The following is a 227,022-nucleotide window of genomic DNA, read 5'->3' on the forward strand; positions in this document are numbered from 1 at the left end:
TCACGCCAGTGGCATTGCCGGGTAGCTATGTGCGGACAGGATAACCGCTGAAAGCATCTAAGCGGGAAGCCCCCTTCAAGATGAGACTTCCCTGAGGCTTTACGCCTCCTGAAGGGCCCAGCGAGACTAGCTGGTTGATAGGCACGGTGTGGAAGCACAGCAATGTGTTGAGCTAACGTGTACTAATGGCCCGTGAGGCTTGACCATATAACCCCAAGGGGTCTGTGGATTACGTGACAATTGACGGATGCGTTGAGACGTATCGCGTCGGCATGATTCCTCTGTTTTTCGCCTGACGACCATAGCGTGCGGGAACCACCTGATCCCATGCCGAACTCAGCAGTGAAACCGCTCAGCGCCGATGGTAGTGTGGGGTCTCCCCATGCGAGAGTAGGTCATCGTCAGGCACTTATTTCGAAGAAACCCCGAGTACGCAAGTGCTTGGGGTTTTTTCATGGGCATGGGGAAACCCCGCTCTTTATATGTGGGGCCGCTTCGCGGGCCGGCCCCTCGCCAGCTCGGGGCGTTCGACCGCCCCCGCGGCGGTGCCGCGAAGGGCTGGGCGGTCTCACCCCCATGCGAGATATGTCATCGTCAGGCACTTATTTAGAAGCCCCGATCATCATGAGATGGTCGGGGCTTCGTCGTTTGGGGGTCTCCCCATGAAGAGTAGCGGAGCGCCGCCCGCCGGATGGCCGGCCCGAACATCGTCAGGCACCTATCCCGAAAAAACCCCGAGCATCCAGTGCTTGGGGTTTTTTCATGGGCATGGGGAAACCCGCTCTTTATATGTGGGGCCGCTTCGCGGGCCGGCCCCTCGCCAGCTCGGGGCGTTCGACCGCCCTCGCGGCGGTGCCGCGAAGGGCTGGGCGGTCTCACCCCCATGCGAGATATGCCATCGTCAGGCACTTATTCAGAAGCCCCGGCCAATGGCCGGGGCTTCGTCGTTTGGGGGCTAGCTCCTTCTATTCGGTGGGGTCTTCGGCGGGCTGGATACTGCGCTGGATATTTTGCTAGTGTCGGCGACTTGCGCAATAATCGGGTAGCCTGGTTAGCGTAATGAAGATCAAGGCATACTCGATGTTCTCAGGAGGAGACAAGGATGAAGACGACGATACTGCGGAAGCTTGGACTGGCAGTGCTGATGGCCATGATCCTTGGCGGAGTTGCGGCTTGCGATGATCAAGGCCCGGCAGAGGAAGCGGGTGAAAATATCGACGACGCCATGGAAGATGCCGGGGAAGGCATGGAGGAGCTGGGCGAGAATATTCAGGAGAGCGCTGAAGACGCTCAGAACTAAGTACGTATTCTTACGTAATAGAATCATAACAAAGGCCAGGCATTACCTGGCCTTTGTCGTGACTAATACGCTGGCATTCAGTGGCCGGCGTTCTGCTCGATGCCCTGCAGGTACCAAGGGGCGCCATCGCGCAGGTCGCGCGTCAGATGCCAGGTCTCGTTGAATTCGGTCTGGGTGCCGTTCTCGTCGAGAATGCCGTGGAAGATCACCGTGGCCTCGGCTTGTCTGCCGATCTCACTCACATCACCTAGCTCGGCGAACAGGCGAATGATCTCGGTACGATTGTTGGCCGGGTGCCGGGCACGCTCCTCGCACAGCAGGTTGTATAGCTCGGGAGTCACGTACTCCTGGAGGCTGGCCAGGTCGTTGTTGTCCCAGGCCCGCTGCAGGGTCATGAAGTGCTCCTTGGCGCTGCCCAAGAAGCGCTCCTTGTCGAACCAGGCTGGCAGGTTATCGAGCCTGGCGCCTGCGCCCAGCATAGCGCCAGAGGCGACCTGGAACGCCTGAGCGTGCGCCTCGCCATGAGGAGCCGCCTGCTCGTTACCGGCCGCGGCCAGCCGACGACGCGCCAGCAGCCGGAACAGCAGGCAACCGAGCCCCGCCATCAGCAGGATATCCATCAGTCGTAGCTCGTCGAAGGCGCCGCCGAAGAACAGCGCTGCGAGCAGCCCGCCGGCCAACAGGCCGCCCATCATGCCACCGGCACGGGCCCCTGCCTGTGTGGCATTGGCGGGCTGCCCGGCCTGGGCTGGCGTCGACGCCGGGCGATCGGCAGAACGCGAGAAGCTGCCGATACTGCCACCGCCGCCCATGCGGCGCGCCTCGGCATACGCAATAGCAAGGCCGAAGCCCATCATGCCGACCAGCAGCATCACAAACAGATTGCGCATCGTACGAGGTCTCGTCATCGGTCATCGGTAGGCTTCAAGAATACCCTGTTGCGGGGCTATGCTGAATGCCCGCAGATCGAGATGAGGACGCGCAATGCGCATGGTGTTGGAGGATAGCCTGGTGATGGTGGTCGATCTGCAGGCGCGGCTGCTGCCGGTGATCGATGGCGGTGAGCAAGCGGTGACTGAGGCGGTGTGGCTGGGGCGACTGGCCACTCAACTGGAGGTGCCGGTATGGCTGACCGAGCAGTATCCGGCAGGCCTGGGGCATAGCGACCCGCGCTTGCTAGAGGCCTTGCCGCATGCGCGCTGCTGGCAGAAGTCACACTTCGGCGCATTGGATGAGCCGTCCCTGGCCGAGGCGCTGGCGGCTAGTGGGCGACGCCAGATCGTGCTATGCGGGGCCGAGGCGCATATCTGCGTGCTGCAGACAGCGCTCGGCTTGCTCGAGGCGGGCTATGCGGTGTTCTGGCTGGACGAGGCCACCGTCAGTCGCCGTCGCGATGAGGCGCGATTGGCCAGGCAGCGCGCCGTGCAGGCGGGAGCGGTGGCGGTGAGTGCCGACATGGTCGCCTACGAGTGGCTGAAGCGCTGCGACGATGCGCGTTTCAAGGATATCCACCGTCGTTTGTTGCGCGAACGCGCGGTGCGCCCGTTGGCCTTCAGCTAGCGCCCTCCTCGCGGGTGAAGACCAAGGTGCCGCCCTCCGACATCGCCGGGTGATAGCGATAGCCGGCGACATCGAACTCCTTGAGGTCGGCGGCGTGGTTGAGGCGCTGGCGAATGATCCAGGCGCTCATCAGGCCGCGGGCCTTCTTGGCGTAGAAGCTGATGATCTTGTACTGGCCGTTTTTGGCATCCTTGAATACCGGGGTGATGACCTCGGCATCGAGTGCCTTGGCGTCGATGGCCTTGAAATACTCGTTGGAGGCCAGGTTGACCAACACCTTGCTGCCGCTGCGGGCGATGGCCCGGTCTAGCTCGCGGGTCAGGATCGGCTTCCAGAACGCATACAGGTCCTTGCCGGCGTTGTTGGGCAGACGGGTGCCCATCTCCAGCCGATAGGGCTGGATCAGGTCGAGTGGCTTGAGCAGGCCGTAGAGGCCGGAGAGGATCCGCAGGTGTTCCTGGGCGAAGGCGTTGTCCTCCTCGCTGAACCGGTCTGCCTCCAGCCCCACGTAGACGTCGCCCTGGAAGGCCTGGGCAGCCTGCTTGGCGTTGTCGAGATCGAACGGCGGCTGCCACTCGGCAAAACGCGCGGCGTTGAGGCCGGCCAGCTTGTCACTGATGCCCATCAGTTCCGAGAGCCGCTGTGGAGAGTAGTCGCGCAGGATGTCGATCAGCTGCTGGCTGTGGTCGAGGTAGTCCGGCAGGCTGTGGGTCGTGGTCGAGGGCGAGGTCTCGAAATCGAGTGTCTTGGCGGGGGATATCACGCTCAGCATGGGGCGCTCCTTGTAACCCGGGAATGTGGCTGCCGCCAGTATATCAAGCCCACCCGGTGGGCGCGGCTATCGAGGCGATAGGCCGCGCCCTGGACGTCAGGGGCAGGGGGTGGGCAGGCGGCGGTGTACCGCCTCGATGGCTTCGAGCACTTCCTGGTCGAGCCTCAGCGACTCACTGGCCAGGTTGGACTCGAGCTGCTCCATGTTGGTGGCGCCAATAATGTTGCTGGTCAGGAAGGGTCGTGAATTGACGTAGGCGAGCGCCATCTGCGCCGGGTCGAGGCCGTGCTCGCGAGCGATCTGCACGTAGGCACGGGTGGCCTCCTCGGCGACCTCGGAGGTGTAGCGCTTGAAGCGTTCAAAGAGCGTCAGGCGGCCCTTGGGCGGGCGGGCGCCGTCGAGGTACTTGCCCGACAGCACGCCGAAGCCCAGCGGCGAATAGGCGAGCAGGCCAACGCCTTCACGGTGAGCGATTTCGGCCAGGCCCACCTCGAAGCTGCGATTGAGCAGGTTGTAGGGGTTCTGCACGCTGGCGACGCGGGGCACGTCGAGAGTCTCGGCCAGTCGCAGGCAGCGCATCACCCCCCAGGGCGTCTCGTTGGAGAGGCCGATGGCGCGCACCTTGCCGGCCTCGACCAGCTCCTTTAGTGCGGCCAGGGTCTCCTCCAGCGCAATGGCGTCCTCTTCGTCGTCGTGCACGTAGCCGAGGCGGCCGAAGTAGTTGGTGGTGCGATCCGGCCAGTGCAGCTGGTAGAGGTCGACATAGTCGGTCTGCAACCGGGACAGGCTGGCGTCGATGGCCTTGTGAATATGTGAGCGGGACATACGTGGGCCGCCGCGGATATGGTCGAGTCCGGGCCCCGCCGCCTTGGTGGCGATGATCACATCGTCGCGGGCGCCGCGGCGCTTGAGCCAGCTGCCAATATAGGCCTCGGTACGGCCCTGGGTGTCGGCCTTGGGTGGCACCGGGTACATCTCGGCGGTATCGATGAAGTTAATACCGAACGCCACGGCGCGGTCGAGCTGCTCATGGGCTTCGGCCTCGCTGTTCTGCTCGCCGAAGGTCATGGTGCCAAGGCACAGCCGGCTGACGTCGATACCGGTATCGCCAAGGGGTCGAATCTGCATTCGTCACTCCAGATCGGGGAAAGAACGGAACGGGTGCCAGAGGCATGGTAGCGGGGGGCTACCAAAGCGGCAAATGTCGGGGGGTTGAGTCGCCTGTGCAGGGGGCGTATGCTTGCGACCCCGTTGGCCCGGCGGAGCCCGGATAGCCAGTCGTTTAGAGAGTCGATGATCAGGTACAGGGTAGTGCCGCCGAGATCATTGCACCGGTCACAGGATTCAAGGTTGTTTGCCATGCCGCAGGCATCTTCACTGTTCACCCGTCTCGAGTACCGTCTGGCGGAACAGCTGTTTCATACTCGTTGGCTGCCGCGCTCGCCGCGTACCCAGCGCCTGACCATGCACCTCTTCCAGCGCTGTGCCGAAGCCGGCCATACTGCTGCGCTGTCGGTCTATGGGCATATGCTGTTTCATCGTGGTGTCAGTCCCCAGGACAAGGCCAAGGGGGCGCGCTATGTACTGCAGGCCGCCCACAGTGGCGACGAGCGTGCCCAGTATCAGGCCGGGGCGATCTACGAGCACGGCTGCGCCCAATACCCGCGCCGCGACGATCATGCGGTGACCTGGTATGCACGTGCCGGTGAAGCCGGTCATGCGCTGGCGGCGGCGCGCTTGGCCGATGCCTACCGTCATGGGCAGTTGGGCCTGGCCGTGGACTGCCAGCGCGCCGAATACTGGCAGCGACTGGCCGACCAGCATGCCGGCCTCGACATGCCTCAAGCGGCCACCTGCCACTAGTCGACCGCGGCGCGCTAAGCCCTTACCCTATAGGCCTGATCGAGCATTCGATCGGGCCTATGCGCTTTCAGAGGATGCCTACCACGTGGCCTTGCCTACCCTGCTGGATATCGAAGCGTCCGGATTCGGACGCGGTAGCTACCCGATCGAGGTGGGCCTGGCGCGGCCGGATGGTTCGTGCTGCGCCTTCCTTATCCAGCCGCTGGCCGAGTGGACCCACTGGGATCCCAAGGCCGAGCTGCTGCACGGCATCTCGCGCAACCGCCTGGCTCGCGAGGGGCATCCGGTGATCGAGGTGGCGCGCTGGCTCAACGACGAGCTCGCCGAGCTGGGGGTGGCCTACAGCGATAGCTGGGGCTATGACAACACTTGGCTATCGCTGCTGTTCCACCATGCGGGCATGCTGCCGCGTTTCCGTCTCGAGGCGCTGCGCCGTCTGCTGTGCGACGAGCAGCTAGCACTGTGGCAGGCCACCAAGGAAACCCTGATCCGCGAACGCGACATTCAGCGCCACCGCGCTGGGGAGGATGCTCGGCTGCTGCAGCTGACCTATGCCCGCACCCGGGCGCTGGTCGATGCCAAGGCGGCGCATCGTCGCCGCGGGCTGTGAGCGTCGCTCTCAGCCGATCAGGCGTGACTCGAGGTGGGCCAGCAGCGCGGCGGGCGTCTCGGCCGAGAGCAGGTTGGCGCGGGTTTCGGGATTGAGGAAACCGTGGGCCACGGTGCTGTCGAGAAAGCCCAGCAGCGGGGCGTAGAAGCCGCCTGTGTCGAGCACGCCGATCGGCTTGTCGTGCAGGCCGAGATACTGCCAGGTCCAGGCCTCGAACAGCTCTTCAAGGGTGCCGATGCCGCCGGGCAGTGCGATGAAGGCGTCGGCGCGAGCCGCCATGCTGGCCTTGCGTTCATGCATGTTGGCCACGCGAATCAGCTCAGTGAGACCGTGGTGCGCCTGCTCACGCTCGACCAGGTGGTGCGGCATCACGCCGATGACCTCGCCGCCCTTGGCCATGGCGGCATCCGCCAGTGCCCCCATCAGGCCGATGCGTGCGCCGCCGTAGACCAGACGATGACCGCGCCGGGCGATCTCGGCACCCAGAGCTTCGGTGGCAGCGCGAAAGTATGGCTCGCGACCCTCGCGTGAGCCGAGATAGACACAGATATTGGCCATGACGCCCTCCTTGAATGGCCCTCTATCCTAGCATCGTCGTGGTCTCAGGGCAGGCAGTCGGCGATGCCATATTCGGCGTCCAGCCACTGGCCGATCACGTTGTGTCCGCACAGATGATGCGCGTATTGGGTGTGCAGGCAGCGCACCTGATCCCAGTTGGCGATACCGCCGATACCGCGTTCACGAAGCAGCGCCGCATAGCCGAGTCGCTCGGCCTCGGCCTGCTGCTCGGTGGGCATGTGCTGCCAGCGCTGGGCGACGTAGTCGCGATGGCTGTCGTGGTAGGCGGCGAGAAACGCCGGATCCTCCTGCAGGCGTGCCTCCAACGACTTGATCACCCCGGCGGCCTCGATATGCGAAATCTCGACCTTGAGGCGCTCGGAGCTGAGCCAATAGAGGGTCGGGAAGGGCTTGCCATCGATGATCGACGCCATCCTCAGCACCAGCGGCGTGCCCTCGACGTCGGTAGCCGCCAGGGCCTGGATGCCACGTGGCATGCGGCCCAGCTGTTGGGTGATGGTCGTCAACTGGCGTTCATCAGGCATCGTGTCGGGGTGGAGCACCATCGTCGGGATCTCGCAGGAATTTGTTCGAGCGGCCCACGGCGCGAAAGAATGCCTGGTTGAGCTGCACCGGGGTCGCCACGTAGCGCCACTGGCGCTCGCAGTACTCGGCGGCGCGGGCCATCAGCACGTCGTAGAGACGATTGAACGGGGCATCATAATCGTAGGGATCGGCCCCGAACAAGCGGATGTGCGGGTAGTCGGCGAAGCGCTCCATGAAGTAGCGCTCCAGGTCGGCTTCCACCGCACGGTGCTGGGCGGTGTTGTCGGGGTCCAGCCAGAGATTGTAGCGGATCACCATGGAGCTCCCTGAGCAAGGGCGTGGCATTGAGACAGCATCGCCTGGCGTTCGGCTCGATTAGCGCGCCAGCGGGGCGAGCTTGGCGTCGGTCAGGGCGATCAGGTCGGCACTGGCCAGGGCGATCTCCAGGCCACGGCGCCCGCCGCTGACATGCACCGGGTCGCGCCCCTCGATGCTGGCGTCGATAAAGGTCGCCAGGCGCTTCTTCTGCCCCAGTGGGCTGATGCCGCCGAGCACATAGCCGGTGGCACGCTCGGCGTCGCTGGGCTCGGCCATGGCGGCCTTGCGCGCGCCGGCGGTTCGCGCCAGGGCCTTGAGGTCGAGCTGGGCATCGACCGGCACCATGGCCACCACCAGGCGGCCATCGTCGAGCTGCGCCAGCAACGTCTTGAACACACTCTGCGGGGCCAGGCCGAGCGCCTCGACGGCCTCCAGGCCATAGGCCGGCGCACGTGGATCGTGGGGGTAGTCGAGCACCTGGTGGGATACCTTGGCGCGTTTCAGCGCCTTGATCGCCGGCGTCATGGGCAAGCCTCCCGGCTCAGCCGCTGCGATCCGCCCAGGCCGTTGCGGTGGACACAGGCCAGCAGACCCGCGCTACGCGCGCTGACCGGCACGGTGATGGGGGAGAGGCCCAGAGAGACGACGCGCTTGGCCAACTGCCAGCTCAGCGAGACATCCATGCTAGCTCCTCGTACAAATGGCAGATTATATCAGGCGCAGCCGCTGATGATCGTGCCAGGCTGCGGGCAATGCCTCGGCCAGCGGCTCGGCGAGGTGCGCCGGCAGCGCCGCCTGGGCATCGGCGAGCGACTCGAAATGGCGCAGTCGCAGCCAGCAGTAAGCCCAGGCGCAGGCCTCGAATTCGTCGCGGGGTAGCGGCTTGGCCGGCATCTGCAGCAGCAGGAAGGTCGCGGCGCGGGCCGCCCACAACGGCGGCGTGGCATCGCCGCTCCAGGCGCCGAGGGTGGCGCCATCGGGCGTCTCCTCGGGTTCGCCGAGCTTGGCCACCCGGGCGGTGTCGGCGAGAATCATCGCCAGGCGGTCGGGGTCGGCCTGGCCCAGCAGCAGCCAGTGGCCGACCAGCTTTGAGGCGCCGCGCATGGCCTTGGCATAGAAGGGGCTTTCAGGCATGTTCAAAGACGATTCCTTGGCTGAGCGGTGAATGGAGGCACATCATGCAATTCGATTTTGCCACGCCGGTGGCGCGTCGGCATCCGCCCGGCGGGCGCCTGGAACACCCCGAGTGGCCGTCGCAGAAGTGGCACCGCTACGGCGACGATGTGCTGCCGCTGTGGGTCGCCGACATGGACTTCGTCTCGCCGCCGGCGGTGCTCGAGTCGCTACAGGCGCGGGTCGCCCACGGCGTATTCGGCTATGGCCTGGTGCCCGACAGCCTGCGCCGCACGCTGTGCGACTGGAGTGCCAAGCACTACGACTGGCCGATCGAGCCACACTGGCAGCTATGGCTGCCCGGCGTGGTCCCGGCGCTGCACCTGGCCAGTATGGCACTTACCGAGCCCGGTGACGGGGTCCTCACGGTGACGCCGATCTACCCGCCGTTCCTCAAGGTCGCCGAGCGCACCGGACGGGTGGCGCAGCAGGCGCCGCTGGCCGAACCGACGGCGCCTGGTGAGCCCTGGCGGCTAGACCTCGAGGCACTGGAGGCGGCGATCAGTGCTGACACGCGGCTGCTGCTATGGTGCCAGCCGCACAATCCCACCGGTCGCGTCTGGCAGCAGCAGGAACTGGCCGGGCTTGCCGCGCTGGTCGAGAAACACGACCTGCTGGTGGTCTCCGACGAGCTGCACTGCGACCTGTTGCTCGATGAGGGCGCCAGGCACCGGCCGCTGGCGGCCGCCTTCCCGGCGCTGGCGGCGCGCATTATCACCCTGTGGGCGCCCTCCAAGACCTTCAACCTGGCCGGCCTGACCTGCGCCTGTGCGGTGATTCCCGAGCCCGAACTGCGGCGGCGCTTCGCCGAGCAGATGAAAGGGCTGCAGTCGGATCCCAACGTGCTCGGGCTGGTCGCCGCCGAAGCGGCCTACGCCGAGGGTGACGCGTGGCGCCAGGCGCTGCTCGAGGTGCTGCGCGGACACCGCCAGCGGCTGGCCGAGCGAGTGGCGACCTGGCCGGGAGTGCACATGCACCCACCGCAATCGACCTACCTGGCCTGGCTCGACATGCGCCATGCCGGCCTCGGCGACTGCCCCCAGCAGACCCTGCTGCGCGACACCGGGGTGGCGCTCTCCGACGGCACCGACTTCGGCTGGCCGGGCTTCGTGCGGCTCAACTTCGGCACCACCGACGCGCAGCTCGAGACGGCGTTAGCTCGACTCGATGCCCGGCTGCGTCAATAGCCACTCAGTACATCATGGCGAACAGGCGGCGGCGATAGGTGACCGTCAGCGGGTGGTTGGCGCCCAGCGCATCGAAGACCCGCAGCAGGGTCTTGCGGGCCAGGTCGTCGCCATAGGCGCGATCGCGCTGCATCAATTTAAGCAGTCCCTCTAGGCCGGTCTCGTAGTCGCCGTCGGCGACCCTGCGCAGGGCGCGCAGGTAGTTCGCCTCGCTGTCGTCGCGGCCCTCCAGGGCAGCCAGCTGTTCGGCGCTGGGCGCTTCTTCGCCGAACTCCAGGCGCGCTCGTACGCCGCGCGCCTTGGGGGCATCGCGGTCCTCCGGGGCGAGACCGTCGAGGATGGCGCGTGCGCGGTCGGGATTGCCCTCGGCGAGCAGGGCGCCGGCCAGGTCGATACGGTAATCGACGTGATCGGGGTGCGCCTGCGATAACTGCTCGAAGATGCCGCGTGCCGTGGCGGGATCGCCAGCGTCCAAGGCCGCCTGGGCCTGCTCCTCGGGGCTCTGCGGTGCATCCTCCGGCGGCTGGATGTACTTTGCCAGCCACTCGCGGATCTGTTTCTCGGGCAGCGCGCCCTGGAACTCATCGTACAGCTGGCCCTGCATGATCAGCTTGACGTCGGGTACCGAACGGATGCCCAACTGGGCGGCGATCTGCTGATGCTCCTCGATATTGAGCTTGGCGAGGATGAAAGCACCGTTGTACTCCACCGCCAGCTTTTCGAGGATCGGCATCAGGTTCTTGCACGGCTCGCACCAGGGCGCCCAGCAGTCGAGCAGCACCGGGGTCTGCATCGACCCTTCCAGCACTACCTGCTGGAAGTTACTCATGTCGATGTCGACAATGACGTCGGCCGGTGCGGCAGCATTGGCCTCGGCGGAGTCGGGACTGGTCAGCGGCTGACCGCTGTTGGGATCGACGATAGGCATACAATATGACCTTGAAGCAGGCGGATTTACACGCAAGATGCGGGCCGCGGCGGCGGGATTCAAGCCCCGCGCGGGTATTTGCTCGCCAGGCTGGGAGAAACACACGATGAAAATCGTACTGCGCAGCATGGGAGTCGTGCTGTTGGTGGTAGCCCTGCTGCTGGCCGGCCCGCTGTGGATGCTGGCCAGCGGTGAGGTCCCGCTGGGGCGTCACTGGTCGGCGGCGGAGCGTACGCCGGCCGGATTGGCGCCGGAGTCCTCCGGCACGCCGGTGGTACAGGTCTATGCCGCGCGCGCTTTCGGCTGGCGCGGCGCCTTCGGCGTACATACCTGGATCGCCACCCGCGCCGAGGGCGAGGAGGACTTTCGCCTGCATCACGTGCTGAGCTGGCGCCGGCCCACGGTGGTGTCCGGGGTCGATACCCCGGATCGCGCCTGGTTCGGCAATCCGCCGACGCTGCTGGCCGACTATCGCGGCGAAGCGGCGGCGGTGCTGGTACCGCTGATCGACGCGGCCATCGCCGACTACCCGGAGCCCGGTCGCTACCGCGCCTGGCCGGGGCCCAACAGCAACTCCTTCGTGGCCTGGGTAATGCGCGAGGTGCCGGGCTTCGAGGTGGCGCTGCCGGTGACCGCGGTCGGCCGCGACTACTTGTTCGGCGAGTGGTGGGCGCCCACCACCAGCGGCAGCGGCTACCAACTGGCGCTGGGCGGGCTGTTCGGGGTCAGCGTTGCACGTGTCGAAGGCCTCGAGATCACCCTGCTTGGGCTGACCTTCGGCATCGACCCGTTGCGCCCGGCGCTCAAGCTGCCCGGCATCGGCCGGCTTGGCATGGCGCCGACAGTGGCCGGGCATCTCGACGAGTGAGGTGAGCAGCCAGTAGCGGGGCCCGCCGACCTTGAAACCAAAGCGAACCGATGACCGGTCATCGGGCATGAAAAAAGCCAACTCCCTAAGGAATTGGCTTCTTTCTATGTTTGGTAGCGGGGACCGGATTTGAACCGATGACCTTCGGGTTATGAGCCCGACGAGCTACCAGACTGCTCCACCCCGCATCAACGTGAGGCGTATTCTACAGAATTCTTGCGCTGCGTCAAGGGTTGGTTAAACGCTCGTGCAGAGCGCCGAGGAGCAGCCATACTGGGTGGTAGGTGCCAGGCAGTGGCGCCTACCACTCGAGACTGGACGCATTGAGCCGCGCCGCCGTCGTTGCGGTGTCGGTATCAGGGAGAACCGCATATGACCAACTCAGCACCTGTTGCCTGGGTCACCGGTGGTACCGGCGGCATCGGTACCGCTATCTGCCAGGCCTTGGCCAAGGCGGGCTATCAGGTAGTGGCGGGCTATAACAATCCCGACAAGGCCAAGAACTGGCTGGAAAGCCAGCGCGCCGACGGCTATGACAATATCGCGCTATCAGGCGCCAATCTGGTGGACTACGAGGCCTGTGAGGCCGGCGCGAAGGAGATTCGCGATACTTACGGGCCAGTCAGCGTGCTGGTCAACTGTGCCGGCATCACCCGCGACACCACCATGAAGAAGATGAGCCCGGAGCAGTGGCACGAGGTGATCGATTGTAACCTCAATAGCGTCTTCAACACCTGCCGCTGCGTGATCAACGACATGCTTGAGGAGGGCTATGGACGCATCATCAATATCTCGTCGATCAACGGTCGCAAGGGCCAGTTCGGCCAGGTCAACTACTCGGCAGCCAAGGCCGGGATGCATGGCTTGACCATGGCGCTGGCGCAGGAGACGGCGACCAAGGGCATCACCGTCAACACCCTGTCGCCTGGCTATATCGCCACCGACATGATCATGAAGATTCCCGAGAAGGTGCGCGAGGCGATCCGTGAGGCGATCCCCGTGAAACGCTACGGGACGCCCGAGGAGGTCGCCCACGCGGTGGTGTTCCTAGCCGACAAGCAGGCCGGCTATATCACCGGCGCTAATCTGGACATCAACGGTGGCCAGTTCATGGGGTGAGCGCTGTACGCCAGTGCGCGGCATCGTGATCGTTGGTGCCGCTTGGGAACGCGAGGCTGCGGCCTCGCGTTCCGCGTTTCAGGGCGGTGGCAGGCGTAGTAGCTGAGTAAAGATGGCATCCAGTTCCTGAGCCTCGCGCTGCCATAGCTCGCTGGGCACCGGCCCGGTAGCGAATAGCTCGCGCAACACCTCGTGGAGCTCCTCGGCCTTGCTCAGCTCTCGGCCGAGCCCTTCGTTGAGGCGCTCGACCTGAATCGCCAGACGCAGCGGGTCGTCCTGCTGGCCAACGCGGCTGCCGGCCAGCAGCGCCAGGTGTACCCGCAGTCGCGCCAGCGACTCCTCGACCTCGGCCTGCGGCGGTGGTTCGCGGCGCCGCGCGTTGCGCAGCCGATGGGCGCTGAGCAGGTCGCCGCCGAGGCTGTCATCGGCCTCGACGTCGCCGGCCGGCTGGCCGCTCAGCACGGTGGCGTCGGCCGCCAGATGGGCGTTAAGCAGCGGCTGCAGGGCGCGCCAGCGGCTGACCTCCTCGCACACAGCCAGGCGCGCCAGGCGTTCGCGGCGCGCACGCACGATGCCCGACCAGCGTCGCCGCATGCCGTCGCTGCGGCGCCCGGCGGGCAGCGGCTCGAGGGCCTCGGCCTCGACGATGGCGGCGTCCAGGATGGTGGTGTCCTCGAGCGTTGCCGGCTGCCAGCCGTCGAGGCGGTCGATCAATGCCTGCATGGCGTCGAGCTGCTGGCGAGCACGCTCGGTACGGTCGTTACGCTCCGCCTCGCGGTTAGCGAAGATGCGGTCGCAGATGCCGCGGAACTCCCGCCACAGTGCCTGTTCCTCGCCCTTGGGGGCGCGGCCCAGATCTCGCCAGCGCTGCTGCAGACGTTTGGCCTGCTCGGCGCGGTGGTGGCTGGGCTGGTCACTGTCGAGCAGGGCCTGGGCGGCGTCGGTCAGTTCGCGTTTGGCGGCGGCAATGGCCTGAGCGCGCTGGTCGATCAGCGCCTGCAGGCCGTGACGCACGCGGCCGAAGCGGCGTCCGACGGCTTCGGCACGCTCACGCGGTACCGGTGAGTAGCGCCGCCACTGCTCGCGGGCGCGGTCGCGAATGTCGCGCAGCGCGTCGGGGTCGGCTTCGGGGTCGGGCTTGTCGAGCAGCGCTTCGAGCTGTTCGCAGAGCGCTTCGCGGGCCTCGAGGTTGCGCTGGCGCTCGGCGTCGAGCGCCGCGCGCCACGCTGCCAGGCGCTGATGAATGCGATCCGAACAGGCGCGAAAATGAGTCGACAGCTCGCGATCGGCGGCGGCATCGCCGAGCGAGGCCCACTCCTTGACCAACTGACGGTGGCGGCGGTCCAGGGCGGCATCGCTGAGCTGGGTATCCTCGGCCAGCTCGGCAATCGCCTGGCACAGCTGGTCGCGTTTGGGGCCGGCAACGAAGCCGCGCCAGTCGCGCAGTTCGGCGAGCTGGGCGCCGAGCCGCTTGAGCGTCGGCTGATGGCGGCGGCGGTGCTCTTCGGGCAATTGATCGAGGCGCTGGCGAAGTCGCTGATGCAGGCGGCTGGCGCTCTTGAAGGCGCCACGCTCGAGCAGCACGCCGAGCTCGTCGACGTCGCGCTGGAACTGGCTCGGGTCGGGCATGCTGTGGGCTGTCGGCTGCTGTTCGGCGCTGCGCCGGGCACGCGCCAGCAGTGTGGTGGGGGGCAGGTCGTCGGGCCAGGCGCAGGCCGTCAGCAAGGCCTGCAGCGCCTCACGGTCGCAGGCGGTCAGGGCCTGGTCGAACTCGGCGGCACGAGCCCGGAAGCGCTCCCAGGCATGGCCGATGCGGTCGTACTCCGCGAGGGCGCGGTCGTAGCGTTGGCGCAGCGTGTCGTCGGGGGCATGATGGTCCGACAACGCCTGCCAGCGGGTCGCCAGCAGGCGCTTCTGGGCGCGCAGGCTGTCGATGTCCTGGGCGGCCAGATGCTCGCTGCGGCGCAAGCTTTCGAGGGTCTCTTCCAGGGCCTCGAGCAGCCCTTCGCGGGTCTGGTCGGCATCTTCACGACGCTGGTCGAAGGCGGCATGCACGTGCTGCTGGGCGTCGTGGTCGGTAAGGGTCTTGCGGCACAGCAGGCAGGCGTCGTGGTAGCGCCGCTCCTGCTCGGCGCTGGGCAAGTCCTTGAGTGCCTCCCACTCGCGCTGCAGGTGGCGGTAGCGCCCGGCATAGAGCGGCTCCCAGGCGTGATGGCCGTGCTGCTCCAGGGCGCTGAGGATACGCTCGCGCTCGGCTTCGGCGGCGGTCTGCTGAGCGGCATCGGCACGCAGGGCATTGAGCCGTTCGCGGGCCAGCCGGGCGACCTGCTTGTCGCGACGCGCCTGGCGGACGAGCTGCTGTAGGCCGGCTTCGCTGCTCACCCTGACAGCGGCGGCGTGGCGTACGGCGGCGATGCCGTTCTCGCAGGCCTGGGCAATCAGCGCGGCTTCGTCGTCGTCGCGCAGAGCGGCCACGGCGGCCAGGCGCAGCTGCTGGTTGTCGCCATGCAGGGCAACCTCCTGGATCAGGCTCTGGTCGCCAAGTTTTGCGACCCAGGCCACGCGGTCGTCCAGCGGCGTGCTGCCCGCCGCGCCGACCAGCAGTGCGGCGAGGCGTGCGCGCAGCTCGGGGCTGGGGTGAGTGTCGACCAGTGCCAGCAGCGTGTCGATGGACTCGAAGCGGGCCAGCGCGGCCTGGCGGACCCGCGCATCGGCATCGCCGGCGAGGTGTACAAGGGCGGCATGGCCTTCGTCCTGGGCGGGATCGAGCTGGCCGGCGGCCTGCCGGCGACGCTCGGCATCCGGGTGCTGCCAGCGCGGCGCGAACAGCTGACGAAACCAACCTGACATGAAGCTTCCTGGCATGACGCGGCATATCCTTGTGAAAGGCGGGATATTGTTGTTCTCTGCAAATCCCCAACCTGTTATCTAAGCATGTGATGCGGCAGCGGAAAAGGCCTTGGCGCGAGTGCTGTTGCCGACTGGAGACACTGACAAGCCGCGCGGCTGGTCTTATGATCAGTTGCAGGGGCGGCGCCCCTCGCTTAGCTTTACTGTCATCATCCGACTTGGAGTCCGGCCATGAGCCTGAACGTGGACAGGGCCAGCACAGCCTTTACTTTCAAGGGCGGCATGCTGCCCATGACGGTCATGGAACTGACCAGTGCCGATCCCGAGCGTATCCGAGAGCAGCTGGCCGGCAAGCTCAGCCAGTCACCGGCATTCTTCCAGCACACGCCGGTGGTGCTCAGTGTCGAGAAGCTCGATGAGCCACACCTGGCGCTGGAACGCATCTGCGCGGTGTGTCGAGCCCATAAGCTGCTGCCAGTGGCGGTGCGCGGTGGCGCCGACCCGGTCAAGCAGTCGGCCTGGGCGCTGGGGCTCGGCTGGTTTCCGCCCCAGGAGATCAAGCCGCGCAACCTGGAAAGCGTCGCCGCACCCGCCCCGGAAACCCCGGCGGAGAGCGTGCAGCCGGCCGGTGGCGGGCGCATTCACCGTGGCACGGTACGCTCGGGGCAGCAGCTTACCGCCCCCGACGGCGACCTGGTGGTCATCGGCGCGGTCAATGCCGGTGCCGAAGTGCTGGCAGCAGGTAACGTGCACGTATACGGGGCGCTGCGCGGCCGTGCCCTGGCCGGCATCCATGGCGATGCCCAGGCCGGCATCTTCTGCCGCGAGCTGCACGCCGAGCTGCTCTCGGTGGCCGGTAACTACAAACGTCTGGAAGACATCGACCCGCGACTGCTGGGCAGCGCGGTGCAGGTCCGTCTCAGCGACGACCAGCTGGCCATCGCCGGGCTGACGTGAGCGTGACGACGACACCCCTCATAGCAACAGGAAGCTTATCTTGGCCAAGATTATCGTAGTGACCTCCGGCAAGGGTGGGGTCGGCAAGACTACCAGCGCAGCAGCCATCGCCACCGGGCTGGCGCTGCGCGGCAACAAGACCGTCGTGATCGATTTCGACGTGGGCCTGCGTAACCTCGACCTGATCATGGGCTGCGAGCGGCGTGTGGTCTACGACCTGGTCAATGTGATCCAGGGCGAGGCGGGGCTGAACCAGGCGCTGATCCGCGACAAGCGGGTCGACAACCTGCACATCCTGCCGGCCTCCCAGACCCGCGACAAGGATGCCCTGACCAGCGAAGGCGTGGAGAAAGTGCTCGAAAGCCTGTCGGAGGACTTCGATTACATCCTCTGCGACTCGCCGGCAGGGATCGAGCGCGGCGCACAGCTGGCGATGTATTTTGCCGACGAAGCGGTGGTGGTGACCAATCCCGAGGTCTCCTCGGTGCGCGACTCCGACCGTATCCTCGGGCTGCTGGCGTCGAAGACCCGTCGTGCCGAGCGCAACCAGGATCCGATCAAGGAGCATCTGCTGATCACCCGCTACAACCCGGCGCGGGTCGACCACGGCGATATGCTCAACCTCGAGGACATTCGCGAGATCCTGGCCATCGACCTGATCGGCCTGATCCCCGAATCCGAGGCCGTGCTGCGCGCCTCCAACCAGGGCATCCCGGTCACCCACGACGCCAACAGCGATGCCGGTCAGGCCTACACCGACACGGTCTCGCGGCTGCTCGGCGAGGACGTCCCGCTGCGTTTTCATGAGTACCAGAAGAAGAGTCTGCTGAGCCGGGTATTCGGAGGAGGTCGCCGATGAAACTACTGGATTTTCTCAGAGGCGAGCGCAAGAAGAGTGCGTCCGTGGCCAAGGAGCGCCTGCAGATCATCGTCGCTCACCAGCGCGGCCAGCGCGATCAGCCGGACTATATGCCGATGCTGGAGCGTGAGCTGTTGGAGGTGATTCGGCGTTACGTCAAGGTCGAGCAGGATGCCATCAGTATCAGCCTCGACCGCGACGACGACTGCTCGGTGCTCGAACTCAACGTCACCCTGCCGCGCAGCTGAGCCAACCGCCGGGGTGGCTGAGCGCGGCCCCGGCGATGTGCTAGGCTAGGTGCCCGGCCCGCTGAAGAGAGACGACTATCCCCATGGCGCAGTCCCCTGCCGCGCCGCAGAGTTTTCTGTGGCACGATTATGAGACCTTCGGCGCCGATCCGCGGCGTGACCGTCCCTCCCAGTTTGCTGCCATCCGCACCGATGCCGAGTTCAACGAGATCGGCGAGCCGCTGATGTGGTACTGCAAGCCGGCCGACGACTACCTACCGCACCCCCAGGCCTGCCTGATCACCGGCATCACGCCGCAGCAGGCGCGCCGCCGCGGCATGCCCGAGGCAGAGTTCGCCGGCCATATTAATGCGGCGATGAGCGAGCCCGGCACCTGCGCACTGGGCTACAACAGCCTGCGCTTCGACGACGAAGTCAGCCGTCACCTGTTCTACCGCAATTTCCTCGATCCCTATGCCCGCGAGTGGCAGAACGGCAACTCGCGCTGGGACCTGATCGACGCCGTGCGTGCCTTCCACGCCCTGCGTCCCGAGGGTATCGAATGGCCGCGGCGTGAAGACGGCGCGCCGAGCTTCAAGCTCGAGCACCTCACCGTGGCTAACGGCATCGAACACGCTGGCGCCCATGATGCCCTGGCCGACGTGCGCGCCACGATCGCCATGGCGCGGCTGCTCAAGACGCGTAATCCGCAGCTGTTCGACTACCTGCTGAAACTGCGCAGCAAGCGCGAGGTGGCCAAGCTGCTGGATATCCCCTCGCGCAAGCCGATGCTTCACGTCTCGCGACGCTACCCGGCGAGCCGCGGCTGCAGCGCGCTGATAATGCCGCTGGCCGAGCACCCCACCAACCCCAACGGGGTGATCGTCTACGACCTCGGTGATGATCCGGCGCCACTGTTTTCGCTGTCGCCGGAGGAGATTCGCGCGCGGGTCTTCGTTGGTGCCGACGAGCTGGCCGAGGGCGAGACGCGCATCCCGCTCAAGGTGATCCATATCAACAAGAGCCCGGTGCTCCTGCCGATCAAGGCGGTGACCCCGGACGTCGCCACACGACTGTCCCTCGACCGTGCGCGCTGTGAGCAGCACTGGCAGGCGCTGTGCGCCAACCCCGAGGCGGCACGCAAGGCCGCCGCGGTGTTCGCCGAGCCGCCCCCCGAAGGGCCCCAGGATCCTGATCTGATGCTCTACTCCGGCGGGTTCTTCTCGCCGGCGGACCGCCAGCAGATGCAGCGGGTACGCGACACCGATCCCTGGGAGTTGGTCGAGACCGCCTTCGCCTTCCAGGACCCGCGCCTCGAGGAGATGCTGTTTCGCTTTCGTGCGCGCAGCTATCCCGACACCCTGTCCAGCGAGGAGCAGGCGCGCTGGGAGGAGTTCCGCTGGGCGCGCATGAACGATGCCAGCCTGGGGGGCCTGACCCTGGCCGGCTTCGCGCGCGAGATCGAGCGCCTCAATCAGGTGGCGCTGGACGACCACGAGCGGCAGGTGCTCGAGGAGCTGGTGATGCACGTCGAGTCAATCGTGCCGCCCCAGGCCTTCGGCTGACGCGAGTCGTCGATAGCCCAAGCGACCGCGCCCGGCCAAACTTGGCCGGGCGCGGTGCGTTCAGGGGGCGCCGATCAGTCGTCGGGCAGCGGCAGCGGTTCCAACTCCTCGCTGGCATTGGCCACGTCGCTGGCCTCGTCGCCGGGGTCGAAGGTCACGTCGACCACCGCCTCGCGGCGCAGGCTCGGCCAGACCTCGCGCAGCTCGTCGGCGGAGACCTCCATGACCCGTGCGGCGAGGCGCTCGCGGCGGTCGAAGTCGGTATCGCCGTAGGCCAGCGCCTGCCACTGGCGGTTGGTCAGGGCGCCGAGCGAGGTATCGCGGGTCAGCAGGCGGTCGCGTACCGACTGGCGATAGGCGGCGATGTCGTCGTCCTCGAGCGTCTCCAGGCGCGTCTCGAAGTCGTCGAGGAAGGCATCGATGCGCTCGCCGATGGTCGCGCTGTCGGTCTCCGGGGACTGCACCACCAGCGCCACGCCGGGGGCGTCGAGCAGCGGCGAGTAGCCGGCGTTGACGATATAGCCGAGCTGCTCCTCGGTGCGCAGCCGGGTGTAGAAGGGCGTATCGATGAGCTGGGCAATCACCGCCAGGCGGGCCTGGCTGTCGAGGCTGCGGTCGTGGCCCTGAAGGTAGCGCAGCACCAGCGACTCCTGGCGCTCGGTGTCGGGATGCAGCGGTGCCAGCTGGCTAGCGCGCAGCGGTTCGAGGCGCGGGATATCGCTCTCGCCGAGTTGCGGACGCAGCGCATCGGCGACCATCCGTGCCTCGCGCTCGGCGAGTTCGGCGGGCAGGTTGCCGACCACCATGGCTTCGATACGCAGCTCGTCGAGGAACCGGCGACGGAAGTCGCGCAGGTCGTCGGCCTCGAGCTCACGCACCGCCTCGAGTAGCGCTGAGGTCGACCACTGGGGACGAATCAGCGCCTCGCCTAGGGTCCGGTAGGCCTGCTGGTGCAGTGCCGCCTGCGGCGCGTTACGCCACTCGCGCTCGAGGCGGTAGCGTACCCGTTCGACGCCGGCATCGCTGATTTCTCCCTCGATCAGCTGCGACAACGCCTGGCGCATCAGCAGCTCCTGGCGGTCGCGCCAGCCCGAGAACGACAGCGTCATGCCGCGCGAGTGGGCGTAGGACTCGAAGCGCTGGCCGGCCAGCCGCGCCGGGTAGAAGGCCTCGTTGAGGCTGTCGTCGAGCCAGCCGGCCAGCAGCCGGGTCAGCGCAGCGTCCCGCGCACTGCGCGTGGCCTGGGGGTGCTGCAAGCTGAAGCGCCACTCGACCTTGGGCGTGTTGAAGCCGGCATGGGCCTGGTACCACAGCGAGAAGCTGTTGCCCTCGATCAGCGGGTAGGGCACGTCGTCCTGCTCCTCGAGCAGAGTCAGGTCCTCGGCGATGAAGGGGTTGGGGTCGGGCAGCGCCAGCCCCGATAGCGGCTCGGCTTCCGCCCACTCGGCCGGCTGCTCGACCCGGTAGGGGGCATCGAACCACGGTGAGATTTCCTCACCCTCCACGTCGGGACCGCTGTAAATGCGCAGCAGGTTGTCCGGGCGCAGCGCCGCGAGGTACTCGCTGATGCGCTCGGCGTCGAAAGCGTCCATACGGTAGGCGGCGTAGTGTACGTCCTCGCGGGGGTAGTAGGCCAGATTCATGGCCAGGCGCATGGCACTCTGCAGCGGTGCACCGTGCTGCTGGAAGGTGAACTGCTGCTCGGCGAGGCTGGCCTGCTCGTCGTAGCGCCACTCCTCCAGGCCCTTCTCGTCGATCAGCGCAATGGCCTCGAACAGGCTGGCCTGGATGGTGTCGAGGGCTTCTGCCCCACTGGGGGTGAGGCTGACCGTCACCGTGAACAGCGCCTGATTGCCGTCGCCGCGGCTGACGCCGGCGGACAGGCCGTCGGCCAGGCCGGCCTCGCGTAGCGTCGCCAGCAGGCTGCCGTCGCCCTCGTGGCCGAGCAGGTTGGCCAGGAAGTCGGCGGGCTTGGTGCGGTACTCGTCGCGGGGGTCGTCGATGGCGAACTGGAAGCGCATTTCGCGACTGTCGCGCAGGCTCTGGACCTCGAGAGCCTGGGGCAGGCTGTCGTCGAGTACCAGCGGTTCGTCGATGGTCGGCGGCTCGAGGCCGCGATCGGCGATTTCGACGAAGCGCTCCTGGACCAGCCCTTCCAGCTCATCGAGGGGCTGCGGGCCGACCAGCGCCAGGTTCATGACGTTGGCGTCGTAATACTGCTCGTAGAATTCGATGACCCGCTCGCGCAGGCTCGGCTCTCCCTCGGGACGGTCGGCAAGTGTCTCGCGACTGCCCACCGCGAAGCGCGTGGTGGGGTTGTCGGGGTTGAGACGCTGGTTGACCACGTCGAGTTGGCGGCGGCCTTCGTCACGCAGTCGCGCCTGATACTCGGAGTGTACGATGCTGCGCTCGCTGGCCAGCTGGTCGGCGTTGAACAGCGGCGAGATGAAGAACTGGCTGAAGCGGTCGAGGGCGCCGGGCAGCGCCTCGGGCTCGATATCGAAGAAGTAGTTGGTATCGCTGGGCGCGGTGAAGGCGTTGTGGTTGCCACCGTGGCGCGAGATGTAGCTCTGGTAGGCATCGGCCTCGGGGAACGGCTCGGTGCCCAGGAACAGCATGTGCTCGAGGAAGTGGGCGAGGCCGGCGAGGTCGTCGGGATCCTGGGCGCTGCCCACGCTGACGTTCATCGAGGCGGCGGCCTTGTCGGCCTCCGGGTCGCTGACCAGCAGCACGCTGAGGCCGTTGTCGAGCGCCAGGGTGCGGTAGTCGCGGGTGTCGTGGGGGCTCATGTGCGGGGTGTCGACCTCGGCAATGCCTGTGTCGTCGGCGTGCAGCGGGGAGACGAACCAGGTGAGCAGCACGGCGCCGAGCAGGCTAGCCGTCAGTGGGGGCAGCAGGCGCAGCGCGTTGGCGCCGAGCGAGCCGGGAAAAGAGGACGAAAGGCGCATCATGTCTCCTGTGCGGTGGTCCAGCGATGCATGGGGCCGGTGGGGTGAGCACAGGCCCAGTCCTGATGTGAAGGATCATTGACTCGTCTTGATACCGGAAAAGCGCCCAACAGTTCCATCTCTGCCGGGATTAGCAATGCCCGGACTTCTTCCAGTGGGGTAGCCGGGTCGAGCCAGCGGCGCGCGCTGGCCGGTGCGATCACCGCCGGCAGCCGATCGCTGAGCGGCGCCAGCAGTGCGTTACTGGGCACGGTGATCAGCGCGCAGGAGTCGTGATGCTCGGTCAGGGCGGTGTGGAAGCGACACCACAGGCCGGCCAGCAGCAGTGGCTGGCGCTCGCAGTGGGTGACCAGGAAAGGCTGCTTCATGCGCGGCTGGGGCTTCCATACGTAGATACCGCTGACCGGCACCAGGCAGCGCCGTGCGGCAAAGGCGTCGCGGAACATCGCGCGGGCGTCGAGCGATTCGGCACGCGCGCAGTGGGGGGCGTGGTCGAGGACCTTGAGCCATGGCGGGGTCAGTCCCCAGAAGGCGTTGCTCAGGCGCGGGCCGCCGGCGGCATGATGCAGCATCGACAGCGCACGGCGCGGGGCCAGATTGGGGTTGGCGAGCAGCTCGCCGTGCTGCTCGACCCCACCCAGCAGCCGCTCGAGGTCGAGCGTCGGGGCAATATAGAGGCGACCGGCCATGCGCGCTCCTGTTCAGTGGCGAGGCGACAGGGTAACCAACTCGGGCAGTGCGCGAAAGCGGCGCTGGGCTTTGTCCGAAAAGTGTCTGCGCTTGGCCATACGGCGTTAAAAATCAGCTCAAAGTACTCATTTACACCCCCGTAAACTCCGCTTTGGACTCGCGACATCCTTGTCGCTCGCTCTGCGAGCAGCGGAGCTGCCCAACTCGTCAATCCTGACGATTTGTCTCTGATTTTGCTTTGCGACCCACATGGATGTGGGGAGTGCGTTGGCCCGTCGGGAACGGGCCTAGCCCTGACCTTCGCTCGCCGATTTTCAGACGAAGCCCAGTCATACTGAGCTTGCGTTTGCCGCAGGTATCGATATGCTGTCCGGAAACACTGTTCGCATAGTGCATTCACACGCGAGGAAGCCGATGGCTCGTCCCAGACAGCATGCGCCCGAGGCACTGCATGCCCAGGTCATGGCCGCATGCGATGCCTGGTTGCAGGAGCGCCCCGTGCATACGCTGTCGCTGCGCTCGCTGGCGCGCGAGGTGGGCTGCGCGCCGAGCACTCTGCTCAAGCTGTACGGCAGCTTCGGCAACCTGCTGCAGCACGTCAACGTCGAGACTCTGGGGCGCCTCAAGCTGGCCATCGAGGGGCTGGCGGCGGCCAGCCCCGAGCCGCGTCTCAAGGGGCTGGCCACCGCCTACTGGCAGTTCGCCCAGCAGGATCGTCACCGCTGGCAGCTGCTGTTCGACTATCCGCTGGCCGAGGAGGGCGAGCTCGACCAGCGCCAGAGCGATATGATCGAAGCCCTGTTCGTGCGCGTCGAGGCCACCCTCAAGGAGTACCAGCCGGCGCTGGGCGATGCCGAGGCGCGGCGCCTGGCACGCACCCTGTGGGGCAGCGTGCACGGCCTGGTGCAGCTGGGGCTCAATCAGCGCCTGGGCTATTGGCAGGACCAGCAGCTGGAAGTTGGTGAGCTGCTCGATCAGCTGTTGACCACCATTCTCGCCGGCTTGCGTCAGCCGCCGAGTGGCTCGTGAGTCGGCTGATCGCCCAGCGCCGCTTTGCCCCGCTATTCTGGACCCAGGCCCTCGGGGCGCTCAACGATAATCTGCTGCGCACCCTGCTGTTGCTGGTGCTGGTCTTTGCCACGCTGCCCGATGACCCGATGCGTCAAGGCCTGGCGACCAATCTGGCCGCGGGGCTCTTCATCCTGCCGTTCCTGCTGTTCTCCGCCTGGGGCGGGTCGCTGGCCGACCGCCTCGACAAGCAGCGCCTGATTCGTCGCCTCAAGCTGTTCGAGCTGGGTATCATGCTGCTCGCCGCGGCGGTGGTGTGGTGGGAGAGCCGGCCGCTGCTGTATGGCCTACTGCTGCTGATGGGCGTGCAGTCGGCGCTGTTCGGCCCGGTCAAGTACGCCATCCTGCCCCAGCACCTGGCGCCTACCGAGCTGGTGCGCGGCAACGCCTGGGTGGGTCTCGGCACCTTCGCGGCGATCCTCGCCGGTACCCTGCTGGCCGGGCTGCTGGCCACCCTACCGCCGGGCGTGTCACGGCCGGTGGCGGTTCTGGCGCTGCTGGCGGTAGCTGTGGCCGGCCTGGCGGCGAGCCTGATGATTCCGCCGGCACCGCCGGCGGCGGGCAGCGACACGGCGGCACGGCATCCCCTTGGAAGCATCTGGGCGGTGCTCGGCGACAGCCTGCGCGCGCCCCAGCTGCTGTCGGCGATGTTGGGGATCAGCGCCTTCTGGTTCCTGGGCACCTGCTACCTGACGCTGCTACCGGCCTGGGCCAGCCAGGTCGTCGGTGGCCAGGCCTCGGCCTTCAACCTGCTGCTGGCGGCGTTTGCGCTGGGCGTGGGGGCCGGGGCGATGCTCTGTGCGCGGCTCTCGGCGGGGCGGCTCGAGCTCGGCCTGGTGGTGTTGGGGGCGCTATTGATGGGCGTCGGCGGCCTGTGGCTGGCCGGTTCGGCGCCGCTGGCGCTATCCGCCGCGACCTTGAGCGAGCTGCTGCTGCAGCTCGGCTTCTGGCGCATGCTGGCGGCGCTGGGACTGGTGGGCATGGGTGGCGGGCTGTATATCGTGCCGCTCTACACCCTGATCCAGATGCTCAGCCGCGAGCGGCAGCGGGCGCGGATGATCGCCGCCAACAACATCTTCAATGCCTTGCTGATGCTGGTCGCAGCGCTATTCGGCATGCTGATGCTGGGCGTGGCGGGGGTCGAGCTGCCGGTCTTCGTCGCCAGCCTCGGCGGCATCGCCCTGCTGATCGGGCTGGGGTTGCTGGTGCGCGGGCCGCGGCCGCTGCTGCGGCTGCTGATCTTCGCCCTGGTGCACCTGATCTACCGTCTCAAGTTTCGCGGTCGTCAGCATATTCCGGCGCGTGGCGCGGCGCTGGTGGTGTGCAATCATGTCAGCTTCATGGATGCGCTGGTGATCGGTGGCGCCAGCCCGCGTCCGCTGCGCTTCCTGATGGATCGACCGATCTACGAGTCGCCGTGGCTCAACTGGTGGTTTCGTATCGTCGGAGCGATCCCGGTGGACGCCGACCGTCGCGACCCGGGCAGCGTGCGCCGCGCGCTTGACGAGGTCAGTCATGCGCTGCGTCACGGCGAGGTAGTCATGCTGTTCCCCGAGGGCCGGCTGACGCCGGATGGCGAGATCCAGCGCTTCCGCCGCGGGCTGGATATCATCCTGGCGCGCGATCCGGTGCCGGTGGTGCCGGCGGGGCTGGCCGGACTGTGGGGGTCGTGGACCTCGCACCAGGGCGGGCGGGCGTTGACCAAGTGGCCGCGCCGATTCCGTGCACGGGTGGCGCTCTACTTCGACGAGCCGCTGTCGCCACAGCAGGCGCGCTGCGGGGTGCTCGAGGCGCGGGTGCGCGAGCTCAAGGCCGACGCCGACCGCTGGGCGCAACCTGCGCTGCGCAGTGAGGGCGGAACCGCTTAGCCGCGACGCGGCGCACGGCGGCTATGCTGCCAGCAGCGCGCCGAGGTGATCAGCTTGTCCTTGACCTGCAGGATCTCCATGCGGGTGGTGCCGACCTGTAGCGAGGCAGGGCCATCGGGAAACGACTCGAGGTGCTCGAGGATCAGGCCGTTGAGGGTCTTGGGGCCGTCGGTGGGTAGCTGCCAGCCCAGTGACTTGTTGATCTCGCGGATATTGGCGGTGCCTTCGATCACGTAGCTGCCGTCGTCCTGCAGGTGGATCTCCTGATGCATCCCCGCCACGTCGGTGGTGAACTCACCGACGATCTCTTCGAGGATATCCTCCAGGGTCACCAGGCCCTCCACGTCGCCGTACTCGTCGACCACGATGCCGATGCGCCGCTTCTGCTGCTGGAAGTTGAGCAGTTGGGTATGCAGCGGCGTCGACTCGGGGATGAAGTAGGGCTCGCGGGCCTCCTGCACGATCGAGGCCTTGGTGACCTCGCGCTTGGACAGGAAACGCGCCGCGTTGCGCAGGTGCAGCATGCCGATGATGTTGTTGATGTCGCCCTTGAAGACCGGGATGCGGGTGTGCTGGCTGGTACGGATCTGCGCCAGGATGCTTTCCAGGTCGTCCTCGAGGTCGATGCCCACCACTTCGTGGCGCGGCACCATGATGTCGTTGACGGTGACGTTCTCGAGGTCGAGGATCGACAGCAGCATGGCCTGGTGGCGGTGCGGGATCAGCGTGCCGGCCTCGTGGACCACGGTGCGCAGCTCGTCGCGGGTCAGGTTGTCGGCGCCGCCGTCGATGCTCTTGACGCCGATCAGCTTGAGCAGGCCATTGGAGATGGCATTGACCAGCCACACCAGCGGGTAGAGCAGCTTGAGTAGCGGCTCGAGGATCACTGAGGCCGGGTAGGCGATGCGCTCGGGCTTCACCGCGGCGTAGGTCTTGGGGGTCACCTCGGCGAAGATCAGGATCACGATGGTCAACACCAGCGGCGCTATCGCCGGGCCGGTAACGTCGCCGAAGAAGTGGATGGCAAGCACCGTGGCGATCGCCGCGGCCAGGTTGTTGACCAGGTTGTTGCCGATCAGGATGACGCCGATCAGGCGGTCGGGCCTGGCCAGCAGGCGCATCACCCGCTTGGCGGCGCGCTCGCCACTGCCGGCCTGATGGCTCAGGCGGTAGCGGTTGATCGACATCATGCCGGTTTCGGAACTGGAGAAGAACGCCGACAGGCAGATAAGTAGAAACAGCAGGCCGAACAGCAGTCCCAGCGGGAAGTCGTCGCTCAAGTTGGGTGAGTCCTCAATGGCATGTCAGGCTCGTTTGTAGGGATTCGGCGATGGCCTGTCAAGGCGCGACGGCAGCCGCTCAGCTGCGCTGGAAGATGATCTCGAGCACGAACTTGCTGCCAAAGTAGGCGAGCAGCAGCAGCAGAGTGCCGCCCAGTGTCCAGCGCACCGCGCGCAGGCCGCGCCAGCCGCGGAAGTGGCGACCGGCAAGCAGGATCGCGAACAGCACCCAGGCGGCCAGCGACAGGATCGTCTTGTGTGCCAGGTGTTGGGCGAAGAGGTTGTCGAGGAACACGAAGCCACTGGCGATCGACAGGGTGAGCAGCAGCATGCCGGCCCAGATCAACTCGAACAGTACTCGCTCCATGGTGGTCAGCGGCGGCAGTGCCTGGACCAGGCCGCGGATATGGTGATGGCGCAGGGCCTGGTTCTGCAGCCCCACCAGCACCGCCTGTACCGCGGCGATGGCCAGCACTGCAAAGGCCAGCGTCGAGCTGATCACGTGCAGCGCGATACCCGGAGTCAGGCCGCTGTCGCGGGCCGGGGCGGGCAAGCCCACCGCCAGCAGCAGGGTCGCGGCGGCCAGCGGGAACAGCGCGGTGGCGGCATTGATGATCGGCTTGACCAGGCTGCCGCCGAGCAGCACGGCAGTGATCACCGCGCTGAGCATTGCGGCACTGGCCGACAGCCCCAGCCATAGCCCGTCGGCCTCGCGCATCATGGCCGCGATCACCAGCGCATGGCAGAGCAGTGCCGCCATCCCCACCCCACGCACCAGCGCCGGGCGCGGCGGCACGCGACGTACCAGCGCCAGGCCCTGCCAGGAGGCCGCGCCGAGATAGAGAATCATGGCAAGAAGGGCAAAAGGGAGCGCCTGCATCGGTAGCTGTCCATGCGCCGTCGAGGTCGGCTGTTGACGAGAAATGTCACCTGAGCCGCTACTATACCCAATCCGCTCGACGCCGCCCAGCCAGCGCCATGGAGACTGACCCTTGTTGTGCGTATAATCGTCGCCCAACGCCAAGGCACATTGCCGGAGAGGCATCATGTTCGAGAATCTGTCGGAGCGTCTATCGAAGACGCTCAAGTCCATCAGCGGTCACGCCAAGCTGACCGAAGACAACATCAAGGATACCCTGCGCGAAGTGCGCCGGGCGCTGCTCGAGGCCGACGTCGCACTGCCGGTGGTCAAGGCCTTCATCGACCGGGTGCGTGAGCGCGCGGTGGGGCAGGAAGTCTCCAAGAGCCTGTCGCCGGGCCAGCAGTTCGTCAAGATCGTCCAGCAGGAGCTCGAGGCGGTCATGGGCGAGGCCAACGAGGGGCTCAACCTCAAGGGCTCGCCGGCGGTGGTGCTGATGGCCGGCCTGCAGGGCGCGGGCAAGACCACCTCAGTGGCCAAGCTGGCGCGCTTTCTCAGGGAGCGCGAGAAGAAGAAGGTGCTGGTGGTGTCCGCCGACGTCTACCGCCCGGCGGCCATCGATCAGCTGGAGACCCTGGCCAGCGAAGTCGGCGTCGAGTTCTTCCCGTCGCGCAGCGACCAGAAGCCGGTAGCGATTGCCGAGGCGGCGATCAAGCACGCCAGGATCCAGTTCCACGACGTGGTGCTGGTCGACACCGCCGGCCGTCTGGCCGTCGACGAAGTGATGATGGCCGAGATCCAGGCGCTGCATAAGGCCGTCTCGCCGCAGGAAACCCTGTTCGTGGTCGACGCCATGACCGGTCAGGATGCTGCCAACACTGCCAAGGCCTTCCACGAGGCGCTGCCGCTGACCGGGGTGATCCTGACCAAGGCCGACGGTGATGCGCGTGGCGGTGCCGCGCTGTCGGTGCGCCATATCACCGGCAAGCCGATCAAGTTCATGGGCATGGGCGAGAAGGTCGATGCCCTGGAACCCTTCCACCCCGATAGGGTGGCGTCACGCATCCTCGGCATGGGCGACGTGCTGTCACTGATCGAGGAGGCCGAGCGCACCGTCGACAAGGCCAAGGCCGACAAGCTGGCCAAGAAGGTCAAGAAGGGTGACGGCTTCGATCTCGAGGACTTCCGCGACCAGCTCCAGCAGCTCAAGAAGATGGGCGGGATGGGTGGTTTGATGAGCAAGCTGCCGGGCATGGGGCAGATGGCCGAGATGGCTCAGGGGCCCGGACCCGAGAAGGAGCTCGGTAAGCTCGAGGCGCTGATCAACTCGATGACGCCCAAGGAGCGCCACAAGCCGGAGATCATCAACGGTTCGCGCAAGCGCCGCATTGCCGCCGGTGCCGGCCTGCAGGTGCCGGACCTCAACCGTCTGCTCAAGCAGCACAAGCAGATGCAGAAGATGATGAAGAAGGCCGGCAAGAAGGGCGGCATGCAGAAGATGATGCGCGGCATGTCCGGCATGATGGGCGGCGGAGGCCCTGGTGGCCCGGGTGGTCCAGGCGGCCCGATGGGTGGCGGTGGCATGGGCGGCCCCGGTGGCCTGCCGTGGCGCTGAGCGCTCGGCCAAGATGGAAAAAGGTTTCCATCCAGGGTCGTTTTCCGTAGAATGCTGCGTCTTCGTGGCAGGACCGCGCGATCAACCGCGGTCCCTCGACCGAGCAGCAGTAAGCATATGACATTTCAGCAACTCCAACCGAAGGACTGTTAACGCAATGGTTACCATTCGTCTGGCACGTGGTGGCGCCAAGAAGCGTCCCTTCTATCACCTGACTGTAAGCGACTCGCGCAAGTCTCGTGACGGCCGCTTCATCGAGCGCGTCGGCTTCTTCAACCCGGTGGCCCGCGGCCAAGAAGAGCGTCTGCGCGTCGACCTCGACCGTGTGACCCACTGGCAGAGCCAGGGCGCCCAGGTCTCCGACCGCGTCGCCGAGCTCCTCAAGGAAGCACGCAAGCAGGCCTGAGCCTGATGCGTGATAGCGTGAGCGAACCAGCGACCGGCCCCGAAGAGGGCAGCGACGACCAGCACGTGGTGCTGGGCAAGCTGACCAGCCCTTACGGGGTCAAGGGCTGGCTGAAGGTGTATTCGTACACCAGCCCGATAGACGGCATTCTCGACTACCCCGAGTGGCAGCTGCGCCTCGACGGTCAAACCGTCACCCGGCGCCTCAGCCAGGGGCGGCGCCAGGGCAAGGGCCTGGTCGCCAGTCTCGAGGGAGTGGCGTCGCGCGAGCTGGCCGAGCAGTGGGCCGGGGCAGAGATACTGCTGCACAAGGATGCCCTGCCACGCCTCGCGCCGGGTGAGTACTACTGGCATCAACTGGAAGGCCTGCGGGTGATTACCCGCGATAGCGTCGACCTGGGCCGCGTCAGCTACCTGTTCGAGACCGGCGCCAACGACGTGCTGGTGGTCAGGGGCGATGCCGAGGCCGTCGACGACAAGGAGCGGCTGTTGCCGTTTCTGCCCGACCAGGTGGTGTGCGAGGTGGATCTCGATGCCGGGCGAATGACGGTGGACTGGGATCCCGACTTCTAGCTGTCTGGAAATAGTGCCGTGTGGATTGGGGTTGTCTCGCTGTTCCCGGAGATGTTCGATGCGATCGGCCGTTACGGCGTAACGGGGAGAGCAGTGAAGCAGGGGCTGCTGGAATTGGAATTCTGGAATCCCCGGGACTATGCGACGGACAAGCACCGCACGGTGGATGACCGCCCCTACGGCGGTGGTCCAGGCATGCTGATGAAGGTCGAGACCCTGCGTGCGGCGATCCACGCCGCTCGCGATCGCGCGGAAGCCGCCGGTGGCGGGCCGGCCAAGGTGATCTATCTCTCGCCCCAGGGGCGCGTGCTGGATCAGCAGGGCGTGCAGGAACTGGCCAGCGGTGGTCCGCTGGTGGTGGTGGCGGGGCGCTATGAGGGCATCGACGAGCGGGTGGTCGAGGCCGATATCGACGAAGAATGGTCGATCGGCGACTACGTGCTAAGCGGCGGCGAGCTGCCGGCGATGGTGCTGATAGACGCCGCGGCGCGGCTGGTGCCAGGAGTGCTGGGCCATCAGGATTCGGCGGTCGAGGACTCGTTCAACGACGGCCTGCTGGACTGCCCGCACTATACGCGCCCCGAGGCGATCGACGGGCGTAGGGTGCCGGACGTGCTGCTCAGCGGCCATCACGGCGAGATTCGCCGCTGGCGCTTGAAGCAGTCACTGGGGCGCACCTGGCTGCGTCGCCCCGAGCTGTTGCAGGACAAGGCCTTGAGCCGCGAACAGCGCAAGCTGCTCGACGAGTTCATCGCCGACTACGCCGACCAGGCGGAGGTGCAGGGCACTCGCCCCGAGTCGGACGTCTGAGACGTCGACCGGCGAGGCACCTGTGTCACACACCAGCGATTCCCGCGTCATCGCAGCAGCGACGAGCGTCGGGGTCACAGCCAGACGGCATGGCCGCTGGCATCAATGTATTGAGGAGCTAGCAATGAGCAGCAAGAACAAGGTGATCCAGGCGATCGAAGCCGAGCAGATGTCCAAGGAAATCCCGGCCTTCGCCCCGGGCGACACCGTGATCGTGCAGGTCAAGGTCAAGGAAGGTAGCCGCGAGCGTCTGCAGGCATTCGAAGGCGTGGTCATCGGCAAGCGCAACCGCGGCCTCAACTCCGCCTTCACCGTGCGCAAGATCTCCCACGGTGTCGGCGTCGAGCGTACCTTCCAGACCTACAGCCCGCTGGTTGCAGCCATCGAGGTCAAGCGTCGCGGCGACGTGCGTCAAGCCAAGCTGTACTACCTCCGCGAGCGCAGCGGCAAGTCCGCTCGCATCAAGGAAAAGCTGGCCTAAGCGATATTTCGCGATGGCTACGGCGCACCCTGCGGTGCGCCTGGCGAGACCCCGTCACCGCTTGCGCGGGGCGGGGTCTCGTTGCATTCAGGGCTGGCGATGAGCGAGAGAGGGGCAATGCAGGATAGCGAGCGGATCGATGCGTTTCTCGACGCCCTGTGGCTGGAGCAGGGGGCCAGCGAGCATACCCTGGCCGCCTATCGTCGCGACCTGAGCGCCTGGGCGGCGTGCCTCGCCGAGCACGGTGAGAGGCTGCTTGCGCCCGGCGATACGCGGCTCGCCGCCTGGCTGGAGGCGCGGCGTGGCGCCGGCTACCAGCTGCGCAGCAATGCCCGGCTGCTGTCGAGCCTGCGGCGCTTCTACCGCTGGGCGCTGGGCGAGGGGCTGCTCGAACGCGATCCGCTGGCCGAGGTGCGGCTGCCGCGGGTGCAGCCCAATCTGCCCGATACCCTCGACGAGGAGGAGGTGGAGCGGCTGCTGGCGGCGCCGGACACCGACACGCCGCTGGGGCTGCGCGATCGCACCATGCTCGAGGTGCTCTATGCCGGGGGGCTGCGGGTCTCGGAGCTGGTCGGGCTGAGCATGGAGTCCATCAACCCGCGCCAGGGCGTGGTGCGGGTGCTGGGCAAGGGCGACAAGGAGCGACTGGTGCCGCTCGGCGAGGAGGCGCTGGCATGGCTGGAGCGCTACCTGCGTGGCGGGCGTGGCGCGCTGATGACGGATATCACCCGGCCGCCGCTGTTTCCCGGCCGCCACGACGGTTTCATGACACGCCAGACGTTCTGGCATCGCATCAAGGCGCATACGCGCACCGCCGGTATCGACAAGCCGCTGTCGCCGCACACCCTGCGCCATGCGTTTGCCACCCACCTGTTGAATCATGGCGCCAATTTGCGTGTCGTACAGCTGCTGCTGGGTCATAGCGATCTGTCGACGACCCAGATTTACACGCATGTCGCCCAGGCGCGCCTGGAAACGCTGCATGCCGATCACCATCCTCGAGGTTGAACATGACGTCATCACTGCCTGCCCTGCTGAGCCGCCTGCTGGCCGCCTCCTTCATCGCCGTCAGCGCCTCCGCGCTGGCATCCACGCACCAGCAGCTGGCCGAGCGGCTGACCGTCAACGGTGAGCCGATGCCAGTGGAAGAGGTGCGCGAGACGCCGCTGCCGGGCTTCTTCGAGGTGCGCCTGGAGAATGGCGAGACTTTCTACAGCGATGCCGCAGGCGAGTATTTCGTGGTTGGCGACATCTACCAGAATGCCGACAGTGGCCTGATCAACATCACCGAGCAGGGGCGCAACGAAGCCCGCGCCCAGCAACTGGCGAGTATTGCCGAGCAAGACAAGGTGGTCTTTCGCGGCGCCGAGACCCGGGCGGTGGTCAATGTCTTCACCGACCCCACCTGCCCATACTGCCGCAAGCTTCACCAGGAGATACCGCAGCTCAACGCCATGGGCATCGAGGTGCACTACCTGGCGTTTCCGCGTTCGGGCATGAACGCCGAGGGCGGACGCATCCTGCAGCAGGTCTGGTGTGCCGATAATCCCAGCGAGGCGATGAGTGCCGCCAAGCGCGAAGCGCGCCTCGACAATGGCTATGACTGCGACAATCCGGTCGAGGATCAGTATCATCTGGGCTTGGATGTCGGCGTTCAGGGCACGCCGGCGATCATCCTGCCGGATGGCCGCATGGTGCCGGGCTACGTACCTGCCGAGCGCCTGGCCGAGATGCTCGATATCAATCAATAAGGCGCCTGGCACTCGCTGCGACACGCCATCACACAAGCAAGGGGAGAGCGATTTGAAACCGGTAAGAGTGGGAATCTGTGGTTTGGGGACCGTCGGCGGCGGCACCTTCAATGTGCTGACACGCAATGCCGATGATATTGCGCGTCGCGCTGGCCGGCCGATCGTCATCGAACAGGTGGCGATGCGTCGCGACAATCCGGACTGCGATACCACTGGCGTCAAGACCACCAACGATGTGTTCGAGGTGGCCCACAACCCCGACATCGACGTACTGGTCGAGCTGATCGGTGGCTATGACGTGGCCCGTGAGCTGGTGCTGACCGCCATCGAGAATGGCAAGCACGTGGTCACCGCCAACAAGGCGCTGATTGCCGTACACGGCAACGAGATCTTCCATGCTGCCCACGAGAAGGGCGTGATCGTCGCCTTCGAGGCCGCGGTGGCAGGCGGCATACCGGTGATCAAGTCGCTGCGCGAGGGGCTTGGCGCCAACCGTATCCAGTGGCTGGCCGGCATCATCAACGGCACCGGTAACTACATCCTCACCCATATGCGCGACGAGGGCCGTGCTTTCGAAGACGTGCTGGCCGAAGCCCAGGCGCTAGGTTATGCCGAGGCCGACCCGACCTTCGACATCGAGGGTATCGACGCCGCCCACAAGCTGACCATCCTCGCCTCTATCGCCTACGGCGTGCCGCTGCAGTTCGAGAAGGCGTATACCGAGGGCATCTCGCGGATCACCTCGGAAGACATCGAGCAGGCCGACAACCTCGGCTATACCATCAAGCACCTGGGGATCTCCAAGCGCACCGATGCCGGCTTCGAGCTGCGCGTGCATCCTACGCTGATCCCCAAGGAGCGCCTGCTGGCCAACGTGCACGGCGTCAAGAACGCCATTGCAGTGATGGGCGATGCGGTGGGGCCAACCCTCTACTACGGCGCCGGCGCCGGCGCCGAGCCGACCGCCTCGGCGGTGGTTGCCGACCTGCTCGACGTGGCCCGCGACATCACCACCGCCCACCGTTATCGGGTGCCCTACCTGGCCTTCAGCGGCATTACCGATGTCGAGAACAACCTGCCGATGCTGCCCATGGAAGACATCGTCACCGCCTACTACCTGCGGCTGCTGGCGGTGGATCGCCCGGGCGTACTGGCGCGCGTGGCGACGATTCTCTCCGAGCAGGGCATCTCCATCGAGGCGATTATCCAGAAGGAGGCCACCGAGGGTGAGCTGGTGCCGATCATCCTGCTGACTCACCGCACCCGTGAGAAGAACATGAACGACGCCATTCGCCAGCTCGAGTCGCTGGCCGATGTCGCCGGCCCGCTGACCCGTATTCGGGTAGAGAGCCTCGACGAGCAGGAATGATATCAGCTACGGGCTACGGGCAGTGAGCGCTGGGTGCTCGACGCCCAAGGCTCGCAGCCCGATGCACACGGAGTGAACCAATGCGCTATATCAGTACCCGCGGGCAGGCGCCCGCGCTCTCCTTCGAGGATGTCGTGCTGACCGGGATGGCCAGCGACGGTGGCCTCTATGTGCCAGAGCAGATCCCGCAACTGAGCCGTGACGACCTGGCGGCGATGGCCGGGCTCTCCTACGCCGAGATCGCCTTCCGGGTGATGAGGCCGTTCGTCAACGGCGAGATCGACGACGAGACGTTTCGCGGCATCGTCACCGAGGCGTACGCCTCGTTCAGCCACGATGCGGTGGTGCCGCTAAACCAGCTCGACGCCAATCACTTCCTGCTCGAGCTGTTCCACGGCCCGACGCTGGCCTTCAAGGACGTCGCCCTGCAGCTGCTCGGCCGGCTGCTCGACCACTTCCTGAGCAAGCGCGGCGAGCGTGCGGTAATCATGGGCGCCACCTCCGGCGACACCGGCTCCGCCGCCATCGAGGGTTGCCGCCACTGCGACAACCTCGATATCTTCATCCTCCACCCGCACAACCGGGTCTCCGAGGTGCAGCGTCGCCAGATGACCTCGGTGCTGGCCGACAACGTCTTCAATATCGCCATCGAGGGCAACTTCGACGACGCCCAGGCGATGGTCAAGGCGAGCTTCGCCGACCAGTCGTTCCTCGGCGGCACCCGGCTGGTAGCGGTCAACTCGATCAACTGGGCGCGCATCATGGCCCAGATCGTCTACTACGTGGCCGCCGGCGTGGCGCTGGGCGCGCCGCATCGCCAGGTCAGCTTCTGCGTGCCATCGGCCAACTTCGGCAACGTCTTCGCCGGCTACATGGCGTCGCGCATGGGGCTGCCGGTCAAGCAGTTCATCATCGCCACCAACGCCAACGACATCCTGCACCGCACCCTGGCCGCCAACGACTTCTCCAAGCAGGAGCTCAAGGCGACCCTGGCGCCGTCGATGGATATCGTGGTGTCGTCCAACTTCGAGCGCCTGCTGTTCGAGGCCTATGAGCGTGACGGTGAGGCGGTTCGCCAGCTGCTCGAGCGCTTCCAAGCCGAGCCCACGGCGCTGGCCGAGGCGCCGCTCGAGCGGCTGCGCTCGCTGTTTGCCAGCCACAGCGTCGACGATGCCACCATCCTCGAGGTAATTCGCGAGGCGCACCACCGCACCAAGGAGCTGCTCGACCCACACACCGCCACCGGCTATCGCGCCGCCGAGCGGGCGCGGGCCGATGCCGCCACGCCAATGATCACCCTGGCCACCGCCCACCCGGCCAAGTTCGCCGAGGCGGTGGTCAAGGCCGGCTTCCCGGGGGTGCCGCTGCCACCGCATATGGACGACCTGCTGGAGCGCGAGGAGCGCTATAGCGTGCTGCCGGCGGAGCTGGACAAGGTGCAAGCGTTCGTGGCCGAAAATCGGCGCTAAGAGCTAAGAGCTAAGAGCTAAGAGCTAAGAGCTAAGAGCTAAGAGCTAAGAGCTAAGAGCTAAGAGCTAAGAGCCTGAGATAGCGAGGGGCGCCGGGGACAGGCCAGAGAGGGGGTCTTTTGCCATGGATGGCAAAAGTAGCGCCCAGGGATGGGTTCACAGCGCCCCCTCGTAGGCCTGTCGACGGATCAGCCTCGAGCGGGCATCTGCTACCAGTGGCTGGGGATTCCCACTATGACCTTCGTTTCCTGTGCCCCTCACCACCCGTCGTTGGCCGAGCGGGTAGCCACCAATAGATAGATTCGCGGCTGCCCTAGGCCCGGCGCCCCTGGTCCGTGTCGATACAAGGCCAATACCTAACGCCCCTCGTTGCAACAGGAGCCACGCTTGGACGTGATAGCCCCCACCGACCTGCATAGCCGGCTCACGCCGCGGCTGGAGCCGCGCCCCCGCGACGCAGCGCTCTATGCCCGCGCCCAGCGCGAAGGGCTCTCCGAGCTGCAGGCGCGGGTCCTGGCCGGTCGCCTGGCCGGCTATCAAGGCGAGATCGAAGCGCTGGTGTCGCCTAGCCTGCGCCACCTCGCCCACCCCGAGCGGCTCGCCGACGGTCGCCGTGCCGCCGAGCGTATCGCCCAAGCGGTGATGGAGGGCGAGCATATCGGCATCCTCACCGACTACGACGTCGACGGCATCACCTCCCATGTGGTGATCCTGCGCACCCTCACCGAGCTGTTCGGGGTGCCGGCCAGTCGCCTGCACAGCCTGATCGGCCATCGCATCAACGACGGCTACGGCATCAGCCTGCCGCTGGTGGAACGCGCGCTGCGCCTTACGCCGCGACCGAGCCTGGTGATCACCGCCGACTGCGGTAGCTCCGACGAACCGCGCATCGCCCGGCTCAAGGCTGAAGGCATCGACGTGGTAGTCAGCGACCACCACGCGCTGCCGCTGGAGGGGCCGCCGGCCTCGGCCTATGCCGTCGTCAACCCGACCCGCAACGACTGCGACTACCCCGACCCGACCATCGCCGGCTGCATGGTGGCCTGGCTGACCATGTCGCTGGCCCGCCAGGTGCTGATCGAGTGGGGCGCGCTGGCCGAGTCCACGCCCAAGCTCTCGCCGTGGCTCTCCTACGTGGCACTGGGCACGGTGGCCGACTGCGTGTCGCTGGGCGGTAGTCCGGCCAATCGCGCCGTGGTCAGCCAGGGCCTGCGGCTGATCAACCGCATGGACGCCGCCTGCTGGCGGGCCATGGCCGAACGCCTCGGCGCCGATAGCGTGCCCTTCGACGCCGAGACCCTGGCCTTCCAGATGGGGCCGCGGATCAACGCCCGCTCGCGCCTCGACGACCCCTATGCGGCGCTGCACTTCATGCTCGCCGAGGAGGACCACCTCGCGCAGCGGCATCTCGAGGTGCTGGATCAGGACAACCAGTCGCGCAAGGCCATCGAGGCCGAGATGGCCGAGCAGGCCCGGGCGCTGGCCCAGCCGCAGCTGGCCGACAATGCGCCGCTGCTGGTGGTGTATCTGGAGCAGGGCCACGCCGGGGTGCAGGGCATCGTCGCCTCGCGGCTGGTGCAGGCCTACGGCCGCCCGACCCTGGTGCTAACCCCGGCGGCCCAGGCCGGCATGCTGACCGGCTCGGGGCGCTCCATCGAGGCACTGCACCTGCGCGATGCCCTGCAGCGTGCCCACGAACTGGCGCCGCAGGCGCTGCCGCGCTTCGGTGGCCACCGCGGGGCGGCGGGGGTCGGCGTGCCCGTTGACCAGCTCGAGGCCTTTCACGCCGCGCTGCGCCAAGCGGTCAGCGAGCAGTTGGGTGAGGTCGAGCTCTATCCGCGCATCCCCACCGACGGCGAACTGCGTGCCGAACAGCTCACACTGGCCACCCTCGACGAGCTGGCCGCGCTGGCCCCCTACGGGCGCGAGTTCGATGCACCGCTGTTCGAGGGCGACTTCCTGGTCGAGTCGCTGCGCGCGGTGGGCGCCGAGGGCAATCACCTGATGCTCGAGCTGTCCCGCGAGGGCGTCAGCCTCAAGGCGATCTGGTTCCGCGCCCTGACCCCCGGCGAGCTGCCGCCCTTCGGGCTCGGCGCGACGCTGCGCTGCGCCTACAAGCTCAACCGCAACCGCTGGCGCGGGCGCGAGAGCCTGCAGCTGATGATCGAGCACGCCGAACCTCGCTGAGCGTCGCAAAACGTAGTTATACAAGGACATCCGGATGGACGCCGCTGACCTTCCCCAGGACCCGCATCGCCCCTACGAGGACGTGATGGCGATGCTACTCGGCACCCTGCTGGTAAGGTGGCGCTCTCGGTGATCGGCGCGCTGGTGCTCAACCTGATCGTGGCGCTGAATCATAAGCCCGGCCGCTATATGGGCGTCAGCTAAGGAAATACTGCACAAATGCCTACACGAGCGAATCGCTGCGTTGCGCGGTGCGCGGAATCCTCACATATACCCCATATGCTCCGGTTCCTGTGCTCCGTGCGCCTGGCGCTTCATCTCGCTCGGCGATTTGTTCAGCGTTTCCCTAAGGGCGGTCAACGCTTGGCCAGCCAGAACCACCAGACGATGGCGGCGATCAGCGCAAGGCCCGAGAGATTGACGATCCAGCTCATGAGGCGGCCTCCTGACGCGGCTTCCACAGCCGCAGGCGGTTGGCGTTGCTGACCACGGTGATCGACGACAGCGACATCGCCGCCCCGGCGATCATCGGTGACAGCAGCATGCCGGTGAAGGGGTAGAGCACCCCGGCGGCGATGGGGATGCACAGAGTGTTGTAGCCGAAGGCGCCCCACAGGTTCTGCTTGATGTTGGCAAGCGTGGCGCGGCTGATCTCGATGGCGTCGGCAATGCCGTGCAGCGAGCCGCGCATCAGCGTGATGCCGGCGCTCTCGATGGCCACGTCGGTGCCCTGGCCGATGGCGAAGCCGACATCGGCGCGGGCCAGGGCCGGGGCGTCGTTGATGCCGTCACCGACCATGCCCACCACCTCGCCGGCCTGCTGCAGGCGTTCTATCTCGGCGTGCTTGTCCTCGGGCAGCAGCCCGGCGCGGAAGTCGTCGATGCCTACCTCGCGGGCAATGGCGGCGGCGGTGTGCAGGTTGTCGCCGGTCAGCATCACTATCTTGAGGCCGTCGGCCTGCAGGCGCCTGACCGCGGCCACGCTGTCGTCGCGCAGCGGATCGCTGATGCCGAACAGGGCGCTGAGCCGGCCGTCCACGGCCAGGTAAACCACGGTGCGGGCCTGCTGCTCCAATTCGCCCGCCTGCGCTTTGCCGGGAGCCAGGTCGACGCTGGCGTCTTCCAGCAGCCGGGCATTGCCCAGCAGCAGCGGCCGGCCATCGTCGCTCTCGGCCCTGACGCCGCCACCGGTGACGCTCTCGAAGCCGCGAATCTCGGCGGCCTCGGCGCCGCTCTCCTCGGCGTGCGCCAGCAGTGCCGCGGCCAGCGGGTGCTCCGAGCCGCGCTCCAGCGCCGCCACCAGGCCCAGTACGCTCTGCTGGTCGGCCCCCAGGGCCACATCAGGGAAAACGTGCGCCTCGGTCACCTGGGGCTTGCCCTGGGTCAGGGTGCCGGTCTTGTCGAGCACCAGGGTGGTGAGCTTGCTGGCGATCTGCAGCGCTTCGCCGCTTCTCACCAGCACCCCGCGCTCGGCGGCCTGGCCGACCCCGATCATGGTCGAGATCGGCGTGGCCAGGCCCAGCGCGCAGGGGCAGGCGATGATCAGCACCGTGGTGGCGGTAACCAGCATATGGATCACCCGCGGTTCGGCGCCGAGGTTGAACCAGGCCAGCGCGGTGAGCACGGCGATGATCATCACCGCGGGCACGAAGACGCTCGAGATGCGGTCGGCCAGGGCGCCGATCGGCGGGCGCGAGTTCTGGGCGCGGGCCACCTGCTCGGTGATCTGGCCCAGCCGCGTGTCGGCGCCGACCCGGGTGGCGCGGTAGACCAGCCCGCCCTTGCCGTTGACGGTGCCGGCGCTGACCTCGTCGCCCTCGGCCTTGCCCACCGGCAGCGGCTCGCCGGTGAGCATCGACTCGTCGATATGGCTGGCGCCTTCGACCACCTCGCCGTCCACCGGCAGGCGCTCGCCGGGGCGTACGCGGATCAGGTCGCCCTGGCGCACCGCATCCAGCTCGACCTCGAACTCCTCGCCGTCACGGATCACCCGGGCGCGGCGGCTCTGCAGGTCGAGCAGGCGCCGCAGCGCCTCGCTGGTGCGGCCGCGGGCACGCAGCTCCAGGGCATTGCCCAGCAGCACCAGGCCGATGATCATCGCCGAGGCTTCGAAGTAGATGCCGTGGGCCACCATCGGCAGCCAGGGAGCGAAGAGCACCACCGCCATGGAGTAGAGCCAGGCGGTGCCGGTGCCCATGGCGATCAGGGTGTCCATATTGGCCTGGTGATGACGCAGGGCCTTCCAGGCGTTGACGAAGAAGTGACGGCCCGGCCCTAGCAGTACGGCCAACGCCAGCAGGCCGATCAGTGCCCAGAACAGCCGGCCCATGCCCACCGGATGGGGGTGATAGACGAACATGCTGGCCATCAGCGGCACGGCCAGCGCCAGCGACCAGGCACTACCGCGCAGCCGTCGGCGGTATTCGCGGGCGTCGTTGCGCTGGCGCGCCAGCTCCGCTTCGCGCAGGTCGAGAATCGGCTCGGCGCCGTAGCCCGCGGCCTCCACGGCGCCGATCAGCGTTTCGCGCGCGGCGCGGCCGTAGACCTGGGCAGTGTGGCTGCCGAAGTTGACCGTGGCGTTCTCCACGCCAGGCACCTTAGCAAGGGCCTCCTGCACCGAGCGCACGCAGCTGGCACAGGTCATACCCGAGATCGCCAGGCGCTGGCTGTCGACGCCATCGGCGGCGGGTGGCGATGCGACAGTGGCCGCGGCCGGTGCGTCGTCGGGGCTTGCTGGCGCGTCGGTGTGCATATCGCCTGGCGGAAAACCGCTTTTCAGCAGCAGCGCATCGAGCCGCGCCTCGCTCAGCACGCCGCTCACCCATAGCCGTTTGGCGGTTGGATCGCCCTCTACCTCGGCATTGGGATCTTCGGCCTGCAGCGCGCGGCGGATCTTGCCGATGCAGCGCTGGCAGCTGATCCCTGGTACCCGGCGCTCGATGGGGGCATCACTCATGACGGTCGCCTCGCCTGGCGTCCAAGGGCTGTGGAAAACTCTCGATCAGCTGGCACAGGCTATGGCCATCCGGCGTGCCGTCAGGCATGTCGGCCCAGTTGTCGAGGGCCTGCTGCATGCGTGCGGAGAGTTCTTCGAGCCGGGCGATCTTGGCGCGCACCTCGGGCAGGCGCGCGGCCAGCATGTCGCGCACCAGCGGGCAGGGGGAGTCGCCGTGGTCGGCGTGGTCGAGGATCTCGCCGATCTCACGCACGCTGAAGCCCAGGGTGCGGGCGCGCTGGATAAAGCGCAGCCGCGACAGATCCTGCTGCCCATACAGCTGGTAGCCGTTATCCGGGTGGCGGCGCGGGGTGAGCAGGCCCTCGCGGGTGTAGTGGCGCACCGTCTCGGCGGTGACGTCGGCGGCCTTGGCCAGTTCGCTGACTTTCATGGTGGCCTCGCAAGCGGAAGTCGTGTCAGAAGTGTAAAACCTCTGGGTAACACCTAGGTCAAGCAACGTTATATACCCTCGTTGGCAGCGCTGACGCGACAGGCTAAGTCAATGAAAGTTCTAGATATCAAACGTTCGTGCGACCAAAGTATTAGCAAAAACTGCGTTAAAACAAACGTTTGGCCTTGATCCTGGAGGCGCGATGCGCGAAAAAGGAAGCCTAAGCCCTTGCCCGGTGCGGGCAAGTCAGAAAACAGCTCCAGCCTCACCTGGAAAAGGACGTCGATAATATGCACAACAACGTCAACAAGCTTACCTGGGCCATCGCCATCGCGGCCGCCGCCTTCGCCAGTCAGGTCAACGCCGGCGGCTACCAAATCAACGAGCAGAGCGTCAGTGGCCAGGGCTACGGCCACGCCGGGCGCAGCTCCAACGTCAACGACGCCACCATCGTCTTCGGCAACCCGGCGGGGATGTCGTTTTTGGATCGCGCGCAGCTCACCGCCGGTGGCACCTACCTCAACGTCAATAGCCGGATTAGCAATGCCGAGGCGACTCGCTCCAACGCGCTAACCGGTGGGGCTGCTCAGCCGCTTGAGGGGTCCTCTGAAGGCGACATGGTGCCGGGCACCCTGATTCCCTTTGCCTTTTATGCCCATCCCGTCAATGAGCAGCTGGCCTTCGGTTTTGGTGTCTATGCGCCGTTTGGTTCCAAGACCGACTACGAGGACGGCTTTGTAGGACGCAACCTGGGTAACTACACCGAACTCCGCGTTATCAGCGCCCAGCCCACCGTCTCCTATAGGTTCAACGATCAGTGGTCGGTAGGCGCCGGCATTACCTATAACCGCGTGGATGGCGAGCTCCAACGCCAAGTGCCACAGCCTGGTATGGGGATGGCGAACCCAGACGCTGACTTGGACTCAAGGGTGGAAGGGGATGACGATGCATGGGGGTATAACCTTGGCGTCATCTTCCAGCCGGTTCCTGAAACCACGCTGGGCCTGACTTACCGCTCTAAAGTCGACTACGACCTAACGGGTAGCTACAGGGCAACCAATCCCGATGGCTCCGTTGCGACCAACCCGCTGACAGGCGCAGCGCTAGAGGATAACGCGCGCTTGAACCTGGTCACACCAGAAACCATCAACTTCTCTGTCACCCAGCAGATGAGCGACCGCCTGAAGCTAATGGCGGGTGTTTCTTGGGTTCGCTGGAGTCGCTTCAATGAAATTCACGTCACCAACGATGCTGGCGAAACGATCACCCGGGAGACCCAGAATTATTCGAATGCCTGGGCCTACGCTGTAGGGGGGGAGTATCAGCTTAACCCGCAGCTGGCTCTGCGTGCCGGTGTAACGCTCGACTTTACTCCCACCAGCGATGAGTTCCGCAGCGCACGGATCCCTTCTGACGACCGTCGTGTCTTCTCGGTTGGTGCCGGCTGGACACCCATGGATAACCTGACAGTGGACTTCGCATACTCCTACCTGACTGAGCGTGGTACGCGTGTTGATCAAACGCGAACGGACTATCAAGGCAGTGCGGCAGAAACAGAGTTGGCCTACTCCGCCGACTACAAAAACGAAGCCCACGGCTTCGGCGCCCAGCTGACCTACCGCTTCTAGGCCAGCCCGCGTAGCAAGCCAGCACCCGGCTCCGGCCGGGTGCTGGCGTTTGGGGCCTGGGATAGCTGGAGCGGCCGGCTTTCGTTACAATGTCGCTCTTTCTCGTGCCACCGCGGTTCGGCCTTGCGCCGGGGCCGCGGTGGCCGTTTTCCCTGCAGACTCAGGCGAGCCACATGTTGGAAACCAACCCGATTCACAATCTGATCAAGGACCTGTCCGAGCGGACAGACGTCCTGAGGGGGTATCTTTGACTATGCCGAGAAGAAGGATCGGCTAGAAGAGGTTACCCGCGAGCTGGAAGACCCCAATGTCTGGAGCGATCCGGACTATGCCCAGAAGCTCGGTAAGGAGCGCGCCTCCCTGGAGCAGATCGTCGCCACCATCGACGAGCTCGACCAGGGCCTGGCCGATAGCGCCGACCTGCTCGAGCTGGCCGAGATGGAAGAGGACGAGGGTACCGTCGAGGAGGTCCGCAAGGAGCTCGACGGCATGCAGCTGAGCCTCGAGAAGCTCGAGTTCCGGCGCATGTTCTCCGGCGAGATGGACGAGAACAACGCCTATCTCGATATCCAGGCCGGCTCTGGCGGCACCGAGGCCCAGGACTGGGCCAATATGCTGCTGCGCATGTACCTGCGCTGGGCCGAGCACCACGGCTTCAAGGCCGAAATCACCGAGGTCTCGGCCGGCGAGGTGGCGGGCATCAAGTCGGCCACCATCCACGTCCAGGGCGACCACGCCTTCGGCTGGCTGCGCACCGAGACCGGCGTGCACCGCCTGGTGCGCAAGAGCCCGTTCGACTCCGGCGGCCGTCGTCACACCTCCTTCGCCTCGGTGTTCCTGTCGCCGGAGGTGGACGATAGCTTCGAGGTCGAGATCAATCCCGCCGACCTGCGCACCGATACCTACCGCTCCAGCGGGGCCGGCGGCCAGCACGTCAACACCACTGACTCGGCGGTGCGCATCACCCACGAGCCCACCGGTATCGTGGTGGCCTGCCAGAGCCAGCGCAGCCAGCATGCCAACCGCGACTTCGCCATGAAGCAGCTCAAGGCCCGGCTGTGGGAACACGAGATGCAGAAGCGCAACGCCGCTAAGCAAGAGGCCGAGGAGTCCAAGGCCGATATCGGCTGGGGCAGCCAGATCCGCTCCTACGTGCTGGACGATCAGCGCATCAAGGACCTGCGCACCGGGGTGCAGTCGAGCAATTGCGACAAGGTGCTTGATGGCGATATTGACCAGTTTATCGAAGCCAGCTTGAAGCAAGGACTGTAGCTTCGAGCCACGGGCGCGAGCGCCAGCCAGCCCGTTGCGCTCGCAGTCTGCAGCCCGCAGCCAATTCATTACAGGTAACGACATGGCCGACCACGACGCCTCACAGAATAGCCCCCATCACGACGAGAACCACCTGATCGCCGAGCGCCGCGCCAAGCTGGCGGCGCGCCGCGAGCACGCCACCAAGACTGGCGGCAGCGCCTTTCCCAACGACTTCCGTCGCGACAGCCTGGCCGCCGAGCTGGATGCCGAGCTGGGTGACAAGGACAAGGCCGAGCTCGAAGCCCTCGACCGCCAGGCCGCGGTGGCCGGGCGTATCATGCGCAAGCGCGGTCCGTTCATCGTGATTCAGGACGTCTCGGGGCAGATCCAGCTCTACGTCGACAAGAAGGGGCTGCCCGCCGAGGTGCTCGACGACATCAAAGGCTGGGATATCGGCGACATCGTGGCCGGCCGCGGTCCGGTGCACAAGTCGGGCAAGGGCGACCTCTACGTGATGATGGTCGAGGCCACGCTGCTGACCAAGAGCCTGCGGCCGCTGCCCGACAAGTTCCACGGCCTCACCGACATGGAAGCGCGCTACCGCCAGCGCTACGTCGACCTGATCATGAACCCCGAATCGCGCAAGGCCTTCGAGGTGCGTGCCGGGGTGATCGCCTCGATTCGCCGCTTCTTCGAGGCGCGCGGCTTTATGGAGGTCGAGACGCCGATGCTGCAGCCGATCCCCGGCGGCGCGGCGGCACGGCCGTTCATCACTCACCACAATGCGCTGGATATCGACATGTACCTGCGCATCGCGCCGGAGCTGTATCTCAAGCGCCTGGTGGTGGGCGGCTTCGAGCGGGTCTTCGAGATCAACCGCAACTTCCGCAACGAGGGCCTCTCGACCCGGCATAATCCCGAGTTCACCATGCTCGAGTTCTACTGGGCCTATGCCGACTACCTGGATCTGCTCGATCTCACCGAGGAGATGCTGCGCAACGCCGCCCAGGAGGTGCTGGGCACCACCACGCTGGTCTACCAGGGCACCACCTACGAGTTCGGTCAGCCGTTCCGCCGCCTGACCATGCGTCAGGCTATCCTCGAGTACGGCGAGGGCATCGACGATGCCGACCTCGACAGCCGCGAGGCCGCAGCAGCAGTGGCCGAGCGCCTGGGCATCCAGGTCAAGCCGAGCTGGGGCCTGGGCAAGCTGCACACCGAGATATTCGAGGAGGTCGCCGAGCATCGCCTCGACCAGCCGACCTTCATCATCGAGTACCCGGCCGAGGTCAGCCCGCTGGCGCGGCGCAACGACGCCAACCCCTTCGTCACTGACCGCTTCGAGTTCTTCGTCGGCGGCCGCGAGATCGCCAACGGCTTCTCGGAGCTCAACGACGCCGAGGACCAGGCCGAGCGCTTCCGCGAGCAGTCCGCCGAGAAGGATGCCGGCGACCTGGAAGCGATGTACTACGACGCCGACTACGTGCGCGCCCTCGAGTACGGCCTGCCGCCGACCGCCGGCGAGGGCATCGGTATCGACCGGCTGGTGATGCTGTTCACCGACAGCGCCTCGATCCGCGATGTGCTGCTGTTCCCGGCCATGCGCCCAGAAGCCGACTGACTAAAGGGGCGCCGGAGGCAGCTGTAAAGGGAGGCGCGGCGCATCAGAGCCAGGCGGGCAAGGCAAAAGCGAACCTCATTCTTAAGGGGCGGAGTAAAGCCGAACTCTGAAAGCAAAGCACGTTGCAACAAACCATGAGGGGCGCCGGAGGCAGCTGCAAGGGGAGGCGCGGCGCATCGGAGCCAGACGGGCAAGGCAAAAGCGAACCTCATTCTTCAGGGATGAAGAATGGAGCGCCCAGGGAAGGGTTAACAGCGTGTGAGCGTTGCCTTGTACGTCTGGCGTTCATCTCCGAGAGTGAATGGGCCGGAAGTGTTGGTAAGGTGCGCTTCGAGCGCCCATAATGGTCGGCGTTTCGCCGTCGAGGAGATCGTGATGAAACTGCTTAATCGCTCCGCCCTGAGCGTCAAGCCGACCCAGGCCTTTCTGGATTGGATCAACTCCCTGGAGCCCACGGTCGGTGACGATGATTTGACGATTGACGATATCGACCGCGAAAACACCGTCTACCTGATTCCGGAGATGGATACTCCGGAAGCGCTCGAAGCGTTCATCAACGAACGCTACATGGAGATTCTCGAGACCGAGCTGCGCGCCTGGGAAGAGGACGAGCGGCAGTGGCCCGAGCGACTCGACTGGGCGCTGTTCCAGCGTTTCGTGCAGGTCGAGCACAGCTACCTGGCGGTCGACCTCGACGACGAGGCGCCGCTGGAGATCGCCGAGGTCGACGATGCCCTACTGCTCGAGAACGACCGCGACTGAGTGGCCGCTGGGCGCCGCTATCGCCCGCCTAGCAGGATCTCCCCGCGGGGAGACGAGACCGGCCAAGGCCGGTCTTTTCGTGTCAGTGGAACGCCAGGAAAACCGATGAGCCGATTGTTCGAGACCCGCCCCGATGACGATGGCCTGCCCGGCCGCGAGCGCCGCATTGCCGTGCTGGCGGTGATGGTCGGCACCCTGATGGCGGTGATCGATACCACCATGATCAATATCGCCCTGCCGTCGATCGCCCGCGACCTCGAGATCTCCGCGGCGCGGGCGGTGTGGGTGGTCAGCCTGTTCCAGATCGTGTGTGCCGCGACGCTATTGCTGTTTGCCTCGCTCAGCGAGCTGGTCAGCCGCCGCCGGCTGTATATCGCCGGGCTGGCGGTGTTTACTCTGGCCTCGCTGGGCGCTGCCCTGGCCAATGGCCTGGAGATGCTGCTGGCCTTCCGCGCCCTGCAGGGCCTGGGGGCTGCCGCCACGCTGTCGATCGGGCCGTCGATCTATCGGCTGATCTTCCCTACCCGGCTGCTGGGCGCGGCGATGGGGCTCAGCGCGGTGGTGGTGGCCGCCGGCTACGCCTCGGGGCCGACGCTGGGCGGCGTGGTCCTGTCATTTGCCGACTGGCCGTGGCTGTTCGCGCTCAACGTGCCGGTGGGGCTGCTGGCGCTGGTGTTGGCGACGAAGGCGCTGCCCGTCGAGTCGCGCCGCCGCGGCGGTTTCGATATCGCCGGCGCACTGCTCTCGGCGACGATGCTGGCCAGTTTCTTCCTGGCCATGGATGGTGCCGGTCACCAGGCGCCGTGGTGGCAGGTACTGGGGCTGCTGCTGGCCAGCCTGGTCACCGGCTGGCTGTTCCTGCGCCGCCAGCGCCGCGCCAGCCACCCGCTGCTGCCACTGACGCTATTCGATGAGCCACGTTTCAACCTGGCGATCATGGTCTCGGGGCTGGCCTTCGTCAGCCAGGGGCTGGCGTTCGTCGCCTTGTCGTTTCTCTACCAGCAGGAGATGGGCTTCTCGCCGCTGCAGACCGCCTGGCTGTTCACGCCCTGGCCGCTGACCATTATGTTTGCCGCACCGCTGGCCGGGCGCCTGGCCGACCGCTTCAATCCGACACTACTCTCGACCCTGGGGCTTGCACTGCTGCTGGTTGGGCTGGTGGCCTTGGCGCTGGTACCCGATGGCGCCGGTATCGTCGACATCCTGTGGCGCACGGCGCTGTGCGGGCTCGGTTTCGGGGTCTTCCAGGCGCCCAACAACCGCGAGATGATGAGCAGCGTACCCAGGGCGCGCAGCAACAACGCCTCGGGGATGATGAGCACCACCCGCACCATCGGCCAGTCCCTGGGCGTGGCACTGGTAGGGGTGTTCCTGGCACTCGGTGCAGGCTCGGTGCAGGCCTCGCTGTGGCTGGGCTGCGGTGCCTGCGCGCTGGCCGTGGCAGTCAGTCTGCGGCGTATCCGGCTGGCGCCCGAGGCGCGTCCGTCGCTGGCCGAACGTGCGTCGCCGGAGCGGGATTGAAAGAGTACAATGATTCTACTCCGCTCACTTCACGACGCGATTACCACGAGGCAACCGCCATGAGCATTCAGGCCCAGATCGAGGACAAGCTCAAGACGCTATCGCCCACCTGGCTGACGGTGGAGAACGAGAGCCACCGGCACAACGTGCCGGCTAACTCGGAAACCCACTTCAAGGTCACCCTGGTCTCCGAGCGCTTCGAGGGCATGATGCCGGTCAAGCGTCATCAGCAGCTGTATGCGCTGCTGGCCGATGAATTGGCCGGACCGGTGCACGCCCTGGCGCTGCACCCCTATACCCCCAATGAGTGGCAGGCGCGCGGCGGGCAGCGCCCCGACTCGCCCAACTGCCGCGGTGGCAGCAGCGCGTGACCAGCGAGCCCCAGCGTCTGCAGTACCTGAGCGCCATGGGCGTCACCGCCTGGGTGGCGCGCTATCGCCTGCCCAATGCCCTGGAAACGCCGGCCTGCGACTGGCCGCAGCCCGAGGTGGCGGAGACCCCGGCGCCGTCGCAGCGGCTGCATGCGCTGCTCGACGACGTGCCGGCCCGGCCTGCGACGACGCCGGAGGCGCCGGCCCCCGCCAAGCCGCCGCGGCGCGGTAAGGCGCGGGCCATGCTGGGCGTGGACGTGGCTGAAGAACCTCCCGAGGTATCTCGTGAGGCCGACAGCACGACCGCTCCCGGCGAACCCCAGCAGGCGCTGCACTTCAGCCTGCAAATCACCGCACTCGAAGGGCGCTGGCTGGTGCTGCTGCCCCAGGCCAGTGCGCCGAATGCCACGGACCTGCGGCTGCTGGGCAATCTGCTCCACGCCGCCGGTATCCATTTGGCCGAACCACCGGTGTTCCAGGCCTTTCACTGGCCGATGATGGAGGAACTGCCGGTGGAGGCGCCGCTCGATGAGGCGCGCGATGGCCTGCGCGCGTTCATTGACGGGCGGCGGCGCGGCGGCTGGCGGCCTGAGCGTTTGCTGCTGTTCGGCGAGGCACCGACGCTTGCCCCGGTGCTGGCGATCGAGGCGGGCCACTGCGGTCTGCTCAAACTCCCGGCTTGGCAGGGGCCCTCGCTTGCCGAGCTTGGCCGCGACGGCGACGCCAAACGTGCGCTGTTGCCGTACCGGGGAGAGTGGCGTGAGGCCTGGTTGGGCGCCGCCGATGGCGGCGTGAGCGAATGACAATGGTGGAACCCTGGCTCGCGCGGCTTGACGCCGAGTGGCTGGACGCGGTGGAGCGGGTCGAGCGGGCTGGCCAGGCGCACCCCTGGTCGCGAGTGCAACTGATGGGCGCGCTGACCGATGTTCAGGGCAGCGTATGGGGCATCGGCGAGGGCCAACGGGCGGAGAGTGGGCTGCGCGGCTTTGCGGTGCTGAGCCGCCAGCCCTTCGATGCCGAGCTGCAGGCGATTACCGTGACTCCCCAGGCGCGACGCCGGGGATTGGCCGCACGGCTGATGACGGCACTGCTCGATGAGGCCAAAGAGTGGGGTAGCGAGCGGCTGCTGCTCGAGGTGCGCGCCTCCAATCTTGCCGCACTGGCACTCTACCGGCGTGTTGGCTTTGGCGACGACGGCGTAAGGCGCGGCTACTATCCGCCGCCCGCGGGGCGTGGCACGGGTGCGCGGGAGGATGCGCTACTGCTCTCCTACCCGCTCACCGGCCATAGCCGCTGAGAGTCAGGCGCCGTCGTTGCCACCAGCGTCGAGCTCGTTGAACTTCTCCAGCAGGCCGCTGAGCCGCTGCTGCCACTGCTCGTGCTCCTGCTTCAGGCGGGCATTTTCCTCGCGCAGCTCCTCGGCCTCCATCTTGAGCATTTCGATAGCCTCGACGGCGTTGCCGACTTTCTGCTCGAGCTGATTGAAGAGTTCGATGCTCATCCTGGTCTCCTGGTTCGATAGTGGCGTCTGGTGCCCGGACGGGATGCCGGGGCTGGCCTGGGGCGCAGCGTACGATGCGTGGCGCAACTCAGCAAGCGTCGTTGGGCGGCGACATCTCGCGATGGTAGAGGCGGCCGTGGCTGTCACCGGCGCGCACCTCGCGGTGTAGCGTCCAGGTTAGCGGTACCTGGGGCGACAGTTCGGCCTCGGTTTCCAGGTAGATCCAGGCGCGCTCGGCGAGCCAGCCGCCGGCTTCGAGGGTCGCACAGCTCGCCTCGGCGAGGTCCTGGCGAAACGGCGGGTCGAGAAACACCAGCGTGTAGGGCGCCGCCTCGTCGTCCCGCGCGTCGAGTAGCGGCAGCACCTCGCCGATCGAGACACGGCCGCTGGCGCCGAGGGTGGCCAAGTTGTCGCGCAGGGCCGCCGCCACGTCCTTGTCGCGTTCGACGAAGTGGGCCTGGCGGGCGCCCCGCGACAGTGCCTCCAGCCCCAGCGCCCCGGTGCCGGCATAGAGGTCGAGCACCCGGGCGCCGAGTGGCGCAGTGGCCAGCCAGTTGAACAGCGTCTCGCGCACCCTGTCCGGCGTAGGGCGCAGGCCCGGGCGGTCGAGCACCGGCAGCAGCCGGCGGCGAAACTCGCCGCCGATGATGCGCAGGCGACCGTTTGCCTGGTTGGCACGGGCGGCAGGGCGGCGGCGTGAGGGGTGGCGTCGTCGAGTCATGGTGGCCGAATTGTACCGCCGGGCTTATCCACAGTCACCGTCGGCGGTGGTAGGATGAGCCGATTGTTCCGCGATTCTCCAGGTGCCGAGGTCAGATCACGCCCATGTTCGGATTTTTCAAGCGCAAGAAGCAGCAGGACGAGTCCCAGCAGTCGCCCAAGGACGCCCAGGCGCTCGACGAATCGCAGCACGACGAGACACCGGACGCGGCGGTCGATGACCAGCCAAGAGCCGAGCAGGTCGCCGTCAACGTCACGCCCGCGGCCCGTGAGCAGGCCGCGGCCCGCGAGGCACTCGCCGACGCCCCGGCCGACCACGGCGAGGTTAGTGCGCTCGACGAGACGCCGCTGGCGGATGAAGTCGACGAGCTGGCCACGCCGGCCGCGGTCGATACTGTTGCCGAGCCTGAGCCTGAGCCTGAGCCTGAGCCTGAGCCTGAGCCTGAGCCGACGGCCTTGGCGGGCAGTGACGATGTGCCCGAAAAGCGCGGCTGGTTTGCGCGCATCAAGCAGGGCCTGGGCAAGACCCGCGCCAACCTCACCGAGGGTATCGCCGACCTGTTCCTGGGCAAGAAGCAGATCGACGACGACCTGATGGAGGAGCTGGAGACCCAGCTGCTGCTGGCCGATGTCGGCATCGAGGCCACCAGCGAGATCATCGACAGCCTCTCGGCGCGGGTCTCGCGCAAGGAGCTCGCCGACCCCCAGGCGCTGTATCGCGCCCTGCAGGACGAGCTCGGCGCCATGCTCGATCCGGTGGCCACACCGCTGGCGCTGCCGCCCAAGGGGGAAGGACCCTTCGTGATCCTGATGGTCGGCGTCAACGGGGTCGGCAAGACCACCACCATCGGCAAGCTGACCAAGCGTTTCCAGGCCGAGGGGCGCAGCGTGATGCTGGCCGCCGGCGATACCTTCCGCGCCGCCGCGGTGGAGCAGCTCAAGGTGTGGGGCGAGCGCAACAGCGTTCCGGTGATCGCCCAGCACACCGGCGCCGACAGCGCCTCGGTGATTTATGACGCGGTGGCCGCCGCCAAGGCGCGCAAGATCGACGTGCTGATCGCCGACACCGCCGGGCGGCTGCACAACAAGAGCCACCTGATGGAGGAGCTCAAGAAGGTCCAGCGGGTGATGGGCAAACTCGACGCCACGGCCCCCCACGAAGTGATGCTGGTGCTCGACGCCGGCACCGGCCAGAACGCCATCTCCCAGGCCACCACCTTCAACGAGGCGGTGCCGGTCACCGGCATCACCCTGACCAAGCTCGACGGTACCGCCAAGGGCGGCATCATCTTCGCCCTGGCCAAACAGCTCGGCACGCCGATCCGCTATATCGGCGTCGGCGAGACCCTCGACGACCTGCGCCCGTTCGAGGCCCGCGACTTCGTCGATGCGCTGTTCGCCCGCGACGAGCAACGCTGAGCCGTGATCGCCTTCGAACACGTCGGCAAGCGCTACGGCGGGCGCTTCGAGGCGCTGGCCAATATCGACTTCCAGGTCGAGCGCGGCGAGATGCTGTTTCTCACTGGCCACTCCGGTGCCGGCAAGAGCTCGCTGCTGCGGCTGATCATGCGCCTCGAGCGGCCCTCGCGTGGCCGGGTGCTGGTCGCCGGCCACGATATCAACCGCCTTCACCACTCCCAGGTGCCCTTCTACCGGCGCCAGATCGGCGTGGTCTTCCAGGACCACCAGCTGCTGTTCGATCGCTCGATCTACCACAATGTGGCACTGCCGCTGGAGATCCAGGGCGTCGAGCCCCGCGAGGCCTCGCGGCGCGTGCGCGCCGCCCTCGACAAGGTCGGCCTGCTGCACCGCGAGCGGGCCCTGCCCATCGAGCTCTCCGGCGGCGAGCAGCAGCGTGTCGGCATCGCCCGGGCGGTGGTCAACAAGCCGGCGCTGTTGCTCGCCGACGAGCCCACCGGCAACCTCGACCCGCAGCTCTCCACCGACATCATGACGCTGTTCGAAGACTTCAACCGTATCGGCACCACGGTCATGATCGCTAGCCACGACTTGGCGCTGATTGCGCGCTTGCGTCACCGCGTGCTGCAGCTGCGTGAAGGCCGCCTGGTGGCCGATCAGGAGGCGGCATGAGCGGCGCCCAGCCTGCGCCGCGGCGCGGCGCGCGTAGCCACCAGACGCGCACCAGCAGCCGCCTGCGCAGCTGGTTGCGCCACCACCGCGCGATGTGCCTCGACAGCGCCCGACGGCTGCTGCGCCATCCGCTGGGCAGCCTGTTGACCATGCTGGCCATCGCCATCGCGCTGGTGCTGCCGGCGGCGCTGTGGCTGGTGCTCGACAGCGCCCGGCTGCTCGACGCCGAGCTCGACGAGAGTGCGACCCTGACCGCCTACCTGGAGGCCGGGGTCGACGAGTCCCAGGCCATGCGCATCAATCAAGCGCTCGGCGCTCACCCGGAGGTGCACGCCACACGACTGATCACCGCCGCCGAGGGCATGGCCGAGTTCCAGGACTCGCTGGGCCTGGCCGATGCGCTGGGCCGCCTCGACGATAACCCGCTGCCGGCCAGCGTGGTGGTTTCGCCACGCGAGACTCGGCCGGACGCGGTGCGCGCCCTGGCCGAGCAGCTCGAAGCGGTCAGCGGCGTCGACGAGGTGCGCCTCGACCTGGCGTGGATCGAGCGTCTGGCGCAGCTTGCCGAGCTGGGGCGCCGTGTAGCGCTGGCGCTGGCGGTGCTGTTCGGCCTCGGCGTGCTGCTGATCGTCGGCAACACCATTCGCCTGGCGGTGGAGAGTCGCCGCCAGGAGATCGAGGTGGTGACGCTGATCGGCGCCACCCACGCCTTCGTGCGCCGCCCGTTCCTCTACAGTGGCGCCTGGTATGGCTTGGGGGGGGGGCTGCTGGCCTGGGCGCTGCTGAGTCTCGGCGGGCAGTGGCTGGCGGCACCGGTGACGGCGCTGGCCGAGAGCTACGGCGCCCACTTCAGCCTGCCGCAGCTGGATGCCGCGGGCTCGGCAACTCTGCTATTTTCGAGTACACTATTGGGCCTGCTGGGGGCGTGGATTGCGGTGAGCCGCCATCTCGCCGAGATGCGTCCCTCCTGAGCTTCATGGCAGTACTGGAAGCACCCGATTGGCACGGGCAGATGGAAACTTTTGCGGCCACAGGGTGTCTGAGTGACCAGTAGTGTAGTTAGGCAGCTAAGTATGGTCGTACGGTTACCCATCGTCACGTACCGGCATTCATCAAAGTAGGCAACCTTGGAGACCCTCGTCACATGAGTACCAGTCTTCAGCCTGTTGGTCATTTATCCCCGGGCCACGACCTGAATGGATATATTCAGGCGGTCAACGGCATTGCCGTACTGTCTGCAGAGGAGGAGCGCGAACTGGCGTTCCGCCTGCATGAACATAGCGACCTGGAGGCCGCACGCCGCCTGGTCATGTCGCACCTGCGCTTCGTGGTGCATATCGCACGCAGCTACTCCGGCTATGGCCTGCCCCAAGCCGACCTGATCCAGGAGGGCAACGTCGGCCTGATGAAAGCGGTCAAGCGTTTCGATCCCAACCAGGGCGTGCGCTTGGTGTCGTTCGCCGTGCACTGGATCAAGGCCGAGATCCACGAGTTCGTGCTGCGTAACTGGCGCATCGTCAAGATCGCCACCACCAAGGCGCAGCGTAAGCTGTTCTTCAATCTGCGCAGCGCCAAGAAGCGCCTGGCCTGGCTCAACAACGACGAAGTCGATGCCATTGCCAAGGACCTCGACGTCAAGCCTGAGGTGGTGCGTGACATGGAGGGGCGGCTGTCCGCCTACGATGCCGGTTTCGACGGCTCGCCCAGCGATGACGACGAGCAGACCTACCAGGCCCCGGTGCACTTTCTCGACGACGCCCGCTTCGATCCGGCGACCCAGCTCGAAGACAGTGACTGGGAAGAGGACTCGACCCACCGTCTGCAGCTGGCGTTGAAGGAGCTCGACGAGCGTTCGCGGGACATCCTCGAGCGCCGCTGGCTCAACGAGCCCAAGGCCACGCTCCACGAACTGGCCGATGTCTATGGCGTTTCCGCCGAGCGCATCCGCCAGCTCGAGAAGAACGCCATGAACAAGATCAAGCGGCAGATCGGCGATGCGCTGGTGGCGTAACGCTGCCCAGCGCCCGGCAGGTCAGTAGCGGGTAGCTAATGCCGAGGTCGAATACGCGAACCCCCGTCGGAGTCAATCCGGCGGGGGTTCTTGGTTGACGACGGAAATCTCAAGCGTATCATCCTGCGGCGCTCAGGCCCTGGCCAGGCTGGGCACCTCCATCAGCAGCTGGGCCGAGAGCAGCTGCCACTGGTCGTCCCAGTACTCGGTGGGCCGGCGGCGAAAGTCGCTGCGCACGTACTGCGAGATGCGCCCCTCGGCGTGGGCCATCAGCAGATTGGCAGCCGCCGAGGCGGGCAGGCTGGGGCGGCGCTGCTCGCGCAGCTCGGCCTCGCGCAGCACCTGCTTGAGCTGGGTCTCGAGGCGCTCGAAGAGCTGGTGGATGCGCAGCCGTAGCCGTGCGGTCTCGCCGGTCAACGCGTCGCCGCCTAGCAGCCGGGTGAGGCCGGGGTTCTTTTCGGCGAAGCCCAGCAGTAGGGTGAGGATCTGCTGGCAGCGCGGCAGCGCCTCGGAGGTTTCGTCGAGGATACGTCGAATGCGCTCGAAGAGGCTCTCCTCGATGAACTCGATCAGCCCCTCGAACATCCGCGCCTTGCTTGGGAAGTGGCGGTAGAGTGCCGCCTCGGAAACCCCGACCTGGCGCGCCAGCGCGGCGATGGTAATGCGCTTGCCGCTGTCTTCTTCGAGCATCAGCGCCAGCGCCTGGAGGATCTGATCCCGGCGGTTCGTTTTCGAATTTTCCTGCGTCATGATGTTCTTCTAATGATCCCGTTGTCCGCTCATCCTACTGTCGCCCTCGCGGCGGGGCAAACCCGCCGTGAGGTGAATGGCGGTGGCCTACTCGCCGGCTGAACCGGTCTCGAGGATCTGGGTGCCGACCCCGGCGTTGGTGAAGATCTCCAGCAGAGTGGCATGGGGCACGCGGCCGTCGATGATATGGGCGCTGGCCACGCCGCCCTTGACCGCTTCCAGAGCGCAGCGGATCTTGGGCAGCATGCCGCCGTGGATGGTGCCATTGGCGATCAACGCATCGACCTGCTGGGTCGACAGGCCGGTGACCACCTCGCCCTCGGCGTTCATCAGGCCGGCGACGTTGGTCAGCAGCATCAGCTTCTCGGCGCACAGCGCCTCGGCGACCTTGCCGGCCACCAGGTCGGCGTTGATGTTGTAGCTGTGGCCCTCACGGTCGACGCCGATCGGTGCGATCACCGGGATGAAGTCGCGCTCGGCGAGCATCTCGATCAGGTCGGTGGAGACATGCTCGACCTCGCCGACGTGGCCGATGTCGATGATCTCGGGGGCGGTCATCTCCGGCGTCTGGTGCTCGACCTTGAGCTGGCGGGCACGGATCTGCGAGCCGTCTTTGCCGGTCAGGCCGATGGCCTTGCCGCCGGCCTGGTTGATCAGGTTGACGATGCCCTTGTTGACCAGGCCGCCGAGCACCATCTCCACCACGTCCATGGTCTCGGCGTCGGTGACCCGCATGCCGTTGACGAAGCGCGACTCGATATTGAGTTTGGCCAGCAGGTCGCCGATCTGTGGCCCGCCGCCGTGCACCACCACCGGATTGATGCCGACCTCCTTGAGCAGCACCATGTCGCGGGCGAAGGAGTCGATCAGGGTATCTTCGGTCATGGCGTTGCCGCCGTACTTGACCACCACGGTCTTGCCGGAGAAGCGCTGGATGTAGGGCAGCGCCTCGGAGAGCACCTCGACGGTCAGCTGCGGGTCGCGGGTCTGTTGATCGGTCATCGAAGGTCCTCGTGTCAAACGGGTCAGTAGGGCAGCTCGATGTCCGGCGCGACCTGGGACAGTGCCGCGCCGAACTGGGCCTGGATGCGTTTCAGGGCCGCCTCGCTCTTGCCCTCGAAGCGCAGCACCAGCACCGGTGTGGTGTTGGAGGCGCGGCACAGGCCCCAGCCGTCGGGGTAGTCGACGCGAATGCCGTCGAGGGTGGTCTTGATGCCGTCGTCGCCGAAATCGCCCTCGCGGGCCAGGCGCGCGACGATATCGAACTTGTTCTCGTCGGTTACCGTGATGTTGAGCTCCGGGGTGCCGAGGTCCTGGGGGAAGCGGGCGAAGTAGGCGTCGGCGTCTTCACTCTGCTTGGCGAGGATCTCGAGCAGCCGAGCGGCGCCGTAGAGGCCGTCGTCGAAGCCGTACCAGCGCTCCTTGAAGAAGATATGGCCGCTCATCTCGCCGGCCAGCAGGGCGCCAGTTTCCTTCATGCGTGCCTTGATCAGCGAGTGGCCGGTGCGCCACATCTCGGGGGTGCCGCCGGCTGCCTCGATCACCTGGGCCAGGTTGCCGGTGCACTTGACGTCGAAGATCACCTTGGCGCCGGGGTTGCGTGACAGCATGTCCTCGGCGAAGGCCATCATCAGGCGGTCGGGGTAGATCAGCTCGCCGGCGGGGGTGATCACGCCGAGGCGGTCGCCGTCGCCGTCGAAGGCCAGGCCGATGTCGGCGCCGGTCTCCTTGACGGTGCGGATCAGGTCGACCAGGTTCTCGGGCTTGCCGGGGTCCGGGTGGTGGTTGGGGAAGGTGCCGTCGATCTCGGCGAACAGCGGAATCATCTCGGCGCCGAGCTTCTCGATCAGCTTGGGCCCCAGCTCGCCGGCCACGCCGTTGCCGCAGTCGACCACTGCCTTGATCGGGCCGGCCAGCGATACGTCGCCGAGGATGCGCTCGAGGTAGGCGTCGCGCACGTCCTCCTCGCGCACGCTGCCCTGGCCTGCGCTCAAGTCGTCGTCGACGAGGCGCTGGTAGAGCGCGGTGATGGCGTCCCCGGACAGTGTCTCGCCGCCGAGCACGATCTTGAAGCCGTTATAGTCGGGGGGGTTGTGGCTACCGGTGACCATCACGCCGGAGCGGGTGCCGTCGAGCACGTGGGTGGCGTAGTAGAGCACCGGGGTCGGCACCATGCCGATATCGATGACGTCGCGGCCGGCGGCGGTCAGGCCGCGGGTCAGGGCGGCGCTGAGGCGCGGCCCGGAGAGGCGGCCGTCGCGGGCCACCACTACCGTCGACTCGCCGCGGGCGGCGGCTTCGCTGCCGATGGCGCGGCCGATCAATTCGACGCTGGCCTCGGTCAGGGTCTCGTCGACGATGCCGCGGATGTCGTAGGCGCGGAAGATCGAAGCCGGAACGGAGGCGCTGTGTTCAGAGCTCATGGGCAATTCCTTTTTGCATATCCAGGATTCAGTGACGGCCGGAGCTGCCGAAGCCGCCGTCGCCGCGCAGGCTGGCGTCGAAGTCGTCGACGACCTCGAGCTCGGCCTGCACCACAGGAACAAGCACGTACTGTGCCAGGCGTTCGAAGGGTTCGAGCACGAACGGCTTGGTGCCGCGGTTCCACACCGAGATCATCAGCTCGCCCTGGTAGTCGGAGTCGATCAGGCCGACCAGGTTGCCGAGCACGATGCCGTGCTTATGCCCCAAGCCGGAGCGCGGCAGGATCATGCCGGCCAGGCCGGGGTCGGCGATATGCACGGCGAGTCCGGTGCGTACCAGCTCACACTGGCCCGGTGCCAGCGTCAGCGGAGCATCGAGCAGGGCGCGCAGGTCCATGCCGGCGGAGCCCTGGGTGGCGTAGTGGGGCAGTGGGAACTCCCTGACTCGTGCGTCGAGAATCTTGACGGCGAGGCGGGGACGGTCGGCGGGTGCGGTCATGGTGTGTCCTGGGTGTGCGGGTCGCTGGCCTGCCGCGCGCTGAGCCGCTCGAGCAGGTGGTGGAGGATGGTGTCGGCGAGCTCGGTCTTGGTAAGCGTCGCCGTCTGGTGACGCCCGGGTGTCGTCGCATCGGGGCGCCGCCACAGCAGCAGGGCGGCATTATGGTCGGCGCCGAAGCCCTGGCCGGCCAGCGACACGTCGTTGGCAACGATCATGTCGAGGCCCTTGCGGGTCAGCTTGTCCTGGGCGTAGTGCTCGAGGTCCTGGGTCTCGGCGGCAAAGCCCACCACCAGCGGCCGCTGGGCGGCCGGCAGTGCGGCCACCGCGGCGATGATGTCGGGGTTCTTGACCAGCTCGAGGGTCAGGCTCTCGGCGTCGTCGCGCTTCTTGAGCTTGTGCTCGGCGGGCGCGGCGGCGCGGTAGTCGGCCACCGCCGCACAGCCGATGAAGGCATCGCTATCCACGGCCAGGCGCAGCGCGGCGGCGTGCATCTGTTCGGCGGTCTCGACGTCGATGCGCTCCACGCCCGGCGGGGTTGCAAGGCTCACCGGGCCGCTGATCAGTCGCACCCGGGCGCCGAGGCGGGCGGCACTGGCGGCCAGCGCGTAGCCCATCTTGCCGGAGCTGTGATTGGTCAGGTAGCGCACCGGATCGAGCGGCTCGCGGGTCGGCCCGGCGGTCAGGGTGATGGTCAGCCCGGCGGCGGGGCCAGAGGCATTGGCGCTTGCGTCGCCACCCTGGCCGGCGCTCTCGCCGACAGTCAGGGCGGTGACGATCTCCTCGGGTTCGAGCATGCGCCCCGGGCCGACGTCGCCACACGCCTGGTCGCCGGCGGCGGGGCCGAGCAGTTGCCAGCCGTCGCTGGCCAGGCGTTCGGCGTTGCGCTGCGTCGCCGGGTGGCGCCACATCGCCTGGTTCATGGCCGGGGCCATCACGCGTCGCGCGTCGCTGGCCAGGTTCAGGGTGGTCAGCAGGTCGTCGGCATGGCCGTGGGCTAGGCGCGCCATCAGGTCGGCGGTGGCCGGGGCGACGAGCAGGGTGTCGGCCCAGCGCGCCAGTTCGATATGGCCCATGCCGGCTTCGGCCTCGGGGTCGAGCAGCGAGGTGCGCACCGCCTCGCCGGTCAGCGCCTGCAGCGTCAGCGGGGTAATGAAGGCTTGGGCGCCGTCGGTCATTACCACGCGTACCTCGGCACCGGCCTTCTTCAATAGCCTGGCGAGGTGGGCGCTCTTGTAGGCGGCGATGCCGGCACTGATACCGAGCAGAATGCGCTGGCCGAGTAGCGGTGACATGGCAGCTTCCAAACAGCTGTGGGGGAAGCGCTTACCTTACCATTGGCGCCGCTTCTTGCGTAGCAGGACGGCATGCGGGCAACGCGCTACACTCAATGATGGAACGCTTATATTCATGCGTCGCTGCTTGCCGCTAGGCTGTCGCAGTGGCGGTCCATGCAGCATCACGGAGCAGGGAGGCGCCGATGTCGATTCGTGACTGGCCGGAGGGGGAGCGGCCGCGGGAGAAGCTGCTGGCACTGGGCTCGGAGGCGCTATCGGATGCCGAGCTGCTGGCGATCTTCTTGCGCGTGGGGGTCAAGGGCCGCTCGGCGGTGGACCTGGCCCGCGACCTGCTGGGGGCGTTCGGCGGCCTGCGCCAGCTGCTGGAGGCCGAGCGTGACCGCTTCTGCGCCGAGCATGGTCTGGGCGAGGCCAAGTACGTGCAGCTGCAGGCGGTGCTCGAGCTGTCGCGGCGCCACCTGGCCAGCCAGCTCGAGCGCGGTGGAGCGCTGACCTCGCCGAGCCTGGTGCGCGCCTTTCTCTCGGCCCATCTGCGTCACCTCGGCCACGAGGAGTTCGCGGCGCTGTTCCTGGATACCCAGCATCGCGTGATCCGCTTCGAGTCACTATTCCGCGGCACCCTCGACAGCGCCTCGGTCTACCCGCGTGAGGTGGCGCGGCGGGCCCTGGAGCTGGGGGCCGGGGCGATCATCTTCGCCCACAATCACCCCTCAGGAGTGGCCGAGCCCTCTGATGCCGACCGGCGCATCACCGAGCGCTTGACCACTGCGCTTGGCCTGTTCGAGATTCGCGTGCTGGACCATTTCGTTGTCGGTGACGGTGAGGTAATATCCTTCGCCGAACGCGGGTGGCTGTAGAGGCGCGGCCGGCGGTGCAGGGTGGCTGTGTTTCCGCAGTTAGTAGCATCGCTCGGAACTGATCCGGCGACAGGCCTACGAGGAGGCGCTGTAAATACCTCCCTGTACGCTACCTTGCGCCATCCATGGCGCAAACCTCCTCTTCGGCCTATCCCCGGCGTTCCTTGCTACGAGAGCGCGCCTTGCTAGGGAGTGCGCAATATTTGGCACGCTGCTTGCCGTTCGTCGTGGCGTCTGGTATAAAGTGCACCCTTTAGAATTCCCTTGGGTTAAATGAGGGGGCAGGCAGCGGTTATCAGCCGTTCTACCGGCCCGGTTTGCCCGACAGGTTTTGAACACTCAGGTCTTGAACACCTGGCCAAGCGGTTGGAGGCTCCCATGTCCAAAGTATGTCAGGTTACCGGCAAGCGCCCGGTGACTGGTAATAACGTATCGCACTCCCAGCGCAAGACGCGTCGTCGTTTCTTGCCGAACCTGCACTCCCACCGTTTCTGGGTGGAGTCCGAGAAGCGCTTCGTCAAGCTGCGCATCTCCTCCAAGGGCATGCGTATCATCGACAAGAAGGGTATCGAGGCCGTGATCGCCGATATCCGCAAGCGCGGCGACCGCGTCTAAGCGAATTCCAGGGAGAACGAGTCATGCGCGACAAGATCAGAATGGTGTCCAGCGCCGGTACCGGCCACTTCTACACCACTGACAAGAACAAGCGGAACACCCCGGACAAGCTCGAAATGAAGAAGTTCGACCCGGTGGTTCGCAAGCACGTGATGTACAAGGAAGCCAAGATCAAGTAATTGATCTGGTCTCCTCCGCGGGCGCGAGCCTGACGCTGAACCCGGCCCGGTGCCGGGTTTTCGCGTACTGGGGCGCGTGCCGGCCCCGCGCGCCGCTGGCCATTGCCGATGGATCGTAGCGAGAGTCTGCCATGCCCGAACTACCCGAGGTCGAGACCACCCGCCGGGGTATCGCGCCCCACGTCGAGGGGCGCGAGATCCGCGAGGTGATCGTGCGCGAGCGGCGCCTGCGCACGCCGGTGCCGGAGGGGCTGGAAAATGCCCTGGTCGGCGCGCGTATCGGCGCCCTCGGCCGCCGTGCCAAGTACCTGCTGATACCGCTGTCGGGCGCTGAGCCGGCAGCCGAGCGTACGCTGCTCTGGCACCTCGGCATGTCGGGCAGCCTGCGCGTGGCACGCCTCGGCGACCTGCCGCGCAAGCACGATCACGTCGATCTGGTGCTCGACGGCGGCGCCATCCTGCGCTACCACGATCCGCGCCGTTTCGGCTTCGTCGACTGGCTGGCCGGCAACGTGCTCAGCGACCCGCGACTGGCGCGGCTCGGCCCCGAACCGCTGTCGCCGGACTTCGACGGCGAGCGGCTATACGCCATGTCGAGGGGGAGGCGGATTGCGGTAAAGCCATTCCTGATGGATAACGCAGTGGTGGTAGGGGTGGGTAACATCTACGCCAGCGAGGCGCTGTTCCTGGCCGGTATCGACCCGCGCCGCGCCGCCGGACGCATCTCGCTGGAGCGCTACCAGCGCCTCGCTGCGGCGGTGCGCGAGGTGCTGGCGGCGGCCATCACCCAGGGCGGCACCACGCTGCGCGATTTCGTCAGCGGCACCGGCGAGCCGGGTTACTTCGCCCAACGGCTCAATGTCTACGGTCGCGACGGCCAGCCGTGCCGGCGCTGTGGTGCCGAGCTCAGGCTGATCACCCTCGGCCAGCGCGCCAGCGTGTTCTGCGCTAGCTGCCAGACCTGACGGCGTCGGTCCATTGCCGCCGCGGGTAACCGAAAAGCGCTGCGTGAATGCTAGAATGCCCCTATCAGCTTGATTCCTATCGTTGGAGATATCCGTGACCGAACGCCTGCGCTTGAAAAAGAATGCCGACCGCCGCCTCAAGGCGGGGCATCTGTGGCTCTACTCCAACGAAGTCGATATCGAAGCCACGCCGCTCAAGGGGTTCGAGCCCGGCGCCCAGGCGGTGATCGAGGCCGCCAACGGCCGCGCGATGGGGGTGGCTTACGTCAACCCGCACTCGCTGATCTGTGCGCGGGTGGTCTCGCGCGACCCCGACGTGCGCCTCGACCGCTCGCTGCTGGTACACCGCTTCAAGCAGGCGCTGGGGCTGCGCCAGCGGCTGTTTGCCAAGCCCTTCTACCGCCTGGTGCACGGCGAGGGCGACCTGCTGCCGGGATTGATCGTCGACCGCTTCGACGACGTGCTGGTGGTGCAGCTCAACACCCTGGGCATGGAGCGTCTCGGTGAAGAGGTGGTCGCCGCCCTCGACAAGGTGCTGTCGCCGCGCGCCATCGTGTTCAAGAACGACTCCTCCGGGCGCCGCCAGGAGCAGCTCGAGCGTCACGTCGAGGTGGTCAAGGGCGAGCTGCCCGAGCAGGTGCTGCTGGAGGAGAACGGTGTGCGCTTCGTGGTGCCGGTGCTCGACGGCCAGAAGACCGGCTGGTTCTACGACCACCGCGCCAACCGTGCCTGGCTCAACGGCCTGGTGGCCGGCAAGCGCGTGCTCGACGTGTTCAGCTACGTGGGCGGCTGGGGCGTGCAGGCGGCGGCCAGCGGGGCCAGCGAGGTGCTGTGTGTCGACGCCTCCGGCGAGGCGCTGGCGCAAGTGGCCGAAAATGCCGCGCTCAACGGCGTGGCCGAGCAGGTAGCGATCGGCGAAGGCGACGCCTTCGAGGCGCTGGCCGCACTCAAGGCCGACGGCGAGGAGTTCGACGTGGTGATTCTCGACCCGCCGGCCTTCATCAAGAAGCGCAAGGACATCCCCAACGGTGAGCGCGCTTATTCGCGCCTCAACCGCGAGGCGATGCGCCTGCTGGGTCGCGATGGGATGCTGCTCTCGGCGTCGTGTTCCATGCACCTGGCGCCGGAGCGGCTCGTCGAGTGCGTGCGCGGCGCAGTGCGTCACCAGGACCGCCACGGCCAGGTCATCTACCAGGGCCACCAGGGGCCGGATCATCCGGTGCATCCGGCGATTCCCGAGACGGCGTATCTAAAGGCCCTTGGCGTACGCGTCTTCCGCGACTGAGCGATATGGCGGAATTCGATTACGTTCGCGTCTTCGCCCACTCCAATGGGCTACTGGTCAGCCACCTGCACAACGTGCTGCGTGCCGCCGATATTCCCGTCGAGCTGCGCAACATGACGCTGGCCGGCGGGGCGGGCGAGCTGCCGCTGGGCGAGTGCGAGCCCGAGGTGTGGGTGGCACCGCACAATGTCGAGCGCGCCAGAGGCCTGATCCGCGAAAGTCTCGAAGGCGCCGACAAGCCAGTCCCGGACTGGGTCTGCCCGGGCTGCGGCGAGCGCCTCGAGGGTGTCTTCGACACCTGTTGGCAGTGCGGCACCGTCAAGCCATAGGAGTTCGAGCGACCATGGAGTGGGATCTACCGCGCCCGTACGTGTTGCCTATCGAGGTCGAGGTCACGGCCATCGACGACTACGGCCACGTCAACAACATCGAGTACCTGCGCTGGATCGAGGCGATCAGCTGGCAGCACTCCGCCGAGCTGGGGCTAGATCTGGCGCGCTATCGTGAGTTCGACCGCGGCATGGCGGTACACCGCCACGAGCTCGACTACCTGGCGCCGGCGCTGGTCGGCGAGCGGCTCGAGCTGGCCACCTGGATCGTCGCCTGCGACGGCCGCCTGACCCTGACGCGACGCTTCCAGCTGCGTCGTCCTGCCGATGCGCGTACCCTGCTGCGCGCGCGTACCCGTTTCGCCTGCATCGAGCTCTCCAGCGGCCGCCCACGACGCATGCCGGCGGAATACGTCACCGGCTATGGCAGCGTGCTGGTCGATGAGGAAGATGCTTCGAGATAGCCTGGCTTTGCCGAAGATATTTTTGTCATAACGCCACAATATTGCCCTCTTTGCTGATTTCTGGCGTGATTTTATCGTGATCGTGCGACTGTGCTGTAATGAAGGTAACGTCGAAGCGTACCCGTTCATCGCACAGGAGGCTGTCATGCAGATCGCCGTACCCAAGGAGATCAAGAACCACGAATACCGGGTCGCCCTGACCCCTACCGGGGCGCGTGAGTTGAGCGGCCGCGGCCATGCCGTGGTGGTACAGGCCGGTGCCGGCGAGGGCGCTGGCTTCAGCGATGCCGACTACCAGGCCGCCGGGGCCAGCATCGAGGCCGACGTAGCCACACTGTGGGGGGCCGCCGAGCTGATCCTCAAGGTCAAGGAGCCGCAGCCCGACGAGGTCGCCCGCCTCACGCCCGAGCAGACCCTGTTCACCTACCTGCACCTGGCCGCCGAGGAGACGCTGACCCGTGGCCTGATGCAGAGCGGCGCGACCTGCATTGCCTACGAGACCATCACCGGCGCCGACGGCGGTTTGCCGCTGCTGGCACCGATGAGCGCGGTGGCCGGCCGTATGGCCATCCAGGCCGGCGCCCACAGCCTGGAGAAGGCTCAGGGTGGTGCAGGGATCCTGCTGCCCGGGGTGCCGGGGGTGGCGCCGGCCAAGGTGACCGTGATCGGCGGCGGCGTGGTTGGCGAGAACGCCGCGCGCATGGCGCTGGGGCTGGGCGCCGAGGTGACCATTCTCGACAAGTCGCTGGCGCGCCTCGAGGTGCTCGACGATCGCTATCAGGGGCGTATTCGCACCGTCTACTCCACCGCCGATGCGCTGGACAAGGCGAGCCGCGAGTCGGACCTGATCGTGGGTGCGGTATTGATCGCCGGCGCCGCGGCACCCAAGTTGATCACCCGTGAGATGCTCGCCGACATGAAGCCCGGCAGCGTGCTGGTCGACGTGGCCATCGATCAGGGCGGCTGCTTCGAGACCAGCCGCGCCACCACCCACGCCGAGCCGACCTATATCGTCGACGGCGTCGTGCACTACTGCGTGGCCAATATGCCCGGCGCCGTAGCGCGTACCTCGACCCAGGCGCTGACCAACGCCACCATGCCGTTCGTGCTGGCGCTGGCCGACAAGGGCTGGCAGCAGGCGCTGGCCGACGACCGCCACTTCCTGCCGGGTCTCAACGTGTATGATGGACAGGTCACCTATCGCGCGGTGGCCGAGGCCTTCGGGCTGGAGTATGTTGACCCTGCCGGGCTGGTGAAGTAACGCGGAGCTGCGGTGTTACCAGCGCGAGCGGCGCCGAGCGGATGCCACCGACATGGCTGAAGGCCTGTCGCCGGTGCCTTAACCACACAGGGCGGTGACCATCGCCGCACGTCCAAGCAAGGCGCTCATGCCCCGGTCGCCTTGACCCGGGCCGCGCGTTACCATAGCGGGCATTTCCGACCACGAGAGTCCGCTTTCCATGAGTGCAGCTTCCGAGACGAAGACCCGCGTCCTGACCGGTATCACCACCAGCGGCACGCCCCACCTGGGCAATTATGTCGGCGCCATCAAGCCGGCGATCGCCGCCAGTCAGGACCCCAGCGTGCAGTCCTACTACTTTCTCGCCGACCTCCACGCACTGATCAAGTGCCAGGATCCGCGCCGGGTACAGGAGTCGCGCCTCGAGATCGCTGCCACCTGGCTGGCGCTGGGCCTGGATACCGACAACGCCATCTTCTACCGCCAGTCGGACGTGCCCGAGGTCACCGAGCTGACCTGGATGCTCTCCTGCGTCTGCGCCAAGGGCCTGATGAACCGCGCCCACGCCTATAAGGCGGCGGTGGCCGACAACGATGCCGCCGGCAACCAGGATCCCGACAAGGGCATCACCATGGGCCTGTTCGGCTACCCGGTGCTGATGGCCGCCGACATCCTGATGTTCAACGCCCACAAGGTGCCGGTGGGCCGCGACCAGGTCCAGCACATCGAGATGGCCCGCGATATCGCTGGGCGCTTCAACCACCTCTACAAGGGCGACTACTTCACGCACCCTGAAGCGGTGATCGACGACAACGTGCCGACCTTGAATGGTCTGGACGGGCGCAAGATGTCGAAGAGCTACAACAACACCATTCCGCTGTTCGTCGCCGAGAAGAAGCTCCAGAAACTGGTGCGCAAGATCAAGACCAACTCGCTGGAGCCCGGCGAGCCCAAGGATCCGGATAGCTGCACCCTGTTCCAGATCTACTCGGCCTTCGCCAGCGTGGAGGAGAGTGCCGCCATGCGTCAGGAGTACGCCAACGGCATCGGCTGGGGCGAGGCCAAGAACCGCGTCTTCGAGCATCTCAATGACCACCTGCGCGAGCCGCGCGAGCGCTACCAGGCGCTGATGGAAGACCCAGGGCATATCGAGAAGGTGCTGCTCAAGGGGGCCGAGCGCGCCCGCGCCGAGGCGGCACCTTTCATGGATCGTATGCGTCAGGCCGTGGGGCTGGGGCGCTTCATCTAAGCCGCCAGGCTGGTAGATGGCCTCCCCCAGGACTGCCTGGGGGAGGCTTTATATTCTTGGGGAATGCTCATGATAGTCGTCATGCATTTCCTTTATCCCGAGTGAAATACTAAGGTATTGCTGGTCGGTGGAGCGATACCGCTCCAGCATGTTTCATCACGGGAGGCCATCATGACGCAAACACTGGCCACGCAACGCCTGTCGCCGATCACACCGGTCGCCGCCGGGCTACTGCTGCTCGGTGCCGTGGCGGTCGGTATTGCTTTCGGGGCTCGCACTGGCCTGCTGATGGTGGTCGGTGGCCTGTTCGGCCTGGTGCTCTACCACGCCGCCTTCGGCTTTACCGCCGCCTGGCGGGTGTTCATCAGTGAGCGTCGCGGCCGTGGGCTGCGCGCCCAGATGGTAATGCTGGCCGTCGCCGTGCTGCTGTTCTTCCCGGCGCTGGGAGCCGGCAGCCTGTTCGGCAATCCGGTGTCTGGGTTCGTCGCCCCGATGGCGTGTCGGTGGTGGTTGGTGCCTTCCTGTTCGGTCTCGGCATGCAGCTCGGCGGCGGCTGCGCCTCGGGCACGCTGTTCACAGCCGGCGGTGGTAATGCACGAATGTTGATCACCCTGCTGTTCTTCATCGTCGGCTCGCTGATTGGCAGCGCCCACTTCGCCTGGTGGCAGAGCCTGCCGGCTTTTCAACCGGTGTCGCTGGTCGATGCCGCCGGGGCCGGTGGTGGCATCGCTATCAGCCTGGCGCTGTTTGCGGCCATTGCCGCCTTCACCGTGACAATGGAGAAGCGCCGCCACGGCCAACTCGAGGAGGCGCCCCGCGTTGAAGTGCGCGAGCGCCGCTGGCTGACAGGCCCCTGGCCACTGCTGTTTGGCGCAGTGGCCTTGGCGCTGCTCAACTTCACCACTCTGGCACTGGCCGGGCGGCCCTGGGGCATCACCTCGGCCTTTGCGCTGTGGGGCGCCAAGGGCTTCGAGTTCCTCGGCGGCGACGTTTCCGGTTGGGGCTATTGGCAGTCGGTGGCCAATGCCCAGGCGTTGCAGGCCAGCGTATGGAGCGATATCACTACGGTGATGAACGTTGGGATTATCCTCGGCGCGCTAGTGGCGGCCACCCTGGCCGGCCGCTTCGCGCCCAACTTCCGCATCCCGCTCAAATCGGTGGTGGCGGCGGTGATCGGTGGGTTGATGCTCGGCTACGGCGCGCGACTGGCGTTTGGCTGCAACATCGGCGCCTACTTCAGTGGTATCGCCTCGGGCAGCCTGCACGGCTGGGTGTGGCTGGTGGCGGGCTTCGCCGGCAATATGCTGGGCGTGAAGCTGCGGCCGCTGTTCTTCGAGGGCGAGGCGGGCCGGCGGCCTACCGCCAAGCGCTGCTGAGCGTAGGCTATCGCAGCAGACGCGCCCCGGCCCTGGTCGGGGCGCGCTGCGTTGGGAGGGAAGCGAGCGCATTGAGCATGGTAGAATGGCGCGATCAGGGCGCCACCAAGAGCAGAGCGCCAAGCTTTCTATCAACAGTGACGAGACGAGAGATGACGCAACCCGCCAAGCGCCCGCTGTACCTTCCCTATGCCGGCCCCACCTTGCTCGAGATGCCGCTGCTCAACAAGGGCAGCGCCTTCACCCTCAACGAGCGCATCGCCTTCAACCTGATCGGCCTGCTGCCGCAGAACGTCGAGTCCATCGAAGAGCAGGCCGAGCGCGCCTACCGCCAGTATCGGCTGTGCCAGAACGACCTCGACCGGCATATCTACCTGCGTGCGATTCAGGATGACAACGAGACGCTGTTCTTCCGCCTGCTCGAGGAGCACCTCGAGGAGATGCTGCCGATCATCTACACCCCTACCGTGGGCGAGGCGTGCGAGGAGTTTTCCAATATCTATCGCAACCATCGCGGGCTGTTTATCAGCTACCCGGATCGCGAATATATGGATGACATCCTGCGCAGCGCCACCAAGGACAACGTCAAGGTGATCGTGGCCACCGATGGCGAGCGCATCCTCGGCCTCGGCGACCAGGGCATCGGCGGCATGGGCATCCCGATCGGCAAGCTGTCGCTGTATACCGCCTGTGGCGGTATCAGCCCGGCCTATACGCTGCCGATCACCCTCGACGTCGGCACCAACAACCAGGCCCTGCTCGACGATCCAATGTACATGGGCTGGCGCCATCCACGGGTGTCCAAGGCCGAGTACGACGCCTTCATCGCCGACTTCATGGCCGCGGTGAAGCGCCGCTGGCCCAATGTGCTGTTGCAGTTCGAGGATTTCGCCCAGACCAATGCCATGCCGCTGCTGGAGCGCTATCGCGACGAGCTGTGCTGCTTCAACGACGACATCCAGGGCACCGCGGCGGTGTGCGTGGGTACCCTGCTGGCGGCCTGCAAGGCCAAGGGCGAGAAGATCAGCGAGCAGCGCGTGGCCTTTGTCGGCGCCGGCTCGGCGGGCTGCGGCATCGCCGAGCAGATCGTACTGGCGATGCAGACCGAAGGCCTGGGCGAAGCCGAGGCGCGGGCACGCATCTTCATGGTCGATCGCCACGGCCTGCTGACCCGCGACATGGACGGCCTCTACGATTTCCAGGCGCGGCTCGCCCACGACCCGGCCGGGTGGCAGGGTACGGCGCTGCTCGACGTGGTCACTCAGGCCAAGCCGACGGTGCTGATTGGCGTCTCCGGCCAGCGTGGCCTGTTCACCAAGGAGGTGATCCAGGCGCTGCATGCCGGCTGCGCCAAGCCGCTGGTGATGCCGCTCTCCAACCCGACCTCCAAGGTCGAGGCGACGCCGGAAGAGATCCTGGTGTGGACTGAGGGCCAGGCGCTGGTGGCCACCGGCAGCCCCTTTGCGCCGGTGGAGTTCCGTGGTAAGCACTATCCCATTGCCCAGTGCAACAACTCCTATATCTTCCCCGGCATCGGCCTCGGGGTGATCGCGGCGCGCGCCTCGCGGGTCACCGACGGCATGCTGATGGCGGCCTCCAACGCGTTGGCCAAGGGCGCGCCCATGGTCCAGGAGGGCAAGGGGCCGCTGCTGCCGGCGCTGTCCGAGATCCGCGAGATCAGCAAGGCGATCGCCTTCGACGTGGCCAAGCAGGCCATGGCCGAGGACGTGGCATTGACCTGCGACGACGAGACGCTGCGCGAGGCCATCGAGGCCAACTTCTGGTACCCGCGCTATCGCGAGTATCGGCGCAAGGCGTTCTGATCAGGAGTCTCAGTCCGCTCTGACGGCAGCGGGGCATGAAAACGCGAACACGCTGTGAATCCATCCCTGGACGCTCCATTTTTCATCCCTGAAAAATGAGGTTCGCTAACTTCATGCCCCGCTGCCTGGGGCTAGGGTGCTTCGGGCTGACGCTTGGTGCTTGGTGCTTGGTGCTCCAAACTCCCGATACAAAAACGCCCAGCCGGTCAGCCAGCTGGGCGTTTCAGGTTGGCGCCCTCAGGCGCCGCTAGCAGCCTCAGGCGCTGCCGATCATCTTGCGCAGCACATAGTGCAGGATGCCGCCGTGCTGGTAGTAGGCCAGCTCGTTGACGGTATCGATGCGGCACAGCGCATCGAGCTTCTTCTCGCCCTTGTCGCTCTTGATGGTCACCTTGACTTTGCTGCCCGGGCTGAGGTCGCCGAGCCCCTCGATGGAGATCGTCTCGTCACCGGTCAGACCCAGCGACTGGCGGCTTTCGCCCTCGGGGAACTGCAGCGGCACCACACCCATGCCGATCAGGTTGGAGCGGTGGATGCGCTCGTAGGACTCGGCCAGCACCGCGCGTACGCCGAGTAGCCGGGTGCCCTTGGCGGCCCAGTCGCGGCTCGAGCCGGAGCCGTACTCCTTGCCGGCCACCACCACCAGCGGCGTGCCTTCCTGCTGGTACTTCATCGCCGCATCATAGATCGCCAGCTGTTCGCCACTCGGCACATGGCGCGTGAAGCCGCCCTCGACGCCATCGAGCATCTCGTTGCGAATCCGTACGTTGGCGAAGGTGCCGCGCATCATCACTTCGTGGTTGCCGCGGCGTGAGCCGTAGGAGTTGAAGTCCACCGGCTTGACACCGTGCTCCTGCAGGTAGCGCCCGGCGGGGCTATCCGGCTTGATGGCGCCGGCCGGCGAGATATGGTCGGTGGTCACCGAGTCGCCGAGCATGGCCAGGATGTGTGCGCCTTCGACGTCATCGATGGCCTCCGGCTCCCTGCCCATGCCGTCGAAGAATGGCGGGTGCTGGATATAGGTCGACTCGGGCCACTGATAGACTTCGCTCTGCGGCACGTCGATGGCCTTCCAGACGTCGTCGCCGTCGAATACCTCGGCGTACTCCTTGCGGAACATCTCGGTCTTGACCTTCTCCACCGCCTCGGCGATCTCGGCCTGGGACGGCCAGATGTCCTGAAGATATACCGGCTTGCCGTCGCTGCCTTCGCCGAGAGGCTCCTTGGAGAGGTCGCGGCGCACGTTGCCGGCCAGGGCGTAGGCCACTACCAGCGGCGGCGAGGCCAGCCAGTTGGTCTTGACCAGCGGGTGCACGCGGCCCTCGAAGTTGCGGTTGCCGGAGAGCACCGAGGCCACGGTGAGGTCGCCCTCATTGACGGCCTCCTCGATGGACTCCGGAAGCGGTCCGGAGTTGCCGATGCAGGTGGTGCAGCCGTAGCCCACCAGGTTGAAGCCCAGGGCGTCGAGATCCTCCTGCACGCCGCCGGCGGCGAGGTAGTCGGTGACCACCTTGGAGCCCGGCGCCAGCGAGGTCTTGACCCACGGCTGGGTGGTCAGTCCCTTCTCACGGGCCTTGCGTGCCAGCAGGCCGGCGGCCATCATCACGCTGGGATTGGAGGTGTTGGTGCAGGAGGTGATGGCGGCGATCACTACCGCGCCGTGGTCGAGGGTGAACTGCTTGCCAGCGTAATCGACATCCCGGCTGTCGGCGTTCTCGTAGCTCTGCTCGACGCCCACTGCGGTCTGGCCGCCTTCGGAGAACAGCCGCCCCTTCTCGGTGGTCGGCACCTCGTTGAGGCGGTCGCCCATCAGCGCCTCGAAGGTCGCCTTCATGTCGGTCAGCGCGACGCGATCCTGGGGGCGCTTGGGGCCGGCCAGGCTGGCCTCGACCTCGGCCATGTCGAGGTGCAGGGTGTCGCTGAAGATCGGTTCGGCGCCAGGTTCGCGCCACAGCCCCTGGGCCTTGCTGTAGGCCTCGACCAGGGCGATCTGGGCATCCTCGCGGCCGGTCAGGCGCAGGTAGTTGAGGGTCTCCTGGTCGACCGGAAAGAAGCCGCAGGTCGCGCCGTATTCCGGCGACATGTTGGCGATGGTGGCGCGGTCGGCCAGCGGCAGGTCGTCGAGGCCGTCGCCGTAGAACTCCACGAACTTGCCGACCACGCCTTTCTTGCGCAGCATCTCGGTGACCGTCAGCACCAGATCGGTGGCAGTGATGCCTTCGCGCAGCTTGCCGGTCAACTTGAAGCCGATCACCTCTGGGATCAGCATCGACACCGGCTGGCCGAGCATGGCCGCCTCAGCTTCGATGCCGCCCACGCCCCAGCCGAGTATGCCGAGACCGTTGATCATGGTGGTGTGGGAGTCGGTGCCGACCAGGGTGTCGGGGTAGGCGAGGGTCTTGCCGTCGACCTCCTTGGTCCACACCGTTCTGCCCAGGTATTCGAGATTGACCTGGTGGCAGATGCCGGTGCCGGGCGGCACCACGCGGAAGTTGTCGAAGGCGTCCTGGCCCCAGCGCAGGAATTCGTAGCGCTCGCGGTTACGCTCCATCTCGATGGCCACGTTGTCCTTGAACGCCGTGGGGTTGCCAAACTTGTCGACCATCACCGAGTGGTCGATGACCAGGTCCACCGGCGACAGCGGGTTGATGCGCGCCGGGTCTTCGCCCAGCTCGGCCACCGCGGCACGCATCGAAGCCAGGTCGACGACCCCGGGCACGCCGGTGAAGTCCTGCATCAGCACCCGGGCCGGACGATAGCCGATCTCGCGGCTCGAGCGTCCCTGCTGCTGCCAATCGACCAGCGCCTGAATGTCATCGACGTCGACGCTGTCGTCATTGGCGAAGCGCAGCTGGTTCTCGAGCAGCACCTTGAGAGTCATCGGCAGGCGGTCGATGTTGCCCAGCGCCTCGGCGGCCTTGGGCAGGCTGTAGTAGTGGTAGCTGTGTCCGCCGACGTCGAGCTGTGTCAGGGTCTCGGGGGTCGTGTGGCTCATGGTCTCCTCCTCATGAAGAGCGATGGGCGCCCATCCGGGGCGCACGAAAGCGCGGTCGTCGTTACTACATGGTCATGATAGGCGCTGATTTCAAGCGTCGCCCGCTAGCCAGCGTCTATGCTGGAATGACGTCCAGGCTGCTAGCGGTATTATAAACCCGCCGAGTGGCAGGCCGATGACAGGAGTGCCCCATGCATGAAGAAATGTTGACGTCCCGCGCGGTCCACTGCCCCTACTGCAGCACCGCCTTCGACTTGCTGGTCGATACCAGCCAAGGCAGTCATATGACTTGGGAGGATTGCCCACGCTGCTGTGCGCCGATCCAGCTGCGCGTCAGCGTGTCGCCGCAGAGTGGCGAGTTGGAAGAGGTGGCCCTGGGACGCGATGACGATGTGGTTTGAGCACGGGATAGCGCCGCTGTGATAGGGTGGAGCTATGGGATTGATTGGATATTACAATTGTCAGCCCCTGCGGATGGACTTTAGTCTAACATCCCATTTGACCATACAATCATCATTCGCATTTCAAGGGAGAGACCTGAATGAGCGTACTGGTAGGCCGCCAAGCCCCCGATTTTGAAACCGCCGCTGTGCTGGGTAACGGCGAAATCGTCGATAACTTCAAGCTCTCCGACAGCCATGGCAAGTTGCGCGTGCTGTTCTTCTGGCCGCTCGATTTTACCTTCGTGTGCCCGTCCGAGATCATCGCGCATGACAATCGTCTGGCGCAGTTCAAGGAGCTCGGCGTCGAGGTGATCGGTGTTTCCATCGACTCCCAGTTCACCCACCACGCCTGGCGCAAGACGTCTCCCGAGCAGGGTGGCATCGGCGAAGTCGGCTTCCCGATCGTGGCCGACGTCAAGCATGAAGTGACTCAGGCCTACGGTATCGAGCATCCGGAAGCTGGCGTCGCCATGCGCGCCTCCTTCCTGGTCGACGAGAACGGCGTGGTTCAGCACCAGACCGTCAACAACCTGCCGCTGGGCCGCAACGTCGACGAAATGTTGCGCATGGTCAAGGCGCTCAAGCACCACCAGCAGCACGGCGAAGTCTGCCCGGCCGGCTGGGACGAAGGCCAGGAAGGCATGAAGGACACCGCAGAAGGCGTCGCCAAGTACCTCGGCGCCCACTCCAAGGCGCTGTAAGTCGAGCGCTTGCAGGGAGGCGGCCTTCGGGCCGCCTCTTTGCGTTAGTGGAGTGATACACTCTGCTTCCGGTGCGTTGCGGCATGTCGATCCGGGTCGCCATGCCGCAACGCGTCGCCAGTGCGACACTAACGCTACCCGCCATCATTCAAGACACCCATGAGGTCATCCATGGACGCACGCCACGAACGCCTGATCATTCTCGGTTCCGGCCCGGCCGGTTATACCGCCGCCGTGTATGCCGCCCGCGCCAACCTCAAGCCGTTGCTGATCACTGGCATGCAGGCCGGCGGCCAGCTGACCACCACCACCGATGTGGACAACTGGCCGGGTGACGATGTCGGCGTCCAGGGTCCCGAGCTGATGGAGCGCATGAAGCGTCACGCCGAGCGCTTCGACACCGAGGTGCTATTCGATCATATCGATGAGGTGGACCTGCGTAACCGCCCCTTTACCCTGACCGGCAACAGCGGCACCTATACCTGTGATGCGCTGATCATCGCCACCGGCGCCAGCGCCCGCTACCTGGGGTTGCCCTCCGAGCAGCAGTTCATGGGCCAAGGCGTGTCGGCCTGCGCCACCTGCGATGGCTTCTTCTACCGCAACCAGGAGGTGGTGGTGATCGGCGGCGGCAATACCGCGGTAGAGGAGGCGCTGTATCTCTCCAATATCGCCGCCAAGGTGACCCTGGTACACCGCCGCGATAGCCTGCGCGCCGAGAAGATCCTGCAGGACAAGCTGTTCGACAGGGTCGAGAACGGCAACATGGCCATCGAGTGGAACCACACCCTCGACGAGGTGCTGGGCGACAACAGCGGCGTGACCGGCGTGCGCCTGGTGTCCACCGCCGACGGCAGCACCAAGGAGTTGGCCGCGCCGGGGGTGTTCATCGCCATCGGCCATACCCCCAACACCGGCCTGTTCGAGGGCCAGTTGGAGATGGCCAACGGCTATATCAAGGTCAAGTCGGGCCTCGAAGGCAACGCCACCGCGACTAGCGTGGCGGGTGTGTTCGCCGCTGGCGACGTCATGGACCATGTCTACCGCCAGGCGATCACCTCTGCCGGCAGCGGCTGCATGGCGGCGCTGGACGCCGAGCGCTACCTGGACGAGCTTTAGGCTTCGGGCTTCGGGCTTCGGGCTTCGGGCTTCGGGCTTCGGGCTTCGGGCTTCGGGCTTCGGGCTAGGCTGTGTGCTCGTCGCTCGTCGCTCGTCGCTCGTCGCTCGTCGCTCGTCGCTCGTCGCTCGTCGCTCGTCGCTCGTCGCTCGTCGCTCATCGCTAGTAGTGCGGTGGGAGCTCTTGGGCCGGGTCGAAGCCATCGGGCTGGTCATTCAGCGCCTGCTGCTGCTCGCGCAGGCGCTTCTGCATCATGGCGTTGAGCCGCATGATCTCCTGCAGGCGCCGCTCCTGACTCGCAACCGCTTCGTCCAACTGGTCCAGCCAGAGCTCCTGGTGGGCGGTGCGGCTCTCGAGTGCCTCCAGTCGCGCGGCCAGGCCGGCGAGCGACTCGTGATCAGGCATGCTAGAATCGCCGCGTTGCGTGTTGCTGTTCATCGCTGCACCTTCATCAATGTCACTGTGGTTCGTCGGTCATTGGCCGATGGGCAAGACCGTGATCGTCATAGCCAGTATCCACGTCCACACAACAAGAGAAGTTGAGGTCCATGAATCGTAAGGTGTTTCTTCGTTGCATCATTATTAGTCTCCTGCTCGCCGCGCCCGCTCCACTGCTGATCACCCTGTTCGTCTCGCTGACCGGTGGCCTGCTGTCACAGCAGCTGCTGGCATCCCTCGAACTGGGTGGCGTGGCCGCAGTGTACTTCGCCGCCGCCGCCGCGGTGTTCGTGCTGCTGCTGGTCGCGACCAGTGCCGTCCAGGTGCTGTCACCTGCAGTGGCGCCTGCCTCGGCGGTGCTTGCCGATATCGAGAACGATGACCGCGAAATCGGCGAGGTCAAGTGGTTCAACGTCAACAAGGGGTATGGCTTCATCACCCGCGATAACGGCGACGATGTCTTCGTGCACTTTCGGGCCATCCGCGGCAAGGGACATCGTACCCTGGCCGAGGGCCAGAAGGTGCGCTATCACATCGTCGAGAATGAGCGGGGACTGCAAGCCGACGACGTCACCGTCATTACTTAGGAAAGCGACTGCGCTCGGTCATACTGCGTTAAAAATCGACTTAAAGTACTCATTTACTACAGTAAACTCCGTCTTTTCGTCGATTTTTGCCTTGTCTGACCTTCGCTCGTCAGCTTTCGATAGGTAGGTGGTTACACCATCATCAGACATCGCCCCGCTTCTGCGGGGCGATGTCGTTTCAGGCCTGGCCTCGGTTACTGGCCGGAGTCGGGCCAGGTAATGGCCTCTTCGCGGCCGTCGGGGAGAATGCGCCAGAAGCGGTCGGGGTCGTCGCCGGGCTGCCAGCCGCCCAGCGAGCAGCGTACCTCGCAGCCGAGTGCCTGGCTGGCGTCGCGGGCGCAGTCGGCATCGCGCGGCCAGGGCGTCGCGTCGCTGTCGAACCACAGGCTGCTGAAGCCGTCGGCGGCCTGCTCGACCAGCAGTACCGGAATGCGCTGGCCCTGCAGCTGCCCGCTGGTGCGCCACTTGCGCTTGCCGGCGGGTTGCAGTGGTGGGGCGTCGAGCTGCGCGCTGAGCCACTGGCTGAGCGCCTCGACGCTGGCGTCGGCGAGGTAGATCTCGATATCCGGGTAGCGCTGCATGGTCACCTCAACTGGCCTCGCCGCTGGCGAATAGGCGCACCAGGATGGCTTCGTAGATCTCGCTCAGGGTGTCCAGGTCGGCGGCGCGTACCCGCTCGTTGACCTGGTGGATGGTGGCATTGAGCGGTCCCAGTTCGACCACCTGGCTGCCCAGGGTGGCGATGAAGCGGCCGTCCGAGGTGCCGCCGCTGGTCGACAGTGTCGGCCGCTGCCCGGTGATCGCCTCCACGCCGCCGATGGTAGCTTCCACCAGCTCACCCTCGGCGGTGAGGAAGGGCTCGCCGTTGAGCGTCCAGTCGAGACGGTAGTCGAGGCCGTGGGCGTCGAGGATTGCCTCGGTGCGCTCACGCAGCTGCTCGTGGGTCACCTCGGTGGAGTAGCGGAAGTTGAAGACCGCCTCCAGCTCGCCGGGGATCACATTGGTGGCCCCGGTGCCGGCGCGCAGGTTGGAGATCTGGAAACTGGTGGCGGGGAAGAAGGTGTTGCCGTCGTCCCAGTGCTCGCGCACCAGCGCATCCAGCGCCGGCATGGCGGCATGGATCGGGTTGCTGGCCAACTGCGGATAGGCCACATGGCCCTGCCGGCCCTTGACGTGCAGGACCCCGCCCAGCGAGCCGCGCCGACCGTTCTTGATTACGTCGCCGAGGCGCTCGGTGGACGACGGCTCGCCGACGATGCAGTAGTCGAGCCGCTCGTGGCGCTCGCGCAGGTGCTCGACCACGGCGCGGGTCCCATCCACCGCCGGGCCCTCCTCGTCGGAGGTGATCAGGAAGGCCAGCTTGCCACGGTGGTCGGGATGCGCGGCGACGAAGCGCTCCACGGCGGTGATCATCGCCGCCAGGCTGCCTTTCATGTCGGCGGCACCGCGGCCCCTGAGCATGCCCTCTGCATCGATGCTGGGCGCGAAGGGCGGCGTCTCCCAGCTGGTATGCGGCCCGCTGGGCACCACATCGGTGTGGCCGGCGAAGGCCAGCACTGGGCCGTGGTGGCCGCGTACCGCCCAGAAGTTGTCGACCTCGCCGAACGGCAGGCGCTCGATATGGAAGCCCAGCGCCGCCAGGCGCTCGATCATCAGCGCCTGGCAGCCCTCGTCATCCGGCGTCACCGAGGGCCTGGCCAGCAGGTCGATGGCCAGTTCCAGGGTCGGCGACAGGGCCTGCGACTCAGTTGTGGGCATGCAGCGCCTCGTTGAGCGCGATGGCGCTCTTGTTGGTCAGGCACTCGATGCGGCCGTTCTGGGAGTTGCGGCGCAGCAGCAGGTCGTCCTGGCCGGCCAGCTCGCGGGCGGCCACGGTCTTGACCTCCTGGCCCTGGTCGTCGAGCAGGGTGACCTTGGCCCCGGCGGTGATATAGAGCCCGGCCTCGACGGTGCAGCGGTCGCCCAGCGGGATGCCGATGCCGGCGTTGGCGCCGATCAAGCAGCCTTCGCCGACCTTGATCACGATGTTGCCGCCGCCCGACAGGGTGCCCATGGTCGAGCAGCCGCCGCCCAGGTCCGAGCCCTTGCCGACCCTCACGCCGGCCGAGATGCGGCCCTCGATCATGCCCGGGCCTTCGGTACCGGCGTTGAAGTTGACGAAGCCCTCGTGCATCACCGTGGTGCCCTCGCCGAGATAGGCGCCCAGACGCACCCGCGCGGTATCGGCGATGCGCACACCGCTGGGTACCACGTAGTCGGCCATCTTGGGGAACTTGTCGACGCAGTCCACCGACAGCGCGCGGCCCTCGAGGCGTGCCTTGAGGCGGCGCGCCGGCAGCTCTTCGATATCGATGGCGCCCTCGTTGGTCCAGGCCACGTTGCGCAGCAGGCCGAACATGCCGGTCAGGTCGAGTTGGTGGGGCGTGACCAGCCGATGCGACAGCAGGTGCAGCTTGAGGTAGACCTCCGGGGCGTTCTCCGGCGGGGTGTCGGTATCCAGGAAGGTCGCCACCAGCGGGCGCCTGCTGGCGGAGAGCGACTCGGCGAGCTCGGCCTGTTCGGGGTTGCCGGCGGCCTTGAGCGCGGCGGCCAGCGCCGCGCAGTGCTCGGGCAGGAAGCTCACCGCGGCGTTACCGGCCGGCGCGTCGAGGGCCTGGCGGGCGGCCTCGACCAACGCCGCGTCGGGCTGGAACAGCGGCGCCGGATAGTAGATTTCCAGCCAGTCGCCCTGGGTGTTCTGGGTGCCGATGCCGAGTGCAAAGCTGAGCATGAGGGTGTCCTCTTGAAAGTGAGTCGATGAAAAGCGTCTACACGCTAGGGTACGAGGTCGAGCCGTGGCTCATATCTGCAGGTCGTCGTAGTCACCGTCGCGATAGCCGACCAGGATCTCGTCGCCGGTATCCAGCAGCGGACGCTTGAGCAGTGTGGGGTGGGCCAGCATCAGCTCGCGGGCGCGATTGGCGTCGATGTCCTGCTTGTCGGCCTCGTCGAGCTGGCGCCAAGTGGTGCTGCGCGTGTTGAGCAGGGTCATCACCGGCACCCGTTCGAGAATGTGCTCGAGGAGCGCCGCCGAGAGGCCGTCCTCGCGCAGGTCGTGATACTGGTAGGGCACGCCGGAGGCGTCCATGGCCTTGCGCGCCCGGCGGCAAGTGTCGCAGTTCTTGATGCCAAACAGGGTCAGCATGGTGGAGTCCTCATTCACTGGCGTTCGATGAAGCGACGCAGGCGTCGGGCGCCCTCGACGGTGGCCTCGAGCTCGGCGACCAGCGCCAGGCGCACGCGGCCGCTGCCGGGATTGCGGCCGTCGGCGGCGGGGCGACCCATCCCGTCGCCGGTAGCGGGGCGACCCATATACGAGCCCGGCAGCACGCTGACATGCTCCTCGGCGTAGAGCGCCCGGGTAAAGGCCGCGTCGTCGCCGCCGGGTACCGCCGGCCACAGGTAGAAGCTTGCCTCGGGGGTGGGAAAGTCCATCACCGGGGCGAGGATCTCGGTGACCGCGGCGAACTTCTCGCGGTAGGCGTCGCGGTTGGCGCGCACGTGCTGCTCGTCCTGCCAGGCGGCGATCGAGGCGTGCTGCAGTGGCAGCGACATGGCGCAACCGTGGTAGGTGCGGTAGCGCTTGAACGGCGCGATCAGCGCTGCGTCGCCGGCCACGAAGCCGGAGCGCAGTCCGGGCAGATTGGAGCGCTTGGAGAGCGAGTGAAACACCAGGCAGCGGCGGTAGTCGTGGCGGCCCAGCGCTGCACACGCTTGCAGCAGCCCCGGGGGCGGCGTGGCTTCGTCAAGGTAGAGCTCGGAGTAGCACTCGTCGGAGGCGATGATGAAGTCGAATTCGTCGGCCAGTTCGAGCAGGCGCTGGAAGTCGGCCAGCGGCGTCACCGCCCCGGTGGGGTTGCCCGGTGAGCACAGGAAGACGATCTGTACCTCGCGCCAGGTGTCGGCGGATACGGCATCGAAGTCCGGGCGAAAGCCGTGCCCGGCGTGGCAGTCGAGGTAGAGCGGTTCGCCGCCGGCCAGCAGCGCAGCCCCTTCATAGATCTGGTAGAAGGGGTTGGGCACCGCCACCCTGGCCGGGCGGCTGCGGTCGAGTGCCGCCTGGACGAAGGCGAAGATCGCCTCGCGGGTGCCGTTGACCGGCAGCAGTTGGGTGTCCGGGTCGAGGCCCGCAAGGCCGAAGCGGCGGCTCGCCCAGGCGGCGATCGCCTGGCGCAGCTCGGGCGTGCCATGGGTGGCCGGATAGCGCGCCATCTCCTGCTGATGCGCCACCAGCGCTTCGAGGGCGGCGGCATAGGGTGCATGCTGGGGCTCGCCGATGGTCAGCGGAATATGCGCCAGCGACGCCGGCGGGGTGACATCGGCCTTGAGCGCGGCGAGCTTCTCGAAGGGGTAGGGCTTGAGAGCATCGAGATCGGGATTCATGGCTGTCCTGGCCGCCTCGGAACGGCGGAAATTGGGCTGGGCGGCGCCGGCGGCGACGCCATGACCCGGCGATTATAGGGAAGCGGCCGGGGCGCCTCAAACCCGCGCCCGCGACTAGACCCCCAGCACCTCGATCAGCTGTTCGCGAAGGCGCTGCTGGCGCTGGGGGTCGGTGAGCGGCTCGCCGCCCTTGGTGGTGATGAAGAAGACGTCTTCGACGCGCTCGCCCAGAGTGGCGATCTTGGCCGCCGACAGGGCGATATCCTGCTCCATGAAGATGCGCCCGACCCGAGCCAGCAGGCCGGGGCGGTCGGGGGCGGTGAGTTCCAGCAGGGTGCGCTCGTTGGCCGGATCCTGCTCGATCAGCACCTGGGTGGGCACCTTGAAGTGCTTGAGCTGACGCGGGGTGTGACGGGTGACGATCTGTGGGTAGTCGTCGGGGTCGTCGAGCTCCTCGACCAGATGGCGACGTATCGCCTCGATGCGCTCGCGGTCGCGGATCGCCTCGCCGTCGTCGTCGAGCACGATGAAGGTGTTGAGCGTCCAGTCGTTGCTCGAGGTGGCGATGCGCGCGTCGTGGATCGACAGCCCCAGCTGTTCCATGGCGGCGGCGGTAGCGGCGAACAGGTCGTCCACCGAGCGGGTGTGGATGAACACCTTGGTGCCGCCCTCGGCCATGTCCTCGGCGGGCGCGCTGACCAGGATCAACGGCAGTTGAGAGTCGCCGTGGCCGAGGATGCCCTGGGTCTGCCAGACGATCTCGCTGGGCGCATACTGCAGGAAGTAATCCTCGCCGAGGGACTCCCACAGCCGCTCGACCCGCGCCGGGTCGGCGCCGACGCTGGTCAGCAGCGAGCGCGCCTCCTCGCGGGTCTCGCGCACCCAGTCGTCGCGGTCCAGAGGGTTCTCCAGGCCGCGGCGCAGGGCACGCTTGGTCTCGGCATGCAGCTGGCGCAGCAAGCTGGCGCGCCAGCCGTTCCACAGCGACGGATTGGTGGCGTTGATGTCGGCCACGGTGAGTACATAGAGGTAGTCGAGGTGGATCTCGTCGCGCACCTGGCGGGCGAAGTCGCGGATCACGTCGGGGTCGGTGATATCGCGTTTCTGGGCGGTCTTCGACATCAGCAGATGGTGCTCGATCAGCCAGCTCAGCAGCCGGGTATCGCGGGGCGACAGGCCGTGGCGCTCGGCGAAGCCCTCGACGTCACGGGCGCCGATCAGCGAGTGGTTGCCGCCGCGGCCCTTGCCGATATCGTGATAGAGCCCGGCGATCCACAGCAGCTCGAGCTTGGGCAGCTGGTGGACCAGGGTCGCCGCCACCGGAAACGCCTCGCGACCTTCCGGTTCGCGGAAGCGCTGGATGAACTTGAGCAGCCGCAGGGTATGGGCGTCGACGGTGTAGATGTGAAACAGGTCGTGCTGCATCAGGCCCACCGCCTGGCCGAACTCCGGCAGGTACTTGCCGAGCACGCCATAGCGGTTCATGCGCCGCAACTGGCGGGCCACGTTGCCGCTGGAGCGCAGCAGCTCCATGAACAGGCTCTGGTGGCGTACATCATCGCGGAACAGGTCGTCGATGCGGTGGCGATTGTCGCGGATCAGGCGAATCGTCTCGGCGCGCACGCCCTCGATCTCGGGGTGCTGGGCCATCAGCAGGAACAGCTCGAGCAGCGCCGCCGGGCGCTGGCGGAAGACCCGCGGATGGCGCGCCTGGATATAGCCGCCCTTGATCTCGAAGCGGTCGTTGAGCGGGGTGGTCTCGAGGCGCTCGTCACCGCGCAGGATCACCTCGTCGAAGTGCTGCAGCAGCATGTCGTTGAGGCCGGCAAGTGCGGTGACGTGGCGATAGTAGCGCTTCATGAACTGCTCGACGGCGAGGCGTTCCGGCGTGTCGCGGTAGCCGAACAGCTCGGCGATGGCACGCTGGTGATCGAACAGCAGGCGATCCTCGGCGCGCCCGGTGAGCATGTGCAGGGCGTAGCGCACCTGCCACAGGAAAGCCTGGCCCTGGCTGAGAATGCGCAGCTCGGCGTCATTCATGAAGCCCTTGTCGACCACGTCCTCGTAGCGCAGGGTGCCGAAGTGGCGCTTGGCCACCCAGCCGATCATCTGGATGTCGCGTAGCCCGCCCGGGGAGCTCTTGATATTGGGCTCGAGGTGATATTCGGAGTTGTTGTAGCGGTAGTGGCGGGTGATCTGCTCCTGCCACTTGGCCTCGAAGAAGCGATCCGCCGGCCACAGCCGGGCGGTGGAGAGGCGCTCGCGCATCGCCTCGCGGAGCCGCTCGTCGCCGGCCAGGGTGCGGGTCTCGAGCAGGTTGGTGATCACCGTGACGTCAGCCGCTGCCTCGCGCTGGCAGTCGTTGAGCGAGCGCACGCTGTGGCCGATCTCCAGGCCGATGTCCCACAGGAAGGTGATGAAGTCGGTGAGCGGCTCGCGGTAGGGCGTATCGTCGTCGTGTTCGAGCAGCAGCAGCAGGTCGATATCGGAGTGCGGGTGCAGCTCACCACGGCCGTAGCCACCTACCGCGAGCAGGGCGATGCCGTCGTCGGGCCAGGCGTGGCGCGACCATGCCACCTGCAGCAGCCGGTCGAGGCACCAGGCGCGGCCGTGAATCAGGTCGCGGATATCGGCGCCGGCGCGAAAGCGCTCATCGAGCCGCGCCTGGATCTCGTCCAGGGCGGCCTTGAAGGGCGCAATTGGCGAGCGGCTGCCATCCAGCTCGGCGCGCAGCGTGGCTTCGTCGAACAGCGTGGCGTCGGGCGTGAAGCGGTAGTGGTGCAGTAGCATATCAGCGATCGAGGAAGGTGAGGTCTTCCTCACCGCGGGCGGTGAGTACCTCGACGCCGTCGGCGGTGACCAGCAGGGTGTGTTCCCACTGCGCCGACAGGCTGCGGTCCTTGGTCACCGCGGTCCAGCCGTCGCGTAACACCTTGGTGCGGTAGCCGCCGACGTTGATCATCGGCTCGATGGTGAAGCACATGCCCTCGGCAAGGGCGATATCGGCCTCAGGGGCGTAGCCGTCGTAGTGGAGGATCTGCGGGTCCTCGTGAAAACCGGCGCCGATGCCGTGGCCGCAGAAGTCGCGTACCACTGAGTAGCCGTTGGCCTCGGCGTGCTGCTGGATGACTCGCGCCAGCTCGGAGAGCCGGGTGCCGGGCTTGACCAGGGCGATGCTCTTGTAGAGGCACTCCTGGGTGACGCGGCACAGCCGCTCGCCTTGGATGGTTTCGCCGATCACGAACATCTTGCTCGAGTCGCCGTGGTAGCCGTCGGCGGTCTTGACGGTGATGTCGATGTTCATGATGTCGCCTTTCTTGAGCTTCTTGGCGTCATCGGGGATGCCGTGGCACACCACGTGGTTGATCGAGGTGCAGGTGGCGTTGGGGAAGCCGTGGTAGTTGAGCGGCGCCGGGGTCGAGCCGAGCTCGTCGACGATGAACTCGTGGCACAGCCGGTCGAGCCTGCCGGTGGAAACGCCGGCCTCGACGTGGGGAGCGATCATTTCCAGCACGCGGGCAGCCTGGCGACCGGCCTCGCGCATCTTGTCGATTTCCGCTGCGGTCTTGATGGGAACGTTCATGGAGTCTCGAATCTGGAGGCGGGTGACGCGCCGGGCGATGGCACTGGATGGGCAGTGCGCGCGGCCGACGACTTCATCTCGGTAGCGAACTATGGTATAAAGCCGCGCGCTTTCCTGCAATCGTTGACCGGAATGCGGTCGGGCCTTGAGCGCTCGACGCAGGGCAGCGATAATGCGAGGGCGTTTGAACGCCTAAATCACACATGCACCGTCACATGGTCCCGGGTGCCTGCGTCACGCGAGTGCGCTGGTCGGATCCATGGGGTGCGTGGAGGCCTAACCCGATTTATCAGGAGTCATCCATGGCACACGTCAATATGCGTGACCTGCTCAAGGCAGGTGCCCACTTCGGTCACCAGACCAAGTACTGGAACCCGAAGATGAGCAAATTCATCTTCGGTGCACGCAACAAGATTCACATCATCAACCTCGAGCACACCCTGCCGGCGCTCAACGACGCCATCGGCGTGGTCGAGAAGATGGCCGCTTCCAACAACAAGATCCTGTTCGTCGGCACCAAGCGTTCCGCCAGCAAGATCATCAAGGAAGAGGCCAATCGCGTTGGCCAGCCGTTCGTCAATCACCGCTGGCTGGGCGGCATGCTGACCAACTTCAAGACCATTCGTCAGTCGATCAAGCGTCTGCGCGAGCTCGAGGCGATGCACGAAGACGGCACCTTCGAGAAGCTGACCAAGAAGGAAGTCCTGATGGCCACCCGCGAGCAGGACAAGCTCGAGCGCTCGGTGGGCGGCATCAAGGAAATGGGCGGCCTGCCCGATGCGCTGTTCGTGATCGACGTCGACCACGAGCGCATCGCCATCAACGAAGCCAACAAGCTGGGCATCCCGGTCATCGGTGTGGTCGACACCAACTCCGACCCGGACGGCGTCGACTACGTGATCCCGGGCAACGATGACTCCATCCGCGCCATCCAGATCTACGTCAAGGCCATCGCCGATGCCTGCGGTCGCGCCAAGGAAGGTCGTCCCGACGAGTTCGTTGAAGTCGCCGACGCCGACGCCAGCGAAACCGCCGAGTAACACCGCTGCGCCTGCTGCCGTGCCGCCCGTGCGGCGGGCAGGCGAGAAGGGGGCTTCGGCCCCCTTTTTTCCCGCTGCGCGGGGGTCCCGCGTAGCGACGTCGAACCAATTTCAGAGGTTAATATCATGGCAGCTATCAGCGCCTCACAGGTCAAGGAACTGCGCGAGCGTACCGGGCTCGGCATGATGGAGTGCAAGAAGGCCCTCACCGAGGCCGGTGGTGACATCGAGCAGGCGATCGAGGACCTGCGCAAGAATTCCGGTCTCAAGGCCGCCAAGAAGGCCGGCCGCACCGCCGCTGAAGGCGCCGTGGTGACCCGCGTTGCCGAGGATGGCAGCTACGGCGTGATGGTCGAGATCAACTCCGAGACCGATTTCGTCGCCCGTGACGACAATTTCAAGGGCTTTGCCGACCAGGTCGTCGACGCGCTGTTCGCCGCCAAGAGCGACGACGTGGCCGCACTGATGGCCGGTGACATGGAAGCCACCCGCGAGCAGCTGGTGCAGAAGATCGGCGAGAACATCAGCGTGCGCCGCGCGGTGGTGGTCGAGGCCGGCGCCGGCAACCTGGTGGGCGAGTACGTCCACGGTGGCCGTATCGGCGTGCTGACCGTGCTCAAGGGCGCCAACGCCGAGGTCGCCAAGGACGTCGCCATGCACGTCGCCGCCATTAATCCGGCCGTGGCGCTGCCCGAGAACATGCCGCAGGAACAGCTCGATCAGGAAAAGGCCATCATCCTGGCCCAGCCGGACATGGCCGGCAAGCCGGAGCAGATCGCCGAGAAAATGGTCCAGGGTCGCCTCAAGAAGTACCTGGCCGAGAACAGCCTGACCGAGCAGCCGTTCGTCAAGGACCCCAACCAGTCCGTCGCCGAGTACGTCAAGAGTGCTGGCGGCGAAGTGGTCGGCTTCACGCGCTTCGAAGTGGGTGAAGGGATCGAGAAGGAAGAGGTCGACTTCGCCAAGGAAGTGATGGAACAGGCTCGCCGTAGCTGAGGTCTGACTCCGTCGACACGTGTTGGCGTGCGCGCAAGCGCACGCCTTCGCGTATCCGGCTGGTGGATGCCAGCCGGCCCCGCCCGCTAGCATAGTCATCAGGAGAGCTTCCATGCCTACCAGCCACGACCCTCACAGCGCCGAGCGCGGCACCAAGCCGGAGCGCAGTGCCAAGTCGAAGTACAAGCGCATCCTTCTCAAGCTGTCCGGCGAGGCCCTGATGGGCGAGCACGACTTCGGCATCGACCCCAAGGTGCTGGACCGCATGGCGCTGGAGATTGGCCAACTGGTGGGGATCGGGGTGCAGGTCGGCATCGTGGTCGGCGGCGGCAACCTGTTTCGCGGTGCGGCGCTCAACGAGGCGGGCATGGATCGCGTTACCGGTGACCACATGGGCATGCTGGCCACGGTGATGAATGCCCTGGCCATGCGCGATGCGCTGGAGCGCTCCAATATTCGCTCGCGGGTGATGTCGGCAATTCCCATGAGTGGGGTGGTGGAGCACTACGACCGTCGCACCGGGATTCGCTACCTGACGTCCGGTGACGTGGTATTGTTCTCCGCCGGGACCGGCAACCCCTTCTTCACCACCGACTCGGCAGCCTGTCTGCGTGGCATCGAGATCGACGCCGACGTGGTGGTCAAGGCCACTAAGGTCGACGGGGTCTACGACAAGGATCCGGTCAAGCACGCCGATGCGGTGAAGTACGAGCACCTGACCTATGACGAAGTGCTCGATCAGAAACTGGGGGTCATGGATTTGACCGCCATTTGCCTGGTGCGGGACCATGACATGCCGGTTCGCGTATTCGACATGAACAAGCCCGGTGCCCTGCTCAACCTGGTGGTGGGCGGCAAGGAAGGCACGCTGATAGACAGAGGGTAATGACGTGATCAACGATATTCAGAAAGACGCCGAGTCTCGCATGAAGAAGAGCCTCGAGGCGCTGCAGGCCAACTTCCACAAGATCCGTACCGGGCGTGCCCATACCAGCATTCTCGATGCGGTGATGGTGGAGTACTACGGCGGCCAGGTGCCGATCAATCAGGTCGCCAGCGTCAACGTCGAGGACGCCCGCACGCTGAGCGTATCGCCCTGGGAGAAGGACATGGTACCCAAGGTCGAGAAGGCGATCATGAGCGCCGACCTGGGGCTTAATCCCTCCACCGCCGGCAGCGTGATTCGCGTGCCGATGCCGATGCTCACCGAAGAGACGCGCAAGGGCTATATCAAGCAGGCGCGTAGCGAGGCGGAGCACGCCCGCGTGGCGGTGCGCAACGTGCGGCGCGACGCCAACGGTGATCTCAAGTCGCTGCTCAAGGACAAGGAGATCTCCGAGGACGAGCAGCACAAGGGCGAGGATATGATTCAGAAGCTCACCGACAAGTATATCGGCGAGATCGACAGCCTGCTGGAAGCCAAGGAACACGACCTGATGCAGGTCTGATCGGCTGGCGGGCCTCGCGCCCGCCCCACCCCCTCTCCCGATGCGAGACCCCATGTCCTCAACGCTGTCTTCACAAGAGTGCCGTGATGGTCTGCCACGCCACGTGGCGGTGATCATGGATGGCAACAATCGCTGGGCGCGTGCCCGCGGCTTCTCCGGGGTGCGCGGGCACCGCGCCGGTGTCGAATCGGTGCGTGCGGTTATCCGCCGCGCCGCCGAGCGGCGCATCGAGACGCTGACCCTGTTTGCCTTCTCCAGCGAGAACTGGCGGCGCCCCGCCGATGAGGTCAGCGCACTGATGGAGCTGTTCCTGTGGGCCCTCAAGCGTGAGGTCAAGAAGCTCCACGAGCACGATATTCGGCTCTCGGTGATTGGCGACCGCAACGGTTTCTCGGCGGCGATCCAGCAACATATCGAACGCGCCGAGGCGCTGACCCGCGACAACCGCGGCTTGCACCTGGTGATTGCCGCCAACTACGGTGGCCAGTGGGACCTGGCGCGGGCCGCGCGACGTCTCGCCGAGCGCGTTGAGGCCGGCGAGCTGCGCGCCGCCCAGGTCGACGAGGCCGCCCTGGGCAGCCAGGTGTGCCTGGCCGAGTCGCCGCCGGTGGACCTGTGCATTCGCACCAGCGGCGAGCAGCGTATCTCCAATTTCCTGCTCTGGCAGCTGGCCTACGCCGAGTTCTATTTCACTCCGCTACTGTGGCCCGACTTCGACGGCGCCGCCTTCGACCAGGCCCTGGATGCCTACCGCGGTCGCCTGCGGCGCTTTGGCATGACCGATGAGCAGGTCGAGGCGCAGCATGCTTAAGCAGCGCATCATCACCGCCCTATGGTTGGCGCCGCTGGTCCTGCTGGGGCTGTTCTGGCTCGACGGTGGGGCCTTTGCGCTGTTCACGGCGCTGATCGTGCTGCTGGCGAGCTGGGAGTGGGTCAACCTGGCCGGCCTCGAAGGTCAGCGCCAGCGTCTGCTCGGCGTCTCCGGCATGGCGCTGCTGATGCTGCTGCTGTGGCGCACGGGCGCCGTGCAGGCGACCTGGGTGCTATGGCTCGGCGTGCTGGGTTGGCTGGCCAACCTCTACTGGATCGTCCACTACCCCGACAAGGGGGCCCAGTGGCAGGCCACGCCGCGACGCCTGGTCATGGGGCTATGGGTGCTGTTGCCATGTTGGGTCGGCTTCATCGCCCTGCGCGACAGCGGTGCGGTATGGCTGCTGTTCGTGCTGCTGCTGGTGTGGTGTGCCGATACCGGCGCCTACTTCGCCGGCCGCGCCTTCGGTCGCCACAAGCTGGCGCCGCAGGTCAGCCCGGGCAAGACCTGGGAGGGCGTGGCCGGTGGCCTGGCCGCGACCACCCTGCTGGCGCTGCTGTTTGCGTTCTGGCAGTCGCTGGGCCTCGTCCAGGTGCTGGCGCTGGTGGCGATTACCTGGCTGGTGACGCTGATCTCGGTGCTCGGCGACCTGCTCGAGAGCATGCTCAAGCGCCACCGCGGCATCAAGGACTCCAGCGCCCTGCTGCCCGGCCACGGTGGGGTGCTCGACCGCATCGACAGCCTGACCGCGGCGGTGCCGTGGTTTGCGCTGCTCGGCGGCTGGCTGTGAGCCGCGCGTGGTTGCCATGAGCGCCGCCGTGCAGTGCGTCAGCGTGCTGGGTGCCACCGGCTCGATCGGCACCAGCACCCTGGACGTGATCGCCCGCCATCCCGACCGCTACCGCCTGCACGCCTTGACCGCCCACACCTCGCGGGAGGCGCTGCTGGCGCTGTGCCAGCGGCACCGTCCAGCGGTGGCGGTGCTGGCCGATGAGGCCGATGCCGCCTGGCTGCGCGAGCGGCTGGCCGCGGCGGGGCTCGACACCCAGGCCCGGGCCGGCGAGGCGGCGCTGGTTGAGGTCGCCGAGGCCAGCGAGGTCGACGTGGTGATGGCAGCCATCGTCGGCGCCGCCGGGCTGCTGCCGACGCTGGCCGCGGTGCGCGCCGGCAAGCGCGTGCTGCTGGCCAACAAGGAAGCGCTGGTGATGAGCGGGGCGCTGTTCATGGACGCCGTGGCGACCCACGGCGCGACCTTGCTGCCGATCGATTCCGAACATAATGCCATCTACCAGTGTCTACCCGCTGAGCACCGCGGTGGGCTCGCGCGCCACGGTGTCACCCAACTGCTGTTGACCGCGTCTGGCGGGCCCTTCCTGGGCTGGACGCCGGCGCAGCTGGCCGAGGTGACCCCGGCCCAGGCCTGCGCTCATCCCAACTGGTCGATGGGCCGCAAGATCTCGGTGGACAGCGCGACGCTGATGAACAAGGGGCTCGAGCTGATCGAGGCGTGTTGGCTGTTCGATGCGCGGCCCGAGCAGGTGCAGGTGGTGGTCCACCCGCAGAGCGTGATCCACTCCATGGCCGCCTATAGCGACGGCTCGGTGATTGCCCAGCTGGGTAACCCCGATATGCGCACGCCGATCGCCTACGGGCTGGCCTGGCCGCAGCGCATCGACGCCGGCGTCGAGCCGCTCGACCTGTTCCAGGTGGCGCGGCTCGACTTCCAGGCGCCGGATGAGATGGCCTTCCCCTGCCTGCGCCTGGCCCGCGAGGCGATGGCCGCTGGCGGCACGGCGCCGGCGGTGCTCAATGCGGCCAACGAGGTGGCGGTAGATGCCTTTCTCGCCGGCCGGTTGCCGTTTACCGCTGTCGCCGAACTGGTGGCGAGGGTGCGTGATGCCCGTCCGGTGCTGCCGGCAGATGAACTGGCGACGATTCTCGACGAGGATCGCCAGGCGCGACAGACCGCCCAGGCAATCCTGGTGCGGATGCTCGAGGAGACGATCTAGATGGGCGTGATACAGAACATCCTGGCGGTGATCGTGGTTCTCGGCGTGCTGATCACCTTTCATGAGTATGGCCACTTCTGGGTGGCGCGGCGCTGCGGCGTCAAGGTGCTGCGCTTCTCGGTGGGCTTCGGCAAGCCGCTGTGGTCGCGGGTCGATCGCCACGGCACCGAGTTTGCCGTGGCGGCGATCCCGCTGGGCGGCTACGTCAAGATGCTCGACGAGCGCGAAGGCCCGGTGGACCCCGCCGAGCAGGACCAGGCCTTCAACCGCAAGACGGTGTGGCAGCGCATCGCCATCGTGGCCGCCGGCCCGCTGGCCAACTTCCTGCTGGCGATCGTCGCCTACTGGCTAATGTTCGTGGTCGGCACCACCACGGTGGCGCCGGTGGTGGGCAGCGTGGCCCCGGGCTCGCCGGCGGAACAGGGCGGGCTCACGCCCGGCCAGGAGATTGTCGCCGTGCAGGGAGATGCGGTGCGCTCCTGGGACGAGATCAACCTCAAGCTGGTGGCGGCCATCGGCCACAGCGGTGCGCTGTCGTTCAGCGCCCGCGACGAGGGCAGCAGCAGCGCCCGCGACTATCAGCTGCCGGTGGACAACTGGCTGGTGCGTCAGGATCCGCCGCAGCCGCTGCCGAGCCTGGGGCTCGAGCCGTGGCGGCCGTCGTTTCCGGCGGTGCTGGGCCAGGTGCTGGATGGCGAGGCCGCTGGCCAGGCCGGGCTGCAGCCCGGTGACCGGGTGCTCAGCGTGGACGGCGAGGCGGTGGACGACTGGCTGCACTTCGTCGACCTGGTGCGCGCCAGCCCCGAGTCGTCGCTGGCCCTGGAGGTGGAGCGGAATGGCCAGACCCTGGCCGTCGAGCTGACCCCAGGGCGCAATGAGCTGGAGGATGGCGTGGTGATCGGCTATATCGGTGCCGGTGCCGAGCCGGTGGAGTGGCCCGAGGAGTATCGTCGCGAAATCCGCTATGGGCCGCTGGCCGCGGTGGGGCAGTCGCTGTCGCGCACTGGCGAGATGTCGCTGCTCACCGTCGATGCCATTCGCAAGATGTTCGTCGGCCTGATCTCGCCGTCGAACCTCTCCGGGCCGATCACCATCGCCCGGGTGGCCGGCGACTCGGCGCGTACCGGCCTCGAGACCTTCGTCAGCTTCCTGGCCTATCTCTCGATCAGCCTAGCGATTCTCAACCTGTTGCCGATTCCGATCCTCGACGGTGGCCATCTGGTCTACTATGCCGTCGAGGCGGTGCGCGGCAAGCCGGTATCGGAACGCGTCCAGGCCATGGGGCTGCGCATCGGCGTGGCACTGGTCGGCAGTCTGATGCTGATGGCGCTGTATTTCGACCTGATGCGGCTATGGTGACACACGACCCGCGGCGGGGTTCGGCGGCCTTCGGCTTGTCAGAACCCTGCACAAATGTATATGGTGCCTGTTCCACACGCGGGCAGACCAACTCGAGCGAATCGACTGCATGAAACTCAAGACCATCGGATTGGCGGCGCTGCTGCTTACCAGCGCCCAGGTAGCGCTGGCAGACTCTTTCAATGTTTCCGACATCCGCGTAGAGGGCCTGCAGCGAGTTTCTGCAGCCTCCGTGTTCAATGCCTTCCCCGTCACCACCAGCGAGCGCGTCGATGAGCGCGAGTTGGCCGACGCCGCCCGCGAGCTGTTCGCCACCGGTCTGTTCGACGATGTCCAGCTGGCCCGCGACGGCGATATCCTGATCATCCAGGTGGTCGAACGCCCCTTTATCACCGCGCTGAGCATCACCGGCAACTCGCAGATCTCCGAAGACGATCTGCGTCAGGGACTGAGCGAGGCCGGGCTCGCCGAGGGCCAGGTGCTGCAGCTCTCCACCCTCGAGGAGATCCAGCGCGAGCTGGAGCAGGTCTACCAGGCCCAGGGGCGCTACAGCGCGCGCATCGAGACCAGTGTCGACGAGATCGACGCAAGCCGGGTGCGGGTCAACGTCGATATCAACGAAGGCGCGGTGGCCTCGATTCGCCAGATCAACATCGTCGGCAACCAGGCCTTCGACGACGATACCCTGCGCGACCAGTTCGAGCTCAATGACCGCCCGGGCCGCTTCTTCGGCTGGTTCTCCCGCGACGAATACTCCCGCGAGGCGCTGTCAGGCGACCTCGAGCGGCTGCGCTCCTACTACCTGGACCGCGGTTACGTGAATTTCGATATCGCCTCGACCCAAGTCTCGATCAGCCCCGACAAGTCGGAGATCTTCATTACCGCCAACGTCGACGAGGGGCAGCAGTTCCGTCTCGGCAACATTCGCTTCGCCGGCGATATGCAGATTCCCGAGTCCGAGGCCCGCGAACTGATCACCGCCGAGCGCGGCGAGATCTTCTCGCGCAGCGATATCACCGCCTCCTCCGAGGCGCTGCGTTCGCGTCTCGGCGCTGAAGGCTTCGCCTTCGCCAACGTCGATGCCCGCCCCCAGCCGTCCGGCGACGGCGAGACGGTGGACGTGGTCTTCAACGTCAATTCTGGCCAGCGCGCCTATGTGCGGCGCATCAACTTCGAAGGCAATACCACCACCGAAGACGAAGTGCTGCGCCGCGAGATGATCCAGATGGAGGGCGCGCCGGCCTCCACCGACCAGATTCGCCAGTCGCGCCAGCGCCTCGAGCGGTTGGGCTTCTTCCGCCAGGTCGACGTCGACACCCAGCCGGTGCCCGGCGAGAGCGACCTGCTCGACGTGACCTACAACGTCGAGGAGCAGCCCTCGGGCTCGATCTCGGCCAGCGTCGGCTTCTCGCAGAGCGCCGGTGTGATCTACGGCGCGGCGCTGTCACAGAACAACTTCCTGGGCAGCGGTAACCGGGTCAACGTCGGTGCCCAGCGCAGCGACACTTTTACCAGCCTCAACTTCGGCTTCACCGATCCCTACTGGACCCTGGACGGCATCTCGCGCGGTTATAACCTCTACTACCGCGAGACCGACTACGAAGACTCGGATATCTCGACCTACTCCACCGATGCCTACGGCGCGGGGATCAACTTCGGTTATCCGATCAACGAGCTGGCGCGCCTCAACTTCGGCGCCACGGTCGAGGACCTGACGGTCCAGACCTACAACGACACCGCCTCGGAAATCGTGCGCTACGTCGATGATCAGGGCGCCGGTGCCCAGAGCCTCAAGCTCACCGCCAGCTGGACGCGCAACAACCTCAATCGCGGCGTGATGCCGACTGCCGGCAACTACCAGCGCATCTCGCTGGAAACCGCCGCGCCCGGCAGCGACGCCGAGTACTACAAGCTGCGTGCCCGCGCCCAGCAGCTGTTCGAGCTCAACAACGACTGGTCGCTGAAGTTCGGCGGCACCCTGGGCTATGCCGACACCATCGGCAACGACCCCTATCCGTTCTACGAGAACTTCTTCTCCGGCGGCCTGGGCTCGGTACGCGGCTTCACCGGCAACACCCTGGGGCCGCGCACCACTCCCCGTGGTGGCGGCAATGACCGCACCCTGGGCGGCAACGTGCTGGTCGAGGGCTCGGCCGAGCTGCTGTTCCCGACGCCGTTCATGGAAGATCAGCGCTCGGTGCAGACCGGCTTCTTCTTCGATGCCGGCAACACCTTCCTGACCGACTGCTACGAAGTCCTCGACGGCGACCAGTCGCGCTGCGAGTCAGGCGTCGATTTAGGCGAGCTGCGCTACAGTGTGGGTATCGGCCTGTCGTGGCTGACCCCAGTGGGGCCGCTGACCTTCAGTATCGCCGAGCCGCTCAACGACAAGGATGGCGACGATACCCAGTTCTTCCAGTTCTCGCTGGGCCAGACCTTCTAAGCCGGGTACCATGGAGAGTCTAGATGCGACACGTTTTTCAGGAGAGTGGTGTGATGCGTAAGGTAATGGGAGTCATCTCTCTGGGGCTGCTTGGCCTGTTCGCCTCGGCCGCCCAGGCGGCAGAAGTGGCGGTGGTGGACTGGCGCCAGGCGCTGATGGAAACCCGCGCCGCCCAGCAGTCGATGAGCCAGCTCGAGAGCCAGATCGGCAACCAGCAGCAGCAGGCCCAGTCGCTGGGCCAGGAACTGCAGCAGCTTCAGGAGCGCCTGCAGCAGGACGGTGCGGTGATGTCCGACAGCGAGCGCCAATCGCTGATGCAGGAAGGGCAGCAGAAGGAGCAGCAGTTCGTCGAGCTGCGGCAGCAGATCATGCAGGCCCAGCAGCAGGCCGAGCAGGCCTTCCTGCAGGACGCCGAGCCCAAGCTGGAGCGTGCCGTGGACGAGGTCATGACGCGCCACGGTATCGACGTGCTGATGGATATCAATGGCATCATCAATACCAATCAAGATCTGATGAATCTTACCGATGAAGTCACCGAGATCCTCGACTCGATGAACTGAGCGCCCGCCCGTTGAGGGCGGGTCCCTGCCTCTTGCAGCCGACCCAGGTTCCATGATCGACGCCATCTCTCACCGCTACACGCTGCACGAGCTTGCCGAGCGCCTGGGCGCCGAGATGGTCGGTGATGGCAGCCGACAGGTCGCTGGTCTGGCCACGCTCAGCGATGCCGGTCCCGACGAGATCAGCTTTCTCGCTAATAAGGCCTACCTCAAGCACCTGGCCGGCACTCGGGCGGCGGCAGTGCTGCTGCACCCCAGCTATGCCGGAGAGTGCCCGGTCGCCTGCCTGACCCTCGATAACCCCTATCTCGGCTACGCCGAGCTGTCGCGGCTGTTCGATCCGCTGGCCAATCGCCCCGCCCAGGGCATACATGACTCGGCGGTGATCGAGGCCGGCGTATCGCTGGGCGTCGATGTCCAGGTCGGCCCTCAGGCGGTGATCGAAGCCGGCGCGGTGATCGGTGATCGCACGGTCATTGGGCCGGGCAGCGTGGTCGGCGCCGACAGCCGCATCGGTGCCGATTCACGGCTGCATGCCAACGTCACCGTCTGCCACGCGGTGGTGATCGGTGAGCGTGCCATCCTGCACAGTGGCTGCGTGATCGGCGGCGACGGTTTCGGCTTTGCCCACGATGGCAGCCGCTGGCACAAGATTGCCCAGCTCGGCGGCGTGGTGCTTGGCGACGACGTGGAAGTCGGCAGCTGTTCGAGTATCGATCGCGGTGCGCTGGGCGATACCCTGATCGGCAACGACGTCAAGATTGACAGCCAGGTGCAGATCGCCCACAACGTGCAGATCGGCGACCACAGCGCCTTGGCCGGCTGCGTCGGCATCGCCGGCTCCACCAAGGTCGGCAAGCACTGCATGCTGGGCGGCGGCGTTGGCCTGTCGGGCCACCTGACGATCTGCGACGGCGTGCAGGTCACCGGCATGAGCCTGGTCACCAATTCCATCAGTGAGCCGGGCATTTACTCCTCCGGCACTGGCGCCATGAACAACACTCAGTGGCGCAAGAATGCCGTGCGTTTCAAGCAGCTCGATGATATCGCCAAGCGGCTGGTACGCCTGGAAAAGCATCAAGGCGGCCGTTGAGTCTCGTCAGTCTGCCGGTATAATCGCTGTCCCGGCCAGGGAGGCGCCCGCCGCCACTGCATGCTCACCGAGGTGAGCCGTTCCGCTATTTCAGAGGTCGCATCGATGGTAATGGACATCAACGAGATTCGTGAGTATCTGCCTCACCGCTACCCTTTTCTGCTGATCGATCGCGTCACCGAACTGGAACTCGGCGAACTGATCCGCGGCTACAAGAATGTCAGCATCAACGAGCCTTTCTTCAACGGCCATTTCCCGCACCATCCAATCATGCCTGGCGTGCTGGTTATCGAGGCGATGGCCCAGGCGTGCGGTATCCTGGGCTTCAAGACCGTCAACAAACTACCTGCCGACGGCTATGTCTACTACCTGGTGGGCAGCGACAATGTGCGCTTCAAGCGCCCGGTAATGCCCGGTGACCGGCTGCATATCGAAGCCAAGGTGATCCGCGAGAAGCGCGGCATCTGGAAGTTCGCCTGCCGCGCCAGCGTCGACGGCGAACTCGCCTGCGAGGCTGAAATCATCTGCGCCGAGAGGAAGGTCGCTTGATTCATCCCACCGCGCTCGTTGACCCTGCCGCTCGGCTCGCCGACGACGTCGATGTCGGCCCGTTCAGCGTGATCGGCGCCGACGTCGAGATCGGCCCCGGTTCGCAGATTGGCCCCCACGTGGTGGTCAAGGGTCCCACCGTGCTCGGTGCACGTACGCGCATCTTCCAGTTCGCTTCGGTGGGCGAGGACTGCCAGGACAAGAAGTACGCCGGCGAGCCGACCCGCCTGGTGATGGGTGACGACAACGTCATCCGCGAGGGGGTGACCCTGCACCGCGGTACGGCACAGGATCGCGGCGAGACCACCATTGGCTCGCGCAACCTGTTCATGGCCTATGCCCACGTTGGCCACGACTGCGTGATCGGCAGCGACTGCATCCTGGCCAACCAGGTGACTCTGGCCGGCCACGTCAAGCTGGGCGACTTCGCGATCCTCGGCGGGCTCTCGGCGGTGCATCAGTTCTGCCACTTCGGCACCCACGCCATGGCCGGCGGCGGCTCGATCATCACCAAGGACACCCCGGCCTTCGTGATGATCAACGGCAATCCCGCCGAGGCCCACGGCCTCAACCTCATCGGCCTCAAGCGGCGTGGTTTCTCCAAGGAAGCGCTCAAGGCTCTCGGCGAGTCCTACAAGCTGGTCTATCGCCAGGGGCTCACCGTCGAGCAGGCCCTCGCCGAAATCCGCCGCCGCTATGAACTGCCGGAGGTCGATACCTTCATCGCCTCCATCGAAGTGGCCACCCGCGGCATCACCCGCTAGGCATGCAAGGCCCCGCGTTTATGGACGGCACCGCGCTCAAGGTCTATCTGGTCGCCGGCGAGCTGTCCGGCGATATCCTCGGCGCCAGCCTGATGCGTGCGCTCAAGGCGCGCTATCCCGGGGTGGCCTTTCGCGGTATCGGCGGCCCGCGCATGCTGGCCGAGGGCATCGATAGCCGCTACCCGCTGGAGACCCTCTCGGTCATGGGCCTGGTCGAGGTGCTCAAGCACCTGCCACGGCTGATCGGCGTGCGTCGTGAACTGCGACGCGATGCACTGGCCTGGCAGCCCGACATCATGCTCGGCATCGACGCGCCGGATTTCAACCTCGGCCTGGAGCGCCAACTGCGCGAGGCCGGTATCACCACCGCCCACTACGTCAGCCCCTCGGTATGGGCCTGGCGTCAGGGCCGGGTCAAGGGCATCGCCAAGTCGGTGGATGCCATGCTCACCTTCCTGCCCTTCGAGGCGGCCTTCTATGCCCGCCATCGCGTACCGGTGGCCTTCGTCGGCCATCCACTGGCCGACGACCTGCCGCTGGAGACCGATCGCGCTGCGATGCGCCGCGAGCTCGGCCTGCAGGAAGACGGCGAGCTGCTGGCGCTGCTGCCCGGCTCACGGGCCAACGAGATTCGTTTCCTGGGTGCCACCTTTCTCGATGCCGCCGAGCGCCTCTGCCAGGCGCGACCGGCGCTGCAGCTGGTGGTGCCGGCGGCGACCCCGCAGCGGCGCCGCGAGCTCGCCGCGCTGCTCGACGAGCGGCCGGCGCTGGCCACACGCCTGACCCTGCTCGACGGCTGCTCCCGCGAGGCCATGGTGGCGGCGGATGCCGTGCTGCTGGCCTCGGGTACTGCGGCGCTGGAAGCGATGCTGTGCCATCGGCCGATGCTGGTGGCCTACAAGATGGCGCCGGCCACCCACTGGCTGGCCAAGCGTCTGGTCAAAACCGAGTGGATCTCGCTGCCCAACCTGATCGCCGGGGAAGCGCTGGTGCCCGAGCTGATCCAGGACGCCGCCAGCCCCGAGGCGATCGCCTCCAGCCTCGATGCGATGCTTGCCGACGCCGCGGGGCGCGCGGTGCTCGAGTCACGTTTTGCCGAGATGCACGCCGGCCTGCAGCGCGGCGCCAGCGAGCGGGCGGTGGACGCCATCGCAGCGCTGATCGCCGGCGACCCGCTGCCCGACAGCGTGGCGCCGGAGGCCATCGCCGAGGTGCCGTCGTGAAGAAGGCGACGCTGCCGCCACTGGTGGTCGACTACCGCGGCGAGCGCCTGGCCGGGGTCGACGAGGTGGGGCGCGGGCCGCTGGTCGGCAGCGTGGTAGCGGCGGCGGTGATCCTCGATCCGGCGCGCCCGGTCGAGGGGCTCAACGACTCCAAGGCGCTCAGCGCCAAGCGCCGCGAGGCGCTGGACGCCGAGATTCGTGAGCGGGCGTTGGCCTTCGCGGTGGCCGAGGCCAGCGCTGAGGAGATCGACGAACTCAATATCTATCACGCCACCCACCTGGCCATGCGCCGCGCCATCGACGCCCTGGCGCCGGCCGCCGAATACCTGCTGGTGGACGGCAATCGCCTGCCCGGGCATCATGTTCCTGGCCAGGCGGTGGTCAAGGGCGATGCCCGCCATCCGGCCATCGCCGCCGCCTCGATACTCGCCAAGGTCGCCCGGGACGCCGACATGGCGGCGCTGGATGCCCGGCATCCCGACTACGGTTTTGCTCGCCACAAGGGCTACCCGACCCGCGAGCATCTGGCGGCCCTGGAGCGCCTCGGCGCGCTGCCCGAACACCGCCGCTCCTTCGGCCCGGTCAAGCGCCAGCTGGCGTTGTTATAGGTCAACGAATCAATACAGATAGCGAGGGCGCCGGGGATAGGCCGAAGGGGAGGTCCGATTCCAGGGAAGGAATCGGTAGCGTACATGGACGTATTCACAGCGCCTCCCCCGCAGGCCTATCGCCGGATTAGCCCGAGCGGGGTCGGCCTCACTGTCGTTGGATCAGCACGAGCACTTTCACCCGTACCACTTATTGCCAAATCTTGAGTCCACCATGACCACGCCCTTCGTTCATCTTCGCGTTCACACCGAGTACTCCCTGGTCGATGGCCTGGTGCGCCTCAAACCGCTGGTCAAGGTCACCGCCGAGCGCGGCATGCCGGCCGCGGCGATCACCGACGAGGCCAACCTGTTCGGCCTGGTCAAGGCCTACAAGGCGGCCCAGGGCGCCGGCCTCAAGCCGATCATCGGCAGCGACCTGTGGCTGCATAACCCCCACGACGCCGGCCACCCCTATCGGCTGACGCTGTTGGCCATGAACGACGTCGGCTACCGCAACCTTACCGAGCTCATCTCCCGCGGCTGGACCGACGGCCAGCGCCAGGGGCTGGCGATTCTCGACAAGGCCTGGGTGTTCGAGCAGAGCGAGGGGCTCATCGCGCTCTCCGGCGGCCGCGAGGGCGAGATCGGCCGCCACTTGCTGGCCGACCATCCCGACGAGGCCCGCGCGCTGCTCGACGACTGGAACGCCCACTTCCCGGGGCGCTTCTACCTCGAACTGACCCGCACCTCGCGCCAGTACGAGGAGGAGTGCCTGCACCTCTCGGTGGCCCTGGCCGAGCAGAGCGGCACCCCGGTGGTGGCGACCAACGACGTGCGCTTCCTCGATCGCGAAGAGTTTTGGGCCCACGAGACCCGAGTCGCCATCGGCGAGGGCAAGGCGCTCGACGACCGCCGCCGTGAGCGCCGCTACAGCGAGGAGCAGTACCTCAAGAGCCCGGCGGAGATGGCCGAACTGTTCGCCGACATTCCCGAGGCGCTGGAGAACAGCGTGCTGATTGCGGCGCGCTGCAACGTCGACGTACGCCTGGGCGAGATCTTCCTGCCGGAGTTCGAGATCCCCGAGGGCATGACCCAGGACGAGTTCTTCCGCAAGATCTCCCACGACGGCCTCACCGAGCGCCTCGACTTCCTCTACCCGGCGGAGAAATACCCACGCGACGGCGCCGAATATGCCGAGATCGACCAGCGCTATCGCGAGCGACTCGATTTCGAGCTGAACATCATCATCCAGATGGGCTTCCCCGGCTACTTCCTGATCGTGATGGACTTCATTCAGTGGGCCAAGGACAACGACGTGCCGGTGGGCCCGGGGCGCGGCTCGGGGGCGGGCTCGCTGGTGGCCTACGCGCAGAAGATCACCGATCTCGACCCGCTGGAGTACGACCTGCTGTTCGAGCGCTTCCTCAACCCCGAGCGGGTCTCGATGCCCGACTTCGACGTCGACTTCTGCATGGAGAAGCGCGACCGGGTGATCGACTATGTGGCCGAGCGCTACGGTCGCAACGCGGTGTCGCAGATCGTCACCTTCGGCACCATGGCCGCCAAGGCGGTGGTCCGCGACGTGGCCCGTGCCCAGGGGCGGCCCTACTCGCTGGGCGACAAGCTCTCCAAGCTGATCCCCTTCGAGGTCGGCATGACCCTGGCCAAGGCCATCGAGGCCGAGCCGGCGCTCAAGGAGTTCGTCGACAACGACGACGAGGCCGCCGAGATCTGGGAGATGGCGCTCAAGCTCGAGGGCATCACCCGCGGTACCGGCAAGCACGCCGGCGGGGTGGTGATCGCCCCCACCAAGCTCACCGACTTCTCGCCGCTGCTGTGCGACGAGGAGGGCAATGGCCTGGTGGTACAGTTCGACAAGAACGACATCGAGGAGGCCGGGCTGGTCAAGTTCGACTTCCTCGGCCTGCGCACACTGACCATCATCGACTGGGCGCTGGAGATGGTCGACAAGGTGCGCGCCGTCAAGGGCGAAGGCCCGCTCGACATCGACACCATCCCCCTCGACGATGCGCCGACCTTCGAGATGCTCAAGCGCGCCGAGACCACGGCGGTGTTCCAGCTCGAATCGCGTGGCATGAAGGAGCTGATCAAGCGCCTGCTGCCCGATTCGCTGGAGGACATGATCGCCCTGGTCGCGCTGTTCCGCCCGGGGCCGCTGCAGTCGGGCATGGTCGACGACTTCATCAACCGCAAGCACGGTCGCGCTGAGATCTCCTACCCGCACCCGGACTACCAGCACGAGTGGCTGAAAACGGTGCTCGAGCCCACCTACGGCATCATCCTCTACCAGGAGCAGGTGATGCAGATCGCCCAGGTGCTGGCGGGATATAGCCTGGGCCAGGCCGATATGCTGCGCCGTGCCATGGGCAAGAAGAAGCCGGAGGAGATGGCCAAGCAGCGCGCCGGCTTCATGGAGGGCTGTGCGGCCAACGGCATCGACAAGGAGCTGGCCGGCAATATCTTCGACCTGGTGGAGAAATTCGCCGGCTACGGCTTCAACAAGTCGCACTCGGCGGCCTACGGTCTGGTCTCCTATCAAACGGCATGGCTGAAGGCGCACTACCCCGGGCCCTTCATGGCGGCGGTGATGTCCACCGAGATGGACAACCTCGACAAGGTGGTGCCGCTGATCGAGGAGTGCCGCAACCTCAAGCTCACCGTGACGCCGCCGGACGTCAACGTCGGCGGCTACAAGTTCACCGTGGATACCGAGGGGCGTGTGGTCTACGGCCTGGGGGCGATTCGCGGCGTTGGCGAGGGGCCCATCGGCGCTATCGTCGAGGCCCGTGAGGCCGACGGGCCCTTCAAGGACCTGTTCGACTTCTGCCGCCGGGTCGACCCCAAGCGCATGAACAAGCGCACCCTCGAGGCGCTGATCCGTTCCGGGGCGCTGGATAACCTCGGCCCCAGTCGCGCCGTACTCAGCGCGGCACTCGAGGCAGCACTCAAGGCTGCTGCTCAGAACCTCAGCAACCAGAACCTGGGCATGATCGACATGTTCGGCGAGGCCTTCGTCGACGAGGAGGCCGGCGACGCCTATGCCGACTACCGCGCCGCCCGGGAGTGGACCGACAAGGAACGCCTGGCCGGCGAGAAGGACACCCTGGGGCTGTACCTCACCGGCCACCCCATCGACGAGTACGAGCAGGAGCTCAAGCGCTTCGTCTCGACGCGCATCAGCGACCTCAAGCCGTCGCGGGAGCCGCAGCGGGTTGCCGGCCTGGTGGTGGGGATGCGCACCATGAAGTCCAAGCGCGGCGACACCATGGCCTTCGTCACCCTCGACGACCGCACCGGGCGCATCGAGGCCTCGCTGTTCGGCGAGCTGTTCGACCAGCTGCGCGGGCGCATCGACGCCGACCAGGTGCTGATCGTCGAGGGTGAGGTGTCGAGCGACGACTACTCCGGTGGCCTGCGCCTGCGCGGCAAGGAGATCACGCCGATGGTCGAGGCGCGCAGCAAGTTCGGCCAGGCGGTGGAAGTCTCGCTGGACGGCGCCCGCGCCAACGGCCGCATGGTGGCCAGCCTACGCGACAGCCTCACCCCGCACCGCGATGCCAGCGGCCTACCGGTGCGGCTCAAGTACCGCAACCAGGACGCTAGCGGCTGGCTGGAGCTGGCCGAGGAGTGGAAGGTGGCGCCCAGCGACGAGCTGCTGATCGCCCTGCGCGAGGTCGAGGGGCAGGACGGCGTGCGCTTGAAATACCGCTAGGCCTAAGAAAAGTGCCTGCGCTCGGTCATACGGCGTTAAGAAACGACTCGTGCGCGAGTCCAGTCCGTTTTTTGCCTTGTCTGACCATCGCTCGCCGACTTTTCGACAGGGCCTGGACTCACCACCTTGGCTGCGAGGCGCGCCGGGGGCAGGTCGAAGGGGAGGTTTGCGCCATGGGTGAGGAGGATTCCTCCGAACGGGCTGGCCATGGATGGTCAGCCCCGGTCCTGCAAGCGGAGCAGGATGCGAGAGCGAAGCAGGGCGCAAGGTAGCGCCCAGGGATGGGGTCACAGCGCCTCCCCGAAGGCCTGCCGCCGGATCAGCGCCGGGCACCCTATCCCCGGCGCCCCTGTGTGGCGATGGAACTCATCATGGGCTTGCCTTGCGCAGCGCGTTGAGGGTGCGATAATGCCCGACACTCGACTTTATGGCTGCCGGGGCGAGCACCACTCACCATCCCCGGCGACAGCAATGACAAGGCGGCTTAGCCACTATGAATCCCAACTATCTCGATTTCGAACAGCCCATCGCCGAACTGCAGGCCAAGATCGAAGAGCTGCGGCTGGTCGGCAACGACAGCAAGATCAACATCAGCGAAGAGGTCGCCAAGCTCGAGGAGAAGAGCAAGAAGCTCACCGAGTCGATCTTCAAGGACCTCAGCGCCTGGCAGGTCTCACAGCTGTCGCGCCACCCCCAGCGCCCCTACACCCTCGACTACCTCGAACACGTCTTTACCGACTTCGATGAGCTCCACGGCGATCGGCACTTCGCCGACGACGCCGCCATCGTCGGCGGCGTGGCACGGCTCGACGACAAGCCGGTGATGGTGATCGGCCACCAGAAGGGCCGCGACGTCAAGGAGAAGGTGCGTCGCAACTTCGGCATGCCGCGCCCCGAAGGCTACCGCAAGGCGTGCCGCCTGATGGAGATGGCCGAGCGCTTCAAGATGCCGGTGCTGACCTTCATCGACACCCCGGGCGCCTATCCCGGCATCGACGCCGAAGAGCGCGGCCAGTCTGAGGCGATCGCCTACAACCTGGCAGTAATGTCACGGCTCAAGACGCCGATCATCGCCACCGTGGTGGGCGAGGGTGGCTCCGGCGGGGCATTGGCCATCGGCGTATGCGACGAGCTGGCGATGCTGCAGTACTCCACTTATTCGGTGATCTCCCCTGAGGGCTGCGCCTCGATCCTGTGGAAGAGCGCCGAGAAGGCCTCCGACGCCGCTCATGCCATGGGCATCACCGCCGAGCGCCTCGAGGAGCTCGGCTTCGTCGACACCCTGATTCCCGAGCCGCTGGGCGGCGCTCATCGCCATCCCAGGACCACCGCAAGCCGCGTCAAGGAGGCCCTGCAGGGCAGCCTAGAGCGCCTGCAGAGCATGGATATCGACGCCCTGCTGGAGCGGCGGTATCAGCGCCTAATGAGCTACGGCGCCCCAGCCTGATCGGTTAGAGGCTACTGCGCTCGCCAATACGGCGTTGGAAAAGATCTCAGCATGCTCATTTACAACCCCGTAAACTCCGCTGCTTCGGTCTTTTCCGCCTTGCGACCCACAGGGATGTGGGAAGTGCGTTGGCCCGTCGGGAACGGGCCTAGCCTTGGCTTCGCTCGTAACGCCTCTATTCCGATCAGGAAACTGCTCGACTGGGACTGCGCTCGAAGCGGCCTCACTAGGCTGGAGGGTACTTGATGTCCCTGCAAGCTACGATTGATTGTGCCCTGGCAGAGACCCCGCCGGGGCGTGCTGTCTGGGTGGCGCTCTCCGGCGGACTCGACTCCTCGCTGCTGCTGACCCTGGCCGCCGATGCTTGTCGCCGTCATCCCCGCCCGCTGCACGCCCTGCATGTTCACCACGGCCTACAATCCGTCGCCGACGATTTCGAACGCCACTGCCGCCAGCTCTGCGCGCAGCTGGGGGTGCCGCTGTGGGTCGAGCGGGTGAGCGTCGCGCTCGATGCCGGGCAGGGGCTGGAGGGGGCCGCCCGCGAGGCGCGCTATGCGGCCTTTGCCCGCCGGGTGGCTCGGGGCGAGACGCTGTGGCTGGCCCAGCACCGCGACGACCAGGCCGAGACCTTTCTGCTTGCTGCGCTGCGCGGCAGTGGCGTGCGTGGCCTGGCCGGCATGCCGCCGCATCGCGTGTGGCGAGGCCGCGACCTGCGGCGCCCACTGCTGGGCGTGGCGCGGGCCGACCTCGAGGTGGCCGCCCGTCGGCTCGAGCTCGGCTGGGTCGAGGACCCCAGCAACACCGACACCGGGTTGGACCGCAATCGCCTGCGCCACGACCTGCTGCCGGCGCTCGAAGCGCGCTGGCCGCAGGCCGCGGCATCGCTGGCGCGTTCCGCACAGCTGGCCGGTGAAGCCGACGCGCTGCTCGAGGATCTGGCGTCGCTCGATCTGACATCACTCGGTGGCGTGGCGGAGCGGCTGCCGATCATGCCGCTGGTGGCGCTATCGGCACCCCGCCAGCGTCTATTGATCCGCCACTGCTGCCAGGCGCTGGGCCTGGCGATGCCGCCGGCCGCGCGCCTGACAACGCTGCTCGAACAGCTTGGCAGCCGCGGCGACGCCGAAGTGTGCGTGGCGTGGCCGGGCGCTGAGGCGCGCTGCTGGCGCGGGGCGCTCTATCTGCTGGGGGCGGCGCCGTCGCTGCCCGATGGCTGGGAGCTGGAATGGGATGGCGAACGGCCCCTCGAGACCCCGCTAGGGCGGTTCACCTGCCGGCTGGCACATGCGGCTGGTGCGCAGCCTAGGCTGCAGGTGAGCGGGCGCCGGGGCGGCGAGCGCTTGGCACAGCCGCAGCGCGGCAGTCGTGACCTCAAGCGGCTGCTTCAGGAGGCCGGGCTGCCGCCCTGGCAGCGCCAGCGGCTGCTGGTGGTGTGGCACGCCGGCGAGGTGGTGGCGGTGCTCGATGATACGGGGCGCGCTGCCGTGCCCTGCGCGCCGGGCTGGGCGCTTAGGTTGCCGCCGGCACCACCAGGCTCAGGCTGAAGCCCGCCGCGGTCTGGTACTCGACCTCCTGCTCGAGGTCGGTGACCAGCAGCGCGGCGTCGTCCAGCGGTTGATGGAGGGTCAGAATCAGGCCGTCGCCGTCTGCCACCAACTCGATGCCGCACGCTGGCGCTTCGGGGCGCGAGTGGTTGAGCAGCACCGCCAGGCGCAGCAGCCTGGCCAGACGCGCATAGGGCTGCTGTAGCGCCTGGGGCAGGTTGTCGAGCTCCTTGAGTGGAAACTTGCGGCGGTGGGCGCGCACCAGGAAGGCCAGCACCTGCTGCTCTGGGCGCGAGAAGCCGGGTAGGTCGGAGTGGTCGAGCAGGTAAGCGCCGTGGCGATGAAACTGGCTGTGCGAGATGGCCAGGCCGATCTCGTGCAACTGGGCGGCCCAGTCGAGAAACTGCGCCTGCTCGTCGATCAGCGCCCAGGTCGTGCGGACCTGGTCGAACAGCGTCCTGGCACTGGCGGCAACGCGTTGGGCCTGGTCGTGGTCGACGCCGTAGCGACTGCGCAGCGTGGCCAGCGTCTGGCGCCGCGAGTCCTCGGCAGTGTTGCGCCCGACCAGGTCATAGAGCACGCCCTCACGCAGCGCGCCATCGGCGAAGCGCATCTGGGTGATATCGAAGGCCTCGAAGGTCGCGCAGAGGATCGCGATGCCGGCGGGGAACACCGCGGCGCGATCCTCCTTGAGTCCCTCCATGGCCACCTGGTCGAGGCGCTTGCACTTGATCAGGCGTTTGCGCAGGTTAAACAGCGCCTCGCGCTCGATCACCCCCTCGGGGCATTCGTCGCTGGCCGCCAGCACCGCGGCGGCGGCCTTGATGGTGCCGCTCGAGCCGACCGGGTCGGCCCAGCCCAGTGCGCGGTAGGCGCGGCGAATGTTGGCCAGTTCCGATAGCGCTGCCAGCTCGGCGCGGCGAAAGCGCTTCTCGCTGAGCTCGCCGTCGCCAAAGAAGCGCCGTGTATAGGTCACGCAGCCCATGTGCAGGCTCTCCAGCGCCAGGGGCGCGAAGTTCTCGCCGATGATGTACTCGGTGGAACCGCCACCGATGTCGACGATCAGTCGCCGGCCGTGGACCTCGGCCAGGGCGTGGGCGGCGCCCAGGTAGATCAGGCGCGCCTCCTCGCGGCCGGCGATGATTTCGATGCCGTGGCCGAGCTGAGACTCGGCACGGTCGATGAACTCGCGGCTATTGCTGGCGGCGCGCAGGGCATTGGTGCCGACCACGCGCAACTGCTCGGCGGGGGTGTCGCCGATGAAGGGCGCGAAGCGCGCCAGGCAGTCGAGGGCTCGCTGCATGGCGGCCTCGCTGAGGCGGCCATCGTCGTCGAGGCCGGCCGCCAGTTGGACCTTCTCGCCCAGCTTGGCCACTACCTGCAGCTGGCCGGCCTGGTAGTTGGCGACCAGCAGGTGAAAGCTGTTGGAACCAAGATCGATGGCGGCAAAGCGGCGGGCGGTGTCGCTGGCGCGGGGCATCCTGCGCGTGGCCGAATCAGAAAGCATGTGGAGATCCTTGCATCTGCATCGTGCAAGGTTGCGGTGACGCCCGATGCTTGTCAATCCACTGCGGCGAGCGGTAAACGCTGCAGGGGCTTGCGTTTGCCGCTGGGCTTGTCTAACATCGAGTCGTTCGCCTGTTCCGAATACTTCCCGACCGCGTCGCGGTCAACTCCAAGTCGTCAGACAGCCCGCTGATTCCGTGCCGGATAATGGATAGCCATTTGCCGAGCCGTTATTCAGGCGACATGAACATTGCTTCCCTCGCGCTTGCTATCGTCTCTGTCGTTTCCTGGCGGAAACGCCGAATGGCGAATGACTCCCGAGAGTGAATGCCCACCGGGCTCTGAACGCACCACGCGGCGTTTCGTCACCGCCTCCTGTCTTATTTCGGCGCTCCTGCGCCCCGCTGACACGAGCAATTTCTGAACAAACCGATGAATCTTACCGAACTCAAGCAAAAGACCGTGCCCGAACTGTTGGAAATCGCCCAGGAAATGGGTGCCGACAATCTCGCACGCTCACGTAAGCAAGACATTATCTTTGCCATTCTCAAGAAGCACGCCAAGAGCGGTGAAGATATCTATGGCGATGGCGTACTGGAGATACTCCAGGACGGTTTCGGCTTCCTGCGCAGCGCCGACAGCTCCTATCTGGCCGGGCCCGATGACATCTATGTCTCGCCCTCACAGATACGGCGCTTCAACCTGCGCAAGGGCGATTCCATCTCCGGCAAGATTCGTCCGCCCAAAGAGGGCGAGCGTTACTTTGCGTTGTTGAAGGTCAATCAGATCAACTTCGACAAGCCGGAAAACGCCAAGCACAAGATCCTGTTCGAGAACCTCACCCCGCTGTTCCCCGACGAGCGCATGGTGATGGAGATCGGCAACGGCTCCACCGAGGATCTGACCGCGCGTATCATCGATTTGACCGCGCCCATCGGCAAGGGCCAGCGCGGCCTGATCGTCTCGCCGCCCAAGGCGGGTAAGACGCTGATGCTGCAGAACATCGCCACCTCGATCACGCGCAACAATCCCGAGTGTCACCTGATCGTGCTGCTGATCGACGAGCGGCCCGAGGAGGTCACCGAGATGTCGCGCACGGTGCGCGGTGAGGTGGTCGCCTCGACCTTCGACGAACCGCCGGCACGCCACGTGCAGGTCGCCGAGATGGTGATCGAAAAGGCCAAGCGGCTGGTCGAGCACAAGAAGGACGTGGTGATCCTGCTCGACTCGATCACGCGCCTGGCGCGGGCCTACAACACCGTGGTACCCAGCTCCGGCAAGGTGCTCACCGGTGGTGTCGACGCCCACGCCCTGGAGAAGCCCAAGCGCTTCTTCGGTGCCGCGCGCAACATTGAGGAGGGCGGCAGCCTGACCATCATCGCCACCGCGCTGGTCGATACCGGCTCGAAGATGGACGAGGTGATCTTCGAGGAGTTCAAGGGCACCGGCAACATGGAGGCGCACCTCGACCGCAAGCTGGCCGAGAAACGTGTCTACCCGGCGATCAACATCCGCCGCAGCGGTACCCGCCGCGAGGACCTGCTGGCCTCCGAGGACGAGATGCAGCGCATGTGGATCCTGCGCAAGCTGCTCAATCCGATGGATGACATGGGGGCCACTGAGTTCCTCATCGATCGTCTCAAGGACACCAAGACCAATATCGAGTTCTTCGAGGCCATGAAGCGGCGTTAATGTTGGCCCGCTAAAGTCGCTGGGAAACGCCGCGTCTTCGAATAGCTCGTTGCCATCTTCACCGCGGCTAATCCGGCGGGAGGCGGCTCGCGAAGATGCTGTGAACCCTTCCCTGGGCGCTCCATTTTTCATCCCTGAAAAATGAGCTTCGCTTGCACCTCCCCCCGGTGCCGCTACGAGGAGTTCATGCAACAGCATCCCTCGGCCACCGAGGCGAGCGGCGCCGGCGACAGGTTTACGAGGAGGTTCTACGCCATGGGTGAGGAGCACTGCTCCGAACGGGCTGGCCATGGATGGCCAGCACCGGTCCTGCAAGCGGAGCAGGATGCGAGAGCGCAGCAGGGCGCAAGGTAGCGCCCAGGGATGGTTTACAGCGCCTCCTCGAAGGCCTGTCGACGGATTAGCCGCGGGCATAGGCCGAGTTGGCTGTGGTAAAGGACGACTTGGCCGGCGGCGAAGAGAAGGGGTGGCATGCTATGCTGCCCCTTTCGTCGTTTTTGAAACAGGAAGCCTATGAAGTACAAGGACCTGCGCGACTTCATCGCGGCGCTCGAGGCGCGTGGCGAGCTGGTGAGGGTCACCGCCGAGGTCGACCCCTATCTCGAGATCACCGAGATCTGCGACCGCACCCTGCGCGCCGGCGGGCCGGCGCTGCTGTTCGAGAACGTCAAGGGCCACGACATGCCGCTGCTCGGCAACCTGTTCGGCACCCCGCATCGGGTGGCGCTGGGCATGGGCGAGGACTCGGTGGAGGCGCTCAGCGAGGTCGGCAAGCTGCTGGCCTTCCTCAAGGAGCCGGATCCGCCCAAGGGCATGCGCGACGCCTGGAGCAAGCTGCCGATCTTCAAGCAGGTCATGAGCATGGGGCCCAAGGTAGTGCGCTCCTCGCCGGTGCAGGAGGTGATCCTCGAAGGCGATGCGGTCGACCTCGACCGCCTGCCGATCCAGCACTGCTGGCCGGGGGATGCCGCGCCGCTGGTGACCTGGGCGCTGGTGGTGACCCGCGGGCCACACAAGAAGCGCCAGAACCTGGGCATCTACCGCCAGCAGAAGCTGGGCAAGAATCGCCTGATCATGCGCTGGCTGTCGCACCGCGGCGGGGCGCTAGACTTCCAGGAGTTCCAGAAGGCCAACCCCGGCCAGCCGTTCCCGGTGGCGGTGGCGCTGGGCGCCGACCCGGCGACCATCCTCGGCGCGGTCACCCCGGTGCCGGATTCGCTCTCCGAGTACGCCTTCGCCGGCCTCCTGCGGGGCTCGCGCACCGAGTTGATCAAGTGCGGCCATGCCGATCTCGAGGTACCGGCTTCCGCCGAGGTGATCCTCGAGGGGTTCATCTATCCCGATGACATGGCCCCCGAAGGCCCCTACGGCGATCACACCGGCTACTACAACGAGGTCGAACACTTCCCGGTGTTCAGCGTCGAACGCATGACCATGCGTCGCGACGCCATCTATCATTCGACCTACACCGGCCGCCCGCCGGATGAGCCGGCGATCCTGGGCCTTGCCCTCAACGAGGTGTTCGTGCCGATCCTGCGCAAGCAGTTCCCCGAGATCGTCGACTTCTACCTGCCCCCGGAGGGCTGCTCCTACCGCATGGCGGTGGTGACCATGAAGAAGCAGTATCCGGGGCATGCCAAGCGGGTGATGATGGGCGTCTGGAGCTTCCTGCGCCAGTTCATGTACACCAAGTTCGTGGTGGTGCTCGACGACGATGTCAGCGCCCGCGACTGGAAGGATGTGATCTGGGCGATCACCACGCGCATGGATCCGGCGCGGGACACCGTGCTGGTCGAGAACACGCCCATCGATTACCTCGACTTCGCCTCGCCGGTGGCCGGCCTCGGCTCCAAGATGGGCCTCGATGCCACCAGCAAGTGGCCAGGCGAGACCGACCGCGAGTGGGGTACGCCGATCGTCATGGACGAGGGCGTCAAGCAGTCGGTGACGGCGCGCTGGGAAACGCTCGGTATTCCGCTGCCGGGGGATGCCACCACAGACAAGAGGACGCCATGACGGCACGCACCCTGACCTGCCTGGTCGACGAGGTCGAGAACCTCACCCCCGATGTCTTCCGCGTGAGCCTGGAGGGCCGCGCCGAGGCCGTCGACCACGCCCCTGGCCAGTACCTCGAGCTCAAGCTCGATGACACCACCTGGGTACCGTTCTCGATCGCCAATGCCCATCGCGGCGACGGCCTGATCGAGCTGCATATCCAGCACTGGCCGGAGCGCGACAACTCGGCGCGCCTGCGCGAGCTGATGCAGGAGGCCAGCCGCCTGACCCTGCGCCTGCCGGGGGGCGACTGCGTACTCGATCCGGACAGCACGCGGCCGCTGTTGCTGGTGGCTGCCGGGACCGGCTTTGCCCAGATGAAGGCCATCGTCGAGGCCGCGCTGGCCGCCGATCCGGCGCGCCAGATCGACCTGTGGTGGGCGGCCCGCGAGCGCCGCGACCTCTACCTCGAGTGGCTGCCCCGCGAGTGGGCCGCCCAGTACCCCGGAGTGCGTTTCCACGCGGTCAGCGAGATCGTCCCCGAGGAACCGTTCGACGGCGAGAGCGTCAGCGGCCACCTGGGGCGGGTCGACGCGGTACTCGGCAGCACCCTCAGGGACGTCTCGGGGCATGACGTCTATCTGTCCGGCTCGCCGGGCATGGTCTACGCCTGTATCGACGTGCTGGCTTCGCTGGGGCTCGACGCTTCGCGGGTGTTCTCGGATGTGTTCGCCTACGCACCGCGCGACCCGCTGGTGCCTACCGTGGGTAGCCTGGTCAGGTCGCGGGAGGCCTTGAAGTGAGCGCCTCGCCGATCCTGATCACCGGCGGCGCCCAGCGCCTCGGTCGCCACTGCGCCGAGCGGCTGCTCGACGACGGCCATGCGCTGATCATCAGCTATCGTCGCGAGCGTCCCGAGCTCGAGGCGCTGCGCCAGCGCGGCGTGGTCACCCTGGTTGCGGATTTCTCCAGCGAAGCGGGCATTCTCGACTTCATCGCGCGCTTGAAGGAGGCCACCCCGTCGCTGCGGGCGATTGTCCACAACGCCAGCGACTGGGCGCCGGACAGCACCGGCAGCGAGGCCGGTGCCACCTTCGAGCGACTGTTCCGGGTGCATATGCAGGCGCCCTACCTGATCAACCTGCACTGCCGCGAGCTGCTCGAGGCCTGCAGTGAGCCGCAGCGCGATATCGTGCACATCACCGACTTCGTGGTGCACAAGGGCTCGAAGAAGCACGCCGCCTATGCTGCCACCAAGGCCGGTCTCGACAACCTGACGCTGTCGTTCGCCGCACTTTACGCGCCGGCCATCCAGGTCAACGCCATCGCCCCGGCGCTGATCATGCTCAGCCAGGGGGACGATGAGGCCTATGCCGAGAAAGCCAAGGCCAAGTCGGCGATGCAGATGATTCCCGGCCCCGGGGTGATCTACCAGAGCCTGCGCTACCTGCTCGACAATCGCTACGTCACCGGTATCACGCTGCCGGTCGATGGCGGTCGCCACCTGCGCTAGAATGGCGCCCATCCAAGCTGTGCCCAACAGGAGAGAGCCCATGGTGGAACAGGATCCCAACTTCAAAGACGATACCGGCATGCTGGCGATTATCGTGGGGCTGGTTGTATTGGTAGCCATGAGTGCGCTGCCGGCCACCATCGGCATAATTCAATTGCTCGGTTGAGATATCAGCTGCCCCCGAGCGAGGAACGCCGGGGGCAGGCCGAAGAGGAGGTTCGATGCCAGGGGTGAGGAGTATGCCTCCGAACGGGTTGGCCATGGATGGCCAGCACCGGTCCTGCAAGCGGAGCAGGACGCGAGAGCGCAGCAGGGCATCGGTAGCGCCCAGGGACGGGTTTACAGCGCCTCCTCGCAGGCCTGCCGACGGATTAGTTTCGAGCGATGCTGCTATCCGCGATATTCATCAGTTACCAGAATACTTGCCAAGCGCACTCAGCGCGGTAGGATAGAACCCAACGCAACCCGGAGCGACCCATGACCGCAAGCCTTCGCCATTTTGCCAACGCCGACTCGATGCCCGCCATCGTGGTCGCCGCGTGGGCCTTGGTGAACGGCTATTGGTATTGGTTTAGCGCCGGTGTGCCGGCGATGCGGTCGCACTGACCCATCGCGAGGCACACCCCACCGGGTTGCCTCCACCACTTTTCAGAACCCCCGGTCGGCAACCCGACCGGGGGTTTTGTTTGTGACGTCATTCAACGACGAGGAGACCGACCATGTTCCAGCGCATCGCCTTCCCAAGACTGTCATGCACCGCCCGCTACCCTGGGTATGGCAGCTGGCGATTTAGCGCCGTCCGGTCGGCTCAGCTCGCCACCTCCGACCGGGAGATCATCGGTGGCACTACGACCCGATGTTCGACACCCTGTACGAGATAAGCGCAATGACCATGACCCTGATCAAACCAGCCCCCAGCGATGCCGCGCCCGCCGCAGGCCTGGCCACGTCCAACGATGACCTGCTGGGCGAGACGCCGCTGCCCACACCTCAGGCGCTGCGTCAGCAGCTGCCCCTCAGCGCCGAGCTGCGCCAGCGGGTGGCCGCCCAGCGCGAGGCGGTCAAGGCGATCCTCGATGGCCGCGACCAGCGCCTGCTGGTGGTGGTCGGCCCCTGCTCCATCCATGACCCCCAGGCGGCTCGCGAGTATGCCGAGAACCTCAGCGTGCTGGCGCGCCAAGTCGAGGACAAGCTGCTGCTGGTGATGCGCGTCTACGTCGAGAAGCCGCGCACCACGGTCGGCTGGAAGGGCCTGGCCTATGACCCCCACCTCGACGGTAGCGACGACATGGCCTTCGGCCTGGCCGCGTCCCGCGCGCTGATGCGCGATGTCGTGGCACTCGGCTTGCCGGTGGCCACCGAACTGCTGCAGCCAATGGTGGCCGGCTACCTCGACGATCTGCTGGCGTGGACGGCGATCGGCGCGCGGACCACCGAGTCCCAGGTGCATCGCGAGCTGGCCAGTGGCCTGGCGGCGGCGGTGGGGTTCAAGAATGCCACCGATGGCGGTATCCAGGTCGCCATCGACGCCATCCAGGCGGCGGCTCACGGCCATCGCTACCCGGGGCTGTCGGCGTCGGGTCAGCCCATCCTGCGCCACACGCCGGGCAATCCGCACACCCATGTGGTGCTGCGCGGCGGTCACGGCGAACCCAACTACCAGGTCGAGCACGTGGCGGCGACCCGTCGCGCGCTGGAAGCGGCGGACCTGGTGCCGCGGCTGATGGTAGACTGCAGCCACGCCAATTCGCGCAAGGACCATCGCCGCCAGAGCGAGGTGCTGCTCGATGTGCTCGACCAGCGCCTGGCCGGCGAGACAGCGCTGTGCGGGGTAATGCTCGAGAGCCAGCTGTTCGAAGGCCGCCAGCCGCTAAAACCGGGGGCGATGCGGCGCGGGGTCTCGGTCACCGATGCCTGCATCGGCTGGGAGACCACCGAGCACCTGCTGAGCCTGGCAGCCGAGCGGCTGCGCTGACGCTATCCAAGGAATCGATCGTCGATGAAGTTTCGTTTCGAATCCCATGAGCCCGAGGTCTATCGCCGCAAGGCGCGGCTGATCAGCGTGGCCATGGCCGCCCAGTTGATCGTGCTGGGCATGCTGTTCGCCCAGCTGTTGACCCGCACTTTCGGCTCTAGCCTATGGCTCAACGCCCTGGGGGTGCTGCTCGGCTTGGTGGCCACCAGCCTGGTGTTCGCCGCCCTGCGCGAGCGGCCGTGGATGCGCGAGATGCGCTATGTGTGGCAGCTCAAGCACCATCTGTCGCGGGTCAGCGGCTACCTGCCGGCGCTGCGCCGCGGCGTCGCAGAGCACAACCACGTGGCGCTGGGGATTCTGAGCTTCTACCACCAGGGCATGGCGCAGCTCGCCGAGCTCAACGGCCGCACCCTGGACGACGACAGCGAGCTGATCGCCGAGCGCGAGCAGCTGCGCCAGCAGCGCGAACGGCTGGGCCTGCCGCTGGAGGTGGGCGGCTACGATACCGAGGACCTGGCCGCCTTCAAGCGCGGCTAAGCGCTAAGGTCCGGGACTGATCTGCCGGCAGGCCTGCGAGGAGGCGCTGTAAACCCATCCCTGGGCGCTATCTTGCGCCCTGCTGCGCTCTCGCATCCTGCTCCGCTTGCAGGACCGGGGCTGGCCATCCATGGCCAGCCCGTTCGGAGCGGTGCTCCTCACCCATGGCGCAAACCTCCTCTACGACCTGCCGCCAGCGTCCCTCGAGCGATAGCCCTCAGCGTCTCAGGCCTTGCTGGCGTAGGCGTAAAGCAACGTCTCCTGGGCGCTGATCGGCGCGGCGTCGCCCAGCTCGCGCTTGGTGTAGTGGCCGTCGCTATCGAGCAGCCAACTCTGGCAGTTGTCGACCAGGTAGGTCTCGAGGTCCTTGCGCACCCGCGCGGCCAGCTTGGCGTCGAGCAGCGGGAAACAGGTCTCGACGCGGTGGAACATGTTGCGCTCCATGAAGTCGGCGCTGGACGCCCATACCTCTGGGCTGGCGTCGTTGTGGAAGTAGAACACCCGGGTGTGCTCGAGGAAGCGGCCGATGATCGAGCGCACCCGGATATTGTCCGAGATGCCTGGGACCCCGGGGCGCAGGCAGCACATTCCACGAATGATCAGGTCGCACTCCACCCCGGCGTGGGAGGCGCGATACAGCGCGCGGATCAGCTTGGGTTCGGTCAGCGAGTTGCACTTGATGATCAGGTGCGCCCGGCGCCCCGCCGCGGCGTGGGAGGCTTCGCGGTCGATCATCGCCACCAGCCGCTCGTGGAGGGTGAAGGGGGCGTGCAGCAGGTGCTCGATATGCCGCGCCTTGCCCATTCCCGAAAGCTGCTGGAAGACCTTGTGGACGTCTTCGCACAGCGTCTCGTGGGCGGTCAGCAGGCTGTAGTCGGTGTACAGCTTGGCGGTACCGGCGTGATAGTTACCGGTGCCCAGATGGGCGTAGTAGCGCAGCTCGCCGCGCTCGCGACGCACGATGTGCATCAGCTTGGCGTGGGTCTTGTAGGCCATCACGCCGTAGATGACGATGGCGCCGGCCTCCTGCAGGCGCGAGGCGAGTGCCAGGTTGTCGGCCTCGTCGAAGCGCGCGCGCAGCTCGATCACCACCGTCACCTCCTTGCCGCCGCGGGCCGCCTCGACCAGCGCCGAGACGATCGCCGAATCGGCGCCGGTGCGGTAGAGGGTCTGCTTGATGGCCAGCACGGCTGGGTCGCGGGCCGCCTCGGCGAGCAGCTCCTCCACCGGCGAGAAGGCGTGGAAGGGGTGATGGAGCAGGATGTCGCTGTCCTTGATCGCCTCGAACAGCGAGTCGTGCTTCTTGAGGGCCTTGGGTAGCCCCGGGGTAAACGGGCGGTAGCGCAGTTCAGGGCGTTCGACGTCGGCCAGCACCGCCATCATGCGGGTCAGGTTGACCGGCCCCTGGACGCGGTAGAGATCGCTCTGCTCGAGCTCGAACTGCCTGAGCAGGAAGTCGACCAGCGGTTCGGGACAGTTATCGGCAACCTCCAGGCGCACGCCGCTGCCGTAGCGCCGCGCCAACAGTTCGCCGCGCAGTGCCGAGGCCAGGTCGGAGACCGCCTCGGGGTCGACCGACAGATCGGCGTTGCGGGTCAGCCGGAACTGGTAGCAGCCGCGCACCTGCATGCCGGGGAACACCTCATGGGCGTGGGCGTGGATCATCGACGACAGGAACACGTACTCGCTGTAGCCCTCGGCGCAACACGCAGCGGGCAGTGCGATCAGCCGCGGCAGTGAGCGCGGTGCCGGCAGGATCGCCAGGCCGCCTTCGCGGCCGAAGGCGTCCTTGCCCTCCAGCTCGACGATGAAGTTGAGGCTCTTGTTGACCAGCCGCGGGAAGGGGTGCGACGGATCCAGCCCGATGGGGCTGATCACCGGCATGATCTCGTCGTCGAAATAGTCGCGCACCCAGGCCTGCTGGGCCGGCGTCCACTGGTCGCGGCGACGAAAACGCAGGTGCTGCTCCTCCAGTGCCGGGATCAGGATGTCGTTGAGCAGCCGGTACTGGCGCTCGACCTGCTCATGGGCGATGCGCGAGATCTCGCTGAGTACCTGGCGCGGCAGCATGCCGTCGGCGCCGGTGCTGTCGTTGCCCAGCGCCAGCTGGTGCTTGAGTCCGGCGACCCGGATTTCGAAGAACTCGTCGAGATTGGAGGAGAAGATCAGTAGGAACATCAGCCGGTTGAGCAGTGGATGCGCAGTGTCCAGCGCCTGCTCGAGCACACGGATATTGAACTGCAGGTGCGACAGCTCGCGATTCAGGTAGAGCGACGGGTCGTCGAGATCGAGCGCTGCCGGGTCGCCCTTGGCGCGCACCCCGGTGCGGGTCCGGTTGACCCGCAGTGGCAGCGGTTCGGCCGCCGCGGGCATCTCTGAGGGCTGCGGCGACTGGTCGGGGTCGGGCATGGCGCGCGGGTCTTGCATCTCGCCTCCTCAGGCAGAAGAAGGGCCCCGCGGCTGGATGCGGTCCCTTGCAGTTAGTTGGCGAGCAGGCGAGCTGCTCGCTTGGCAAAGTAGGTCAGCACGCCGTCGGCGCCGGCGCGCTTGAAGCACATCAGCGACTCGAGCATCACCTTGTCGGCGTCGAGCCAGCCCTGCTCGAAGGCCGCCATGTGCATGGCGTACTCGCCACTGACCTGATAGGCAAAGGTCGGCACCCTGAGCTCCTCCTTGACCCGCCGCACCACGTCGAGATACGGCATGCCGGGCTTGACCATCACCATGTCGGCGCCCTCGGCGATATCCATGGCCACCTCGTGGAGCGCCTCGTCGCCGTTGGCGGGGTCCATCTGGTAGGTGCTCTTGTCGGCACGGCCGAGGTTGCTCGCCGAGCCCACCGCATCGCGGAACGGTCCGTAGTAGCTCGAGGCGTACTTGGCGCTATAGGCCATGATGCGCGTGTTGTGCAGCAGCTCCTGCTCGAGCACGCTGCGTATCGCGCCGATGCGGCCGTCCATCATGTCCGAGGGGGCCACTACGTCGGCACCGGCCTCGGCATGCGACAGCGCCTGCTTGAGCAGGGTCTCCACGGTGCGGTCGTTGTGCACGTAGCCCGTTTCATCGAGGATCCCGTCCTGGCCGTGGCTGGTGTAGGGGTCGAGGGCCACGTCGGTGATCACGCCCAGCTCGGGCAGGGCCGCCTTGAGCTCGCGCACGCTGCGCTGCACCAGGCCGTTGGCGCTGTAGGCCTCCTCGGCCAGCTCGCTCTTGAGCTCGGCGTCGACCACTGGAAACAGCGCCAGCGCCGGAATGCCCAGCTCGAAGGCCTCGCGGGCCTCCTCTACCAGCAGGTCCAGCGAAAGTCGCTCGACGCCGGGCATCGACGGTACCGCCTCACGGCGGCCGCTACCTTCGAGCACGAATACCGGCCAGATCAGGTCGGCGGCGGTCAGCGTCGATTCGCGCATCATGCGACGCGAGAAGTCGTCCTTGCGCATACGGCGCATGCGCGCCGTGGGAAACTGTCGGGATGTGCCAAGACTCAAGGGAACTCTCCGGTCGTTGGGCGTGACCGCTGACTCAGTATGGGTCGCCAAGATGACCAATCGATGACAGCGGTGGGCGCGTGGGTGATGCCGGATGTGACTTCCGGCGATGCCTCGAGTATATCAGTGCCGGGCGGCAGCGGGAGAGGCACTGCGCAGACGCTGACTCGGAGATGGGCTACAGTGAGGGTTTGCTGCTGCCGGGCGGCAGCATTGCGGTCACAAGGAGAGCGATATGAGCAAGCAGGTGGCGGTCATTCTGTCGGGCTGCGGTGTCCAGGACGGCGCCGAGATTTATGAAACCACTCTGACCCTGTTACGACTGGATCAGTTGGGTATCGGCTATCGCTGTTTCGCCCCGGACATCGCCCAGCACCACGTCATCGATCATCGCCGCAGCGAGGTGGCGCCAGACGAGGCGCGCAACGTGCTGGTCGAGTCCGCACGGCTGGCGCGCGGCGAGATCAATGAGCTCGCCGAACTGGACGCGGAGGAGTTCGATGCGGTGATCCTGCCCGGCGGTTTCGGCGTGGCCAAGACGCTGAGCGATTTTGCCGTCGCCGGCAGCGACATGCAGATACTGGATCGGCTTGCCGGGCCGCTGGTGGCTTTCCACGACGCACGCAAGCCGATCGGCCTGATGTGTATTGCACCGGTACTGGTGCCGCGGCTGTTCGGTGAGGGGATCGCGGTGACGGTTGGCCATGATCCGGCGGTATCCGGGGCGATCAGCGCCATGGGTGGTCTGCACCGTGGCTGCAGGGTCGACGATATCGTGGTCGATTTCGAGCACCGCATCGTCACCACCCCGGCCTATATGCTCGCCGAGCGGATCAGCGAAGCGGCTAGCGGGATCTTCAAGCTGGTGGATCGCATCGATGAGCTGATGGAGCTCTGACTCGGGCGTACCCTACTAGACTAGCTAGCGCCGCCGGAGACAGGTCGGAGCGGAGGTTCGATGCCGTGGATGGCATCGGTAGCGCCCATGGAAGGGTTCACAGCGCCTCCGCGTAGGCCTGTCTCCGGAAAGGCGCGGTGCCTGGCCCACAAGGGCGCTACTCCTCTTTCTCACGTTTCTTGCGCTGCGCCAGCCGGCCGAACAGTAGCCCTACTTCGTAGAGCAGGTACATGGGCACCGCCAGCAGGCTCTGGGAGATGATGTCCGGCGGGGTCAGCAGCATGCCGATCACGAAGCAGCCGAGGAAGATATAGGGGCGCTTCTTGGACAGGCTCTCCACGCTGGCGGCGCCGGAGTAGATCAGCAGGAAGGTGGCGATGGGAATCTCGAAGGCCACGCCGAAGGCGAAGAACAGCTTGAGCACGAAGTTGAGGTAGGAGTTGATATCGGTCATCACCGTCACGTTCTCCGGCCCGGTCTGGGTGAAGAACTGGAACAGCAGCGGGAATACCACGTAGTAGGCGAAGGCCGCGCCGGCATAGAACAGCGCCACGCTGGAGGCCAGGATCGGAATCGCCAGGCTCTTCTCGTTGTCGTAGAGCCCTGGCGCAATGAACGCCCAGGCCTGGTGCAGCACGAAGGGCACGGCGATGAACACCGCCACCACCAGGGTCAGCTTGAACGGCGCCAGGAACGGCGACGCGACCTCGGTAGCGATCATCTGCGAGCCTTCCGGCAGCATGTCCATCAGCGGCTGTGCAACGAAGGTATAGATGTCGTTGGCGAAGGCGTAGAGACCCAGGAATATCACCAGGATCACCACCACCGAGCGCATCAGCCGCGAGCGCAGCTCGATGAGGTGCTCGATCAAGGGGGCCTGGGAGGCTTCATCGTGCTGATCGTTGCGCTGATTATTGTGAGAGGCGTCGTCGCTCATCGGGAGGGCGAATCCTTGTCACTGGAAGGCGATGAAGGGGCTGGCGTCGCCGACTCGCGACGTGCCTTGCTGGTCAGCGCCTTGTCCAGCCGCTCGCTGGCAGCGGGCGGAGTCTCTTCGGCGTCATCGGCGCCAGCATCGCTGTTGGGCGGCGCACTGCTGTCGGGCTCGGCGTAGCGCTCGACGTCGCGCTTGACCTTGCCCAGGCTCTCGTCGAGCTTCTTCTGCTGCTCGTTGAGTTTCTGGCGCAGCTCTTCGGCCTCCAGCTGAGAGTTGATCTCACGCTGCATGCCCGACACGGTGCGCTTGATCTTGCCGATCCACAGCCCCAGGGTACGCGCCGCCTTGGGCAGCCGTTCGGGGCCCAGCACCAGCAGGCCGACGATGCCGATGAGCAGCAGCTCGAGGAAGCCGATATCCAACATGGGCGGTTACTTGCGCTCTTCCTGGTCCTCGGCCTTCTGCTCGGCCTGGACGTCATAGGTGTGGCCGGACTCCTCCTCATGGCTGACCTTGGCCTGGGGCTGGTCGGCGGCCTCGTCTTTGTCCTTGTCCTTGTCGTCCTCATGCATGGCTTTCTTGAAGCCCTTGACGGCACCGCCCAGATCACCGCCGACGTTGCGTAGCTTCTTGGTACCGAACACCAGGATGATGATGCCGAGTACGATCAACAGCTGCCAGATACTGATGCCACCTAACATGATTGGGTCTCCCACTAATCGAATTATGCGTGCCGGTTCAGGGCGACGGCGTGCGGGCGGCCTTTTCATCCAGCCCGGAGGTGCCGAAGCGACGTGCCAGCTCGTCGAGTACCGCCTGATGCTCGATGTCGAGGTGCGACAGCATCACCAGGCTATGAAACCACAGGTCGGCGGTTTCGGCGACTACCGCCTGACGGTCGCTGTCAACGCCGCTAGCAGCGTCCTTGGCGGCGAGAATCGTCTCGGTGGCTTCCTCGCCGACCTTTTCGAGAATCTTGTTCAGGCCCTTGTGGTGCAGGGCGGCCACGTAGGAGCTGTCGGCGGCAGCGTAGCGTCGTTCGGCGAGCACGTCAGCGAGCCGCTCGAGTATATCACTCATGGAGATCATCCTCCGTCGCAAGGGGGTTGGGGTCAATGCCAGGCGAGTAGCAGCACGCCCAGCGCCGCCGCCGCCACCACCGGCCACGGCTGCTGAGCGGCCCAATCCAGCAGCGGCTGCCAGGCCAGCGCCGCGGCCAGCAGCAGCGCGCCGAGGCGCAGCCGTCGGGCGCCGCGGCTGCTGGCGATGAGCTGGCGGCGCATGCCGACCAGCGACTCGGCCTGACGGCGACGCTGCTGGCGCTCCAGCTCGGCCCGCGACAGCGCCTGGTGGGCGAGTACCGGCAGTTCGGGCAGCTGGCGGGTCAGCTCCGGCGCCTGGCGCTTGAGCGACTCCCACAGGCCGCTGGGGCCGGCGCGCTCCTTCATCCAGCGCTCTAGATAGGGCTTGGCGGTGCTCCACAGGTCGAGGTCGGGGTAGAGCTGGCGGCCCAGACCCTCGATGTTGAGTAGGGTCTTCTGCAGCAGCACCAGCTGCGGCTGGACCTCCATGTTGAAGCGTCGCGCGGTCTGGAACAGCCCCAGCAGTACCTGGCCGAAAGAGATGTCCTTGAGCGGTTTCTCGAGGATCGGTTCGCACACCGCGCGGATCGCCGCGGCGAACTCGTTGGCACGGGTATCCTCGGCGACCCAGCCCGACTCGATATGCAGCGCGGCGACTTCGTAATAGTCCTGGTGGAAGAAGGCCAGCAGGTTGCGCGCCAGGTAGTCCTGGTCCTCGCGGGTCAGGCTGCCGACGATACCGCAGTCGATGGCGATATACTGCGGATCCAGAGGGTTGTCGCGGGCCACGAAGATATTGCCGGGGTGCATGTCGGCGTGGAAGAAGTTGTCGCGGAACACCTGGGTGAAGAAGATCTCCACGCCGCGCTCGGCGAGCTTCTTGAGGTCGGTGCCCTGGGCCTCGAGGGCGCCGAGCTCGGCCACCGGCACGCCATGGATGCGCTCCTGGACCATCACCCGGGTACGCGTCAGCGACCAGTGGATGGCCGGCACGTAGAGCAGCGGCGAGTCCTTAAAGTTGCGCTTGAGCTGTGAGGTGTTGGCAGCTTCCTTGTGCAGGTCGAGCTCGTCGAACAGTGTCGCCTCGTAGTCGCGCACTACCTCTACTGGACGCAAGCGGCGTGCTTCGGGTACTCGCGCCAGGACCCGCGCCACGCGGTACATCAGCGCCATGTCCTGGCGCATCACGCGGTCGATAGCGGGGCGGATGATCTTGACCACCACGTCTTCTCCGCCGTGCAGCCGGGCGGCGTGGACCTGGGCGATCGAGGCCGAGGCCAGCGGCGTGGTGTCGAAGCTGGCGAAGGCCTCGGCCAGTGACATTTCGAGCTCGTCCTCGACCAGCGCCACGGCCGCGTCGCCGGGGAACGGCGGCACCTGGTCCTGGAGGCGCTTGAGCTCATCGGCGATGCCGGGGGGCAGCAGGTCGCGGCGGGTCGATAGCATCTGGCCGAACTTGACGAATATTGGCCCCAGCGCTTCCAGCGCCAGGCGCAACCGCTCGCCGTGGGAGCGACTGCCGACCGGCACCAGCCGCAGCGGCGAAAGCCGGAAGGCCAGGCGCAGCCACCACGGCAGGCGCTCCAGCGGGATCAGCGTATCCAGCCTGAAGCGGGTGATCACCCACAGTATGCGCAGCAGCCTCATGGCGTGCCCCCGCGCCGCGCGGCCAGGCGTCGTTCGAGGCGCGCAACCCGTGCCGCCAGCCGGTCGCTGCCAAGCTCGAGCTCGGTGAGCAGGTCGCGGGCCACTTCCTGTTGGCCGCGGCCGGTAAATAGGCGCGCCTCTTCGAACATGTACTCGCTGAGGTCAGCGTGCAGCTGGCGTGCGCTGCGCGCGCCGAAACGCCCTAGCCTGCGGCTGCCCTCGGCCAGCCGATGGGCCGGCTGGTCGCCCAGCAGGCGGGCCAGTTCGCCCTCCCAGTCGGCGTCGAGGTCGAGTAGCAGATCGCGCAGTGCTTCGAGCAGGGCCGGATTGCCGCGCACGCAGAGGCGGCCCCGAAACATCAGGCGCTCGATGGATTCGCCGCTGAGCAGGGCACCGAGGCTCTCGGCGTCGAGGTCGACCCGCGCGTCGGCATCGGCTGCATCGTCGTGGTCGGCACGCTGCAGGTGCAGCCCCTGCGGATGCACCTGCAGCAGCAGGCTGAGTTGCGGGGTGGCCAGGTTGACCACCAGCCGCTTGCCGGCCAGCGCCTCGAGCCGCGCCGGGGCCGCGGGGTCGCGGGCCAGCAGGGCATTGAGGGTCGCTTCGAGGCCGGCTAGCAGCATCACAGCTTGATGCCGCGGTGCAGGGCGACGATGCCGCCGGTGAGGTTGGTGTACTCGACCCGCTCGAGGCCGGCGGTTTCCATCATTCCTTTGAGGGTCTCCTGATCCGGATGCATGCGGATCGACTCGGCCAGATAGCGGTAGCTGTCGGCGTCGTTGGCGACCAGCTCGCCCATCTTGGGCAGCAGGCGGAAGGAGTATTCGTCGTAGACCTTGGACAGCAGCGCGCTGGGCGGCTTGGAGAACTCCAGCACCAGTAGCCGGCCGCCGGGCTTGAGGACTCGCGTCATGGAGCGCAGCGCGGCGTCCTTGTCGGTGACGTTGCGCAGGCCGAAGGCGATGGTGATGCAGTCGAAGCTGTTGTCGGGGAACGGCAGGCGCTCGGCGTTGGCCTGGACGTACTCGACGTTGCCGCCGACGCCCTGGTCGAGCAGCTTGTCGCGGCCCACGCGCAGCATCGATTCGTTGATATCGGCCAGCACCACGCGGCCACGCGGGCCGACCAGCCGTGAGAACTTGAGCGTCAGGTCGCCGGTGCCGCCGGCGATGTCGAGTACGCTGTGCCCGGGGCGTACGCCAGCGCGCTCGATGGTCAGGCGCTTCCAGATGCGGTGGATGCCCAGCGACATCAGGTCGTTCATGACGTCGTAGCGGGCCGCCACCGAGTGGAAGACGTCGGCGACGCGGGAGGCTTTCTCCTCGAGGGGGACTTCCTGATAGCCGAAATGGGTGGTGCGCTTGTCCATGGATGGCCCCTGGCTGGATTCGTCGCGCCAACGCGCCGGGCGCGTCGGCAAATGGCGATATTGTAGCGCCCCGCCTGGGGTGTTGTCCTGCGCGGTGGGGTCGCGGGCAGGGTTATTCGAGATAGCCTCGTCGCTCGGGACTGATCCGGCGGCAGGCCTGCGAGGAGGCGCTGTGAACCTCTCCCTGGGCGCTACCTTGCGCCCTGCTGCGCTCTCGCATCCTGCTCCGCTTGCAGGACCGGGGCTGGCCATCCATGGCCAGCCCGTTCGGAGCGGTGCTCCTCACCCATGGCGCAAACCTCCTCTTCGACCTGCCCCCGGCGTCCCTCGCTAGCAGCAACTGAGGTGGCTCAGGCGCCAAGGCCTCAAAGCTGCTTGAACTGGATGGTCTGGGCTTCCCGGGAGGCGCCGGCCTCGTCCAGGCGGCGTAGGTAGTCGGCCCAGTTGGTGTCGTGATCGACGGCGATGGCGTAGAGGTAGTCCCAGCTGTAGAGGCCGCTGTCGTGGCCATCGTCGAAGTGCAGCTTGAGCGCGTAGTTGCCGGCCTGGGTGATGTTCTGCAGGCCGACGTCCTTCTTGCCGACCTGCAGCACGGCGGTATCGGGGCCGTGGCCGCGGACCTCGGCAGAGGGCGAGAAGACCCGCAGGTACTCGACGCTGAGCAGGAAGCGCTGGCCGTTGGGGTACTCCAGCTCCAGCTCGCGGGCCTTCTTGTGGTAGTGCACCTTGGAGGGGATCGGGGTGTCCATGTTCATGGCTCCGGGGTTGAGGCCTTAGGAGTGCAGCTGTCGACTCTGCCCGAGCGATAGGGCCAGCGTCGAGAAGGCGCGGCATAAGCCGACGACAGGGCTCCGCGGAGGCGCTGTGAACCCCTCCCTGCGCTACCTACGCCATCCCTGGCGTAGAACCTCCGCTTCGACCTGTCCTCGGCGCCGCGCCGCCTGCCACTATTCTGATGCTAGCCGCTGCGGTTAGAGAATATACCGCGACAGGTCCTCATCCATGGCCAGTTCGCCGAGCTGCGAGTTGACATAGTCGGCGTCGATGACCAGCGGGCTGCCCAGGTCGCCGCCCTTGAACGAGGCTTCCTCGAGCAGGCGCTCCATCACCGTGTGCAGGCGCCGCGCGCCGATGTTCTCGGTGCCTTCGTTGACCTGCCAAGCGATCTCGGCGATGCGCTGGATACCGTCCTCGGTGAAGGATATCTCCAGGCCGTCGGTGGCCAGCAGCGCCTCGTACTGCTTGGTCAGCGCCGCCGAAGGTTCGGTGAGGATGCGCTGGAAGTCGTTGGGCGTCAGCGCCTCGAGCTCGACGCGGATCGGCAGACGACCCTGCAGTTCGGGAATCAGGTCCGAGGGCTTGGAGAGGTGGAAGGCCCCTGAAGCGATGAACAGGATATGGTCGGACTTGACCATGCCGTGCTTGGTCGACACCGTCGAGCCCTCGATCAGCGGCAGCAGGTCGCGCTGTACGCCTTCGCGGGAGACTTCGCCGCCGCTCGACTGCTGGCCCTTGGTGACCTTGTCGATCTCGTCGAGGAAGACGATGCCGTTCTGCTCCACCGCCTCGATGGCGCGGCGCTTGATCTCCTCCTCGTTGACCAGCTTGGCGGCTTCTTCGTCGCGCAGCAGCTGCCAGGCATCCTTGACCGCGACGCGCTTGGTCTCGCTCTTCTGCTTGCCCATGTTGGCGAACATGCTCTGCAGCTGGTTGGTCATCTCCTCCATGCCCGGCGGGGTCATGATGTCGATGCCCGGCCCCTGGGGCGTGACCTGGATGTCGATCTCCTTGTCGTCGAGCTGGCCTTCGCGGAGCTTCTTGCGGAACAGCTGGCGGGTCGAACTATCGCTGCGCGGCGCTTCTTCCTGGCCACGCGGCGGCGGCAGCAGGGCATCGAGGATGCGATCCTCTGCGGCGTCCTCGGCCTTGTGGCGCACCTCTTCCTTGGCCTGCTCGCGGGTCAGCTTGATCGAGGCCTCGGTGAGATCGCGAATGATCGACTCGACGTCGCGGCCGACATAGCCGACCTCGGTGAACTTGGTGGCCTCGACCTTGATGAAGGGGGCGTTGGCGAGCTTGGCCAGGCGCCGGGCGATCTCGGTCTTGCCGACCCCGGTGGGGCCGATCATCAGAATATTCTTGGGCGTCACTTCACCACGCAGCGAATCGTCGAGCTGCATGCGCCGCCAGCGGTTGCGCAGGGCGATGGCCACGGCGCGCTTGGCATCCTGCTGGCCGATGATGAACTGGTCGAGGGCGTGAACGATTTCACGGGGTGTCATCTGGGTCATGGGGCGGCCTTCAGAGCTCTTCGAGGGTGACGTTGTGGTTGGTGAACACGCAGATATCGCCGGCGATCTCGAGGGACTTCTCGGTGATCTCGCGGGCCGACAGTTCGGTGTTTTCCAGCAGTGCGCGGGCCGAAGCCAGGGCGAAGTTGCCGCCCGAGCCGATGGCGATGATGCCGCGCTCGGGCTCCACCACGTCACCGTTGCCGGTGATGATCAGCGAGGCGTCCTTGTTGGCGACGGCCAGCAGCGCTTCCAGACGGCGCAGCGCGCGGTCGGTGCGCCAGTCCTTGGCCAGCTCCACGGCGGCTTTGACCAGGTGCCCCTGGTACTTTTCCAGCTGCGACTCGAAGCGCTCGAACAGCGTGAAGGCGTCGGCGGTGCCGCCGGCAAAGCCGGCCAGCACCTGACCGCGATACAGCCGGCGCACCTTGCTGGCGTTGCCCTTCATCACCGTATTGCCGAGTGATACCTGGCCGTCGCCGGCCAGCGCTACCTTGCCCTCGCGGCGCACGGATACGATCGTGGTCATGTGATGCTTGCTCCCAAAAAGACGTGCAGTAGGAGATGCGGGCGCGACGCGCTGAAATCAACCGCCCGAGCGCGCCTGGCGGACGCGCTTGCTCAGTTCTGCAGGCGGATCATCAGCGGCTCGATACCCTGGGTCAGCATCAGGTCCTGGGCACGGTTGAGCTCGCGGTTATCGTCGTAGGGGCCGACCTGGACGCGGTGCCAGGTCTGGTTGTCGCCGGACTGCACCTCGCTGATCTGCGCCTGGAGGCCGAAGTTGCGCAGCCGGCCGGCGAGCTGTTCGGCATCGCCCGGCTCGCGGAACGACGCCGCCTGCAGCATGTAGCGGCTGTTGGCTGCGGGCTGGTTGGTCGCTTCAGCGGCGGCCTGCTCGGCCGCTGCCTCGTCGGCGGCGGTGGTACGGGCGATCTGCTCGGCAATCGGGTCCAGCGCCTCGTCGCTGGGCGGCTCGGCGGCGGCGGTGTCCTCGCTGGGCGTGGGCGGCTGCGGCGGCACCACCACCTCGGAGCGCGGCGCGACCACTTCGGATTCCGGCAGCAGGGTGTAGAACTCGAAGGTCGGCATGCGCGGCTCGTCGGCGCTGTCCGCTTCGCCCTCGGCGGGGCTGCTCGAGGGCGGCTTGGGCAGTACCGTGGCCAGTGGCGTGGGGGCGCTCTCCTGCACGTACTGGGCGAGGAAGAAACCGGCCACCAGGCCGGCCACGCCCCATAGCCAACCAGGCACGCCGCGGCGCTGGGCGGGGGCACGGCGGCGCGGTGCGGCGCCGCGTTTCTTGGGCGCGGGGCGGCGGGCCATTACATCTCCTCGGGGGCGCTCACGCCCAACAGGTCGAGGCCGTTGCGAATCACCTGGCGGGTGGCGAGCCCCAGCGCCAGGCGGGCGTTGCGCTGGGCGTCGTCATCGACCATGACCTTGACTGCGTTGTAGCAGGTGTGGAAATCGGCGGCCAGGTCCTGGAGGTACTGGGCGACCTGCTGCGGCTCGCGATTGCCGGCGGCGTGCTCGACGACCTCGGGGAAGCGCGCCAGGCGATTCATCAGCGCCTTCTCCTGGTCGGCCTCGAGCTGGGCCAGGCTGGCCACGGCCAGGGCGTGGTCGAAGGGCTTGCCGTCGGCCTCGGCGCGGCGGAGCACGCTGCACACCCGGGCGTGGGCATACTGCACGTAGTAGACCGGGTTGTCGTTGGACTGCGAGCGAGCCAGGTCGATGTCGAAGGTCAGCTGCGAGTCGGCGCGGCGCGCGGCCAGGAAGTAGCGGGTGGCGTCGCGGCCGACCTCGTCGATCAGGTCGCGCAGGGTGACATAGCTGCCGGCGCGCTTGGAGAGCTTGACCTCGACCCCGGAGCGGGTGACCAGCACCATCTGGTGCAGCACGTAGTCGGGCCAGCCCTGGGGGATGCCGGTTTCCAGCGCCTGCAGCCCGGCGCGCACGCGGGTCACCGTGGAGTGGTGGTCGGCGCCCTGCTCGTTGATCACCTGGCCAAAGCCACGCTGCCACTTGTCGAAGTGGTAGGCGACGTCGGGCAGGAAGTAGGTATAGCCGCCGTCGCGCTTGCGCATTACGCGATCCTTGTCGTCACCGAAATCGGTGGTGCGCAGCCACAGGGCGCCGTCCTCTTCATAGGTATGGCCGCCGTCGATCAGCTTGGCCACGGTGGCCTCGACCTTGCCGTCGTCGTACAGCGACGACTCCAGGAAGTAGACGTCGAACTCGACACCGAAGGCCTTGAGGTCGAGATCCTGCTCGCGGCGCAGGTAGGCCACGGCGAACTCGCGAATGGCATCGAGGTCGTCGGCATCGGCCTTGGCGGTGACGTGGCGGTCATCGGCGTCGACTGTCTCGCCGGCTAGGTAGCTGGCGGCGACGTCCTCGATGTAGCCGCCGCGGTAGCCATCTTCCGGCCAGCTGGGGTCGTCGGGGCCGAGGCCCTTGGCGCGGGCCTGCACCGAGCGCGCCAGGTTGCTGATCTGGGCGCCGGCGTCGTTGTAGTAGAACTCGCGGGTGACATCGTAGCCGGTGGCCGCGAGCAGCCGGCAGATCGAGTCGCCGATCGCCGCGCCGCGGCCGTGGCCGACGTGCAGCGGCCCGGTGGGGTTGGCCGACACGAACTCGACCTGCACCTTCTGGCCCTGGCCGATCAGGCTGCGACCGAAGGTGTCGCCGGCGTCGAGCACCTGCTGTACCACCTGGGCGATGGCGTCGGTGGCGGCGAAGAAGTTGATGAAGCCGGGCCCGGCGATCTCGGTGCTGCTCACCGCTGGAGACTCGGGCAGGGCGGCAACCAGGGCTTCGGCCAGGTCGCGCGGTTTCTTGCCGGCGGGCTTGGCCAGCATCAGCGCCAGGTTGGTGGCGTAGTCGCCGTGGGCCTTGTCCTTGGTGGGGTCGACCTTGATGGTCGGCGCGACGTCGGCGGGTAGCACGCCCTGCTGCTTGAGGGCGGCGAGTGCCTCGTCGAGCAGCGCGATGATGGTCTCTTTCATGAGTGGTCTGGTGTCCTGTGGCGCGTGGCGTGGCAACGGCCGAAACGGCTTGGTCGCCCATTATCGGCAATTGCGGGGCGGCTTTAAACCCTGTGGGGGAAAGCAGGTGCGAACGCCAACCTCAACTCAGCGTCTGCGGATCGATATCCAGCGACCATCTGACCCGGCGCGCATCGCGGCTGGCTTCGAGCCAGGCCACCAGCCAGGCGCTGGCCTCGTGGAGCTTGCTGCGCTGTGCGCCGCTCAGCATCAGCTGGACGTGGTAGCGGTTCTGGCGGCGCTCCATGGGTGCCGGTACCGGCCCCAGGCAGTGCACCTCCAGGCTGCCGGCGAGCCACTCGCGCAGCGCCTGGCCGGCGCCTGAGGCCAGCGCCGTGGCGTCGGCCTCGCGGGGGCTCTCGAAGCGCGCCAGTGCCATGAAGCGGTAAGGTGGCAGGCCGGCGGCGCGGCGCTCGGCGAGCAGCTGCTCGGCCAGCGCATCATAGCCGTTATCGGCCAGTTGGCGCAGCTGAGGGTCATCGCTGTGCAGGGTCTGCACCAGCACCCGGCCGGGGTGCTCGGCGCGACCGGCGCGGCCTGCCACCTGCACCAGCAGCTGGGCGTTCTGCTCCAGGGCGCGGAAGTCGCTGGCGTAGAGGCCGGCGTCGGCATTGACCACCACCACCAGGGTGACGTGGGGCAGGTGATGGCCCTTGGCCAGCATCTGGGTGCCGACCAGCAGGCAGGGCTCGCCGCGCCTGACCTCGCCGAGCATGTTCTCGAGGGCGTCCTTGCGCCGCGTGCTGTCGCGGTCGATGCGGTGTACCGGCACCTCGGGGAACAGCTCGGCGAGGGTCTCCTCGGTGCGTTCGGTACCGGCGCCGAGGGGTCTCAGGTCGGCGCTGCCACACGTTGGGCAGGCATCGGGCAGCGCCTGCTTGTGGTCGCAGTGGTGGCAGGCCAGGTGGTGGGGTTGGCGGTGCAGCGTCAGGCGCGCGTCGCAGTGATCGCACTCGGCCATCCAGCCGCAGGCGTGGCAGGCCAGGGTCGGGGCGAAGCCGCGACGGTTGATGAACACCAGCACCTGATGGCCAGCGGCCAGGGTGGCGCGGATGGCCTCGGTCACTGGCGGCACCAGGCCACCGCGGCGCGGTCGGCCGCGCAGGTCGATGAGCTCCATGCGTGCTGGGGCATGGCGGCTGGCGCGATTCATCAGGCGCAGGTGGCGGTAGCGGCCGCTGCGCGCCTGGGCCAGTGTCTCCAGCGATGGCGTGGCGCTGCCCAGCACCAGTGGGATAGCGTCGCGGTGGGCGCGCGCTACAGCCAGGTCGCGGGCGTGGTAGCGCAACCCGTCCTGCTGCTTGAGCGAGCCGTCGTGCTCCTCGTCGACGATGATTGCCCCAGGGCTCGCCAGGGGCGTGAACACCGCCGAGCGGGTGCCAATCACGATCGGCGCGCGGCCGCTGGCGGCGGCCAGCCAGGCGTCGAGACGCTCGCCGTCGGAGAGCCCCGAGTGCAGGGCGACGACCGGTACCCGGAAGCGCTTGCGAAAGCGTTGCAGGGTCTGTGGGGTGAGGCCGATCTCGGGCACCAGCACCAGCGCCTGGCGGCCGCGCGCCACCACCGCCTCGATCAACTGCAGGTAGACCTCGGTCTTGCCGCTACCGGTGACGCCGTGCAGCAGGCAGGGGTGGAAGCGGTCGAGCCCTTCATGCATGGCCGCCAGTGCCTCGGCCTGCTCGCGTTTGAGCGGCAGGCTGGGCTCGGACAGCAGCTGGTTGGCGGCCGGCGTTGGGGCGGCGATCAGTGGCTCGCTGCTGGCCTCGGCGAGTCCTTTCTCCAGCAGTCCATCGAGCTGCGCGCGGCCGAAGCCCTGGGCGGTGATGACGTTGACGGCCAGGCCGCGGGGGTGCTGTTGCAGCAGTTCGAGCAGCTCGGCCTGGCGGCGTGCGCGCCCCAGGTCGTCGCGGCTGGCGCCACGGCCCCTCGCGGTCAGTTGCCAGCGTTCGCGGGTGCGCGCCTCCAGCGGCCGGCCTTGACGCAGCAGCACCGGCAGCGACTGGTGCAGGGTGTCGCCCAGCGAGTGCTGGTAGTAGCGTGCGGCGAAGCGGCACAGCCACAGCCAGTCGTCGGGCAGCGGGTCGCTGTCGAGCCAGGCGCTGACAGGCTTGAGATCGGCAAGCGGGAACTCGCTGTGCGTCCGGCACTCGACGACGATGCCGATCACTTCGCGACGCCCGAACGGCACCTGCACCCGCAGTCCTGGGCGCCAGCCGTTGGGTGGCGGCGTGGCGCAGGGGCGGTAGTCGAACAGTCGCCGCAGGGGGGTGGGCACGGCGACTGCCAGGACGGATGAAGCGCTTGATGCAGCGGGCGTGGTAAAAGGAGTGGCGGGCAATTGGCCTCCGCGGCTGGCTCTGCTAAGATACGTGCCCTTCGGGCTCGGGGCGCGACCTCGTGGCTTCGAAACCACCCGGTCTGTCGTTGCGCTGAATGGCATGACAACTGTATGACAACCGTATGCGGTGCCTGGCAAATGATCAGGTGGCGGCATACAGCATCATGAGGCTTCAAGATGAAACAAGGTATCCACCCCGATTACAAGAAGGTCAGCGCTACCTGCAGCTGCGGCGCTACCTTCGAGGTCGGCTCGACTTCGGGTCACGACTTCAACCTGGACGTCTGCTCACAGTGCCATCCGTTCTATACCGGTAAGCAGAAGCAGGCGACCACCGGTGGCCGCGTCGAGCGCTTCAACAAGCGTTTCGGTGCCGCCGTCAAGCGCGGCTGATAGCTCGCTGTCGGTTCGTGAAAAACCCGCCGCCCGGCGGGTTTTTTGTGGCTGCTCGCCTGGCCTGTGGCAATAAGCTCGACGTTATGCCTGAGGGGTTGACCATAAGTTGCGCTAAATATCTGGAAATAGCTTCAAACATCCGATTAAAAGCCTTGAATGACAGCAACTTGGCTCAAGTTGTGGGGCTGAGCGTTTTTCTATATTCTGATTTGACTCTCTCGTTGAAGACGACTGGACAACTACGCATATGACAGACGCCAAGAAGCAAGCCGCGCTTGACTACCACGCCCACCCGATCCCCGGAAAGCTCTCCGTCGAGCTCACCAAGCCGACTGCCTCGGCCAAGGATTTGGCGCTGGCCTATAGTCCGGGCGTGGCCGAGCCGTGCCGCGAAATCGCCAAGGATGTCGAGAACGCCTACCTCTACACCGGCAAGGGCAACCTGGTGGCGGTGATCTCCGATGGCTCGGCCATCCTCGGCCTGGGTAACCTCGGTCCGCTGGCGAGCAAGCCGGTGATGGAAGGCAAGGGGGTGCTGTTCAAGCGTTTTGCCGGCATCAACTCGGTGGACCTCGAGGTCGACGCCGAGAGCCCGCAGGCCTTCATCGATACCGTGGCGCGCGTTGCCATCACCTGGGGTGGCATCAACCTCGAGGATATCAAGGCGCCGGAGTGCTTCGAGATCGAGCGGGCGCTGGTCGAGCGCTGCAACATCCCGGTGTTCCACGACGACCAGCACGGCACCGCCATCGTCACCGCGGCGGGCATGCTCAACGCCCTGGATATCGCCGGCAAGTCCCTCGACGAGGCGCGCATCGTATGCCTCGGTGCCGGTGCTGCCGCCATCGCCTGCATGAAGCTGCTGGTGGCCTGCGGCGCCAAGGCCGAGAACCTGTTCATGCTCGACCGCAAGGGCGTGATCCACAGCGGCCGCGACGACCTCAACCAGTACAAGGCGATGTTCGCCACCGAGACCGACAAGCGCACCCTGGACGACGCCATCGAAGGGGCCGATGTGTTCCTCGGCCTGTCGGGACCCAACCTGCTGTCCGCCGAGCAGCTCAAGACGATGGCCGCCAACCCGGTGGTGTTTGCCTGCTCCAACCCGGACCCGGAGATTCATCCCGACGTTGCCAACGCGGCTCGCGATGACGTGATCATGGCCACCGGCCGCTCCGATTATCCCAACCAGGTCAACAACGTGCTGGGCTTCCCGTTCATCTTCCGCGGTGCGCTGGACGTGCGTGCCACAGCGATCAACGAAGAGATGAAGGTCGCCGCGGTTCACGCCCTCAAGGACCTGGCCCGGGAGCCGGTGCCCCAGTACGTGCTGGATGCCTACGAGCTCGACGCCCTCGAGTTCGGTCGCGGCTACATCCTGCCCACGCCCCTCGATGCGCGCCTGCTCGACCGCGTCTCGGCGGCGGTGGCGCAAGCCGCGGTGGATTCCGGGGTGGCGCGCAAACCGTTCCCGTCGCATTATCCGCTGAACGGCGTCGATGAGGTCTACGGCGGCTGAGTCCGGACGCTCTGAAGCAGCACACGATGCCGGCCCCATGGGGCCGGCATTTTTGTTACCCGCTTACCAGCTGTAGACCAGCGAGGCGCTGGTGGTCATGTCGCTGCGGGCGGTGGCGGTCTCGGGAGGCTGCGAGTTGCGGCGGATCTCGTGGGACAGGCGCAGCGCCATGCGCGAATTGATGCGTGCAGTCAGCGCCGAGTAGGAGCGTGAGGTGGTGTTGTCGCGGGTCGCCTCGAGCGACAGCTCCTGGGAGAAAGAGGCGTTGTCGGTGACCTCCCAGTCGTAGGCCAGTGCGCCATAGCCGACGCTGAAGCTTTCGCTCTCCTCGTCGCGCACGTCGTCGAAGCGGTAGCCGGGCCCGGCTTCCAGCGACAGGCGATGGGTGTCGCTGTCGAGAATCTGGCGGCCATAGCCGGCAATCGCCGTGACCTGCTGGTCGTAGCCGCTGAAGCGGTCTTTCTCCCAGCGTGCGAAGCCGAACAGATAGTGGTCACCATCGAAATCGTAGCGTTCGCGCCAGGCGGCCAGATACTGCTCGGCGCTGGTGGTGTCATCGCGGGCCACGTTGCGGACCTCACCGCGCAGGCTGTGGGTCCAGTTGTCGGTCAGCCAGGTGAGCCTGCCTTTGCCGAGCAGGGTGCGGCTGTCGGTATTGCCGGAGAGTTGGGTGAAGCCGAACTCCAGGTCGCCAGCGAAAACGTCATCCTCTTCGTCGGGCGGGGGCGGCGCATAGAATGGGCTCGCCTGGGCGCCAAGTGGCAGCGCCAGTAGGATAGTGGCTACGCCGCAGAGGCCGAGCCGTTGACGTCGCATGCTGTAACTCCCTGTCGCTGCATGGGTGTCAGCCTACCGAGGGTAGGCGCTGGGTGCCAGGTTGCGAAGTGATAGTGGGCGGCGTCCGTGCCGCCCGCGCTGGCTGTCGAGCCCAACTGCTAGAAAATCGCCTCGTAGGAGCCGGTGCCCTGGGAGCCGCTGCTGTCCTCGATCTCGCGGCCCACGCTGCGCGGCTGGTAGTCGGGCAGATGGTCGCCGTGGAACAGCTCGCTGATGCCGCCGGACTGGTCGTCGTGGAGGCGGCGACCGGTGTCGGCGTCGACGCGCAAGCGCACGATATTGGCTGGCGCCTCGGGCATCGCTTCAGGGCGGCCGTTGAGGGCATTGCCCATGAAGTCGATCCACACCGGCAGAGCAGCGCGACCGCCGTACTCGCCGGTGGTCTCGTTGTTGTCCTTGCCGATCCATACGCTGGTGACGAGATCGCCGTTATAGCCGGCGAACCAGGCGTCGCGCTGCTCGTTGGTGGTGCCGGTCTTGCCGACGATGTCCTGACGGCCGAGCTCGAGGGCGGCGCGGCCGGTGCCGTTGTCGATCACGTCGCGCAGCATGTCGCGCAGAATGTAGACGGAGGTGGGGTCGGCGACGCGCTCGGCGAGCGGATACACGCGGCCGTCGATTTCCACCTCGGTGGCGCCGTTGTCGCACTCGCGGCAGGCGACCCGCGGCAGCGCCTCGTCGATGACGTTGTCGTCGTCGCCGCGGGTCACGCGCTCGACGAACCACGGCGAGACCTGGAAGCCGCCGTTGGCGAGTACTGCATAGGCGTTGGTCATCTCCAGCGGCGTCAGCGAGGCGCTGCCCAGCGCCAGCGACAGGCCGCGCGGCAGGCGGCTCTCGGCGAAGCCGAAGCCCTCGAGAAACTCGATGGCGTTCTCGACGCCGAGGCTCTGCAGTACGCGCACCGTGACCAGGTTGCGCGATTGCGCCAGCGCCACCCGCAGGCGGGTGGGGCCGAGGAAGTTGCCGCCGGCATTGACCGGCCGCCACAGGTCGTTGCTGCCGTCCTGCATCACCACCGGGGCATCGTTGACCACGGTGGCGGCGTTCATGTTGCCGTCCTGAAGTGCGGCAAGGAACACGAACGGCTTGAAAATCGAGCCCGACTGTCGCTGGGCCTGGGTGGCACGATTGAACTTGCTGGCATTGAAGCTGAAGCCGCCCTGCAGGGCCAGGATCGCCCCGGTGTCGGGATCGAGCACTACGATCGAGCCCTCGGCGTCGGGGCGCTGGGAGAGCCGGAAGCTACCGTCGTCGCGCTCGAGGATGCGCACCAGGTCGCCGCGGCTGGCAATCTGGGCCGCCGAGCTCGGCTCGGGGCCGCGGGCGAAAGCACTACGGTATTCACGCGCCCAGCTCAGGCCGTCCCACTCGAGGGTCACCAGTTCGCCGCGGCGATCGAGGACGGTCATTTCGCGGCCTTCGCTCTCGACCACGATGGCCGGCTGCAGCGGGCCGAAGCCCGGGGTGCGTTCGAGCACGCGCAGCCAGTTGCTGACGTCGCCCTCGACCCCCTCGACCCGGCTCTGGCTGCTTTCGGCGGCCTGGCGGGCGGTCTCCATGACCTCCGGTGACTCGCCAAGTTCCTCTTCCAGGCCGCGACGCTCGGCGCGCTCCTGGGCCTCGACCAGGCTCGAGGGAATGCCGCTCTCTTCGACCCCGCGCCAGCCGTGACGGGTGTCGTAGTCGATCAGGCCGCGGGTCAGGGCGTCGCGGGCGAAGGGCTGCAGCTCGCTGTCGAGAGTGGTGTGAATGCGATAGCCGCCGGTATAGGCATCGTCGCCGTAGCGCTCGATGGCGAACTGACGAGCCATCTCGGCGACATAGGGGGCGTCGACCTCGACCTGGGCGGTGAAGCGCTGGGCGGTGATCGGTGCCTGCACGGCTTCGTCGTAGGCGACCTGGTCGATATAGCCGAGGTCGCGCATGCGATACAGGATCCAGTTGCGGCGGATCAGCGAGCGCTCTGGGTTGGCCAGCGGGTTGAACGACGACGGTGCCTTGGGCAGGCCGGCGATCATTGCCTTTTGGGCCAGGGTCAGTTCCGAAAGAGGAAGCTGATAGTAGGTCTCGGCGGCGGCGGCGACGCCGTAGGCGCGGTTGCCGAGGAAGATCTTGTTGATGTAGAGCTCGAAGATCTCCTCCTTGCTCAACACCTGCTCCATCTGCAGCGCCAGCAGGATCTCGCGAATCTTGCGGGTGAAGGTGCGGTCGAGGGTCAGCAGGTAGTTACGCGCCACCTGCATGGTGATGGTGGAGCCGCCGGTCTGGATGGTGCCGCCGCTGGAGACCAGTTCATAGGCGGCGCGCGCCAGGCCGCGCGGGTCGACCCCGGGGTGATCGAAGTAGTTGGCATCCTCGGCGGCCAGCAGCGCCTGCACCAGGTCTTCGGGCACTTCGTCGAAATCGATGGCCATGCGTCGCTCTTCGCCGAACTCGCCGATCAGCTTGCCGTCGCGACTGAAAATGCGCAGCGGGGCATGCAGTTCGAAGTCCTGTAGCTGGCGCACGTCGGGCAGGCCCGGGGCGAAGTACAGCGCCGCGCCGATCACGGCCAGTACGCTGGCGGTACCCAGCGAAAGAGTGAGCCAGAGCAGCGAGATGACGGAGGTTTTGAGCAACTTCATGAAGAGGCGGTACCTGTGGTGCGTGCAAGCGGTGGAAGTGCTTGGTATCAATTAGAGCCGACCATTCATTATATTAACCCAGGCTCTAGGCCACCAGCGTTGATGCGAGTTTTCACTGTTGCTACGCGATTTGGGGCGAAATAGGCGGCATATACAGCAATTTTCAGCTCAAGGCGCCATCTGTCATTGCCGATAATCCTGTTAGTGGCTCGTTACCCTCAAGCGTGGAGAAGTGCGTGGCGCGACTTAGACGTCCTGGCAAGGCACTGGTTGGGATAGACATCGGTTCGACGACGGTCAAGTTGCTCGAGCTCAAGTCTAGGCCCGGCCATTACCAGGTCGATAGCTATGCGATGCATCCACTACGCGAGGGTGCTGTGGTGGAGCGGCGAATCCGCCATATGCAGGATGTCGTCACGGCACTACGAGCCGCGGTCGAACAGGCGCAACTGCATACTCGCCGTGCCTGCGTCGCGGTGCCCGCCGGCGCGGCGATCACCAAGACGCTGACGTTTCCCGCTTCGCTCAACGATGATGAGATCGAGGCGCGCATTCAGCTCGAGTCAGACAAGCATATTCCGTTTCCGTTCGCTGAAGTGGCCTTCGATTTTCAGCGCCTGGGGCCGAATGCGCGCTACGACGGCCAGCAGGACGTGCTGTTGGTCGCCTGCCGCCAGCAGGATGTCAGCCAGTTGACCGAGGCGTTGCTACAGGCGGGGCTTGAGCCCGATGCGCTAGACGTCGAGACCTTCGCCATGGAGCGCATCTTCGGCGAGTTGCGTCATCAGTTGCAGCCGCCGCAGGCGGCGGAGGATGATTGCGTGGCACTGGTCGATATCGGCGCGACCATGAACTCGTTTCACGTGCTGCGCCAGGGGCGCGTGATCTACAGCCGCGATACCGTATTCGGCGGCCGCCAGCTCACCGAGGAGATCTGTAGCCGCTACGCTCTGAGCCTCGAGGAGGCCGGCCTGGCCAAGAAGCGCGGTGGCCTCCCCGACGATTATTCTCGCGAGGTGTTGGAGCCGTTTCTCGATGCGCTGGTCCAGCAGATCGGTCGCTCGCTGCAGCTCTACTACACCGCGGGTCGCCAGCTCGAGGTAAAGCGCCTGATGGTCGCCGGTGGCTCCAGCGTGGTGCCGGGGCTCAGCGAGCGGCTGGCCCAGGGCAGTGGCATGGAGGTGGCCATCGCCAACCCCTTTCTGCGCATGAAGATCAACTCGCGCATCGATCTTCACACCCTGGCCGGGGAGGCACCGGCCATGCTCACCGCCTGTGGTCTGGCCATGAGGGCGCGTCGATGACCATTGAGATCAATCTGCTAGCGTGGCGCGACCGCGCACGCGAACGGCGTAGCCGACGCTTCCACGCGGCGTTGATACTGGTCGCGGCGATTGGCCTGGGCAGCGGGGCCAGCATGACCTTCTTCTATCAGCAGCGGCTCGAGGTGCAGCAGCAGCGCAACGCTCACGTGGAGGCCCAGGCCGCGCAGCTCGAGCGCGATATCCGCTCGCTCAGCGAATACGAGGCGGCGCGGGCGCAGATGCTCGAGCAGATCGAGGTCTTCGGCCGCCTGCGGGTAGGGCGGCCGCAGACCGTGCACGTCTTCAATCAACTGGTCGAGAGTCTCGAGGAGGGCGTGCACTATACGCGCCTGTCGCGGCAGGGCGATTCGCTGCACTTGCGCGGCCTGGCCGACAGCAACCGCCAGGTGTTCGACCAGCTGCGTGCCTTGGCGGCGGCCAGCGCGCTCGATGTGCCGGTGCTCTCCGAGGTCGAGTCGGAGGACGGTGCGGCGCGGCGTCGTTTCAGCCTGAGCGTCAACCAGCGGATGTCCGAAGGCGCTGAGCAGCACGATGACACGGCGCCTGAGCCGGGTGCCGAGGAGGTGTCGTCATGAGCCTGGCGGGGGAGTGGCGGCGGCTGCGCGAGCTGGAGTGGCGCGAGCTGGATATCAAGGAGTCGGGCAGCTGGCCCTGGTCGCTGCAGCTGGTCTGCTGCCTACTAACGCTGGGGCTGACCTTCGCTGGTATGCACTGGTACCTGGCGGCGCCCAAGGCCGAGGAGCTGGCCGCGGCCCAGCGCCAGGAGCAGAGCCTGCTGCGCGACTACCAAAGCAAGGCGATGCAGGCGGCCAACCTGCCGGCGATGCGCGCCCAGTCGGATGAGCTGGAAGAGCGTCTCGACGCGCTGCTCGGGATGTTGCCCAGCGATGCCGAGATTCCCTCGCTGATCGACAATATTAGCGAAACGGCCATCGACAACCAGCTGTCGATCGACTTCATCCGGCTGCGCACTCCGGAGCAGCGCGAGTTCTACGTCGAGCAGCCGTTCGACATCCAGGTACAGGGCGACTATCACCGCATTGCCGCTTTCCTGGCCGGGGTGGCCGGCCTGCCACGCATCGTCACCCAGCATGACTTCAGCCTGGAGCCGGTGGAGGGCGACGGTCAGCTGCGCCTGTCGATGCTGGCGCGCACCTACAGCTACCGCAGCGATGTCGAGGAGGCGCCATGAAATCGTCGACGTTCGCCGTGGCGGTGAGCCTGCTGCTGGTCGGCTGTGCCGACCCCGACCTGGCCGGTCTCGATCGCGAGCTCGAGGCCCTCAAGCGTGATCCCGGCGAGCTCTCGGTCGAGCCACTGCCCGAGGTGCCGCGCTACCGCGCGCCGGGCTATGAGCAGGCCAATGCACGCAGCCCGTTCCTGGCGCGCCTGCCGGAAGACGCCGCCGCGCCGCAGGGCGAGCGCGCGCCGGATCCCGAGCGGCCCCGCGAACCGCTAGAGCGCTACGCGCTGAGCGAGCTCGAACTGGTCGGCACCCTGACCGTCAATGCCCAGCCCTCGGCGCTGCTGCGTGCGCCGCAAGGGCAGGTGCATCGGCTGCGGGTCGGCAACTACCTGGGGGCCGATGATGGCCGCATCGTGAGCATTACCGGAGCGTCGATCGTGCTGGTGGAGACCGTGCGCGAGCGCGACGCCTGGGTCGGGAGAACGCGAGAAATGACGCTGCCCAACTAGGGCGAACAGGATATGCCGCTAAGCCGGGAGGGTCGGCGGCGTGGTGCAGGGGAATAGTATAATGGCAACTATCAGGCGTCTGACCGCAGCCCTCGCCATGGTGTTGCTGAGCCTGCCGACGCTGGCGGCGTCGACACTCGACGACCTTACCTATCGCCAGGCGGCGGACGGCGCCCAGCAGGCGGCGCCACCACAGGCCGAACCGGCTGGTGCGCAGCCCGCCGCAGCACCGGTAAGCCGCGAGCCGCGTATCGAGGAGATCGACTTCCGCCGCGGCGGCGACGGCGCCGGCCGGCTGATCGTTACCTTCGACCGCTCGGGCGTCGACTCCCGCGTCCGCGAGAGTGGCAGCCGGGTTATCGCCGAGCTGCGCCGGGTGGCGCTGCCGGCAGAGCTCGATCAGGTGCTCGACGTGACCGACTTCGGCACCCCGCTGCGGCGCATCAGCCCCCAGCCGGGGAGCGACGGGGTGACCCTCGAGCTCGAGGCCAGCGGCGACTATGCCATGCTCTCGATCCACAGCGGCCGCCAGCTGGTGATCGAGATTCAGCCGCTGTCCCAGGCCGAGCGCGTGACCCGCGAACGCGAGCGCCTCGCCTATACCGGCGAGCGCATTACCCTCAACTTCCAGGATATCGAGGTGCGCTCGGTGCTGGCGATCATCGCCGACTTTACCGGCCTCAACCTGGTCGCCAGCGACAGCGTTACCGGCAACGTGACCCTTAATCTCGAGGACGTGCCCTGGGACCAGGCGCTCGACCTGGTGCTCAAGAGCCACGGCCTGGCCAGTCGTCAGGAGGGCAACGTGATCGTCGTCGCGCCGGCCTCGGAGCTGGCCAATATCGAGCGCCAGGAGCTCGAGTCCCGCGAGCAGCTGGAGACCCTCTCGCCGCTGACCACCGAGATGCTCCAGGTGCGCTATGCGCGGGCCTCGGACCTGGCCGCCCTGCTGCGCGGCGAGGGTGGTTTCGGGCTGCTTACCGAGCGCGGCCGGGTCAGCGTCGACCAGCGCACCAATACCCTGCTGATCCAGGATACCGCCGGCCAGATCCAGAGCATCCTGCGTACCCTGGACCAACTCGACGTGGCGGTGCGCCAGGTGCAGATCGAAGCGCGTATCGTGATCGCCCGCGACAGCGCCACCCGCGAGCTTGGCGTGCGCTGGGGGTTGTCGCAGCGACAGGGAGTCGTCTTTGACGATAGCGGCATTGGCAGCGTTGTTGATCGCAATCCGGGCGGTGCGAGTCGTGCATCGGCTGGCCTGGCGGTGGATATGGGCAGCGCTACCAACCCGTCGACCACCTTCGCCTTCGGCTATCTGTCGGGGGATATCCTGCTCGACCTCGAACTGCGCGCCCTGGAGAGCGAAGGCAAGAGCCAGACCATCTCCCAGCCGCGGGTGATTACCGCCAACCGGCGCACCGCGGTGATCAAGCAGGGCACCGAGATACCCTATCAGGAGGCCACCTCCAGTGGTGCCACCAGCACCGAGTTCAAGGAGGCGGTGCTGTCGCTGGAGGTCACCCCGCAGATTACCCCGGACAACCGCATCATCATGGACCTGGTGATCAATAATGATACGGTATCCGAGCAAAGCTTCGAGGGAGCGCCCGCGATCAATACCAATCAGATCGAGACCCAGGTGTTGGTCAATAACGGCGAGACCGTGGTACTGGGCGGTATTCTCACCACCGAGCAGATCCGCAGCCTGTTCAAGACGCCCTTCTTCGGCGACCTGCCGCTGATCGGCAATCTGTTCCGCTATACCCAAGACTCGAGCGAAAAGGTAGAGTTGCTGGTATTCATCACCCCGAGAATCATCGAGGACGGACTGGCAATTCGCTGATGCAGGATTTACCCAACCTTTTTTTGATCGGCCCCATGGGGGCCGGCAAGAGCACCATCGGCCGCCTGTTGGCGGCCGAGCTGTCGCGCGACTTCTTCGATAGCGACCACGAGATCCAGGGTCGCTGCGGCGCGGATATTCCGTGGATCTTCGAAATCGAGGGCGAGGCGGGGTTTCGCGAGCGCGAGGAGGCCATGATCGATGAGCTAACCCAGCGCCACGGCGTGGTGGTGGCCACCGGCGGCGGTGCGGTGATGCGCGAGAGCAACCGCCGGGCGCTGCGCGAGCGCGGCACGGTAATCTATCTCTACACCACCGTCGAGCAGCAGCTGCGGCGCACCGCCAAGGATCGCAATCGACCACTGCTACAGAACGGCAACCCCGAAGAGATCCTGCGCGGCATGTTTGCCAAGCGCGATCCGCTCTACCGCGCCACTGCCGACCTGATCGTGCGCACCGATCGCCGCGGTCCGCGCTCGGTGGTCAGCGAAATCGTGCGCCGCGTGACGCGCCTCGTCGATCCACTGCAATGCAAGGCCTGACATGACTCCACACACACCGTCACCGGTGACGCTCAATGTCGAACTCGGCGAGCGCAGCTACCCCATTCATATCGGCGCCGGCCTGCTCGGCGGGCCCCAGTGGCTAACGCCCTACCTGGCCGGGCGCCAGGTCATGGTGGTCACCAACGAGGTGGTGGCACCGCACTACCTCGAGCGCTTCAAGGCCGGCCTGCCCGCCGACCTGGAGGTGCGCGAGCTGGTACTGCCCGATGGCGAAGCCACCAAGACCCTCGAGCATGTCAGCCGCATTTGGGATGCCCTGCTCGAAGCCGGCTTCAATCGCCGCTGCACCCTGGTCGCGCTGGGCGGCGGGGTGATCGGCGACATGGTCGGCTTCGCTGCGGCCGGCTATCAGCGCGGGGTGGCCTTCCTCCAGGTGCCCACCACGCTGCTCTCTCAGGTCGACTCCTCGGTGGGCGGCAAGACCGGCGTCAACCACCCGCTGGGCAAGAACATGATCGGCGCCTTCTGGCAGCCCCGCGCGGTGCTGATCGATACCGACACTCTGGTCACGCTGCCACCCCGCGAGCTGTCGGCGGGGCTCGCCGAAGTGATCAAGTACGGATTGATCCGCGATGCCGACTTCCTGGCCTGGCTGGAGGCCAACATGGCGGCGCTGCGCGCGCTGGACCAGGCGGCGCTGCGCGAGGCGATCCGCCGCAGCTGTGCCCTCAAGGCCGAGATCGTCGCCGCCGACGAGACCGAGCAGGGCGTGCGCGCGCTGCTCAATCTCGGCCACACCTTCGGCCATGCCATCGAGGCGCATCAGGGCTACGGCAACTGGCTGCACGGCGAAGCCGTTGGCACCGGCATGCTGATGGCCGCCGAGCTGTCGCGGCGGCTGGGCTGGCTGAGCGAGGCGGATGTTGCCCGCAGCCGGCGCATCGTCGCTGCCGCCGGCCTGCCCGAGGCGGCTCCGGCGGCCATGGGCGTCGATGACTTCCTGAGCCGCATGCGCCTCGACAAGAAGAACATTGATGCCAGGTTGCGCTTGATCCTGCTGCGTGGGCTGGGCGATGCCTGCTTGGACGACCAGACCCCGCCGTCGCTGCTCGAGGCACTGCTGCGCGACTATCCGCGCAGCTGATTTCGCTGCTTTTACCCTGCGCTGCAACAAGATCACGGCGCCTGCGCTCAGCAGGCGCCGTTTTTGCTGTTGCCCGCTCGGAGCAGAGGGTGGTGCTGTGCTATGAATTCGCATGCCTTATGCACAACTCGCATGGCCTTTGACGTAAGATTAAGACCAAAGTCTAACGATGATGGGCCGGGCGGAGTGAGGGTACAAGTCATTGACCTGCCACGTGTTTTTTATTGAATGGTGCGCTAACTAGCCGATTTCTGGCGATTTTTCAGGTCGGAGACGAGGCGGGGAATTGCGTGTCACAGGGTAGCTGGCTATGCTGTACGGCCTTTTTCACGCCAGACAACGACCGCTCAACGGTAATGTAAATAAAATAAAACATTAAAATATAGCACTGAGCGCTTCTGGATACAAGACATCGATTTCAGTGAGGCACGCCCATGAGACAGGGTCTTCATCAGCCGGGTGAGTTCCGGGACAACTGCGGCTTCGGCCTGATCGCGCACATGGAGGGCCAGGCCAGCCATGCGCTGCTCAAGACCGCCATCGAGTCGCTGACCTGCATGACCCACCGCGGCGGCATCGCCGCCGACGGCAAGACCGGCGACGGCTGTGGCTTGCTGCTCAAGATGCCCAGCGACTTCATGCGTGCCGTGGCGAGGGAGTCGCTGGGCGTCGAGCTGGGGCGTAGCTTCGCCGTGGGCAGCCTGTTCCTGCCCGACGACGACGCCCGCGAAGCCCATGCCCGTGAGGTGCTGGAGGCCGAGCTGGCCGCCCGCAACCTCACCGTGCACGGCTGGCGTGAGGTACCCACCGACGCCAGCGTGTGTGGGCCGATGGCGCTCGACTGCCTGCCGCGTATCCGTCAGCTGTTCGTCGAGGCTCCCGACGAGCGCCTCGATGCCCAGCTGGCGGTGGACCTGTTCATGGCGCGTCGCCGCGCCGAGCAGCGCCTGCGCGACGAACAAGACTTCTATATCTGCTCGCTGTCGGCCAAGGTGGTCTCCTACAAGGGCCTGATGATGCCCGTCGACCTGCCGACCTTCTATCATGACCTCGGCGACCAGCGCCTGGAGACCGCCATCTGCGTCTTCCACCAGCGCTTTTCTACCAATACCGCGCCGCGCTGGCCGCTGGCCCAGCCGTTTCGTTTCCTGGCCCACAATGGCGAGATCAATACCATCGAGGCCAACCGCGGCTGGGCCAACTCGCGCAAGGAGAATTTCGTCAGCGAGCTGCTGCCCGACATCGCCGAGCTCGACGAGATCGTCAACACCGTGGGCTCCGACTCCTCGAGCATGGACAACATGCTCGAGGTGCTGATGACCGGCGGCATGGATATCTACAACGCCATCCGCATGATGGTGCCGCCGGCTTGGCAGAACGTCGAGACCATGGACGGCGACCTGCGCGCCTTCTATGAGTACAACTCCATGCATATGGAGCCGTGGGACGGCCCCGCCGGCATGGTCATGACCGACGGCCGCCACGCGGTGTGCATGCTCGACCGCAACGGCCTGCGCCCGGCGCGCTGGGTGATCACCAAGAATGGCTTCATCACCCTGGCCTCGGAGATCGGCACCTACGACTACGCCCCCGAGGACGTGGTCGCCAAGGGCCGCGTGGGGCCCGGTCAGGTGCTGGGTATCGACACCGAGACTGGCGAGGTACTGCACACCCAGGACATCGACCAGCGCCTCAAGTCGGCCTTCCCCTACAAGCGCTGGCTGAAGGATCGCGCCCACTATCTGGAGTCGGCGCTCACCGAGCTGGCGCGCTTCCAGCCGATGGACACCAACGAGCTGAATGTCTACCAGAAGATGTTCCAGATCAGCTTCGAGGAGCGTGACCAGCTGCTGCGGCCGCTGGCCGAGAGCGGCCAGGAGGCGGTGGGCTCGATGGGCGACGATACGCCGATGGCGGTGCTGTCGCGCCAGAATCGGGTGCTCACCGACCACTTCCGCCAGAAGTTCGCCCAGGTCACCAATCCGCCCATCGACCCGCTGCGCGAAGCGATCGTGATGTCGCTGGAGACTTGCATCGGCGCCGAGCTCAACGTCTTCGAAGCGACGCCGGATCACGCCCACCGCATCATCCTGACCACGCCGATCCTCTCGCCGCGCAAGTTCACTGCCCTGGTCAATAACGAGGATCCCGCCTTCGCCAGCCACACGCTGTCGCTGGCCTACGACCCCGAGCGGCAGGGCCTCAAGCAGGCGCTGCTGGCGCTGTGCCAGGCTGCCGAGGCGGCGGCGAAGGATGGCAAGGTGATCCTGGTGCTGAGCGATGCCGGCCTCGGGAAGGGCCAGCTGCCGATTCATGCGGCACTCGCTACCGGTGCCATCCACCACCATCTGGGTCGCCTGGCGCTGCGTCCGCGGGTCAATATCGTGGTCGAGACCGGTTACGCCCGCGACGCCCACCAGATGGCGGTGCTGTTCGGCGTCGGCGCCACTGCGGTCTATCCCTATCTGGCCTACCAGGTGCTGGCCGATATGCACCGCACCGGCGAGCTTACCGGCAACCCGGCGGATGCCCGCGAGAACTACCGCAAGGGCATGCAGAAAGGGCTCTACAAGATCCTCTCCAAGATGGGCATCTCGACCCTGGCCTCCTACCGCGGCTCGCAGCTGTTCGAGGCGGTGGGGCTACACTCCGAGGTGATGGAAATGTGCTTCACCGGCATGGCTTCGCGCATCGAGGGTGCCGGCTTCGCCGAGATCCAGATGCAGCAGTCGCTGCAGGCCCGCGATGCCTGGCTGCCGCGCAAGGGCATCAGCCAGGGTGGCCTGGTCAAGTACGTCCACGGCAAGGAGTACCACGCCTACAATCCCGACGTGGTGATGACGCTGCAGGAGGCGGTGCAGCAGGGCGACTACCAGAAGTGGAAGAAATTCGCGCGGCTGGTCAACGAGCGCCCGGTGGCGACCATTCGCGACCTGCTGGCTCTCAAGCCGGCCGCCGAGCCGCTGCCGCTGGATGAGGTGGAGCCGGTAGAGAGCATGCTGCCGCGCTTCGATAGCGCCGGCATGTCGCTGGGCGCGCTGTCGCCGGAGGCCCACGAGGCGCTGGCCCAGGCCATGAATGAGGCCGGCGGGCGCTCCAACTCCGGCGAGGGCGGCGAGGATCCGGCCCGCTACGGCACCATTCGCAGCTCCAAGATCAAGCAGATCGCCTCCGGGCGCTTCGGCGTCACCCCGGCCTACCTGGTCAACGCCGAGGTGCTGCAGATCAAGGTCGCCCAGGGCGCCAAGCCCGGCGAGGGCGGCCAGCTGCCCGGCGGCAAGGTCAACGAGCTGATCGCGCGGCTGCGCTACTCGGTACCCGGCGTGACGCTGATTTCGCCGCCGCCGCACCACGATATCTACTCCATCGAGGACCTGGCGCAGCTGATCTTCGACCTCAAGCAGGTCAATCCGGACGCCCAGGTCTCGGTCAAGCTGGTCTCCGAGCCGGGGATCGGCACCATTGCCACCGGCGTGGCCAAGGCCTACGCCGACCTGATCACCGTGTCGGGCTACGACGGCGGCACCGCGGCCAGCCCGCTGACCTCGATCAAGCACGCCGGCAGCCCCTGGGAGCTGGGCCTGCCCGAGGTGCACCAGGCGCTGCGCATCAACGGCCTGCGCGACAAGATCCGCCTGCAGACCGACGGTGGCCTGAAGACCGGTCTCGACGTGGTCAAGGCGGCGATTCTCGGCGCCGAGAGCTTCGGCTTCGGCACCGCGCCGATGGTCGCGCTGGGCTGCAAGTACCTGCGCATCTGCCACCTCAACAACTGCGCCACCGGCGTCGCCACCCAGCACCAGTACCTGCGCGACGAGCACTTCCGCGGCACCGTCGACATGGTCAAGCACTACTTCCGCTTCATCGCCGAGGAAGTGCGCGAGCTGATGGCGCTGCTCGGCGTGCGCAAGCTCACCGACCTGATCGGCCGCACCGACCTGCTCGAGGTGATCGAGGGACAGACCAACGCCCAGCGCCGGCTCGACCTGACGCCGCTGCTGGAGAACGACCACGTGCCGGCGGACGCCCCGCAGTTCTGCCAGGTGGAGCGCAACGTACCCCACGACCCGGGCGCCAAGAACCGCGAAGTGCTCGATGCGCTGAGCGATGCCATCGAGGCCAGGTCCGGCGGTGAGTTCTCGTTTACCATCACCAACTGCGACCGCAGCGTGGCGGCGCTGACCTCGGGTGCCATCGCCAAGCGCTACGGCGAAGAGGGGCTAGAGGAGGCGCCGATCACCGCGCGCTTCATCGGCGTGGCTGGGCAGAGCTTCGGGGTGTGGAACGCCCGCGGCCTGCACCTGCACCTCGAGGGCGACGCCAACGACTACGTCGGCAAGGGCATGAACGGTGGCTCGATCACCATTGTGCCGCCGCGTGCCAGCACCTTCGAGAGCCACAAGACAGCGATCGTCGGCAACACCTGCCTGTATGGTGCCACTGGCGGCAAGCTGTTCGCCGCCGGCCAGGCCGGCGAGCGCTTCGCGGTGCGCAACTCCGGCGCCCGTGCGGTCATCGAGGGTGCCGGTGACCACTGCTGCGAATACATGACCGGCGGCCTGGTCGCGGTGCTCGGCGAGACCGGCGTCAACTTCGGTGCCGGCATGACCGGCGGCTTCGCCTACGTGCTCGACGAGGACCGCACCTTCGTCGACAAGTACAACCACGAGCTGGTCGAGATTCATCGGATCAACACCGAGGCCATGGAGGCCTACCGGCGTCACCTGCGGGAAGTCATCGAGGAGTATGTCGCGGCCACCGATTCGGCCCGCGGCCACGCGATCCTCGAGGACTTCAGCGACTTCATCCGCCACTTCTGGCTGGTCAAGCCCAAGGCGGCAAGCCTCAATGGCCTGCTCGCTGAATCCCGCCGGCGGCCCGAGTAAGCCCGACGTTCCAGACTTCGAGGAGAGACGACCATGGCAAACCGTCTGAGCAACGACTTTCAGTTCATCGATGTGGGTCGCCAGGACCCGCAGAAGAAAGAGGCGCGTACCCGGGCCAAGGAATTCGCCGAGATCTACGAGCCGTACAGGCCCCAGGAGGCGGCCAGCCAGGCGCACCGCTGCCTGCACTGCGGCAACCCCTACTGCGAGTGGAAGTGCCCGGTCCACAACTATATTCCCAACTGGCTGAAGCTGGTCAGCGAGGGCAACATCCTGGAGGCGGCGGAGCTGTCGCACCAGACCAACTCGCTGCCTGAGGTGTGCGGCCGGGTCTGCCCCCAGGACCGCCTGTGCGAGGGCGACTGCACCCTCAACGACGGCTTCGGCGCGGTGACCATCGGCTCGGTGGAGAAGTACATCACCGACACCGCCTTCGCCATGGGCTGGCGGCCGGATATGTCCGGTGTAACCTGGACCGACAAAAGAGTGGCGGTGATCGGCGCCGGCCCGGCCGGGCTCGGCTGTGCCGATATCCTGGCGCGCAGCGGCGTCAAGCCGATTGTCTACGACCGCTATCCGGAGATCGGCGGCCTGCTGACCTTCGGGATTCCCGAGTTCAAGCTCGAGAAGCACGTCATGGAGCGGCGCCGCGCGGTGTTCGAGGAGATGGGCATTGAGTTCCGCCTGAATACCGACATCGGCAGCGACGTGACCATTGAGGCGCTGCTCGAGGAGTACGATGCGGTATTCATGGGCATGGGCACCTACAAGTACATGCAGGGTGGCTTCCCGGGTGAGGATCTGCCCGGCGTGCACAAGGCCCTCGACTACCTGATTGCCAACGTCAACCATTGCCTGGGCTTCGAGAAGGACCCGGCCGACTATGTGTCGCTGGAAGGTCAGCGGGTGGTGGTGCTGGGCGGCGGCGATACCGCCATGGACTGCAACCGCACCGCGATTCGCCAGGGGGCGGCCAGCGTGACCTGCGCCTACCGCCGCGACGAGGACAACATGCCTGGCTCCAAGCGCGAGGTGAAGAATGCCCGCGAGGAGGGCGTCGACTTCCTGTTCAACCGTCAGCCGGTGGCGGTGGTTGGCGAGGAGCAGGTCGAGGGCGTCAAGGTGGTGCGCACGCGGCTCGGCGAGCCGGACGAGAATGGCCGCCAACGCCCCGAGGTGGTGCCGGGCTCGGAGGAGATCCTGCCCGCCGATGCGGTGGTCATCGCCTTCGGTTTCCAGCCCACTGATATCGATTGGCTGGCGCCGAACAGCATTGCGGTAGACGAGCGCGGCCGCATCAAGACCAGCGAGGAGGCGGCATTCGCCTTCCAGACCAGCAATGAGAAGATCTTTGCCGGTGGCGACATGGTGCGTGGCTCCGACCTGGTGGTGACGGCCGTCTACGAGGGCCGCCAGGCCGCCGAGGGTATCCTCGATTATCTGGGGGTGTAAGGCCTGCCTCCGGGAAGCTGCGCGCACCAGGTACGGGCTCGCCTTACCACCGCGGCTGATCTGGCGGCAGGCTCTCGCGAAGACGCTGTAAACCCGTCCATGGGCGCTCCATTCTTCATCCCTGAAGAATGAGCTTCGCTCATGCCTGCCCCCAGCGCCGCTAGGTTGGGCGTGGAATTCCGCGACCCAAGCCTCCTGGAGGCGCAGCGGCGTGACTTCCCAAGGGCGCTGGCCAGTAGCGCAGCGGCACGCGGCGATCGACATGGATGTCGATCGAGGGGCAAGCGGGAGGGACCCCGGTTTGCCCCGACGCGTAGCCGCCAGTGAATGGCCAGGGTTTCGCCCTTGGGGTCACGTGTCTCGCCTTCAGGAGGCGCCGGATGCACCGGTCTATTGATGCCACGCCGTTAGCCTCGCCAAAATTGAGCCGATTCGCTGAATCTGCTACTCTGTCGTCCCATCCTGGCGCGGTTTCCTGCGGCGCCTTCTGATCACGTTTCGACAGGTTTTCCATGACACGATATATCTTCGTGACCGGCGGCGTTGTGTCCTCTCTCGGCAAGGGCATCGCGTCGGCTTCGCTGGCGGCGATCCTCGAGGCGCGCGGCCTCAAGGTCACCATGCTCAAGCTGGATCCGTACATCAACGTCGATCCCGGCACCATGAGCCCCTTCCAGCACGGCGAGGTGTTCGTCACCGAAGATGGCGCCGAGACCGACCTCGACCTGGGCCACTACGAACGCTTCATCCGCACCAAGATGACCCAGGGCAACAACTTCACCACCGGCCGCGTCTACGAACACGTGCTGCGTAAGGAGCGCCGCGGCGACTACCTGGGCGGCACCGTGCAGGTGATCCCGCATATCACCGACGAGATCAAGCGCCGCGTCTACGAAGGCGGCGAGGGCTTCGACGTGGCGCTGGTCGAGATCGGCGGCACCGTGGGCGACATCGAGTCGCTGCCGTTCCTCGAATCGATCCGCCAGATCAGAAGCGAGCTCGGCGCCAACCGCGCGATCTTTATGCACCTGACGCTGGTGCCCTATATCAAGACCGCCGGCGAGACCAAGACCAAGCCGACCCAACACAGCGTCAAGGAGCTGCGCTCCATCGGTATTCAGCCGGATATCCTGATCTGCCGCAGCGAAGTCGAGCTCGAGGCCAGCGAACGGCGCAAGATCGCACTGTTCACCAACGTCGAAGAGCGCGCCGTGGTGCCGCTGCAGGACGCTGACACCATCTACCGCATCCCGCTGATGCTCCACGAGCACGGCCTCGACGAGATCGTCTGCGACAAGCTGCGCCTGGAAGCCAGCGATGCCGACCTGCATGAGTGGGTGCGGGTGCTCGACGCCAAGCTCAATCCGCTCAAGTCGGTCAATATCGCCATGGTCGGCAAGTACATGGAGCTGCTCGACGCCTACAAGTCGCTCAACGAGGCGTTGATCCACGCCGGCATCCAGGGGCGGGTCAAGGTCAACGTCGACTATGTCGACTCCGAGGACATCGAGCGCCACGGCACCGACCGTCTGGCCGGCAAGGACGCCATCCTGGTGCCCGGCGGCTTCGGCGAGCGCGGCGTCGAGGGCAAGATCATCACCGCCCGCTACGCCCGCGAGAACGGCATCCCCTACCTGGGTATCTGCCTCGGCATGCAGGTCGCGGTGATCGAGTTCGCGCGCCACGTGGCGGGTTGGAACGACGCCAACTCCACCGAGTTCACCCACGACACCCAGCACCCGGTGGTGGGCCTGATCACTGAATGGCTGAGCCCCGAAGGCAAGATCGAGTTGCGTGACGCCGCCTCCGATCTCGGCGGCACCATGCGCCTGGGTGGCCAGATATGTCATCTCAAGGCCGGCAGCAAGGCCCGCGAGGCCTACGGCAACGACGAGATCGTCGAGCGCCACCGCCACCGCTTCGAGGTCAACAATCAGTTCATCGAGGAGCTCGAGAAGGCTGGCCTGGTGGTCTCCGGCAAGAGCGTCGACCAGTCGCTGGTGGAGATGGTCGAGCTGCCCGATCACCCCTGGTACGTGGCCTGCCAGTTCCACCCCGAGTTCACCTCGACGCCGCGCGACGGCCATCCGCTGTTCTCCGGCTTCGTCAACGCCGCGCTGGAGCACAAGAACGTCCGCGCGCGTCAGCATTCCCAGGCCCAACCGCAGGGCTGAGCCCCAGGAGCGAACATGTCGTCACCGCAACGCATCATCGAGTTCGCCGGCCTGCAGGCCGGCAACGCCCTACCGCTGGGGCTGTTCGGCGGCATGAACGTCCTCGAGTCCCGCGACATGGCACTCGAGGTGGCCGCGGCCTACGTCGAGGCAACCACCAAGCTGGGCATGCCCTACGTGTTCAAGGCCAGCTTCGACAAGGCCAACCGCAGCTCGATCCACTCCTACCGCGGGCCCGGCCTCGACAGAGGCCTGGCGATCCTCGCCGAGGTCAAGTCGCGCTACGCGGTGCCGGTGATCACCGACGTGCATGAGCCGTGGCAGGCCCAGCCGGCCGCCGAGGTCGCCGATATCATCCAACTGCCGGCCTTCCTGGCGCGCCAGACCGACCTGGTGGTGGCCATGGCCGAGACCGGGGCGGTGATCAATATCAAGAAGCCGCAGTTCCTGGCGCCTCACGAGATGCGCCACATCATCCGCAAGTGCGAAGAGGCCGGCAACGACCGGCTGATCCTCTGCGAGCGCGGTTCGAGCTTTGGTTACAATAACCTGGTGGTGGATATGCTCGGCTTCGGCGAAATGAAGCAGACCGGCTATCCGCTGTTCTTCGATGTGACCCATGCGCTGCAGCGCCCGGGGGGGCGTGCCGACAGCGCCGATGGCCGCCGTGCCCAGGTTGCCGAACTGGCTCGGGCCGGCGTTGCCGTGGGGCTGGCCGGGCTGTTCCTGGAGGCGCATCCGGACCCGGACAACGCCAAGTGCGACGGTCCTTGTGCGCTGCCACTCGACCAGCTCGAGCCCTTCCTTGCCCAGCTCAAAGCGCTCGACGAGCTGGTCAAGGGCTTTGCGCCGCTGACGATTTCTTGAGCGGAGCCGTGACCCTCTCTCAAGCTAGGAAGTGCTGAACAAATCGGCGAGCGGGATGAAGCACAAGGCGCACGGCGCACAGAAACCGGAGCCTATGTGGTATAGGTGAGGATTTTGAGCACCGCGCAACGCAGTGATTCGCCCGCGCAGACATTTGTGCAGTGTTTCCCTAGATCAACGCTGACTCATTAAAGGAATACATCATGAGCAAGATTGCCGACGTTCGCGCCCTCGAGGTGCTCGACTCGCGTGGCAACCCCACCGTGCAGGCCGAAGTGGTGCTGGAAAGTGGCGCCAAGGGCGTGGCGTGTGCCCCCAGCGGCGCCTCGACCGGCTCGCGTGAAGCGCTGGAGCTACGCGACGGCGACAAGTCTCGCTACCTGGGCAAGGGTGTGCTCAAGGCCGTCGAGGCGGTCAACGGGCCGATCCGCGAGCGCCTGCTGGGCATGAGCGTTGCCGACCAGCGCGCCCTGGACGACGCCATGCTGGCGCTGGACGGCACCGACAACAAGGCTACCTTGGGCGCCAACGCCATCCTCGCCGTGTCGCTGGCGGCGGCCAAGGCGGCGGCGGCCACCAAGGGCGTCGAGCTCTATGAGCACATCGCCGCGCTGTATGGCCAGCCAGGCCAGTTCAGCATGCCAGTGCCGATGATGAACATCCTCAACGGCGGCGAGCATGCCGACAACAACGTCGATATCCAGGAGTTCATGGTGCAGCCGGTGGGCGCGCCCAACTTCCGCGAGGCGCTGCGCGTCGGCGCCGAGATCTTCCATGCCCTGAAGAAGGTGCTGTCGGCCAAGGGCCTGTCCACGGCGGTGGGCGATGAGGGCGGCTTCGCTCCCAACCTGGCCTCCAACGCCGAGGCGCTGGCGGTGATCAAGCAAGCCGTCGAAGACGCCGGCTACCAGCTGGGCCGCGACGTCACCCTGGCGCTGGACTGCGCCGCCTCGGAGTTCTACCAGGATGGCCAGTACACCCTCGCCGGTGAGGGCAAGTCGTTCGACGCCGCGGGCTTCGTCGACTACCTGGCCGAGCTGTGCGACCAGTACCCCATCGTCTCCATCGAGGATGGCCTGGACGAGTCCGACTGGGCCGGCTGGAAGACCCTGACCGACAAGCTCGGCGACAAGGTGCAGCTGGTCGGTGACGACCTGTTCGTCACCAACACCAAGATTCTCAAGCGCGGCATCGACGAGCAGATCGGTAACTCGATCCTGATCAAGTTCAACCAGATCGGCTCGCTCTCCGAGACCCTGGATGCCATTAAGATGGCCCAGGACGCTGGTTTTACCGCGGTGATTTCGCACCGCTCCGGGGAGACCGAAGATACCACCATTGCCGACCTGGCAGTGGCCACCTCGGCGGGCCAGATCAAGACCGGCTCGCTGTGCCGCTCGGATCGCGTCGCCAAGTACAACCGCCTGCTGGTGATCGAGCAGCAGTTGGGCGACAAGGCCGCCTACCCCGGGCTGGCGGCGATCAAGGGTCAGGCTTGATCGGCTCAGGGCTTTCTACTTAGTGCCGTCAGCGTAGTGCTTTCGGCATCGTGTCAGGCGGGGCGCCAGTCGGCCCCGCCTTTTTTATGCCCATTCGGGGGAGTGGGAGTGTCGGCAATCTCTCCATTTCTTGTAAGACATATCGTACATTTTACCTGCGAACTTCGCTCTGAATCGCCGCGAAAGTGCTTTCATGTCTTTTTTCTTGTATATTAAGATTTTGATTTTAAAGTAGTTTTATTTTTTTCTTTGCTCGCGGGAGCTCGCTGGGTGTTGCGGAGACCGGCTTGTGATGCCGGCGAGAACTGCCACAATGTTCTCGGGATATGGAGAAGCGGGGAGTGCTTTTCCGGCAGGATGCAACGGGATGCTAGTCGTGGTGCGCCGGGTACGACAGGAAGCCGTCTCCTGGCATGGATGTCACCATTAGGACGTGGGCATAGGGACATGCCCAAGGGATTCGGCTTGGAACGGGCGACCTTCGGGTCGCCTTTTCTATGCATGCACGATGAAAAACGCCGCTGGTCAGTGACCGGCGGCGTTTTTTTGTCTAGTGGCTCGCGGAGATGCGATGCTCAGCGCTCTAGCTGGGCCAGTTTGTCCGGCTTGCCATCCCACTCTTCGGCGTCGGGCAGCGGGTCCTTCTTCTCGGCGATGTTCGGCCACACCTCGGCGAGCTCGGCGTTGAGTTCGATGAACTCCTCCTGGCCCTCGGGTAGCTCATCCTCGGCAAAGATCGCCTCGGCGGGGCACTCCGGCTCACACAGCGCGCAGTCGATGCACTCGTCGGGATGGATGACGAGGAAATTGGGTCCCTCGTAGAAGCAGTCCACCGGGCAGACCTCGACACAGTCGGTGTACTTGCACTTGATGCAGTTCTCGGTGACGACGAATGTCATGCCAGTCTCCCTTCCTCTGGCCGGTCGTTCGGCCACGATGATGGTTGGTAAAAAAGTTATAAGAGCCGATGTTTTTATGCTGGTGCGGCGGGGAATCTGACCATTCTAGTCGTGCCCCCATAGCGTCGCAAGCGGTGGTGGCTGTCGCCTTGGGCTAATTGGCCGGACCCAAGCGCCGCGGACTCGGGGCTGATCCGCAGGCAGGCCTACGAGGGGGCGCTGTAAACCCATCCCTGGGCGCTACCTTGCGCCATCCATGGCGCAAACCCCCTCTTCGACCTGCCTCCGGCGCCCCTCAGCAATGCCTAGCAGTCCTTACAGCTCAGCAATGGCCTACAGCGCCTCTCGCCAGCGGTAGAGCAGCTCCAGCGCCTGACGCGGGCTCAGCTCGTCGAGGGCCAGGCCGCCGAGCTCGTCGATCAGCGGATGCGGCGCGCTGGCGAACAGATCGTTTTGCTGGGGTGCCGGTTCGCCGCCGGCGGCAAGCGAGGGACGGCTGCCCTGGTCGACCTCGTGCTGCTCGAGCTGGGCGAGTTTCTCGCGTGCCCGGGCGATCACGCCCTGGGGTACGCCGGCGAGCTGTGCGACCTGCAGGCCGTAGCTCTGGCTTGCCGGGCCCTCCTCGACGCGGTGCATGAAGACGATGCCCTCGCGGTGCTCGGCGGCGGTGAGGTGGACGTTGGCCACGCCGGGTGCTTGCTCGCTCAGGGCGGTCATCTCGAAGTAGTGGGTGGCGAACAGCGTGAAGGCCCGCGAGCGGGTCAGGTGCTCGGCGCTGGCCCAGGCCAGCGACAAGCCATCGAAGGTGCTGGTACCGCGGCCGATCTCGTCCATCAAGACCAGGCTGTGGTCGCTGGCGTTGTGCAGGATATTGGCGGTTTCGGTCATCTCGACCATGAAGGTCGAGCGCCCGCCGGCCAGATCGTCGGAGGAGCCGATGCGGGTAAAGATACGATCAACCGGGCCGATCTCGGCATCGTCGGCGGGCACGAAGCAGCCGGTGTGGGCGAGCAGCACGATCAGCGCCGCCTGGCGCATGTAGGTCGATTTGCCGCCCATGTTGGGGCCGGTGATCACCAGCATGCGCCGCGCGTCGTCCATCTCCAGGTCGTTGGGCACGAAGGGGTGCTCGCTGACGTTCTCGACCACCGGGTGGCGGCCGCCGCGAATGCGGATGCCGGGCGCGTCGGCGAGCCGCGGGCGCACCAGGCTCAGCGCCTCGGCACGTTCGGCAAAGGTGGCCAGCACATCGAGGCTGGCGAGGGCCTGGGCGCTGGCCTGCAGCGGCCCCAGCTCGGCGTTGAGGGCATCGAGCAGGCTCTCGTAGAGCAGCTTCTCGCGGGCCAGGGCGCGGGACTTGGCGGACAGCGCCTTGTCCTCGAACTCCTTGAGCTCGGGAATGATGAAGCGCTCGGCGTTCTTCAGGGTCTGGCGACGAATGTAGTCCGCCGGCGCGTCGCGGGCCTGGCCGCGGGGGATCTCGATGTAGTAGCCGTGGACGCGGTTATAGCCGACCTTGAGGTTGGCCAGCCCGGTGCGCTCGCGCTCCCGGCGCTCCAGCTCGATCAGGTAGTCGCCGGCGTGCTCGGCCAGGCCGCGGTATTCGTCGAGCTCGTCGTCGAAACCGTCGGCGATCACGCCGCCGTCGCGAATCACCACCGGTGGGTTGTCGATGAGTGCCCGGCTCAGGGTGTAGGCGAGCTCCGGGTAGGGGCGGATATGCCGCCTGAGGTCGTCCAGGGCGCTGCCCTCGGCGTAGCCGCGCAGCGCGTCCTGTAGTTCGGGCAGGGCGTTGAGGGCATCGCGTAGCCGCGCCAGGTCGCGGGGGCGGGCGCTGCGCAGTGCCACCCGCGCCAGGATGCGCTCGACGTCGCCGATCGCCTTGAGCTCCTCGCGCAGCGCCAGGTAACCCTCCTGGTCGAGCAGCAGGGTCACCGCGGTCTGGCGTGCGCCGATCAGCGCGCGGTCGCGCAGCGGGCGGTTGAGCCAGCGCTTGAGCAGGCGAGCGCCCATCGCCGTGGCGGTGGTGTCGAGTACGCTGGCCAGGGTGTTGTCGCCGCTGCCGCCGAGGTTGGTATCGATCTCCAGGTTGCGACGGCTGGCGGCGTCGATGACCACCGCGTCGTCGCGGTTCTCGACGCCGATGGCGGTGACGTGGGGCAGCCGCGAGCGCTGGGTATCGCGGGCATAGTCGACCAGCACCCCGGCGGCGATGATCGCCGCCTCCAGGTGGGCACAGCCGAAGCCACGCAAGTCCTGGACCTGGAACTGGTCGCATAGCAGGCGCAGCGCGCTGTCGTGGTCGAACAGCCAGTCGCTCTGGCGCTTGAGACTGGCCCGCCCGTGGAGCGTCGGCGGCAGCTCGAGGCCGTCGGCGACGAGCAGCTCGGCCGGTGCCAGGCGCTGCACTTCGGCGAGCATCTCGGCGTCGTCGTCGACCTCGAGCACGCTGAAGCGGCCGCTGGAGAGCTCCAGCCAGGCCAGCCCCCAGCGCCCGCCCTGGTTGTGCAGGGCCAGCAGCAGATTGTCGCGCTGGGCGTCGAGCAGCGCCTCGTCGTGCAGGGTGCCGGGGGTGACGATGCGCACCACCCGGCGCTCCACTGGCCCCTTGGCCAGCGCCGGGTCGCCGATCTGCTCGCAGATCGCCACCGACTCGCCGGCCTGGACCAGGCGCGCCAGGTAGCCCTCGGCACTATGATAGGGTACCCCGGCCATGGGGATCGGCTTGCCCGCCGACTGGCCGCGCTGGGTGAGGGTGATGTCGAGCAGCTTGGCGGCGCGCTTGGCGTCGTCGAAGAACAGCTCATAGAAGTCGCCCATGCGATAGAACAACAGCACGTCGGGATGCTCGCGCTTGATCTTCAGGAACTGCTGCATCATCGGGGTATGCGAGGGGCTGGCCTGGCTCATGGGGTTCCTTGACTCCTTGGATGGGACCTAGCGTCGACGACTCTGCATTCGCGACCAAAAGGCAGTATTCTACGCGCAAGCCAGCGCCACGTCAGGAGACCCGGCATGCCAGCATCCCCCCAGCGCCTCAGCAATCTCGATCTCGCCACCCTCGCCGAGCGGCTCGGCCGGCTGTGCCGCCAGCAGGGGCGGCAGGTGACCTGCGCCGAGTCGTGCACCGGCGGCGGCGTGGCTAGCGCCATCACCGCGGTGGCGGGCAGCTCCGACTACTTCGAGACCGGCTACGTGACCTACTCCAACGCCGCCAAGTCACGTCTGCTCGGCGTCGACCCAGCGCTGCTCGAGGCACACGGTGCGGTGAGCCGCGAGGTGGTCGAGGCGATGGTCGCCGGCGCCTGTCGCGACAGCGGCGCCACGCTGGGCGTGGCGATTAGCGGCGTGGCGGGGCCCGGTGGCGGCTCGGACGCCAAGCCGGTGGGCACGGTGTGGCTGGCGTGGGGCGACGCCGGCACCCAACAAGCCGAGCACTACCATTTCCCCGGCGACCGCCGTGCGGTGCGCGAGCAGGCCGTGCGCGCCGCACTGGTGGGACTGATCCAGCGCCTCGACGCCTGAGGCACAGAAATTTACCGACTGAGAGTAGGCGCGCGAGGAATTTTTCGCCATACTACTGTGCAGTCATACAGTATTCGATCCCGAGCTCGTGATCGACGTTATATCCGCAATCGCTTAGGAGATCTCCCATGGCCCAGGACGACAACCGTTCCAAGGCATTGAATGCCGCCCTCTCCCAGATCGATCGGCAGTTTGGCAAGGGCACCGTGATGCGGCTGGGCGATACGCCCCGGGTGATCATGCCGTCGGTGTCGACCGGCTCCCTGGGCCTGGATATCGCCCTGGGCATCGGCGGTCTGCCGCTGGGGCGCGTGGTTGAAATCTTCGGTCCCGAATCCTCGGGCAAGACCACGCTGACCCTGTCAGTGATCGCCCAGGCCCAGAAGCAGGGCAAGACCTGCGCCTTCATCGATGCCGAACACGCCCTCGATCCGAGCTACGCCGAGAAGCTTGGCGTCAACCTCGACGACCTGCTGGTCTCGCAGCCCGATACCGGCGAGCAGGCCCTCGAGATCTGCGACATGCTGGTGCGCTCCGGCGGCGTCGACGTGATCATCATCGACTCGGTGGCCGCGCTTACCCCGCGTGCCGAGATCGAGGGCGAGATGGGCGACTCCCACGTCGGCCTGCAGGCGCGCCTGATGTCCCAGGCGCTGCGCAAGATCACCGGCAATATCAAGAATGCCAACTGCATGGTGGTGTTCATCAACCAGATCCGCATGAAGATCGGGGTGATGTTCGGCAGCCCCGAAACCACCACCGGCGGCAACGCCCTGAAGTTCTATTCCAGCGTGCGCCTGGATATCCGCCGTACTGGCTCGGTCAAGCAGGGCGACGAGGTCACCGGCAACGAGACCCGCGTCAAGGTGGTCAAGAACAAGGTGGCGCCACCGTTCCGCCAGGCCGAATTCCAGATTCTCTACGGCAAGGGCATCTACCACGCCGGCGAGGTCATCGACCTGGGCGTGCAGTGCAAGCTGATCGACAAGGCCGGTGCCTGGTACAGCTACCAGGGCAACAAGATCGGCCAGGGCAAGGCCAACGCTGCCCAGTTCCTCGAGGACAATCCGACGATCCTCGACGAGATCGAGTCCGGTATCCGCGGGCAGCTGCTGGCCACCGTCGAGCCGAGGGAGAGAGACAAGCCCGAGGCCGCCCTGGCCGACAGCGCCGAGGAGTCCAGCGAGGACGGCTTGCTCTAAGCCATGCAGCGCAAGCCCGACGCTGACGCCCCGTCGCCGCGCGATGACGCCATTCGGCTGCTGGCGCGGCGCGAGTACTCCCGCGCCGAGCTGCACAGCCGGCTAGCGGCGAAGGGGCACGAGGTCGCGGCCATCGAGGCGTGCCTCGATGGCCTGGCCGAGCAGAACCTGCAGTGCGATGCGCGCTTCGCCGAGAGTTTCGTGCGTTCGCGCATCGCCCGCGGCCAGGGCCCACTCAAGATTCGCGCCGAGCTTGGCCAGCGCGGCATCGACCGCGACGGCATCCAGCAGGCCATGAGCGAGAGCGAGGATCGCGGCGAGGCCGACTGGTTCGCGCTGGCCGCCGAGGTGCTGGCCAAGCGCTTCACCGGCCCCGGTGAGTCGCCGCGCGAGCGCGCCCGTCGCGAGCGTTTCCTGGCCTCGCGGGGCTTCGACTTCGAGCAAGTGCGCCACGCCATGCAGCACGCCTGGCCGACCTGAGCTGCACCAACTACCCCCCCCCTCACGGTGCCCCGCTCGGGGCGATCACAGTTACCCCGAAGCGAGGACGCCGGGTGCCCCACTGTCGTCGCTTGACGACTGCGTTATACTAGTGCCCCTTTGAGCGACCCAGATCGTGCCCTGTGCGGCGCGGTGCGCCGGCTCGCCCGCCAGGTCAACACGCTTATCGTCACGGACACCCTATGAAAAGTGCAGATATCAGACAGGCCTTTTTGACCTTCTTCGAAGAGCAGGGCCACACCATCGTGCCGACTGGCTCGCTGGTGCCGGGCAATGACGCCACCCTGCTGTTCACCAATGCCGGGATGGTGCCGTTCAAGGACGTCTTCCTGGGCCAGGATCCGCGCCCTTACGTGCGCGCCACCTCGGCCCAGCGCTGCGTGAGGGCCGGCGGCAAGCACAACGACCTGGACAACGTCGGCTATACCGCGCGCCACCACACCTTCTTCGAGATGCTGGGCAACTTCAGCTTCGGCGACTACTTCAAGCGCGAGGCTATCCACTTCGCCTGGCAGTTTCTCACCGAGCGGCTGGGGCTGCCCGCCGACAAGCTATGGGTCACGGTCTTTACCGAAGATGATGAGGCCTACAACATCTGGGCCGATGAAATTGGTGTGCCTCACGAGCGCATCGCGCGTATCGGTGCGAAGGACAACTTCTGGCAGATGGGCGACACCGGCCCCTGCGGCCCCTGCTCGGAGATCTTCTTCGATCATGGCCCCGAGGTGTGGGGTGGCCCGCCGGGTAGCCCGGAAGAGGACGGCGACCGCTACATCGAGATCTGGAACCTGGTGTTCATGCAGTTCGATCGCGATGCCGCCGGCACCCTCAACCCACTGCCCAAGCCCTCCATCGACACCGGCATGGGCCTCGAGCGGGTCGCGGCCGTGCTCCAGGGCGTGCACTCCAACTACGAGATCGACCTGTTCCAGAACCTGCTGGACGCCGCCGCCAAGGCCACCGGCCATGCCGATACCAGCACCCCCTCGCTGCGCGTGATCGCCGACCATATCCGCTCCTGCGCCTTCCTGATCGCCGACGGCGTGCTGCCCTCCAACGAGGGGCGCGGCTACGTGCTGCGCCGGATCATCCGCCGCGCCATCCGCCACGGCCACAAGCTGGGCGCCAGCGAGCCGTTCTTCCACAAGCTGGTGGCGGCGCTTGACGCCGAGATGGGCGAGGCCTATCCCGAGCTGCGCGAGGCCAGCGAGCAGATCGCCCGGGTGCTGCTCAAGGAGGAGGAGCAGTTCGCGCGCACCCTGGACCACGGCATGGGCCTGCTCGAGGCGGCGCTGGCCGACCTCGATGGCGATGAGCTACCTGGCGCCACGGTATTCAAGCTCTACGACACCTACGGCTTCCCCTTCGACCTGACCGCCGATGTGTGTCGCGAACGCGGCGTGAGCCTCGACGCAGCCGGCTTCGAGCGTGAGCTCGAGGCCCAGCGCCAGCGTGCCCGCGCTGCCAGCCAGTTCGGCGCCGACTATGCGGCGGCCATCGAGCTCGACGGCGAGACCGCCTTCACCGGCTACGAGCGCCTCGAGGATCAGGCCCGCGTCACCGCCCTGGTCGACGCCGAGGGCAACCCGCTGGCCGTACTGGAGGCGGGCAGCAAGGGAGTGGTGGTGCTGGATCGCACGCCCTTCTACGGCGAGTCCGGCGGCCAGGTTGGCGATACCGGCTACCTGCACGTCGACGGCGGCCGCTTCCAGGTTACCGACACCCAGAAGCAGGGCGGGCACCATCTGCATCACGGCGTGATGGTCGAGGGCGAGCTGCGCGTGGGCGCCGAGGTGCGGCCCCAGGTCGACGCCGCCCTGCGTGGCGCCACGGTGCGCAACCACTCCGCCACCCACCTGCTGCACAAGGCGCTGCGCATGGTGCTCGGCGAACACGTGCAGCAGAAGGGCTCGCTGGTCAGTGCCGAACGCCTGCGCTTCGATTTCAGCCACTTCGAGGCGATGAGCTCCGCCCAACTGGCCGAGGTCGAGGCCATCGTCAACGCCCAGATACTGGCCAACGCCGAGACCCGCATCGAGCAGATGAGCCTCGACCAGGCCAAGGCCAAGGGCGCGGCAGCGCTGTTCGAGGCCAAGTACGCCGACAACGTGCGGGTGCTGACCATCGGCGCCGACGATTTCTCCATCGAGCTGTGTGGCGGCACCCACGTGGCGCGCAGCGGCGATATCGGCTGCTTCCATATCGTCAGCGAGACCGGCATCGCCTCCGGCGTGCGGCGCATCGAGGCGCTTACCGGCGAACATGCGCTGGCCTACTTCCAGGCCCAGGAGGCACGGGTCGCGCGTCTCGGCGAGACCCTCAAGAGCAAGCCGGAGCAGGTCGAGGAGCGGGTCGCCTCGCTGGTCGAGCGCAACCGCAGCCTGGAGAAGGAGCTCGAGCGGCTCAAGGCCAAGCTGGCCAGCGCCGCCGGCAGCGACATGCTTGCCGAGGCCCGTGAGATAAGCGGCGTCACGCTGCTGGTCAAGCAGCTCGAGGGCGTCTCCGGCAAAGAGCTGCGCGGCGTGCTCGACCAGCTCAAGAATAAGCTCGGCTCGGGCATCGTGGTGCTCGGCGTGACCGATGCCGGCAAGGTCAGTCTGATCGCCGGGGTCACCGATGACCTCACCGCACGGGTCAAGGCCGGCGAGCTTGTCAACCATGTGGCCGGTCAGGTCGGCGGCAAGGGCGGTGGCCGGCCCGACATGGCCCAGGCCGGTGGTAGCGACGCGGCGGCACTGCCTGGGGCACTGGCCAGTGTGCCGGACTGGCTTGCCGCCAAGCTGGGTTGATAGGAGGAGGGCCGGTCCGCTGGACGGCCCTCCTAGCGTTTATGGCGATCACTCCATGATCGGCAGTATAAAAGGACCATGACTTTCCACTGACAACCAGGACAATCGCATATGGCGTTATACGTACAGAAATTCGGTGGCACCTCGGTGGGCTCGGTGGAGCGCATCAAGGCGGTGGCGGAGAAGGTCAAGCGCTTCCGCGACGAGGGCCACCAGATCGTGGTGGTGGTGTCGGCGATGAGCGGTGAAACCAACCGCCTGATCGGCCTGGCCAGCGAAATCAATGACGAGCCGACGCCACGCGAAATGGACATGCTGGTATCAACCGGTGAGCAGGTAACGATCTCGCTGCTGGCCATGGCGCTGCACAAGCTGGGCGTGCCGGCCACCTCCTACACCGGCGCCCAGGTCGGCATCCGCACCGACAGCGCCCACACCAAGGCGCGCATCCAGGGCATCGAGACCAACGACATGCGTGAGGATCTCGATGACGGCCAGGTAGTGGTGGTCGCCGGTTTCCAGGGCGTCGATGACGAAGGCAACATCACCACCCTGGGGCGCGGCGGGTCTGATACCACCGGGGTGGCGCTGGCCGCGGCGCTCAAGGCCGACGAGTGCCAGATCTACACCGATGTCGATGGCGTCTACACCACCGACCCGCGGGTCTGCTCCAAGGCCAAGCGCCTCGAGACCATCACCGTCGAGGAGATGCTCGAGCTGGCCAGCTTAGGCTCCAAGGTGCTGCAGATTCGTGCCGTGGAGTTCGCCGGCAAATACAACGTGCCGCTGCGCGTGCTGTCCAGTTTCGAGGATGGCCCCGGCACCCTGATCATCGCTGACACAGATGAAGAAGAGGACTCCATGGAAGAACCGCTGATCTCCGGTATCGCCTTCACCGCCAACGAGGCCAAGCTGACCCTGCTCAATACCCCCGACGTACCGGGCGTGGCGTCGCGGATTCTCGGCCCGATCGCCGATGCCAATATCGAAGTCGACATGATCGTGCAGAACGTGGCGCCGGTGGGCGACTATACCGATTTCACCTTCACCGTAGCCAAGGGCGACTTCAAGCAGACCAAGCGCATCATCGAGGAGAACGTGATCCCGGACCTCGGCGGTGGCGAACTGCGCGGTGACGACAATATCGCCAAGGTTTCGCTGGTCGGGGTGGGCATGCGCTCCCATGCCGGGGTGGCGTCGAAGATGTTCCGCGTGCTGGCGGATGAAAACATCAATATCCGCATGGTCTCGACCTCCGAGATCAAGATCTCGGTAGTGATCGATGAGAAGCACATGGAGCTCGCGGTCAAGGCGCTGCACAAGGCGTTCGGCCTCGACAAGAGCGATATCGAGAGCGAATGAGGAACACGCCAAACACCGATGCGTTCTACGCTTAGAGGAGAAAGGACGCCGATGCACTCCGGCGGTGCTTTCATTCAACGCCAATTTCGCGTGTGATGGTGGGGTATGAAGGCAGTGTCGGGTTTGGCCTAGCGTGACGAATGGCGCATAATCTGTCAGCGCTTAGCGACAGGCGTAGTGCATCCCGTAGTCGTAAGTCTGAGAAGGAGATCAGTCATGCTCATCCTAACCCGCCGCGTCGGCGAGACGCTGATGATCGGTGATGACATCACCGTCACAGTGCTCGGCGTCAAGGGTAACCAAGTTCGCATCGGGGTCAACGCTCCCAAGGATGTGGCCGTGCACCGTGAAGAGATCTATCAGCGTATCCAGCGCGAGAAGTCGGATGGAAACGATGGTGAGTCTCAGGCCTGACGAACGACCTGACGGTCGGGTTGTCAGGCGCACGCTCGGGCCGGCAGAGTCACGCGCTTTGCCGGCTTTTGCGCATCTTGCGCTCGTCTCAGGGGGGGGTGTCCCGACGGCGCGACAGGTGGTGCTGAGTGTCATGTCGGCGAGTCTGGGTCAGGCCGTGAGGGGAAGAAAGTTGTTGAAGGCATTGGACAATGACCTTCAGAAACGGTAACATACGCGCCGTGTTGATGAGGGAGAGGTGGCCGAGTGGCTGAAGGCGCTCCCCTGCTAAGGGAGTATGGGGTTTATAGCCTCATCGAGGGTTCGAATCCCTCCCTCTCCGCCATTTACGCCGTGTTCCTCGCTGCGTAATCACATCAATACACGCATGCTCGGCATGCACTGGAAGTTGCGCCCGTAGCTCAGCTGGATAGAGTACCTGACTACGAATCAGGTGGTCGGAGGTTCGAATCCTCCCGGGCGCGCCAACTTCCTCCCACGATATTCAAGCATCCTCTCGATGTCGGTGATTTTCGTGGTGCCGGTCCAACTGTCGATTTGGCAGTCACGCGCCCGTAGCTCAGCTGGATAGAGTACCTGACTACGAATCAGGTGGTCGGAGGTTCGAATCCTCCCGGGCGCGCCATATTCTGACCCGTCCTTGTTCTGCAAGGGCGGGTTTTGTGTTTTAGCACGATCGTGTCAGGCGCCCTCGCAGCTCGCGAGCGGCGCCTTCTTTTTGTCTACTTCGCCGAGGGGCTCGGTCAGCAGGCCCGTCAGCAGGGTGTCGAGGTCGGTGATGCGCTTGAGGGTAGCGAAGCGCCGTGCCGCCTCGGGGTCGCGGGCGCGCATCTGATTGAGCCACTGCTTGAGCAGCGATACCACGACACGCGCGGGAAGTGTGCTACGCTGCAGTGCGGCATAGTCGCTCAGGATGGTTGCGCGGCTCGTCCAGGCGGTCTCGGCGAGGCGCTCTCCGGTGTGCTGCCAGTGGCGAATGCGCGCGGCCAGCCAGGGGGCGGCCAGGGCGCCGCGGCCTAGCATCACGTCGCTGCAGCCGGACAGCGTGCGCGCCTGCCAGTAGTCTTCGAGGGACCAGATATCGCCGTTGGCTACCACCGGGATTGCCAGGTGACGGCGAATGCGCCCGATCCACTCCCAGTGGGCCGGCGGCCGGTAGCCCTCGTTGCGGGTGCGGGCGTGGACCACCAGCTGCGCCGCGCCGCCCTGCTCGGCGGCGCGGGCACAGTCGAGCGCCAGGCGGCGGTCGGCAAAGCCCAGGCGGACCTTGGCGGTGACCGGCACCCGGCCCGCCGCGCGGTGCACGGCGGCGACCGCCCGCTCGACCCGCTGTGGGTCGCGTAGCAGCGAGGCGCCACCGTCGTGGCGATTGACCAGCTTGGCCGGACAGCCGAAGTTGAGATCCAGGCTGGTGGCGCCGAGGCGTATCGCCTGCTCGGCGTTGGCGGCCAGGGCGTCGGGATCCGAGCCGAGCAGCTGGAGGTGCACCGCCACGCCGCTGGGCGTGGCCACCGGCTCGCCCTGGGCATGCCTGGCCAGTTCCGGGCAGTGCTTGAGGAATACCCGCGGCGGCAGGCGCGCATCGACCACGCGCACGAACTCGGTCACCGTCCAGTCGAAGCCGGGGCCAGCGGTGAGCAGCGCACGGGTGTGCGCATCGATCACGCCCTCCATGGGCGCTAGGCCGATGCGGCCCTTATGTAGTAAATTAACAACGTGCGGCTCAACCATGGTGTCATTGCAATATTGTGGAATTCAGGCAGGTTATTGTACCAGCCAAGATGCGCCGCCACGGACCTCAATATGCCGGGCAACGGGCAAGATGTGCCGCGCAAGAGCAAGGGGATGACAACATGCTGGACACCCAACTGATGCAAGAGGGCCTCGCCCTGATGGCCTTCGGCATGGGCTTCGTGTTCGTGTTCCTGACCGTGCTGGTGGTCTCGACGACCCTGATGTCACTGCTGGTCAGGCGCCTGGCGCCGGCGCCTGCCGCCGACGCCGCAGCGCGGCCCTCGGCGCCAGCGACGGCCGACGGCAACAGCGATGAACTCATGGTGGTGATGAGCGCCGCCCTGCATCGTTACCGTCAGCGCCATCGCCGCTAAGCGATGCTGCTGGCCAGCCAAGATACGATTTCAGCTACAAGGATAAGGTCACATGAGTGAGAGCCAACGCCCGCTGGGCATCACCGATGTGGTGCTGCGCGACGCTCACCAGTCGCTGTTCGCCACCCGCCTGCGCCTCGACGACATGCTACCGATCGCTGCCAAGCTCGACGAGGTCGGCTTCTGGTCGGTGGAGTCTTGGGGCGGCGCCACCTTCGACGCCTGTATCCGCTATCTCGGCGAAGATCCCTGGGCCCGCATTCGCGCCCTCAAGGAAGCGATGCCCAATACCCGCCAGCAGATGCTGCTGCGCGCCCAGAACCTGCTCGGCTATCGCCACTACGCCGACGACGTGGTCGATAAGTTCGTTGAGCGCGCCCGCGCCAATGGCGTCGACGTGTTCCGCGTCTTCGATGCCATGAACGACCCGCGCAACCTGGAACGGGCGATCAAGGCGGTGCGCGACGTCGAGGGCCACGCCCAGGGCACCATCTCCTATACCGTCAGCCCGGTGCACACCATCGAAGGCTGGGTCGAGCTCTCCGAGCAGATCGAAGCGATGGGCGCCGACTCCCTGGCGATCAAGGACATGGCCGGGCTGCTCACCCCCTATACCGCCTTCGATCTGGTCTCGCGGCTCAAGAAGACGCTCAAGATTCCGGTCCAGATGCACTGTCATGCCACCACCGGCATGTCCACCGCCACCGCCCTCAAGGCGGTCGAGGCGGGCATCGACAACGTCGACACCGCGATCTCGTCGATGTCGATGACCTACGGCCACAGCCCCACCGAGTCGCTGGTGGCGATCCTCGCCGGCACCGAGCGCGACACCGGCCTCGACCTCGAGCTGCTCGAGGAGATCGCCGCCTACTTCCGCGAGGTACGCAAGAAGTACGCCGCCTTCGAGGGCTCGCTGCGAGGGATCGACTCGCGGATCCTGGTGGCCCAGGTGCCGGGTGGCATGCTCACCAACATGGAAGGCCAGCTCAAGGAGCAGGGCGCCGGCGACAAGCTCGACGACGTGCTCTCCGAGATCCCCAAGGTGCGCGAAGATCTCGGCTTCATCCCCCTGGTCACGCCCACCTCGCAGATCGTCGGCACCCAGGCGGTGATGAACGTGATGATGGGCGAACGCTACAAGTCGATCTCCAAGGAGGTCCAGGCGCTGCTCAAGGGCGAGTACGGCGCGGCCCCCGCGCCCTACAACGGGGAGTTGCAGCAGCGCGTGCTGGAGGGCAAGGAGCCGATTACCTGCCGTCCGGCCGACCTGCTCGAGCCGGAGATGGACCGCCTGCGCGACGAGCTCAAGGCCAAGGCCAAGGACGAAGGCATTCGCCTCGAACAGGGCGAGCGCGAGATCGACGACGTCCTGACCTACGCGCTGTTCCCCCAGATCGGCCTCAAGTTCCTCAAGAATCGCGACAACCCCGACGCCTTCGAGCCCGTACCCCAGGCGCCGGACGCCGCGGCGGCCAATCTTCCGGCGACGACCCCCAAGGGCGGGGCCGTGGCCAAGGCGTCGGATACCCAGGCCGCTGCCGGCCCCGAGACCTACACCATCACCGTCAACGGCAAGCAGTACGTGGTCGAGGTCGCCGAGGGTGGCGAGATCGGCCAGGTCCAGGAGGGCGCTGCGGCGACCCAGCCCGCGGCAGCGCCGGCTGCCCCGGCCGCCAGCGGCGAGCCGATCCCCGCGCCGCTGGCCGGCAATATCTTCAAGGTCAACGTCAAGGCTGGTGACAGCGTCGCCGAAGGCGACGTGGTGATCATCCTCGAGGCCATGAAGATGGAGACCGAAGTGCGTGCCGCCAGTGCCGGTACGGTATCCGAGGTCAAGGTCAAGGAAGGCGACAGCGTATCGGTAGGCGATACGCTGATCGTACTCTAAGGGCGGCGGCGCATGGATAACCTGTTGACGCTATGGCACGGCTCGGGACTGTATAACCTGCAGCTGGGCCAGCTGGTGATGATCCTGATCGGCCTGGTGCTGCTCTACCTTGCCATCCACAAGAAGTTCGAGCCGCTGCTGCTGGTGCCGATCGGCTTCGGCGGTATCCTTGCCAACATTCCCGAGGCGGGGCTGGCGCTATCGGCCCTGGACCAGGCCATCGAGGTGGCCCGTCCTGCGGTGCTGCAGCAGATGGCAGCGGCCATGCAGCTGACCCTCGACCCGCTGGCCGGCCCCGAGGCGTGGCGAGCCACCCTGTACGCCGAGTATCACAACGGTCTCGATCCCGAGCAGATGCGCGCCGCCGGTGACGTGGCGCGCGGCGTGGGCTACGGCAACGGCATGCTCTACACCTTCTACCAGGTGGCCATCGCCTCCGGCATCGCGCCGCTGGTGATCTTCATGGGCGTTGGGGCGATGACCGACTTCGGTCCGCTGCTGGCCAATCCGCGCACCCTGTTCCTGGGTGCTGCGGCACAGTTCGGCATTTTCGCCACGGTGCTCGGTGCGGTGAGCCTGTCGGCGCTGGGAGTGATGGACTTCTCGCTCAACCAGGCCGCCGCCATCGGCATCATTGGCGGCGCCGACGGGCCGACCTCGATCTATGTGTCGAGTATCCTGGCGCCGGAGCTGCTGGGACCGATTGCGGTGGCCGCCTACGCCTACATGGCGCTGGTGCCGCTGATCCAGCCGCCGGTCATGCGCGCCTTGACCACCAAGCGTGAGCGTCAGATCACCATGACCCAGCTGCGCCCGGTATCGAAGCTCGAGAAGATCGTCTTCCCGCTGGTGCTGCTGATGCTGGTGGCGCTGTTCCTGCCCGATGCGGCGCCGCTGCTAGGGATGTTCTGCTTCGGCAACCTGATGCGCGAGTGCGGCGTGGTCGAGCGCCTCTCCGATACCGCCCAGAACGCGCTGATCAATATCGTCACCATCTTCCTCGGCCTGGCAGTGGGCTCCAAGCTGGTCGCCAGTCAGTTCCTGGCGATCGAGACGCTGGGCATCATGGGACTGGGCATCGTGGCCTTCGCCATCGGCACTGCGGCGGGCATCCTGATGGCCAAGCTGATGAATGCCATGAGCAAGATGCCGATCAACCCGCTGATCGGCGCCGCTGGCGTGTCGGCGGTGCCCATGGCGGCACGAGTCGCCAACAAGGTGGGGCTGGAGTCGAATCCCCACAACTTCCTGCTGATGCACGCCATGGGGCCCAATGTGGCCGGGGTCATCGGCTCGGCGGTGGCCGCCGGGGTGATGATCAAGTACCTGGGCTAGTACGTTCCGGCAATACCCACCAACAACAAGGGGGCCTGATGGCCCCCTTGTTGCGTGATGCGCTTGCGGTCAGTCCAGCGCCAGGTTCTGGCGGCGCTGCTTGAGCCGGTAGCGCAGGGCCAGCACGATCGATAGCGCGGCCAGGGTCAGCAGCGCCAGCGAGATGGGCCGGGTGAAGAACAGCGTCCAGTCCTCGTTGGTCATCAGCGCGCGGCGCAGGTTGGTCTCGGCGATGGGGCCAAGGATCACGCCGAGTACCAGCGGCGCCAGCGGGTAGTCGAGCTTGGCCAGCACATAGCCGAAGACACCGATGCCGAGCAGCAGGTAGATGTCGGTGACGCGGTTGTTCAGCGCGAAGGCACCGACCATGCAACAGGTCAGCACTACCGGCACGATCACCGACTTGGGTACGCTGGTGACCTTGAGGAACATGCGCATGCTGAGCAGGCATACCACCAGCATCATGGCACTGGCGAGGAACATCGCCATGAACATGCCGTAGACGGTGTCGGCGTGGTCCATGATCAGGCGTGGGCCGACGCCGATGCCGTGCACCATCAGCGAGGCCATCAGTACCGCGTCCACCGCGCTGCCGGGGATGCCCAGGGCAATCATCGGGATCAGGCCGCCGCCGGAGGTCGCCGAGTTGCCCGACTCCGAGGCGATCACTCCCTCGCTCGAGCCCTTGCCGAAGGCCTCGGGGTGCTTGGAGCCGCGTTTGGCCTGATCGTAGGCCAGCAGGTTGGCGATGCTGCCACCCGCCCCCGGCACTGCACCGATGAAGACCCCGACCATCGACGAGCGGAACAGATTGAACGGATAGGAGAGTACCTCGCGCATCGCCGCCCAGGGCTTGAAGCTGATGCGGCTGTCGATCAACTGCTTGCCGGCCTTGACCTCCTCAGCGTCCTCGACCTCGCGCAGCAACTGGCTGACCGCGAAGATGCCGATCAGCACGATCAGGAAGGGAATGCCCGCCGACAGCATGCGTAGATCGAACGAGAAGCGCGTCACGCCCATCAGCGGGTCTGCGCCCACCGTGGCCAGGATCAGGCCGATGGCCCCGGCCAGCAGGCCGCGCAGCATCGACTTGCCGACCAGGCTGGCGACGATGGTTAGGGCGAACACCACCAGCGAGAAGTACTCCCAGGCGCCGAGCTTGACGGCAATCATGGCCAGCGGCGGGGCGGCGATGATGAGTACGATGGAGCTGAGCAGCGTGCCGAAGAATGACGCCCAGATGCCGATCGCCAGCGCTCGGCCGGGCTCGCCGCGGCGCGCCATGGGGTAGGCATCGAAGGTGGTGGCCAAGGCCGAGGGCGTACCGGGAATGCCCAGCAGCGCGGCGCTGATCATGCCGCCGGTATAGCCACCGATATACACCGCCAGCAGGGTGGCGACCCCCTGCAGGGCAGGCATGGTGAAGGTCAGCGGCAGTGCCAGCACGATGGCCATGGTGATGGTGAAGCCGGGAATGGCCGCGGTGATCACCCCGGCCACCACCCCCACCAGCATGGTCAGCATGGTGGGCAGGGTAAACAGCTGGTCGGCCCCTGCCAGAATGGATTCCATCATGTGCGGATTCCTGGGTCAGCGAATGGAAACATTGAGCACCGCGCGGCTTACAGCAGCGAGCCGCGCGGCAGGGAGATGCTGAACACGTGGCGGAACAGGGCGTCGAGGCCCAGCGACATCAGCAGCGCGATGACCGCGGCGATGGCCAGCTGGCGTGGGCGGCGCGCACCGAGCAGCACCTGGCAGGCGAGCACGAAGGGCAGCGTGGCCCAGCGGAAGCCGACCAGCGGCATGGCAATGGCGTAGAGAGTGAACAACCCCAGCACACCAAACGCCAGGCGGTGTCGCCACAGCCAGGCGCCGACGCTGCCGCTGGGCAGCGCCGCGGTATGCCGCAGCTTGGCCACTTCCTTGATGATCACGATGACATTGAGCAACGCCAGGATGGCCAGCATCAGACGCGGGAAGCTGCCCGAGCCGATCGGCTCCCAGGCTGACGACGGTAGCCCGCCGGCGTGGATGAACATCACCACGGCGATGCCCAGCAGTGCCAGGTTGAAGACGATATGCCCCACCGCCTTGGCGCGCTCGCCGTGAGGGACGGGTTCCCGGTCTTGCGACCGGGAGTCTGAGGCAGCCCCACTCATTGCTGCAGGTTCCCCGCCAGGCGCTCGATGGTGGCATCGAGTGCTTCGAGGTGGTCACGGTACTCGTCGGTACCCATGAACTGCACCTCGGCGCCGGCGTTGTTGACGCGGGTCACGAACTCTTCTTCTGCGGCCATCGCCTCGACCGCAGCGGCGAGCACTTCGATGCGGTCCTCGGGGGTGCCCTGGGGGGCGATCAGGCCGCGCAGGATCGACAGGTTGAGATTGTCGTAGCCGAGCTCGGCGAAGGTCGGTACGTCCGGGGTCTGCTCCATGCGCTCGGTGTGGCCGACGGCCAGGAAGCGCAGGTCGTCGTTCTCGACGAACTGCAGGCTGGAGGCAATATCGCCCATCGCCGCGTCGATGTGCCCGCCGACCAGTGAACGGATGCGTTCGCCGGTGCCCTCGAAGCCGACATAGCGGAACGACAGGCCCTCGGCCTCTTCGATCATCGCGCCGTGGATGTGCGGCACGCCGCCGAGGGTCACGCCGAAGCGAATCTCGCCGGGGTTGTCCTGGGCATACTCGACGAACTCCTCGAAGGTCTCCCAGGGGCTGTCGGCACTGACAGTCACGTACTGCGGCGAGGCGGTGATCGCGGCGATCGGCTCGTAGTCGTCCCAGTTGTATTCGGTCAGACCGGTGTGGTGGGAGACCATGAAGCCGTCGTGGACCTGGCCGATGGTGTAGCCGTCGTTGTCGCGGTCGGCGAGGTCGGCGAGCCCCGTCGTGCCGCTGACGCCGGGCATGTTGATGACCGGCAGCGGCTGGCCGAGGTGTGGCTCGATATGGTTGGAGACCAGGCGCATCAACACATCGCTGCCGCCGCCGGGGCCCCAGGGCACGATGAACTCGATCGCGCTGTCGGGATAGTCGTCGGCGTGGGCGCTGGCGGCCAGGCCGCCAACGGCGAGGCTAGCGCCGGCCAGGGCGGTAGCGGCCAGGGTCCAGCGTTTGGCGAGGGGATGGCGCGAGGCGACATTGGGGTTGTTGGGTGTCGGCATCTTGCTTCTCCGGTTGTGGTCGAGGAGGGCCCGGCAGAGGCCGAGCCCGGAACTGCGGGGTTACCAGGGCAGTACGGCCCCGTCGGTGCGCGGCTCGGTAGCGCCGCTGAGTACGCCGCTGGTGCTGTCACGCAGGATGATCTGGCCGCGGCCGAAGCTGATGGTGTCGGCGGACTTGACGATATCGTGGCCGCGCCGCGCCAGGGCCTGGGCGAGGTGGTCGGGGAAGTGCGGCTCGACCTCGACGGTCTTGCCCTGAGTCCACTTCCAGCGCGGCATGTCCAGCGCTGCCTGAGGGTTGAGATGATCCTCGAGCATGGCGGTGATCACCTGCACGTGGCCCTGGGGCTGCATATAGCCGCCCATCACGCCGAACGGCCCCACTGCCTGGCCATCCTTGGTAATGAAGCCAGGGATGATGGTGTGGTAGGTGCGTTTGCCCGGGGCCAGGGCGTTGGGGTGCTCGGGATCCAGCGAGAACGACCAGCCGCGATTCTGCAGGCTGATGCCGGTACCGGGGATCACGATGCCCGAACCGAAGCCTTTGAAGTTGCTCTGGATGAACGACACCATGTTGCCGTCGCCATCGGCGGTGGCCAGATAGACGGTACCGCCGCTAAGCGGATTGCCATGAACCGGGTCGACGGCCTGCTCGCCGATCAGCCCGGCGCGCGCCTTGAGATAGCCGTCGTCGAGCATCTGCTCGACGCTTGGCCGCATGGCGTCGCGCTCGGTGACGTGGGCGAAACCGTCGACATAGGCCAGCTTGGTGGCCTCGATACGGCGGTGCAGGGTCTCCACCGGGTCGCGGCCTTCGGGGCCCATGCGCTCCAGCATGCCCAGCGCCTGCAGCACGATCAGCCCGCTGCCGTTGGGCGGAATCTCCCAGATATCGTGGCCCTTGTAGCGCACGCTGATCGGATCGACCCACTCCGGCTCGAAGCGCGCCAGATCCTCCTTGCGCAGCAGTCCGCCGTGCTCGCGGAAAAAGGCGTCGATCTTGTCGGCCAACTCACCCTCGTAGAAGGCGCGCCCCTTGGTCTCGGCGATGGCACGCAGCGAGCTGGCGTGGCCCGGCGACGACCAGCGCTCGCCCGGCTGGGGCGCGCGGCCCTCGGGGGCAAAGGTCTCGAACCACGGCGTGAAGGCGGCATCGTCGTAGGCCGAGTAGCTGTGGAAGGCCTCGTTCCACATCTGGTGAATGACCGGCGATACCGCATAGCCCTCTTCTGCCAATGCCACGGCGGGTGCCAGCAGGTCGGCGAAGGGCAGTTTGCCGAAGCGCTCGGAGAGCGCCGCCCAGGCCGCCGGCGCGCCGGGCACGGTGACCGGCAGCAGGCCGTGGTTGGGCACGCGATCGTGGCCCAGCGCTTTCATGGCCTCGATGCTGGCGGCCTGTGGCGCCGGGCCGCTGGCGTTGAGGCCGTGCAGCTTGCCATCGATCCAGACGATGGCGAAGACGTCGCTGCCCAGGCCGTTGGAGGTCGGCTCGACCACGGTCAGTGCCGCGGCGCTGGCGATGGCGGCATCCACCGCGTTGCCGCCCTGCTGGAGAATGCTCATGCCGACCTGGGCGGCCAGCGGCTGGGAGGTGGCGACCATGCCGCGGGTGCCAAAGGCGGCCATACGCCGCGAGGGGCTGGGGTAGTAAAGCGCGTCGTGCTGCATAGGAGCTCCTTAGTCGGCACCGGCGTCGCTGCGCTGGGCCTGTTGTCGATTGCGTTGAATCTTGCGGTCCTGATAGAGCGAGAAGATCACCGAGGCCAGCGCCAGCGCCAGGAACAGCGCCGAGAGTGGTCGGGTCAGGAAGGTCAGCCAGCTGTCGTTGAGCTCCAGGGCGCGGAACAGCTGGCGCTCGAGGTTGTTGCCCAGCACCACGCCGAGGATCAGCGGCGTCAGCGGCACCTCGGCCTTCCACAGCAGATAGCCGATCACCCCGAACACGAACAGCACCCAGATATCGAACAGGTTGTTGTTCAGCGCATAGGAGCCGATGGCGCACAGCATCAGCACCACCGGCACCAGGACCTCCTGGGGGATCAGCGAGATCTTGGCGAACCAGCGCACCAGCAGCAGCTGGCAGAGCACCATGATCACCGCGCCGATCAGCAGGCTGGCGTAGATGGCGCCGACCAGCACCGGGTTCTGCTCGAACATCAGGGGACCGGGGGTGATGCCGTGCAGGATCAGCACGCCCATCATGATCGCCATCGGCAGGTCGCCGGGGATACCCAGCGCCAGGGTCGGCACGAAGGCGCCGCCGGCCACCGCACTGTTGGAGGCCTCGGAGGCGACGATGCCGCTGGGCGTGCCGGTGCCGAAGGTCTCCGGCTGGCGCGAGAACTTCTTGGCCTGGTCGTAGCTGATGAAGTTGGCCACGGTGCCGCCGGTACCGGGCAGCGCCCCGACCAGGCTGCCGATCAGCGACGAACGCAGGGTGTTGAGCTTCTGGCCGGCCATGTCCTTGAGGATGCGGCGATAAGGGATCGAGACATTGGTGTCGACGCCCTTGACCTCGCCCTGGTCGTCGCGCAGCTTCTCGAGGTTGCCCATCAGCTGCGAGAAGGCAAAGATGCCGATCATCACCGGCAGGATCTCGAAGCCCGAGCCCAGCGCTGGCAGGCCGAAGTCGAAGCGCAGGTTGCTGTTGCGGTCGTAGCCCACGGTGGTGATCAGCAGCCCCAGGGCGGCGGCCAGCAGCCCCTTGAGCAGTGCGCCGTTGGAGAGCCCGGCGACCAGCGTCAGGGCGAAGACGATCAGCGCGGTGATCTCCCAGGGGCGGAAGTTCATGCTGAAGCTGGCGATCAGCGGGCCGAAGAACACCAGCACCGCGACGCTGATCAGGGTGCCGATGAACGAGGCCGCCACGCCGATACCCAGGGCGCGGCCCGGCTCGCCCCTCTGGGCCATAGGGTAGCCGTCGTAGACGGTAGTGATCGATGACGGCGTGCCGGGGATGCCCAGCATCACGCCGGAGACGATGCCGCCGGAGTAGCCGCCGACGAACACCCCGACCATCAGCGACACGCCGCTGACCGGATCCATGGCAAAGGTGAAGGGAAACACCACCAGGATCGCCATGGTCACGGTGAAGCCGGGGATGCTGCCACCGATGATGCCAAACAGCACGCCGATCACGATCAGCGCCAGTACCGATGGGCTGCTGACCTGGCCAAGGGCCTGTAGAAAGAAATCCGCCATGTGTTACTCCCAGGCGTTAGGGCAGCCAGACATTGAGGCCGAAGCGGAAGATCACGAACACCAGCGGCACCAGGGTGCAGCTGACGGCGAGATTGATGATCCACTTGCGGCGGGAATTGATCCCCAGCAGCAGTCCCAGTGAGCTCACCAGGAAGGCCAGGGTGGCGACGATATAGCCGAGCACCGGCAGCAGCGCGGCGTAGAGGCCGAACAGCGCGAACAGCGAGAAGACCGTGCGGTTGTGGGTCAGCCACTCGGTGAAGCGGCGTCGCGGGGTGGCTGTCGTGCCGGGACCGGCAATCAGCGAGCGCGCCAGGATCAGCAACGACAGCAGGCCGGTTACCACCAGCAGGATGCGTGGGAACAGCGCCGAGCCGTAGGGCTGCCAGGAGGTAGGGGGCCGGATATTGCCCGACTCGACCCACATCACAACAACGATCAACAGCAGGACCAGCGCCAGGGCGCGGTCCTTGGTAAGCGTCAACATCGAGATATCTCCCGACCCTCGTCCCGGCAAAGCGGGGCGAGGATCTCACTCAATTCTGGCTCAGTTCTGAAAGTCGATGTTCTCGGCGGCCGCCGACAGCGCCGCCTCGTTCTCGTCGAGGAACTCGAGGTAGTCATCGCCGGCCAGGAAGCGCACCACCGAGCCGAACTCGTTCTCGATGCGGCTCCTAACCTCCTCGTTCTCGAGCGCCTGGCCGTAGGCCTCGGCGATGGTGTCCTGGATCTCCTGCGGCGTGCCCTCGGGCGCAAAGATGCCGCGGCTGGTGGAGTGGTCCATCGCGATGCCCTGTTCGCGCAGGGTCGCTACGTTGGGCATGCTGTCGAGGCGCTCGGGGTGGGCGATTCCCAGCGGGCGGAAGGTGCCCTCCTCGAAGAACGAGCCGCCGGACGGCAGGTTGAACATGGCGAAGTCGATCTCCTCGGCGATCAGCGCCGAGACCTGCTCGCCAGTATCCGGATAGCCCACCAGGCGTACGTCGGCCATGTCGATGCCGGCCTCCTGGAAGAACTGCGCCCAGAAGAAGTGGTCGGTGGAGCTGGGGATCATGCTGAAGCGCACCTGGCCCGGGTTCTCGCGCACGTAGTCGGCGATCTCGTCGGCGCTCTGCACCTCATGGTTGGCGTGTGCGGTGGGGATATTGATGGTCTGGGTCAGCAGCGCGATCGGCTCGAAGGCATCGTATGAGTAGTCGACGGTGCCGGCCAGCTTGGACAGCGCGATGGTGTCGTGGCTGCCGAGCAGGGTGTAGCCGTCCGGGTCGGCATCCTTGACGTTGCGCGAGCCCAGCGTGGCGCCGGCGCCGGCCATATTGACCGGCACGATCGACTCGCCCAGGTACTGCTCGGCCTCCTGGGAGATCAGCCGGAAGATGATGTCGGTGGCGCCGCCCGGCCCATAGGGGATGATCAGCCGGATGTCCTGCTCGGGATAGTCGGCCTGGGCGGTGCCGGTAAAGGCCAGGCTCGAGGCCAGGCCGATGGCGGCGATGGCGGTGGTGAGACGTAGCTTCGAACGCGTCATGTTGAACACCTTTTGTATTGTGGTGGTGTGGCTGTGATTCGCCGGGCCTGCCGGCGGCGAGTGAGCGCGTGATCCCGTTGTCGGGTTATTGTGTCGTTGCGGCGGGCGTCTCAGCCCAGGAACACTCCTCCATAAACCAGTGCGCCGAGAACCACGAAGGCCGGATGGGCGCGAAACCGCAGCAGCGCCACGGCAGCCACGGCGCCGATCAACAGGGTGTGGAGCAGCCCGGCGCTGTCGATGCCCTCGCTGAAGAAGCTCCAGGTCAGCCAGGCCATCATCAGCGCGATCACCGGGCGCACCCACTGGCTCATGCGCTTGACCCGCGGCGACTCGCGATGGCGATAGAGCAGCCCCAAGGCGCCGAGCATCAGCAGCAGTGACGGCACCACGGTGGCGAACACCGCGACGATGGCGCCACCCACGCCGGCCACGTCGTAGCCCACATAGCCGGCCATCTTGGTGGCGATGGGGCTGGGCAGGGCGTTGCCCAGGGCCAGGGTCTCGGCGAACTCCTGGGCGCCCATCCAGCCGTAGCGGCCGACCACTTCGGCCTCGATCAGCGGAATGATCGCCGGCCCGCCGCCGTAGCCGATGATGTTGGGAATGAAGAAGGCCAGGAACAGCTCCCAATAGATCATGGGGTGGCCTCCCGCTTGGGCGTCGGGCGCAGCAGCGCCGCCGCCAGGATGCCGCCGATCACCCAGCCGGGATGCACGCCCAGCCAATAGATCAGCACGCCGGCCACCGCCGCCATGGCCAGGCTGACCAGCCAGCCCAGCGCCAGCTGCGACTTGTTGAGGAAGTCCCAGGCCAGTTGGCCCATCATCACCATCACCACCGGCACCACGCCCTGGCCCATGCCTTGGATCCAGGCCACGTCGCGGTAGCGGCTGAATACCCCGAGCAGGGCGATCATGGCGACGATGGTGGGCAGGATCACCGCCAGCACAGCGTTGATGCAGCCGGCCACGCCGCCGACGCGGTAGCCGATATAGCCGGGCATCTTGGTGGCGATGGGACCGGGCAGGGTATTGGCGATGGCCAGGATATCGCTGAACTCCTCGTCATCGAGCCAGGCGTGGCGCTTGACCACCTCCTGCTGGACGAGGGGAATCATGGCGGGGCCGCCGCCGAAGCCGAGCAGGCCGATACGCAGGAAGGCCATGAACAGGTCGCGCTGGCGGGCTGTGGCCGGGCGGGCTACCGATTTATCCATATACGCTCTCCCGCCAAGCCGGATGATGGATTTCTGTAGTAGAATCGTGGCATTCCATATCGTCTTGTTGTTAAAAAATCGATTATCTGTACTAGAATATAGTTTGCTGGCAAAACACGCGTCAAGCAGGGCAACGACAAGTGACAGATAAAAGCGGCCGGTAACCGCCAGGAGATGCCATGGGTGTTCTACATCGCAAGGAGAGTGCTACCACCGCCAGCCGGGTGTTCGACGCCATGCGTCACGACCTGGTCAATGGCCGTTTTGCCGCCGGCGAGAAGGTGGCCATCAATGGCCTCAAGGAGCAGTATCAGGTGGGCTTGAGCCCGCTGCGCGAAGCGCTCAACCGCCTCGCCGCCTACGGGCTGCTGGTACAGGAGAATCAGCGCGGCTTTCGGGTACCACGGCTGGATCGCCGCGAGCTCGATGACGTCGCCGGCATGCGCCGCGAGCTGGAAGGCATGGCCCTCGAGCGGGCGATCCTCAACGGTGATGCCGAGTGGGAGTCGGAGTTGCTGGCCGCGGCGCACCGCCTCAAGCGAGCGGATCTATCGCCGACCAAGGTCGACGAGTGGGAGCAGCTGCACACGCGCTTTCACAGCACTCTGGTGGCCCCCTGCGGCTCGGTGTGGCTACTGCGTTTCATCGACCAGCTGCACGACCAGTTCGATCGCTATCGGCGCATGGCGCCGGGCGTGCCGGAGGTGCGCAAGGTCCTCGATGCCCAGCACGGCGAGCTGGTCGAACTGGCGCTGGAGCGCGACGTCAAGGCGGCGCGGGCGCTGCTCGAGGACCATATCGAGCGCTCCTACGAAGTGGCCCTGGGCAGCTGCAAATAGTTCAGGCGGTGACGCTGAGCCGGCCCTTGAGCCGTGAGGCCAGCTCATCCAGGTGAGCGCTCTCCTCGCCGGCGGGCCAGCCGACCTGCAGGGTCACGCCGTGGGCGTGGTAGTCGGCGCTATGTACCGGAACCTGGCGCTCGGCGAGCCAGCTGCGGGCCTCGGCCTCGCTGGCGAAGTCGAGGCCGAGGGCGAGCGTACGGCGGGGGATGAAGTCGCGGCGGGGCAACTGCTCGAGGCCCTGGGCCACGGCCTGGGAGTAGGCGCGAGCCAGGCCACCGGTGCCCAGCTTGGTGCCGCCGAAATAGCGCGTGACCACGCAGCCCACCTGGCCGATGCCGGCACCATCCAGCACTTGGAACATCGGCCGTCCGGCGGTGCCGCCGGGCTCACCGTCGTCGGAGAAACCGATCGCCTGCTGCTCGCCGGGCGGGCCTGCAATGAAGGCGCTGCAGTGGTGGCTGGCGCCGGGATGTGCAGTACGCGCGGCGGCCAGCAGCGACTCGAAGGCCTGGACGGTGGGTGCATGACATAGCCAGGCAATGAAGCGGCTCTTCTCGACTTCCAGCTCACTCTCGTGCCACAGGCCCTCCTCGAGGTCGGGGATCGGATAGCCCATCACATCAGCTGAGTCGACTGACGCATCACGCCCATCACCATGCCCAGCACCTTGATGTCGTCGTTCTTGAGGAAGATTGGCGCCATGCTCTCGTTGGCAGGCTGCAGGCGTACCCCGGCCTTCTCGATATAGAGCTTTTTCAGGGTGACCTCCTGGTCATTGATCATGACCACCGCCGTCTCGCCGTTCTCGGCGCTCTCCTGGCGTTCGATGATGATCACGTCGCCGTCGAAGATATTGCAGTCGATCATCGAGTCGCCGCACACCCGCAGGGCGTAGGTGTTGCGGCGCACCATGCTGGTCGGAACGTAGACGCTGGCGGTGTCGGTGCAGGCCTCGATGGGCATGCCCGCCGCCACCTTGCCGAGCAGCGGGACCTCGACCAGCTCGCCGAGTTCGCTTTCGTCGAGGGCCTGCCAGGCCTCGGCCATGGGCAGGTTGGGCAGGCGATGCAAATAGTGCGGTGCAGACTGAAGCATGGTCTTTCTCCCTCCGGGACGGGGTCAGGACTATCGCAGATAGCGGTACCGCTCGGAACTGATTCGTCGGCAGGCCTGTGAGGAGACGCTGTAAACCCATCCCTGGGCGCTACTTGCGCCATCCATGGCGCAAACCTCCTCCACGGCCTGCCGCCAACATCCCTCGCTAACAGCAGCTGTGATAACCCTAAGGGCAGGGTGCCAATACCTGTTATTTTTTACAGCACTTCTGCATCATAGCAAGGGCGGCGCGGGTAGCAAGTCCTGAGGCGCTTGCGGGGTCTTGATTGAGGTCAAGGCAAGTCCCGATGCGACCGGCTGACGCACGCCCGGCGCTAGCGGCACTAGGCCATTCCGTGTAGAGTGCCGAGCCAATAATCAATGCTGGGAGACCGCGGTGCAGAGTGCGGCGACAGGGGGCCCGAGCCTCCGCCTGCAAGCCCGCCAACTGGCCTGCGAGCGCGATGATCGCCTGCTGTTTTGCGACCTGGATCTCGACGTGGGGCCAGGGCAGATCGTGCGTATCGAAGGCCCCAACGGTAGCGGCAAGACCACCCTGCTGAAGATCCTGTCGGGCCAACTTGGCGATTACCAGGGCGAGCTCTACTGGGACGACGCGCCGATGCACGCCGCGCGCGATGCCTTTCTCGCCAACTTGCTCTACCTGGGGCACGCCCCGGGCATCAAGGGCGCGCTCACGGCGCTGGAAAACCTCAGCTGGCACCAGGCGCTGGCCGGCGAGGTGGGCGACCATCGGGGGCGTATGACGGCGCTGGCGGAGATCGGCCTGGCGGGGTTCGAGGACGTGCCCTGTGCCCAGCTCTCGGCCGGCCAGCAGCGGCGCGTGGCGCTGGCCAGGCTGAGCCTGATCCCGCGCCTGCTGTGGGTGCTCGACGAGCCCTTCACGGCGATCGATAAGGACGGCGTGGCAGCGCTGGAACGACGGCTGCTGGCCCACGCCGCCCGTGGTGGCAGCGTGATTCTCACCACTCACCACGACCTGGCCCCGCTCGGCGATATTCGTCGCGTACGCCTGGGCGAAGGAGGCAGCGCCGATGCAGCACGCTGAACGCCTGGCGGTGACGGAACCCCGCGGAGGGCTGGGAGTCGCATTAGCGGCAACCCTGCGTCGCGACCTGCTGCTGCTGATGCGGCGACGCAGTGAGGTGATGAACCCGCTGGTGTTCTTCGCCCTGGTGATCACGCTGTTCCCGCTGGGCATCTCGCCGGACGCCGAGCTGCTCTCCATCGTGGCCCCCGGGCTGCTGTGGGTGGCGGCACTGCTGGCGACGCTGCTATCGCTGGACTCGCTGTTTCGCGCCGACTTCGAGGACGGCTGCCTCGAGCAGCTGCTGCTGTCGCCCCAGCCGCTGGCACTGCTGGTGATGGCCAAGGTGGCGGTACACTGGCTGTTGACCGGCCTGCCGCTGGCGCTGATGGCGCCGCTGCTGGGCATCACCCTGGCACTGCCGGCCGGCAGCTACGGCATACTCTCGCTGTCGCTGGCGCTGGGTACCGCCAGCCTGAGCCTGATCGGTGCCATCGGCGCGGCACTGACGGTGGGCCTGGCCCGCGGTGGCGTGCTGCTGTCGCTGCTGGTGCTGCCGCTCTACGTGCCGGTGTTGATCTTCGGCACCGGGGCGGTGCAGGCGGCACTGCTGGGCGATGCGCTGGCCGCGCATCTGGCGATCCTTGGCGCGCTGCTGGCCGGCGCGCTGATGCTGGCGCCCTGGGCCATCGCCGCGTCACTGCGTATCAGTATCAACGGTTGAGAGGTTGAGAGGCATGTGGGCCTTTATTAACAAGTTGCGCTCCCCCAAGTGGTTCTACGCCATCAGCGCGCGGCTGCAGCCCTGGTTCTGGGCGGCGGCGGCGCTGCTGATTGCTGCGGGTAGCATCTGGGGCCTGGCCTTTGCGCCGGCCGATTACCAGCAGGGCAACAGCTTCCGGATCATCTACGTCCACGTGCCGGCGGCGTTCCTGGCCCAGTCGATCTTCGTCAGCCTGGCGGTAGCGGCGGTGGTGTTCATGGTATGGAAGATCAAGATCGCCGACATGGCCGCCGCAGTGATGGCGCCGCTGGGCGCGGCGATGACCTTTATCGCGCTGTTCTCGGGCGCGGTGTGGGGCGTACCCACCTGGGGCACCTGGTGGATGTGGGACGCGCGCCTGACCTCGATGCTGATCCTGCTGTTCCTGTACTTTGGCGTGATCGCCCTGCGCGGTGCCTTCGCCAGCCGCGATAGCGGCTCGCGAGCCGCCTCGGTACTGGCCATGGTGGGGGTAATCAATATCCCGATCATCAAGTATTCGGTGGAGTGGTGGCATACCCTGCACCAGCCGGCGACCTTCACCGTCACCGGCCGCGCGGCGATGCCGATGGAGATGTGGGCGCCGCTGCTGCTGATGGTGCTGGGCTTCTACAGCTTCTTCATCGCCCTGACGCTGATGCGCACGCGCAACGAAATTTTGCGCCGCGAGTCGCGCAAGCGCTGGGTACGTGACCTGGCCGGAGGAGAGCACTGATGGCGTTCGCCTCACTCCAGGACTTCTTTGCCATGGGTGGCCACGCCCCCTACGTGTGGTCCGCCTGGGCGGTGACCGCACTGCTGCTGCTGGGGTCGGTAGTGCATGCGCGGGCCGAACGCCGCCAATTGATCCGTGATCTGCAACGACGTGAACGCAGGGAGCGCCGTGTCGGAAGCGAACCAGCGAGGAACCTAGCCGATGACACCTAAACGCAAGCAGAAGCTCTTCATCATCCTGGGGCTGATGTCGCTGGCGGCGATCGCCGTCGGCCTGACGCTGTTCGCCCTGCGCAGCAACATCAACCTGTTCTTCAGTCCGGTGCAGATCGCCGCCGGCGACGCCCCCTACGAGCGCACCATTCGTGCCGGGGGCATGGTTCAGGAGGGTTCGGTGTCGCGCAATGCCGAGAGTCTCGACGTCGAGTTCACCGTGACCGACTATGTCGACGAGGTGCGCGTACACTTCAATGGTATCCTGCCCGACCTGTTCCGTGAGGGGCAGGGCGTGGTGGTGGTCGGCGAACTGCAGCCCGACGGCTGGATTCGTGCCAACGAGGTGCTGGCGCGTCACGACGAGAACTACATGCCGCCGGAAGTCGCCCAGGCGCTGGAAGAAGCAGGTTACTCGCCGGCCGATTTCCAGGCCAAGGCTGCCGAGGTCGGTAAACGACTCGAGGCCCAGGGCGAGTACGACGACAACGGCGCTAGCCAGTACTGATCCGGAGCCGCCATGCTGATCAAGATGATTCCCGAAATCGGCCACTTCGCGCTGGTGATCGCGCTGCTGTTGGCGATCGTCCAGGGCACCCTGCCGCTGGCCGGGGCCACCACCCGGCGTCCGCTGTGGATGGCCTTCGCGCGGCCCATGGCAGCCGGCCAGTTCCTGTTCGTGGCGATTGCCTACGCCTGTCTGACCGCCAGCTACATGCTCGACGACTTCAGCGTCGCCAATGTCGCCAACAACTCCAACTCGATGCTGCCCTGGTACTACAAGTTCAGCGCGGTATGGGGCAACCATGAGGGGTCGGTGCTGCTGTGGAGCCTGATGTTGGCCGGCTGGGGCTTCGCCGCCAGTCGCTTCTCCAGGGACCTGCCGGAAGACATGGTGGCGCGGGTGCTGGGGGTAATGGGCCTGGTCTGCGTGGGCTTCCTGCTGTTCATCCTGGCCACCTCCAACCCCTTCGAGCGGCTGCTGCCCAACATGCCGTCCGACGGCGCCGACCTCAACCCGCTGCTGCAGGACTTCGGCCTGATCATCCACCCGCCGATGCTGTACATGGGCTACGTGGGCTTTTCGGTGGTCTTCGCCTTCGCCATCGCCGCGCTGCTCGGCGGGCGCCTGGACGCCGCCTGGACGCGCTGGGCGCGGCCCTGGACCAACCTGGCCTGGGCCTTCCTCACCGTCGGCATCGCGCTGGGCAGCTGGTGGGCATACTACGAGCTGGGCTGGGGCGGCTGGTGGTTCTGGGACCCGGTGGAGAACGCCTCGCTGCTGCCGTGGCTGACCGGCACCGCGCTGATGCACTCGCTGGCGGTGACCGAGAAGCGCGGCTCGTTCAAGAGCTGGACGGTGCTGCTGGCGATCTTCACCTTCTCGCTGTCGCTGCTCGGCACCTTCCTGGTGCGCTCCGGGGTGCTGACCTCGGTGCACGCCTTCGCCAACGACCCCTCGCGCGGCTTCTTCATCCTGATGCTGCTCACTGTCACGGTGGGGCTGTCGCTGCTGATCTTCGCCCTGCGCGCGCCGCGGGTGCGCCACACCGTGGGCTTCAACTGGGTCTCGCGTGACGCCCTGCTGCTGGTCAACAACATCATGCTGGTGATCGTCACCGTCACCGTGCTGCTGGGCACCGTCTACCCGCTGCTGCTCGATGCCCTGGGCTTCGGCAAGATCAGCGTCGGCCCGCCCTACTTCAACGCCCTGTTCGTGCCGCTGACGGTGCTGATGTGCGTATTCATGGGCCTCGGTCCAGGGGCGCGCTGGAAGAGCATGTCGGCCCGCGACCTAGGGCGCCGCGTGGCCCTGGCCGGGGTGGCGGCGCTGGTGCTGGGGGCGCTGCTGCCGCTGATCTTCGCCGAGCAGTGGAACCTGTGGGTGGCGATCGGCCTGATCACTGCGCTGTGGATCGTGCTGCCGATGTTCCGCGACCTCTACGACAAGACGCGCAATGCCAGCTCGTTCGGCGCCGGACTCAAGAAGCTGTCGCTGGCCTACTGGGGCATGCAGCTCGGCCACCTTGGTGTGGCGGTGACCATCGTCGGCGTGGCGGTGGTCTCGCACTACAACGTCGAGCGCAGCGTGCGCATGGGGCCGGGTGATAGCGTGCAGGTGGCCGGCTACGAGTTCACCATGACCAACCTGCAGTCCCGCCGTGGCCCCAACTTCCTGGCCGACACCGCGACCATCGAGGTCAGCCGCGTGGGCAGCGAACGCAGCTTCGAGATGCGCCCCGAGAAGCGCCTCTACATCGCCCGCGGCATGCCGATGACCCAGGTCGCACTGCGGCCCGGCTTCTTCCGCGATCTCTACGTGGCGATGGGCGAGGAACTCGACGGCGGCGACTGGGCGATGCGCATCCAGTACAAGCCGTTCGTGCGCTGGTTGTGGCTGGGGGCGCTGCTGATGGCCGCCGGCGGCATCCTGGCCATCGCCGACCGCCGCTATCGCCGTCGGCGCACTGCCGAGGTGCCCCGCGAGGCTGGCTCGGCGGCCCAGGAGGCGCACGCATGAACCGCCGCCTGATCCTGCTGCTGCCGCTGCTGATCTTCCTGGTGCTCGGGGTGTTCCTGTATCGCGGCCTGTCGCTGGATCCCTTCCACCGCGACTCGGCGCTGCTGGCCCGCGAGTTTCCGGCCTTCGACATGGTTACCCTCGAAGACTCCGAGCGGCGCGTCGACCCGTCGCTGTTCGACGGAGAGGTGACCCTGGTCAACGTGTGGGGCGAGTGGTGCCCGGCCTGCAAGCAGGAGATGCCGCAGCTGCTCGACCTCGCCGACCGCGGTGTACGGTTGGTGGGGGTCAATTACCGTGATACCCGCGACAAGGGGCTCGGCTTCCTCGAGGAGTTCGGCAACCCCTTCGAGGTCAACATCTTCGATCCCGACGGCGAGCTGGGCTTCGATCTTGGCGTCTACGGCGCCCCGGAGACCTTCCTAGTCGACCGCGACGGGGTGATCCGCTACCACCACACCGGGTATATCGACCCCAGTGACGTCCGCGACCATATCCTGCCGGAGGTGGAAAAATGGCAGTGATCCGACACGCCACACTTGTGCTGATGCTGACCCTGCTCGCCGGCCTGAGCTGGGCGGGGGGCATCGAGATACGCGAGTTCGACGACCCGGTCATGGAGCAGCGCTACAACAGCCTGACCGCCTCGCTGCGCTGTCCGCTGTGCGAGAACCAGGCCATCGACGACTCCGACGCGCCGATCTCCGGCGACATGCGCGAGCAGGTCTACGTGATGCTGCAGGACGGCCGCGCGGACATCGAGATCCTCGATCACATGACCACGCGCTTCGGCGACTACGTGCTCTACAATCCGCGCCTCGAGGGGCGCACCCTGCTGCTGTGGGGGCTGCCCGGCACGCTAGTGGTGCTGGGTGGCGTGCTGGTGGTGGTGATCGTGCGGCGGCGGCGCAACGCCTCGGCGCAGGCCCTGTCCGCCGAGGAGCGCGCGCGCCTCGATGAACTGATCAACCGCGAGAGGACACCATGACGTTACTGTGGGCCGCCTTTGCCCTGTTGTTGTTGCCTGCTGCCTGGCTGTTGATCGCGCCGCTGCGTGGGGCTCGTCGGCTGCACGACGCCCAGCACGAGTTCGAGAGCAACGACCGCACCGCCGAGCAGAACGTGGCGATCTACCAGCGTCGCCTGGCCTCGCTGGAAGCGGCGCTGGAACGCGGTGATATCGATCAGCCGCGCTTCGACGAGGACCGCCTCGACCTCGAGCGTAGCCTGCTCGAGGACACCGAGAACCTCAAGCGCGCGCCGCTCAAGGCCGCCGCCGACGGGCGTATCGTGGTGCCGGTGCTGCTGGTGCTGGTGGTGGTGGCCAGCGTGGTGTGGTACCAGCGCGAGGGTGCCGAGGGCGACCTGGCCCTGCACGCCGCCCAGCAGGAGGTCCGCGAGCACCCCCAAGGGTCCCGCGAGATGATGATCGAACGCCTGGAAGAGGAGGCCGCGCGCCAGCCGGGCAACGTCAACGTCTGGTACTCGCTGTTTCCGCTGTATCGCGATGCCAACCGTCCCACCCAGGCGCTGGATGCCATCGAGCGCCTGATCGAGATGGAGGGGCGTGAGCCCTCGCTGCTGGCACAGAAGGCGCAGCTGCAGTACTTCGTTGCCCAGCGCCAGATGAACGACGAGATCCGCGCGCTGGTCGACGAGACCCTCGAGCTCGACCCGCGCCAGCCCACCGTGCTCGGCATGCTGGGCATCAACGCCTTCGACGAGGGCCGCTACGAAGACGCCATCGGCCACTGGCGTCGCGCCATCGCCGGCTACGACGACCCCGGCTCCGCCGCGGCGCTGCGCGAGGGTATCGCCGCTGCCCAGCAGCGCCTGGGCTTGTCGCAGGACGAAATCGAGGCGGACGTCAGCGAAGGTCCCGGGGTGCGCGTCGAGGTCAGCCTCGCCGAGGCGCTGCGCGATCGGGTCGACGACGAGGCCACGGTATTCGTGGTCGCTCACGACCCCGACGGCGAAGGCCCGCCGCTGGCCGTGTCGCGGCTGCTGGTTGGCGAACTGCCGGCCACGGTGACGCTCAGCGACGCCAACGCCATGAGCGACCAGGGGCGTATCTCCCAGGTCAATCAGGCGCGGCTGATGGTGCGTGTTTCGCCCAGTGGCCAGGCCACCCCGCAGCCCGGCGACCTGTTCGGTGACCATGACGCGGTACCCGTCGGTGCCACCGACGGCGATGCCGTGCCGGTGGTCATCGACCGCGTCTTCGAATAACGGAGACCGACTGCCGCCATGCGCCTCACCTCGATCAAGCTGGTTGGCTTCAAGTCCTTCGTCGACCCGGTGACAGTGCCCTTCGATGGCAACATGACCGCCATCGTCGGGCCCAACGGCTGCGGCAAGTCCAATGTCATCGACGCGGTGCGCTGGGTGATGGGCGAATCCTCGGCCAAGACCCTGCGCGGCGAGTCGATGACCGACGTCATCTTCAACGGCTCCACCGGACGCAAGCCGGTGGGCCAGGCCTCCATCGAACTGCTGTTCGACAACCGCGACGGCAGCATGGGCGGCATGTACGCCCAGTACGCCGAGATCGCCGTCAAGCGGGTAGTGACCCGCGACGCCCAGTCGAGCTACTTCTTCAACGGCCAGAAGTGCCGGCGCCGCGATATCGCCGACCTGTTCATGGGCACCGGCCTGGGGCCGCGCTCCTACGCCATCATCGGCCAGGGCATGATCTCGCGGCTGATCGAGGCGCGCCCCGACGACCTGCGCGCCACCCTCGAGGAAGCCGCAGGGATCTCCAAGTACAAGGAGCGGCGCCGCGAGACCGAGAACCGCATGCGCCGCACCCAGGAGAACCTGGAGCGCCTCGAGGACATTCGCGACGAACTCGACAAGCAGCTCGAGCGCCTCAAGCGCCAGGCCGAGGCCGCCAAGCGCTACCAGACCCTCCAGCAGCAGGAGCACCGCCTCAAGGGCGAGCTGGCGCTGCTGCGGGGCCGCGCGCTGCGCGCCGAGCAGGGCGAGCAGGAGGCCCGGGTGCGCGACCTGGAGACCGCCGTGGAGCGCGAGGTGCTCGGCGCCCGCCAGTGCGAGACCCGCCTCGAGGAGGCGCGGCTCGAGCACGACGGCCTCAGCGAGCAGTTGGAAGGCTGTCAGGCGCGTTTCTACGAAACCACCGCCGCCATCGCCCGCCTCGAGCAGCAGCTCGAGCACGCCCGCAGCCGCGACCAGCAGCTGGCTCGCGACCTGGAGGGCGCCCGCCAGGAGTTGGCCGAGCTCGACCGACTCGGCGAGGCAGATGGTCTGCGTCTGGCCGAGCTCGACGAACAGATCGCCGAGCTGGGGCCGCAACAGGAGACGCTTGCCGAACAGCTCGAAGAGCTCGAAGCGGCGCTGGACGAGGCCGAGCAGCGCCAGCAGCAGACCAGTGAACGCTGGGAAGCCTTCAACGACGGCCATCGCGATGCCAGCCGCGACGCCGAGCGCGCTCAGGAGCGCATCGCCAGCCTCGAGCGCGGCCTCGAGTCGCTGACTCAGGAGCGCCAGCGTCGCCAGCAGCAGCGCAGCGAGCTGCCCGACGCTGGTGAGCTGCGCGAACAGCGTGACATGCTCGCCGAGCAGCTCGCCGAGCTGGAGCTCGAACAGCAGGCGCTGGCCGAGCAGCGCGATACCCAGCTGGCGCGGCGCGACGCGGCCCGCCAGCGTCTCGAGCAGGACGAAGCACAGCGTGAAACGCTGCGCCAGCAGCGCAGCCAGCGCCAGGGCGAAATGGCCTCGCTGGAGGCACTGATCGAGGCAGCACTGGTCGATAACGATGCGGCACTCACCCAGCACCTCGACGACCACGGCCTGGGCGAGGCGCAGCAGCTCGGCGAGCGGCTCGAGGTCGCCGCCGGCTGGGAGGACGCGGTGTCCTGGGTGCTGGCACCCTGGCTCAGCGCGCGGCTGGTCGACCTGCCCGCCGCCGCGCCGGTACTCGACGGCCTCGACGGCGGCGAACTGGCGCTGCTCGACGCCAATGGCGCCGCCACTGCGTCGCCCGCCGGCAGCCTGGCCGCTGAAGTCGCCGGTGCCGGTGCCTGCCAGCAGCTGCTGGCCAACATCCTCACCGTCGAGTCGGCCAGCGAGGCCTGGCAGCGGCGCGCCGAGCTGGCCCCGGGGCAGAGTCTGATCAGCCGCGACGGCCTGTGGCTCGGCCACGGCTGGGCGCGGCGCCGCGCCGGCCAGCAGCACGCCGACAGCCTGCTCGTCAGCCGCCGCCGGCGCGACGAGATCGCCGCCACCCTGGAGGAGCTCAACGCCCAGCTCGCCGAGCTCGATGCTGGCGTGGAGGCCAGCCGCGAGGCCAGTCGCGAGGCCGAGGCGGCGCTGGAAGCCTGTCGGCAGCCGGAAGCCGAGCTGCAGCGTCGCCGCCAGCAGCTGGCCCTCGAGGAAGCCAACCTGGCCACGCGGCTCGAGCACCTCGATGGCCGCAGCCGCGAGCTCGATGCCGAACTGGCCGACCTGGCGGAGCGCCATGCGGCGCGCCTGCTGGAGCTCGAAGAGGCCCGTGAGACCTGGCAGCAGGCCATGACGCGCCTCGAAGCCAGTGGTGCCACCCGCGAGCAGCTCGAACGCGAGCGCCGCGACGCTGGCGAGGCGCTGCAGGCGCTACGGGTGCGCCAGCGTCCGCTCAGCGAGCGCCGCCAGCAGCTGGCCCTCGACCTGCAGCGCCTGACCACCGAGCGCGCCGGCCTGGTCCAGCAGCGTGGCCGCAGCGCGGAGAGCCGTACCCGGCTCGAGGAGAAGTGCGCCGAGCTCGCTGCCAGCCGCGAGGCCCTGCATGAGCCCGAGGACGTCGAGCGCGAGCGTCTCGAGGAGCTGTTCGAGCAGCGCGAGCGTCACGAGCAAGCGCTCAACGCCTGCCGTGACCAGGCCGCCGAACTCAGCGAACGGCTGCGCAATGACGAGCTCGAGCGCCAGAACCACGAGCGCAACCTGGAAGGCGTGCGCGAGCGCTTGCAGGAGGCGCGGTTGCAGGTTCAGGCGCTCAAGCTCAAGGCCGATGCCCAGGACGAACAGCTCGGCGAGCTGGGTCATGACGCCGCGGCGCTGGCCGAGCGGCTCGACCCCGAGGCCACCGAATCGGCCTGGCAGGCGCATCTCGAGGGCCTTGGCGAGAAGGTTCGCCGGCTGGGGGCGATCAACCTCGCCGCCATCGAGGAGTACGACCAGCAGGCCGAGCGGCGCGACTACCTCGAGGCCCAGCAGGCCGAGCTCAGCGAGGCGCTGGAGACCCTGGATCGGGCGATTCGCAAGATCGACCAGGAGACCCGCACCCGCTTCAAGCAGACCTTCGACCAGGTCGACGCCGGTCTACAGACACTTTTTCCCAAGGTCTTCGGCGGTGGCACCGCATGGTTGACGCTCACCGGCGAGGATTTGCTCGAGACCGGGGTGGCAATCATGGCTCGGCCGCCGGGGAAGAAGAACAGCACCATTCATTTGCTGTCGGGGGGAGAAAAAGCCCTCACCGCGTTGTCACTGGTATTTGCCATCTTCCAACTCAATCCGGCACCCTTCTGCATGCTTGATGAAGTCGATGCGCCACTCGACGATGCCAATGTCGGGCGTTATGCAGCGCTGGTAAAAGAGATGTCAGAGACAGTACAGTTCATATATATCACCCACAACAAGATCGCCATGGAGGCCGCCGAACGCTTGATGGGGGTGACCATGCAGGAGCCAGGCGTATCGCGGCTGGTTTCCGTGGGTGTCGAGGAAGCCGCGGAGCTGGCAGAAGCCTGAAGCGCTTGCACCACAACAGCAAACACGTTAACAAGGAAGATACATGATGAAGGTCAAGGACAGACGCAGGGCATTTGCACGAGGCGCCACTGCTTGGCGATTTATCATTCACCAAGCGTGATAGACAAGCTTGACATTCAAAAAAAGTGGCCCTTTTTTTGGTAATCGCGCTATGCTGGTGACGAACAACTTATCAGGCATGGCGCCTTAGCAAACAGGCAAGATGACCCATGGAACTAAGAGAGTGGCTGATCATCCTGGGGCTGGCCCTGGTGACCATCATCGTCATTGACGGTGTGCGTCGTCTTCAGCGTCAGCGTCGCGTGCCCAGATTGGACCGGGTCGATACACGATCCAGCGGTACCAATCGGGTAGACATGGACCTCGACGACGAGGCCAAACAGGCCGAGATCAATTGGGAGCTGCCCAACGGCGGCGCCCGGGTGATTCGCCCCGCCGCATCGGAGCAGGTCGCGGCCAAGCCCAAGCTGAAGCGCCAGGAGCATCCTGGCGCTTCACGCGTGCTGTCGGAGTGGCGAGACAAAGAGTGGCGAGACAAGACGCGCGACTCGGCCAGCGTGTCTGCTTCCGGCGGCGCGGCGCCGCCGCGCCAGGCCGCCGAGCCAGGTCACGCCTCGACGCCTCGGGCGCCTGACAGCGTACCCGCAACGGCGGCCGCTTCCCCGCAGGAAGCGGCCGCGCCTGCTACAGCGCCCCGCGCCGAACCGACACGCAAGGTGGACGCCGACGAGCGCCGGCATGCCGAACCGCCGGCCGACACCGCGCCGCGAGCTGAGTCCGCTGCGTCTGACGCCGCGCCCGAGCCTGCCAGCAGCGAAACGCCCGAGGTTGCAGCGCAGGCCGAGGCCCCGCGGGCCGAGGAACCGACGCGTACCGAGCCGACACTCTCGGCGCTGGATGCCGACGAAACGCCCCAGGCCGCCACCGAGCCGCTGGCTGCAGATCCCGATGATCATGACGAGCATTACGACACCGAGCGCTATCGGCTGGTCGATCTCGAGGGCATGACCGATTCGTTCAAGGAGCGCTCGACCCAGGTCGGCGCATCCATGCAGCGTTTCGGCTCCTCGATGAGGCAATCCCTTGCCGCGCGCAAGGAACAGCGCAAGAAGGACAAGCTCGAGAAAGCGCGTCTCAAGGCCGAGAAGCAGGCCCGCGAAGCCAGCCGTCGCAAGCAGGCCGAGGCCGAGAAGGCGGCCAAGCTGGCCGCCGAGCGCGAGCAGGAAGCTGCCCGCCAGGCCGAGCTTCGCGAGCAGCAGGCGCGCGACGCCCAGGCAATCAGCGCCCAGGACCAGGACGATCCGCTGTTCGCGCCGAGTCGCTTGCATCATGTCGACAGCCGCTACGCCGAGCCGAGCTTCGACGAAGCCAGCGCCAGGGTGCAGCGTCCGGTGGACGACTCAGCCTACGAGTCGCGTCCCGCCGCCGAGCGCGAGCCGCAGGTCGCCTCGCATCCAGTGGTAGAGAAGGCGCTGCGTCACGACATCAACGTCGAGCACGCCCGCGATACCCTGAGCCACGCCGAGGAAGTCATCGTCATCAGCGTCATGTCGCGCCAGGAGGAGGGCTTCAGCGGCTCGGCGCTGCTCGATCTGATGCTGGCCTGCGGCCTGCGCTACAGCAGCGACATGGGCATCTTCAACCGCTTCGAGACCGAAGACAGCGAAAGCGAACTGCAGTTCTCGATGGTCAACGTGGTCAAGCCCGGCACCTTCCCGCTGGATACCATGGACGAGTTCCGCACCCCTGGGGTGACGCTGCTGATGCCGCTGCCCGGGGCGGTGGACACCGCCGCCGCCTTCGAGGCGATGGTCGAGACCGCCATGGTCATCGTGCGCCACCTCGGTGGCGAGCTGAAGGACGAGAACCGCAGCGTGATGACCGCGCAAACCGTCGAGTTCGCCCGCCAGCGGGTCCAGGAGTTCGAGCGCCGCCACCGCCTGCATCGCTACCAGGCCAACTAGCGCCCAGCGGCAGCTCAACGACTCCAAGTCCGTAGCTACTCGAGCGAAGGACGCCGGGGACAGGCCGCAGAGGAGGTTTGCGCCATGGGTGAGGAGGATTCCTCCGAACGGGCTGGCCATGGATGGCCAGCCCCGGTCCTGCAAGCGGAGCAGGATGCGATAGCGCAGCAGGGCGCAAGGTAGCGCCCAGGGATGGGTTTACAGCGCCTCCTCGCAGGCCTGTCGACGGATCAGTCCCTAACTGCGATAGCGCCCTGCCAACAACCCCCGGTAACTCCCACCGGGGGTTGTTGCTTTGGTAAGCTAGGCGACACTGATTTGGCCTCGCGCTTCGAGGCCCACGCTCTGCACCGAGACCTCCGATTCAATGACCCAGCCCGATCCCCAGATCCTCGACGAGATCGCTCGCCTGCGCGCCGAACTCGATGACGCCAACCATCGCTACTATGTGCTCGATGAACCACGCCTCACCGATGCCGACTACGACCGCAAGCTGCGCCGTCTGCAGACACTCGAGGAGCAGTACCCCGGCCAGGTGACAGCGGATTCGCCCACCCAGCGGGTCGGCGCCGCGCCGGCCGACGGCTTCCCCGAGGTCCAGCATGCGGTGCCCATGCTGTCGCTGGGCAACGCCTTCGACGACGACGAGCTGCGCGCCTTCGTCAAGCGCGTCGGCGAACGCCTCGAGTGCGACGGCGAGCAGCTGATCTTCTGCTGCGAACCCAAGCTCGACGGTGCCGCGGTGTCGCTGGTCTACGAGCGCGGCGCGCTGGCCTTTGGCGCCACCCGCGGCGACGGCCGCACCGGCGAGGGCATCACCTCCAACCTCAGGACTCTGAAGTCGATCCCCCTCAAGCTGCGCGGCGAGACGTGGCCCGAGCTGCTGGAGGTGCGCGGCGAGGTCACCATGCGTCATGCCGACTTCGAAGCGATGAACGACAAGGCGCGGCGAGAAGAGGGTAAGGTGTTCGCCAATCCGCGCAATGCCGCCGCTGGTAGCCTGCGCCAGCTCGACCCGGCGATCACCCGCACCCGGCCGCTGGAGTTTACCGCCTACCAGGTGGCGCGGATCAACATGGCCAATATCGACGACAGTGTGATTCCAACCCATAGCGCGCAAATGAAAAGGCTCGGTGATTGGGGTTTCCGCACCAGCCGCGAACTGACCACCGTCACCGGCAGCCAGGGGCTGATCGACTACTGCCGGCGCCTCGGCGAGCGCCGCGACGCGCTGGGCTACGATATCGACGGCGTGGTGATCAAGGTCGACGACCTGCGCCTGCAGCGCGAGCTGGGCTTCGTCGCCCGCGCACCGCGCTGGGCGGTGGCCTACAAGTTTCCCGCCCAGGAGCAGACCACGCGCCTCAACGACGTCGAGTTCCAGGTCGGCCGCACCGGCGCCATCACCCCAGTGGCGCGCCTCGAGCCGGTCAGCGTGGCCGGGGTCACGGTCTCCAACGCCACCCTGCACAACGCCGACGAGATCGCCCGGCTGGGGGTGATGATCGGCGACACCGTGAGCATTCGCCGTGCCGGCGACGTGATTCCCCAGGTGGTGCGGGTGCTCGAGGAGCAGCGCCCGGCGGATGCCCGCGACATCGTGTTTCCCGAGCGCTGCCCGGTGTGCGACTCGGCCATCGAGCGGGTCGAGGGCGAGGTCGCGGCGCGCTGCAGTGGCGGCCTCTACTGCGCCGCCCAGCGCAAGGAGGCGCTCAAGCACTTCGCCTCGCGGCGTGCGTTGGATATCGACGGCCTCGGCGAGAAGCTGATCGACCAGTTGATCGAGCGCGACTGGGTCAAGACGCCCGCCGACCTGTTCCGGCTCGACGCCGAGCATCTTGCCGAGCTGCCGCGGATGGGCCAGAAGTCCGCCGAGAATCTGGTGGCGGCGCTGCAGCGCGCCAAGACGACCACGCTTGCCCGCTTCATCTACGCGCTGGGCATCCGCGAGGTGGGCGAGGCCACTGCCGGCAACCTGGCCAGCCACTTCGGCACCCTGCAGGCGCTGATGGACGCCGAGCAGCAGGACCTCGAAGCGGTCAACGACGTCGGCCCGATCGTCGCCGCCCACGTCCACGGCTTCTTCCGCGAGCCGCACAACCGCGAAATCATCGACGACCTGCTCGGCTGCGGCCTCGTCTGGGAAGAGCAGGAGATCGGCGAGCGGCCCCAGCCGCTGGTCGGCGAGACCTGGGTGCTCACCGGCACCCTCGAGAACCTGACCCGCGACGAGGGCAAGGCGCGGCTCCAGGCGCTGGGCGCCAAGGTCGCCGGCAGCGTCTCCAAGAAGACCGCCTGCGTGGTGGCGGGGCCAGGCGCCGGCAGCAAGCTGGCCAAGGCCGAGGAGTTGGGAGTGACGGTGATCGACGAGGCCGAGTTCCTGACCCGGCTGGCGCGCTGGGAGGCCGGAGGCGCTTATCAACCAGACGAGGATCCGGCCGACGAGGAGCCAGCACCATGAGCGGACGTTTCGTGGAAGTCCCCCACGCCATGCTACCCGGCGAAACCCTCGACGCCCTGCTCGAGGCCTTCGTGACCCGCCAGGGCTACGACACCACCGACACCTCCGGCGACGGCATGCGCGGCTGGACGGCCCAGCTCAAGCAGCAGCTTGCCCGCGGCGAGCTGCTGATCGTCCACGACCTGCAGACCGAGAGCACAGAGGTGATGACCCTGGCCCAGTGGCGCAGCTTTGGGCGTGACCTGGCCGACGACGAAGAAGGCTGAGGGGCTGAGCAGCGGCCAGCAAAAAAACAGGCCCTGCCGTTACGGCAGGGCCTGACGCAGGCGGGGGGCTTGCCGCGCTAAGCGCCTAGTTGAACAGCAGCGGCAGGCCCAGACCCGAGATCAGCAGGATCAGCGCGCCACCCAGCCGCGACGAGATCTGGGCGAAGGGCATCAGGCGCATGCGCCGCGCCGCGGAGAGCACCGCCACGTCACCGGTACCGCCCATGTTGGCCATGCACAGCCCGGCGGTAATCGCCGACTCGATGGGGTAGAAGCCGACCAGCTTGCCCAGCAGGCCGGCGCCCAGGGCCGCGCCGGCGACCACGGCAAAGACGATCATCACGTAGGCGGGGGTCAGCGCCTCGATCACGGTGCCCAGGTCGGTATAGGCCACGCCGATGCCGAACAGCAGTGCGAAGGTCCAGTTGCGCGCCACGAAGCCATACCACTGGGTGGCCGCATCGGCCAGCGACTGGGGCACCAGGCCGAGGATCTTGAACAGTGCCACGACGATGATCATCAGCGCATAAGGGTGCAGCGGGATCAGGTCGGCGAGCACCTGGCCGCCGATGTAAAAGCCCAGGGCGACCATCACACCGGTGCCCATGCTGGCCAGGCTCAGTGACTGCTGGCGCTCCTCGATCTTGACCCCTGGCATGATCTGGCCATCGCCGGAGAGCGACGGATAGCGCTCGCCGAGCTTGGCCAGCAGGCTGGCGAAGACGATGGCGAAGACGTTGCCCAGCGCCAGCGCCGGGACCAGCAGCGAGATGTAGTAGCTGGCCGGCTGGCCGAGCATCTGCTCGTAGATCTGGCTCATCGGCACCGCGCCGGCGCCCATGCCACCGCCGAGGATCGGCAGGGTAATCACCAGCACCGCATCGGCGATGGTGAAGCCCACCAGGGTGCCGATCAGGCCCGCCAAAAGCGCGGCCCCCAGCACGGCGCCGATGATCGGCACGAAGTAGCGCGTGCCGATCTTGACCAGCGAGTCGGAATCCATGCCCAGGATGCTGCCGGTGATCAGTGCGGCAATATAGAAGTTGAGGAAGTCGCCACCCTGCATGAAGGTGGTAATGTTCTCGCCCACGGCGTCCGGCAGCACCGGGAAGTACATCAAAGCGGCGGCGCCGAAGATCGCCAGGATGGCGCCGCCACCGAGGTAGCTGCGCACGATGGGCAGGCGGTCGCCGACGAAGCCGAGCAGCTCGCCGAACACCATCATCACCAGCAGGCCGCCAATCATCCCGGCGGGCAGGTTGTCGGTATAGATCGCGGTCACCAGCACGGCGGTCAGCAAGCCGAAGGCCGTCAATGGCATGCCGGCGATGCGCGGCAGGCTGTGCCGGGGATTGACGAACTCGGTCGTCGCGTCGTTGGCGTGGCTCATGCGTCTCCTCCTGCGCGGGATAACGGATAGGTGGTGAGCGAGCATAAGCCGGCTGCCCCGTCAGCCAAGTTTTGCAAAGTTAACAAAGTGTTTTGACACTATTGAAAGCGGGCGGGGGATCGACGGCACAGCCCCTCGCGGCTGAAAATGCCACCAAGGTCGAACCCCCGCGCTTCACGGGGCCGCAACAGGAGAGCGTGATCCCCGTGTCGAATCCATCCCCGTCGCTGCGCCGGCTGCCGCTCAACCTGTGGATATCGCTGCTCGCGGTGGCGATGGTTGCGGTGACCCTGGGCTTGGCGCTGTGGTTGTTCATGGCCCAGCAGCGCAGCGCCCTGGAGCAGGCCCATGCCACCCGGGTCATGGACCTGGCCGAGGTGGTGGCCGCCAAAGCCAAGGTGCGCGACGCGCTGCAGCAGCCCGGGCGCTCCGATGCGGCGCTCCAGGAGGAGATCGACGGCCTGCGCCGCGCGCTGGGGGTCGACTTCATCGTGGTCATGGACCGCCAGGCGCGGCGCCTGACCCACCCCGAACCGGCCAGGATCGACGCTCCCTTCCAGGGCGGCGACGAAGGCCCGGCGCTGGCCGGCGAGCGCTACGCCTCCCGCGCCGAGGGCACGCTGGGAACCAGCATTCGTGGCTTCGCCCCGGTGCGCGATGCCGAGCAGCAGGTGGTCGGCGCGGTGGCCGTGGGTATTACCCTGGCGGCGCTGCTGCCGACTCTGGAAGAGCACCGGCGGCGAATTCTGCTGGCGGTGCTGGCGCTGGTGATGGCGGCCGGCGTGGCCGCGGGGGGCCTGGCGCGCTACCTCAAGCGCACCCTGCTGGGGCTCGAGCCGCATCAGATCGCACGCCTGGTCGAGGAGCGCCAGGCGCTGCTGTCATCGGTGCATGAGGGGATCCTGGCGGTGGACCCGCAGGGGCGCATCACTCTGGCCAATGCGGCGGCGGCGCAGCTGCTGCAGCGAGCCGGGCTGGCCGCGCCGCCGCCGGGCACCGCCCTGGCCGACTACCTGCCACCCGGGGCGCTGCAGGAGGTGCTGGCCACCGGCCAGCCAGAGCTGGATCGCGAGGTCACCCTGAATGGCCAGGCGTTGATCGTCAATCGGCTACCCATCTATCATCGCCAGCAGCTGATCGGCGCCGTGGCCACCCTGCGCGACAAGGGCGAGGTGGACCGCCTGGCCGAGCAGCTGACCGGCGTACGCCGCTACGCCGAGGCGCTGCGCGCCTCGACCCATGAGGTCAAGAATACCCTGCACGTGATTACCGGTCTGGCCCAGCTGGGCGATCTCGAGGCACTGCGCCGCTACCTGCGTGAACTCGCCTCCGGCCCGCTGGTGGCGCCGCTGCCCGATGAGCGGCTGCGCGATCCGGTGCTGGCCGGCTTCCTGCTCGGCAAGCGCAGCGAAGCCCAGGAGCGCGGTATCCGCCTGGGCATCGAGGTCGACGGCGAGATCCCGGTATTGCACGACCCGGCGCTGAGCCACAGCCTGGTCACGGTGATCGGCAACCTGCTCGAGAACGCCTTCGAGGCGCTGGTCGACGCCGAGCAGCCTGAGGTCTCGCTGCTGCTGGCGGTAGACGAGGAGGTACTGACCATCGAAGTGCAGGATAACGGGCCGGGCATCGCCCCGGCGCTGCTCGCACGGGTCATTGGCCGCGGGGTCTCGACCAAGGGCGAGGCGCGCGGGCTCGGTCTGGCGCTGGTCAAGGCACGCCTCGAGGCCCACGGCGGCTCGTTGTCGCTGTATAGCCACCCCGGCCAGGGCACCCTGGCCGAAGCCAGCCTAGCGCTGCAGGAGCCATTGGCATGAGCGATCCTATCCGGGTGCTGATCGTCGAGGACGACCCGATGGTCATGCGCCTCAACCTCGAGTACCTCAACCGGTTGGACGACGTCACCCTGGCGGCGCAGTGTCTCGACGTGCCCACTGCCCTGGAAGTGCTGGAACAACAGCCGGTGGACCTGCTGCTGCTGGATGTCTACCTGCGTGAGCGCAGCGGGCTGGAGATCGTCCGCCAGCTGCAGCGCCAGGGGCGCGATGTCGACGTGATCCTGATCACCGCCGCCTCCGAGCTCGAGACGGTGCGTAGCGCGCGTCAGCTGGGCGTGCGCGACTTCCTGATAAAACCCTTCGAATTCGAGCGTTTCCGCGACGCGGTGAGCGCCTGTGTCGCCAATCGCCGTTCGCTGCAGCAGCTCCCGCCGCAGGTCGAGCAGCGTGATCTCGACCGCCTGTTCCAGGCCACGCCCGCGCCGGCGCCGCGCCGCCCGGATGGCCTGCCCAAGGGGCTGACCGCGCCGACCCTGGCACAGGTCGCTCAGGCGATTCTGCGCCTCGGCGACGCCACCTTCGCCACCGACGAGCTGGCCCCGCTGACCGGCATGTCGCGGGTGTCGCTGCGCAAATACCTCAAGCACCTGACCGAGAGGGAGGTGCTCGAGGAGTCGTTTCACTACGGCCAGGTGGGGCGCCCGGCGTTCAGCTACCGCTGCCGCGATCCCCAGGCGCTGCGCTCACTCAGCGGGGAGTGAGACGGATCAGGTCGCGGATCAGCCGCCGCCCCGGATGGAGCTGGTCGACCAGCGCCGCGGGCAGCGGTAGCGGTTCGTCGCAGATCCTCGATGCGATCAGCTCGGCACACAGCGGCGCGCTGGCCAGTCCCCGCGAGCCGTGGGCGGCGCTGATCCATAGCCCGCCATGATGCGCCCCCGGCGTGGCGGGAATGCGCTTGGCATCCTTGGCCAGGGCGGTGTAGTCGCGCCGCCAGGCCTCGCTGTCGGGCACCGGCCCGGCGTAGGGGAGCTTGTCGGGGCTCGCGGCGCGCACCGCAGCGCGCCCGTCCATGCGCGCCGGGTCGAGGTCGACGCCGGCCTTGCGCAGCGCCTCGAGGTAGCCGGGCAGGGTGCGCTCGAGCTCGGCCAGGTTGGCGGCGTGGTCCGCCTCGCGTAGCTTGTCGCCCTGGTCGTGGGGCGCGAAGGTAGCGCCGAAGGTCAGCACGCCCTCCTGGGGCGGCGGCACATAGCCCCCGGCGCAGATCACCCGAGTCGGCGCCGGCACGCCCTCGGGCAGGCTGACCTGGCTCACCTGGCCGCGGATCGCCTGCAGCGGCAGCTCGGCGGTCTGGTCGAAGCGGTTGGCCAACTGGGCGGTGGCGATCACCACCTGGTCGGCGTCGAGGTTGGCGCCGTCGGCCAGCGTCAGGCACCAGCCGTGTGCCGTTGGCGCCAAGCGTGCCACTTCGCCACGCTGAAAGGTCACCCCGGGGCTGGTGGCGAGCCGTTGGCAGAGGGCCTGGGGCCGCACCCAGCCGGCGCCTGGGTAGTCGAGGGCGCGCGCGGCGCTGAACGCCTGGGGCGGCAGGCCGCTGCGCTTGGCCAGCGAGTCGCCACCCACTCCCTCCACCACCGTTTCAGGCAGCCCGTACTGGACCAGGAAGCGCGCCTGGCGCTCGGCCTCGCGGCTATCGTTGGCCAGCTGCAGCACCCCGCTTGGCTGCCACAGGGCGCCCTCGGGGTCGAGCGCCTCGAGCCAGCGGCGGCTGTGCAGCAGCCCGGCCAGGTAGACCCGACTGTGGGCGTTGGGCGCCACTGCCAGCTTGATATACAGCGCCCCCTGGGCGTTGCCCGAGGCGCCGGCGCCGGGTGCCTCGCGGTCGAGCAGGGTAATCCTTACCCCACGGCGGGCCAGGGCATGGGCCACGCTGGCACCGGCCAACCCGGCGCCGATCACCGCGACGTGGCGTGCCGGGCGCGGCGGGGGCGGGGTAAACCAGGGCGTTGCACGGCGCGTCTCGTCGGCGCTGGGCGTGGCGAGCTCGCCGGCCAGCATCTCGCGCTTGCGGCCGAACCCCGGCACCTTGCGCCAGGCGAAGCCGGCCGCCTTGAGCCCGCGCTTGACTACCCCGGCGCAGGTAAAGGTGGCGAAGGTGGCGCCGTCGCGGCTCCTGCGCGACATCGCCTCGAATAGCGCCGGCTGCCACATTTGTGGATTCTTCGACGGCGCGAAGCCGTCCAGGAACCAGGCGTCAACGCGGCCGTCGAGGGCTGCCAGGCACTCGGCGCTGTCGCCGAAGTGCAGGTCCAGCGTGACCCGCGAATCGAGCCACAGGCGGTGCACGCCGGCCACCGGCTCGGGCCACTGGTCGACCAGCCTGGCGGCTGCCTCGGCCAGCTCGGGCCAGGCAGCCAGCGCGCGGGCGAGGTCGGCGCGGGCCAGCGGGTACTTCTCGGTGGAGACCAGATGCAGACGCGCGTCAGGGGAGGCATAGCGGGTAAAACAGGCCCAGGCGCAGAGTACATTGAGCCCGGTGCCAAACCCGGTCTCGCCGATCACGAAGGGGCGTGGCTCGCACCATTCGCGAAAGCGCCGGGGCAGGTCGTTCCCCTCGACGAACACGTGCTCGGTTTCGGCGCGGCCGTCTTGGCGCGAGAAGTAGACATCGCCGAAGGCCAGCGAATGGGGCGTCTCCAGGTCACCGTCGTCGCGCTGCCAGTCGAGGCGGGCGGTTTCCAGGGCAGCAAGGCTATCGCGAGGGCGGTCGGTCACCGGCGGACTCCGATCGGTGGAGAGTGGTTAAAAAATGAGCAATCTTCGCCGGGCGGCATCTCATGGCGCCTGCCAAAAGGCGTCCGCGGGCTACTAACAGGGTTTTCCACAGACGGTGTGTATAGTCCGGCTGTGGAAAACCTAAGGCTTGTCAGCCTAACGTGGTGTTAAGGAAGGACTTTCTTGAACGGCTTGACCGTGACCTTGGCGTAGACCCCGGCGATCACGAAGGGGTCGGCGTCGGCCCAGGATTGGGCGGCGCTCAGGTCGTCGAATTCGGCCACCACCAGGCTGCCGCTGAAACCGGCATCGCCAGGATTGTCGCTGTCCACTGCCGGGTGCGGGCCGGCGAGGATCAGGCGGCCCTCGTCGCGCAGCTTCTCGAGGCGGGCAAGATGGTCGGGACGAGCCGCCATGCGCCGTTCGAGGCTGTTCTTCACGTCTTCACTGATGATCGCATAGAGCATCTCAGGGCTTCCTTGAGTAGTGATTGACCCTCTGGCGCGCGGCGCGCACCATGGGGCTCCTATTCTGACAAAGACGCCAGTCGGCGTCATGCCAATGACCTCACTTGCGCCACTGCCGGCTGCCCTGGAAGGCGTCGGCGGCATCGATCTGCATATGCACTCCACCGCCTCGGACGGTGCGCTGCCGCCTGCCGAGCTGATGGCGCTGTGCCATGCCCGCGGCCTGACGCGCCTGGCGCTGACCGACCACGACACCGTCGCCGGCGTCGCCGAGGCGCAGCAAGCCGCTCAGGCGCTGGGTCTGCGCGTGCTGCCCGCCGCCGAGCTTTCGACCCAGTGGCGTGGCATGAACATCCACGTAGTGGCGCTGCTGCCCCAGGGCGTACGCGGCAGCCTCGAGGCCGGGCTCGTTGCCCAGGCCGAGGCCCGCGAGGCGCGCGCCGAGGAGATCGCCCGGCGCCTGGAGAAACTGGGGCTCGACGACGCCCTGGCCCGCGCCCGCGAACAGGCCGGTGGCCCACGCCCGTTGGGCCGCCCCGACTTCGCCCGGGCGCTGGTCGCTGCCGGCATCACGCCCGACATCAAGACCGCCTTCAAGAAGCACCTGGGCAGCGGCAAGCCCGGCGACGTCAAGGCCCATTGGCCGTTCATCTCCACCGCGGTGGAGTGGATCCGCGATGCCGGCGGCGTGGCCGTGCTGGCCCACCCGCTGCGCTATGGCACTACCCGGCGCAAGCGTGGCCTGCTGCTCGATGACTTCACCGCCGCCGGCGGCGAGGCCGCCGAGCTGATCAGCGGCTACCAGAATGCCGACGCCACCCGCGACCTGGCCCGCCAACTCGACGAGCGTGGGCTCTACGCCTCGCTGGGCAGCGATTTTCACTTTCCCGGTGGCGCGCTGGCGCCGGGCAGCATGAGCCCTGCGCCGCGCAGCGCGGTGAGGCCGGTGTGGATGCATCCGGCGCTGGCCGCCTTCGCCGCCGCCTAGATCGCCTTTCTCCCGCCGGCCGATTACGCTGAAACAAACGCGACAAGGAGTCATGCCATGACCCAGTTCTTCCAGCTGCATCCCGACAACCCCCAGAAGCGCCTGATCGACCAGGCCCTTACGATCATTCGCCAGGGTGGGGTGGTCGCCTATCCCACCGACTCCGGCTATGCCCTGGGCTGCCATCTCGGTGACAAGAAGGCGATCGAGAAGATCAAGTGGCTGCGCTCGCTGGATGATAAGCACAACTTCACCCTGGTGTGCTCGGACCTGTCCGAGATCGGCACCTACGCCAAGGTCGACAACGCCGTGTTCCGCCTGCTCAAGACGCATACGCCGGGGCCTTACACCTTCATCCTCAATGCCACCTCGGAGGTGCCGCGGTTGTTGCTGCACCCCAAGCGCCGCTCGATCGGCGTACGCGTGCCGGACCACCGCATCACCCATGCGCTGCTCGCCGCGCTGGGTGAGCCGCTGATGAGCGTGACGCTGATCCCGGTCGGCGAGGAGCTGCCGATGACCGATGCCGAGGAGATTCGCGAGCGCTTCGGCGCCCACCTTGACCTGATCATCGACGGTGGCGCCTGCCACCTGGAGCCGACCACGGTGGTCGACCTGCGCGACCTGCCGCCAGTGATCGTGCGCGAAGGGCGCGGCGACCCGGCACCCTTCCAGGTCTAGCGCGACCCTTCGCTCGAGCGATGCCCGGCGCCGCCCTATGCAGGGCGGCGCTGCTATTTGGTCTGTGTCTCCCGTCATTGACTTGGGCTACGAGTCGGGAGTTCGAGGGGCCATCTGGTGTCTTTTTGATCTATATTGAATGTTCAAAGAAAATAAAACACAATGAAAAAGCCCGTTATTCATAATTTGGTGTAATCATCTCGACGGGCGACTTCGATCACTCAAGGAGAGTTTTCATGGCGATGCATATTGGATTCCGCACCATGCCCAGTGTCCTGATGGTTGGGCTGGCGAGCCTGTCACTGGCGTCGACGGCGAATGCCGAGGAGCCGTCAACTGCCAGTGAGCCGACGCTATGCGCTCAGCAAGCCTACAAGATGGGCCTGCGTTATCAGCAACAGTCTGCCGAAATCGCCGCGTTGCAGCGTCAGGGCTTCACACTGGCGACCCTGCGCCTCGAACAGCAGATTGCCGAGCACGGTGACGATGCCAACCTGGCGATCATCACCGATCTCGATGAAACGGTGATCGACAACACCGAGCTCCTGGTGCGTGACATGAACCTATGTCACGACTACACCGTCTGGGATACCTGGTTGCACTGGGAGCGAGAGGGCACTCCGCGGTTGATTCCTGGTGCCATGGACTTCCTCGAGTTTGCCGATGAGCAGGGCGTGGCGATCTACTACGTCTCGGATCGCTACGAGGAGAACAAGCAAGACTCCCTGGCCACCCTCGAAGCACTGGGATTGCCGCAGGTATCTGATGACACGCTGCTGCTGCTTGGCCCCCCCAAGCAGGAGCGTCGCGACGTCGTCGACGAGAACTACACCCTGGTGATGCAGCTGGGCGATACCCTGCATGACTTTTCCGAGGAGTTCGTCAGCGACGTACCCCTCGACGAGCAGCATGAGCGGGTCGAAGCGCATGCCGAGCGTTTCGGTGTCGACTGGATCGTATTCCCCAATGCGACCTACGGCACCTGGGAAGAGGCTGAACTCGAAGAGTGGGATGCGCCCTTCGAGACACAGTGAATCCGATGACCTGCCGGGCTAGCCGGCAGGGCCAATGAAGTGCCTAGCGCCCCCTCACGCCGGATCGGTGGAGGGGGCGTCGTCGTCGTGGTTCTGCTCGGCGTTGGGATCGGGGGTCTCCTCGTCGAGCCAGGTGCCGCAGCGCAGGCAGTAGCGGGCGCGCTTCTCGTGGCGGTCGTGGCCGCAGCCCGGGCAGGCCTCGTCGGAGTAGCGGTCGGCGCGAATCGAGCGAATCACCTCGGCGGAGAACACCCCGGTGGGCACCGCGATGATCGAGTAGCCGAGCAGCATGACCATGGTCGAGATCGCCTGGCCGAGCGGCGTTACCGGCACGATATCGCCGTAGCCCACCGTGGTCAGGGTGACGATGCCCCAGTAGATCGACATCGGGATGCTGGTAAAGCCTGCCTCGCGCGACTCGATGGTGTACATCAGCGCCGAGAACAGCGTCACCATCATCAGCACCGCGAACAGGAACAGCATGATCTGGTGCCAGCTGTTCTTGAGCGACTCGACCAGCAGCCGCCCCTCGCCGACGAACTGCATCAGCCGCAGCACGCGGAAGATGCGCAGCGCGCGCAGCAGGCGGATCATCACCAGCGACTGGGTGCCCGGTACCACCAGCAGCAGCCAGGTGGGCAGGATCGCCAGCAGGTCGACCACGCCGTAGAAGCTCTTGAGGTAGTGGTGGGGGCGCTCCAGGCAGTAGATGCGCAGCAGCAGTTCCACGGTAAAGGCCAGGGTAAAGCCCCACTCCATCCAGTAGAACAGCTCTCCATGGGCGGCGTTGAGGTGCTCGACGCTGTCGAGCATGACGATCAGCACGCTGGTCAGGATGGCAACGATCAGCGCGATATCGAAGCCCTTGGCCAGCGGCGTGTCCGACTCGAAGATGACCTGAAACAGCCGGGTGCGCAGGCCTTCGCCGGCGGGCTTGAGGGTGGGGTGCATGGGATCCTCCCGATCCGTCAGTCGACGAGCCGCTGCGCCAGGGCCAGCGCTGCCTGGCCGCCGGCGAGATCGAGGCGGCCGTTTGCATCGAGGCCCTCGGCGGTGCGCCGGGCCAGGCTCTGAGTGTCGCGATCATCGGCGCTGGCGGCAACCCCGGCCAGCGCCGCGTGGGCGGTCTCGAGAAACGCCGGCTGGCGGCTATCGCGAAAGGCGTCGAGGGCGGCCATGGCGCGGTCGAGGCAGGCCCGCGGCGTGGTGTCGTCTTCAGGCAGCGTCCACTGGCTGGTGCCCAGCGACGCGCCCCGCGCGGCCTTGCTGGTCTGGGCCGGGCGCAGGGCGACCTGCTGGGCGAGCTGCTCGGCCAGCTGCCACAGCGCCTCGACATGGCCGGACTTGAGCTCGAGTTCCAGCTCGCAGATCTCGGCATGCCGTCCGCCGGCGACGATCTCGCCCTGGTCCACGGCCAGCTCGATGCGGTTGCCGTGGTGCTCGAGCTGCCAGGTGAGGCGCTGGAAGTCGGTGCGAAAGCGCGGTGCCAGGGCATCGAGGGTGGCGTGATCCACATCGCGCATGGGCGTCAGGGCGGCGAGCCCGGGCAGGTCCAGCGCCGGGCCGTCGATTTGCCACTCCCACTCGCCGCGCTGGGAGAGCCCGCCGCTGCCGGCACCGCTGGTCTTGAGCGTCTGCAGATAGCGCCCGCCAACCTGGCGAATGCGCAGCGCCACCCGGGCCTTCTCGAGGGCGCCGTCGGGGGTGTCGAAGTAGGTATTGCTCAAGCGGCGCGGGCCTTCGGCCCCGCTGGCCAGCAGCGGGTGGGCGGGCAGGGCAGCGAGGTCGCCGTGCTCCACGGCGAGCTTGAGTTCGATTTCCTGGCTCATGAGCTAAGGTCCCCTTGGCGCGGATGAGATGACAGTAAGATGAAATTTTCATGACGCTGAGGGTGGCAGTCTCTATACTGTCGCCGCCATTCCCAACTGCGCAAACCGCTCTATGGTAACCACCAATCCGTTCTCGGCGATGTTCGGTCGCTCGCCATTCCAGCCGTTGCTGGCGCACATCGTCAAGGTCAATGAGTGTGCCGACCAGTTGCTGCCGTTCTACGACGCCGCGCTCGCCAGCGACTGGGACGCCGCCGCTCGCCATCGTGAGGCGATCACCGACCTCGAGCATCAGGCCGACGAACTCAAGACCGAGCTGCGCCTCAACCTGCCCAACACCATGTTCCTGCCGGTGTCGCGTTCCGACCTGCTCGACCTGATCAGCGTCCAGGACAAGATCGCCAACAAGGCTCGCGACATCACCGGCATCATGCTGGGGCGCTGCATGACCATGCCGCAGCCGCTGGCCCAGCCGATGCGTGACTATCTGGTCACCTCGGTGGCCTCGGTGGCCCAGGCGCGCAAGGCACTGGAGGAGCTCAAGGAGCTGCTCGAATCGGGTTTCGGGCGCAACGTCACCGAGGTGATGCAGAACCTGATCCGCGATCTGCACGAGCTCGAGCACCAGACTGACGACCAGCAGGTGGCGATTCGCCGTCAGCTGTTCGAGCTGGAGAGCGAGCTGCCGCCGGTAGACGTGATTTTTCTCTACAAGATCATCGACTGGATCGGCGAACTCTCCGACCGCGCCGAGCGCGTCGGCAGCCGCCTGCAGATCCTCACCGCCCGCTGAGGCCTGACCCGACACCTACATAGGACCCGACCCTATGTCGATCATTGCGCAACACGGCGAAATCTTCATCCTGCTGGCGTGTGCCTTCGGCTTCTTTATGGCCTGGGGCGTGGGTGCCAACGATGTCGCCAATGCCATGGGCACCTCGGTGGGCTCCAAGGCGATCACCATCAAGCAGGCGATCATCATCGCCGTGATCTTCGAGTTCCTCGGCGCCTGGCTGGCCGGCGGCGAGGTCACCTCGACCATCCGTGGCGGGATGATCGATCCCGACCTGCTCGACGGCAATCCCGAGCTGCTGGTCTACGGCATGCTCTCGGCGCTGCTGGCCGCGGCGATCTGGCTGATGATCGCCTCGGCGCGGGGCTGGCCGGTCTCCACCACCCACTCCATCGTCGGTGCCATCGTCGGCTTCGGTGCGGTGGGGTTGGGCATAGAGGCGGTGGCCTGGGGCCGGGTCGGTACCATCGCTTCGAGCTGGGTGGTGTCGCCGCTGCTGGCCGGCAGCATCGCCTTCATGCTGTTCAAGACCGTGCAGTACCTGATCTTCGAGGCCAAGGACCCGTTCGCCGCGGCCAAGCGCTACGTGCCGGTGTACGTCTTCCTGGTCGGTTTCGTGGTCGCCATGGTTACCCTGACCAAGGGCCTGACCCATGTTGGCCTCGACCTCAGCTTCGGCCAGAGCCTGCTGCTGGCGATCCTGTTCGGTCTGTTCATCATGCTGCTCGGGATCGTGCTCGAGCGCAGCGCCAACCCCTCGCGCCCGCCCGCCGACGACCACTTCGGCTATGCCGGCGTGGAGCGCGTGTTCGGTGTGCTGATGATCTTCACCGCCTGTGCCATGGCCTTCGCCCACGGCTCCAATGACGTCGCCAACGCGGTCGGGCCGCTGGCCGCGGTGATCAGCGTGGTGCAGAGCGACGGCATCATCGACAGCGCCGCCCTGGTGCCCTGGTGGGTGCTGATCCTGGGCGGCGGCGGCATCGTCTTCGGCCTGGTCACCTATGGCCACAAGGTGATCGCCACCGTGGGTACCGGTATCACCGAACTGACCCCCAGCCGCGGCTTCGCCGCGACCCTGGCCGCAGCCACCACCGTGGTGCTGGCCTCGGGCACCGGGCTGCCGATCTCCACCACCCATACCCTGGTCGGAGCGATCCTGGGCGTTGGCCTGGCGCGCGGCATGGCAGCCCTCAACCTGCGGGTGATCGGCACCATCGTGATGTCGTGGCTGATCACCCTGCCGGCCGGGGCCGGCCTGGCGATCATGTTCTTCTTCATGTTCAAGGGGATCTTCGGCTAGGCGGTAGCGCCGAGGCCAAGTACCCACCGACGGCCCGCACCCGCTGCGGGCCGTCGCCTGTCGTGGCGGTAGTGCCGCGCTTTTGGTTGCTCTGCTATCATCGAGCCTCGCCCCTTTCCATTCTCCTGCTGCCGGAGCGCGGCCCTTGAATACTCGCTTTCCCTTCGTCGACTGGTTCCGTAACTCCTCGCCGTATATCAATGCGCACCGCGGGCGAACCTTCGTCATCCTGATCGAGGGCGAGGCCATGGCGCAGGGGCGAGGCGAACAGCTGATCCAGGACCTGGCGCTGCTGCACACCCTGGGCGTGCGGCTGGTGGTGGTGTTCGGCATTCGGCCCCAGGTCAACGCCGCGCTCGAGGCCGCGGGGGTCACCCCCACCCGTCACGACGGCCGCTGGATCGCCGACGCCGACATCATGGCCTGCGTCGAGCGGGTCGCCGCCGAGCAGCGGCTGTGGCTGGAGGCGCGCCTGTCGCTGGGGCTGCCCAACACGCCGCTGCACGGCGTCGAGCTGACCGCGGTCTCCGGCAACCTGGTGATGGCCAAACCGCTGGGCGTGCGCGAGGGTGTCGACTACGACCACAGTGGCGAGGTGCGCCGGGTGCGTGCCGCGGCGGTCCAGGCGCTGCTCGAGCAGGGCGCGCTGGTGCTGCTGCCGCCGCTGGGCTTCTCGAGCACCGGCGAGGTCTTCGACCTGGATGCTTCTGAGGTTGCCCAGCAGGCGGCGGTGGCGCTCAAGGCCGACAAGCTGATCCTGCTCGGCGAAGCCGACGGCCTGCACGACGAGAGCGGTGCCCTGCAGCGCCAGCTGACCCCCGCCGAAGCCGAGCCGCTGCGTCGCCGCTCGCCGCCGGGCAGCGAGCTCGATCGCCATCTCGCCGCGGCCTGCGGTGCGGCGCGCTTCGGCGTGGCACGTACCCATCTGCTGTCGTGGCACGACCACGACGCCCTGCTCGGCGAGCTGTTCACTCGCGACGGCGTCGGCACCATGATTACCCAGCACCGCTACGAGCAGCTGCGTGCCGCACAGCTCGGCGATATCGCCGGCCTGCTCGAGCTGCTCGAGCCCCTCGAGCGGCGCGGCATGCTGGTGGCCCGCTCCCGCGAGCGCCTCGAGCACGAGATCGACGACTACCTGGTGATCGAGCGCGACGGCATGATCATCGGCTGTGCGGCGCTGCACGCCTTCCCCGAGGCGCAGATGGCCGAGCTGGCCTGTGTGGCGGTGCATGACGACTATCGGCGCGGCGCCCGGGGCGGGCTGCTGCTGGCCGAGACCGAGCGCCGCGCCAGGCGCCAGGGGCTGACCTCGCTGTTCGCGCTGACCACCCACACCACCCACTGGTTCTTCGAGCACGGCTTCCGCCTGGCCGAGCTCAGCGAGCTGCCGAACCTCAAGCGCGATGCCTACAATCACGCGCGCAAGTCCAAGATCCTGCTTAAGCCGCTGGTCTAGCCGCGGGGCCGGCCTGTCGCAAAAATGCGGCAGGTCGGCTTGGGGTGTCGCCAGATGGCAACCTTGCAAGGCATTGATTTTAAAATAATATCTTATTTGTCGCATATTAATGTTGCCGTATGGCGACATAAATGCCGGTAATTTGCCTCGATCTGACGATTTTTCGCACCCCATCTCGAACTGGCACTCTTTCCTTGTTTTTAACTATTTGATTTTAAAAGATCATCGCGATTTTTGGCACGCTCGTCGCAATGTATAGGGCGAGCAAGGGAAACGGATCAATACGGCTCGATCCGCTTCCCGGGCCGGACCAGCAGGGCAAGGATCACCACCCTGTGCCACTTGCTCACTGGACCGGTCAGCGTCTGCTCCACGCGATGTGTGACTAAGGTTGCGATGAGACGAGGTGCCGCCAGTACGGCAAGGAATGGCACCGTAAGGGCAAGGATGCCCCGGCATGGATGCCTCATCCCCTGCGGGGGATCGAATTCAGGATCATGGCGCGATGAGCGGCATGATGAAGAATGAAGCCGAGTGGCGTGCCACTCCAAAGTGCGACGGCGGATCCTGGCATGATGAGAATGCCGTCGCATGGCTTCCGGACCTTCGGGTCCCCAGAGTGCGATGATGGATGATCCGGCCAGGCGGCTAATGCATCTCAATCTCTACCCCTTCAGTTCCCTGCGTACCTTGGGCCGGCTCTGCCGGCCCTCTTTTTTTGCCCGCCGGCAATAACGACAAATCTGTTATCCTGTGTGGAACACCCATGACGCCGCCTCTTTTCCTTTTACATAGAACATTGGTCATGACCACCCAGGTCTCGCGCCGCTGGCGCCCCCGCTCGCTGCTGCAGCTGGTGCTGCTAGCCTTCATCGTGGTGATGCTGCCACTAGGTGTGCTGATGTTTCAGGCTGGGCAGGCACTCTCCGAACTCACCCGCCTGGCCGACGTTAGCGCCCGCCAGGCGGTGGAAGAGACGCGCCGTGCCCGCGAGCTCTCCAGCCTGGCGCTGGAGATGGAACGCAGCGCGCGGCAGTACGCAGTGATCGAGCAGGAAGGCTTGATGGAGATCTATCTCGAGCGCGTCGAGGAGTTCGGCGACCTGCTCGCCCAGCATCGCCGGCTGCTGCCCGATGACCCGCACATGCTGGCGCTGGTCGACCAGCTCGGCCTGCTGCGCAGCATGCCCGAGCTGCCCATCGAAGAGTTCCGCGAGGAGCTGTTCGCCTTCGTGCCCTTCGCCGCCAACACCGAGGCGGTACGCCGTGCCACCAACCGGCATATCGATGCGCGCATCGACACCATTCGCGAGCAGGCCAGTAGCGTCCAGACCCAGCTATGGCTGCAGACCGCGGCACTGGTGTCGGCAAGCCTGCTGCTGATGCTGCTATTCACCTGGCTGATCATCCGCCCCATCCGGCAGCTCGAACGGCGCATCCTGGGGCTCGGCAACAGCGGCACGGCGGCGCCGGCCAAGACCATCCAGGGCCCGGCCGAGCTGGTCAGCCTCGGCGATCGGCTCGACTGGCTGTCATCGCGGCTCAGCGAGCTGGAGGCCCAGAAACAGCAGTTCCTGCGCCATATGTCCCACGAACTCAAGACCCCGCTGGCCAGCGTGCGCGAGGGCACTGCGCTACTCAGCGACGGCGTGGCCGGCGAGATCACCCCGCGCCAGTTGGAGATCCTCGAGTTGATCGACAGCAGCGGCAAGGAGCTGCAGACCCTGATCGAGCAGTTGCTCGACTACAATCTGCTGCAGCACGACAAGGGCACCAGGGTGGTGCGTTTCGACCTGGCTACCGTGGTCAAGGAGCTGCTGGCCAAGCACCAGCTGGCCCTCGAGCACAAGGAGATGCGTGTCGAGTGGTTCGACAAGCCCCTCGACTGGCAGGCCGATCGCATTGCCACCGGGCGTATTCTCGACAATTTGCTGTCCAATGCCATTGCCTATGGCGAAGACGGCGGCGAATTGGCGATCCGCGCCTGGGTCCGCGGCGAACGGCTGTTCGTCGAGGTGGCCAACAGCGGTGAGCCGATCGCCGAGGAAGACCGCCCGCGGCTGTTCGAGGCGTTCTACCAGGGCCGGGCGCGCCGCAAGGGCCCGCTCAAGGGGTCGGGGATCGGCCTGTCGGTGGCCGCCGACTGCGCCCGCGCCCAGCACGGTGAGCTAATGCTGGTCGAAGACAACCAGTTGCCGGTGTGTTTTCGCCTGGTGCTGCCCTGGATAGATGCCGATGCCAGCGGGCAAGAGACGAACAATACGACCTTGATGCTGCCCACAGAGGCGGCGAGCTTACACGCAAGGAACAACTGAACCATGAACTATAGAACACTGCTGTCACTCGCCGCGGTGATGCTGCTGGTGGGATGTGAAGCGTTTCCTGCCATGCAGCAGAGCGAGGTGGAACCAGAGCCAGAGCTGCCCACCCAGTGCAATGAGCCGACTCCTACCCTGGTTGAGAGTCCCTGCCTGGTGGATGCCTGGGTGGCCTATGGCCTGGCCTCGCAGCGCGGCGACCGCGAGTGGCGGGATGCGCAGATCGAGCAGCTGCAGGGCAGCACGCCGGAGCAGCACCTGCAGCGCGCGGTGGTGCTGGCCTGGGGCAGTGAGCGGCAATGGAGCGAGGCCGCCGAGCTACTGCGCGACGACCTGCATGCCGCACCCAGCGACCTGCAGCCGCTGCTGCGCTACTGGCTCAACGAAGTAGAGGGGCGACGCGCCTTGGCCAACCGGCTCGAGCGCAGCGAAAGCGAACGTCGCGGCCTGGCTGAAGAAAACGAGTCGCTGGCCGAGAAGCTCGAGGCGCTGACCGATATCGAGCAGAGCATCAACCTGCGCCAATTCTCGCCCTGAGGCCTGAAATACCGACGAGACGAGGAAGTGAATCGTGAAACAAGCAGCCCGACCGCAAGGCGCCCATATCCTGCTGGTGGATGACGACGCGAGCCTGTTGAAGCTGCTGGGCCTGCGCCTGGAGAGCCGCGGCTTTCGTGTCACCACCGCTGAAAGCGGCCGCCAGGCCCTCGACAGGCTCGGCGAGTCGCGGCCTGACCTGGTGCTATCCGACCTGCGCATGGACGAAATGGATGGGTTGGCGCTGTTTCATGAGATCCAGCGCCAGGCCCCCGGCCTACCGGTGATCATCCTCACCGCCCACGGCTCGATCCCCGATGCGGTGAGCGCTACCCGCCAGGGGGTGTTCAGCTTCCTGACCAAACCGGTGGACCGCGAGGAGCTGTTTGCCGCCATCGACGAGGCGCTGTCGCAGACCCCGGGGCCGGCGGTCGACGGCGACAACGCCTGGCGCGCGGCGATCATCACCCGTAGCCCGCAGATGGAGCGCATTCTCGAGCAGGCGCGGATGGTCGCCGGCGCCGACGTCAGCGTGCTGGTCACCGGCCCCTCGGGGTCGGGCAAGGAGTTGATGGCCAACGCCATTCACCATGCCAGCACCCGGGCCGACAAGCCGTTCGTCGCCATCAACTGCGGCGCGCTGCCCGAGCAGCTGCTCGAGAGCGAGCTGTTCGGCCACGCCAAGGGCGCCTTCACCGGTGCGGTGAACCAGCACCAGGGGCTGTTCCAGGCCGCCGACGGCGGCACCCTGTTCCTCGACGAGATCGGCGACATGCCGCTGACCCTGCAGGTCAAGCTGCTGCGCGCCATCCAGGAGCGCCAGATTCGCCCGCTGGGGTCGACCACCTCGGTGCCCATCGACGTGCGCATCATCTCGGCGACCCACCGCGATCTCGACCGCGCCATGCGCGAGGGCGACTTCCGCGAGGATCTCTACTACCGCCTCAACGTGGTCAATCTCAAGCTGCCGGCGCTCAAGGAGCGTGCCGAGGACGTGCCACTGCTGGCCAAGCACCTGGTGACCCAGGCCGCCGAGCGCCACAAGCCGTTCGTCAAGGGCTTCTCGCCGGAGGCGCTCAACCTGCTGGCCTCCAGCGCCTGGCCGGGCAACGTGCGCCAGCTGGTCAACGTGGTGGAGCAGTGCGTGGCGCTGACCAGCTCGCCGATGATTCCCGAGGCGCTGGTCTCCCAGGCGCTGGCCGCCGAGGAGAATGCGCTGCCGTCGTTCAACGAGGCGCGCGCCAGCTTCGAGCGCAGCTACCTGATCAAGGTGCTCAAGATCACCGAGGGCAACGTCACCCAGGCGGCGCGCATCGCCGGGCGCAACCGCACCGACTTCTACAAGCTGCTCAATCGCCACGAGCTAGAGCCCAGCAGCTTCAAGCCGGGCGCCGCCGAGCTGGTCAGCAACGGCTAGCTACTCCTCCAGGCGCCGCTTGACCTCGACCGCGAGGCGCCCCTCGCCGAGCCGGGTAGTCAACGCCTGGCCGGGCTGGGCGTCGGCGGCGCGGCGCACCACCTGCCCCTGTTCGTCCTCCACGATGGCATAGCCGCGGCCCAGTACCGCCAGCGGGCTGACCGCCTGCAGCTCGCGGGCCAGGGCCTCGAGGCGGCTGCGCTGGCGCTCCAGCTGGCGCGGCATGGCGGCGAACAGCCGCTCACTGGCCTGGCGCTTGCGCAGCTCGGCCTGGCGTAGCAGGCCGGCCGGGTCGATGCCGTTGAGCCGCGCCTGCAGGTGCTGCTGGCGCTGGCGGCCGTGCTCGAGGCGCGCGCGCATGGCGCGCTGCAGGCGCGCCTCCAGCTGGGCCAGATGCTGGCGCTGCTGGGCGAGGCGCTCGCCGGGGTGGCGCAGCCGTGCGCGCAGGTGGTCGAGGCGCTGGGTCTCGCGCTGAAGCCGGGTCTGCTGAGCTGCGGCCAGCCGCCGGCCGGCGAGGCCCAGCCGCCGGCGCAGGTCGGCCTGGTCGGGCACCAGCATCTCGGCGGCGGCGGAGGGGGTCGGGGCACGGGCGTCGGCGGCGAAGTCGCTGAGGCCGGTGTCGACCTCGTGGCCCACCGCCGACATCACCGCCAGCCGCGAATGGAAGATCGCCCGCGCCAGGTGCTCGTCGTTGAAGGCCCACAGGTCCTCGAGGCTGCCGCCGCCGCGGGTGATCAGCAGCGCATCGCGCGCCGGGTCGAAGCGGCCTCCCGGTTCGCTCTGACGGTTGAGCAGCGCCAGGGCGCGGATCATCGCCGGCGCCGCCTCGCGGCCCTGCACCGGTACCGGCACGATGCTGACCTCCACCAGCGGCCAGCGTGCCTGCAGTACCGCCAGCACGTCGCGGATCGCCGCGCCGCTGGGCGAGGTCATCACCACCAGCCGGCGCGGCGGAAAGGGCAGGGCGCGGGCATTGGCGAACACCCCCTGGGCGGCGAGCTGATGCTTGAGGCGCTCCAGGGCGGCGAGCAGGTCGCCGGCGCCGGCCGCCTGTACCGCATCGACGATCATCTGGAAATCGCCACGCGGTTCGAACAGCGACACCTTGCCGCGCAGCTTGACCCGGTCGCCGTTGTTGAGCGGCGCGGCGACGAAGCGCGCGCGGTTGCGAAACAGCGCGCAGCGCAGCTGGGCGCGCTCATCCTTGAGGGTGAAGTAGACGTGGCCCGAGGCCGGCCGCGACACCCCGGACAGCTCGCCTTCCACCCAGCAGTCGCCGAAGTCGCCCTCCAGCAGCAGGCGGGCGCGGCGGTTGAGGTCGCTGACGGAGAGCACGGTATCGGGAGCGGCGGGCATGGCGGAAGCTACTTTACGCGGCGAAAACCCGCAGCTTAGCACGCCATGTGCGACAGACCACGACTCGCATTGCTGCACCCGCACCCGACCCGCTATAATGCTCGATTAACTTTTCCCTCGCCCCACTTCCCATCTGCTCAAAATGGGTGTTGCCGCTATGCTACGTATGGCTCAAGAAGCACTTACGTTCGATGACGTATTACTCGTTCCCGGCTACTCTGAGGTCCTGCCCAAGGACGTCAGCCTCAAGTCCCGCCTGACCCGCAACCTCGAACTCAATATCCCGCTCGTCTCGTCCGCCATGGATACCGTCACCGAAGCGCGCCTGGCCATCGCCATGGCCCAGGAAGGTGGCATCGGCATCATCCACAAGAACATGACCATCGCCGGCCAGGCCGCCGAGGTGCGCAAGGTCAAGAAGCACGAGAGCGTGATCGTCAAGGACCCCGTCACCGTGGGCCCCAAGGCCAAGCTGCAGGACCTGCTGGCGATGGCCGACGAGTACGGCTACTCCGGCTTCCCGGTGGTCGAGGGCGAGACCCTGGTGGGCATCGTCACCGGCCGCGACATGCGCTTCCAGCCCGACCACAGCGACAGCGTCGAGGCGATCATGACCCCGCGCGACAAGCTGGTCACCGTGCCGGTGGGCACGCCGCTGTCGGAGATCAAGGTCAAGCTGCAGGAGAACCGCATCGAGAAGATCCTGATCGTCGATGAGGACTTCCATCTGCACGGCCTGGTCACGGTGCGCGACATCGAGAAGGCGCGCACCTACCCGTTCGCCGCCAAGGATGCCGACGGCCGCCTGCTGGTCGGCGCCGCGGTGGGCACCGGCCCCGAGACCCCGGACCGCATCGCCGCGCTGGCCGAGGCCGGGGTCGATGTGATCGTCGTCGACACCGCCCACGGCCACTCCAAGGGCGTGATCGACCGCGTGCGCTGGGCCAAGGAGCACTTCCCCGGGGTGCAGGTGATCGGTGGCAACATCGCCACCGCCGGCGCCGCCGTGGCACTGGCCGAAGCCGGTGCCGATGGGGTCAAGGTCGGTATCGGCCCGGGTTCGATCTGCACCACCCGCGTGGTGGCCGGCGTCGGCGTACCGCAGATCAGCGCGGTCTCCAACGTCGCCGAGGCGCTCAAGCCCTACGACATCCCGCTGATCGCCGACGGTGGCATCCGCTTCTCCGGCGACCTGGCCAAGGCCATCGCCGCCGGTGCCAGCACGGTGATGATCGGTGGCCTGCTGGCCGGCACCGAAGAGGCGCCGGGCGAGGTCGAGCTCTACCAGGGGCGCACCTACAAGGCCTACCGCGGCATGGGCTCGATGGGCGCCATGTCCCAGAGCCAGGGCTCCAGCGACCGCTACTTCCAGGACAAGGACGCCGGCGCCGACAAGCTGGTGCCGGAAGGCGTCGAAGGCCGCGTGCCCTACAAGGGCATGATGAGCGCCATCGTCCACCAGCTGATGGGCGGCCTGCGCGCCTCGATGGGCTACACCGGCTGCACCACCATCCTCGAGATGCGCACCAAGCCCGAGTTCGTGCAGATCACCGGGGCCGGCTTCGCCGAATCCCACGTCCACGACGTGCAGATCACCAAGGAAGCCCCGAACTACCGGGCTAGTTAACCGCTAGCCCAAGAGGTACCACCGCGGCGGGGCATATCCCGCCGCACCCTTTTGTATCCGGCCCGCCGCCTACGCTGCCAGCAAGAGACGCCCAGATGACCGACATTCACGCCCACAAGATCCTGATCCTCGACTTCGGCTCCCAGTACACCCAGCTGATCGCCCGCCGCGTGCGCGAGATCGGCGTTTACTCCGAAGTGCGCGCCTTCGACATCACCGAGGAGGAGATCCGCGAGTACGCCCCCAACGGCATCATCCTCTCCGGTGGGCCGGAGTCCACCGTGGCCGAAGGCTCGCCCCGCGCGCCGCAGTGCGTGTTCGAACTGGGCCTGCCGGTGCTGGGCATCTGCTACGGCATGCAGACCATGGCCGAGCAGCTCGGCGGCGCCGTGGAAGGCTCCAATAAGCACGAATTCGGCTACGCCCAGGTCACCATCGACAGCAGCGACGACCTGTTCCGCGACATCAAGGACCATGTGGACCACGACGGCAAGGCGCTGCTCGACGTGTGGATGAGCCACGGCGACAAGGTCGCCCGCGCGCCGGACACCTTCACCGTGACCGCCTCCACCCCGAGCTGCCCCATCGCCGCCATGAGCTGGGCCGAGAAGCACTTCTACGGCGTGCAGTTCCACCCCGAGGTGACCCACACCCTGCAGGGCCAGCGCATTCTCGAGCACTTCGTGGTCGGCATCTGCGGCGCCGAGAAACTCTGGACCCCGGCCAAGATCATCGAAGACCAGGTTGCCCGGGTGCGCGATCAGGTCGGCGATCGCCACGTGCTGCTGGCCCTTTCCGGCGGCGTCGACTCCTCAGTGGTGGCAGCCCTCCTGCACCGCGCCATCGGCGACCAGCTGACCTGCGTGTTCGTCGACAACGGCCTGCTGCGCAAGAACGAGGGCGGGCAGGTGATGGAGACCTTCGCCAAGCACATGGGCGTGAAGGTGATCCGCGTCGACGCCGAGGACCTGTTCCTCGACAACCTCAAGGGCGAGGCCGACCCCGAGGCCAAGCGCAAGATCATCGGCAACACCTTCATTGAGGTGTTCGATGAAGAGGCCAGCAAGATCGAAGGCGTCGACTTCCTGGCCCAGGGCACCATCTACCCTGACGTGATCGAATCCGCCGCCAGCAAGACCGGCAAGGCCCACGTGATCAAGTCGCACCACAACGTCGGCGGCCTGCCCGAGACCATGAAGCTCAAGCTGGTCGAACCGCTGCGCGAGCTGTTCAAGGACGAAGTGCGCAAGCTCGGCGTCGAGCTCGGCCTGCCGTATGACATGGTCTACCGCCACCCTTTCCCGGGGCCGGGCCTGGGCGTGCGCATCCTCGGCGAAGTGAAGAAGGAGTACGCCGACATCCTGCGCGAAGCCGACGCCATCTTCATCGAGGAACTGCACAACGCCGACTGGTACCACAAGACCAGCCAGGCCTTCGCCGTGTTCCTGCCGGTCAAATCCGTGGGTGTGGTCGGCGACGGCCGCCGCTACGAATGGGTTATCGCCCTGCGCGCCGTGGAAACCATCGACTTCATGACCGCAAGGTGGGCACATCTCCCGTATGAGCTGCTGGAGACCGTCTCCAACCGCATCATCAACGAGATCAGCGGCGTCTCACGTGTGACCTATGACGTCAGCAGCAAGCCGCCCGCGACGATTGAGTGGGAGTGAGGCGCGGCTAGGCAGAACGCCTGATGCGGCTAAGCTGACCGAGATCAAGGGTCTACCAAAGGGTGGGCCCTTTTTTTTGCAATCTGTTACCTAGTCTTGTGTACTGGGTTAAGGTCGCTGAGATAGCTGCCGATAACAGTGGTAATAACCAGGGACTGTAGAAGGGAAGTGGCATGCAGAGCCATCAGACCATGCCCCCCGGATCCTGACCGCTGCGTTCAGCGATCCCTTTCAACAATAAAGACAATACGCAGGGAGAGTGACCATGGAGCGTCCTGATTTCGTCAAACGTGGCGAAGAGGCCAGATTGATTCCTGTCGTTGCCGATACTAATCGTGAACAACGTGCGGCCTCGGTACTGCTCGCCGCGCTGCGAGGCGTCCATGAGTTCCGGCAGCAGATGCTCCTGTCACTGGGAGTGCGCGTAGGAAGCCGGGCGGTGTTGGGGGCCTGGACGGAGATCGTGCTGGAAGCCGATCCCGGTGCGGCCAAGAGTGACCGGCCAGATGGACTGATTGTGCTGCAAACCGGGCGCAAGACGTGGAGTGCTCTAGTAGAAGCCAAGATCGGCAATGCTGACATCGGCGAGGAACAGCTCAAGCAATATCTTCAGCAGGCCAAGAAGCACAAGGTAGACGCGGTCATTACCATCACCAACCAGTTCGTCGCGATACCCTCACATCACCCGGTGAAGGTGCCAAAATCGATGCTCAAGGGCGTCGAGCTCTATCACTGGTCCTGGATGTACGCGGTGACTCAGGCGACGCTACTGCTGGAGTCTGGCGAGATCACTTCGCCTGACCAGCGCTTTATGCTGGAGGAGGTGCTTCGCTACCTCGGCCATGAATCCAGTGGCATCTCCCGTTTCGATAGCATGAACCGGGAGTGGAAGGAGGTGGTGGGCAAGGTCAAGAGTGGCGCCGTACTGGGCAAGAATACCGAGGAAGTGGAGAACACCGTCTCCAGCTGGCATCAGGAGCAGCGCGACCTATGCCTGGTAATGAGCCGCAAGCTGGGGCGGCCCGTCAAGCTAAAGCTGGCTCGTGCTCACCGCACCGATCCGGTCAAGCGACTCAAGGACGACTGCGAAGCCCTGGCCAAGGACAAGGTATTGAGTTGTTGTCTGGAAGTGCCGGATGCTGCTGCCGACTTGGACGTTTCTGCCGATCTCACCAAGCGCACCATCGTTTGTTCCATGCGTGTGGTGGCACCCCAGGACAAGAAGCGCAGTACTGCCCGCGTCAACTGGCTAGCCCGGCAGCTTACCAAGGCAGAGGTCGACAGCATGTACATCAAGGCTGTCCGCCCAGGCCGCGCCGAGGAGACGCAGGCCACCCTAGCCCAAGTACTTGAAGACGCCACTGCACTGGACTCACCAGCGACCACAGTCGTTCCGAGTGCCTTCGAGGTGTTCTATATGGCCGATCTTGGCCATCGCTTCGCGGGCAACAAGATTTTCATCGAAGAACTGGAAAAGGCAGTGCCGCACTTTTACCAGCAGGTTGGGCAGCGGCTCAGGGCGTGGGTAGCCCCCCCACCCAAGCTGCATCGGCGCGATCCGGCCGAGGGAAAAAGTGATGCTGATGAAGATGATGTGGAGCAACGGCAAAGTGATACGGAAGGATGGGATGCGGCTGAGTAGTACACACATCATCTTCAGAGAGATTGGTAGCTCTCCCGGGGTTCCTGCGGTATGCGCAGCCATCCCGATGACTGTGGGAGAAGGCAGCTACAAATCACAACTCATGGAGATAGTCTTGGCTTGTTGGGCATCGCAGCATTGGCTTGAGAAAAAGGCAGAAATCGACCCAAAGCGGACATGCGGGAAAGCAGAAGGCACGTTCACTGGGGATAAACAGCATGCACAATGATCGGTATTATTCTGCCAAGCTATACTTAATTTCCTGGGTTTTCAACAAGATAAACGGTGGGCGAGCGCGCAGCATAATATTATTGAACGCACGTGCGCGTTCAAATGGAATATCAAGCATGCTACATAATACAACTGTTGGGGTGGCAATAACGCCAAAGCCCTTAAGGAGAGATAAATGAGAAAAGTAAACAGGGTAATTATGCTTGCGGCCTTAGCTTTTTGCACGAGCTCCGTTGCGTATGCCAATTCTTACTGTGAGCTGGATGGCGCTTACACAGAAAGTGGTGAGTATGTTTATGGCGAATGTTACATGTATAACAAGGACTACGGGGAACTGGATGGCGCTTACACAGAAAGCGGCGAGTATGTTTATGGCGAGTGTTACCGCTATTCAAAGGACTACGCTGAACTAGAAGGTGCTTATACGGAAAGTGGCGAATATGTATATGGCGAATGTTATTTTTATTAGCGTAAAATGAGAAATTGCCCCCAACAAGGCGCTGCACTGGACGGCAATTCCGCTGCGCTACATTTCCGGCTGTGAGCTTGGCCGTTATATTTTTCTGATACATATTGTCGATTGGGAAGTCTAATGAAAAAAGACCAATACCAGTTTCGAGAAAAGTCCCAATTCCTCAATTTACTGATATTGCGCGATGAGCTTCAGCACCTAGATGAGGTCCTTTCCCAACCGATAAAAGAGACCAAAGACCTTCTGACAAAATTTCGAGCAACGCGAAGTGTTTTTCTGACGTTAAACAACGTCAAAGACGCATTGGACAGATTGCAGCTGGAAGCCCCAAAAGATTTTGTAAATAAAACCAGAGAGCTAAAAAAGAAACTTGTTTTCTCGAACCATTTTCGCAATCGCGGGATTGGCCATCTTGATGGGACTCTGTTGAGCCGTGCCGTGCCGTGCAGTGGAGCCCTCAAATTTTCTATGAGACAGCTAAAGGAAATGAACTGTTTCGACTCATAGAGTCACACAGAGCGATAATCGAGTCCTGTATCAATTCGTTTTTAGACGGCGATGGGGTTCAAAAAGTATTCGGTAAAGAAATTGATCTCATGTATCCTCCGGAAGCAAGAGAATTTTATTCATATTTATCTGGCGTGGTGAAAGAGGCGATAGATTTATTGGCTAGAGCAGAGTCGATGACATTTGAAAAAATAGATCATCATTCCGACGAGGATATCCAAGAATTGGCGGCTATTGCAGGGCAAACTAATTTTGATCTGAAAGAGCCCCCTGAGTTCAGTTGTTCAGTTGAAGAACATCGGGAAGTCCTGTATGCCGTGCTCGCGGAACTTGAAGAACATGGTGCCGATCCAGAGACGGTTGCTTATTTGAGATCCAAATTTCAAATATAACAAGCCGCTGTTGCCTTGCAATTTTTACACCGTTTCGCGGTTCCAAAATTGCCGCAAAGCTCAGTGTTATATGCTAGGGGGAGGTAGGTTATGGATCATAATAGAGAGCGCTTAGCCGCTCACATTTTACCCCTCTCAGTGGCCAACGATTTCGATACGGCAAGAACTGAATGGACTCTTATTGGGGTAGAGGTCAGCGAAGAGTTTGATAGTTGCCCTTGCGGTCAGGACATCAAAGAACATTGCTATATTCGAAATCAGCTTAATGGCAATACAACGTATGTCGGCAACGTCTGCATTAACAGATTTATAGGCATTGAAACTGGCAACCTTTTCGCAGCTCTTCGCCGAATAGCTGCCGACGATACCGCTAATGCAAACGAGGATTTAATTCATCATGCTTTCAAGCTTGGTTATATCTTTGACACAGAATATAAGTTCTTGATGGACACCCGCCGGAAGCGGAAGCTATCGCCGAAGCAGATTGCCTGGAAGAAGAAGATTAATCGGCGAATAATCAAAAAAACTGTGGTGCAGCGCCGGAGCAGCACATAACTAGTGCAGGCATGGCGACGCCCATTACATTGCGCCTTCGGCTCCATTCCCTGGACGCGCATGCTGCAAACGTTATACATCAGAGTAATCTCAATGGCTGCTTCTGGCCCAGGCTGTGTGAAAACTCCTCGGCTTTCCTGAAGATGGTGCTTGTACGCGAAATCTGGAGAGAACTTGCCTTGCAACTGCCTCATAATGCGCGAGAGAGCACCATTTTTGATCACCTTTTGACCAGCCCGAGACGCTCCAAGCGTTTTCACACAGCCTCGGCCGAAAGCGGCCATGCCTATCATCTCTGGCTGGCGATGGTTAGATGTGGCTCTTCAGGCTGTGGCGATGGGAGCTGCATTCGACGTGAACTACCCAAGCTTATATCTCCAAGAGTAGATCAATAAAGCATCAAAACTTTGAAGTTTCAGCACAAAAATTCTAGGAACTGTTGCATGGGGGGGTTGTCGATTTAAACCAATGGCTCATGCTGCAATAACACGATATAGACTGCGGTAAGAGACTAGTACTCGTTGTCGCCGGGAGCGCGCGCCCGGCTTGGCCTAAGCTTGGCAGCAAGAGCGGCTTGCTGGAGACCCCCCATGCGCCACCTCTTCCTGATGCGTCACGCCAAGGCTCGCCAGGCTAGCAGCGACATGAGCGACCACCAGCGGCCGCTGCGCCGGCGTGGGCTGCGACAGGCCGCCGCCATGGCCGGCCCCCTGCAGCGCTGGGGCGCCCTGGCGGGTGAGATCCACGTCAGCAGCGCGCGGCGCACCTGGGAGACCCTGGTGGCCCTTGATGCCGCCGTACCCAACCTGGGCCTGGCCGCACGGGCCCACCGCCAGGATGCACTCTACGCCTTCGCAGGGGAGGCGCTGCTTGACTGGGTGAAGCGTCTTCCCGACCCGACCGAGCGGATGCTGGTGATCGGCCACAACCCGGCCCTGGTGGAGCTCGGCCGTTGGCTCTGCCATGACGCGCCAGATCGGCTGCCCACCGGCGGCCTGCTGCATCTCGTCCTGCCGGGTGGCCCCTGGCAGGCACTTGCGCCCGATTGCGCCCGGCTTGCCGCCAGCCTGGTGCCGACGGCGGCCAGCCACTCGCTCTTCCAGCGCCGTGCCCCCGCGCCGCGCGCGCAGGGAAAGGCCGACCTGGCTGCCTGCCTACAGATGCAGCTTGGGCATCTC

General features: G+C 66.3%; 203 protein-coding genes, 4 tRNA genes, 2 rRNA genes and 1 pseudogene (1 of these 210 only partly in view). 138 read left to right on the plus strand and 72 right to left on the minus strand.

What is annotated here, in order from left to right; translation table 11 throughout:
- The 3 genes from CK498_RS13145 to CK498_RS13155 all read left to right on the plus strand — a co-directional run.
- Positions 1 to 207, plus strand: a 23S ribosomal RNA gene (locus CK498_RS13145); the annotation flags it as partial.
- An 84-nt stretch (positions 208 to 291) separates the two neighbouring features.
- Positions 292 to 407, plus strand: a 5S ribosomal RNA gene (rrf, locus tag CK498_RS13150).
- A 695-nt stretch (positions 408 to 1,102) separates the two neighbouring features.
- On the plus strand, positions 1,103 to 1,300 hold the full coding sequence (locus CK498_RS13155; RefSeq protein WP_095621340.1) for a hypothetical protein: 198 nt from the start codon (positions 1,103 to 1,105) through the stop codon (positions 1,298 to 1,300).
- 77 nt (positions 1,301 to 1,377) lie between these two features.
- Here the strand turns inward: CK498_RS13155 and CK498_RS13160 are convergent, their stop codons facing one another.
- Entirely contained in the window at positions 1,378 to 2,190 is an 813-nt protein-coding gene (locus tag CK498_RS13160) for a Tim44 domain-containing protein (protein ID WP_095621341.1), read from the minus strand.
- A gap of 94 nt (positions 2,191 to 2,284) precedes the next feature.
- On the opposite strand from CK498_RS13160, the gene CK498_RS13165 reads away from it, so the two are divergent.
- A complete protein-coding gene (locus CK498_RS13165; protein WP_095621342.1) occupies positions 2,285 to 2,860 on the plus strand; it encodes an isochorismatase family protein in 576 nt (191 codons plus the stop codon).
- Here CK498_RS13165 and yaaA read toward each other — a convergent pair.
- Together yaaA and CK498_RS13175 are read right to left on the minus strand one after the other, a co-directional pair.
- On the minus strand, positions 2,853 to 3,632 hold the full coding sequence (gene yaaA / locus CK498_RS13170; RefSeq protein WP_095621343.1) for a peroxide stress protein YaaA: 780 nt from the start codon (positions 3,630 to 3,632) through the stop codon (positions 2,853 to 2,855). The genes CK498_RS13165 and yaaA overlap by 8 nt on opposite strands.
- 96 nt (positions 3,633 to 3,728) lie before the next feature.
- Positions 3,729 to 4,760 carry an NADP(H)-dependent aldo-keto reductase gene (locus CK498_RS13175; protein ID WP_095621344.1) on the minus strand — a complete coding sequence of 344 codons (1,032 nt, stop codon included), beginning with the start codon at positions 4,758 to 4,760 and terminating at the stop codon, positions 3,729 to 3,731.
- A 231-nt stretch (positions 4,761 to 4,991) separates the two neighbouring features.
- Between CK498_RS13175 and CK498_RS13180 the strand changes: the two genes are divergently transcribed.
- Both CK498_RS13180 and CK498_RS13185 read left to right on the plus strand, forming a co-directional pair.
- Complete coding sequence (locus CK498_RS13180; protein WP_095621761.1) at positions 4,992 to 5,495, plus strand: tetratricopeptide repeat protein; 504 nt, start codon at positions 4,992 to 4,994, stop codon at positions 5,493 to 5,495.
- An 85-nt stretch (positions 5,496 to 5,580) separates the two neighbouring features.
- Positions 5,581 to 6,105 carry a hypothetical protein gene (locus CK498_RS13185; RefSeq protein WP_095621345.1) on the plus strand — a complete coding sequence of 175 codons (525 nt, stop codon included), beginning with the start codon at positions 5,581 to 5,583 and terminating at the stop codon, positions 6,103 to 6,105.
- A gap of 9 nt (positions 6,106 to 6,114) precedes the next feature.
- Here CK498_RS13185 and CK498_RS13190 read toward each other — a convergent pair whose 3' ends face one another.
- Genes CK498_RS13190 through CK498_RS13210 form a run of 6 tightly spaced genes read right to left on the minus strand, consistent with a single transcriptional unit; the run spans position 6,115 to position 8,661 of the window.
- Positions 6,115 to 6,663 (minus strand): LOG family protein, encoded by a 549-nt coding sequence (locus CK498_RS13190; protein ID WP_095621346.1) that lies wholly within the window; start codon positions 6,661 to 6,663, stop codon positions 6,115 to 6,117.
- Positions 6,664 to 6,707: 44 nt separating this feature from the next.
- Entirely contained in the window at positions 6,708 to 7,229 is a 522-nt protein-coding gene (locus tag CK498_RS13195) for a DUF501 domain-containing protein (protein ID WP_095621347.1), read from the minus strand.
- On the minus strand, positions 7,201 to 7,527 hold the full coding sequence (locus tag CK498_RS13200) for a hypothetical protein (RefSeq protein ID WP_095621348.1): 327 nt from the start codon (positions 7,525 to 7,527) through the stop codon (positions 7,201 to 7,203). Before CK498_RS13200 ends, CK498_RS13195 begins: the two co-directional genes overlap by 29 nt.
- A gap of 57 nt (positions 7,528 to 7,584) precedes the next feature.
- Positions 7,585 to 8,052 carry a Cys-tRNA(Pro) deacylase gene (gene ybaK, locus CK498_RS13205; RefSeq protein WP_095621349.1) on the minus strand — a complete coding sequence of 156 codons (468 nt, stop codon included), beginning with the start codon at positions 8,050 to 8,052 and terminating at the stop codon, positions 7,585 to 7,587.
- Complete coding sequence (locus CK498_RS26185) at positions 8,049 to 8,210, minus strand: hypothetical protein (protein ID WP_176475795.1); 162 nt, start codon at positions 8,208 to 8,210, stop codon at positions 8,049 to 8,051. Before CK498_RS26185 ends, ybaK begins: the two co-directional genes overlap by 4 nt.
- Positions 8,211 to 8,235: 25 nt before the next feature.
- On the minus strand, positions 8,236 to 8,661 hold the full coding sequence (locus CK498_RS13210; RefSeq protein ID WP_095621350.1) for a hypothetical protein: 426 nt from the start codon (positions 8,659 to 8,661) through the stop codon (positions 8,236 to 8,238).
- Positions 8,662 to 8,705: 44 nt separating this feature from the next.
- Here CK498_RS13210 and CK498_RS13215 point away from each other — a divergent pair, with 44 nt between their 5' ends.
- A complete protein-coding gene (locus tag CK498_RS13215) occupies positions 8,706 to 9,887 on the plus strand; it encodes a MalY/PatB family protein (RefSeq protein WP_095621351.1) in 1,182 nt (393 codons plus the stop codon).
- 4 nt (positions 9,888 to 9,891) lie between these two features.
- Here the strand turns inward: CK498_RS13215 and CK498_RS13220 are convergent, their stop codons facing one another.
- Positions 9,892 to 10,815, minus strand: coding sequence for a thioredoxin family protein (locus CK498_RS13220; protein WP_095621352.1), 924 nt, complete (start codon positions 10,813 to 10,815; stop codon positions 9,892 to 9,894).
- 106 nt (positions 10,816 to 10,921) lie between these two features.
- Here CK498_RS13220 and CK498_RS13225 point away from each other — a divergent pair, with 106 nt between their 5' ends.
- On the plus strand, positions 10,922 to 11,683 hold the full coding sequence (locus CK498_RS13225; RefSeq protein WP_095621353.1) for a DUF3750 domain-containing protein: 762 nt from the start codon (positions 10,922 to 10,924) through the stop codon (positions 11,681 to 11,683).
- Between the two features lie 111 nt (positions 11,684 to 11,794).
- Here CK498_RS13225 and CK498_RS13230 read toward each other — a convergent pair.
- A tRNA-Met gene (locus CK498_RS13230) sits at positions 11,795 to 11,871 on the minus strand.
- A gap of 184 nt (positions 11,872 to 12,055) precedes the next feature.
- Here CK498_RS13230 and phbB point away from each other — a divergent pair.
- Complete coding sequence (phbB, locus tag CK498_RS13235; protein WP_095621354.1) at positions 12,056 to 12,802, plus strand: acetoacetyl-CoA reductase; 747 nt, start codon at positions 12,056 to 12,058, stop codon at positions 12,800 to 12,802.
- A 78-nt stretch (positions 12,803 to 12,880) separates the two neighbouring features.
- Here phbB and CK498_RS13240 read toward each other — a convergent pair whose 3' ends face one another.
- Positions 12,881 to 15,652 carry a DUF349 domain-containing protein gene (locus CK498_RS13240; RefSeq protein WP_095621355.1) on the minus strand — a complete coding sequence of 924 codons (2,772 nt, stop codon included), beginning with the start codon at positions 15,650 to 15,652 and terminating at the stop codon, positions 12,881 to 12,883.
- Between the two features lie 231 nt (positions 15,653 to 15,883).
- On the opposite strand from CK498_RS13240, the gene minC reads away from it, so the two are divergent.
- The 4 genes from minC to sbcB all read left to right on the plus strand — a co-directional run bounded on the left by minC (position 15,884) and on the right by sbcB (position 19,260).
- Positions 15,884 to 16,609 (plus strand): septum site-determining protein MinC, encoded by a 726-nt coding sequence (gene minC, locus CK498_RS13245; RefSeq protein WP_095621356.1) that lies wholly within the window; start codon positions 15,884 to 15,886, stop codon positions 16,607 to 16,609.
- Positions 16,610 to 16,649: 40 nt separating this feature from the next.
- The gene (minD, locus tag CK498_RS13250) at positions 16,650 to 17,468 is read left to right on the plus strand and encodes a septum site-determining protein MinD (RefSeq protein ID WP_095621357.1); all 819 of its coding nucleotides are present in this window, start codon (positions 16,650 to 16,652) and stop codon (positions 17,466 to 17,468) included.
- Positions 17,465 to 17,716: a cell division topological specificity factor MinE gene (gene minE, locus CK498_RS13255; protein ID WP_095621358.1), complete on the plus strand. Its 252-nt coding sequence runs from the start codon at positions 17,465 to 17,467 to the stop codon at positions 17,714 to 17,716. Before minD ends, minE begins: the two co-directional genes overlap by 4 nt.
- Positions 17,717 to 17,799: 83 nt before the next feature.
- A complete protein-coding gene (sbcB, locus tag CK498_RS13260) occupies positions 17,800 to 19,260 on the plus strand; it encodes an exodeoxyribonuclease I (protein ID WP_095621359.1) in 1,461 nt (486 codons plus the stop codon).
- A gap of 74 nt (positions 19,261 to 19,334) precedes the next feature.
- Here sbcB and CK498_RS13265 read toward each other — a convergent pair whose 3' ends face one another.
- Together CK498_RS13265 and CK498_RS13270 are read right to left on the minus strand one after the other, a co-directional pair.
- Positions 19,335 to 22,211, minus strand: a complete 2,877-nt coding sequence (locus CK498_RS13265; RefSeq protein WP_407645854.1) for an insulinase family protein — start codon at positions 22,209 to 22,211, stop codon at positions 19,335 to 19,337.
- Positions 22,208 to 22,897, minus strand: a complete 690-nt coding sequence (locus CK498_RS13270; protein WP_095621361.1) for an SOS response-associated peptidase — start codon at positions 22,895 to 22,897, stop codon at positions 22,208 to 22,210. Before CK498_RS13270 ends, CK498_RS13265 begins: the two co-directional genes overlap by 4 nt.
- Before the next feature lie 415 nt (positions 22,898 to 23,312).
- On the opposite strand from CK498_RS13270, the gene CK498_RS13275 reads away from it, so the two are divergent.
- Positions 23,313 to 23,927: a TetR/AcrR family transcriptional regulator gene (locus CK498_RS13275; RefSeq protein WP_095621362.1), complete on the plus strand. Its 615-nt coding sequence runs from the start codon at positions 23,313 to 23,315 to the stop codon at positions 23,925 to 23,927.
- A complete protein-coding gene (locus tag CK498_RS13280; RefSeq protein ID WP_229359068.1) occupies positions 23,924 to 25,834 on the plus strand; it encodes an MFS transporter in 1,911 nt (636 codons plus the stop codon). The genes CK498_RS13275 and CK498_RS13280 overlap by 4 nt, the downstream gene beginning before the upstream one ends.
- On the opposite strand, the gene CK498_RS13285 is transcribed toward CK498_RS13280, so the two are convergent.
- The gene (locus tag CK498_RS13285) at positions 25,831 to 27,114 is read right to left on the minus strand and encodes an HlyC/CorC family transporter (RefSeq protein ID WP_095621363.1); all 1,284 of its coding nucleotides are present in this window, start codon (positions 27,112 to 27,114) and stop codon (positions 25,831 to 25,833) included. The two genes, CK498_RS13280 and CK498_RS13285, sit on opposite strands and share 4 nt — an antisense overlap.
- 79 nt (positions 27,115 to 27,193) lie before the next feature.
- Complete coding sequence (locus CK498_RS13290; protein ID WP_095621364.1) at positions 27,194 to 27,994, minus strand: cytochrome C assembly family protein; 801 nt, start codon at positions 27,992 to 27,994, stop codon at positions 27,194 to 27,196.
- 166 nt (positions 27,995 to 28,160) lie between these two features.
- Here CK498_RS13290 and ffh point away from each other — a divergent pair, with 166 nt between their 5' ends.
- From ffh to recJ, 10 genes are all read left to right on the plus strand, one after another.
- Positions 28,161 to 29,588 (plus strand): signal recognition particle protein, encoded by a 1,428-nt coding sequence (gene ffh / locus CK498_RS13295; RefSeq protein ID WP_095621365.1) that lies wholly within the window; start codon positions 28,161 to 28,163, stop codon positions 29,586 to 29,588.
- A gap of 157 nt (positions 29,589 to 29,745) precedes the next feature.
- Positions 29,746 to 29,994 (plus strand): 30S ribosomal protein S16, encoded by a 249-nt coding sequence (gene rpsP, locus CK498_RS13300; protein ID WP_076746240.1) that lies wholly within the window; start codon positions 29,746 to 29,748, stop codon positions 29,992 to 29,994.
- A 5-nt stretch (positions 29,995 to 29,999) separates the two neighbouring features.
- Positions 30,000 to 30,566 carry a ribosome maturation factor RimM gene (rimM, locus tag CK498_RS13305; RefSeq protein ID WP_095621366.1) on the plus strand — a complete coding sequence of 189 codons (567 nt, stop codon included), beginning with the start codon at positions 30,000 to 30,002 and terminating at the stop codon, positions 30,564 to 30,566.
- An 18-nt stretch (positions 30,567 to 30,584) separates the two neighbouring features.
- On the plus strand, positions 30,585 to 31,376 hold the full coding sequence (gene trmD / locus CK498_RS13310; RefSeq protein WP_095621367.1) for a tRNA (guanosine(37)-N1)-methyltransferase TrmD: 792 nt from the start codon (positions 30,585 to 30,587) through the stop codon (positions 31,374 to 31,376).
- A 124-nt stretch (positions 31,377 to 31,500) separates the two neighbouring features.
- Positions 31,501 to 31,857, plus strand: a complete 357-nt coding sequence (rplS, locus tag CK498_RS13315) for a 50S ribosomal protein L19 (protein ID WP_095621368.1) — start codon at positions 31,501 to 31,503, stop codon at positions 31,855 to 31,857.
- A gap of 117 nt (positions 31,858 to 31,974) precedes the next feature.
- Positions 31,975 to 32,865 carry a site-specific tyrosine recombinase XerD gene (gene xerD, locus CK498_RS13320; protein ID WP_095621369.1) on the plus strand — a complete coding sequence of 297 codons (891 nt, stop codon included), beginning with the start codon at positions 31,975 to 31,977 and terminating at the stop codon, positions 32,863 to 32,865.
- Between the two features lie 2 nt (positions 32,866 to 32,867).
- Positions 32,868 to 33,608: a DsbC family protein gene (locus CK498_RS13325; protein WP_095621370.1), complete on the plus strand. Its 741-nt coding sequence runs from the start codon at positions 32,868 to 32,870 to the stop codon at positions 33,606 to 33,608.
- A gap of 52 nt (positions 33,609 to 33,660) precedes the next feature.
- A complete protein-coding gene (locus CK498_RS13330; RefSeq protein ID WP_095621371.1) occupies positions 33,661 to 34,977 on the plus strand; it encodes a homoserine dehydrogenase in 1,317 nt (438 codons plus the stop codon).
- A gap of 80 nt (positions 34,978 to 35,057) precedes the next feature.
- Entirely contained in the window at positions 35,058 to 36,446 is a 1,389-nt protein-coding gene (gene thrC / locus CK498_RS13335; RefSeq protein ID WP_095621372.1) for a threonine synthase, read from the plus strand.
- A 393-nt stretch (positions 36,447 to 36,839) separates the two neighbouring features.
- The gene (gene recJ, locus CK498_RS13340) at positions 36,840 to 38,633 is read left to right on the plus strand and encodes a single-stranded-DNA-specific exonuclease RecJ (protein ID WP_095621763.1); all 1,794 of its coding nucleotides are present in this window, start codon (positions 36,840 to 36,842) and stop codon (positions 38,631 to 38,633) included.
- A gap of 430 nt (positions 38,634 to 39,063) precedes the next feature.
- Here recJ and CK498_RS13350 read toward each other — a convergent pair whose 3' ends face one another.
- Together CK498_RS13350 and CK498_RS13355 are read right to left on the minus strand one after the other, a co-directional pair.
- Positions 39,064 to 41,589, minus strand: coding sequence for a heavy metal translocating P-type ATPase (locus CK498_RS13350; RefSeq protein ID WP_095621373.1), 2,526 nt, complete (start codon positions 41,587 to 41,589; stop codon positions 39,064 to 39,066).
- Positions 41,582 to 42,019 carry a MerR family transcriptional regulator gene (locus tag CK498_RS13355; RefSeq protein ID WP_095621374.1) on the minus strand — a complete coding sequence of 146 codons (438 nt, stop codon included), beginning with the start codon at positions 42,017 to 42,019 and terminating at the stop codon, positions 41,582 to 41,584. The genes CK498_RS13350 and CK498_RS13355 overlap by 8 nt, the downstream gene beginning before the upstream one ends.
- Positions 42,020 to 42,309: 290 nt before the next feature.
- On the opposite strand from CK498_RS13355, the gene CK498_RS13360 reads away from it, so the two are divergent.
- The 8 genes from CK498_RS13360 (at position 42,310) to CK498_RS13395 (ending at position 50,473) form a co-directional block, all read left to right on the plus strand.
- Positions 42,310 to 43,647 (plus strand): OmpP1/FadL family transporter, encoded by a 1,338-nt coding sequence (locus CK498_RS13360; RefSeq protein WP_095621375.1) that lies wholly within the window; start codon positions 42,310 to 42,312, stop codon positions 43,645 to 43,647.
- Between the two features lie 173 nt (positions 43,648 to 43,820).
- Positions 43,821 to 44,919 (plus strand): peptide chain release factor 2 gene (gene prfB / locus CK498_RS13365; RefSeq protein WP_141246952.1). Its coding sequence is split into 2 segments (ribosomal slippage): positions 43,821 to 43,895 and positions 43,897 to 44,919, totalling 1,098 coding nucleotides; the frame shifts between segments, so codons are not numbered across the junction.
- A gap of 82 nt (positions 44,920 to 45,001) precedes the next feature.
- Positions 45,002 to 46,522: a lysine--tRNA ligase gene (lysS, locus tag CK498_RS13370; protein ID WP_095621377.1), complete on the plus strand. Its 1,521-nt coding sequence runs from the start codon at positions 45,002 to 45,004 to the stop codon at positions 46,520 to 46,522.
- A gap of 375 nt (positions 46,523 to 46,897) precedes the next feature.
- Complete coding sequence (locus tag CK498_RS13375) at positions 46,898 to 47,284, plus strand: hypothetical protein (RefSeq protein WP_095621378.1); 387 nt, start codon at positions 46,898 to 46,900, stop codon at positions 47,282 to 47,284.
- A 105-nt stretch (positions 47,285 to 47,389) separates the two neighbouring features.
- Positions 47,390 to 48,805: an MFS transporter gene (locus CK498_RS13380; RefSeq protein ID WP_095621379.1), complete on the plus strand. Its 1,416-nt coding sequence runs from the start codon at positions 47,390 to 47,392 to the stop codon at positions 48,803 to 48,805.
- 59 nt (positions 48,806 to 48,864) lie between these two features.
- Positions 48,865 to 49,176: a BolA family protein gene (locus CK498_RS13385; protein WP_095621380.1), complete on the plus strand. Its 312-nt coding sequence runs from the start codon at positions 48,865 to 48,867 to the stop codon at positions 49,174 to 49,176.
- The gene (locus CK498_RS13390; protein ID WP_095621381.1) at positions 49,173 to 49,979 is read left to right on the plus strand and encodes a hypothetical protein; all 807 of its coding nucleotides are present in this window, start codon (positions 49,173 to 49,175) and stop codon (positions 49,977 to 49,979) included. The genes CK498_RS13385 and CK498_RS13390 overlap by 4 nt, the downstream gene beginning before the upstream one ends.
- Entirely contained in the window at positions 49,976 to 50,473 is a 498-nt protein-coding gene (locus CK498_RS13395) for a GNAT family N-acetyltransferase (protein ID WP_229359069.1), read from the plus strand. Before CK498_RS13390 ends, CK498_RS13395 begins: the two co-directional genes overlap by 4 nt.
- Before the next feature lie 3 nt (positions 50,474 to 50,476).
- Here the strand turns inward: CK498_RS13395 and CK498_RS13400 are convergent, their stop codons facing one another.
- The gene (locus CK498_RS13400) at positions 50,477 to 50,677 is read right to left on the minus strand and encodes a cell division protein ZapB (protein WP_095621383.1); all 201 of its coding nucleotides are present in this window, start codon (positions 50,675 to 50,677) and stop codon (positions 50,477 to 50,479) included.
- A gap of 88 nt (positions 50,678 to 50,765) precedes the next feature.
- Complete coding sequence (gene rsmD, locus CK498_RS13405) at positions 50,766 to 51,398, minus strand: 16S rRNA (guanine(966)-N(2))-methyltransferase RsmD (RefSeq protein WP_095621384.1); 633 nt, start codon at positions 51,396 to 51,398, stop codon at positions 50,766 to 50,768.
- Between the two features lie 104 nt (positions 51,399 to 51,502).
- On the opposite strand from rsmD, the gene ftsY reads away from it, so the two are divergent.
- The 4 genes from ftsY (at position 51,503) to rpoH (ending at position 55,499) form a co-directional block, all read left to right on the plus strand.
- Positions 51,503 to 52,816, plus strand: coding sequence for a signal recognition particle-docking protein FtsY (gene ftsY, locus CK498_RS13410; protein ID WP_095621385.1), 1,314 nt, complete (start codon positions 51,503 to 51,505; stop codon positions 52,814 to 52,816).
- Positions 52,817 to 52,819: 3 nt separating this feature from the next.
- Positions 52,820 to 53,488 carry a cell division ATP-binding protein FtsE gene (gene ftsE / locus CK498_RS13415; protein ID WP_095621386.1) on the plus strand — a complete coding sequence of 223 codons (669 nt, stop codon included), beginning with the start codon at positions 52,820 to 52,822 and terminating at the stop codon, positions 53,486 to 53,488.
- A complete protein-coding gene (gene ftsX, locus CK498_RS13420) occupies positions 53,485 to 54,459 on the plus strand; it encodes a permease-like cell division protein FtsX (protein WP_095621387.1) in 975 nt (324 codons plus the stop codon). Before ftsE ends, ftsX begins: the two co-directional genes overlap by 4 nt.
- 173 nt (positions 54,460 to 54,632) lie before the next feature.
- Positions 54,633 to 55,499: an RNA polymerase sigma factor RpoH gene (rpoH, locus tag CK498_RS13425; protein ID WP_095621388.1), complete on the plus strand. Its 867-nt coding sequence runs from the start codon at positions 54,633 to 54,635 to the stop codon at positions 55,497 to 55,499.
- Positions 55,500 to 55,631: 132 nt separating this feature from the next.
- Here the strand turns inward: rpoH and slmA are convergent, their stop codons facing one another.
- The 5 genes from slmA to coaBC form a co-directional block, all read right to left on the minus strand.
- Positions 55,632 to 56,249 carry a nucleoid occlusion factor SlmA gene (gene slmA / locus CK498_RS13430; protein WP_095621389.1) on the minus strand — a complete coding sequence of 206 codons (618 nt, stop codon included), beginning with the start codon at positions 56,247 to 56,249 and terminating at the stop codon, positions 55,632 to 55,634.
- An 87-nt stretch (positions 56,250 to 56,336) separates the two neighbouring features.
- On the minus strand, positions 56,337 to 57,251 hold the full coding sequence (gene argB / locus CK498_RS13435) for an acetylglutamate kinase (protein ID WP_095621390.1): 915 nt from the start codon (positions 57,249 to 57,251) through the stop codon (positions 56,337 to 56,339).
- A 23-nt stretch (positions 57,252 to 57,274) separates the two neighbouring features.
- A complete protein-coding gene (locus CK498_RS13440) occupies positions 57,275 to 58,672 on the minus strand; it encodes a phosphomannomutase/phosphoglucomutase (protein ID WP_095621391.1) in 1,398 nt (465 codons plus the stop codon).
- A 28-nt stretch (positions 58,673 to 58,700) separates the two neighbouring features.
- The gene (dut, locus tag CK498_RS13445; protein ID WP_095621392.1) at positions 58,701 to 59,171 is read right to left on the minus strand and encodes a dUTP diphosphatase; all 471 of its coding nucleotides are present in this window, start codon (positions 59,169 to 59,171) and stop codon (positions 58,701 to 58,703) included.
- On the minus strand, positions 59,168 to 60,463 hold the full coding sequence (gene coaBC / locus CK498_RS13450) for a bifunctional phosphopantothenoylcysteine decarboxylase/phosphopantothenate--cysteine ligase CoaBC (protein WP_095621393.1): 1,296 nt from the start codon (positions 60,461 to 60,463) through the stop codon (positions 59,168 to 59,170). The genes dut and coaBC overlap by 4 nt, the downstream gene beginning before the upstream one ends.
- A gap of 185 nt (positions 60,464 to 60,648) precedes the next feature.
- Between coaBC and radC the strand changes: the two genes are divergently transcribed.
- The 11 genes and pseudogenes from radC to CK498_RS13505 all read left to right on the plus strand — a co-directional run bounded on the left by radC (position 60,649) and on the right by CK498_RS13505 (position 70,848).
- Positions 60,649 to 61,323, plus strand: a complete 675-nt coding sequence (gene radC, locus CK498_RS13455) for a RadC family protein (protein WP_095621394.1) — start codon at positions 60,649 to 60,651, stop codon at positions 61,321 to 61,323.
- 378 nt (positions 61,324 to 61,701) lie between these two features.
- Positions 61,702 to 61,938, plus strand: a complete 237-nt coding sequence (rpmB, locus tag CK498_RS13460; RefSeq protein WP_076746270.1) for a 50S ribosomal protein L28 — start codon at positions 61,702 to 61,704, stop codon at positions 61,936 to 61,938.
- Between the two features lie 23 nt (positions 61,939 to 61,961).
- Positions 61,962 to 62,117 carry a 50S ribosomal protein L33 gene (gene rpmG / locus CK498_RS13465; protein WP_021819788.1) on the plus strand — a complete coding sequence of 52 codons (156 nt, stop codon included), beginning with the start codon at positions 61,962 to 61,964 and terminating at the stop codon, positions 62,115 to 62,117.
- A gap of 131 nt (positions 62,118 to 62,248) precedes the next feature.
- On the plus strand, positions 62,249 to 63,082 hold the full coding sequence (gene mutM, locus CK498_RS13470) for a bifunctional DNA-formamidopyrimidine glycosylase/DNA-(apurinic or apyrimidinic site) lyase (protein WP_095621395.1): 834 nt from the start codon (positions 62,249 to 62,251) through the stop codon (positions 63,080 to 63,082).
- 94 nt (positions 63,083 to 63,176) lie between these two features.
- On the plus strand, positions 63,177 to 64,367 hold the full coding sequence (locus CK498_RS13475) for a class I SAM-dependent rRNA methyltransferase (RefSeq protein ID WP_095621396.1): 1,191 nt from the start codon (positions 63,177 to 63,179) through the stop codon (positions 64,365 to 64,367).
- Between the two features lie 5 nt (positions 64,368 to 64,372).
- On the plus strand, positions 64,373 to 64,696 hold the full coding sequence (locus CK498_RS13480) for a putative signal transducing protein (protein ID WP_095621397.1): 324 nt from the start codon (positions 64,373 to 64,375) through the stop codon (positions 64,694 to 64,696).
- Positions 64,697 to 64,710: 14 nt separating this feature from the next.
- On the plus strand, positions 64,711 to 65,160 hold the full coding sequence (locus tag CK498_RS13485) for an acyl-CoA thioesterase (RefSeq protein WP_095621398.1): 450 nt from the start codon (positions 64,711 to 64,713) through the stop codon (positions 65,158 to 65,160).
- A 145-nt stretch (positions 65,161 to 65,305) separates the two neighbouring features.
- Positions 65,306 to 66,421 carry an alanine dehydrogenase gene (ald, locus tag CK498_RS13490; protein ID WP_095621399.1) on the plus strand — a complete coding sequence of 372 codons (1,116 nt, stop codon included), beginning with the start codon at positions 65,306 to 65,308 and terminating at the stop codon, positions 66,419 to 66,421.
- Positions 66,422 to 66,620: 199 nt separating this feature from the next.
- A complete protein-coding gene (locus tag CK498_RS13495) occupies positions 66,621 to 67,649 on the plus strand; it encodes a tryptophan--tRNA ligase (RefSeq protein ID WP_095621400.1) in 1,029 nt (342 codons plus the stop codon).
- A 171-nt stretch (positions 67,650 to 67,820) separates the two neighbouring features.
- Positions 67,821 to 69,025, plus strand: a pseudogene (locus tag CK498_RS13500) (YeeE/YedE family protein).
- Positions 69,026 to 69,177: 152 nt separating this feature from the next.
- Positions 69,178 to 70,848: an NAD-dependent malic enzyme gene (locus tag CK498_RS13505; RefSeq protein WP_095621401.1), complete on the plus strand. Its 1,671-nt coding sequence runs from the start codon at positions 69,178 to 69,180 to the stop codon at positions 70,846 to 70,848.
- A 256-nt stretch (positions 70,849 to 71,104) separates the two neighbouring features.
- On the opposite strand, the gene acnA is transcribed toward CK498_RS13505, so the two are convergent.
- Complete coding sequence (gene acnA, locus CK498_RS13510; protein ID WP_095621402.1) at positions 71,105 to 73,843, minus strand: aconitate hydratase AcnA; 2,739 nt, start codon at positions 73,841 to 73,843, stop codon at positions 71,105 to 71,107.
- A gap of 191 nt (positions 73,844 to 74,034) precedes the next feature.
- Here acnA and CK498_RS13515 point away from each other — a divergent pair, with 191 nt between their 5' ends.
- From CK498_RS13515 to trxB, 3 genes are all read left to right on the plus strand, one after another.
- The gene (locus CK498_RS13515) at positions 74,035 to 74,244 is read left to right on the plus strand and encodes a CPXCG motif-containing cysteine-rich protein (protein WP_095621403.1); all 210 of its coding nucleotides are present in this window, start codon (positions 74,035 to 74,037) and stop codon (positions 74,242 to 74,244) included.
- A gap of 140 nt (positions 74,245 to 74,384) precedes the next feature.
- Positions 74,385 to 74,987 (plus strand): peroxiredoxin, encoded by a 603-nt coding sequence (locus CK498_RS13520; protein WP_095621404.1) that lies wholly within the window; start codon positions 74,385 to 74,387, stop codon positions 74,985 to 74,987.
- A 171-nt stretch (positions 74,988 to 75,158) separates the two neighbouring features.
- Positions 75,159 to 76,106 (plus strand): thioredoxin-disulfide reductase, encoded by a 948-nt coding sequence (gene trxB / locus CK498_RS13525; protein WP_095621405.1) that lies wholly within the window; start codon positions 75,159 to 75,161, stop codon positions 76,104 to 76,106.
- Positions 76,107 to 76,266: 160 nt separating this feature from the next.
- Here the strand turns inward: trxB and CK498_RS13530 are convergent, their stop codons facing one another.
- Positions 76,267 to 76,509, minus strand: coding sequence for a SlyX family protein (locus tag CK498_RS13530; RefSeq protein WP_095621764.1), 243 nt, complete (start codon positions 76,507 to 76,509; stop codon positions 76,267 to 76,269).
- 143 nt (positions 76,510 to 76,652) lie between these two features.
- On the opposite strand from CK498_RS13530, the gene CK498_RS26815 reads away from it, so the two are divergent.
- A complete protein-coding gene (locus CK498_RS26815) occupies positions 76,653 to 77,129 on the plus strand; it encodes a cold-shock protein (protein ID WP_095621406.1) in 477 nt (158 codons plus the stop codon).
- 194 nt (positions 77,130 to 77,323) lie between these two features.
- Here the strand turns inward: CK498_RS26815 and CK498_RS13540 are convergent, their stop codons facing one another.
- The 7 genes from CK498_RS13540 to map all read right to left on the minus strand — a co-directional run bounded on the left by CK498_RS13540 (position 77,324) and on the right by map (position 85,134).
- On the minus strand, positions 77,324 to 77,710 hold the full coding sequence (locus tag CK498_RS13540) for a hypothetical protein (protein WP_095621407.1): 387 nt from the start codon (positions 77,708 to 77,710) through the stop codon (positions 77,324 to 77,326).
- A gap of 7 nt (positions 77,711 to 77,717) precedes the next feature.
- A complete protein-coding gene (gene dapE, locus CK498_RS13545; protein ID WP_095621408.1) occupies positions 77,718 to 78,887 on the minus strand; it encodes a succinyl-diaminopimelate desuccinylase in 1,170 nt (389 codons plus the stop codon).
- A complete protein-coding gene (gene dapD, locus CK498_RS13550; RefSeq protein WP_095621409.1) occupies positions 78,874 to 79,899 on the minus strand; it encodes a 2,3,4,5-tetrahydropyridine-2,6-dicarboxylate N-succinyltransferase in 1,026 nt (341 codons plus the stop codon). Before dapD ends, dapE begins: the two co-directional genes overlap by 14 nt.
- A 69-nt stretch (positions 79,900 to 79,968) precedes the next feature.
- On the minus strand, positions 79,969 to 80,313 hold the full coding sequence (locus CK498_RS13555; protein ID WP_095621410.1) for an ArsC family reductase: 345 nt from the start codon (positions 80,311 to 80,313) through the stop codon (positions 79,969 to 79,971).
- Between the two features lie 14 nt (positions 80,314 to 80,327).
- A complete protein-coding gene (gene dapC, locus CK498_RS13560) occupies positions 80,328 to 81,551 on the minus strand; it encodes a succinyldiaminopimelate transaminase (protein WP_095621411.1) in 1,224 nt (407 codons plus the stop codon).
- 114 nt (positions 81,552 to 81,665) lie between these two features.
- Positions 81,666 to 84,341, minus strand: coding sequence for a [protein-PII] uridylyltransferase (locus tag CK498_RS13565; protein ID WP_095621412.1), 2,676 nt, complete (start codon positions 84,339 to 84,341; stop codon positions 81,666 to 81,668).
- A gap of 1 nt (position 84,342) precedes the next feature.
- Positions 84,343 to 85,134, minus strand: a complete 792-nt coding sequence (gene map, locus CK498_RS13570; protein WP_095621413.1) for a type I methionyl aminopeptidase — start codon at positions 85,132 to 85,134, stop codon at positions 84,343 to 84,345.
- Between the two features lie 302 nt (positions 85,135 to 85,436).
- Between map and rpsB the strand changes: the two genes are divergently transcribed.
- The 18 genes from rpsB (at position 85,437) to tilS (ending at position 106,743) form a co-directional block, all read left to right on the plus strand.
- Entirely contained in the window at positions 85,437 to 86,174 is a 738-nt protein-coding gene (gene rpsB, locus CK498_RS13575) for a 30S ribosomal protein S2 (RefSeq protein WP_095621414.1), read from the plus strand.
- 126 nt (positions 86,175 to 86,300) lie between these two features.
- Positions 86,301 to 87,170 carry a translation elongation factor Ts gene (gene tsf / locus CK498_RS13580; protein WP_095621415.1) on the plus strand — a complete coding sequence of 290 codons (870 nt, stop codon included), beginning with the start codon at positions 86,301 to 86,303 and terminating at the stop codon, positions 87,168 to 87,170.
- A 112-nt stretch (positions 87,171 to 87,282) separates the two neighbouring features.
- Complete coding sequence (gene pyrH / locus CK498_RS13585) at positions 87,283 to 88,056, plus strand: UMP kinase (protein ID WP_095621416.1); 774 nt, start codon at positions 87,283 to 87,285, stop codon at positions 88,054 to 88,056.
- 4 nt (positions 88,057 to 88,060) lie between these two features.
- Positions 88,061 to 88,618, plus strand: coding sequence for a ribosome recycling factor (gene frr / locus CK498_RS13590; RefSeq protein WP_095621417.1), 558 nt, complete (start codon positions 88,061 to 88,063; stop codon positions 88,616 to 88,618).
- Positions 88,619 to 88,670: 52 nt separating this feature from the next.
- Positions 88,671 to 89,429, plus strand: coding sequence for a polyprenyl diphosphate synthase (uppS, locus tag CK498_RS13595; RefSeq protein WP_229359070.1), 759 nt, complete (start codon positions 88,671 to 88,673; stop codon positions 89,427 to 89,429).
- The gene (locus tag CK498_RS13600; RefSeq protein ID WP_095621419.1) at positions 89,422 to 90,219 is read left to right on the plus strand and encodes a phosphatidate cytidylyltransferase; all 798 of its coding nucleotides are present in this window, start codon (positions 89,422 to 89,424) and stop codon (positions 90,217 to 90,219) included. The genes uppS and CK498_RS13600 overlap by 8 nt, the downstream gene beginning before the upstream one ends.
- A gap of 16 nt (positions 90,220 to 90,235) precedes the next feature.
- Positions 90,236 to 91,438, plus strand: coding sequence for a 1-deoxy-D-xylulose-5-phosphate reductoisomerase (gene ispC, locus CK498_RS13605; protein ID WP_095621420.1), 1,203 nt, complete (start codon positions 90,236 to 90,238; stop codon positions 91,436 to 91,438).
- Positions 91,439 to 92,797 (plus strand): sigma E protease regulator RseP, encoded by a 1,359-nt coding sequence (gene rseP, locus CK498_RS13610; RefSeq protein WP_095621421.1) that lies wholly within the window; start codon positions 91,439 to 91,441, stop codon positions 92,795 to 92,797.
- A gap of 109 nt (positions 92,798 to 92,906) precedes the next feature.
- Positions 92,907 to 95,240, plus strand: a complete 2,334-nt coding sequence (gene bamA, locus CK498_RS13615) for an outer membrane protein assembly factor BamA (protein ID WP_229359071.1) — start codon at positions 92,907 to 92,909, stop codon at positions 95,238 to 95,240.
- 53 nt (positions 95,241 to 95,293) lie between these two features.
- Positions 95,294 to 95,800 carry an OmpH family outer membrane protein gene (locus CK498_RS13620; protein ID WP_095621422.1) on the plus strand — a complete coding sequence of 169 codons (507 nt, stop codon included), beginning with the start codon at positions 95,294 to 95,296 and terminating at the stop codon, positions 95,798 to 95,800.
- Positions 95,801 to 95,852: 52 nt separating this feature from the next.
- Positions 95,853 to 96,893: a UDP-3-O-(3-hydroxymyristoyl)glucosamine N-acyltransferase gene (lpxD, locus tag CK498_RS13625; protein ID WP_095621423.1), complete on the plus strand. Its 1,041-nt coding sequence runs from the start codon at positions 95,853 to 95,855 to the stop codon at positions 96,891 to 96,893.
- 105 nt (positions 96,894 to 96,998) lie between these two features.
- Positions 96,999 to 97,442: a 3-hydroxyacyl-ACP dehydratase FabZ gene (fabZ, locus tag CK498_RS13630; protein ID WP_095621766.1), complete on the plus strand. Its 444-nt coding sequence runs from the start codon at positions 96,999 to 97,001 to the stop codon at positions 97,440 to 97,442.
- On the plus strand, positions 97,439 to 98,206 hold the full coding sequence (gene lpxA / locus CK498_RS13635) for an acyl-ACP--UDP-N-acetylglucosamine O-acyltransferase (protein ID WP_095621424.1): 768 nt from the start codon (positions 97,439 to 97,441) through the stop codon (positions 98,204 to 98,206). Before fabZ ends, lpxA begins: the two co-directional genes overlap by 4 nt.
- Before the next feature lie 20 nt (positions 98,207 to 98,226).
- Positions 98,227 to 99,429 carry a lipid-A-disaccharide synthase gene (lpxB, locus tag CK498_RS13640; RefSeq protein ID WP_095621425.1) on the plus strand — a complete coding sequence of 401 codons (1,203 nt, stop codon included), beginning with the start codon at positions 98,227 to 98,229 and terminating at the stop codon, positions 99,427 to 99,429.
- Positions 99,426 to 100,037: a ribonuclease HII gene (rnhB, locus tag CK498_RS13645; RefSeq protein ID WP_095621426.1), complete on the plus strand. Its 612-nt coding sequence runs from the start codon at positions 99,426 to 99,428 to the stop codon at positions 100,035 to 100,037. The genes lpxB and rnhB overlap by 4 nt, the downstream gene beginning before the upstream one ends.
- A gap of 214 nt (positions 100,038 to 100,251) precedes the next feature.
- A complete protein-coding gene (gene dnaE, locus CK498_RS13650; protein WP_095621427.1) occupies positions 100,252 to 103,752 on the plus strand; it encodes a DNA polymerase III subunit alpha in 3,501 nt (1,166 codons plus the stop codon).
- A 493-nt stretch (positions 103,753 to 104,245) separates the two neighbouring features.
- Complete coding sequence (gene accA / locus CK498_RS13655) at positions 104,246 to 105,199, plus strand: acetyl-CoA carboxylase carboxyl transferase subunit alpha (protein WP_095621428.1); 954 nt, start codon at positions 104,246 to 104,248, stop codon at positions 105,197 to 105,199.
- A 245-nt stretch (positions 105,200 to 105,444) separates the two neighbouring features.
- On the plus strand, positions 105,445 to 106,743 hold the full coding sequence (tilS, locus tag CK498_RS13660; protein ID WP_095621429.1) for a tRNA lysidine(34) synthetase TilS: 1,299 nt from the start codon (positions 105,445 to 105,447) through the stop codon (positions 106,741 to 106,743).
- Here the strand turns inward: tilS and ppx are convergent.
- Complete coding sequence (gene ppx / locus CK498_RS13665; protein ID WP_095621430.1) at positions 106,709 to 108,250, minus strand: exopolyphosphatase; 1,542 nt, start codon at positions 108,248 to 108,250, stop codon at positions 106,709 to 106,711. The two genes, tilS and ppx, sit on opposite strands and share 35 nt — an antisense overlap.
- A gap of 431 nt (positions 108,251 to 108,681) precedes the next feature.
- Here ppx and rho point away from each other — a divergent pair, with 431 nt between their 5' ends.
- The 8 genes from rho to CK498_RS13695 all read left to right on the plus strand — a co-directional run bounded on the left by rho (position 108,682) and on the right by CK498_RS13695 (position 115,961).
- Complete coding sequence (gene rho, locus CK498_RS13670; protein ID WP_076746309.1) at positions 108,682 to 109,941, plus strand: transcription termination factor Rho; 1,260 nt, start codon at positions 108,682 to 108,684, stop codon at positions 109,939 to 109,941.
- A gap of 513 nt (positions 109,942 to 110,454) precedes the next feature.
- Positions 110,455 to 111,957 (plus strand): 4-hydroxy-3-polyprenylbenzoate decarboxylase, encoded by a 1,503-nt coding sequence (gene ubiD / locus CK498_RS13675; protein WP_095621431.1) that lies wholly within the window; start codon positions 110,455 to 110,457, stop codon positions 111,955 to 111,957.
- Positions 111,954 to 112,739, plus strand: a complete 786-nt coding sequence (locus tag CK498_RS13680) for an NAD(P)H-flavin reductase (protein WP_095621432.1) — start codon at positions 111,954 to 111,956, stop codon at positions 112,737 to 112,739. The genes ubiD and CK498_RS13680 overlap by 4 nt, the downstream gene beginning before the upstream one ends.
- Positions 112,736 to 113,449 (plus strand): dihydromonapterin reductase, encoded by a 714-nt coding sequence (gene folM / locus CK498_RS13685; RefSeq protein ID WP_095621433.1) that lies wholly within the window; start codon positions 112,736 to 112,738, stop codon positions 113,447 to 113,449. Before CK498_RS13680 ends, folM begins: the two co-directional genes overlap by 4 nt.
- A gap of 40 nt (positions 113,450 to 113,489) precedes the next feature.
- Positions 113,490 to 113,615: a hypothetical protein gene (locus CK498_RS26705; protein ID WP_267873751.1), complete on the plus strand. Its 126-nt coding sequence runs from the start codon at positions 113,490 to 113,492 to the stop codon at positions 113,613 to 113,615.
- A gap of 311 nt (positions 113,616 to 113,926) precedes the next feature.
- Positions 113,927 to 114,055: a hypothetical protein gene (locus CK498_RS26710; RefSeq protein ID WP_267873752.1), complete on the plus strand. Its 129-nt coding sequence runs from the start codon at positions 113,927 to 113,929 to the stop codon at positions 114,053 to 114,055.
- A gap of 280 nt (positions 114,056 to 114,335) precedes the next feature.
- Positions 114,336 to 115,424: a 3-deoxy-7-phosphoheptulonate synthase gene (locus CK498_RS13690; protein WP_229359072.1), complete on the plus strand. Its 1,089-nt coding sequence runs from the start codon at positions 114,336 to 114,338 to the stop codon at positions 115,422 to 115,424.
- 24 nt (positions 115,425 to 115,448) lie between these two features.
- Entirely contained in the window at positions 115,449 to 115,961 is a 513-nt protein-coding gene (locus tag CK498_RS13695; protein WP_095621434.1) for a DUF3087 family protein, read from the plus strand.
- A 225-nt stretch (positions 115,962 to 116,186) separates the two neighbouring features.
- Here CK498_RS13695 and ppk1 read toward each other — a convergent pair whose 3' ends face one another.
- Together ppk1 and hemB are read right to left on the minus strand one after the other, a co-directional pair.
- Entirely contained in the window at positions 116,187 to 118,370 is a 2,184-nt protein-coding gene (gene ppk1, locus CK498_RS13700; protein WP_095621768.1) for a polyphosphate kinase 1, read from the minus strand.
- A 71-nt stretch (positions 118,371 to 118,441) separates the two neighbouring features.
- Positions 118,442 to 119,449 carry a porphobilinogen synthase gene (gene hemB, locus CK498_RS13705; protein ID WP_095621435.1) on the minus strand — a complete coding sequence of 336 codons (1,008 nt, stop codon included), beginning with the start codon at positions 119,447 to 119,449 and terminating at the stop codon, positions 118,442 to 118,444.
- A 235-nt stretch (positions 119,450 to 119,684) separates the two neighbouring features.
- On the opposite strand from hemB, the gene elbB reads away from it, so the two are divergent.
- On the plus strand, positions 119,685 to 120,347 hold the full coding sequence (gene elbB, locus CK498_RS13710; protein ID WP_095621436.1) for an isoprenoid biosynthesis glyoxalase ElbB: 663 nt from the start codon (positions 119,685 to 119,687) through the stop codon (positions 120,345 to 120,347).
- A 157-nt stretch (positions 120,348 to 120,504) separates the two neighbouring features.
- On the opposite strand, the gene tatC is transcribed toward elbB, so the two are convergent.
- The 13 genes from tatC to CK498_RS13775 form a co-directional block, all read right to left on the minus strand.
- Complete coding sequence (gene tatC, locus CK498_RS13715) at positions 120,505 to 121,284, minus strand: twin-arginine translocase subunit TatC (protein WP_095621437.1); 780 nt, start codon at positions 121,282 to 121,284, stop codon at positions 120,505 to 120,507.
- The gene (gene tatB / locus CK498_RS13720; RefSeq protein ID WP_095621438.1) at positions 121,281 to 121,709 is read right to left on the minus strand and encodes a Sec-independent protein translocase protein TatB; all 429 of its coding nucleotides are present in this window, start codon (positions 121,707 to 121,709) and stop codon (positions 121,281 to 121,283) included. The genes tatC and tatB overlap by 4 nt, the downstream gene beginning before the upstream one ends.
- A gap of 6 nt (positions 121,710 to 121,715) precedes the next feature.
- Positions 121,716 to 121,985 (minus strand): Sec-independent protein translocase subunit TatA, encoded by a 270-nt coding sequence (gene tatA, locus CK498_RS13725; protein ID WP_095621439.1) that lies wholly within the window; start codon positions 121,983 to 121,985, stop codon positions 121,716 to 121,718.
- Positions 121,986 to 122,022: 37 nt separating this feature from the next.
- Positions 122,023 to 122,364 carry a phosphoribosyl-ATP diphosphatase gene (locus tag CK498_RS13730; protein WP_095621440.1) on the minus strand — a complete coding sequence of 114 codons (342 nt, stop codon included), beginning with the start codon at positions 122,362 to 122,364 and terminating at the stop codon, positions 122,023 to 122,025.
- Positions 122,365 to 122,396: 32 nt separating this feature from the next.
- A complete protein-coding gene (gene ubiB, locus CK498_RS13735) occupies positions 122,397 to 124,013 on the minus strand; it encodes a ubiquinone biosynthesis regulatory protein kinase UbiB (RefSeq protein WP_095621441.1) in 1,617 nt (538 codons plus the stop codon).
- Positions 124,010 to 124,636 carry a ubiquinone biosynthesis accessory factor UbiJ gene (locus CK498_RS13740; RefSeq protein ID WP_095621442.1) on the minus strand — a complete coding sequence of 209 codons (627 nt, stop codon included), beginning with the start codon at positions 124,634 to 124,636 and terminating at the stop codon, positions 124,010 to 124,012. Before CK498_RS13740 ends, ubiB begins: the two co-directional genes overlap by 4 nt.
- Positions 124,636 to 125,382 carry a bifunctional demethylmenaquinone methyltransferase/2-methoxy-6-polyprenyl-1,4-benzoquinol methylase UbiE gene (ubiE, locus tag CK498_RS13745; RefSeq protein WP_095621443.1) on the minus strand — a complete coding sequence of 249 codons (747 nt, stop codon included), beginning with the start codon at positions 125,380 to 125,382 and terminating at the stop codon, positions 124,636 to 124,638. The genes CK498_RS13740 and ubiE overlap by 1 nt, the downstream gene beginning before the upstream one ends.
- 365 nt (positions 125,383 to 125,747) lie before the next feature.
- The gene (locus tag CK498_RS13750; RefSeq protein ID WP_095621444.1) at positions 125,748 to 126,131 is read right to left on the minus strand and encodes a gamma-butyrobetaine hydroxylase-like domain-containing protein; all 384 of its coding nucleotides are present in this window, start codon (positions 126,129 to 126,131) and stop codon (positions 125,748 to 125,750) included.
- A 222-nt stretch (positions 126,132 to 126,353) separates the two neighbouring features.
- Positions 126,354 to 127,673 (minus strand): ATP-dependent protease ATPase subunit HslU, encoded by a 1,320-nt coding sequence (gene hslU / locus CK498_RS13755; RefSeq protein ID WP_095621445.1) that lies wholly within the window; start codon positions 127,671 to 127,673, stop codon positions 126,354 to 126,356.
- 10 nt (positions 127,674 to 127,683) lie between these two features.
- Positions 127,684 to 128,202 carry an ATP-dependent protease subunit HslV gene (hslV, locus tag CK498_RS13760; RefSeq protein ID WP_095621446.1) on the minus strand — a complete coding sequence of 173 codons (519 nt, stop codon included), beginning with the start codon at positions 128,200 to 128,202 and terminating at the stop codon, positions 127,684 to 127,686.
- A gap of 92 nt (positions 128,203 to 128,294) precedes the next feature.
- Positions 128,295 to 128,996 (minus strand): SPOR domain-containing protein, encoded by a 702-nt coding sequence (locus tag CK498_RS13765; protein WP_095621447.1) that lies wholly within the window; start codon positions 128,994 to 128,996, stop codon positions 128,295 to 128,297.
- A complete protein-coding gene (argS, locus tag CK498_RS13770; RefSeq protein WP_095621448.1) occupies positions 128,996 to 130,681 on the minus strand; it encodes an arginine--tRNA ligase in 1,686 nt (561 codons plus the stop codon). The genes CK498_RS13765 and argS overlap by 1 nt, the downstream gene beginning before the upstream one ends.
- A 121-nt stretch (positions 130,682 to 130,802) precedes the next feature.
- Positions 130,803 to 133,214 (minus strand): primosomal protein N', encoded by a 2,412-nt coding sequence (locus CK498_RS13775; RefSeq protein ID WP_095621449.1) that lies wholly within the window; start codon positions 133,212 to 133,214, stop codon positions 130,803 to 130,805.
- Positions 133,215 to 133,235: 21 nt separating this feature from the next.
- Between CK498_RS13775 and rpmE the strand changes: the two genes are divergently transcribed.
- Entirely contained in the window at positions 133,236 to 133,451 is a 216-nt protein-coding gene (gene rpmE, locus CK498_RS13780) for a 50S ribosomal protein L31 (RefSeq protein WP_095621450.1), read from the plus strand.
- A 250-nt stretch (positions 133,452 to 133,701) separates the two neighbouring features.
- On the plus strand, positions 133,702 to 134,973 hold the full coding sequence (locus tag CK498_RS13785; protein ID WP_095621451.1) for a malic enzyme-like NAD(P)-binding protein: 1,272 nt from the start codon (positions 133,702 to 133,704) through the stop codon (positions 134,971 to 134,973).
- Between the two features lie 63 nt (positions 134,974 to 135,036).
- On the opposite strand, the gene CK498_RS13790 is transcribed toward CK498_RS13785, so the two are convergent.
- Together CK498_RS13790 and CK498_RS13795 are read right to left on the minus strand one after the other, a co-directional pair.
- On the minus strand, positions 135,037 to 135,789 hold the full coding sequence (locus CK498_RS13790) for a DUF481 domain-containing protein (protein ID WP_095621452.1): 753 nt from the start codon (positions 135,787 to 135,789) through the stop codon (positions 135,037 to 135,039).
- A 119-nt stretch (positions 135,790 to 135,908) separates the two neighbouring features.
- Positions 135,909 to 138,437: a penicillin-binding protein 1A gene (locus tag CK498_RS13795; RefSeq protein WP_095621453.1), complete on the minus strand. Its 2,529-nt coding sequence runs from the start codon at positions 138,435 to 138,437 to the stop codon at positions 135,909 to 135,911.
- Positions 138,438 to 138,673: 236 nt separating this feature from the next.
- Here CK498_RS13795 and pilM point away from each other — a divergent pair, with 236 nt between their 5' ends.
- The 12 genes from pilM to eno all read left to right on the plus strand — a co-directional run bounded on the left by pilM (position 138,674) and on the right by eno (position 155,831).
- On the plus strand, positions 138,674 to 139,741 hold the full coding sequence (gene pilM, locus CK498_RS13800; RefSeq protein WP_217987776.1) for a type IV pilus assembly protein PilM: 1,068 nt from the start codon (positions 138,674 to 138,676) through the stop codon (positions 139,739 to 139,741).
- Positions 139,738 to 140,337 carry a PilN domain-containing protein gene (locus CK498_RS13805; protein WP_095621454.1) on the plus strand — a complete coding sequence of 200 codons (600 nt, stop codon included), beginning with the start codon at positions 139,738 to 139,740 and terminating at the stop codon, positions 140,335 to 140,337. The genes pilM and CK498_RS13805 overlap by 4 nt, the downstream gene beginning before the upstream one ends.
- Entirely contained in the window at positions 140,334 to 140,954 is a 621-nt protein-coding gene (locus CK498_RS13810; protein WP_095621455.1) for a type IV pilus inner membrane component PilO, read from the plus strand. Before CK498_RS13805 ends, CK498_RS13810 begins: the two co-directional genes overlap by 4 nt.
- The gene (locus CK498_RS13815; protein ID WP_095621456.1) at positions 140,951 to 141,457 is read left to right on the plus strand and encodes a pilus assembly protein PilP; all 507 of its coding nucleotides are present in this window, start codon (positions 140,951 to 140,953) and stop codon (positions 141,455 to 141,457) included. The genes CK498_RS13810 and CK498_RS13815 overlap by 4 nt, the downstream gene beginning before the upstream one ends.
- Before the next feature lie 61 nt (positions 141,458 to 141,518).
- The gene (locus CK498_RS13820) at positions 141,519 to 143,303 is read left to right on the plus strand and encodes a type IV pilus secretin PilQ (protein WP_095621457.1); all 1,785 of its coding nucleotides are present in this window, start codon (positions 141,519 to 141,521) and stop codon (positions 143,301 to 143,303) included.
- The gene (aroK, locus tag CK498_RS13825) at positions 143,303 to 143,845 is read left to right on the plus strand and encodes a shikimate kinase AroK (protein ID WP_095621458.1); all 543 of its coding nucleotides are present in this window, start codon (positions 143,303 to 143,305) and stop codon (positions 143,843 to 143,845) included. The genes CK498_RS13820 and aroK overlap by 1 nt, the downstream gene beginning before the upstream one ends.
- A 1-nt stretch (position 143,846) precedes the next feature.
- Positions 143,847 to 144,953 (plus strand): 3-dehydroquinate synthase, encoded by a 1,107-nt coding sequence (gene aroB, locus CK498_RS13830; protein ID WP_095621459.1) that lies wholly within the window; start codon positions 143,847 to 143,849, stop codon positions 144,951 to 144,953.
- Positions 144,954 to 145,387: 434 nt separating this feature from the next.
- On the plus strand, positions 145,388 to 149,839 hold the full coding sequence (gene gltB, locus CK498_RS13835; protein WP_095621460.1) for a glutamate synthase large subunit: 4,452 nt from the start codon (positions 145,388 to 145,390) through the stop codon (positions 149,837 to 149,839).
- A 33-nt stretch (positions 149,840 to 149,872) separates the two neighbouring features.
- Complete coding sequence (locus tag CK498_RS13840; RefSeq protein ID WP_095621461.1) at positions 149,873 to 151,291, plus strand: FAD-dependent oxidoreductase; 1,419 nt, start codon at positions 149,873 to 149,875, stop codon at positions 151,289 to 151,291.
- A gap of 512 nt (positions 151,292 to 151,803) precedes the next feature.
- Positions 151,804 to 153,465, plus strand: a complete 1,662-nt coding sequence (locus tag CK498_RS13845; protein ID WP_095621462.1) for a CTP synthase — start codon at positions 151,804 to 151,806, stop codon at positions 153,463 to 153,465.
- Between the two features lie 15 nt (positions 153,466 to 153,480).
- Positions 153,481 to 154,332: a 3-deoxy-8-phosphooctulonate synthase gene (gene kdsA, locus CK498_RS13850; protein WP_095621463.1), complete on the plus strand. Its 852-nt coding sequence runs from the start codon at positions 153,481 to 153,483 to the stop codon at positions 154,330 to 154,332.
- A gap of 203 nt (positions 154,333 to 154,535) precedes the next feature.
- Positions 154,536 to 155,831 (plus strand): phosphopyruvate hydratase, encoded by a 1,296-nt coding sequence (gene eno, locus CK498_RS13855; protein ID WP_095621464.1) that lies wholly within the window; start codon positions 154,536 to 154,538, stop codon positions 155,829 to 155,831.
- Positions 155,832 to 156,406: 575 nt separating this feature from the next.
- Here the strand turns inward: eno and fdxA are convergent.
- Positions 156,407 to 156,730: a ferredoxin FdxA gene (gene fdxA / locus CK498_RS13860; protein ID WP_095621465.1), complete on the minus strand. Its 324-nt coding sequence runs from the start codon at positions 156,728 to 156,730 to the stop codon at positions 156,407 to 156,409.
- Positions 156,731 to 157,063: 333 nt separating this feature from the next.
- On the minus strand, positions 157,064 to 159,640 hold the full coding sequence (gene mutS / locus CK498_RS13865; protein WP_095621466.1) for a DNA mismatch repair protein MutS: 2,577 nt from the start codon (positions 159,638 to 159,640) through the stop codon (positions 157,064 to 157,066).
- Between the two features lie 105 nt (positions 159,641 to 159,745).
- Between mutS and CK498_RS13870 the strand changes: the two genes are divergently transcribed.
- The 9 genes from CK498_RS13870 (at position 159,746) to CK498_RS13910 (ending at position 167,148) form a co-directional block, all read left to right on the plus strand.
- Positions 159,746 to 160,255, plus strand: a complete 510-nt coding sequence (locus CK498_RS13870) for a CinA family protein (RefSeq protein WP_095621467.1) — start codon at positions 159,746 to 159,748, stop codon at positions 160,253 to 160,255.
- Positions 160,256 to 160,383: 128 nt separating this feature from the next.
- Entirely contained in the window at positions 160,384 to 161,457 is a 1,074-nt protein-coding gene (gene recA, locus CK498_RS13875; protein ID WP_095621468.1) for a recombinase RecA, read from the plus strand.
- A 3-nt stretch (positions 161,458 to 161,460) separates the two neighbouring features.
- Positions 161,461 to 161,937: a regulatory protein RecX gene (locus tag CK498_RS13880; RefSeq protein ID WP_095621469.1), complete on the plus strand. Its 477-nt coding sequence runs from the start codon at positions 161,461 to 161,463 to the stop codon at positions 161,935 to 161,937.
- A 203-nt stretch (positions 161,938 to 162,140) separates the two neighbouring features.
- Positions 162,141 to 164,747 (plus strand): alanine--tRNA ligase, encoded by a 2,607-nt coding sequence (alaS, locus tag CK498_RS13885; protein ID WP_095621470.1) that lies wholly within the window; start codon positions 162,141 to 162,143, stop codon positions 164,745 to 164,747.
- A 111-nt stretch (positions 164,748 to 164,858) separates the two neighbouring features.
- Positions 164,859 to 166,109 carry an aspartate kinase gene (locus tag CK498_RS13890; RefSeq protein WP_095621471.1) on the plus strand — a complete coding sequence of 417 codons (1,251 nt, stop codon included), beginning with the start codon at positions 164,859 to 164,861 and terminating at the stop codon, positions 166,107 to 166,109.
- Between the two features lie 216 nt (positions 166,110 to 166,325).
- Positions 166,326 to 166,523: a carbon storage regulator CsrA gene (gene csrA, locus CK498_RS13895; RefSeq protein WP_095621472.1), complete on the plus strand. Its 198-nt coding sequence runs from the start codon at positions 166,326 to 166,328 to the stop codon at positions 166,521 to 166,523.
- A 232-nt stretch (positions 166,524 to 166,755) separates the two neighbouring features.
- Positions 166,756 to 166,848 (plus strand) — tRNA-Ser (locus CK498_RS13900).
- 65 nt (positions 166,849 to 166,913) lie between these two features.
- Positions 166,914 to 166,990: transfer RNA gene (locus tag CK498_RS13905), tRNA-Arg, on the plus strand.
- 81 nt (positions 166,991 to 167,071) lie between these two features.
- Positions 167,072 to 167,148: transfer RNA gene (locus tag CK498_RS13910), tRNA-Arg, on the plus strand.
- A gap of 56 nt (positions 167,149 to 167,204) precedes the next feature.
- Here CK498_RS13910 and CK498_RS13915 read toward each other — a convergent pair.
- On the minus strand, positions 167,205 to 168,197 hold the full coding sequence (locus CK498_RS13915) for a tRNA dihydrouridine synthase (RefSeq protein ID WP_095621473.1): 993 nt from the start codon (positions 168,195 to 168,197) through the stop codon (positions 167,205 to 167,207).
- A 179-nt stretch (positions 168,198 to 168,376) separates the two neighbouring features.
- Between CK498_RS13915 and CK498_RS13920 the strand changes: the two genes are divergently transcribed.
- The 3 genes from CK498_RS13920 to CK498_RS13930 are packed head-to-tail and all read left to right on the plus strand — an operon-like array spanning position 168,377 to position 171,854.
- Positions 168,377 to 168,631 carry an OadG family transporter subunit gene (locus CK498_RS13920; protein ID WP_095621474.1) on the plus strand — a complete coding sequence of 85 codons (255 nt, stop codon included), beginning with the start codon at positions 168,377 to 168,379 and terminating at the stop codon, positions 168,629 to 168,631.
- A gap of 52 nt (positions 168,632 to 168,683) precedes the next feature.
- The gene (gene oadA / locus CK498_RS13925) at positions 168,684 to 170,519 is read left to right on the plus strand and encodes a sodium-extruding oxaloacetate decarboxylase subunit alpha (protein WP_095621475.1); all 1,836 of its coding nucleotides are present in this window, start codon (positions 168,684 to 168,686) and stop codon (positions 170,517 to 170,519) included.
- Between the two features lie 12 nt (positions 170,520 to 170,531).
- A complete protein-coding gene (locus tag CK498_RS13930) occupies positions 170,532 to 171,854 on the plus strand; it encodes a sodium ion-translocating decarboxylase subunit beta (RefSeq protein WP_095621476.1) in 1,323 nt (440 codons plus the stop codon).
- A gap of 69 nt (positions 171,855 to 171,923) precedes the next feature.
- Here the strand turns inward: CK498_RS13930 and CK498_RS13935 are convergent, their stop codons facing one another.
- The 9 genes from CK498_RS13935 to CK498_RS13975 form a co-directional block, all read right to left on the minus strand.
- The gene (locus CK498_RS13935; protein WP_229359073.1) at positions 171,924 to 173,429 is read right to left on the minus strand and encodes a tripartite tricarboxylate transporter permease; all 1,506 of its coding nucleotides are present in this window, start codon (positions 173,427 to 173,429) and stop codon (positions 171,924 to 171,926) included.
- 47 nt (positions 173,430 to 173,476) lie between these two features.
- Positions 173,477 to 174,016 carry a tripartite tricarboxylate transporter TctB family protein gene (locus CK498_RS13940; protein ID WP_095621477.1) on the minus strand — a complete coding sequence of 180 codons (540 nt, stop codon included), beginning with the start codon at positions 174,014 to 174,016 and terminating at the stop codon, positions 173,477 to 173,479.
- Entirely contained in the window at positions 174,013 to 175,020 is a 1,008-nt protein-coding gene (locus CK498_RS13945; RefSeq protein ID WP_095621478.1) for a Bug family tripartite tricarboxylate transporter substrate binding protein, read from the minus strand. Before CK498_RS13945 ends, CK498_RS13940 begins: the two co-directional genes overlap by 4 nt.
- 60 nt (positions 175,021 to 175,080) lie before the next feature.
- Positions 175,081 to 176,688 carry a gamma-glutamyltransferase family protein gene (locus CK498_RS13950; protein WP_095621479.1) on the minus strand — a complete coding sequence of 536 codons (1,608 nt, stop codon included), beginning with the start codon at positions 176,686 to 176,688 and terminating at the stop codon, positions 175,081 to 175,083.
- 9 nt (positions 176,689 to 176,697) lie between these two features.
- A complete protein-coding gene (locus CK498_RS13955; protein ID WP_095621480.1) occupies positions 176,698 to 178,221 on the minus strand; it encodes a tripartite tricarboxylate transporter permease in 1,524 nt (507 codons plus the stop codon).
- 16 nt (positions 178,222 to 178,237) lie between these two features.
- Positions 178,238 to 178,708, minus strand: coding sequence for a tripartite tricarboxylate transporter TctB family protein (locus tag CK498_RS13960; RefSeq protein WP_095621481.1), 471 nt, complete (start codon positions 178,706 to 178,708; stop codon positions 178,238 to 178,240).
- A 60-nt stretch (positions 178,709 to 178,768) separates the two neighbouring features.
- A complete protein-coding gene (locus CK498_RS13965; RefSeq protein WP_095621482.1) occupies positions 178,769 to 179,749 on the minus strand; it encodes a Bug family tripartite tricarboxylate transporter substrate binding protein in 981 nt (326 codons plus the stop codon).
- A 110-nt stretch (positions 179,750 to 179,859) separates the two neighbouring features.
- Positions 179,860 to 180,390 carry a chromate transporter gene (locus CK498_RS13970; protein WP_095621483.1) on the minus strand — a complete coding sequence of 177 codons (531 nt, stop codon included), beginning with the start codon at positions 180,388 to 180,390 and terminating at the stop codon, positions 179,860 to 179,862.
- Positions 180,387 to 180,968, minus strand: coding sequence for a chromate transporter (locus CK498_RS13975; protein WP_095621484.1), 582 nt, complete (start codon positions 180,966 to 180,968; stop codon positions 180,387 to 180,389). The genes CK498_RS13970 and CK498_RS13975 overlap by 4 nt, the downstream gene beginning before the upstream one ends.
- A gap of 179 nt (positions 180,969 to 181,147) precedes the next feature.
- Here CK498_RS13975 and CK498_RS13980 point away from each other — a divergent pair, with 179 nt between their 5' ends.
- Positions 181,148 to 181,807, plus strand: a complete 660-nt coding sequence (locus tag CK498_RS13980; RefSeq protein WP_095621485.1) for a GntR family transcriptional regulator — start codon at positions 181,148 to 181,150, stop codon at positions 181,805 to 181,807.
- Between the two features lies 1 nt (position 181,808).
- Here the strand turns inward: CK498_RS13980 and CK498_RS13985 are convergent, their stop codons facing one another.
- On the minus strand, positions 181,809 to 182,426 hold the full coding sequence (locus CK498_RS13985) for an IMPACT family protein (protein WP_095621486.1): 618 nt from the start codon (positions 182,424 to 182,426) through the stop codon (positions 181,809 to 181,811).
- A complete protein-coding gene (gene lexA, locus CK498_RS13990) occupies positions 182,426 to 182,905 on the minus strand; it encodes a transcriptional repressor LexA (RefSeq protein WP_095621487.1) in 480 nt (159 codons plus the stop codon). Before lexA ends, CK498_RS13985 begins: the two co-directional genes overlap by 1 nt.
- A gap of 397 nt (positions 182,906 to 183,302) precedes the next feature.
- On the opposite strand from lexA, the gene ccmA reads away from it, so the two are divergent.
- From ccmA to CK498_RS14055, 13 genes are all read left to right on the plus strand, one after another.
- Positions 183,303 to 183,974, plus strand: coding sequence for a cytochrome c biogenesis heme-transporting ATPase CcmA (gene ccmA, locus CK498_RS13995; RefSeq protein WP_095621488.1), 672 nt, complete (start codon positions 183,303 to 183,305; stop codon positions 183,972 to 183,974).
- Positions 183,961 to 184,677 carry a heme exporter protein CcmB gene (gene ccmB / locus CK498_RS14000; RefSeq protein WP_095621489.1) on the plus strand — a complete coding sequence of 239 codons (717 nt, stop codon included), beginning with the start codon at positions 183,961 to 183,963 and terminating at the stop codon, positions 184,675 to 184,677. Before ccmA ends, ccmB begins: the two co-directional genes overlap by 14 nt.
- A 13-nt stretch (positions 184,678 to 184,690) precedes the next feature.
- Positions 184,691 to 185,431, plus strand: a complete 741-nt coding sequence (locus CK498_RS14005) for a heme ABC transporter permease (protein WP_095621490.1) — start codon at positions 184,691 to 184,693, stop codon at positions 185,429 to 185,431.
- Positions 185,431 to 185,643 (plus strand): heme exporter protein CcmD, encoded by a 213-nt coding sequence (gene ccmD / locus CK498_RS14010; RefSeq protein ID WP_095621491.1) that lies wholly within the window; start codon positions 185,431 to 185,433, stop codon positions 185,641 to 185,643. Before CK498_RS14005 ends, ccmD begins: the two co-directional genes overlap by 1 nt.
- Entirely contained in the window at positions 185,633 to 186,151 is a 519-nt protein-coding gene (ccmE, locus tag CK498_RS14015) for a cytochrome c maturation protein CcmE (RefSeq protein ID WP_095621492.1), read from the plus strand. Before ccmD ends, ccmE begins: the two co-directional genes overlap by 11 nt.
- 12 nt (positions 186,152 to 186,163) lie before the next feature.
- On the plus strand, positions 186,164 to 188,164 hold the full coding sequence (locus CK498_RS14020) for a heme lyase CcmF/NrfE family subunit (RefSeq protein ID WP_095621493.1): 2,001 nt from the start codon (positions 186,164 to 186,166) through the stop codon (positions 188,162 to 188,164).
- Positions 188,161 to 188,688: a DsbE family thiol:disulfide interchange protein gene (locus CK498_RS14025; RefSeq protein ID WP_095621494.1), complete on the plus strand. Its 528-nt coding sequence runs from the start codon at positions 188,161 to 188,163 to the stop codon at positions 188,686 to 188,688. The genes CK498_RS14020 and CK498_RS14025 overlap by 4 nt, the downstream gene beginning before the upstream one ends.
- Positions 188,679 to 189,152 carry a cytochrome c-type biogenesis protein gene (locus CK498_RS14030; protein ID WP_095621495.1) on the plus strand — a complete coding sequence of 158 codons (474 nt, stop codon included), beginning with the start codon at positions 188,679 to 188,681 and terminating at the stop codon, positions 189,150 to 189,152. Before CK498_RS14025 ends, CK498_RS14030 begins: the two co-directional genes overlap by 10 nt.
- Positions 189,149 to 190,393: a c-type cytochrome biogenesis protein CcmI gene (gene ccmI / locus CK498_RS14035; RefSeq protein WP_095621496.1), complete on the plus strand. Its 1,245-nt coding sequence runs from the start codon at positions 189,149 to 189,151 to the stop codon at positions 190,391 to 190,393. The genes CK498_RS14030 and ccmI overlap by 4 nt, the downstream gene beginning before the upstream one ends.
- 18 nt (positions 190,394 to 190,411) lie before the next feature.
- Positions 190,412 to 193,912 (plus strand): chromosome segregation protein SMC, encoded by a 3,501-nt coding sequence (gene smc / locus CK498_RS14040; protein ID WP_095621497.1) that lies wholly within the window; start codon positions 190,412 to 190,414, stop codon positions 193,910 to 193,912.
- Between the two features lie 230 nt (positions 193,913 to 194,142).
- Positions 194,143 to 195,897 carry a cell division protein ZipA gene (zipA, locus tag CK498_RS14045; protein WP_095621498.1) on the plus strand — a complete coding sequence of 585 codons (1,755 nt, stop codon included), beginning with the start codon at positions 194,143 to 194,145 and terminating at the stop codon, positions 195,895 to 195,897.
- 367 nt (positions 195,898 to 196,264) lie between these two features.
- Positions 196,265 to 198,358, plus strand: coding sequence for an NAD-dependent DNA ligase LigA (gene ligA, locus CK498_RS14050; RefSeq protein ID WP_095621499.1), 2,094 nt, complete (start codon positions 196,265 to 196,267; stop codon positions 198,356 to 198,358).
- Positions 198,355 to 198,624 carry a YheU family protein gene (locus CK498_RS14055; protein ID WP_095621500.1) on the plus strand — a complete coding sequence of 90 codons (270 nt, stop codon included), beginning with the start codon at positions 198,355 to 198,357 and terminating at the stop codon, positions 198,622 to 198,624. The genes ligA and CK498_RS14055 overlap by 4 nt, the downstream gene beginning before the upstream one ends.
- A gap of 85 nt (positions 198,625 to 198,709) precedes the next feature.
- On the opposite strand, the gene CK498_RS14060 is transcribed toward CK498_RS14055, so the two are convergent.
- The gene (locus CK498_RS14060) at positions 198,710 to 200,014 is read right to left on the minus strand and encodes a 2-hydroxycarboxylate transporter family protein (protein ID WP_095621501.1); all 1,305 of its coding nucleotides are present in this window, start codon (positions 200,012 to 200,014) and stop codon (positions 198,710 to 198,712) included.
- A 206-nt stretch (positions 200,015 to 200,220) separates the two neighbouring features.
- Between CK498_RS14060 and CK498_RS14065 the strand changes: the two genes are divergently transcribed.
- Together CK498_RS14065 and CK498_RS14070 are read left to right on the plus strand one after the other, a co-directional pair.
- Positions 200,221 to 201,831 (plus strand): ATP-binding protein, encoded by a 1,611-nt coding sequence (locus CK498_RS14065; protein ID WP_229359074.1) that lies wholly within the window; start codon positions 200,221 to 200,223, stop codon positions 201,829 to 201,831.
- A complete protein-coding gene (locus tag CK498_RS14070; protein ID WP_095621502.1) occupies positions 201,828 to 202,553 on the plus strand; it encodes a response regulator in 726 nt (241 codons plus the stop codon). The genes CK498_RS14065 and CK498_RS14070 overlap by 4 nt, the downstream gene beginning before the upstream one ends.
- Here the strand turns inward: CK498_RS14070 and mnmC are convergent.
- Together mnmC and CK498_RS14080 are read right to left on the minus strand one after the other, a co-directional pair.
- A complete protein-coding gene (mnmC, locus tag CK498_RS14075; RefSeq protein ID WP_095621503.1) occupies positions 202,540 to 204,567 on the minus strand; it encodes a bifunctional tRNA (5-methylaminomethyl-2-thiouridine)(34)-methyltransferase MnmD/FAD-dependent 5-carboxymethylaminomethyl-2-thiouridine(34) oxidoreductase MnmC in 2,028 nt (675 codons plus the stop codon). The genes CK498_RS14070 and mnmC overlap by 14 nt on opposite strands.
- A gap of 167 nt (positions 204,568 to 204,734) precedes the next feature.
- On the minus strand, positions 204,735 to 205,034 hold the full coding sequence (locus CK498_RS14080; RefSeq protein WP_089658819.1) for a YciI family protein: 300 nt from the start codon (positions 205,032 to 205,034) through the stop codon (positions 204,735 to 204,737).
- A gap of 94 nt (positions 205,035 to 205,128) precedes the next feature.
- Between CK498_RS14080 and CK498_RS14085 the strand changes: the two genes are divergently transcribed.
- The 3 genes from CK498_RS14085 (at position 205,129) to CK498_RS14095 (ending at position 207,737) form a co-directional block, all read left to right on the plus strand.
- Entirely contained in the window at positions 205,129 to 206,022 is an 894-nt protein-coding gene (locus tag CK498_RS14085; protein ID WP_095621504.1) for a PHP domain-containing protein, read from the plus strand.
- Between the two features lie 57 nt (positions 206,023 to 206,079).
- Entirely contained in the window at positions 206,080 to 206,703 is a 624-nt protein-coding gene (locus tag CK498_RS14090) for an L-threonylcarbamoyladenylate synthase (protein ID WP_095621505.1), read from the plus strand.
- A 236-nt stretch (positions 206,704 to 206,939) separates the two neighbouring features.
- Positions 206,940 to 207,737, plus strand: coding sequence for a 5'-nucleotidase, lipoprotein e(P4) family (locus tag CK498_RS14095; RefSeq protein WP_095621506.1), 798 nt, complete (start codon positions 206,940 to 206,942; stop codon positions 207,735 to 207,737).
- Between the two features lie 54 nt (positions 207,738 to 207,791).
- On the opposite strand, the gene CK498_RS14100 is transcribed toward CK498_RS14095, so the two are convergent.
- Positions 207,792 to 208,688 carry an ion transporter gene (locus CK498_RS14100; RefSeq protein ID WP_095621507.1) on the minus strand — a complete coding sequence of 299 codons (897 nt, stop codon included), beginning with the start codon at positions 208,686 to 208,688 and terminating at the stop codon, positions 207,792 to 207,794.
- A 17-nt stretch (positions 208,689 to 208,705) separates the two neighbouring features.
- Positions 208,706 to 209,566: a CYTH domain-containing protein gene (locus CK498_RS14105; RefSeq protein WP_095621508.1), complete on the minus strand. Its 861-nt coding sequence runs from the start codon at positions 209,564 to 209,566 to the stop codon at positions 208,706 to 208,708.
- Between the two features lie 112 nt (positions 209,567 to 209,678).
- On the opposite strand from CK498_RS14105, the gene CK498_RS14110 reads away from it, so the two are divergent.
- The 6 genes from CK498_RS14110 to glrR all read left to right on the plus strand — a co-directional run bounded on the left by CK498_RS14110 (position 209,679) and on the right by glrR (position 217,392).
- A complete protein-coding gene (locus tag CK498_RS14110; RefSeq protein ID WP_095621509.1) occupies positions 209,679 to 210,359 on the plus strand; it encodes a TIGR00153 family protein in 681 nt (226 codons plus the stop codon).
- Positions 210,360 to 210,393: 34 nt separating this feature from the next.
- Entirely contained in the window at positions 210,394 to 211,662 is a 1,269-nt protein-coding gene (locus CK498_RS14115; RefSeq protein WP_095621510.1) for an inorganic phosphate transporter, read from the plus strand.
- Positions 211,663 to 211,807: 145 nt separating this feature from the next.
- The gene (argA, locus tag CK498_RS14120) at positions 211,808 to 213,121 is read left to right on the plus strand and encodes an amino-acid N-acetyltransferase (protein WP_095621511.1); all 1,314 of its coding nucleotides are present in this window, start codon (positions 211,808 to 211,810) and stop codon (positions 213,119 to 213,121) included.
- Positions 213,122 to 213,926: 805 nt separating this feature from the next.
- The gene (locus CK498_RS14125) at positions 213,927 to 215,435 is read left to right on the plus strand and encodes a sensor histidine kinase (protein ID WP_095621512.1); all 1,509 of its coding nucleotides are present in this window, start codon (positions 213,927 to 213,929) and stop codon (positions 215,433 to 215,435) included.
- A gap of 3 nt (positions 215,436 to 215,438) precedes the next feature.
- Positions 215,439 to 215,975 carry a hypothetical protein gene (locus CK498_RS14130; RefSeq protein ID WP_095621513.1) on the plus strand — a complete coding sequence of 179 codons (537 nt, stop codon included), beginning with the start codon at positions 215,439 to 215,441 and terminating at the stop codon, positions 215,973 to 215,975.
- A gap of 34 nt (positions 215,976 to 216,009) precedes the next feature.
- On the plus strand, positions 216,010 to 217,392 hold the full coding sequence (glrR, locus tag CK498_RS14135; protein ID WP_095621514.1) for a two-component system response regulator GlrR: 1,383 nt from the start codon (positions 216,010 to 216,012) through the stop codon (positions 217,390 to 217,392).
- Here the strand turns inward: glrR and xseA are convergent, their stop codons facing one another.
- A complete protein-coding gene (xseA, locus tag CK498_RS14140; RefSeq protein ID WP_095621515.1) occupies positions 217,393 to 218,748 on the minus strand; it encodes an exodeoxyribonuclease VII large subunit in 1,356 nt (451 codons plus the stop codon).
- A 157-nt stretch (positions 218,749 to 218,905) separates the two neighbouring features.
- On the opposite strand from xseA, the gene guaB reads away from it, so the two are divergent.
- The 8 genes from guaB to CK498_RS14175 form a co-directional block, all read left to right on the plus strand.
- Positions 218,906 to 220,375 (plus strand): IMP dehydrogenase, encoded by a 1,470-nt coding sequence (guaB, locus tag CK498_RS14145; protein WP_095621516.1) that lies wholly within the window; start codon positions 218,906 to 218,908, stop codon positions 220,373 to 220,375.
- A 95-nt stretch (positions 220,376 to 220,470) separates the two neighbouring features.
- A complete protein-coding gene (gene guaA / locus CK498_RS14150; protein WP_095621517.1) occupies positions 220,471 to 222,045 on the plus strand; it encodes a glutamine-hydrolyzing GMP synthase in 1,575 nt (524 codons plus the stop codon).
- A 265-nt stretch (positions 222,046 to 222,310) separates the two neighbouring features.
- Positions 222,311 to 223,687, plus strand: a complete 1,377-nt coding sequence (locus CK498_RS14155) for a hypothetical protein (protein ID WP_095621518.1) — start codon at positions 222,311 to 222,313, stop codon at positions 223,685 to 223,687.
- A gap of 406 nt (positions 223,688 to 224,093) precedes the next feature.
- Positions 224,094 to 224,387: a hypothetical protein gene (locus CK498_RS14160; protein WP_095621519.1), complete on the plus strand. Its 294-nt coding sequence runs from the start codon at positions 224,094 to 224,096 to the stop codon at positions 224,385 to 224,387.
- 123 nt (positions 224,388 to 224,510) lie between these two features.
- On the plus strand, positions 224,511 to 224,897 hold the full coding sequence (locus tag CK498_RS26380) for a hypothetical protein (RefSeq protein WP_217987777.1): 387 nt from the start codon (positions 224,511 to 224,513) through the stop codon (positions 224,895 to 224,897).
- A gap of 89 nt (positions 224,898 to 224,986) precedes the next feature.
- Entirely contained in the window at positions 224,987 to 225,289 is a 303-nt protein-coding gene (locus CK498_RS26385) for a hypothetical protein (RefSeq protein ID WP_217987778.1), read from the plus strand.
- 90 nt (positions 225,290 to 225,379) lie between these two features.
- A complete protein-coding gene (locus CK498_RS14170; RefSeq protein ID WP_095621520.1) occupies positions 225,380 to 225,844 on the plus strand; it encodes a hypothetical protein in 465 nt (154 codons plus the stop codon).
- Between the two features lie 590 nt (positions 225,845 to 226,434).
- Positions 226,435 to 227,022 carry the 5' portion of a CHAD domain-containing protein gene (locus tag CK498_RS14175; RefSeq protein ID WP_095621521.1) on the plus strand. It continues 795 nt past the right edge of the window, so only the first 588 of its 1,383 coding nucleotides appear in the window; the start codon lies at positions 226,435 to 226,437; the stop codon falls past the right edge of the window.

The organism is Halomonas salipaludis (genome assembly GCF_002286975.1).
Classification (GTDB): domain Bacteria; phylum Pseudomonadota; class Gammaproteobacteria; order Pseudomonadales; family Halomonadaceae; genus Franzmannia; species Franzmannia salipaludis.

Bases quoted from the DNA above. Each gene is read 5' to 3' on its own strand.
- CK498_RS13155 (WP_095621340.1), top strand. From the start codon at position 1,103: ATGAAGACGACGATACTGCGGAAGCTTGGACTGGCAGTGCTGATGGCC.
- CK498_RS13160 (WP_095621341.1), bottom strand. From the start codon at position 2,190: ATGCGCAATCTGTTTGTGATGCTGCTGGTCGGCATGATGGGCTTCGGC.
- CK498_RS13165 (WP_095621342.1), top strand. From the start codon at position 2,285: ATGCGCATGGTGTTGGAGGATAGCCTGGTGATGGTGGTCGATCTGCAG.
- yaaA (WP_095621343.1), bottom strand. From the start codon at position 3,632: ATGCTGAGCGTGATATCCCCCGCCAAGACACTCGATTTCGAGACCTCG.
- CK498_RS13175 (WP_095621344.1), bottom strand. From the start codon at position 4,760: ATGCAGATTCGACCCCTTGGCGATACCGGTATCGACGTCAGCCGGCTG.
- CK498_RS13180 (WP_095621761.1), top strand. From the start codon at position 4,992: ATGCCGCAGGCATCTTCACTGTTCACCCGTCTCGAGTACCGTCTGGCG.
- CK498_RS13190 (WP_095621346.1), bottom strand. From the start codon at position 6,663: ATGGCCAATATCTGTGTCTATCTCGGCTCACGCGAGGGTCGCGAGCCA.
- CK498_RS13195 (WP_095621347.1), bottom strand. From the start codon at position 7,229: ATGGTGCTCCACCCCGACACGATGCCTGATGAACGCCAGTTGACGACC.
- CK498_RS13200 (WP_095621348.1), bottom strand. From the start codon at position 7,527: ATGGTGATCCGCTACAATCTCTGGCTGGACCCCGACAACACCGCCCAG.
- ybaK (WP_095621349.1), bottom strand. From the start codon at position 8,052: ATGACGCCGGCGATCAAGGCGCTGAAACGCGCCAAGGTATCCCACCAG.
- CK498_RS26185 (WP_176475795.1), bottom strand. From the start codon at position 8,210: ATGGATGTCTCGCTGAGCTGGCAGTTGGCCAAGCGCGTCGTCTCTCTG.
- CK498_RS13210 (WP_095621350.1), bottom strand. From the start codon at position 8,661: ATGCCTGAAAGCCCCTTCTATGCCAAGGCCATGCGCGGCGCCTCAAAG.
- CK498_RS13215 (WP_095621351.1), top strand. From the start codon at position 8,706: ATGCAATTCGATTTTGCCACGCCGGTGGCGCGTCGGCATCCGCCCGGC.
- CK498_RS13220 (WP_095621352.1), bottom strand. From the start codon at position 10,815: ATGCCTATCGTCGATCCCAACAGCGGTCAGCCGCTGACCAGTCCCGAC.
- CK498_RS13225 (WP_095621353.1), top strand. From the start codon at position 10,922: ATGAAAATCGTACTGCGCAGCATGGGAGTCGTGCTGTTGGTGGTAGCC.
- phbB (WP_095621354.1), top strand. From the start codon at position 12,056: ATGACCAACTCAGCACCTGTTGCCTGGGTCACCGGTGGTACCGGCGGC.
- CK498_RS13240 (WP_095621355.1), bottom strand. From the start codon at position 15,652: ATGTCAGGTTGGTTTCGTCAGCTGTTCGCGCCGCGCTGGCAGCACCCG.
- minC (WP_095621356.1), top strand. From the start codon at position 15,884: ATGAGCCTGAACGTGGACAGGGCCAGCACAGCCTTTACTTTCAAGGGC.
- minE (WP_095621358.1), top strand. From the start codon at position 17,465: ATGAAACTACTGGATTTTCTCAGAGGCGAGCGCAAGAAGAGTGCGTCC.
- sbcB (WP_095621359.1), top strand. From the start codon at position 17,800: ATGGCGCAGTCCCCTGCCGCGCCGCAGAGTTTTCTGTGGCACGATTAT.
- CK498_RS13265 (WP_407645854.1), bottom strand. From the start codon at position 22,211: ATGATGCGCCTTTCGTCCTCTTTTCCCGGCTCGCTCGGCGCCAACGCG.
- CK498_RS13270 (WP_095621361.1), bottom strand. From the start codon at position 22,897: ATGGCCGGTCGCCTCTATATTGCCCCGACGCTCGACCTCGAGCGGCTG.
- CK498_RS13275 (WP_095621362.1), top strand. From the start codon at position 23,313: ATGGCTCGTCCCAGACAGCATGCGCCCGAGGCACTGCATGCCCAGGTC.
- CK498_RS13290 (WP_095621364.1), bottom strand. From the start codon at position 27,994: ATGCAGGCGCTCCCTTTTGCCCTTCTTGCCATGATTCTCTATCTCGGC.
- ffh (WP_095621365.1), top strand. From the start codon at position 28,161: ATGTTCGAGAATCTGTCGGAGCGTCTATCGAAGACGCTCAAGTCCATC.
- rpsP (WP_076746240.1), top strand. From the start codon at position 29,746: ATGGTTACCATTCGTCTGGCACGTGGTGGCGCCAAGAAGCGTCCCTTC.
- rimM (WP_095621366.1), top strand. From the start codon at position 30,000: ATGCGTGATAGCGTGAGCGAACCAGCGACCGGCCCCGAAGAGGGCAGC.
- rplS (WP_095621368.1), top strand. From the start codon at position 31,501: ATGAGCAGCAAGAACAAGGTGATCCAGGCGATCGAAGCCGAGCAGATG.
- xerD (WP_095621369.1), top strand. From the start codon at position 31,975: ATGCAGGATAGCGAGCGGATCGATGCGTTTCTCGACGCCCTGTGGCTG.
- CK498_RS13325 (WP_095621370.1), top strand. From the start codon at position 32,868: ATGACGTCATCACTGCCTGCCCTGCTGAGCCGCCTGCTGGCCGCCTCC.
- thrC (WP_095621372.1), top strand. From the start codon at position 35,058: ATGCGCTATATCAGTACCCGCGGGCAGGCGCCCGCGCTCTCCTTCGAG.
- CK498_RS13350 (WP_095621373.1), bottom strand. From the start codon at position 41,589: ATGAGTGATGCCCCCATCGAGCGCCGGGTACCAGGGATCAGCTGCCAG.
- CK498_RS13355 (WP_095621374.1), bottom strand. From the start codon at position 42,019: ATGAAAGTCAGCGAACTGGCCAAGGCCGCCGACGTCACCGCCGAGACG.
- CK498_RS13360 (WP_095621375.1), top strand. From the start codon at position 42,310: ATGCACAACAACGTCAACAAGCTTACCTGGGCCATCGCCATCGCGGCC.
- lysS (WP_095621377.1), top strand. From the start codon at position 45,002: ATGGCCGACCACGACGCCTCACAGAATAGCCCCCATCACGACGAGAAC.
- CK498_RS13375 (WP_095621378.1), top strand. From the start codon at position 46,898: ATGAAACTGCTTAATCGCTCCGCCCTGAGCGTCAAGCCGACCCAGGCC.
- CK498_RS13380 (WP_095621379.1), top strand. From the start codon at position 47,390: ATGAGCCGATTGTTCGAGACCCGCCCCGATGACGATGGCCTGCCCGGC.
- CK498_RS13385 (WP_095621380.1), top strand. From the start codon at position 48,865: ATGAGCATTCAGGCCCAGATCGAGGACAAGCTCAAGACGCTATCGCCC.
- CK498_RS13395 (WP_229359069.1), top strand. From the start codon at position 49,976: ATGACAATGGTGGAACCCTGGCTCGCGCGGCTTGACGCCGAGTGGCTG.
- CK498_RS13400 (WP_095621383.1), bottom strand. From the start codon at position 50,677: ATGAGCATCGAACTCTTCAATCAGCTCGAGCAGAAAGTCGGCAACGCC.
- rsmD (WP_095621384.1), bottom strand. From the start codon at position 51,398: ATGACTCGACGACGCCACCCCTCACGCCGCCGCCCTGCCGCCCGTGCC.
- ftsY (WP_095621385.1), top strand. From the start codon at position 51,503: ATGTTCGGATTTTTCAAGCGCAAGAAGCAGCAGGACGAGTCCCAGCAG.
- ftsX (WP_095621387.1), top strand. From the start codon at position 53,485: ATGAGCGGCGCCCAGCCTGCGCCGCGGCGCGGCGCGCGTAGCCACCAG.
- rpoH (WP_095621388.1), top strand. From the start codon at position 54,633: ATGAGTACCAGTCTTCAGCCTGTTGGTCATTTATCCCCGGGCCACGAC.
- slmA (WP_095621389.1), bottom strand. From the start codon at position 56,249: ATGACGCAGGAAAATTCGAAAACGAACCGCCGGGATCAGATCCTCCAG.
- argB (WP_095621390.1), bottom strand. From the start codon at position 57,251: ATGACCGATCAACAGACCCGCGACCCGCAGCTGACCGTCGAGGTGCTC.
- CK498_RS13440 (WP_095621391.1), bottom strand. From the start codon at position 58,672: ATGAGCTCTGAACACAGCGCCTCCGTTCCGGCTTCGATCTTCCGCGCC.
- dut (WP_095621392.1), bottom strand. From the start codon at position 59,171: ATGACCGCACCCGCCGACCGTCCCCGCCTCGCCGTCAAGATTCTCGAC.
- coaBC (WP_095621393.1), bottom strand. From the start codon at position 60,463: ATGTCACCGCTACTCGGCCAGCGCATTCTGCTCGGTATCAGTGCCGGC.
- radC (WP_095621394.1), top strand. From the start codon at position 60,649: ATGTCGATTCGTGACTGGCCGGAGGGGGAGCGGCCGCGGGAGAAGCTG.
- rpmB (WP_076746270.1), top strand. From the start codon at position 61,702: ATGTCCAAAGTATGTCAGGTTACCGGCAAGCGCCCGGTGACTGGTAAT.
- rpmG (WP_021819788.1), top strand. From the start codon at position 61,962: ATGCGCGACAAGATCAGAATGGTGTCCAGCGCCGGTACCGGCCACTTC.
- mutM (WP_095621395.1), top strand. From the start codon at position 62,249: ATGCCCGAACTACCCGAGGTCGAGACCACCCGCCGGGGTATCGCGCCC.
- CK498_RS13480 (WP_095621397.1), top strand. From the start codon at position 64,373: ATGGCGGAATTCGATTACGTTCGCGTCTTCGCCCACTCCAATGGGCTA.
- CK498_RS13485 (WP_095621398.1), top strand. From the start codon at position 64,711: ATGGAGTGGGATCTACCGCGCCCGTACGTGTTGCCTATCGAGGTCGAG.
- ald (WP_095621399.1), top strand. From the start codon at position 65,306: ATGCAGATCGCCGTACCCAAGGAGATCAAGAACCACGAATACCGGGTC.
- CK498_RS13495 (WP_095621400.1), top strand. From the start codon at position 66,621: ATGAGTGCAGCTTCCGAGACGAAGACCCGCGTCCTGACCGGTATCACC.
- CK498_RS13505 (WP_095621401.1), top strand. From the start codon at position 69,178: ATGACGCAACCCGCCAAGCGCCCGCTGTACCTTCCCTATGCCGGCCCC.
- acnA (WP_095621402.1), bottom strand. From the start codon at position 73,843: ATGAGCCACACGACCCCCGAGACCCTGACACAGCTCGACGTCGGCGGA.
- CK498_RS13515 (WP_095621403.1), top strand. From the start codon at position 74,035: ATGCATGAAGAAATGTTGACGTCCCGCGCGGTCCACTGCCCCTACTGC.
- CK498_RS13520 (WP_095621404.1), top strand. From the start codon at position 74,385: ATGAGCGTACTGGTAGGCCGCCAAGCCCCCGATTTTGAAACCGCCGCT.
- trxB (WP_095621405.1), top strand. From the start codon at position 75,159: ATGGACGCACGCCACGAACGCCTGATCATTCTCGGTTCCGGCCCGGCC.
- CK498_RS13530 (WP_095621764.1), bottom strand. From the start codon at position 76,509: ATGCCTGATCACGAGTCGCTCGCCGGCCTGGCCGCGCGACTGGAGGCA.
- CK498_RS26815 (WP_095621406.1), top strand. From the start codon at position 76,653: ATGAATCGTAAGGTGTTTCTTCGTTGCATCATTATTAGTCTCCTGCTC.
- CK498_RS13540 (WP_095621407.1), bottom strand. From the start codon at position 77,710: ATGCAGCGCTACCCGGATATCGAGATCTACCTCGCCGACGCCAGCGTC.
- dapE (WP_095621408.1), bottom strand. From the start codon at position 78,887: ATGCCCACAACTGAGTCGCAGGCCCTGTCGCCGACCCTGGAACTGGCC.
- dapD (WP_095621409.1), bottom strand. From the start codon at position 79,899: ATGCTCAGCTTTGCACTCGGCATCGGCACCCAGAACACCCAGGGCGAC.
- CK498_RS13555 (WP_095621410.1), bottom strand. From the start codon at position 80,313: ATGCTGACCCTGTTTGGCATCAAGAACTGCGACACTTGCCGCCGGGCG.
- dapC (WP_095621411.1), bottom strand. From the start codon at position 81,551: ATGAATCCCGATCTCGATGCTCTCAAGCCCTACCCCTTCGAGAAGCTC.
- CK498_RS13565 (WP_095621412.1), bottom strand. From the start codon at position 84,341: ATGCTACTGCACCACTACCGCTTCACGCCCGACGCCACGCTGTTCGAC.
- map (WP_095621413.1), bottom strand. From the start codon at position 85,134: ATGAACGTTCCCATCAAGACCGCAGCGGAAATCGACAAGATGCGCGAG.
- rpsB (WP_095621414.1), top strand. From the start codon at position 85,437: ATGGCACACGTCAATATGCGTGACCTGCTCAAGGCAGGTGCCCACTTC.
- tsf (WP_095621415.1), top strand. From the start codon at position 86,301: ATGGCAGCTATCAGCGCCTCACAGGTCAAGGAACTGCGCGAGCGTACC.
- pyrH (WP_095621416.1), top strand. From the start codon at position 87,283: ATGCCTACCAGCCACGACCCTCACAGCGCCGAGCGCGGCACCAAGCCG.
- uppS (WP_229359070.1), top strand. From the start codon at position 88,671: ATGTCCTCAACGCTGTCTTCACAAGAGTGCCGTGATGGTCTGCCACGC.
- CK498_RS13600 (WP_095621419.1), top strand. From the start codon at position 89,422: ATGCTTAAGCAGCGCATCATCACCGCCCTATGGTTGGCGCCGCTGGTC.
- ispC (WP_095621420.1), top strand. From the start codon at position 90,236: ATGAGCGCCGCCGTGCAGTGCGTCAGCGTGCTGGGTGCCACCGGCTCG.
- rseP (WP_095621421.1), top strand. From the start codon at position 91,439: ATGGGCGTGATACAGAACATCCTGGCGGTGATCGTGGTTCTCGGCGTG.
- bamA (WP_229359071.1), top strand. From the start codon at position 92,907: ATGAAACTCAAGACCATCGGATTGGCGGCGCTGCTGCTTACCAGCGCC.
- CK498_RS13620 (WP_095621422.1), top strand. From the start codon at position 95,294: ATGCGTAAGGTAATGGGAGTCATCTCTCTGGGGCTGCTTGGCCTGTTC.
- lpxD (WP_095621423.1), top strand. From the start codon at position 95,853: ATGATCGACGCCATCTCTCACCGCTACACGCTGCACGAGCTTGCCGAG.
- fabZ (WP_095621766.1), top strand. From the start codon at position 96,999: ATGGTAATGGACATCAACGAGATTCGTGAGTATCTGCCTCACCGCTAC.
- lpxB (WP_095621425.1), top strand. From the start codon at position 98,227: ATGGACGGCACCGCGCTCAAGGTCTATCTGGTCGCCGGCGAGCTGTCC.
- dnaE (WP_095621427.1), top strand. From the start codon at position 100,252: ATGACCACGCCCTTCGTTCATCTTCGCGTTCACACCGAGTACTCCCTG.
- accA (WP_095621428.1), top strand. From the start codon at position 104,246: ATGAATCCCAACTATCTCGATTTCGAACAGCCCATCGCCGAACTGCAG.
- tilS (WP_095621429.1), top strand. From the start codon at position 105,445: ATGTCCCTGCAAGCTACGATTGATTGTGCCCTGGCAGAGACCCCGCCG.
- ppx (WP_095621430.1), bottom strand. From the start codon at position 108,250: ATGCTTTCTGATTCGGCCACGCGCAGGATGCCCCGCGCCAGCGACACC.
- rho (WP_076746309.1), top strand. From the start codon at position 108,682: ATGAATCTTACCGAACTCAAGCAAAAGACCGTGCCCGAACTGTTGGAA.
- ubiD (WP_095621431.1), top strand. From the start codon at position 110,455: ATGAAGTACAAGGACCTGCGCGACTTCATCGCGGCGCTCGAGGCGCGT.
- CK498_RS13680 (WP_095621432.1), top strand. From the start codon at position 111,954: ATGACGGCACGCACCCTGACCTGCCTGGTCGACGAGGTCGAGAACCTC.
- CK498_RS26705 (WP_267873751.1), top strand. From the start codon at position 113,490: ATGGTGGAACAGGATCCCAACTTCAAAGACGATACCGGCATGCTGGCG.
- CK498_RS26710 (WP_267873752.1), top strand. From the start codon at position 113,927: ATGACCGCAAGCCTTCGCCATTTTGCCAACGCCGACTCGATGCCCGCC.
- CK498_RS13690 (WP_229359072.1), top strand. From the start codon at position 114,336: ATGACCATGACCCTGATCAAACCAGCCCCCAGCGATGCCGCGCCCGCC.
- CK498_RS13695 (WP_095621434.1), top strand. From the start codon at position 115,449: ATGAAGTTTCGTTTCGAATCCCATGAGCCCGAGGTCTATCGCCGCAAG.
- ppk1 (WP_095621768.1), bottom strand. From the start codon at position 118,370: ATGCCCGACCCCGACCAGTCGCCGCAGCCCTCAGAGATGCCCGCGGCG.
- elbB (WP_095621436.1), top strand. From the start codon at position 119,685: ATGAGCAAGCAGGTGGCGGTCATTCTGTCGGGCTGCGGTGTCCAGGAC.
- tatC (WP_095621437.1), bottom strand. From the start codon at position 121,284: ATGAGCGACGACGCCTCTCACAATAATCAGCGCAACGATCAGCACGAT.
- tatB (WP_095621438.1), bottom strand. From the start codon at position 121,709: ATGTTGGATATCGGCTTCCTCGAGCTGCTGCTCATCGGCATCGTCGGC.
- tatA (WP_095621439.1), bottom strand. From the start codon at position 121,985: ATGTTAGGTGGCATCAGTATCTGGCAGCTGTTGATCGTACTCGGCATC.
- CK498_RS13730 (WP_095621440.1), bottom strand. From the start codon at position 122,364: ATGAGTGATATACTCGAGCGGCTCGCTGACGTGCTCGCCGAACGACGC.
- ubiB (WP_095621441.1), bottom strand. From the start codon at position 124,013: ATGAGGCTGCTGCGCATACTGTGGGTGATCACCCGCTTCAGGCTGGAT.
- CK498_RS13740 (WP_095621442.1), bottom strand. From the start codon at position 124,636: ATGCTGCTAGCCGGCCTCGAAGCGACCCTCAATGCCCTGCTGGCCCGC.
- ubiE (WP_095621443.1), bottom strand. From the start codon at position 125,382: ATGGACAAGCGCACCACCCATTTCGGCTATCAGGAAGTCCCCCTCGAG.
- CK498_RS13750 (WP_095621444.1), bottom strand. From the start codon at position 126,131: ATGGACACCCCGATCCCCTCCAAGGTGCACTACCACAAGAAGGCCCGC.
- hslU (WP_095621445.1), bottom strand. From the start codon at position 127,673: ATGACCCAGATGACACCCCGTGAAATCGTTCACGCCCTCGACCAGTTC.
- hslV (WP_095621446.1), bottom strand. From the start codon at position 128,202: ATGACCACGATCGTATCCGTGCGCCGCGAGGGCAAGGTAGCGCTGGCC.
- CK498_RS13765 (WP_095621447.1), bottom strand. From the start codon at position 128,996: ATGGCCCGCCGCCCCGCGCCCAAGAAACGCGGCGCCGCACCGCGCCGC.
- argS (WP_095621448.1), bottom strand. From the start codon at position 130,681: ATGAAAGAGACCATCATCGCGCTGCTCGACGAGGCACTCGCCGCCCTC.
- CK498_RS13775 (WP_095621449.1), bottom strand. From the start codon at position 133,214: ATGCCGCCACCTGATCATTTGCCAGGCACCGCATACGGTTGTCATACA.
- rpmE (WP_095621450.1), top strand. From the start codon at position 133,236: ATGAAACAAGGTATCCACCCCGATTACAAGAAGGTCAGCGCTACCTGC.
- CK498_RS13785 (WP_095621451.1), top strand. From the start codon at position 133,702: ATGACAGACGCCAAGAAGCAAGCCGCGCTTGACTACCACGCCCACCCG.
- CK498_RS13790 (WP_095621452.1), bottom strand. From the start codon at position 135,789: ATGCGACGTCAACGGCTCGGCCTCTGCGGCGTAGCCACTATCCTACTG.
- CK498_RS13795 (WP_095621453.1), bottom strand. From the start codon at position 138,437: ATGAAGTTGCTCAAAACCTCCGTCATCTCGCTGCTCTGGCTCACTCTT.
- CK498_RS13805 (WP_095621454.1), top strand. From the start codon at position 139,738: ATGACCATTGAGATCAATCTGCTAGCGTGGCGCGACCGCGCACGCGAA.
- CK498_RS13810 (WP_095621455.1), top strand. From the start codon at position 140,334: ATGAGCCTGGCGGGGGAGTGGCGGCGGCTGCGCGAGCTGGAGTGGCGC.
- CK498_RS13815 (WP_095621456.1), top strand. From the start codon at position 140,951: ATGAAATCGTCGACGTTCGCCGTGGCGGTGAGCCTGCTGCTGGTCGGC.
- CK498_RS13820 (WP_095621457.1), top strand. From the start codon at position 141,519: ATGGCAACTATCAGGCGTCTGACCGCAGCCCTCGCCATGGTGTTGCTG.
- aroK (WP_095621458.1), top strand. From the start codon at position 143,303: ATGCAGGATTTACCCAACCTTTTTTTGATCGGCCCCATGGGGGCCGGC.
- aroB (WP_095621459.1), top strand. From the start codon at position 143,847: ATGACTCCACACACACCGTCACCGGTGACGCTCAATGTCGAACTCGGC.
- gltB (WP_095621460.1), top strand. From the start codon at position 145,388: ATGAGACAGGGTCTTCATCAGCCGGGTGAGTTCCGGGACAACTGCGGC.
- CK498_RS13840 (WP_095621461.1), top strand. From the start codon at position 149,873: ATGGCAAACCGTCTGAGCAACGACTTTCAGTTCATCGATGTGGGTCGC.
- CK498_RS13845 (WP_095621462.1), top strand. From the start codon at position 151,804: ATGACACGATATATCTTCGTGACCGGCGGCGTTGTGTCCTCTCTCGGC.
- kdsA (WP_095621463.1), top strand. From the start codon at position 153,481: ATGTCGTCACCGCAACGCATCATCGAGTTCGCCGGCCTGCAGGCCGGC.
- eno (WP_095621464.1), top strand. From the start codon at position 154,536: ATGAGCAAGATTGCCGACGTTCGCGCCCTCGAGGTGCTCGACTCGCGT.
- fdxA (WP_095621465.1), bottom strand. From the start codon at position 156,730: ATGACATTCGTCGTCACCGAGAACTGCATCAAGTGCAAGTACACCGAC.
- mutS (WP_095621466.1), bottom strand. From the start codon at position 159,640: ATGAGCCAGGCCAGCCCCTCGCATACCCCGATGATGCAGCAGTTCCTG.
- CK498_RS13870 (WP_095621467.1), top strand. From the start codon at position 159,746: ATGCCAGCATCCCCCCAGCGCCTCAGCAATCTCGATCTCGCCACCCTC.
- recA (WP_095621468.1), top strand. From the start codon at position 160,384: ATGGCCCAGGACGACAACCGTTCCAAGGCATTGAATGCCGCCCTCTCC.
- CK498_RS13880 (WP_095621469.1), top strand. From the start codon at position 161,461: ATGCAGCGCAAGCCCGACGCTGACGCCCCGTCGCCGCGCGATGACGCC.
- alaS (WP_095621470.1), top strand. From the start codon at position 162,141: ATGAAAAGTGCAGATATCAGACAGGCCTTTTTGACCTTCTTCGAAGAG.
- CK498_RS13890 (WP_095621471.1), top strand. From the start codon at position 164,859: ATGGCGTTATACGTACAGAAATTCGGTGGCACCTCGGTGGGCTCGGTG.
- csrA (WP_095621472.1), top strand. From the start codon at position 166,326: ATGCTCATCCTAACCCGCCGCGTCGGCGAGACGCTGATGATCGGTGAT.
- CK498_RS13915 (WP_095621473.1), bottom strand. From the start codon at position 168,197: ATGGAGGGCGTGATCGATGCGCACACCCGTGCGCTGCTCACCGCTGGC.
- CK498_RS13920 (WP_095621474.1), top strand. From the start codon at position 168,377: ATGCTGGACACCCAACTGATGCAAGAGGGCCTCGCCCTGATGGCCTTC.
- oadA (WP_095621475.1), top strand. From the start codon at position 168,684: ATGAGTGAGAGCCAACGCCCGCTGGGCATCACCGATGTGGTGCTGCGC.
- CK498_RS13930 (WP_095621476.1), top strand. From the start codon at position 170,532: ATGGATAACCTGTTGACGCTATGGCACGGCTCGGGACTGTATAACCTG.
- CK498_RS13935 (WP_229359073.1), bottom strand. From the start codon at position 173,429: ATGATGGAATCCATTCTGGCAGGGGCCGACCAGCTGTTTACCCTGCCC.
- CK498_RS13940 (WP_095621477.1), bottom strand. From the start codon at position 174,016: ATGAGTGGGGCTGCCTCAGACTCCCGGTCGCAAGACCGGGAACCCGTC.
- CK498_RS13945 (WP_095621478.1), bottom strand. From the start codon at position 175,020: ATGCCGACACCCAACAACCCCAATGTCGCCTCGCGCCATCCCCTCGCC.
- CK498_RS13950 (WP_095621479.1), bottom strand. From the start codon at position 176,688: ATGCAGCACGACGCGCTTTACTACCCCAGCCCCTCGCGGCGTATGGCC.
- CK498_RS13955 (WP_095621480.1), bottom strand. From the start codon at position 178,221: ATGGCGGATTTCTTTCTACAGGCCCTTGGCCAGGTCAGCAGCCCATCG.
- CK498_RS13960 (WP_095621481.1), bottom strand. From the start codon at position 178,708: ATGTTGACGCTTACCAAGGACCGCGCCCTGGCGCTGGTCCTGCTGTTG.
- CK498_RS13965 (WP_095621482.1), bottom strand. From the start codon at position 179,749: ATGACGCGTTCGAAGCTACGTCTCACCACCGCCATCGCCGCCATCGGC.
- CK498_RS13970 (WP_095621483.1), bottom strand. From the start codon at position 180,390: ATGATCTATTGGGAGCTGTTCCTGGCCTTCTTCATTCCCAACATCATC.
- CK498_RS13975 (WP_095621484.1), bottom strand. From the start codon at position 180,968: ATGGATAAATCGGTAGCCCGCCCGGCCACAGCCCGCCAGCGCGACCTG.
- CK498_RS13980 (WP_095621485.1), top strand. From the start codon at position 181,148: ATGGGTGTTCTACATCGCAAGGAGAGTGCTACCACCGCCAGCCGGGTG.
- CK498_RS13985 (WP_095621486.1), bottom strand. From the start codon at position 182,426: ATGGGCTATCCGATCCCCGACCTCGAGGAGGGCCTGTGGCACGAGAGT.
- lexA (WP_095621487.1), bottom strand. From the start codon at position 182,905: ATGCTTCAGTCTGCACCGCACTATTTGCATCGCCTGCCCAACCTGCCC.
- ccmB (WP_095621489.1), top strand. From the start codon at position 183,961: ATGCAGCACGCTGAACGCCTGGCGGTGACGGAACCCCGCGGAGGGCTG.
- CK498_RS14005 (WP_095621490.1), top strand. From the start codon at position 184,691: ATGTGGGCCTTTATTAACAAGTTGCGCTCCCCCAAGTGGTTCTACGCC.
- ccmD (WP_095621491.1), top strand. From the start codon at position 185,431: ATGGCGTTCGCCTCACTCCAGGACTTCTTTGCCATGGGTGGCCACGCC.
- ccmE (WP_095621492.1), top strand. From the start codon at position 185,633: ATGACACCTAAACGCAAGCAGAAGCTCTTCATCATCCTGGGGCTGATG.
- CK498_RS14020 (WP_095621493.1), top strand. From the start codon at position 186,164: ATGCTGATCAAGATGATTCCCGAAATCGGCCACTTCGCGCTGGTGATC.
- CK498_RS14025 (WP_095621494.1), top strand. From the start codon at position 188,161: ATGAACCGCCGCCTGATCCTGCTGCTGCCGCTGCTGATCTTCCTGGTG.
- CK498_RS14030 (WP_095621495.1), top strand. From the start codon at position 188,679: ATGGCAGTGATCCGACACGCCACACTTGTGCTGATGCTGACCCTGCTC.
- ccmI (WP_095621496.1), top strand. From the start codon at position 189,149: ATGACGTTACTGTGGGCCGCCTTTGCCCTGTTGTTGTTGCCTGCTGCC.
- smc (WP_095621497.1), top strand. From the start codon at position 190,412: ATGCGCCTCACCTCGATCAAGCTGGTTGGCTTCAAGTCCTTCGTCGAC.
- zipA (WP_095621498.1), top strand. From the start codon at position 194,143: ATGGAACTAAGAGAGTGGCTGATCATCCTGGGGCTGGCCCTGGTGACC.
- ligA (WP_095621499.1), top strand. From the start codon at position 196,265: ATGACCCAGCCCGATCCCCAGATCCTCGACGAGATCGCTCGCCTGCGC.
- CK498_RS14055 (WP_095621500.1), top strand. From the start codon at position 198,355: ATGAGCGGACGTTTCGTGGAAGTCCCCCACGCCATGCTACCCGGCGAA.
- CK498_RS14060 (WP_095621501.1), bottom strand. From the start codon at position 200,014: ATGAGCCACGCCAACGACGCGACGACCGAGTTCGTCAATCCCCGGCAC.
- CK498_RS14070 (WP_095621502.1), top strand. From the start codon at position 201,828: ATGAGCGATCCTATCCGGGTGCTGATCGTCGAGGACGACCCGATGGTC.
- CK498_RS14080 (WP_089658819.1), bottom strand. From the start codon at position 205,034: ATGCTCTATGCGATCATCAGTGAAGACGTGAAGAACAGCCTCGAACGG.
- CK498_RS14085 (WP_095621504.1), top strand. From the start codon at position 205,129: ATGACCTCACTTGCGCCACTGCCGGCTGCCCTGGAAGGCGTCGGCGGC.
- CK498_RS14090 (WP_095621505.1), top strand. From the start codon at position 206,080: ATGACCCAGTTCTTCCAGCTGCATCCCGACAACCCCCAGAAGCGCCTG.
- CK498_RS14095 (WP_095621506.1), top strand. From the start codon at position 206,940: ATGGCGATGCATATTGGATTCCGCACCATGCCCAGTGTCCTGATGGTT.
- CK498_RS14100 (WP_095621507.1), bottom strand. From the start codon at position 208,688: ATGCACCCCACCCTCAAGCCCGCCGGCGAAGGCCTGCGCACCCGGCTG.
- CK498_RS14105 (WP_095621508.1), bottom strand. From the start codon at position 209,566: ATGAGCCAGGAAATCGAACTCAAGCTCGCCGTGGAGCACGGCGACCTC.
- CK498_RS14110 (WP_095621509.1), top strand. From the start codon at position 209,679: ATGGTAACCACCAATCCGTTCTCGGCGATGTTCGGTCGCTCGCCATTC.
- CK498_RS14115 (WP_095621510.1), top strand. From the start codon at position 210,394: ATGTCGATCATTGCGCAACACGGCGAAATCTTCATCCTGCTGGCGTGT.
- CK498_RS14125 (WP_095621512.1), top strand. From the start codon at position 213,927: ATGACCACCCAGGTCTCGCGCCGCTGGCGCCCCCGCTCGCTGCTGCAG.
- CK498_RS14130 (WP_095621513.1), top strand. From the start codon at position 215,439: ATGAACTATAGAACACTGCTGTCACTCGCCGCGGTGATGCTGCTGGTG.
- xseA (WP_095621515.1), bottom strand. From the start codon at position 218,748: ATGCCCGCCGCTCCCGATACCGTGCTCTCCGTCAGCGACCTCAACCGC.
- guaB (WP_095621516.1), top strand. From the start codon at position 218,906: ATGCTACGTATGGCTCAAGAAGCACTTACGTTCGATGACGTATTACTC.
- guaA (WP_095621517.1), top strand. From the start codon at position 220,471: ATGACCGACATTCACGCCCACAAGATCCTGATCCTCGACTTCGGCTCC.
- CK498_RS14155 (WP_095621518.1), top strand. From the start codon at position 222,311: ATGGAGCGTCCTGATTTCGTCAAACGTGGCGAAGAGGCCAGATTGATT.
- CK498_RS14160 (WP_095621519.1), top strand. From the start codon at position 224,094: ATGAGAAAAGTAAACAGGGTAATTATGCTTGCGGCCTTAGCTTTTTGC.
- CK498_RS26380 (WP_217987777.1), top strand. From the start codon at position 224,511: ATGAAAAAAGACCAATACCAGTTTCGAGAAAAGTCCCAATTCCTCAAT.
- CK498_RS26385 (WP_217987778.1), top strand. From the start codon at position 224,987: ATGTATCCTCCGGAAGCAAGAGAATTTTATTCATATTTATCTGGCGTG.
- CK498_RS14170 (WP_095621520.1), top strand. From the start codon at position 225,380: ATGGATCATAATAGAGAGCGCTTAGCCGCTCACATTTTACCCCTCTCA.